Below are 230,686 nucleotides of genomic sequence, written 5' to 3' on the forward strand. Positions count from 1 at the left end.
AATTAGGGTTCTCTGTCCGTTCAAGTAATTCCTTATTCAATACAAAGGGTTCCATTCTCTCACCTCACCACTTCCAGTGTACCAAATGAGCCACATTCTGTCTCCTTTATATCGTTCGACGCTGATTGCGGTCTGATCGTTCAATGCGTTCCACACGCTCTGTGCGGTTATGCTGCTGTTCATCATACAGGCGCGCTTCGCGATCACGCTCGTCATACGTGTTTTCTTTCACCTCATCCATCTTCACAAGAATCACATCTGAACCAATCTTCACAATATTTCTCCAGGGAATCACCAGATCCGTTCCCCCGCCAAAAAGACCCATAAACCTGCTGTACCCGGGCACAACAATCGCTTCAATTCGTCCCTGCTTCAGATCCAGCTCCAAATCACTGATCTGACCGAGGCGTTTACCATCCGTAATGTTAATGACATCCTTTGTCTGAAAATCCGAGATTTTCATGCCTCGTGCCGCAACTTCGCTCGTATTTACTTTCATTCATTTCCGCCCCCTGTTATTCCTCTTCTGCCCGTTCTTCACGCTTCTATACAATATATGTTTCAGGGGCGAAAAATGTCCTGTTTTTCATCGAATATGGAAAGGGCCAAAACAAAAAGACGACCAACGGTATACACTGCCCCGATTGATCGTCCTCCTGAGTTTACATCGTGTTACGACTTCACATGTTTTTGCATCTGTTGTATCGCTGATTTCTCCAGACGTGATACCTGAGCCTGGGAAATGCCAATTTCATCAGCCACTTCCATCTGGGTTTTCCCTTCGAAAAACCGCATCGACAGAATCATTTTTTCCCGCTGACCAAGACGATGCATCGCTTCACGAAGTGCAATTTCCTCGATCCATGACACATCTTTGTTTCTGTCATCGCTGATCTGATCCATAACATAGATCGGATCTCCACCATCATGATAAATCGGTTCGAAGAGCGAGACCGGGTCCTGAATGGCGTCCAATGCAAAAACAACATCTTCCTTCGGCACATTCAGTACTTCCGCAATTTCGAATATCGTCGGTTCCCGGGAATTTTTATTCGTCAGGCTGTCACGGACCTGAAGCGCTTTGTAAGCTATATCCCTCAAGGAGCGAGATACCCGAATCGGGTTATTATCACGCAGGTATCGACGGATTTCACCGATAATCATCGGCACCGCGTAGGTTGAAAATTTGACATTCTGGGATAAATCAAAATTATCAATGGCTTTCATCAGGCCGATGCAACCAACCTGGAACAGATCATCGACAAACTCCCCCCGATTGTTAAAACGCTGAATGACACTGAGTACCAGACGCAGGTTGCCATTCACTAATTTCTCTCTTGCTGAGCGATCATGGTGTTGCTGAAGGGAATGAAACAATTCCCGCATTTCAGTGTTGGTGAGGACAGGCAATTTTGCGGTGTCCACGCCACAAATCTCGACTTTGTTTCGGGTCATCGTGATTTACCTCCCAAGGAGAAACATTAATGTACATTATCTCCGGGGCAGGCTTTTTTATTCGTACTTGGCACCCTTGCCAGTAATACCCATTCTGACCAATGATGTATTTCAGACCATTTTATTGAACTCCTTGCGAAGTCTTTTAATGATTCTTTTTTCGAGACGAGAGATGTAGGATTGGGAGATTCCAAGTAGATCCGCTACATCTTTTTGTGTCTTTTCTTCCCCATCCGTCAAGCCAAAACGAAGCTCCATAATCATTCGCTCGCGCTCCGTTAATTTTTCCAGTGCCTTGTGCAAAAGTTTCCGGTCTACCTGCTCTTCAATATTCCGATAGATTGTATCGTTTTCTGTACCCAATACATCGGATAATAATAGTTCATTTCCATCCCAATCAATGTTGAGCGGTTCATCAAAAGAAACTTCAGTTCGGATCTTACTATTACGTCTCAGGTACATCAAAATTTCATTTTCGATACAACGTGAAGCATATGTTGCCAGTTTGATTTTCTTTTCCGGGTCGAATGTATTAACTGCCTTGATCAATCCGATGGCTCCAATGGAGACCAAATCCTCAATATTGATTCCTGTGTTTTCAAACTTTCGTGCAATGTACACCACCAGACGCAGATTGCGCTCAATAAGCATCGCGCGAATGGCCGAGTCTCCCGAGGATAATTTTTGCAGTAAAAATTCTTCTTCTTCCCTTGTCAAAGGCGGCGGAAGTGCCTCACTTCCCCCAATGTAATAGATCTCTTCACTTTTGAGTCCCAACAAAAATAACAGACGGTAATATTGCAGCTGCGCCACCAGTTTCCATTTCACAAGCATGTACGTTCCTCCTATACCACATTCAGCGGCTTTTCTGTTGCTCCCGCAGAGAGAGCCGTAGACTGCGCAGAAGCAGCGTCTTGCACAAGTTCAGGATGAATCACGGCCTGGTATTTCCCATCCGACGACAAAACACCTCCATCCAGCCCAATAAGTACCCTTGTCGTCTCATAACATGTTTCCTCCATCGTCACCTTCACCCGGTCCGGCTTCATTGCCAGCATAAACGCAGTCCCTTTGTTAATGCCCCGATAAGGCACTAGCCGCAGTCGATCCTGCCACTGAAAACTTTCCTGATCAAGCTCCAGAATAAGGTTGTCCGACGCCTCGTCCTTGAGTCTGCCCTTCCATGAAGCAGGTAACATGTCTTGCCATAACGAAACCTCCATCACCATGACCGGCATGCGCGATAAGGGATCTGTAAGTTGATTGCCCGTATCCAGAAGGCCTGTACAAGAAATGACTACCTCATCGATGCAGACCTCAACTTTACCCAAATAAGTCGTCATGCGATCCGTTTTCCGTTTTGAGCTCTGCACAGCTTTGAATAAAAACAGGACGACAAAAAATACGATAAACGTGAACCAGAAGGCAATCTTCAGATCAAATGACATACCTCCAGAAGCCGTGAACCAAATGCCGTTAAACAACTCACCGGAGCTCTGAAGCATGTAATGCACACCCAGAATACCTCCGGCAGCGACAAAATTAATCACATAGAAGGTACCGAGCGTCCTCGCAAAAGCCTGCAGACCTTTAAAACCAAAAGCAATCGTAAGCATGACCAGCGAGAACCCGAACTTGATCAAAAAGGTGAACATAAAATCAAACTCCGGTACAAACATCATGACCACGTATAATGCGCCTACAATGGCGGACAGCAACCATCGCCACCAAACCAGCTTTGTTTTGCGCATCCAGGCAGTCATTCCGATGAGTGCACCGTCAATACACAGGTTTGTCAAAAAAATAAGATCCACATACACAACCAAACTCTTCACCTGCCTGCGCGCAACATATCGAAATATCAGTAACCCGGTATTCCGATATTCTTGAGCATATTCACAAGTATACGGAGCCCCCTGTTCAAAGTCTGTCTAATCATGGGGGTGTGGTTCCAACTTTTTTTGTCGGAATTGCTCAGGCCCGTTGTTCAGAATTTGTTCAATACGGTATGCTATGATATCTAAAAAAACAGAAAAACCCGGTCACTCCATCAGGAGCACCGGGTTTTCAATAAATCGATATGCGTATTAATCGTTGTTATTATTGCGTGAACGATTGCGTAAAAATGTCGGAATGTCCAGCTGATCATTGCTCGGCTGATTTCCGAAAGGACGCAGATTCGGCGAACGCGTATCCGTCGTCTCCGCTGTTGCTGGAGCTGGCTTACGTCCTGGTGGTGGTGGTGCAGGTTTATCCTCAAAACCGGTTGCAATAACCGTAACCTTAATTTCTTCTTTGAGATCTTCGTCAATGATGGCACCAAAGATCATGTTCACTTCCGGGTCGGAAGCAGACGTTACGATCTCTGCCGCTTCGTTCACTTCATACAGAGACAGATTAACGCCACCCGTAATGTTCATGATTACGCCGCGAGCACCTTCAATAGAAGTTTCCAGCAAAGGACTCATAATGGCTTTCCGCGCTGCTTCTGCGGCACGATTCTCACCTGTTGATTCACCAATCCCCATAAGGGCAGAACCACGTTCATGCATAATCGTTTTGACGTCAGCAAAGTCAAGGTTGATCAGACCTGGTACAGCGATCAAATCAGAGATACCTTGTACAGCTTGACGAAGTACGTTATCCGCTTGACGGAACGCTTCAAGCATAGGTGTTTTTTTGTCTACGATTTCGAGCAAACGATCATTAGGAATTACGATCAGTGTGTCGACTTTTTCTTTGAGAGCTTCAATACCTTGCTCTGCATGGCTGGAACGCTTGCGTCCTTCGAATGTAAATGGACGAGTTACGACACCAACGGTAAGTGCACCACACTCTTTAGCGATTTCGGCGATAACCGGAGCCGCACCTGTACCTGTACCACCGCCCATACCGGCTGTAACAAATACCATGTCTGCACCTTTCAACGTATTCATGATCAGATCGCGGGACTCTTCCGCTGCTTTTTTACCTACATCCGGGTTGGCGCCAGCACCAAGACCACGAGTCAATTTATCACCGATTTGCAATTTATGCTCGGATTTCGCCAGGTGTAGCGCCTGAGCATCCGTATTCACCGTAATAAATTCAACACCTTGTACACCATTTTCAATCATACGGTTGACTGCATTGCTTCCGCCGCCGCCTACACCGATGACTTTAATTTGAGCCAAGCTCTCCATCTCGAAATCAAATTCCAACATATTATTCCATCTCCCCCTCAATGTGCATGGATGGCCCGTCCAATTTTTGATTTGAACCGAATCAATTTCATATATCGACGAACGAAAGCGTTTATTTTAGTACCGGCGCATTCAGACGGCTTCAAGAATGTATGAAATGGATCCAACCTGTTATATAAATTCACTGAACATATTCTTCAGCCGTTCGAACAGACCAGGTTTTTGCTCCGATTCCTGTGCCGCATTTGGCTTCGGACGGTTGGTCGGTTTCTTGTTGTTATTATTGTTGTTGTTATTTCCACCGCCGTTATTGATCGAGGGACGAATGCGCAAACTGCGAATTACACTGTGTAATATGCCGACTCCGCTTGTAAAGCCAGGGTCACGCACACCAATATAATCCGGAACTGCAACTCGTACCGAAGCAGCAAGCTCATGCTGAGCGACCTGCAGAACCCCCGGCATAGAGACCGTACCTCCCGTTAGTATATAACCTCCAGGAAGCTCGTTGTAACCAAGACGCTTCACTTCTTGGGATATCATCTGGAATATTTCCTGAACCCTAGGTTCAATAATAGCCGCCAGATCCTCCTGTGAAAACTCCTTGTCTACATTACTGCCAATTCGGGTGACTTTGAACATCACATCCGCAGCAGCATCATCCAACCAGGCGCAGCCATATTTCAGTTTCACCTTCTCCGCCTGATCCGTTAACGTGCGTAAGCCATAGGCGATATCATTTGTTACGAATTCCCCACCTATAGGCAATGTTGATGTTGCAACAAGACTGTCTTCTTCAAAAATGGCGATGGTTGTTGCACCTGCTCCAATATCAACAAGCACTGAACCCATCGTTTTTTCATCTTTGGACAAAGCCAGTTGACCCGCTCCAAGCGACATGAGAACCAGATCGCTTACTTTCAGACCCGCTTTTTCCACGCAGCGCAAAAGATTATGTATCGCGGTTTTTGCACCCGTAATGATCGTTGCTTCAACTTCCAGACGAACACCAATCATACCACGGGGGTCCTGTATGCCTTCCAAGCCATCTACAACATATTGCTTGGCGACAACATCAATAATTTCCCGTTCCGGCGGAACTGCAATGACTTCGGCTGCTTTCAACACCCGTTCCATGTCTTCTTCTCCGATTTCACGATCCTCGTTAGACACAGCCACGACGCCGTGACTGCTCATCAGTCCGATATGATTTCCCGAGATTCCAACATACACTTCGGATATTTGAATACCTACCATACGTTCTGCATGATCCACTGCGTTGCGAATCGACTGCACCGTCTGATCGATATCTACGATTACACCTTTGCGAATTCCCTCCGAGTCGGCAGATCCAACTCCTATAATATTAAAGGTTCCATTATTCATTTCCCCAATAATAGCTCGAATTTTGGATGTACCGATGTCCAAACTAACAATGATGTCATTGTTGCTCAAGTCTGTGGCACCTCCTGACTCCAATAGTAAATTACGTTCGAATTTAAACACTCTTAAAACATATTCAACACACTTTAGGCTTTCCCTCTTTTTTCTACAATGTTTTTGGGTGTCAAAATCTGGTTGCCAGACATAAAACATTGAAGAAAAAAGAAGGAGGCAACTCATGTGCCATAAGTTCAAGTGTATCATTTTTTCTTCATCTCAGAAAGAACAAGTTTCATTGCTCTGACGGGGCCAAACCCCGACCTGCCTAGGCTTTCATATTCAGTCCAGCCTCATAATGGCAAAGATCAGGGGCTTGCTCCTGGTTCAGCATCATCTTCCGGGTCATCCGGGATGAAAGGGACATAGGTATCTGCCTCAAGCATGGTGATTTTCCCAGGCCGTTCGGTCTCAATCACCTGATTCAGATACTCCACTTTATCCGATAAAAGAGAGACGGTTGTAATCACTTCAAACTGCGATTTGGTATACATCCGAATCTGATCCGGAAATGAAGGCGTTGGATTCGGAATAATTTCCGAAATATCCGTCGTCAATTCATTCGGAATTTTAGCCAGTGTCTGGCTCAGTTTGGCTTTGAGTGGATCATCAGCCTTCCATTGGGTCAATATGGGCTTCTCCACAGCAACCCCAATTGTTGCCGGAACCGTCAGGCTTGTCCCACTGGCCAATATCGCTTTTAACGTACCGTCAGAACCAAGTTCATACGCAACCGTGGCATACTCCTGAACCTTGATATGGATGATACCCGGAAATTGCTTGTCCACGGTAACGGTGGAAATCGCCTTGATGGTCTTGAGACGCTCAATAACCTCGGCAGTGCTTGTCCCAAAAAATTGATCGCCTTCTTTCAGACCGCTTTTCTCCAGCAGTTCTGAAGTCGCTGTGTATACATTACCCGTAATTTCAATTGCCGAAATCCGACTCATGGAAGAACGAAAGAATAATACAGCGAGCAATACAATAAATAATAATAAGAGAATAATTACAATTTTGCGGCTTGTGTTTCCTTTTGGCCGATTCTTCTTCAGAACCGGAATTTGACTTTTAGGCATAAGTAGCGCTCCACAAAGCCTCAGGTCCCCTCCCTTCAAGAAGGGGACGCCAAGGACGTTAATTGGCAAAATCCAACTGTTTCGAAACGGGCGACTGTCGCTCAACCGATGCTCCAAGACTTTGGAATAACTTCTCGATCTGATCGTAGCCCCGGTCAATATGATGCACTTGCTCCACAACCGTTTTGCCTTGAGCAGCCAGACCAGCAATGACCAGAGCTGCACCTGCACGAAGATCGGTTGCTTCTACTGTAGCCCCGTACAGACGGGGAACACCACGGATAAATGCTGCGTTCAGATCGACTGAAATATCAGCCCCCATCACATTCAGTTCATCCACATGTTTGAACCGGCCCTCGAATACCGTTTCCTTCATCACACTGAATCCGTCTGCCAGACTGAGCAGCACCATGATTTGCGATTGCAAATCTGTCGGAAACGAAGGATACGGAGAAGTCACAATACGGTCTACTGATTTGGGACGGCTCATACAGCTCACCGTCATTATATCATTGCAGACTGTGATTTGAACACCAGTGCGCTTCAATACATGTATAAGTGAAGTAAGATGAGCAGGATTGCAGTGTGTAAGCGTAACATTGCCTCTTGTTGCTGCTGCTGCAATCATTACGGTTCCGGCAACGATTCGATCCGGTATAATCTCATAGGAACAAGGCTTCAGTTTCTCAACGCCATTAACCGTAATTGTATCCGTTCCTGCACCAATAATGCTTGCACCCATAGCATTCAGAAAGTGTTGCAGGTCCTGTATTTCAGGTTCTCTTGCCGCGTTGCAAATGGTTGTCGTGCCTTTAGCCAGAACGGCTGCCATCATGATATTCTCGGTCGCTCCCACACTCGGGAAATCCAAATGAATGTCTGTACCCACCAGATTGTGCCCATGACAGATAATCTGTTGGTCCTGCTCTTCAATCAAAGCTCCGAGCGCTTCCAGGCCCCGGAGGTGAAGATCAATTTTGCGTTCTCCAATGGCACAGCCTCCTGGCTGATACACTGACACTTGCCCAAACTTAGCCAGCAATGGTCCCATCAAAAAAATGGAAGAGCGCATCTGCTTCATTAGATCTTCTGGCACATCATATGACCGGATAGACGAGGTATTAATCGTCACTGTTCCCTGTTCATGCCGACACGTGCATCCAAGCCGTTCCAGGATATACAGCATCACCTCAATGTCCAGCAAGTGTGGAACGTTATGCAGTGTAACTTCTCCATCTGCCAACAAACTTGCGGCCATAATTGGTAAAGCGGCATTTTTTGCTCCATGGATGCGTATGGATCCTGAGAGGGGTTTCCCGCCTTCAATCACCAATTTGTCCAATGTATCACCTCCGGGGTTTACCGCTCACCCACTACGAAGACTTCCGGTACCAGGTTAATACCGTTTTGAGATGATATAGTGCTCTGTATCTGCTGCATTAGGGTGATAACGTCCTCTGCTGTTGCTTGGCCTGTATTAACAATGAAATTGGCATGCATGGTGGATACCTGTGCGCCTCCCTGGGTCATTCCTTTCAGCCCTGCTGCTTCAATCAGGCGGGCTGCATGATCACCCGGTGGATTTCGGAATACACTACCTGCACATGCCATCTGCAGTGGCTGTGTGCGGCGACGGCGATCTTTGTAAGCCGCCATCGTTTCCGAAATGACGTTGCGCTCTCCAGGCTGGAGTTCAAATGTAGCTTCCAGCACGATGCCTCTCCGATCATGCAGAACAGAGTGGCGGTAGGCAAAGTCCATGTCCTCCTTGCTGTAATGTACCAATTCCCCTGTCTCCAGTACAATCTCAGCGAATTTGAATATCCGTGACACATCCGATCCATGCGCACCTGCATTCATATACACAGCTCCACCGACAGTGCCGGGGATACCGCTGCCGAATTCCAAACCGGTCCATTCCTTTTTGGCAGCAACCACACTGAGTTTAACAAAAGAATGCGCCGCTCCGGCGGTTACACCGCCTTCGTGAAATTCGGCATAATCAAAGCCCTCGCCTGGTTTCACCACAACACCACGTATTCCTTTGTCTGACACCAGCATGTTTGAGCCCCGTCCAAGTTGCATCCACGGAATCTGATACGTGTGAAGCAATTGAACGAGATTCATCATCTGCTCTTTATTCTCGGGAATGACCAGTGCATCCGCAGGACCGCCGATCTTCCATGTGGTGTATTTGGCTAGCGATTCGTTTTCAAGAACTCTGCCAACATTATTCTGGGATAGTAACGATATCCACTGATGCATGTTTGCTTCCTCCTTTGCTTCAAAACCGATGAGCACGGTATGTTCTGTTGTTACAGACCGTGTTCTGGCGCCATGGAACGATGGTCACGATTTATACGGTATCTTATGTCAGCCCCGTCTTGTGTGTGACAATCGCCCACAAACGCACTTTATCGGCGTGCAGCAAGACGCTGAATTTCATGAACAAGCACTTCAGCTGCATCGGGTTTCCCCAGTTTCCGGGAGGATTCAGCCATTCGTTTGCGTCCCAATTCATCATTCATAATTTTGGCGATGGCTTCATACAGGACTTTGCCTGTAAGATCCTTCTCCAGCATCGTGAGTGACGCGCCTCCATCTTCAAGCGTGCGTGCATTGGCTTCCTGATGATTGTTAGTCACGTTAGGTGACGGAATCAGAATCGAAGGAATACCCAGTGATGTAATCTCCGCAAGGAATGATGCACCTGCGCGGTTTACAATTAAGGATGTGCAGGCAAGCACCTCAGGCATATTATGCACGTAAGGCAGGACATGCAGGTGGTTTGGCATCGTACCCAATGAGCTGCGAATGGCTTCACGGGTTTCATCAAAATAGGTATCCCCTGTCACGTAAACCACATGTACATCGTCCAGCTGTTCCAGCATTGGAGCCATGTCCACCATGGCCTGATTGATTGCTTTTGCCCCGCGACTGCCACCAACCACGAGAACAACACGGCTGTTCATCGGTACACCTAACGTGGCAAAACCACGATCACGGCTAGCCTGGGCTACCGTAGTCGCTCGCGGATTACCGGTGTAGATCACCTTTTTTGCGCCGGAAAACGATTTTTCAGAACCTTCAAAGCTAACGGCAACCGTGTCCACATAACGCATCAAAAATTTGTTCGTCAGACCAGGAATAGCGTTCTGTTCATGAATTATACTCGGAATTCCCAGTTTTGTTGCTGCATATACCACAGGTCCACACACATATCCACCTGTACCAATCACAACATCCGGTTTGAATTCCTTCAGCATTTTTTTGGACTTGCGTACACCTTGAATGAAACGCATGACCGTTTTCAGGTTCTCGATGGACAATTTCCGCCGAAAACCCGTAATATCAATGGATTTAAAAGGAATATTTTCCTGGGGAACCAGCTTGCTTTCCAGTCCTCTGGTTCCTCCAATGTATAGAAATGTCGAGTCCGGGTTCTCCGCCTCGCATTGTCTTGCTATGGCAACGGCCGGATAGATATGTCCACCCGTACCGCCACCGCTTAGAACGACTCGCATCGCATAGTCACCTCGCATAACGGGATAAATTCACTAAAATGCCCAGTGCTGTGAGCATGAGGGTCAATGATGATCCGCCGTAACTGATCAGAGGCAATGTAATGCCCGTAACAGGCATCATGCCAATGACAACACCAATATTAATAATGACCTGTACGGCGACCATACCTACGATACCAACACCAAGCAGACTGCCGAAGGCATCCGGAACGGTCATGGCTACACGCATTCCTCTCCACACCAGCACCAGAAACAACAATAATACAATCATTCCACCTATAAAGCCGAGTTCTTCGGCCAAAATACTAAAAATAAAGTCCGTTTGCGGTTCAGGTACATAACTGTACTTCTGCCGGCTCATACCCAGTCCCAATCCAGCCAGTCCACCAGGACCAATCGCGTATAACGATTGAATGATCTGATATCCGGCACCCAGCGGATCGGACCACGGGTCCAAAAACGCTGTGATACGCTGCAACCGATAGGGAGCTGCTGCAATCAAAGCTGCAAACCCCGCTACGCCGCCAAGAGCAAGCAAGCTCAGATGTTTCATTCGCGCTCCGGCTGTGAAAATAATAAGCATCGATGCGCCCATCATCACGGTGCCTGTCCCCAAATCAGGTTGCAGCATAATAATACCAAAAGCCAAACCGATCAATCCCAGCGGTGGCAGAAGCCCCGTTGTGAAGGTTTTGATTTTGCCCGGTTCCTTGCTCAGCCAGTGAGCGAGAAACAGAATCATGCCCAGCTTCATAAATTCTGAGGGCTGAATACCGAACGAACCAATGCCCAGCCAACTTCGTGCACCACCACGAACCACACCGATGCCAGGAATGAGCACCGCAATGAGCATAATAAAACAGGCAATCAGTATAGGCTTGGCATATTTCCTCCACACCCGGTAGTCTACGTTAGCAGTGACGAACATGGCCACAAGCCCAAGCACCGCAAACAGGGCCTGTCTTTTTACAAAATAAAATGAATCGCCATAGTCATGAAAGGCAAGCACCGAGCCCGCACTATATACCATTACGATGCCGATGGCAAGCAATGCCAAAATACTAATCAGCAACCAAATATCTGGTGCCGGTCGCGTCTGTTTCATCAGGAGGCCACCCCTTGCATGGAAGTAGGGGCTTTTCCACCCCCCTACTTACAAGTTATGCGCCGCCTCTTTAAAAATGCGTCCCCGCTCTTCATAGGAAGCAAACATGTCCCAACTTGCACATGCCGGGGATAACAAAACGACATCACCGGCACTGGCAAGCTTCGATGCTTCCTGCACAGCAACGGTTAACGTCCGGGCAGCGTCCTCCTCATTATCGACGACCTTAATTTGCTTTAATCCGGCAAGTTCCGCGACTTTGGCAATTTTCATCCGTGTCTCTCCAAGCGCAACGACAGCTTTTACCCGTTCCTGGAACAAGGGTAACAACTCCATCATGTCTGATCCGCGATCCAGCCCTCCAGCAATTAATACAACAGGCTCCTTGAACGAGTTCAGAGCCATGACCGTAGCCTTCGAATTGGTCGCTTTGGAGTTGTTGTAGTACGCAGAGCCATTATGCTCTAGAACGTATTCAAGTCGGTGTTCAACCGCCTTGAAGTCTGCAAGTGGAGCAGCCAGCACTGCTGGATCAGCTCCTGCCGCTACGGCAATGGCCACAGCAGCCATTGCATTCTCCACATTGAATCGTCCAGCGATGCCGATGTTCTCGATGTCAATAATGGTGTGGTGATTCCCCTTTTCATCCGCGTAGATCATCTGACGCTTCACATCATCCTCTTCTCCATCCACATAAGGAGGATCTGCATACACACCTGTATCTAATTTCTCAATCATTGAGAAGGGAAGCAATCTACCTTTGATGTAAGGAACCAGACCACGACATACCGCATCATCCCAATTCAGAATGGCTACGTCGTCAGGCTGCTGATTCGCGAACAGTTTGGCTTTGGAAGCCACATAATCATCCAGATCCCCATGATAGTCCAGATGCGTCTCTGCAACGTTAAGTAGGCTCGCAATACGCGGTCGGAAATCAACCGTTCCTTTGAGTTGAAAACTGCTAAGCTCAACAACCATCCAATTATCTGGAGAAGCTTGCTCTGCCGCTTCACAGAGAGGTGTTCCGATATTACCGGCAACGATCGGCTTGAGGCCGGCATGCTCCAACATTTCTCCCACCCAAGTGGTGGTTGTTGTTTTTCCGTTGGAGCCCGTAATCCCGATCATGGGTGCAGCACATAGATGATAAGCAACCTCTACTTCGGTCACCACTTCAATGCCCAATGCCAAAGCTTGCTGCACAGGAGCTGCATGGTATGGGATACCCGGGTTTTTGACAACCAGCATCACATCGCTGTGAATCAGATCATCCGGATGTCCTCCGCATACAACAGAAATTCCCAAAGCCTCCAATTCGGAAGCTTCGGGACATTGATCTCTCTCTTTTTTATCATTTACTGTAACCTTCGCTCCGGCGCGATCCAGCACTTTGGCGACCTGTACGCCGCTTTTGGCCAATCCGAGCACGACTACTTGTTGTCCGCGATATGATTCAGGATGGTTCATGATCTACAACCCCTTGTTGAGATAAAGTCCAAGAGCGGCCAAAATTGCGCCTACCGCCCAAAAGGTAATAACAACCCGCCATTCTGACCAGCCACTTAATTCAAAGTGATGGTGAATGGGGCTCATTTTGAATACACGCTTGCCACGAGTTTTGAATGATACCACTTGAATGATGACAGACAGAATCTCGATGACAAAAATACCGCCGATAATGACAAATAGAAGCTCTGTTTTGGTTACAATCGCTACCGCACCAATCGCACCGCCAATCCCCAGAGAACCGGTGTCTCCCATAAACACTTTGGCCGGATGTGCATTGTATACCAGAAAACCTAGCACGGCTCCGATCATCGCTGCTGCACATACTGCTGCCGGCATCGACGTGGCTTGCATAGCCACAATGGCAAACGCCCCAAAGGCAATCGCACTTACCCCTGACAGCAAACCATCCAGACCGTCGGTAAAGTTAACCGCATTGGTAATGGCAAGCATCATGAATACAACAAACGGATAATAGAACCATCCGGTCCAGTCAAACGAGAATGACGTACCCGGAATAGAGATGGCTGTGCTGTGTCCATTCTGGATCAGCAAGAAACACATCACTGCACTGAAGAACAATTGGCCCAGCATTTTTTGTCTGGCCGTCAGCCCCAGCGAACGTTTGAACACAATTTTGATGTAATCATCCAGGAAGCCAATCAGCCCGAATCCCAGCGTAGCCACGAGCAAGACATAAAAGTCTGTATTCTTGACTGCCGAAAATTTCAAAAAGGCCAATGTGAACGCAACTAAAATGACGACTCCACCCATTGTGGGTGTTCCGCTTTTTTTCAAATGGCTCTGAGGCCCATCTTCCCTAACTTGCTGTCCGAATTTCATTCGGCGTAACAGCGGAATCAGGAGCGGTGCGGCAATCACCGCCAGAATAAATGAAACGCCGATTGTTAACAGTAATACCTGAAAATCCATGGGTTCACCCCTCTAGTCTACTCGATTCTGTAATGGTGCTATTTGTAGTGCTTCGACCACGTCCTCCAGCTTCATGCCCCTTGAGGCTTTGAACAAGACAACGTCTCTGGGATGTAGTTTCTCCAGTAGATAACGGGTCATTTCTTCTTTATCTATAAAAGCATGCACAGCCTCTGCCGGCATATGCTTTCTTGCTCCTTCAGCAATATGCGCTGATAGCGGGCCATATACGAGCACCATGTCCATTTTGGCAGATGTAATATACTCACCAATTCCAAGATGCAGATCCTGCTCCTGAGGACCAAGTTCAAGCATATCACCAAGCACAGCCACTTTCATGCGATATCCTTTCAGACCTTCCAAGACATCGATTGCGGCCTTCATGGAGGTTGGACTTGCATTGTATGCATCATTCAGCAGGGTTAGACCACTAACACCTTGAGTAACCTCAATACGCATGCCTGTCAGTTTCAAGCGAGATAATCCCGCGGCAATCTGCTCCGTCGTCACTTTGAAATGACGAGCTACAGCCAAAGCAGCCAGACAGTTAACGACATTATGCGTTCCCAGCAGAGGTAGCGTGAATGCATGTTCTCCAGACTGTTTGGTGGTGAAAACTACTCCGTTCTGCGCATTCATAAGTCCTGTAGGATAGTCATCATTATCGGTTTGCAGACCAAATGTAAACCGCTGCAATCCATCGGGTTGTTTCGTTGCAGGCTCTTCAAGGACTTGTGCAATTAAAGGCTCGTCTCCGTTGTAGATCAGTAACCCGCCAGGCTTCAATCCCGCGGCAATCTCGGCTTTGGCTCTGGCAATCTCCAGTCTGGACCCCAGCTGAAGCAGATGTGATTCACCAATATTGGTAATGACCGCTACATCAGGCTGAGCAATAACCGACAGATCGTTAATTTCCCCGCGACCACTCATACCCATCTCCAAAATGATAATCTCGGTATCCGGGTCCATACTTAATACAGTCAGTGGTAAACCAATGTGATTATTGAAGTTGCCTTGCGTCTTATGCACTTTGAACGTCGTCGAGAGAATGGCATCCACGATGTCCTTTGTTGTTGTCTTGCCGTTGCTGCCTGTAATGCCGACAACAGCCGCTTTATTCTCCGCTAGATAAGCAGATGCGAGTGCTTGCAGTGCGACAAGTGTGTCGTCAACAACAATGACAGCTCCTTGTGGCGGAAGACCATGATCCTTTTGCCAGATCGCCCCTGCAGCCCCCTTCTCTAGACAGGCTTGCACAAACTCGTGTCCGTCAAACCTTTCACCCACTAGCGGGATAAACAAACTGCCTTCCAGGGGTTTACGCGAATCGGTAAATACCCCTTCAATCATTACATTGCCATGAGCAGCAACGTCACTTAATGCTCCTCCACACATCTCGGCCAATTGTGCCAATGTTCTTTTTATCAATTGGATTTGCCCCTTATCGCTTCTTTGGCTATGATTCGGTCATCAAAATCGGTTTTGGTTGTGCCGATAATCTGATAGGTCTCGTGACCCTTGCCCGCAATCAATACTACATCGGCTGGGCTTGCCATTTCAATAGCTTCATGAATCGCCTGGCGTCGATCCACAATCATCGTATAACGTTCAGCAGGAACGGATTCTTCAATCAGGCCCTGTTCAATGTCTTTGAGAATCAGATCCGGATCTTCTGTCCGTGGATTATCGGAAGTAACCAGTACAAAATCACTATAATTCGCAGCAATTTTCCCCATGAGAGGGCGTTTGGTACGGTCCCTGTCACCACCACAGCCAAACACGCAGATTACACGTCCTTCGGCAAATTCCTTCACCGTCCGCAGCACATTCTCCAGTCCATCCGGTGTATGGGCATAATCGACAATAACAGCAAATGGCTGTCCTTCGTCCACTCCTTCAACACGTCCATCCACGCCCGGAACCGTCTCCAGACTGCGCTTGATCTCTTCCAGTGGGATACCTTCCACCAGCGCTGCGGAGATGGCTGCCATTGCATTGTACACATTGAATTTGCCTACCATGCGCAAGCGAATATCCGTGCTACCTGCAAATGTATCCACGTGGAAAGAAGTTCCCTGAGAAGTGATTGAGATTTGGGATGCGCGTACATCCGCCTCTTCACCCATGCCATATGTAATCACTTCAGCCGCAGTCACGGAGATGAAATAAGCCGCTGCCGGATCATCTGCATTGATGACAGCGAATTTACGCTGCGAAACATCTTCCGTATAACCGTTACCCAGTCGTGCAAAGAACAATCCTTTGGCCCCGCGATATTCCTCCATGGAATGGTGGTAGTCCAGATGATCCTGCGTCAGGTTAGTGAATACCGCAGTACGGAAATTTGTTCCCTTAACTCGCCCTTGTTCCAATGCGTGAGAAGAAACTTCCATAACACAGCAGTCCGTACCCTTCTGAACCATATCATGCAGACTGCGCTGCAGATCAAGCGCCTCTGGAGTTGTTCCTGACATCGGGTAGGTGCGACCGTCATACCGCATTTGAATGGTACCGATCAATCCCGTCTTGCGTCCGTAATCACTCATGATTTTTTCAATCAAATAGGTGGTCGTCGTTTTTCCGTTCGTTCCCGTTACACCAATCATATTCATCTTCTGGCTTGGCGAGTCAAAAAAGAAGTCTGCCAGAACAGCCATCGCAAACCGGCTGTCCTTCACCAGCAATTGTGGTACAGGCAGATCCAGTTGCCGTTCAACCACCAATGCAACTGCACCTGCATTTACAGCTTTTTCTGCATAATCATGACCATCTACCGTATGTCCCGGAAGACAGATAAACAGATCACCCGGTTTTACCTGCCGGGAATCTGTCTGAAGGTTTTGGCATTCTGTATTCGATTCACCCACGAGGCGGGCGGTGGTCAGCATCGATGCAAATTGTTTTAAAAGCACATGAATAACCTCACTTTTCCAATTATACTTCTGTTTTAACATATGTCTGTATTTATTAATATCGTCAATACAACCAAATAATGAAACGCACTTGGGTGAATTTTGTTGCGCTTGAAGTCGAAACTGCTCCGATTCTCCAGTTATTCATCCTTCGTGTGATCATGTGCATCGTTCAGTACATTACCCATATAAATGCGGATGGTCGATCCCTGATCTACCCTCGCCCCAGGCTTAGGTGCCTGATTAATCACGTATTTACCACTGCCAGACTTCGCCAGCATAAAATTCATGTTCAGGTCTTCGTACAGATCTTCAACAGTAGCTCCTGTCAAGTCTGGGACTGTCACGATTTTAGTTTCACCATACTTGTATTCTTTGGCGACCTGATCCTTCCGAACAGGGACATTCATATAATGCAACGCATCTTCAAGGATGTTCTGCACAATCGGGGCGGCAACCACACCTCCGAACTGAATTCCTTTGGGGTTATCCACTGCGGTATAGACCACAATCTGAGGGTCATCTGCCGGTGCAAATCCGATAAAGGATACAATATGCTCGGTAGAGGAATAACGTCCGTTGATAACCTTCTGGGCTGTACCTGTTTTGCCACCAACCCGGTATCCATCAATGAATGCCGGACGCCCGGTACCTTTTGCGACAACACTCTCGAGTGCTTCACGTACTTGTTTGGATGTATTCTCCGAGATTACCTGACGAACCAGTTCCGGCTTGGCTTCTTCCATGACTTCTCCAGTGACCGGATGGACCCACGCTTTCGTAACATAAGGCTTGTAAAGTTTACCCCCATTGATGGCCGCTGACACAGCTGCTACTTGCTGAATGGGCGTTACGGATACACCTTGACCAAAAGCCGTCGTTGCAAGCTCGACAGGCCCCACTCTGGAAAGTTTGAACAGAATTCCACTGGCTTCTCCGCTGAGGTCGATCCCTGTTTTGGTGCCAAAGCCGAAGTCTTTAATATAGGAGAACAACGATTCTTTGCCCAGCCTCTGCCCCAAAGCCACAAAGCCCGGGTTACATGAGTTCTCCACAACTTGTAAGAAGGTCTGACTTCCGTGACCGCCCTTTTTCCAGCAACGCAGACGAGCTCCACCCACCTCAACATATCCGGGATCAAAAAATTGATCCTGTTGCAGATTGACCTTTTTCTCTTCAAGCGCTGCTGCCAAAGTAATAATCTTAAATGTGGAGCCCGGCTCGTAGGTCATCCAGATCGGTAAATTCCGATTGTATATCTCCGCTGGATATTGCTGATAATCGGCAGGTTCGTATCCCGGCCTGCTGGACATCCCCAAAATTTCACCTGTTTTGGGATTCATCGCTATGGCCAATGCTGAGTTCGCCTGGAACTTCACCATGGCCTGATCCAGTTCTCTCTCCATGATGGACTGAATGGATTTATCAATGGTCAGCTTGAGGTTAAGGCCGTCCTTCGGTTCCACATACTTCTCGGATGAGCCGGGCATTAGCCTTCCGGCCGCATCGGACAAGTAGGACACACTGCCATTCAAACCATTCAGCTTATCATCATATTTTTTCTCGACACCCGTTAAGCCCTGATTATCAATGCCCGTAAAACCAAGAATATGTGCAGCCAAATCATCATAAGGATAAAAACGTTTATTGTCTTCAGCAACAACGATACCCGGAAGCTTCAAATCACGGATGCGCTGAGCTTTCTCCATCGTAATTTTGCGGCCGCCGGGTTGTAGTCTTACAATGAGTTCTCGTTTCTTGATGGTTGCAAGCACTTTCTCTTCCGTCATCCCAAGCAATGGGGCCAGCGCCTTAGCTGTCGTTTCAGCTTCTTTAACCTGAGCCGGAATGGCCATAATGGTCGGTGTTGTCACATTATAGGCCAGAGAGGTTCCATTTCGATCCAGAATCTCCCCCCGCTTGGCTGAGTAAGGAATATTACGCCGCCAGGACTCTTCTGCTTTTGCTGACAATTCGCGGCCTTCCCCGAGCTGTACATAAGCAAGCCTGATCATCAGGGCCGAAAATAACAATACTAAAATCATTAAACTCCATAGCAACCTGCGCCGCAGATTTACGCTTGATCCCTTCACGAAAAGATCCCCCCACTCGTCCCAAAATCATGACATTCGTTCCATTCATGAATATTCAGGACAACCGGGGGTTAGAACAAGCTGTCAGAGCTCCCTATGGTAGCGAAGCCCCGTTTGTTGCTGGATCGTCAGAGGATTCGGATTCATTGGCAGGAGCCTTGTTGTTATCTGTTTCGTCTGTTCCGTCGGTTTTACCTTCTCCGCCCGAAGCTTCTTGTTCCTTCACTTCAGCTTCTGACGACGGATCAGAAGAGACTGGAGCCTCATCGGCTATACCTGTCACTGCAGCTTTGGCAGTTTGCAAGTTCAACTGCACGGTTCTCTGCTCACCTGCGACCTGCTCGGTTTGCTTCACGACATAGCCCTCACCCTTGACCGTAACCCCCACTTTCATGAGAGAAAGTACTTCAAGGGCATCGCGGAGAGATTCACCTGTTAGATCGGGAATCTTCATCTTGCTGCTTTCTTCCGTTAGCAGATAGATTCGTTGGCCTGGATTCATAGAAGCACCAGCAACCGGATACTGCCTAATTACATTATCACCTTGACCAAGAGTCACATAAGCAATACCTGCGCTTAGAAGCTGGCTTCTGGCCTGTTTGGCTGTCTTGCCACTCAAGTCAGGCGCCTTGGCTTGTACGACAGAGACTTCTTTTGACTTTTTGTCAGGAGTTTTGGCTGTATCTTTGGGTACTCCCATGTATTGAAGAGTCTGGCTGACAATCTTTTTGAACACCGGGGCAGCTGCGGTTCCTCCCCCAATGTTGGTTCCATCCGGTTGGTCAATGACAACAAGTATAGCAATCTTCGGATTATTCACGGGTGCGAATCCAATAAACGATACAACGTCTTTTGATTTGCTGTATGCTCCGTTAACAACCTTTCTTGCCGTACCTGTCTTACCAGCTACACGGTAACCTTCAATATAGGCGTTACGACCGGTACCAATCGTTTGGTCTGCAACCACTTGTTCCAGATAACCGCTCACCAGTTTGGAGGATTCCTTGGAAATCACCTGACGAACAACTTTGGGTTTGATCACTTCTGTTGTCCCATCATTCGGGTTCTTGATCTCCTTCACCAGATGTGGCTCCAGCAATTTGCCGCCGTTGGCAATCGCAGAGATGGCTGCGACCTGTTGAATTGGTGTTACCTGTACAAGACCGTGACCATAGGCTGCCGTGGCAATCTCGGATTTGTAAACCAGTGGCTTGATCGGTGACGCTGCCTCATTCGGCAGATCAATACCCGTCTTTTTGCCGAAACCAAATTCGTCTATGTAATGACGCAGACGTTCACCACCAAGCATGTTGTAACCCAGATTAACAAAAGCAATGTTACTTGACCGTTTAACACCTTCGAGATAAGAGATCCAACCATAGGCATGACCATTATCACTAATCGGGAAACCACCGATATACATACGTTTGGATTCAAAACTTGCATTGGGATCAAAGAGTTTTTCTTCTACAGCCCCTGCTAGCGTAACTATTTTGAATGTACTACCTGGCTCATAGATGGATTGAGTAGCATGGTTGATAAAATTCTTTTGATCAGGTGTACTCCCATACGTATTAGGGTTAAAGGTTGGCCAGTTGGCCATCCCTAGAATCTCCATTGTGTTTGGGTCGGCGGCAATGACCGTCATGCTCAGAGGGTTATACTTGGCAACGGCTTCTTTCATTGCATCCTCAATGTAGAACTGGATCGTATCATCGATGGTCAGCGTAAGATTTTTCCCGTTCTGAGGTGGCAGATAGTTATCCTGTGAATCCGGAAGTTTAATGCCTTTGGCGTCCTTCTGATAATTCAGATACCCATCTGTGCCTGTCAATGCTTCATCATATGAGACTTCAAGTCCATTGACAGCTTTCCCATCACGGCTCATATATCCCAAGAGATGAGAAGCAAGTGTTTCTTCAGGGTAAAAACGCTTCGACTCCTGAGCCATCACAATTGCATTACGAGCCTTGTACTCTTCTTGTAATTCCTCACGCAGTTCGTTGACTTTTTCCGCAAGCTCAGGACTTATCTTATATCCTTCACTGCGTACTTCACGCTGCTGGAAAAAATCGCCATTTTCTTTCTTCGCTGTGACTAGAGCACGCATCTCACTCTCATTTTTCCCTAAAAGGGTAGAGAGTTTCTCCGTGACAACATCCTGTATGCCAAGTTCATCGATCAAGAGGGGATTGACCGAAACCGTATACGCAGGCGCGTCAGTAGCCAAAATGTTACCATTTCGATCCGTAATCGTTCCACGTGCAGCCTTAATCGTCTGTTCCCGCTCTACCAAACCGGCTGCCCGTTCCTGCCATACACCGCCATTCACAATTTGAATGAAAAAGATTCGGGTTACGAGTACAAGAAAAAAGAGGGTAATACATCCCCCTATAAGCAACGTGCGCATCTTTATTCTTTTTATCATCGGAACACCTCTTTACTTACTGCTTGCTGTATTTGAGGACGATTCAGTACCAGTTGATTTTGTACTTGTTGAGCGAGGTACATAAATGACATCTTTACCGGAAGCTTCAACGTAACCCAGTTGTTTTGCATTTTCGATGACCTGGTTGTTCAATGTTTCTTTTTCCACCTGCAGGTCTGCAATTGTCTTTTCATACCCCTTGATATCCGAAATAGTGGACTGTGCCTGCTTGTTCAGATCATAGATATGAGCATAACGAGACATCAAGGCTCCTCCAACAAGGATCACTGCAACCAGGGTAATCAGATACAAAATTTTCTCGCGTGCCGGAAGACCCGTACGACGGGTCACCACTTTGGTGGTTTCTTTGTATCGTTGCTGGGTCACACGTTCCTGGGACGCTTTTTCTTTTACAGCGAGATTACCACGTGTATATGCCATACTCCGATTCTCTCCTCCACTCTTGATCTACAATTTCTCGGCTACGCGCAGCTTGGCTGAACGAGCACGTGAATTTTCGTCCAATTCCGTTTCCGTTGGAATCAACGGTTTTCTGTTAACTAAACGCAGGGTACCCTTGCCGCCGCATACACACAACGGAAAATCGGGTGGACATGTACATTTTTCCAGATAGCTGCTGAAAATCTGTTTACATATCCGATCCTCAAGGGAGTGGAAGGTAATAACAGATACACGTCCTCCTGGTGCCAGACAACGAACAGCCTGATGCAAGCCTTCTTCAAACGCACCCAACTCATCGTTGACGGCAATGCGTAATGCCTGGAAGCTGCGTTTGGCAGGATGTCCACCAGTACGGCGAGCTGCCGCCGGGATGCCTTCCTTGATCAGTTCCACGAGTTCACCTGTCGTCTCAATGGTAGACTGCGCTCGTTTTCCGACGATAACACGGGCAATTCTTCTCGAAAACTTCTCTTCACCATAGCGATACAAAATTCGGGCAATCTCTTCTTCTGGCCACTCATTCACAATCTCTTTGGCCGTCAGCATTGCATCCTGGTCCATTCGCATATCGAGCGGAGCATCGTGATTGTAGCTGAATCCACGTTCTCCTTCATCAAATTGCGGAGATGACACACCCAAGTCATACAAAATACCATCGACCTGTGGTACGCCATCCTTCATTGGTACATTCAGATCCTTGAGTACCTGTTCCAGATCTCGAAAATTGGTTTTCACCAATGTTACACGTTCTCCATAGGCAGCGAGCTTCTCGCGAGCATTATCCAAAGCCCAATCATCCTGATCAAGTGCGATCAGACGTCCCCCTGGACCGAGCTTGGAAGCAATCACGGAGCTATGTCCGCCACCGCCTAAAGTGCAGTCCACGTATATATCGTCCTGCTTGATGTTTAATCCCTCTGTTGCCTCTTCTTTGAGTACGGTTATGTGGTGAAACAACCTGCACCCCTCCTGACTTTATAAATCAAAATTAAAATCGACCAGCTTTTCGGCAATGTCGTTGAATGCTTCTTCGGATTGATTGAAATAACTCTCCCATATGCCTTTGCTCCAAATCTCCACCCGGTTCGACACGCCAAGAACAACACAATCCTTGTCCAGCTTGGCATACTCTCTTAAATTGCCCGGCAGATTTACCCTGCCCTGTTTGTCCAGTTCACATTCGGTTGCACCCGAGAAAAAAAATCGGGTAAACGCACGTGCATCAGATTTCATCAATGGCAGTGCTTTGAGCTTCTGTTCCATGACCCCCCACTCCTCCATGGGGTACACGAAAAGACACTGGTCCAAACCCCGTGTGACAACGAAAGACGGTCCCAGAGATTCGCGGAATTTAGCCGGAATGATAACCCGACCCTTATCATCAATGCTATGTTGGAACTCCCCCATAAACATTGGCCCACTCACTCCTCACCCGTTTCTCCCACTTTGCCCCACTTTCCACCACCTAAGCATAATAGATTCGCACAAAAAAATCAAAACCCTTCTTGCATTACTTGATTTTTTAATTTTTCAGCATAAAAAAACGTCCTTGATCCTGTCACTCAGGATCAAAGACGTTTCCCTTAAACGGGCATTCGTATGTCTACCCGCACATGAGCCATATCATCAATAAACCATTCTATACCTATTGAGTCATTTCATCAGCTTGTAATTATTGGATAGAGCTTAAAATTTCCAGCTATCCAGGTATTTTTCTTGCTCAGCTGACAAGGAGTCGATGCCAATATTCAGGCTTTCAAGTTTATAGCTGGCAACCTGTTGGTCGATATCATAAGGTACATTAACCACGTTTTTACCCAAGTTTTCATAATTCTCACTCACATAACGCAGACCAAGTGCCTGGAGAGCAAACGTTGTATCCATGATTTCGGCAGGGTGACCATCTGCTGCACCCAGGTTTACAAGACGACCTTCTGCAAGAAGATACATTTTACGACCGTCTTTGAAACGATATTCCTCAATGTTGCGGCGAACTGTGCGAATCGATTCCGAACGTTTAGCCAGTTCAGGTTTATTCACTTCAACATCAAAGTGACCTGCATTACTCAGAATCGCTCCGTCCTTCATTACATCGTAATGCTCACCTGTGATAACATCCTTATTGCCTGTAACTGCGATGAAGAAATCGCCCAATTTGGCGGCTTCCACCATCGTCATGACCCGGAATCCATCCATGTGTGCTTCTACCGCTTTGATTGGATCGATCTCGGTTACGATCACATTCGCTCCAAGACCTTTGGCGCGCATCGCTACACCTTTACCACACCAGCCATAACCTGCTACCACTACGTTTTTACCAGCGATAACCAAGTTAGTTGTACGAATAATCCCGTCGAATGCAGATTGTCCCGTACCGTAGCGATTGTCAAACAGATACTTGCAGTATGCGTCATTAACCGCAACCATCGGAAACTTCAATTGGCCTTCTTTCGCCAATGCTTTCAAACGAATAATACCCGTTGTCGTTTCTTCTGCTCCTCCGCGAATGGTTGCTGCGAGGTCAGGGCGCTCGGATGCAATAATGGTTGCAAAGTCTCCACCATCATCAATAATGAGATCAGGCTTCACCTCAAGCGCACGCAGTTGCAGTGATTTGAATTCCGCAGGCTCCGGATTGTACTTCGCATAAACTGTAACGCCGTCTTCCACTAATGCTGCGCAGACATCATCTTGTGTAGACAATGGGTTGCTGTGTGTAATCGTTACTTCCGCCCCACCCGCTTGGATCACTTTTGCCAAGTAAGCTGTTTTCGCCTCCAGATGAAGACAAATGGCAACCTTCAAACCTTTGAAGGGCAGATCCTGTTCGAACTGGCGACGAATGCGGTTTAATACCGGCATGTGTGCTTCTACCCAATCAATTTTCAGGTGACCCTCTGAAGCAAGTCCCATATCTTTAACAATACTGTTTTGCAATGCAGGTGTAGTCATTCCATTTCCTCCTTGTTTATGTGTTTCTTCTATTATAAAGGGCTCTATAGTGCAATAACCTTGTGCTCTCCAAGGAATTCGCTTGAGTCCTTAATCAGTTCATCGATCCACTCGGTGCCATAACGATTCAGGTAAAAGAGTGCATTATGTACTCGTTCCTGTGGTTTGCCCGTTGGGAATAAGGAGTTCTGAATGCCATTCCAGTGCCTTAGACTCACATTATGTTTATCTTCGATAGCTTTGTGAGTCTGCTGTTTCAGATACTGCATTTGCTCGTTGATTTTACTCAAATTGGTATCGCCAATTCGTTCCAGACCCGGATGAATCTCCGCGATCTCATCTAACAACGGTCCATACAGATCAAGAAACGCTTCCTGAACCTTGTCAAACTGTTCATCTACCTGGAACGTCTCCTGCTGTGCGAGCCACTGCTCCTTCTTTTCTTCCATATGATATTGAACATCCTGAAAAGAAAGTCCATATTGTTTCATATGTTTGTGATGAATATCTTCCATAATGGTGAAGGACAACCGCGGCAACAAAATGGGCATTTGCAATCCGAACTGATGGAAAGCTTCCCGAGTCAAACCCCAATATGCAATTTCACCTTGCCCCAAAATAACAGCGGCTACAGGCAGCACGGAATCTTGCATTAATGGTCGTGTCAATACGTTGTTACTGAAGCGCTCCGGATGTTCTTCCAGTTCCTGAAGCAAACGTTCCTCTGTGAAAGAAACCAAACCTTTGCGATCACTATATAAACCGTCCTTCAACAACAAGAGCAGACGCGTACCTTCATGAATGTAGAACAGATTGGCTCCATCCTCCGCTACTTCGGCAGGCATAGCATAACCAGCTTGTTGTACCAGCGAAGCACCTTGTGTGTATGCGCTGCGCAGCACTTCATTTTTTCGTATCAACCGCTCAAACACGGGCTGTTCCAACCTGCGCAACTCTGGATCTGATGCATCCATTAGAACAAGTCCACTGCTGGCAAACAAGGCAGATATCATGCGGGCAAATGCATCACTCAGATTCGAACTCGATTGATGGATCTCTGTGATGCATTTCATCAATCCTGGTTTATGTATCGTATCAGGTAATAGCTGTTCCACCTGTTCGAGTACATTCATCCACTGCTGCGTATCCACATGAACGTTACTCACAGAATCCCTTCCTGCGAATCGTCCTTGTAACTTGACCTTCTTCATGTCTCCCTGAGGATCAGGTAGATACGTGTGATTAACCTCATCCCAATCATGGTCTTCACCGGCAATCCAAAATACCGGGACTACCGGGCGTTGAAGTCTTTTTTCCGCTTCACGCGCAGCTGCCACTACGCTGGCGGCTTTGTATATGACGAACAGTGGTCCGGTGAGCAGACCGCTTTGCTGTCCTCCTGTAACCACTAGTGCATCTTGTTCTGCAAGACGTGTGATAGACGCATGAACCTCTCCATGGTCGTTCACACGCTTATTATATATACGTAAATACTCTGCCAGATCACGACGATCAATACGTGTGTTTTCCGATTGGTCCAGCCACTCGGCACGCGCCTGAAGTCCTGCTTCCCAGCGAATGTCATACTCGTAAAGGCCACGCGCAGCATCTCTTGAACAGATATAATCTTCTGCAAGTCTTGATCCGCTGCGGAGTGCCTCGGTAATACCGTTCATGAGGTCTGCCTCCTATTCTGCTTCAAAGAGCCTTTCTTGATTGTACCGAATTCAAGGCCGCTTCGTCAAAAGAAAGTGATTAAAATACGAAAAAAACCGCCGAACGAGTCGGCGGCATTTAATACATCAATAATAGCATATCGCTTTAATATTCCTATTATACGTAAGGTTCTGCAACCCAGTGACCTTTGGAAACCTCAATCAATTGAGCATTTTCCAGGTTGTACGGGTCATTTGCAGGACCACCGGATCCATTCTGAATCGGGCTCATATGCTCTTCCGGCAGCAAAATGCGACGCTTGTTCGCTTCCACTTCCGGATCAGGTACAGGAATCGCTGAAAGCAATGTCTTGGTATACGGGTGGACAGGGTTCGCATATAGTTCTTCACTTTCTGCGAGTTCAACCACTTTACCCATGTACATTACAGCGACACGGTCACTGATATGTTTAACCATCGATAAGTCATGCGCGATAAACAGGTATGTCAAGCCGAGACGTTGCTGAAGTTCTTCAAGCAATTTAACGACCTGCGCCTGAATGGATACATCCAGTGCAGACAATGGCTCATCACAGATGATGAATTTAGGGTCTACAGCAAGTGCACGCGCAATCCCGATCCGTTGTCTTTGACCACCGGAGAATTCATGTGGATAACGAAGTGCATGACTTGGATTCAAACCTACCAGATCAAGCAACTCCTCCACTCGTCTCTTGCGCTCTTTAGAGCTGGAAGCCAGACCATGAATATCAAGGGACTCTCCGATAATATCCATAACGTTGAAACGCGGGTTAAGAGATGCATATGGATCTTGGAAAATCATCTGCATATCTTTACGCATCTCTTTCATTTTGCGCGGGGACAACTTGTAGATATCCGTTCCGTTGAAGTTAACACTTCCGCCAGTTGGCTCATAAAGACGCAGAATGGTACGACCTGTTGTGGATTTACCACAGCCGGACTCACCTACAACGCCGAGTGTTTCTCCTTCAAAGATATCAAAGCTTACGTCATTAACCGCTTTAAGAATGTTACCTTTACCCAGATTAAAGTACTGTTTCAAGTTTTTCACTTGTACCAGAGGCTTGTTGCTGCCTTTGATAATACCAGCGGGAGCTGGTTTTTCCTTTTTGGGCTCGTCCAGACGAGGCAAAGCATTCAGCAATTTAATCGTGTATGGATGTTGAGGGTTACTAAAGATTTCAGCAGTTGTTCCTGTTTCAACAACTTCGCCTTCCTTCATAACAACAACACGGTCACACATACCCGCTACGACACCAAGGTCATGCGTGATCAGCATGATCGATGTTCCCAGCTTTTGCTGCATATCTTTCATGACATCCAGAATTTGAGCCTGAATTGTAACGTCAAGTGCAGTTGTCGGCTCATCCGCAATCAGAAGGGATGGACGACATGCAAGGGCGATCGCAATCATGGCACGCTGACGCATACCACCAGAGAATTGGTGAGGATAATGATTCATGCGAATAGCCGCATTTTTAATACCTACAAGTTCCAGCATCTCCAAAGCCGCTTTATTCGCCGCTTGTTTGGACATGTTCTGATGCTTGCGTAATACTTCAGTAATTTGTTTACCAATTTTAATGGTAGGATTCAAAGAAGTCATTGGATCTTGGAAGATCATACCGATATCTTTACCACGAATCGCTTCCATTTGTTTGTCTGTCTTATTCAGCAGGTCTTGCCCGTGAAAAGTAATTTCTCCGCTTTTGACCTTCGAAGGCGGGGAGGGAATCAATTTCATGATGGTTTGGGCGGTAACACTCTTACCACTACCCGATTCACCTACGATCCCCAGCGTCTCTCCTTTGCCAATTTCAAAACTCACATTTTTAACGGCATCAAATTCACCAGAACGTGTTGAGAACGACACACTCAGGTCTTTGACTGTTAAAATCGGCTCCATAATCCCACCTCCTATTTCTATTTACGTAATTTCGGATCGAGTGCGTCACGCAGACCGTCTCCGAGCAAGTTAAATGCAAGCATAGTCAGAACCATCAGACCTGCTGGGAACCACATCCGCCACGGGAATAGCGTCCAGCCTGTAAGTGCATCATTGATCATAGAACCAAGTGAAGATCTTGGTGCAGATACACCCAATCCAAGGAAGCTCAGGAACGCTTCGGCAAAGATTGCATTTGGAATAGACAATGTCAATGTTACAAGAATCGGTCCTATTGCATTGGGCAGCAAATGACGGAACAATTGACGCCCTGTGCTTGCTCCCATGGACCTTGCAGCAAGAATAAAGTCTCTGTTTTTGAGTTGCATAATCTCACCACGCACAATCCATGACATGCTGATCCAGCCTGTGATGGTGAGGGCAATGATAATCGTTGTCAGACTTGGTTCCAGTACAACCAGCAACAAAATTACAACAAGCATGTACGGCAAGGAGTAGAGGATTTCGGAAAACTTGTTCATAATTCCATCTACACGTCCACCGTAGAAACCCATGATCGCTCCATAAATAACCCCGATAACAAGGTCAATCAAGGCTGCGGCCAAACCTACAGTAAGGGATACACGTGCTCCTACCCAAGTTCTTACCCACACGTCACGACCAAGCTCGTCCGTACCGAACCAGTGCTCCGCACTCGGCGCTGCATTGGCATTCAACAAATCATTGGAATAATAATTATAACTTGTAAACAAAGAAGTTGGACCAATCAAAGAGAAAATCACGACAAGAACCAATACACCCAGACTGATCATAGCAGCCTTATTGGTTGCAAGTCTGTACATGGCATCTTTAAAAAGGGATACACTTTCTTGCGGTTTAACCGCTGCCTGACTAGTCAGGTTCGTGTTCGCCGTTTCATTCTTTTTATTATTCGTGCCAGACAACGTTATGCCCCCTTCCGGCTTTCCAGCTTAATTCTAGGATCAATCAGCACGTAAGCGATATCCGTAAAGAAACGAGCCAACATCAGGAGGATACCATAGAAAATTGTAATCCCCATGATCATAGTGTAATCACGGTTTGTGATACTCTCTACGAATACTTTACCAATTCCCCCGATGTTAAAGATCTGTTCAATTACAACGGAACCTGTGATGATATTCGCTGTCATTGGACCAACATAAGTTACTACCGGTAGAATACCGTTTCTTACAACGTGTTTAAACATAATTGCAGGCCATTTCAGACCTTTGGCTTTAGCTGTTTTGATATAATCTGCATGTAAGACTTCAAGCATGCTCGAACGCGTCAAACGAGCGATAAAAGCAATCGGAGATGCAGATAGCGCTGCAACCGGAAGAACGTAATCCAATGGACCATCAAAGCCCATAACGTTAAACCAGCCTAATTTAGTAGCAAAGAGATACTGCAATAGTGACGCAAGCAAGAAGCTCGGAACAGCTATACCTATGACAGCGAGGATCATCGTGATATCATCAATGAGTTTACGATGGTAAACTGCAGCAATAAGCCCCAGCAAAACACCCACGATAATGGAGATAACAATTGCAAACACTCCAAGCTTCAGCGAAGCGGTGAATGTTTCGCCGATCATTCCGGCTACATCTCGATTGAGATATTTCATTGAGACTCCGAAATCTCCCTTAAGGATTCCACCCATATACTTCAGGTATTGTTCATACATCGGTTTGTCCAATCCATACTTCTGTTCCAGCAAAACCCGAATTTCAGGCGATACTTTTTTCTCGGATGTAAAAGGGTCACCCGGAATAGCCTTCATCAGGAAGAAGGTTGCAGATGCGAGTATGAAAAGCGATAGCAGCATAAATAATAGTTTTTTCAACACATACTTAACCAACCCTTGCACACCTCCACAAACAATATTTTGTATACAAATCGATTGTAGAATTAGACAGAAATAAAGTCCAATCCATTTATCGGAAATTTCAAGAATTATAAGGAAAATCGGTGCACATACAAAAAAATCGGGATATATATGGAATTCCACATATATATCCCGAAGTAATCATATTAGACTTCAGAACAACTTATTTCTCTTCCAGATATGCACGCGTGAAGTCAATAGCTCCACTGAAATCAAGTTGTACGCCTTTCAGGTAAGGCTTGGTCAAAGATACGTTAGTGTAGTAATAGATTGGCATAACGCCCATTTCATCTTGAATCAGGATTTTCTCAGCGTCAGCAAATGCAGCCATACGTGTAGCTGGATCAGCAGATTTTACAGTTTCTTTAACATCTTTGTCATACTGTTCGTTGCTGAATTTGGAATCATTGTTTGTGTTTCCAGTAGTCCACATTTCCAAGAAGTTGTATGGATCGTTGTAGTCAGCAGACCAACCTGCACGAGCTACTTGGAAGTTTTGGTTTTGACGGTTCTCAAGGAATACGCCCCACTCTTGGTTTTCTGTTTTCACATCAACACCAAGATTTTGTTTCCACATGTCAGCAATCGCCAAAGCGATTTTCGCGTGACCATCACTAGTGTTGTAGATCAAAGTAACAGCTGGCAATGTTGTGTAACCTTCTTCTTTCATACCTTCAGCAAGCAATGCTTTAGCTTCATCCACATTTTCAGTAAAGTAATCGTCTTTGTGCTCATCACGGAATTCGCCGTTTTCACCACGGATACCTGGAGGTACAAATCCGAATGCTGGAATTTGTCCACCTTGTGTAACTTTGTCAACAATCAACTGACGCTGAATAGCCATTGCAAATGCTTTACGGATTTTAACGTTGTTAAATGGTGCTTCGTTTACGTTGAACTGGTAGTAGTACGTACTTGCAATACCAGTAGCTTTGAACTCGTCCGGCAATTCCGCTTTTACAGAAGGAATTTGGTCGGATGGAATTTCACCGTTAGGTGCACCAGTGTAGTCCAATTGTCCTGATTTGTAAGCTTGCAGTTCGGAAGCACTGCTGTTCGTCAGAGACATATCGATTTCAGCCAATTTAATATCGGCAGCTGCATGGTAACCATCGTTTTTCTTCACAACAATTTTTTGACCTTTAGAGTATTGATCCATTACAAATGGTCCGTTAACGATCATGTTTTTGTAGTCTGTGAAGAATTTGTCATTGGTGTCAGCAGATGCATGTACTGGGTAGTACGTGTAGAATGCTGTCAGACCCAAGAAGTAAGGTGTTGGGTTTTCCAACGTTACTTCCAATGTGTGTTCATCAGTAGCTTTAACGCCTACTTGTGAGAAATCTGTGACTTTAGTACCTTTGTATGTTTCATCTTTGCTGAGGTTGTAACCTTCAGCACCTTTGATGTAGTACAATTGGTAAGCATATGGAGAAGCTGTTTCCGGTTTCAAAGCACGTTCCCAAGAACGAACAAAGTCTTCGGCAGTGATTGCATCACCGTTGCTCCATTTAGCATCCGGGTTCAGGTTGAAAACATATTTCAAACCATCTTCGGAAATTTTCCAGTCTTTAGCTACGCCCGCTTGTTCTTTACCATCAGCATCGATGCGTACAAGACCTTCATACAAGAATTTCAGAACTGTGTTGGTTTGGCTGTCTTTTGCTTGAGCCGGGTCCAACGTAGGAGGTTCAGCTGACAGGTTGATTTTCAGAATTTGATCTTTAGCAAGACCATTTCCTTCGCTTGCAGAACCAGTATCGGTGTTACCTGTGCCTTCGTTTTTCGATCCGCACGCTGCAAGTACGGTACCGAACGCCAAAATCAGCGTCAAAAGGACTAATAGACTTTTCCTTTTCATCTAACACGTTCCCCCTAAATTGATATGGTTTATATGTTTATAGATTATACAACCACCGGTCAAAAAAATCTACATTACTTTTTCAGAAAGTAATGTTTTTTTCAGTTTTCGACAAAATCGACACATTTTTTGCCTCTTTTGCGTTATGTAACCTTACATCTGTTTCATGAAGTATCTAAATAATCCAAATAAAGTAAACAAAATATACCCAAAACTCATAATGATGAAGGCCATGCGCCATACGGCGCGGAACATTCTCCCCCCATCGACCTTCCCCTTTAGTCGATTTTGCGCACCTCCGATGAATCCAAGTGCTAGTAGTATGAGTAAAAGTGTCAGATAAAAACCAAAATTCGAATCAAATGTTAAGTTGAATAACGCCGATACTGAAAAAACAAGAAAAAAGGTGGTTACATCCATTGCCATCCGCATGGCGTTCCGTTTTTCTTTTTTCCATAGGTACATGCCCCAATAGACAAGAAAGAACGGAAAAAAGGGCAATATGCTCAACACAATAAAAAGTCCCATTAATTCACTCCTTCCGGTTGCATTCCTTCAATCAGATGAAGCAGTATTTCATGTGTAGGTGCAACAAGGTCCAACTTCTGTGCCATCCTTACAATATGACCGTTAATAGACCTCACTTCTGTACCACGTCCAGCGAGAACATCTGCAAGCATGGAGGAAGTATTCGTGGCAGTAGAACGACAGACCGACATCAGTTGATCCCACATATCCTGATCCAAATATATTCCACTTGCAGAATAGATTAATAAAACTTCATCATATAACTGGCGCATTAACTTCTTTCGTTCTTCCTTGACGATCAATTCTCCATTAGGAATTCGCCATAATGCTGTAAGCGGGTTAATGACTGCATTAATCAATAGTTTCCTGTATATCAGCTTATCGATTTCATTCGACACTGTACAGTCAAATCCTGCCTGCTGCAACGATCCCGACAGAGTAAATGTTCTCTGCTCCTCTATAGAGGTAGAAGCTACTATATGTATGTTGTACCTCCCCAGCCTGGTTTCACCTGTACCTGAACGAGTCACCTGACTTTGTGTACGCTTCGCACCTTCTGTTGTAACCGCACTACATAGAAGCGACTTTGGCAAAGCTGCTTGAATTTTTGCCAGATGGCCCATCCCATTTTGAAAACAAGCGATATTCAGCACATGATCTTGTAATGGACTAATCTCATGAATGAAATCATCAATGCTTGTCTGCTTAACCATGAGCAGCAACCATTCTCCAGGTGTGTTCTTCCATGTGTCAGTCAGCTCACTTATTGGTTTCGCCTGTATTTGATCCGGTAGAATATGTATCTCCTCGCCACGTTCCACAATGGTTACTCCATCATGGCTGAGGAGGTCTGCCTGAGCAGTTGTTCTGGTCCAAAATCTGACCTGATTACCTGACGCCAGAAGTTTCCCGCCATACAACAGACCAAGTGCCCCCGCTCCTACGATGTCAATAATCATATGATGCACTCCTCTTCGCTTCAGTAGTTGCTCTTCTATTATCTATAATAGAACAAAAACACCAAACTAAAAACCCGTCATACCTGCCGTTGTGTAACGGAGGTGTGGCGGGTTCATACCTGACTTTCACAAATCAAACGTCTGAATTTGTTATTCAATTCGTTCCAGATTCCCGTTGGCATCCATCTTGAAACGTGTCTTAAGTTCCTCTTCTTCTTCGGACAAAAATGCGAGTCTGCGAGCCCGATCCATAATTTGAATCAAAGCTTTATAGTCGTCATTCACCACACGGTAATCCGTCTGTACTTCATTCACTTCCTTGGAGAGACGGTCATTCTCAAGACGTAGTTCGAGCAACTCATCTTCTTTCTCCCGAAGCTCCTTCTCCAGCATCTTGAGTTGACGATTACTCTCCTGCACTGTTCCCTTCCATTGTCGCAGGAAGCGGATTACTGCATCCATCGATAATGAATCGTCTGAGATTCCATCTGATTTGTACAGATGTTCTTCAGTGTCCAGTGTAGACAATGCGGCGACCTGCGGTCCTAGCATAGCTGGTTGCTTTCTGAGATAACTTCGTTTTTGCCGTTGTGCCTTGGCGTTACTGATGGCAGACTCATACTTTTTACGTACGCAACTGTTCCAGCGAAAACCGCATGCGGCAGATGTTCTGCCTATTTTTTCGCCCACCTCTTCAAAAGCGGCCAATTGTGTACTGCCTTCCCGAATATGACGCAAAGTAACCTCAGCCAATATCAAATCGTCCTCTGTACTCCAAGCATCCTGTCTCACTGCAGTCATGCTATAATACCCTCCTAACAACATCCTAAAATAACCGTCCGCATTACCGGAAGCCCGGTATGTGAATTAGGTATAAAAGCTGCTTCATTCATTCTTATGCCTCTCATAGAGTTCATAGAATTGATTTCATACTAAAATGTATTTCCACATTCAGGCTTGCTCATACGTGACATACGTAAAACATCTCCCTCTATACTTACTTTGGGCAAAAAAGAATTCGCTTTCATACCCAAATTTGTTTACACGTTTTTCCTTTCCCGGTATAATGTTGTGTAGACAATCTATGAACGTACTTAGGAGAGGAGGATTTACCGTGGCACGCATGTTTCGGGTACTCGGGTTCTTCACGCTTGCAATTGGCCTGATGGCTTTTGCGGGAGATCTGGTCGAAATGGCTTTGCTTTTTTTCCTGCAGACTGCGTTTTTTGTCATTTTGGGATACTTGAAATTTACCGAGCGAACGTACATATTGCTCTTCTGGGGTTATATGATCGTAACATTCACGGGGTTCAGCTACTGGACCGTATTCGAAATGGGTTTGCCGCTCTAATCCACCTGCAGCATCAAAGTGATCCGATATCTGTCGGGTTGCTTTTTTGTTGTGTTTAGATTAAATGAATATTCATGGTGTTATGTAACCACTAAGGATATTTCACGTATTTGTTTCATATATTGTCTGGAAGACAACAAGCCTGTACGATTGTCATTTAAGAAGTGGAAAGGAGAATGATCGGTGAGACGTCATAACGGCATTGCCGCATTTATATTATGCATCATCGTATTCCTACAACTACCCTCAACCTATGCCTATGGAGAGTCTTCACCTGAGGATACACGTGAAATATTGCAAAAAAGTCTATCCATCGTTGAAATCGATCATGAAATCGAACGCATCGCCGAAAGGCAGAAGCAGCTGGCTCAACAATACGAAACATTATCCGTCCAGCTTCAGGAACAGGAAGAGCAGATACATATTCAGCAAGATCGGGCCGGAGCTGTAGTGAGGTCCTACTATACAGGAGAACGTGACAGTCTTCTCATGACGGTCCTGGGAGCCAGGTCATTCAAAGACCTGTTTGTCCTGTATGATTATTACCAGATTATTATTGGGCGGGATCAGGCTGTGCTGGACAAGTATCAGGATCGTTATCGCAACCTGCAACAGACTTCCATTCAGATTCGTCAGACTACAGCAGAATTAAGCGAAATGAAGACTAATCTTCAAAACCAGCGGGAACGTGTAGTCGCCTTGCAAAAAGAAGTGGATGCCCAAATAGCCACCAGCGGAGATGCGGCAGCGATTCAGAAACTGATGGATGAATTGACCCTTTATTGGGAGAATATCGGCATCTATGAGGTGAAACGATATTTTAAAGCATTGGCATCTGCCATGCAGAACCTGCCCGATTTTATACAAAAACAAAACGGAGGTATATCCACAACTGGAACAACGTATACGATTCGAATTGGGCAGGATGAACTTAATACATTTCTGCGTTCCCAAAATCCCATCTTTGAAGACTTTGCCTTTCAGTTTAATCAGGATAAGATTATAGCTTCCGGTCAGCGGGATCAGTTGCAATTAAGCATTGAAGGACATTATACGGTAGAAAATGAACCTCAAAACTCCATTCGTTTTCATGTGGACAAACTTGTATTCAACCAGCTTGAATTACCAGACACTACTCGCCGAATGCTGGAAAGAGAATTTGACCTTGGGTTCTATCCACAGAAAATCCTTTCGTTTGTCAAAGCAACCGATGTTTCAACAAGTGAAGGCATACTGGAAGTAAAACTAGCTATATCATTTTAAAGAGGTTGTTCAAGAAGTCCGCTTTTGATCACGAACTTAAAGTTAATTCGTCATTCTAATACTGTCTACGTATTGATTCGCTGTAATTTCTCCCTTTAAGAATTGTTGTACTTTTTGTTGAAAACGAGTTACTAGAGCATGACTTTGGGTCGTTGCAGCGGGGGCATCTTGGGTTATTGAGAACCAAGACTGTCCCTTTGCCATGTCATAACGTCCAACGAGTTTCTCAGACTCCAAATCCAGTTCCTGTTGCTTTGCGGGCAACCGGTTGACCTGTTGGTACCATTTCAACTGTGTTGTAGCGGACGTCATTCCTTCAATCCATCTACTGGCCTCCTCTGCCTCAACCGAACCCGCAGTAATGACAAGGCTTCTGGAGTTTACAGTTTCCAAGGTTTCGAAAGAAATCCGCTCCAAAGAATCTTTATCCACTGTACTCGCTTGATCCGCACTTAATAATTGAGATAACAAAGATACAACCATCGGTGTGCCGTTCTGGTCAGCAGTTGGAGAGAACTCTGGATTGGTAGACTCGAGCCTAATAAGGGGCTGAATCTGATTCATCAACTGTATCCCCTGCTGAAGATCCCCCGTTTGCGAATCTATTTGTGTTCGTTTAACTTGATCTGGCGCCATCCTCGGTTCCAAATGATTCAGCCACGCATTCGTTCCGTACATATCATTGATGTTCATTGTAATTAAAGGGATGCCTTCCGTAATGGCTTGTTGAGTAAGTTTGACCCACTGATCTTTATTGTGAGGTAACGACTCCAGACCAGCTCTCTTCAGAAATGCAGATTGTGAAGCCAGAATGTACGGATCAAAATCAAAAGGCATTCCCCACTGATAACCATTCCACTCTGTCATTCCCCGTAACCCAACTACCGTATCTCCTAGCGACTTCGATAATGTTGTTCCGTTTAACGGATACAGGTACCCTTTTTGGGCGTAGTGTTGCACTTCCTCACTATCAAGCAGAACAACATCACCATTCTCCCCTAGTGAAAATTCAAGATCCAAAACATGCTTATATGTATCCGGCTTCTCATTCCGAAGATTAATCTCTACCAGCTGGGAAGCAGCAACTTCTTTGGCTATCTTTTGAAAGGCTTGAAACTCTTCATCCGACATGGCCACTACAATCTCCAGCGGAGCTTCAGCATCTTCATTACGGGACGAAGAACCCGGAAAGGTATCCTTCTCCTGATCGCGTTCCTGATTGAGCTGCGAACCTCTAAAGTCAAAACTTGGTGACAAGATCGTTAACGAAAGCAGCAATACCGCGAACAAAACAACCTGATGTCTACGCTTCATTAACTTCCCTCCCTGTTCACCTAGTTTTTTCCTGCAGCAATTATTGTAACAAATAAGTAGTACTCTTGTCCTACCCTGCTGAAAAACACTTTTTCGGATTTTTGCATATTACGAGCATATCGAGTTCTGTGTAATAACGCTTACTTATTTTTTCAGCAAAAAGCCGACTCCAGGAGCCGGCTTCAATAACAACATTTTCCGGGAAATAAATCCCCTGAATTTTACAGTAAATCGGCTGCAAGCTGTGCCAGCTTGGACCGTTCTCCTTTTTCGAGCATGATGTGTCCGCTGATTCCTTCTTGCTTGAACCGTTCCACGATATAAGTCAGACCGTTACTGGCAGAATCAAGATACGGATGGTCTATCTGTTCGGGGTCTCCCATCAAAATAATTTTACTGCCTTCACCGACCCTTGATACAATGGTCTTCACTTCGTGGCGGGAAAGATTCTGGGCTTCATCAATAATGATAAACTGTCCAGGTATCGATCTTCCACGAATATACGTTAAAGCCTCCACCTGAATACTGCCAAGCCCCATTAGGATTTTATCGATATCTCCGGCTTTTTTGGTGTCAAACAAAAACTCCAGATTATCGTAAATCGGCTGCATCCATGGACGAAGTTTTTCTTCCTTCTCACCAGGCAAATAACCGATATCTTTCCCCATCGGAACGACAGGGCGAGCGATCAACAGTTTTTTGTACTTATGATCATCCTCTACCTTAAGCAGACCTGCTGCAAGTGCCAGCAAGGTTTTACCTGTTCCAGCCTTACCGGTGATGGTAACAAGCGGGATGTCATCATTCAAAAGCAGTTCCAGTGCCATGCGTTGTTGTGCGTTACGTGCGCTAATACCCCAGACATTATCATTACTGAGGAAAAGCGGCTCCAGCTTTGTTCCCTCTGTGTTCACTTTAAGTAAAGCCGATTTATTGGTTCCCATCTCATCCTTGAGAATGACGAATTCATTCGGATACAACGAATAAGACAACTGTAACGGTTTGATTGGTAAAAAACGATATGTGTAAAACTCATCAATCACTGACGGATGAACTTTTAGGGCCGTATAACCTGGATATAATTCACTGAGTCCTGCCGTCCGATCTGATAAGTAATCCTGTGTGAACAGACCAAGTACATCCGCTTTGATACGCACAAGTACATCTTTACTGACAAGCACGACCTGACGTTCGACTACTTCCTTTTCATTTTCCTCAATCTGATAATTCAGTGCGACAGCCAAAATACGATTATCATTGGACACTTCACCAAACATTTCCTGAACTTTCACGAAACTCCGATGATTCAGCTCTACTTTCAGGTTACCTCCATTAGCCAAAGGTACCCCACTGTGCAAGTGACCCAGCTCACGTAATCCATCTAACAGTCTGGATACATTACGGGCATTACGCCCAATTTCATCGGCATTTCTTTTTTTGGAGTCGATCTCCTCCAATACAACCGCGGGAATGATTACCTCATGTTCCTCAAAGGCAAATATGGCATTGGGGTCATGCAGAAGCACGTTGGTATCCAATACAAAAATCTTTTTCATTCAATCCCCTCCAAAGCGGCGTCGTTAAAGGCATGAATAGTGTGATCTTTCAGCAGCGGCATGGACAATCATGATCCCATACATAAATGTATTCGACTAGGGCAAAATAATTGTCAACCATTCTGAAAAACTCCAAGAAAGGATGAACATTTATGAAAATATGGGTTTGCACGCTGCTTCTGATCTTTATACTTACAGGTTGCAACAGTTCCACACGCAGTGCTTCACAGGAGCCACATACATCGCATCCACGAAGTTACGGAGGAAATGTAACAACTCAGCAAGATCAAAGGAAAGGATCTCACATGCTCAATGCACAGGAAGATCGGATGAATCCTTCACGTTTGGACCGTCTCAATGAGAATACAGGTGAAGTCCATGATACCAACATTGTGGATGATGCAAAGAGTGGCCGGATGCCAAATGAAAAACGAATCAATCACCTTAAAGCCCTTGCCAAGCAAGTGGAAGGTGTTGAAGATGCAAACTGCGTCATACTCGGTAATACAGCCGTAGTTGGCATCGATGTTGATGGTGAACTGGAACGTGCTCGGGTGGGTACCATTAAGTACGCTGTTGCCGAAGCGCTTCGCAAAGACCCCGAAGGTGTAGATTCCATCGTTACTGCTGATGCCGATGTCACTGAACGAATTAAAGAGATCGGTCAACATATTCGTCAAGGGCACCCAATCTCCGGTTTTGCTTCAGAACTTGCTGACATGGTGGGACGAATTATCCCCCAACTCCCGAAAGACGTCAAAGTCCGTCAAAATCCGGATGAACACGTGAATCAAAAACAACAAATGCAGCAGCTGCATTCATCTGACAAAAGACAACAAAAAGCCCAGTGATCTCTCACTAGGCTTTTTTCATGGCAGCAAAAACCTGCTCATCTAATTTCTCAGCAGCACGCTGATCATATATTTTGACATATTGAAACACAGAGGACAATTGAGCGCCGTAAAACAGAGCATTCCTCACCGCTTCAATTGTGATGTCGAAACAGCACATATTAAATGGAACATCCTGCAGCGGATCTTGTCGTACCGCAGCACGTCCGTTCACTGCGTACACCATCTCTTCTCCAAAGACAGTAACCGTAATGAGCGGATTAGTAATCATGTTATTCACTAAACGTGAACGATGATCAATTGCTACACGAAAAGTAGAAGCATTCTCCGCATAAATCCAGGAGATGGCTGTTGAAGTCGGACCTCCGGATTCTACATCCACGGTGCTCAGAAGCACAAAGGTCTCATTCTTGAATTGCTGTAAAAGAGATTCAGTTAATTGTGTGACGGCTTCGGACATTCAACCAGCCCCCTAACCTTCTTTATGCAATTCTTGTACTTGGTTTATGTTATTATAGCATACCGATTAACGTGCTTCCAATCCCAAAAGAATGAAGGTTATTGGCCTGAAGGTGAAGCCGTTACTTTACCTGAAAGTGTATCTTGTAAAGCCTGCTTCGCATTGGCGAGTTCCGTCTCATTAATATACACATATGGACTTCTCCACTCTCCGGTAACCGGAGTATAATGCACATCCGAGGTGGAAATGTTCCAATACGTCGAGATAAAGTTTTTCATTTGTTCCGATTCCACATCTGTCGTCATGTTCTTGTCAACTGCACCAATCACTTTGCTAATCTTCGTAATGCCCCCAAGAGATTTCATCTGATCCAGCATGGAGTTCAGCACTTGGTTTTGACGTTTGTTACGATCAAAGTCATTGGATTCAGCAGTCTTCGGATTACAATTGGATTTGCGGTAACGAACAAAATCCAGTGCCGCTTTACCATCGAGATGTTGTGCGCCTGCGACCAGATTGATATCTGTACCATCGGCTGTATCTCTATAACACATATTTTTATCCACAGTCACATCCACGCCACCCACGGCATTGACAGCATCACGGAATGCCTGAAAATTCAGGACGGTTGTATAATTAATATCTACATTTAAATACTTGCCCATCATTTCCTTCATCTGATCCTCTGCATTTTTGCCAGTGGTTTTTTCCTGTGCTTTGAACCTTGGATAATAGGAATTCAGCTTGTTGGACTTGTACCCATCCAATTGAATACGCGTGTCTCGTGGTAAAGATACAATGGTTGCCGTCTTGGTCTCCGGATTCAACGAAGCCACCATAACAACATCCGAGAGATATGTGCCAGTTTCAGGACGGTTATCTGTGCCTAATAATAGCATCGTGATCGGTTTGGTTGTGGCTGACATCCCGGGAGGTACCGGTTTATCGATGCCTGTATCCACGACTTGATTGTATACCCAGTACGCATATCCACCGCCTACCACAATGGCAATAACCAATAGACTTAAAAGGATTCTGCCAAAAGCATTCATTCTCTTTTTCTTCTTAGGCTGCTTGCCCTTGCCATTCTTCGATCCAGAAGCACCGGATTGCGTCGGTGCCTGTCTCCGTGGAGGCAGTCCGTTCGAATTTGAGTTCATATCTTCAACACCTTTATCACATCTGTTTTTGTCTAAATAAAAGACAACCGCTTTCCCTAAGGAAAACGGATGGTCTGTACAAGACAGGATTTATGAGTTTCGAGCGGCAGCTTCCGCTTTTTTCTTTTGACGACCTTCAATAAAATAACGCACTCTCACTAACAACATCAAACCAACCGCGACCAACAAACATTGAATGATGGGCAGCTTGTCGATCTGAAAAATAAGAAGCATGAATGTGCCCATCGCCATCAAAATATAGAGAACGATTTCCTTACCAAGCGGCAATTTCTGACGTACCCGAAACACCTTGTTATATACGTAAGTAATCAATACAAAGATGACGATGTAGGCTACGATCGGGTGTGATGCGAACCATGCTTGCATGCACAGCCAGCTCCTTTCGTGTTCATGCTAGGTTATAAGTTAACTGGTTGATGGAATTCCCTTTAGCAACTTAGAGAGCCAGTACGTGCATCGTGACCGTTTCGGTCTCAGCTCGTTCTTCTGATCGCTGTTATCCCCAGATTTTTTTGATCCATTTTTTAAATGGTACAATCCGGGGATAAAGGCGAGCGCTTCGCTTCTTCAGAATCGATTCTGATCCCTACACTACTTTAGCTGTACAACCCTCTCGTTACTTGCCGGGCCCATCAAATGCTAACTTATATATATTATTTTGTTGTTATTAGGCTTTAGAAGCCATTTTGCGTTGTTTTTCTGCACGCTCACGCTCGGATTTGTTCAGGATCTTCTTACGAAGACGAATAGATTTTGGTGTAATCTCACAATATTCATCTTCATTCAGATATTCAAGCGCCTGTTCCAACGAGAAGATAATCGGAGTTTTAATTTTAACCGTATCATCTTTACCGGAAGAACGAACGTTAGTCAGTTGTTTTTCTTTGCAGATGTTAACAACGATATCATTGTCACGTGTATGTTCACCAACAATCATACCTTCGTAGATTTCAGTACCCGGCTCCAAGAAGAGTGTACCGCGATCCTCAACGCCCATCATGCCATAGAACGTAGATGTACCAGTTTCAGTTGAGATCAGCACGCCTTGGTGACGTCCACCCACTTGACCGGATACTACTGGAGCGTAGCTGTCAAATGCATGGTTCATTACACCGTAACCACGAGTCAATGTCAGGAAGTTTGTGCTATATCCGATCAAACCACGTGCTGGAATCAGGAACTCCAGACGAACTTGACCACTACCTGTGTTAACCATGTTAACCATCTCTGCTTTACGTGCGCCCAGACTCTCCATTACGGAACCCATGCTTTCTTCAGGGATATCAATCAACAAGCGCTCAACAGGTTCCATTTTCTTACCGTCAACTTCTTTAACGATAACTTCTGGTTTGGATACTTGAAGCTCATATCCTTCACGACGCATATTTTCAATCAGGATACCCAAGTGAAGCTCACCACGTCCGGAAACGACAAATGCATCCGGGCTATCCGTTTCGTCAACACGAAGGGAAACGTCTGTTTCCAATTCTTTTAACAAACGCTCACGAAGTTTACGGGAAGTTACCCATTTACCTTCACGACCTGCGAATGGACTGTTGTTCACGAGGAACGTCATTTGCAGTGTAGGCTCATCAATTTTCAAAACTGGAAGTGCTTCTGGATTGTTTGGATCAGCGATGGTTTCACCAATGTTGATGTCCTTGATTCCTGCAATGGCAACGATGTCACCTGCTCCTGCTTCTTCCGTCTCAATACGTTTGAGACCTTGGAAACCAAACAGTTTCTCGATACGTGCAGTTTTGCTCTTACCATCACGCATAATAACCGTTACCGATTGTCCTTGACGGATCACACCGCGGTTAACACGACCAATGGCAATACGGCCAAGGTATTCATTGTAGTCCATCAAAGTAACGAGGAATTGAAGCGGTTCTTCAACATTTTCGGTAGGGTGTGGGATATGACTAACGATGGTATTGTAGATCGCCATCATGTTGTCATCTTGTTTGGCAGGATCATTATCCATGCTGGATGTTCCGTTCAATGCGGAAGCATACACAACAGGGAATTCGAGTTGTTGATCGTTGGCACCCAGTTCAATGAACAGGTCCAATACTTCATCAATAACCTCAGTCGGACGAGCCGCTGGACGGTCAATTTTGTTTACAACTACGATTGGTGTCAGGTTATGCTCAAGCGCTTTACGAAGTACAAACTTCGTTTGGGGCATACAGCCTTCATAAGCATCAACAACGAGCAATACGCCGTCAACCATTTTCATGATACGTTCCACTTCGCCACCGAAGTCGGCGTGTCCTGGTGTATCCACAATGTTGATCAGGTAATCTTTATAAGTTATAGCCGTGTTTTTGGCCAAAATCGTAATACCGCGTTCACGCTCCAAATCGTTGGAGTCCATTACGCGCTCCTGTACCGTTTCGTGATCTCGGTAAGTACCGGATTGCTGGAGCAACTTGTCAACGAGTGTTGTTTTTCCGTGGTCGACGTGGGCAATAATCGCAATATTGCGAATGTGTTCTCTTGAATGCATGTTTTGTATCCATATCCTTTCCAATTTCAAATCATATCTACTTAAACTTCCCGCAATTTCGCAGGTTACTCACAAAATAAGCGTCGGTGATATCCCGACGCATGTCTATATCCCTTATATTATAGTTTATTATAGGTAAAAATCAAGATATTTCGCACGAAAAGACCACTGGGAATGTTACCAACCTCTCCCTTGACGTCCTCGTCCAAGTAATAACCAGACTCCGCCCAAGATCAAAAGGACAGCAAGTACATAGATTATTCCCGTTTGCAGCAAGGTAAATCCGAATAATATGATGGACACCGCACAAAGGATCAAAGCTGCAGGTAACACATATTCCGGTCTTCGTCGTTCAGCCATTCCATATTCGAGTAACCCTATGGCGATCCCAAGCAAGAATCCTGGCCACAGCCTGCTCATAAGTCCAGCGCCCCATGTATTCGTTATACTGAATAAAACACCATACACCGTTAGTATGCCGGCAGGAACGAGTGACCACGATGGTGAAATACGCGCATAATATAACGCATGAAGGGCGATGCCTGGCAGCAGGATCAGCAAAGGCCAGAAATTACGACCAATAAATCCAAACACGCCAAACTTGCCAAGCAGAATAATAATTCCCGCAGCTACAATAAATAGTCCAATCGCTTTTTCATTTCTCATCCTCATCTGCAATCACCTCTTATACTATGGCTATGTACTTTATTCCTTAATAAACGATACGCATTCCATGCTGACTGTTGATTTCCAAACCTGTAATCCTGCTTCTAGTGTATCCGATGTTTCGGCAAAAAACTATACTTTATGTCGCACTTTGCGTGCGCTCTTTACCTGTATTACCCTAAAATATGCAACTTATGACTAGCCCAATGGTTGTTGTATTGACAAGCGTATTCTCTCAACACAAAACCGCCTAAACCGGACGGTTCAGACGGTCATATGTTCAAGCTTAATTCCATAGTTAAACTATGCGTTCTTCCGCACAAATTTATGGGCTCCTCCAACCGCAATGACAAGACAAGCCATTGCTGCGGGGAGCAGCGTGTGTACCTCTGATGCCATACCTCCCAGCCATTCTCCTAACTTGGGGTCTTTCATCACCATCTCACCAGCTGTGAAAGCCAGAATGCCTGATCCGGCGAATACCAGAATCGGGAATCGCTTCAACAAACCAACAATTAACCCACTCCCCCATACGACAATGGGGATACTTATTGCAATCCCAATGACGATCAAAGCCAAATCTCCATCTGCCAAAGCCGCTATGGCCAAAACGTTATCCAGGCTCATTATAAAATCGGCAATCAGTATGGTTTGAATGGCTTTCCAGGTCGTAGAAGCTTCTCGAATATGTACTTCATCATCATTTTGAAGCAACAGCTTTACTGCAATCCAGAGTAGCAGCAGCCCACCTGCCGCTTGGATAAAGGGAATTCCCAGCAATAATACCGCTACAAAGGTTAATACACAACGCAGCAGAACCGCACCAAAAGCTCCCCACCATACCGCTTTTTTGCGTTGTATTGGTGGCAGATCCTTGCTGGCAAGCGCAATAACAACCGCATTATCTCCACTCAATACCAGATTGATCATTAAAATTTCAGTTAACAGCCATAGTGTATCCATGTCCTCATCCCCCCACATTAACTTGTATGTCAGAGTTGTCCATGCTATTCTTAATGATTGAACCGTATATAAGGAGTGACATATCTCATGGAGCTATTTAGTCCCACATTCTGGCTGGCTTTGCTGAACGTTGTCTTTATTGATCTAATTCTGGCTGGGGATAATGCCATCGTCATTGGTCTCGCAGCTCGAAATTTGCACCCCTCCGTGCAGAAAAAGGCGATTCTATATGGAACTGGCGGCGCACTTTTGATTCGAATTTTGGCAACAGTTGTTGTTTTATGGTTGCTTAAAGTTCCGTGGCTCTTGCTTGTAGGAGGCATACTTCTGATCTGGATTGCCTATAAATTATTGGCGGATCAGGGAGACGAACACAATGATGTCCAGGCGGGAACTTCCTTGTGGACCGCTATTCGTACCATTGTGATCGCGGATGCAGCCATGGGACTCGATAACGTGATTGCAGTTGCTGGAGCAGCGCAGCAGCATCTCGTGCTTGTCATCCTTGGACTTCTGATTAGTGTACCTATTATCGTCTGGGGCAGTACCCTGTTTATCAAGCTAATTAATCATTTTCCTTGGATCATTTATGTCGGAGCCATTGTTCTCGGGTATACGGCTTCTAATATGATCACTGAGGAGCAGCGACTCTTGCCTTACTTTACTGAACATCCGGCATTGCGCATTCTCTTCATCGTAGTGGTTATTGCAGGCGTAGTCTTTGCAGGTTATCGCAAACGCTCCAGCAGTTCCAGCCACAATGGATCTGGCGGGGAACAGCAGCGCTCCTATTCGTAGGCTAATTTAAACTAAAATTACATCTGGATACAGCAAAGGACTGAACGATATTTCATCGGACAGTCCTTTTTTTGCAGTTAACATAGCCCTTATTATGTCAGCCATGCTAATTTTTATTAAGTTTAGAACCAGTCATCTTTCATGCCATTGTCTCCTGTTGGATTCGTTACCACAGAAGTTTCACCGGCGTGCAGTGTGATCGTTTCAGTTTGTTCCACCGCCTGATCCACCCATTCTGACAGATGGCTCATTGTTGATTCTATTTTATCCACAATTCGAAGATTTGGATTGGTTGAAGGTGACTTTGGCACAAAGAGAGTACAGCAATCCTCATATGGCAAAATAGATATGTCATACGTTCCGATCTGTTTGGACAGGGTAATGATCTCCTGTTTGTCCATCATAACCAGTGGTCGCAACAGTGGCAGATCCGTCGCACGACCAATGACATTCATACTCGGAAGAGTCTGACTCGCTACTTGGCCTAGGCTATCCCCTGTGATCAGTGCTAGTGCCCGCTCACGCTCGGCAAGTTTGGATGCAATTCGCAGCATTGAACGTCGCATCAGCGTAATAATCAGATTGTCCTGACCCAGTTGGGTAAATGCCGTTTGAATCTCTGTAAATGGAACCAGATGCAACTTGATTGTTCCTGCATGATCAGCAAGGGCACGTGCCAAATCAATGACTTTCTCTTTGGCACGCTGGCTTGTGAACGGGTAACTGTAAAAATGTACACATTCCACTTCAAGTCCACGGCGCATGGAAGACCAGGCTGCAACCGGGCTGTCTATTCCACCTGATAGCAGTACCATCGCTTTTCCATTCGTGCCCAGTGGAAACCCGCCTACTGCCGGAATGGTTTCGTTGAAAATATAGGTGCCCTGATCCCGAATTTCCACTCGCAGCTCAATATCAGGCTCACGAACATCAACACTCAATTGCTGGAATTTTCGAAGGATCGGGGAACCGACCAAATGGTTCATTTCATGGGAAGAGTTCGGGAACTCTTTCCATACCCGCCTTACATTTACCTTAAATGTGGTGCCTTCCTTGAATTCGTCTTCCCTTTCGTCCATAAATGCAACTGCTGTTTTCACAATCTCATCAAGCTCGGATGGAGTAACTTTAACCGGACTAATCGACATCACACCAAATATCCGCTTCAGCACCTTAATTAGTTCAGTATGTGATTCACCGCCAAGATCCACATAGACACGGCCATATTCTTTGCGAAGGCTCGCTCCTGGGTAAGGTTTAAGCAAAGCTTTAACCTGTGTCATGATCGTTTTTTCAAATCGGGCACGATTCTTCCCTTTTAACATAAACTCTCCGAAACGGAGAAGCAGCATATCATATTTCATATCCATTACATCCGCCTTTCGAGGGGCCGCAACTGCGCCACCATCTGATGTAAAGCCTGTTCAAGCAAGGCTACATCTTTTTCTGTATGTTCATCTCCAAGACTAATACGCAATCCGCCACCAGCACAAGCTGCATCTCTGCCCATCGCAAGTAGAGCCCGACTCGGTTCAGCCGAACGCGAAGAACAGGCAGATTGGGTCGATATGGTTACGCCAAGTTGCTCCAAGGTGTGCAGCGCCACTTCTGACTTCATCCCAGGATAGGAGAAGTGCACAATATGAGGTGCACCCTCTGTGCGACTGTTCAATTCAAATTCAGGAATAATACGTATCGTTTCCATCAATCGATCACGGAGCACCGTTGTACGCCGGGCAAAATCAACCTGATCTTCTGCTGCCATTCGCATGGCCTTTGCCATGCCTACCAGCAAGGCCACGTTTTCTGTGCCTGCTCTTAGGCCCTGCTCCTGTGATCCTCCTGACAATAGTGGCGTAAGCTCCACTCCACTTCGTACATACAGGAGACCTGCCCCCTTCGGTCCACGAATCTTGTGAGCAGACAGACTGTACAGATCTGCACCCCAAGCGGCAGGTGTCGCCTCCATTTTCCCAAAGCCTTGAACGCCATCCACATGGAAAAGCACCCGTGGTGCTTTCTTTTTGAGCTGTTTGCCGATTTCTGCAATCGGATGGATGGCTCCTGTTTCATTGTTTACATGCATCAGACTCACAAGCACCGTGTCTGGCCTAATCGCGTCTACAACCTGCTGATCGTTGACCTCTCCATCAGAATTCACGGGAACTAATGTCACTTCCCATCCCCACTGCTGCAATTGCATAAAACTTTCGTACACAGAGGCATGCTCGGTAGCTGTTGTGATGATGTGTCTGCCTCGTGACTGATAACGTAAAGCCGCACCTTTTATCGCGAGATTATTGCTCTCGGTCGCACCGGAAGTAAATACAATCTCTTCAGGCTTAACACCGATTGCCGCAGCACATCCGGATCGAGCACGACGCAACAATTGATGAGCACGCTCTCCATACCCGTGAATGGAGGACGGATTACCGAATTGTGTCTCCATAATTTCGGCCATCGTACGAATCACATCGGGATGGGGAGGTGTGGTTGCAGCATAATCAAAATATTTCAAATGAGGTTAGACCTCCCTTTATCTCTTCGTTCATGAACCTACAGTGAGCATTGTAACACGATACCCATACAACACAAAAAGACCAACCGGGAACAGGCGTTTCAAGCGCTCCTGCTCCACATTTGATCTCATCCTGCCTATCGTGTGTTATCGCAAATGTCAATCTGTGAGTTTAGATCACATATTTCGACCGTGCATTCTCCACCTTGGAGATATAATTCTGTGTTTCGGAAGGCAGACGGTTAAGTACACTCATCAGTTCGCTATCACTCGACACGCCCAGACGTGAAACACGACCCGGTCCTGCATTATATGCGGCAAGCGCCATCTTCACTTCTCCACCGAAACGCTGGAGTTGAAGGGAAAGATACTTCGTACCCGCATCAATGTTCTGGGCAGGATCAAATGAATTACTCACACCCAGTCCTGCAGCCGTACCATCCATTAATTGCATAAGCCCCTTGGCACCGGCGGAGGACACGACATTTGGGTTAAAATTGGACTCTGTGTCAATGACCGCCTTGATCAATGATTCAGGAACACCGTATTTGGCACTTGCCTCGGCAATCAAAGATTCATAATCCGTAGGTACAGATGCACCGGAATCCACGATTCCTGTATTGGATGAAGATAATAAAGACTCAACGATGTTATTGGAGACAGAGGATGATCCTGCCGTATTTATATCCGGATTGTACGTGCTTCCGAGTTGCAGCCACAACAAACCATCACTGGATCTTTTGGAGACCGCAGCGGTGGAATCCGTATTGCTCGTTGAATTGGAACTCGTACCTAACAGCCCGTCCATCACATTGGCGAAATCCACTGTTGAACCAGCATCTGGCTGTGATCCACTGGTTTGATTATTCACATTGGACAATTGCAGTTCCAACAACTGCCGCGATCCGCTTGGATCAATCTGCATGAGTTATACCCACTCCCGTATAATTAAGCGTATTATGACCTTATTCTACATCCTTTTACAGAAAGGTTCCATTCTTTTCAAAAAAATATATGAATCTTCCCACTTAACCTGCGCATATACGAAAAAAAAAACCTTCTGTAGTTCACCACATTTGGGTGAGAACAGAAGGCTTTTGGATAAGCATTTTACACTCTAGCGAGCAAATGGAATCATGAAAAAATAACTCAGCGTGGCTACAATACCCAGTCCAATGGACCAAGCTCCCGCTGTTTTCCGTCCATTCACATACGCATAGTAACCCAGAACGGCTGCCGCTGGTCCAAGTACGATTGACCACATGAACAAGGAAGCTATTCCGAAGGCCAGCCCCATATAACCTGCGACCTTGCCTGTTGACTCCATAACACGGTCTGCCTCATGCTTCTCAGGTAAAGGTTCTGAACGTTCGATCCCTCCAGTTCTTACAACAGTCGGAGGAGCGACCTCTGCTCCATACTCTTCCCGATGTATTTTTCTAGGATAATCGACACGCATACGTTTTTTTTCACCTTCACCCTTGGTTTCAGGGCGATCAGTAGAATGAATGTTATTATCGTCATTTTTCATTTGGAAGCACCTCCGTTATGAATAGGAATGACTGCTCACTTGGGTTTGAACGTGTGACAGCAAGTTGCAGAGGATGTACGTGCATGATCATGGTGGTCCGAGTCAAATGTCTCACCGGCAAATTCCTCATGCAGACGACGGGTGGCATGTTGGTCAATGTCAATCATGATGGCATCAGCTTGGCAGAAGTTGTTTTCTCCCCAAAAGTTGCAGTTGGAGACGCTGCATTTGACAATTGGTTTGTCTTGGCTCATTTTTTATCACCTCGACTACTATTGTCTCCCCGCCACAAACCCGATATTCTCCGCCAAAATGCCAGATGATGACATGATCACACCTCGTCTGATTCTCACTAAAAACACAAAAAAACCGCCACAAGGGCGGTTTCGTCCAATTTCATATTAAGGTTTAAACGTTTTAATTAGGCGTGATTCCGTTGATTTTGCATACGGCGCTGAGTCAGGTAATCACTTTCATAATATGCCAGATCATCGCGCAATTCTTCGTACGTTTTGGAAACCTCCAGAATGACATCCCGTACTGCACGGATTGGCTTGTCACGAAAACGAATGGCATCTTGTCCTGTGTAAGCGTATCTTCCGTCTTCGGAATAACATTCATTTTTGGGATAGAAAAAGCTGTTTACGCATTGGTGATACGTATTATAAAGAGCCTTTTCGGCAAAATCGACATCAAAGTTGGCACGACGCAGCACAACGCCAAGTTTTTCGTAAGAAACTTCAGAAAAAACGAGCAAATGACGGAGATCTGAAAGAAATCCTTTGTAGAAGGCTGTTGATTCTTCCGTCTGATTCTGATCCAGTTCAGGCAAAGCATTCTCGTTCAAAAATTTTTCAATCCGATCGATAGCCGGTTTTAACTTTTCCCTAGTTGACTCACATGTTTTCTGTACATTGGCTGCTGACATAAAGGTAGCTCCCCCTTAAATAAGTCCTTACATATAGGTCGGCCAACGGTGGTTTTCCCCTGACCTTTGAATTCTCAGCTATAATCCTACCATAAAAAGATGACGAGCGGTATCCCTTAATCATTCTTTCCGCTTCTGCCGTTAAACATGCCTATTATACGCAGTCAAACTCGAACTCGCCTGCATAAAAATATCCGCTTTTTCTAACGATAGATATAACCAGTGACAACGATGAAGCACTGTTAATGATTGTCCAAAATGAACGAAGGAGGTTCCATCTACCATGTCCAGACCGAAATGGATTAACTGGGCCCTTGCAGCTGGTGCGGGAGCACTCGCCCTGACACTTCTGCTTCCAACATCCAATCGTCCCGAACAAAAGCCAAGTGCCCTGTCTGATTCTGCTCATGAAGAGCACACGAGTAAGCAGCGTCTAAAAGTGCAGGATGTCAAAGCAACCGATCTTCTGACCCGCATGGATGCAAAGCAACATCTCAGTATCATGCTGGAGAAAACCGCCACAATGAATGCTGCGCAGGTTAGCCGATATGTGAATGATCTCCAAAGTTCACATGAACATATCAGATCCATTCATCTCATGAATACCAATGTCTCTTTTAACAAGCCCTTTGATCAAGCTTCCACACAAGGAAGCAAGTTGGAACAACAGAAGCTTCAACACGCGCTCAACCTTGCCAAAAAAGCGGTAAACAAACGTCAAAGTTTCGAATCCTCTTCTTTTCCTTTGGGAAAAGAAAAATATTTTGTTATGGGGCAACCCTCGAAAGATGGCAAAAGAGCTGTGATTGCCTTGTTCAGCCAGAACGTATTAAATGCTGTTGAACAACATCAGCGCAAAAATCTGCGCATGATTCCTTATCCACGTGAGGGTAAATTCAAAATTGAGTCTGTTCACCCGGATACGCTTAACGAAATCACAGTGAAAACCGGACATGATAATGCCAATGCCAGTCATTTTTACGAAAATGAAATCGTCATCCGTTTTCGCCAGGATCCCGGTGAACGGGATATGCGTATCATTAAATCTGATCTAAGAGCGCAATCTGCGCGCAAGCTGGGATACACGTATGTTTTTCGATCAGAAAACATGAGTTACAAGCAATTGCATAGCTATTTCGAAAGCAAATGGAATCCACTCTATATGGAACCCCACTACATGTATTTAACCAATGATACCGTAACTGAACAATCAGATGTAACGATACCCAATGACATTTTGTTCTCCGATTATCAGTGGAATTTGCCTGCGATCGAGACGAACAGAGGCTGGAATATTACCAAGGGAAACAAGGATGTCATCGTTGCCGTGGTCGACACGGGGGTTGATATGAATCATCCTGACCTGAAGGGCAAGCTCCTTGAGGGCTATAATGTGGTTGAGCCGGGGAGCAAACCGATGGATGATGTGGGTCATGGCACACACGTCGCAGGCATTATCGGTGCTATTGTCAACAATAATGAAGGCGTGGCAGGCATGAGCTGGTACAACAAGGTACTTCCGGTTAAGGTACTCGACAACTCGGGTTCTGGTACCACGTATGCCGTTGCCGAAGGCATCATCTGGGCAGCCGATCATGGAGCCAAAGTTATCAACATGAGTCTGGGCAATTATGCCGATGCGCAATTTCTTCATGATGCCATTAAATACGCTTTTGACCGGGATATCGTCCTGATTGCAGCCACAGGGAATGATAATACGGAGCGTCCGGGATACCCTGCTGCCTATCCGGAAGTATTTGCCGTATCTGCTACGGACCCGGATATGAGCAAAGCTTCCTATTCCAACTACGGGGATTATGTGGATGTGATGGCTCCAGGGTCCAGTATCGCCAGTACCTATCCAAACAATCAGTATGCGGCATTGTCTGGAACGTCCATGGCTAGCCCCCATGTAGCCGCACTTGCAGGATTGATTCGTTCGTTGAACCCGGACTTGACCAACACGGAAGTGATGGATTTGATGCGCCAAAGTGTTATTGACCTCGGTGATCCGGGTCACGATAAGTATTTTGGCTATGGGCAAATCGATGTCTATAAGGCACTGCAAGCCGCATCAGGCAACAGTGCTCCTTTACAGTTCTGGCCGCAACATGTCAGACAACAAATGGATAATACGATGAAAAAGTATACCCAGTAATCGTAATAACTCTACTCAGTAAAAATACAAAAGCAGCTGCGCCCCGGGGCGTACGCTGCTCTTTTTTGGTTTATATCCAATTCCCCGGGGCACCCGCTGCGATTAGCGCTTGCGAGAAGATGTGCGGGCTTTACTTGATTTTTTCACGGATTTTTTCTTCGGATTATGGCTGGATACATAACAAGGGTCTTCTTCTTTGACAACAACAGGATACATGTGGTGATGAATCGGAACACAGTGATGTTTTTTGATCACTTCAATCGGGTGGATTACAGGCACGATTTGTGGGATGTAGTAATCCTCAACAACCTGGATCGGGTCACAGACAATCGGGCAAAGCGGTGGACAGTAATGGTTCATTTCAAAACCAACTCCCTTTCTGGTGATACTATAACCTATTGCAACAGATCGAAAGTGGATTGGATGTATGTCCATACTCCGAAAAATTATATGAGCGGTAGCCTGTCCGCCACTGTCCCACCCTGCCCAGGTGTAACTCTGTCAATGACTCCGCACAGTACACGAAGGCCTTCACACAAAAGCTCAACGTTTGTTACAGTGAAGCAGATACGCAGACTTGGTGTATCCATCTCCCCTACATAACAGGCGGAACCCGGCAGGAAAGAGACCCCTGCAGCAAGTGACTGATGATGCAACTCACGCATATCCAAGTTACTCGGAAGCTGGAGCCACAGATTGAGTCCTCCCTCCGGCAAGCGCCATTGCATGCCCGTAGTAGCATGCTCTTCCAGCACTTCAGATGCTGCGCACAAGCGAGAATACAATTCATCCCTCAATCGGGATACATAGGCACTGTACTGATTCTGAATAAAAGATTGCAACGCCTTTTGTGTAAGCAGCGGACTGCCCAAATCCGCCGTAGATTTCGCAGCCACAAGCCGGGTCAATACACTTCCGTCTGCGATGGCGCAGGCTATACGGCAACCGGGGGAGAGCACCTTGCTGAAGCTTTTGATATATACGACATGACCTGTCCCATCCATCGATTTAATGGACGCCGGAGGAGGGTCCCGAAAATAAAGATCTGCAAACGGATCATCCTCCAGAATGAGGCAGTGGTAACTTTGAGCGAGATTCAGAAGTTGTGCTCGTCTTCTCGCACTCATCGTAATACCTGTTGGATTGTGATAGGTCGGGATCGTATAGATCAGCTTGGGCGGATAGGTATCACATAACCGGGTCAACAGATCAATACGCATGCCTTCGTCATCCATTGGGACCGTAATGATCTTTGCACCTCTACTCGTAAATACATCAATGGCTCCGGTATAGCTTGGCGCCTCCATGTATACAACATCCCCAGGTCCGACAAAAGTCCGTGCTACAAGATCAATTCCCTGCTGAGCACCACTTGTAATTAACATGCGTTCAGGTGCCACCTGTAGTCCACGCTCGGCAAAATGTTCGGCGAAGATCTGTCTAAGCTCCCGATCTCCCTGAAAAGATCCATACGCGGCCATACGTTCTGTATGATCAGAGGAGAGTCGGTAGGCGCTGTCGATAATCTCGCGTGTAGGCAACAGTTCAGGCTGAATCGCTGACATATGAAGTTCATACCGCACTTGAGGTGACGTATCAAAATGTCTCCAGAGCTGCGCTCGCGGTAAATAGTCAACCAGTGCCATCTGCCAATTCCATGACGTACCAGATTCACTGTTGGCATTGTTTCGCTGCGTTCTGTCCACATCCTCCAACTGATCCACGTTCAATGTACCTCTCACATAACAACCTTTTCCCTGGGAGCAAGTGATCAATTGAATCGCTTCGAGTTCAGCATACGCTTTGGATACAGTGACCAGGCTGACACCCAAATCCGCGGTCATTTTACGAACAGAAGGAAGTCGGGTTCCAGGTTCAATGAGTCCAGATCTGATGCGATCGGCAATCGTTAGTGCAATCTGCACGTACAATTTGGTACTGCTTCCCCGCTTTAATTCAATATGCATGTGTGCTCCCCCAACTGTTATGATCTTCATTTTACTGTTATAGTGTAGTCCGTCTATTATAGTTTATAATATCAGTATAACAGTGAATAACAGGAGATGAGAATAACATGAGTATCCCTTGGTCCAAAATGGCACAAAACACCCCGTCCTCTGTCGTTCGCGACATGCTCCAGGCCGCTCAGGCACCTGGAATGATCTCACTAGCCGGTGGATTACCCGCCCAGACTTCATTCCCGCTGGAAGCCATCCGCGTCGCATATGAAAAAGTATTTATGAGCGGAGCAGCCGCTCTTCAATATGCGGAGACTGAGGGTTATCGTCCTCTTCGCGCCAAAATCGCCGAACGTCTTGAATCCAAGGGCATTCCCGCTTCACCCGATCACATGCTTCTCACTACGGGTTCACAGCAATCCATTGACTTGGTTTGCCGCATCCTTCTCGACCCGGGTGACCGCATATTGGTTGAATCACCAACCTACCTCGCTGCTCTGCAAGTCATTCATTCCTATCAGGCTGAATCTCACGGCGTAGCCTGTGATGATCACGGTATGTTGCCTGAATCTCTGGAAGAACAGCTCCAGTTGCATCGTCCAAAACTTGTCTACATTAACCCTACGTTCTCCAATCCTACGGGAAAAGTATGGTCGCGAGAAAGAAGACAGCAAGCTGTGGATCTGTGCCGCAAATACGGTGTACTCATTCTGGAAGATGATCCCTATGGTGAAATCCGGTTCAATCCGGAGCAATTGGATGTCCCTGCTCTCGCAGAACTGGATGCAGTATCCTATGACGGTCCTTCCAATGTTATCTACACCAGTACATTCTCCAAAACGGTAGCACCTGGCCTACGTACTGGCTGGATTCTGGCTGCTCCCGATATTGTCAAAATTGCAGCACGAGCCAAGCAAGGAGCGGACTTGCATTCCAGCAGTATCGACCAAAGAGCGCTTCATGCACTGCTTGAATCTTTCGATCTGGATGCGCATATTCGCCATATTTCGGAGGATTACGAACAACGCATGAAAACCCTGACCACACTCATGGCAGCCAAATCATGGGAAGGCATCTCTTGGAATTCACCACAAGGTGGCATGTTCTTGTGGCTGCAACTGCCTGAAGGCATGCTGGCAAGCAATCTGTTCACTTATGGTATCCAGGAGAAAGTGTGTATTGTCCCGGGTGATTCCTTCTATGCAGGTACACCAGAGTTAAACCGCATGCGAATCAACTTTACTCACACGGACCCTGAGCTTCTTCCTGAAGCCGTGGAAAGAATGGATCGCGCCATCCAACGCTGGCATGCTTCGTTAACATCGGACAGTGTTGTTACACTGTAATGAACTGTCATAAACGTTTCGCGACTCTTTAGCGTATGAAGGTTGAATAACTTGATATTGAGAAACAAAAATAAGGCGGCAGGCCCGAGAACCTCGGAACTGCCGCCTTATTTTATAGAACCTGTTATCAACAGGAGTTATGTTTTTTCAGATGTATGGGTCCTTCTGATCAGTCAGGCCATCGGTGAATCACACGGATTGTCCTCGACTGATAGGTGGACTACACTGTAATACTGTTGTTGCAGTTAGGAAAGCTTACCGTAAGCCGGGTTCTGTGCTCTTCGTGGTTCATACGGGAACTACCCTCCCACCAGAAGCGACAATCATCTATCTAGGCCATACATTGCTGCACAGCTCAAGCGACCAACCTAGACACACCTCGGGCTAAGGTTGCCTCCTCCGAAGAGGCGGCTGTGTCCCATTAGGTCTTGCTCCAGATGGGGTTTACCAGGAACGAAGTCACCAGCGTTCCTCGGGGTCTCTTACACCTCGGTTCCATCCTTACCTGTGCCGGAAAATCCGGCCATCGGCGGTCCATTTCTGTGGCACTATCCTTCAACTCGCGCTGACTGGACGTTATCCAGCATCCTGCCCTGTGGAGCCCGGACTTTCCTCTCGTGGCAACAAAGGCCACCAGCGATTGTCTGTCAAGCTTTCCGAACAACATTACATAGTATACAGGCATTTAGGTTCCCAGACAAGCTTAATATTACTGGGAACCACACAGCAACGATCTTTTTAGATAAATTGGAATACCTCCGTATTGACCTCTGAAGCTGTAACTTGCGTATCATATCGTTTCTCTTCCAAACGGGAACGAAGCCAATCCGCTGTTTTTGGTTTCATAATCTTCTCGGAATTATGTCCAGGGTCGATGATACACATACCTGCCATTAACGCATCATGTGCCGTGTGATAATCGATATCTCCAGTCACAATAACATCCGCACCTTTGAAGCGGGCGGTGAGCGCATAACGGCTGCCAGAGCCGCCAAGAACCGCTGCTTTTTTGATCTGCTTGTTCAGATCTCCTACGACACGCACATGAGGCACATTGAATTGGGTCTTCACGACCTCCACAAGCTCACCTAATGTCTTAGGTTCCTTAAGGGGTCCCAAGCGTCCCAAACCGAGCGTACGGCCCTTTAAATCCATTGCATAGAGGTCATAGGCGACTTCTTCATACGGGTGAGCCTTAAGCATCGCCTGAACGACCTTACTTCGCAGACTTTGGGGTACAATTGTCTCAATCCGCATTTCTTCCACACGTTCCATCTGCCCTTGGGTACCGATAAACGGTTGAGTCCCTTCACCAGGTACAAACGTTCCTGTACCTTCCGTGTTGAAGCTGCACTTGTTGTATTGACCGATACTCCCCGCTCCGGCTTCCAGAATGGCCTGAAGAACCTGCTCATGATGCGTACGAGGCACAAATACAGCCAGCTTGTACAAATGATCTGTGTGTACATCTTCCAGCGATTCTTTACTCTCGATGCCAAGTGCCTCGGCCATCCAGTCATTCATACCACCCTCGGCCACATCCAGGTTTGTATGACTGATATAGACAGCAATATCATGCTTAATCAGCTTTTCATACAATTTACCCACAGGTGTATCTGTACTCAGTGACTTAACCGGACGGAAAATGATGGCGTGATGAGCGATAATCAGGTTGGCACCGATGCGAATCGCTTCGTCCACCACTTCATCCGTCACATCCAAAGCAACTAACACGTGACTGATTTCTTTTTGCAAACTGCCGAGCTGGAGACCAATGCGGTCATCCGGTACAGCCAGATGTTTGGGAGCGAGGTGCTCCATCAGTTGAATTACAGTTTGACCTTTGGCAAACATGCCAAAACCTCCTTCAAGTTTGCGATAAGACGTTCTACCTCAGCCGCCTTGTCCCGGGAAGAATCCTGATCGGATTTGGAGATGGAGTTTACAACCCCTTGCAGTTTGATGATCTCACTTTCCCATTTGGCAAAGAATACATCCGTTGGACGATCCACCAAATATGGCCCCATCCGCAGCAGCAAATCTTCTGTCAATTCTACCCCGCCTTGAAGCGGACGCGCACGATACACCTCAACATTTGCAATCGGGCTTACGGATTGTGGCATCGCCGTTATAATCTCATAGATCTTGCCATCTTCTTCGAGCAACTGTTCAGCTACAACCACCCAGTGATGCTCCAGCAGCCAGCGTCTGAGGATATCTTCTCCCACATTTGGCTGCAAAATAAGTAACTGGACTCCATCCAGCTTGGATAAACCTCGGTCCAAAATAGAGGCAATCAGGGCACCGCCCATGCCTGCGATGGTGATGACATCCACTTCACCCGCAGAGATCACATCAAGTCCGTCTCCACGACGCACCGTGATTTTTTCTTTCAAGCTAGCATCGCTGACTTGTTTGCATGCAGCATCATAAGGGCCAGGATTGACTTCCCCGGCTACTGCACTTGCAGCTTTCCCACTGCGGATTGCGGCTACTGGAAGCAGCGCGTGGTCTGAACCGATATCAGCCATACGGCTGCCATCGGGAATTTGATCATGTATTCGCTGTAATCGATTCGAAAGTTTCATGAAGCACCTACACCATTCATTTAATTTATTGATTTGCATTGAACAAGGAAAAGCGATAAAATAAAATCCAATAAAACATTTCAAGGATGAATTTCCAAAACCAAGAAATCAAGACGTTAAAATTAAAAATAAAGGAGACCCCGCCGCCGCTAAAGCGTCTTGCGGAAAGTCTCCCGTAGTTCGATTATTCGAGGAAATCCTTGAGTCGTTTACTACGACTCGGGTGACGCAATTTACGAAGAGCCTTGGCTTCAATCTGACGAATACGCTCACGCGTAACACCGAATACCTTGCCAACTTCCTCTAGCGTTCTTGTCCGTCCATCGTCCAGACCAAAACGTAGACGAAGCACGTTCTCTTCACGTTCAGTCAGTGTATCCAACACATCTTCGAGCTGTTCTTTCAGCAACTCATACGCAGCAGCATCCGCCGGAGCAAGTGCTTCCTGATCCTCAATGAAGTCACCCAGATGGGAATCATCTTCCTCACCAATCGGTGTTTCCAGAGAAACCGGTTCCTGTGCAATCTTCGTAATTTCACGAACTTTCTCTACACTCAGATCCATCTCAGCAGCGATTTCTTCTGGTGTCGGTTCACGCCCAAGTTCCTGCAACAGCTGACGGGATACCCGGATCAGCTTATTAATCGTCTCCACCATGTGCACAGGGATACGAATTGTACGCGCCTGGTCAGCAATAGCACGAGTGATCGCTTGGCGAATCCACCATGTAGCATACGTACTGAACTTGTATCCTTTTTTGTGGTCGAACTTCTCAACCGCTTTGATCAGACCCATATTACCTTCCTGAATCAAATCAAGGAACAACATTCCACGTCCAACGTAACGCTTGGCGATACTGACTACAAGTCGAAGGTTCGCTTCAGCCAGACGACGCTTGGCTTCTTCATCCCCGTTCTCAATCCGTTTAGCCAGTTGTACTTCATCATCTGCCGACAACAGCGGCACACGACCAATTTCCTTGAGATACATACGGACAGGGTCATTGATTTTGATACCTGGCGGCAAGCTCAGATCATCATCAAAGTGGAATTCGTCCTCTCCCTCTCTGGTGTTGTTCTCGGAATCTTCACTAGGACGAAGTGTAACCTCTTCATCATTTTCATTCACTACATCGATACCCAGATCGCTCAGTTGCTCATAGAACTCATCCATTTGCTCTGCATCCTGCTCAAAAGGAGAGAGTTTCTCTATAATTTCCTTGTAATTCAGCGAAGCTCTTTTCTTACCTGATTCAATCAATTGATCTTTAACCTGATCCAGTGTCAATTCTGTTTCTAGTTCAGTATGCTGATCATTCGCCATAACTCGACTCCCTCCTCCCTAGAAACATCTAATCATCAGACGTTCACTATCTCTCTAGGGCAATCATTTCAATTGCAATCTGTGCCGCGCGTACAGAATCACCTGCCCGCTCTGCAGCAATCATTTCTTCTTTTTTCAAATCGTACTCTTTCTTACGTGGATACTTCAGCACTTCCCTGATGCAATCATCGAGCATTTGAATACTCCATTCACCTGGACCATCCATCATCGAGATTGAACTGACCGTTTTTTCCAAGCGATCGTCATGCAGTGAAGACATAAAACGGCTTGTATCCGACGGTTTACCTTGCGCATAGTAGGCATATAGATAAGCAGCAATAGCTGCATGATCATCCAAGTTAAAAGCTTCACCAAGATGCTCATTCACGTACTGGGCAGCCTCATCATCCTGCAACATCCAGGCAATCAGTTTGCGTTCAGCAGCGTGATAAGCCGGCAACAGATTGGGTGTAGGCACCTGCCTATTTTGTTGCCTACCATTATTCCACCTTTTCGGGTTATTATCCCCGTACTGGAGGTTATTTTTCATCGCCTCCCGTTCTTCATTACACTCCTGCTTCAATGTTTCGAAGGATACGTCCACTTCTGCAGCCAGTTCACGAAGATACACTTCCCTTTCTGTTGGAGAAGGTAAGGGAGCAATTAATTTTACTGCTTCTTTCGAATAGGCGATTTGTCCGCCACCCTCTAGCAGTATATGGCTTTTTTTTAAGTTTATAAGTTTAAATTTTGTAGTTGTCACGGCACCGTCCACAATCTGGTTTCGGAACCGTTCACCACCATGCTTCCGGATAAAATCATCCGGGTCAAGTCCCTCGGGAATGAGAGCCACTTTGACCTGCAATCCGGCTTCCTCAAGAATGGGGAAGTTTTTGAGTGCAGCAGCCTGTCCTGCTTTGTCGCCGTCATAACATATGATGACTTCGTCGCACATCCCTTTGAGCATCAGCGCCTGATTCTCGGTTAGCGCAGTACCCATTGCCGCTACACCATTCTGGATATCCTGATCCCATGCGGAGATGACATCACCATATCCCTCAAACAAGATGGCTTGTCTTTGTTTGCGAATTGCATTTTTGGCATGATGCAGATTATAGAGAACACGGCTTTTGTTAAATAACCGGGTTTCCGGTGAATTTAGATACTTCGGTTGCCCATCTCCCAATATGCGTCCTGCAAATGCAATTGGCTTACCGCTCCTACCATTAATGGGGAACATAATCCGGTCTCGGAATCGGTCCACATATCCCTGACCTTCATTTCGCGGTGACAGAAGTCCACCCTTTTCCATCTCTTCGAGCGGATAGTTACGTTTCTCGAGAAATTGTACCAGCGTGTCCCAACGGTTTGGTGCAAAACCAATCTGGAACTGATCGATCAACTTGTCGCCAAAACCTCTGGAGCGTAAATACTCCATGGCTGACTTGCCGTGCTCTGTATTTTTCAACAAAAAATGATACAGCTTCGCGGTAAGCTCATAAGCCTCCAACAGACGTTCAGTCTCTGGATTCACATGAGCAGATTCACGCCCTTGCCAGTCCCCCATAGAGATGTGACTTTCTTCCGCCATCGTCTTGACAGCCTCGGGAAAGGATAACCCTTCGATTTCCATCCTGAATTTGATGGCATTTCCACCCGTGCCGCAACCGTAGCAATAGAAAATTTGTTTCTCAGGTGTAACGGTGAACGAAGGCGTCTTCTCGGAATGAAAAGGACAGAGGCCTTTCATATACTTCCCCTGCTTGGTCAGATGCACAAATCGGCTCACCGTATCGACAATATCATTCTGCTGTAACACCGATTCAATAATACTTTCGGGTATACCGCCTTGTCCGGTACTCATCTCTGGCCACCTTCATCTCTTCAACACGTAAATATAATTCGATAAACTTACACATTCTCCTGCAAATCTTTTAAAAGTTTTGTCAGTTTATGTTGAAACATTTCTCGATCCTGCTCTGTGAAAGGCTTTGGGCCTTTCCCGTAATGGCCTCTTTTTCGTGCTTTGGCCGCAGTATGACGAGAATCCAACATGAAATCAATGTCACGATCGTTAAACTCACGACCACGAAAGGATAAAACATAACAACGTTTGCCGAGCGCAAGTGCCGCAAGTCCATAGTCCTGAGTGATAACCACATCGTATGGCTTAATATGATTAGCAATGTAGAGGTCTGCGCTCTGATCACTGCGATCCACTTGCACGGTACGCACCCCTTCTCCTCCTTGAAGCAAATGATCAAATGAAGAGACTAACAGTACAGGGATGTTGAAAAGGCGAGCGGTTTGCGCAATCTCGGTTTTGACCGGGCAAGCATCACCATCCACAACAATATGACGTATATTTAACTCACTCAAACCCAGACCACCCGGTTTCATAAAATAGCTGCATATTGTAATATACGACCCCGGCCAGGCAAAATCCTTCTAGCACAACAAGGGAAATCAACGGCTAAAATACGGAGCGGTTGTCAAAAATACATTTCACAACCCGTTCCGTATATTTATACCCTCATATATCCTTCTTTAATACTGAATTTTAGCTTTGCTCCAAGTCTGTGGAAAAGGACTCATGAAATACGCCCAATTACCATACCAACTTGGAAAAATCAGCAAATCCTTTCAAGTCACGATCAATAGCCGCGAGCAAGGCAAGTCGATTCGCCCGAACTGCTTCATCTTCAGCCATAACCATGACCGAATCGAAGAATGAGGTAATACCATCTTTCCAGGCAGATGCAATAGCCAGAGCTTCAGCAGCATGATGCTGAGTCAACGCCTGACGATATTCTGCATTCGTTTTGCTCCATGCCTCGTGTAGCTGACGCTCTCCATCTTCTGTGAACAGTTCAGGATGTACAGAAGCATTGGATGCTTTGGCAGCCAGATTGCCTACACGGTTGAACGATTCAACCGTTGTTTTGAATGCGTCTCCTGTCTGAACAGCCGCCATCAACGCTTCACCTTTTGGAACAATAGCGCTGATATCATCGAATCCGGAAGAAATTACGGCATCCACTACGTCGTAGCGAACTGTTTCGGACAACAATTTTTTCACACGAAGACCAAAGAAGTCTTGCAGATCTTTACGAATCTCTTCATCCGCACGTTTCAACAGGTTCATCTGGGCATGAACTTGAAGTGCCACTCCGAACACATCTGACAATGTCAGCGGAAGCTTGTGATCCAGCAAAATCTGTACAATACCTGCAGCCTGACGACGCAGCGCGTACGGATCCTGAGAACCCGTTGGGATAATGTTAATGGAGAAGCAACCCACGATTGTATCCATTTTGTCCGCAGCACTCACAATGGCACCGACAAGAGAAGCAGGGGATTGATCTCCAGCGAAACGTGGCTGATAGTGTTCAAATACCGCTTTAGCTACCTCTTCTTTTTCGCCGGCTTTACGAGCGTAATCTTCACCCATCACACCTTGCAGTTCCGGGAATTCACCCACCATCAGTGTCACCAGATCGAATTTGCAAATATCTGCTGAGCGGCTAACGGATTCGGCAACATCGCCGGACACTTGCAGTTTGGCAGCAATTCCATCGGCAATCTTGCGAATACGGCGTACTTTATCTCCAACCGTTCCCAGCTCTTCCTGGAAGACGATACTTTCCAGCTTCGATAATGCATCCTTAATTTGTAGCTTCTGGTCTTCCTCATAGAAGAACTTGGCATCAGACAGACGTGCACGCAGTACTTTTTCATTCCCTTTTGCAATAACGTCCAGTGAATCACTTCCACCGTTACGTACCGTCACGAAGAATGGCAACAATTGTCCTTCATTGTCCAATACAGGGAAATAACGCTGATGCTCACGCATGGAAGTAATCAATACTTCTTGTGGAATATTCAAGAATGCAGAGTCGAATGTCCCGAATAATACGGTAGGTGTTTCCACCAGGAACAGGACTTCCTCCAGCAAATCTTCCTTAATCGCAATATCCCATTTTTTCTCAGCAGCCAATGCCTGAATCTGGGATACAATCATCTGTTCACGTTCCTGGATATCTGCAATGACATGTTCTGCACGCAACACTTCCACGTACGAAGACGGATTGGTGATCACGGCCTCCTTGCCGAGGAAACGGTGTCCACGAGTTACATTACCCGACTTGACACCTGTTACTTCCAGATCGATGACATCACTGCCGAGCATAGCCACAATCCAGCGGATCGGACGAACAAATTTGAAATCATAGGAAGCCCAACGCATGAATTTCGGGAACGTCATGGCATGTAATACAGAAAGTAATCCTTCGCCAATTACAGAAGCCGTTTCCACACCTTTGCTGCTCTTCGTTGCATAGATATATTCGACACCGTTCAGTTCCTTGAACGTGAACTGGTCCGGTTCGACACCTTGACTGCGGGCGAATCCGAGTGCAGCCTTGCTCCAATTGCCACTGTCGTCCAGTGCAATTTTGCGTGAAGGACCTTTCACTTCTTCCTCGATATCTTCCTGCTTTTCAGCCACATTCTGAATCAAAACAGCCAGACGGCGCGGTGTGGCATACGCATTCACTTCACCATAAGCAATGCGGGATGCGTCAAGCCATTTCACGACACGTTCTTGCAACTGTGCGATTGCTGCGCGCATGAAACGTGCAGGTACTTCTTCCAGTCCGATTTCAAACAACAGATCCTTAGACATGCTCGGCTCCCCCTTTCTTGATCAGCGGGAAGCCTAGCTTCTCACGCTCTTCCATATATGTTGCAGCGACTTGGCGAGCCAGATTACGTACACGTGTGATGTAACCCGTACGTTCCGTTACACTGATGGCTCCACGTGCATCCAACAGGTTGAACGTGTGGGAACATTTCAGCACATAGTCATATGCCGGGAATACTAGATGCTGCGCCATGGCCTTGTTTGCTTCTTCTTCATGCATGTTGAAGAGTGTAAACAGCATTTTGACATCAGATACTTCAAACGTATATTTAGAGTGTTCGAATTCTGGCTGACGGAATACATCACCATAAGTGATACCTTCAACCCATTCCAGATCAAACACATTCTCTTTATCCTGAATGTAAGAAGCCAAACGCTCCATACCATACGTAATTTCAACAGCTACCGGATTTGTCTCGATTCCACCAACCTGTTGGAAATACGTAAATTGCGTAATTTCCATTCCGTCCAACCATACTTCCCAACCAAGACCTGCACAACCAAGGGAAGGATTCTCCCAGTTATCTTCGACAAACCGAATATCATGTTTGAGCGGATCAATACCCAGACGCTTTAGACTTTCCAGGTAAATTTCCTGAATATTGTCCGGAGAAGGCTTGATGATCACCTGGAACTGATGATGCTGGTACAGCCGGTTAGGGTTCTCACCATAACGTCCGTCCGAAGGACGACGGGAAGGCTCCACATAAGCCACTTTCCAAGGTTCGGGTCCAAGCGAACGTAAAAAGGTCATGGGGTTCATCGTACCTGCCCCTTTTTCCGTATCGTATGGCTGGACAATAATACAGTTATGCTCGGCCCAGAATTGTTGCAGCGTTAGAATCATCTGCTGAAAATTCATAATCATGCTCCTTTTCAATGGTTTGTTAGCAAGCTTAGAACGGTGCAGACAACAATAAATAGCCCCCGTCCTACGCCTGTTGTACAGACGTAGGGACGAGAGCTATTCCCGCGGTTCCACCCTACTTGGCTTGGATCAAACAGGATGATCCTGTTCGTTCCAGCCCACTTTTCCGTGTCCATTCATGCTCCCGAGTGCCGTTTCAAAGACCGATTCAACCAGGCTTCCACCATCCCCGGCTCGCTCATTCATGATTACCAAGTGTTATACAACAACTTGTCTTCATAAATGCAATAAATCCATTCTTTTACTTTCTCGTTCAATGCATGTCTCATAAAGAGAAATTATATTTCATAATATATAAAATCTAGTATGAAGTCAAGATATAGTTTCGCTTCCACCAAAACGCCTCAAATCCCGTACTTCTCCATCTGATCGAGGAAAGAACGGGATTTAAGATTCAGACCAAGCTGATGATCCATAAAAGCACGCATCAGCTTTTTGATCTCATCACGGGTAGACTCACTCACTGATATATTCCCCAAGCGCTGCAGATCCAACTGCGCGAACAAACGTAATAATTTCAGAGCCTTTGGACTTACTGACATCGCTGGAGGATCGAAATGTTTGCATGCACGACACAAGACGCCACCAAGTCTGGGACTTATAAATAACTGCTCATCTGGTCGCTCCTGGTTGCAAGAGATGCACTCATCGAACTGTGGACCATATCCGGATGCCTGTAATATTTTCATTTCGTACAGACTTGTAATAACAACCGGATCTTTCTCTTCCTTTAACGCCTGCAAACACGCCTTTAACTGTTTGAACCAAAATGTACCTGTCTCTTCATCCTGAAGCACCCGATCCAATAGTTCACACGCATAAGAGGCATAAGAGGCCTTGACCAGATCTTCACGCAACTCATGATAGGATTCAACAATTTCTCCAGCGTTCAGTGTACCTAGACCTGTATTGCGAAAATATACATATTGACCATACGTAAACGGCTGCACCAGTGCAGCATGTCGGCTCTTGGGCTTTTTGGCACCGCGGACGAGTACCCCTACTTTCCCGCCGCTTTCGGTGCAAAGCGTAATGATTTTGTTCCCTTCGCCGTAGTCCATGCTGCGGATGACAATCCCTTCCACCCTGTATAGCATGCCTCGTCACCTAACCATTCCCGAATCAGCCAGTTATCCTTCGGCTTCTTCATCTTCAATCACTTCCCTTGCATTATCCGACTCCTGTCCTAACGAGTTACACGCCTCGGTATATAACAAATAGGACTCCACATCCCCCGTCATCGCAAAAACCTTCCACGAAAAATCTCGCATCGGAATTTCATCCTCTCTTCGGAAATGACGTCTGCATCTACCAAATAGGATGGAGTCTTGCAAGGTAAACTATGTGTTGCAATTACTGGATACAATTCCGACGATCAGTCACGGCCAAAGCCAAGGTCACGCAGAACTCGATCCTGATTTCTCCAGTCTTTTTTCACTTTAACCCACAGGTCCATGAAAATTTTGGAGCCGAGCAAGTTCTGAATGTCGTGTCGAGCTCGTTTACCCACTTCTTTCAGAAGGGCACCTTGCTTCCCGATAATGATTCCTTTTTGGGAATCCCGTTCCACAAAAATGACGGCTGAGATATAAACGACACCGTTATCCTGTACTTTCATATCTTCGATCGTTACAGCAATGGAGTGAGGCACTTCTTCACGAGTCATTTGCAGAATTTTCTCACGAATCAACTCGGCACATACAAACTGCTCCGGATGGTCAGTAACCTGGTCATCAGGATAGTACTGTGGACCTTCTGGCAAATACTTGCCGAGCTGTTCCAGCAACGTGCTGACATTGCTGCCAAGCATGGCAGAGACAGGAACGATTTCAGCGAAATCGTGAAGCTTGCGATACGTCTCAATCAGTGGCAGCAGCGCTTCCGGCTCAATTTTGTCAATTTTATTCATAACGAGAATGACAGGTGTACGGATATTTTTCAACTGTTCCGCAATATAACGGTCACCGCCACCCATACCTTCCGAAGCGTCAATCAGGAACAGTGCTGCTTCTACTTCTCCGAGCGTATTCAGAGCAGTCTGGTTCATGTAATCGCCAAGTTTGGATTGACGTTTGTGAATACCCGGTGTGTCCAGGAAGACGATTTGCTGATGTTCGGATGTATACACACCATGAATTTTATTACGTGTAGTTTGCGGCTTGTCCGACATAATCGCAATTTTCTGTCCGATCACTTGGTTCATCAGTGTGGATTTACCTACGTTTGGACGTCCAATAATGGCTACAAAACCGGATTTGAATGCTTGTTTTTTCATATGTTCCTCCTCAGGCGCCTAGGCCTGGAATATTGGTTTATTTTTTGGCAGAATTCAGATCAGAAGGCCCAAAAGCCCAAGGTAACAGTTCAGCAACGGTGGTCTCTTGCAGATCACCTTTCAAGTTCCCCAAGATAACTTTCATATCCGGTTCACACAGCTCGTACATCACCTGACGACATACACCACATGGAGCAATCGGACCATCCGTGTCTCCCACAATGGCAATCGCTGTGAAGCTGCGAGGCTTCTGCCCACCTGCAATGGCACTGAACATCGCTGTACGCTCAGCACAGTTACCTGGGGTATACGCAGCATTCTCAATATTACAACCATGATGCACATGCCCTTCACTGTCAAGCAAAGCCGCGCCTACACCAAAATGGGAGTAAGGCGTATACGCCTTCGTACGTGCCTTAATTGCTTCTTGCATTAACAAACCGTTATCCATCATTATTCTCTCCCTTAGGGTGCAATATAAAGTTACTCCTACGAATTAAGTTCAACCAAAAGCCAAATTTACACTAGCCACTCCGAGTCCAGAATAACCCTTCGATCGCTGTTATCCCCAGATTTTTTGATTCACTTTTTCAATGTGAAAATCCGGGGATAAAGGCGAACGCTTCGCTTCTACAGGTTTATTTCTGTCCTCTTCGTTATCGTGTAATGTCTACAAGTTCAACTTAAAAAAGGTCTAACTTCACAAATTTGTGTAGTATTAAAATCAAATCAAAACAAGGTTAAAACAAAATCAGTACAAACCCAGCCAGCTCATCACCGGCTTAATGAAAACGATACAACCGATGATGACGGCGAATACCGCAGCCAGCAGAACTGCCCCGGCCGCGGTATCCTTCGCCGCTTTTGCCAGCGGATGGATATGGGGGTGTGCCAAGTCAACAGCTGCTTCTACAGCCGTGTTCATCAATTCAGTCACTAGGACCAAAAAGACAGCGGTCAACACAAACATCCAATCCGTTCTTGAGATTCTGAAAAAAAATCCGGCTACACACATCAAAATAGCCACTCCCGTGTGAACTCTCACATTACGCTGAGTCCGCAACCCATATGCGATTCCTTCCGCAGCATTGCGGAATACCAGACCCCAGGAGCGTCTTTTCATTATCGTGTCAACCCGGCCTGGGCCAATACCGCTTCTTGTTTGCCCATCATTTCAGCCTCACTTGCTTCATCCTGATGGTCGTATCCGAGCAGGTGCAAGAAACCATGGACAAATAGAAAACCAAGTTCACGTTCAAATGAGTGTCCATACTCTTCACTTTGCAGGATGGTCCGTGGTACGGAAATGATGATGTCTCCAAGAACATCCGGCATTTCTTCCATTTCTTCATCTTCGTCAAGCTCATAGATAATATCGAGCTCTTCATCCACCGTCTCGTTCATTGCAAAAGACAGTACATCCGTAGGACGGTCAATGCCGCGATAATCACGGTTCAACTCATGGATCTGTTCATCGTTCACAAAAGTCAGAGCCACTTCCCCGTCTGCAACACCTTCCGCTTCTCCGGCAAGATTCAGCAATTGTTCCAGCATTGCAATCATTGGTTCTGTAATTTCTTTATCCTCTTGTTCATTATTCCATGCCAGATTAAGACTCATTCTTTCATAACTCCTGTCTGCTCATATTATTGAATTAGCCTGCTTCGGGTGAAGTCGGCTTTGGTTTCTTAATCTCCTCCGGATATTCTATCCTGGAGTGGAAGATACCCATCACCGTTTCCTTTAATGTTCTGGCGACGATATCCAGTTCGCGCATCGTAAGGTCACAATCATTGAATTGATGATCGTCCAATCGTCCTTTAATAATCTTCTCAATCATCGACTCCACTTGTTCCACGGTCGGTTTGCGTAAAGATCTCACAGCAGCCTCCACACTATCAGCAATGCCAACAATAGCCGATTCCTTGGACTGAGCCTTCGGCCCAGGGTAACGGAAATCTTCTTCCGTGAAATCAGGCTCAACGCCTGCTTCTTCCGCCTGGCGCAGTGCTTTGTGATAGAAGTAGTGGAGAAATGTCGTGCCGTGATGCTGTTCCGCAATATCCCGAATAGGTCTGGGCAGCTTGTAATCCTTCTGCATCTCCACCCCATCGCGCGCATGGGCAACGATAATGGATTTGCTCAGTTTTGGATCAATTGAATCATGCGGATTCTCCATATTGTTCTGATTCTCAATAAAATAGATGGGCCGCTTCGTCTTGCCAATATCATGATAATACGAACCCACTCGGCAGAGCAATCCGTTAGCTCCTATGGCTTCTGCTGCAGCTTCGGACAGATTCCCTACCATAACGCTGTGATGATAGGTACCTGGTGTCTCCGTCAGCAACTTGCGAAGAAGCGGATGGTTCGGATTGGACAGCTCCACCAGTTTGAGCGCTGACAAAATGCCAAATGAAGTTTCGAAAAATGGCATCAGCCCAATAACCAGAATCGCAGTCAGTACGCCACCAGCAAATGCAAACCCAACGCCGTACAGTGTCGTGGTTCGATTCCAATCTCCCGAGTCAATCAAAGCTAGGGTGAAGACGGCAATCGACCCGAACAGGCAGACCATAATGGCCCCTTTCAGAATCGTTGATCGCTGGCTAGCCCGATGAGTTGCAAAGATGGCAACAAACGAAACTACCACGGCGAAGAACCCTAATTCGAAGTCAAAAAGCTGACCCTGATGCGTGTTCAAAATGATGCTGGACAACATACCGATCAATATCGAACATACAAAGGCAAGCGACGTATCCAGCAACAGCGCAATTAACATCGCCCCTACCGCAACAGGTGCAAGGAAGCCCACATAAGACCTCTCATTGGTTTGGATAATCGCCGTCACATGCATAACCACAATCGTAATAATAAAAATGAGAACAAGCATCAACAGCTGCGCATTATTATATTTGAAATGCGTTCCGCTGCATTGCTGAATATACATCAGAATTGCTGCTGACAACAGGCAGGAAAACATAAGAAGACCAAGCTGCGGCCAGTAGTTCACTTCGTTTTTCAGCAAATCATTCTCATCCAGCAAAGTATACATCTCCGGGGTGATCATCTCACCTTTGGCAACTAAGGTGTCCCCTTGCTTGATAAAGACGGTTTGCGTGTTCTCACGCGCCTGAACTTTCGCTTCCTTGGTTCCCTCTTCATCGTAGAAGCGGTTAGAGGTCACCACGAGGCGGGCAAGCTCTTGCACGACCTCACGTTGCGTACGCTTACTAAGAGAGCTGACACTCACCATCTCGGCTACTTTGGCACGGGCAGTAGTTGCATCGCTGATCTGATCCGTCATTAACCGGGCAACAATATCCCTCGCAACTGGTTTCATCTCCTGGATATCATCCGATGTCAGACGCGAGATTTTGATGTAGGTTTCTTCGGGAATACGGTAGCTTTGCTCCTGTACCACATTTCTGATCTCTTCCAGTAGAGTCTCGGAGTATGTACCGGCTTTCCGATTATTATTGATATAGTTGGTCACAAAGTCCTTCTGGCGCTGCGGAATTTCATCCCGATAAATATCAATCTTGTCCTGACTTGAAATCTGATCATCCTGATTTAATCGATCTACACGATCAAGCAGGGTAGTCATCAAATTTTCGTTTCGCAACTGGACAATCTGAAATATCGGCTGTACCCGTTCAGCAGCTTCTTCCTGTGCTTTGAGCGTGGCCTTGTTATTCGGAATCTGCATGGGCGCAGCAATGTCCACTTCACTCCGTGTCCCTTCCTGAATATCATAGCGCTCAGGGAGCAGCTTGGAAGCCAGACTCACGTAGAAAAGAATCACCAGAAACAAAAACAGAAGATAGCGTGCCCACACGCTATACTTCCATCCTGTAGCCTTATTCTGAAAAGATTTGCCTTTTGACGGTTCCTTCGAGGTCACTTTAGACAATCCCTTTCTATGCTTGATTTTCTGCGGCGTGGTTGTAAGCCACGATAATTTTCTGGACAAGAGAATGCCGTACAACATCTTGCTCGGCAAAATAGACAAATCCAATCTCGTTAACTTCATTCAAGATCGTATTCGCTTCCACAAGCCCGGATTTCTTACCACGCGGTAAATCAATCTGTGTCACGTCTCCGGTGATGACCATTTTGGAGCCAAAACCAAGACGGGTTAGAAACATCTTCATCTGTTCCGGCGTTGTGTTCTGTGCTTCATCCAGAATGATGAAGGAGTCATCCAGCGTACGCCCCCGCATGTAGGCGAGTGGCGCGATTTCGATTAACCCTCGCTCCAGTGCCTTCGCGGTCTGTTCCTGTCCCATAACGTCATACAGGGCATCGTACAGCGGTCTCAAATACGGGTCTACCTTTTCCTGAAGATCACCCGGCAAAAACCCAAGACTCTCTCCTGCTTCAACAGCAGGCCGTGTGAGTACAATACGTTTGACGCTGCCTTCTTTAATTGCCGCAACAGCCAGTACAACAGCAAGGTAGGTTTTACCCGTACCGGCAGGACCAATGCCAAATACAATATCACGTTTTTTAATTGTAGTTACATAGTGCTTCTGTCCAATGGTTTTAACACGGATTGGTTTACCTCGGTATGTCGTCGTAATCTCACCCTTGAACAGATCCAATAGCTGGTCTGCCCGCATATCCTTGGCAAGTTCAATCGCATACTTCACATCTCTCTCGGTTAACACATATCCATTGCGTATCAATTGCAGTAACACATCAAATAATTGTTCAAGCGATTCCACCTGCTGTACGTTGCCAAAAATTACAATCTCCGCTTCACGGGATGCAATCTGGGCGGGAATCTCGGATTCAATCAGTTTAAGAAAAGTATCTTGGGGTCCAAAAAGAGATTGGCCCTCTCCCGCACTCTGGAGGGAGATTTGTATGCTGCGTGTTTGCTCTGACAAATATCCTCATTCTCCTTGACTATGGACTAGCGGAAGTTCTTCCGCAATGCTTTCTTCTACTTCAAATAAGACTTTCATATAAACTTTACCATTCTCTTTCTTCTCATGCAAAATTTTTTCACTTATAATTTTCGTTCCTTTGCCGTTTTTGGCGATAATATCGTTTCTTGCTCCTTCCAATCCTTTCGTTCTGGCCCATTCTATCGTCTGTTGTTGCTCATGCTCTCGGGTCTCCAAATCTTTCTCTGTCAGCCAACCCATGGGAAGTGTAAAGGATCGCCACGTCAATGGTCTATGATTACTCTCAGTATCAAATGAACTGAACGGTGTACTTCCGTATCCCCACAGTTGGATCGCCCAATTCCCCAGCACCATGTAAAAACGTTCTTTGCTCTCACCTGTCATTGTATTATGTTTTTGCACTAGCGGAACCTCAATCTGATACTCACGCCATACCAGACCACGAACTTCGCCTTTGGCAACAATGGTTTTGGTGTTCTCCTCATCCCCGAGAATCCCCGAGATCAATACCTGACCCTTTTTGACACGCATGTCCTTCTGAACAACAGGGCGTCCCTGCTCCGCATAGATTTGAGTGACAACAGCATCTGACTTGCTGATCAGATGTCTGGGGTTCAGTAACGGCTCGCGCTTTGGTTGCGCCGATTCTACGATCTGAATGGTAATGGTTGTCCCCTCTTTGCTCACGCCAATCCAGGTTACATCCGGCAGAGCGAGTGCAAGCTGCCTGGAGAGCTTGTCTTGGCTTTGCAAACGGAACCCCCATTGCAAAGGATATATGCCCTCTTTCTTCGCTGCTGCAAGCACCTCGTCGGTGGGAATGGTGACGTTACCCTTGACCTCCACACTCCATACCATAGACGACAACGCAAACAAAGCTGCCACAAAAAACAGCATTCCCCCTAGAAAGAACTTCCTACGTAATAGTCGAGCTGCAAAGAAGGGGAAACCGCTGCGATGGGTCACTTTCACCCTGCAGCCTGTCCGTTTCAACACAGGACGCAACTTGAAAAAATGCGGCAGCAGAATGTTCATCTCTGCCACGCGTCCATCGTGAGCACGCAGGTTCCACACTTCCAGTCCCTGCTCTGCCACCGTGTTGATCAATGTTTCAATGTCTCCCCCAGTGACCGTGATTCGGACTGCTCCCCGCAGTTTGTACAGACTGGGCTGCTTCATCCGTTCCCCTCCACTCCATTCATATGAATATCCAGAATCGTTCCTTCAACAGCTACTTCATCCGGCAAAATGTTACGTATCACCAAGGCAGTTCCTTTGATCTCTAACTGGCCTTGGGAAAGAGCCAACACGATGCGATCCGGGGTGAAATGGATGACACCGCGATGATTCTCTATATACAGTTGCTTACTGCCGATCAGGGTTAACCGTGGCATATCATAAAGCACATCCTGCGGCAGATCCAACACTTCACTGGTCCATCTGCGCAGCTTGCGGCTGATCCGGGTCATTCGAAGGTCTTCCCCCTTCCTCTACAGTTCAACTTATGCGCAGATTCATGAATTTATGAAAATTCCGGGGCGTGTTAGGGACAAATCTTGAGAAAAAAGGATCGAACACAGAAAAAGCCGTCTCCGGCGGCTTCATGCTCACCAGAGACGGCTCTATTTCCGTCTAGCAACTTAACTTGTTTACAGTTTCCCTCTTGTACCAAACGGTTGCTTGGAACGTGGGGAACCCAGTACTTCTGCCCATAATACACCTGTGCGAATGTCCGCCGGACGAAGCGGAGACACTCCCGATCCATCGGTGCTGGTCTCATCCCAACTGGAATCAGACACAACTGGCCTATTCGCAGAAGAGATGCGATTCAAGCGTTCTTCGATCAAACGCTGCTGTTCTTCCATGCCTCTCATCTGTTCCTCAAGTGAATTTGCCATCGCACTCATCGTGCCCTCACTTCTGTAGTCACTTGCGGGGCGAGGAGATGCAGCAGGCTCCGAATATGGCTGATCATACTGATTCTCATATTGCACGTCATCATACCGATCGTCATACTGTTCATCATAGCGGGCGTCTGCAGGTCCGGAAGACTGCTGCGGAGATGAATTGTCTCTTGAACGTTCATCCCGGCCTGAATCACCACTGCCTCCAAACGTAGGCATCCCGTTGGCAGGACGCTTTTTGTTCGGATCAGCCGATTTGGCAGCTTTCCCCAAGAAGGAGAAGAGTGCAAAACCGATGACGGCCACAATATACAGATTATCAAAAATCCATTCAAATAGGCCCATATGCACTCACCGCCTATCTTCCGTTTTTGGAATCACCCTGATCGTTGGAATTCGAACCTTCACCAGGTTTTCCCAATGTGTTACGCATTTGAGTATCCGCTTCAATGTTCTTCAGGTTCATATAATCCATCACACCGATTTTACCGTTACGAAGTGCCTCAGCCATTGCGAGAGGTACTTGGGATTCGGATTCAACAACGCGCGCTCTCATTTCCACTACGCGTGCTTTCATCTCTTGCTCTTGGGCTACGGCCATCGCACGACGCTCTTCCGCTTTTGCTTGAGCGATTCGTTTGTCAGCTTCTGCTTGCTCTGTTTGCAAGAAGGCACCAATGTTCTTACCTACATCAACGTCCGCAATATCAATGGACAGGATTTCAAAGGCAGTGCCTGCATCCAGACCTTTGGACAATACGGTACGAGAGATCAGATCCGGATTTTCCAGGACGTCTTTGTGAGAATTGGAGGAACCGTTCGTACTTACGATACCTTCGCCGACACGGGCGATGATTGTTTCTTCACCAGCACCACCGACGAGACGGTCAATATTGGCACGAACCGTAACCCGTGCTCTAACTTTAACTTCGATACCATCTTTGGCTACCGCAGAGACAATTGGTGTTTCGATAACACGTGGGTTAACACTCATTTGTACGGCTTGTAATACGTCACGACCTGCGAGGTCAATCGCAGCAGCACGTTCAAATTCGAGTGGAATGTTCGCACGTTGTGCAGCAATCAGAGCGTTTACAACACGGTCAACGTTACCACCGGCCAGGAAGTGACTCTCCAGTTGGTTCATTGAAAGTTTAAGACCCGCTTTAGTTGCTTTAATCATCGGATTTACGATACGGCTAGGCGTTACACGTCTCAGTCTCATCGCTACCAATGTAATAATACTTACTCGTACGCCGGATGCAATCGCTGAAACCCAGAGCATAACCGGGAAAAAGCTGAAGAATACGCTCAATACGATAATACCTACTACCGCAATGAGCAAAATCGTAATCGTAGATGTGTCCATTGTTTAATTTCCTCCATTTGCAATTTGAATTTAATAAATACAGTCAGAGAAGACATTCATGAGTCCGCTGCCAAATTAAAGAGTGCACCACCTCGCTAGCAGCAGCGAAGTGGTTATGTACATTGCCGAAGGGTTAATCCACTTCGACAACAGTGCGAGTTACACCGGCAAAGCTTGCTGAACCACAATCCGGGTACCTTCCGCTTTAATCACAATAATCGGTGTATCAATGGGAATGAAGTCTCCGTCGGTAACAACGTCAATTCGTTCCCCTTCAAACATCGCTGTTCCAGAAGGACGAAGCGGTGTCAGACTAATTCCTTGCAGACCAATCAACTCTTTGCGTTCCGTAGCTGATGAATAACCCCGATCCGCAGACATGCTGTCACTCAATATAAACCGATTCCATATCCCGCGATCTTTAAAGATAATTGAGATGATCGCAATGACTACCAGCGCTGCTCCAAAAGCGATACCCAGAGATACAAATGCATCACTAGTATCATAAGCAGCCCTTACAACACCCGCCACAAGCGCAATTGATCCCAAAATCCCCAGAATACCAAAGCTCGGAATAAACATCTCCAGAATCATCATGATAAGTCCGACGGTAAATAGCACCCATGTCTCTGCTCCGGCAAATCCCGCAATGTAATTACCCGAGAAATACAACACGAAACACACGATACCTACAATACCAGGAACTCCAAAACCAGGAACAATCAATTCAATGATCACACCCGCAATTCCGAGGAACAATAACACAGTCATGACAACCGGATTGGTAAGAAAAGAGGAGATATTCTCCGCTGTCGTCCGTTCAACCTTAAATACATCATCCTGACTGTAACCGAGCCAAGCTGCCGCTTCTTCCGGTGTGTTGCTGATGTGGTCGGCATAACCAACTTTCAGCGCTTCTTCAGCCGAGAGAGCAATAATTTCACCTTTTTGCTTGGTTTTATTGATCTCCGGCATTTCCACGACCATGTTAACATCCGTCATTCCAGCTGCAATCTTGCTGTCACGGCCACTGATTTCAGCCGCTCCCTGCATTTTACTTTTCCAGAATGCAACAAGCTTTGGATCATCAACATGTTTACCCGTACTGTCCACCATTGCTGCCGCACCAATCATACTACCTGGTGACATTACGATCTTATCTGCATTCAGAGCCAGGAAACTCCCGGCTGAAGCAGCATCTCCACGGACAAATGCAACAGTCTCAATCGGACTGTCCTTGATCAGGGTACCCAATGCTTCTGCAGTGTCGACACGGCCTCCCGGCGTATTGATATCAAGAACGATCAGGCCAGCGTTCATCTTTTCTGCTTCCTTGAACCCGCGTTCCATGAACTTGCCAAGCCCCTGCTCGATTGGTTTATCAACCGGAATAATATATACGGCGCCACTCTTCTCAGCTGCATGCGCTGACGGTGATCCAATCCAGACAGGAAGCAACAGCGTCAGCAGCATTAAGAGCATCAATGGCCCCGTAAGCTTCTTCCGGCGCTTTCCCTTCACAATAGTCCCCCCTTTTCCATTAATGTTATACTGTCCAGCTTATGGTATTTATTACGTGCAATGCAACATTTCGTTTCAAAATCTTAAAATTATATTTGAAAACTTGATCAATTGCAAGAATATGAATCCATAATAATATATATTAACCATTAAAAAGAAATTTTTATTTCGCAAGGACATCATGCCCTCTGATAAATGGAAAAAACACCTCCTGACAAGTCAGAAGGTGTTTATTGATTTGCTTTATTGCAGAAATTGTTGAACTGCTTGATTTACCAGTTTGCCGTCCGCTTTACCTTTAACTTTCGGCATAAGGGCCGCCATGACTTTCCCCATCTCGGCTTTCGAAGAAGCACCGGTTTCCTGGATGGTCTGCTGTACAATAACTTTAATTTCTTCTTCGGTAAGCTGTGTGGGAAGGTACTGGATGAGTACTTCAATTTCCGCTTTTGCATTTGCCGCGAGATCTTCACGGCCCGCTTTGTCAAATTCTTGGAGGGCATCTTTGCGCTGTTTGATTTCACGACTCAGGATATCAAGCACTTCGTTGTCATCCAAATCTCTTTTCAAATCTATTTCAAGATTCTTGATCGTCGAACGAATCAACCGAATGTTGGAGAGTCTGAACTTGTCCTTACTCTTCATCGCTTGCTTCATATCTTCGTTCAATCGTTCGCTAAGATTCATGTAGTTAAAATCCTCCTAAAACTTTCTCTTACGAGCAGCCTCGGACTTTTTCTTGCGCTTTACGCTTGGCTTCTCATAATGCTTACGTTTCTTCACCTCAGCCAATACGCCATCTTTAGCGATGGAGCGTTTAAAACGACGAAGTGCAGCATCAATAGTCTCGTTTTTGCGAACTTTAGTTTCAGACACCAGTTTTCCCTCCCTCCGACCAGACCGTCCAAGAGCAATAACACGGTTCATCATCTTACATTATAGGCGAAAGATAATAAAGGTGTCAACCTCAATGTAATGATCACTTATTTGAATCCATTTCATAACTCAAAGGTATTATGAAATGGATTCATTATATAAGCATTTGGTCACACATTCATGGATTTAATGCATATGACTAAATCCTCAATAGTAGTACCCATCAGCTCGTTTATTTGTGAGAATCGGACAGACTTGTTAACACGCCAAGCCTGGTACCACCCAACAAATGGTAATGCAGATGATGAACGGTTTGTTCTCCATCCTTACCACAATTGTTGATCAAGCGATATCCTGTTTCCTCCACACCAAGGCGCTTGGCCGCTTCTTGAGCAGCCAGATGAATCTCACCGATCAGAGGCAGATCTTCTGCGGTAACTTCATTCATCGAAGCAATATGTTTCTTCGGAATGACGAGCACATGTGTCGGTGCAGCGGGCTGGATGTCATGAAACACGATAACATGGTCATTCTCCAGTACTTTATTGGAGGGAATGGTGCCCTCTACAATTTTGCAAAATAAGCAATCCATAGTTCATACCCTCCTTTGTATTCCAATGTATGTATTCCCTTCTATCATACTTGAAGTAAAAACCCACGTCCAATCTCTAGGCACATAACCAGGTAATCTAGGGCAACTCTCCATCTATCATCGAGCCGAATACTATACAACAATGGATGTATTACAGACCATTTTAACGAAATATGGTTTTATCACGCACTTTTCCCGAGTAAACAAATATGTATAGTTAATGAACGCAAAAAGGAGATTGGTTAATTTGACCGTTTATCAACATGTACAGGAACTTATAGGTAATACGCCTCTGCTTGAATTAACTCGTTATCCATTACCGGAAGGAATCCGTCTATTCGCCAAACTGGAATTCATGAATCCTGGAGGAAGTGTGAAAGACCGGATCGGCAAGTTTTTATTGGAGCAGGCCTTGGCACGAGGAGATCTTAAGCCAGGTGGAACGGTGATTGAAGCTACCGCAGGTAATACAGGAATTGGTCTTGCAATGGCGGCTGTAGGCCTGCATTTAAATGTCATTTTCACTGTACCTCAGAAGTTCAGCGTCGAGAAGCAGCAATTGATGAAAGCACTAGGTGCTACGGTCGTGAACACCCCCACATCAGAAGGAATGACTGGTGCCATCCGCAAGGCGGAATCACTCGCGAGAGAAATACCAGGTTCGTATATTCCAGGTCAGTTCTCCAATGCGGATAACCCACTCGCACATTATGAACATCTGGGCCCTGAGATTTGGCGTGATCTGAACGGGCAGGTGGATGTATATGTCGCCGGAGCCGGGTCTGGCGGAACTTTCATGGGAGTGTCTCGCTATTTGAAGGAGCAAAACCCGTTAATTAAAACATGTATCGTAGAACCCGAAGGTTCGATTCTCGCAGGAGGTCCATCGGGACCACATCGGACAGAAGGAATAGGGGTCGAAACGTTATCTTCTTTTATGGATGTGAGTTATTTTGATGCCATTCATACGATCTCAGATGAAGATGCCTTTGAGCGGGTCAAGGATCTAGCCTTGTTGGAAGGCTTACTGGTAGGAAGTTCCTCAGGTGCAGCTATGCAAGCCGCATTAAACGAAGCCGTTCACGCAGCTCCCGGAAGTAATATCGTCGTTATTTTCCCGGATAGCAGCGAACGGTATTTAAGCCAAAATATCTATAATGGAGGACAGTGAAATGAGACCCAAAACAAAGCTGATTCATGCAGGAATTGTTGGTGATCCACATACTGGGGCAGTGAGTGTACCGATCTATCAAGTAAGCACGTATGAGCAGGAATCGGTTGGCGTACACAAAGGATACGAGTATTCACGAACAGGCAACCCTACCCGTCATGCGCTGGAAGAAATCATTAAAGAGCTGGAGGATGGCGTTCGAGGTTTTGCTTTTAGTTCGGGCATGGCTGCAATTCACGCTGTACTGTCTCTGCTGAAAACTGGAGATCACGTCATTCTAACGGATGATGTATACGGCGGAACCTATCGCATTTTCACCAAGGTGCTGAATCGTCTGGGGATCGAGTCTACCTTTGTAGATACCACCTCCCTACAAGCACTGGAGCAGGCTTTGCAATCCAATACAAAGGCCATTTATGTAGAAACACCAACCAATCCGTTACTCAAGGTCACCAATATTGCTGCTGTAGCGAAATGGTCGAAACAACATGAATTACTATTCATCGTGGATAACACGTTTAGTACGCCTTATTGGCAAACCCCGCTGGCTCTGGGGGCAGATATTGTACTGCATTCTGCAACGAAATATATCGGTGGTCATAGTGATGTCGTGGCAGGACTTGCGGTTGTCAACAGCGAGCAACTTGGTGAAGATCTGCATTTTATTCAAAATGCAATCGGCGCAGTCCTGGGACCTATGGATTCCTGGCTGTTAATGCGAGGTATTAAAACATTGGGATTGCGGATGGAAGCGCAAGAACGCAATACAGAGCAACTTGTGACATTTCTGAATCATCATCCAACAGTGAGCAAAGTTTATTATCCCGGACTGCCCGACCATCCGCAGCACAAGCTCGCTTCCATGCAAGCGAGAGGATATGGCGGTATGGTTTCCTTTGATGTAGGAAGTGCCGAGAAAGTAGGTGAGGTGTTAAGCAAAGTCCGTTATTTCACATTGGCTGAAAGTCTTGGCGCGGTGGAAAGTTTAATCTCTGTACCTGCCCGAATGACGCATGCCTCCATTCCTTATGAACGTCGGCAAGAATTGGGGATCACGGATGGTTTGATTCGGATCTCCGTTGGGATCGAGGATGTTGAAGATTTACTTGAAGATTTGAAATCTGCATTAAGTTAAGGACATTTTGAATAAAGTCCACGCTGGCTGATACTTGTGAATGGGGAGTTGACGATTTTCTAAGGAACACAGGACGTCTTATTTGATGTTCAGGCTCTCATTTGAAATTATAAGAAACAGCAGGCACGTTATTTCCCGAAATAACCTCAAAAAAATGCTGAAAGCGGCTCTTTATTCGGTTATAACGTGTATCTGATTCCTTAAAATTTTGCGGGCGCTTCAAAACCTTGAATAAGATGCCTGAGATTCGTCAGCGCTCACATCATGCTCTGCTCTTCTAATCGCGGGCAAGAGGACAGCATCGATCCCACCCGAAGTGAAGCTTTTTATCAATAGAGAATTAAAGATTTTCGGTGTCCTGATCGTTTGCTCGCACATAGGCACGTTCTCGCATATTCAGGATGCAGTACTCGTCTGCTGTGGACACGTTCAGACCAGCTTCTGTTTTCAGCAGGTTTAAATACACGCTATGTGCCATCCGTTCATCATCGACCTTACACTAATTAGGTTCAAAAAAAGATCATGCCTTACAGAAGTTCGCTTCTGCACAGGCATGACCTTTTGGAAGTTCGGTATGTTGCCCGTTGTATTGCAACGACTGTCGCGATACATCAGGCTGAGACTCCGTATGTGATAAGACTTCCCTATTCATGATGTACGGTACCTTGAATAAAACATCCATCCTCAGCTTGTTATTTTCAAGATTTTCATAGGATGCCCATAGGGTACATAAGAATGTGTCACTTGCAGTTATGACTGTTTTTTCTAATTTCAATAGTACGGTAAAAGGGTTAACGCTGTAAGCGCAAATAACGGGAGCACCAGTCGGTTAAAACGTCTACGTCCATAACCATAATACGGATAAGGAGTAGGGTACCCGTATCCTGGATAAAATCCGCGAGTATGACCTATCGGATAGTTCGCTCCCGGCATTGCATTTGGAGCCCAATTCGCATGATTCACCATGGCTTCCGGTCCAACGGGAACAGCCAGGTAGATCATTTCGTCATCCACATTTTCCATAATGCCATCGTAGTGCATACCGTCATTCATCTGTACACATACATAACGGTGCATGTGTTCCTTGCATAATTTCTTCGCTTCCACCTTTTCCACTTGCCAACGCCTCCCTGATTCTGCTCTTGATCACCTTTTCATGGTATTCAGAACTGGGCGAATTGACACTACCGACGGGAAAACACAAAAAAAGAAGCACCCCGTGAGCGGCTTCCTTGGAAGTCTGCTGCGCGGACATCTATTCAGGAAACGTCCTGATCAGATGTCCGCCGGGGTACTTAAATAAAGTTTGTCGGCTTAACTGTAGTATAACAGCGGGATGAACCTGTATCTGTGATGTAACTCACTCCGCTATGTTATAAAAGCAAGAAAAGAAATATTTTTACAATAATCATATTCGGTAATATTCAGTTACTGGGACTAAAAGAGCTTATATCATTTATATTGCTGGGACTTGGGTAGAGAGAAGTGTAATGCTTCCCTCTTTTCTCCACGTCCTGCCGTTCAAGCGGTAACAGATCGCGTCTTCAAACAGACAAACATCCGCACTATATTTTCAGCATTCTGGTCCAAGCCCGGATTATAAGCGGATATACATCATACACGTTTCCCTCTATAGGGTCTCCAAGACCACACGTGAGCCGTTTCCAGCCTCACCTGCCGGGATCACCACAAGCTTGCGCGGCAAGCGTGCGCGCAGTTCAGGCACGTGACTGATTACACCGACAGCCAAACGGTCGTCATGCAATTTTTCCAGAGACGTAATGACGGTATCCAACAGCTCAGGGTCAAGTGTACCAAACCCTTCATCCAGGAAGAAGAATTGAAGTGGGTACTGACCTCGCAGTTGAATCTGGGCTGACAGTGCCAAGGCCAGTGACAACGAAGTCAAAAACGTCTCGCCACCTGACAACGTTGATACCGGTCGTTTGACTCCCCCGTTGGCATCATCACAAATCACAAAACCGCCACCGGAATCCACCTCCAGTGAATAACGCTGTTTGGTCAAGAAACGCAGACGCTGAGATGCCGCATGACTAACCTGCATCAGTTGTTCTTCGGCAATATACTCGACAAAAGCATTGCCTCTGAACGCTGTTTGCAGTTTGCTGAGCAGTTCGCCTTGACGGCTTACCTCCACCCGCTTGTTCTCCAGTTCGGTCCAGCGAACATGTCGCTGCTCCACATCCTCCAGATCACGTTCTGCGCGTGCTTTGGCACGAAGGGCAGCCTCGTCCTCAATTCGGACCTGCTGCAAACGTTCGGTGCAGGCTAACCACTGTTCCTCAGATACGACAGCACCACCCAGCTTTTGTTCCAGTTCACGCAATTGGGATGCCAGTTCACGCTCACGTTCACGGTGCTGCTGAATCTCCCCTGCCAGTCGTTCCGCTTCCTGGGAAGGAATCGCCGCGGATACAACAGCATCATCCGAGTCAAACGGGGATAGTTCCAGCAATTGCCGCCAGCGTTCCTGTGCCTGTTGCAAATGTTCTGCGGCCGAGACAGCTGCCTGCTGAGCCATGACGTCTTTCTTGGCTGACTCCTGTTTCAGCGTGTCCGCTTCTTTGAAGCGCTGTGCCGAGTCCGCAGCTGCTTTCCGCAGTCCATCCAGACGAGCCTGAGCCGCAGCAATCAGATCTTCTACCCGCTGCTCCCCGACCCACTGGCGCAAGCGTTCCTCCTTCTCGGCCAGCTGTTTGCTATTGCCCTGCCACTGCGTTTGCCACTGGATCAGTTGTTTGTCCAATTCTACCAGCTTCTGCTGGAGAGATTGGATGATCTGATCTTTTTCCTCAAGGAACGTTACGCTTTTGTTCAGACGTTCCTTGATGTCTTCGGCGCGCGCATCGCGCTCCTGCATCGTCTGATAGAGGGCCTTGGCCTCCTCCTGAGCGATGCCCGGCAGTTCCGTGGCCCAGCGGCCCTGCAAGGCAGTCGCTGCAGCCTCGCTCTCGGCCAGCTTGCGCTCCGCCTGGGCGAGCCCGGCACGGCCGGCCTCCTGCGCAGCTGCCGCTTCCATGCGGCGCTGCTGCGCGCCCACAGCCGCCTGCTGCAACGCGGCGGCTTCGGCCTGGAGCGGCGCTGCTGCGCCAGCCAGCGCCTGCGCGGCTTCGCGCAGCGTAGCGGCACGCGATGCCCAGCCTGCCGGGGAGCGCCCGTGTTCGGGCGCCCCGGCGGGCTCGGGCTCCGCTGCCGCAGGCGCGGCCTCGGCTGCAGCCGGAGCTTCGCCGGCCGCAGCGCCAAGCTGCGTCAGCAGGCTGCCACGTTCGTGCAGCTGCTGGCGCAGCCCAAAGCGCAGCTCCTGCAGCTCCGCGTGCAGGCTGCGCAGCAGTTCCAGGTCCGCATCGGCTGCGTGCGGACCTTCTCCCGGCGGCGCAGCCGGGAGCGGGTGATGCGGCGAGCCGCACACCGGGCATGGCTCGCCGTCACGCAGCTCGGCGCGCAAGGCGGAGGACAGCCGGTGCAGCTCCTGCTCCCGCATCGTGCCACGCAGCTGTTCCTCCGCAAGGGCCAGCAGGCTCTGTTCGCGGCTAATATCCTGCTCACAGGCAAGCAAGGCCTCAAGACCTGCTGACGCCTGTTCTACCAGATGCTGACGCTGATCACTCAGGCGTTTTTCTTCCTCAGCCGCCGTCTTCAGCTTGCCGGCTCCCTGTTCTGCCGACTGCTTATAGGCTTGCATGTCAGCTTTGTTTTGCTGCAATTGCTCCGCAGCAGTATCCACACGATGTTTCAGTTCAAGCGCAGCCTGAAGTTGCCTGCGTTCCTCTGACTTCACTTCATTTGGCTTGAGGCTCTCCTGTAGTTCCTCACGCCGTTTGCGCCCACGCTGCTGCAGCTCCTTTTCTTTCTCAAGTTGCTGTCCCAACGCAGTCTGTTCGCCCTGCCCCTGTTCCAGAAGCTGCGCGAGGCGCGAGCAATCGGCCTGAAGCCCGTCCCGTTCCCGTTGCAGCTCTTTTGCTTGTTCGAGTTGCTCCAGTCGCAGCAAAAGTTTCGGTTCTTCCTCAGTCATTTGCTTGCGTGCCGTCTCAGCCTTCTCCGCTTCCTGAACAGCCAGACGCTCATGTTCCAACGCTTGCTGATGAGCTGTCTCTGCCGCAGCCTGCCGTTGCTTCTGTGAAGCCATAGCATCTCGAACCGTCTGCAAAGCAGGAAGTATTGCATCTGCCGCAACAGATTGTTTCAGCCGTTGTTCGTCTGCCTCTACCTGTGGTTCCAGAGCTTTCAGCTTCTGCTGTTCATCTGTACGGGCCTGCCGTTCGTTACTTAACTCACGGATTTTACCCAGTTGTTCAGCTTCCTTAGCAGCTTCATCCAGCGCTTTGCGGGACAATTCAGACTGCTGAACAGCGGCTTGAAGAAGACGTTTCGTTTCTTCCAGCGTCTCCTTGCTGGCATTGCCCAGTCCCTGTTGTTCCGCAGCAAGAGATTGGTGAACCATATCATTATCCTTGACCCGCCGACTTAATTTGATGGCCAACTGGTCCCCATACTTCTCCAGATGGAATAATCGTTGCAGCATCTGGCGACGTTCACTGCCTTTGAGTGACAAAAACTCGGCAAACTTTCCTTGCGGAAGCACCACTGCCCGTGTAAAATCATCCATCTTCAAACCGATCACATCTTCAACGCAGCGATTAACATCTGCCAATTTGTCGGCAAGTACCTGTTCTTCGCCATTCACCGTCTCTATGAATTTGCTGATCGTGTTACTCACCGACACTTCATTATTTCGTTTGAAACGTCGTTCTACCCGGAACCTTCGAGTGCCTTCCGCCGACATCAGTTCAAATGTAAAAGCAACCGACAACGAATCCTCTGCATGATTCATAATGCCTTGCGTCCCGTTCACAGCGCGTTCCACTTTTCCGTACATGGCGAGTGTGATGGCATCGAGCAAGGAAGATTTACCACTACCCGTTGGACCGAAAATACCGAATAGCCCCGTCTCTGTCAGCACGGTAAAATCAATCTCCTGCATCTCCCGATAACTTTGCAGTCCGGCAACTTTTAATAGAATCGGCTTCATCTTTCCTCAACCTCCTCACGCACACCCGGCTCATCTTCATCGACAAGTTCCAGGAAAAGCTGTACCAGACTGTCTTCCGGTTGTGCGCCACCGGTCTGACGCTGATAGAACTTACGGAACAGTTCATGTACAGGTAACTCGGATCGTTGCTCCAAAAGTCCTGCTGCAGCCATCTCGGGATACACCGGGCGAATATGGATGATACCTTCATGTGATTTTCGCAGCTGCTGAATCTCCTTCAGAGACATCGCCTCGTCCAGCCACACTTCCATGTCGATAAAAGCCTGCGGATCACGTCCCTCGTCCAGCCAGCGATATACCTCAGCCAGACCACCACGCGCCTGCCAACGAACAAGCGGACGCCCGGACGTTAACAAAACTTCCTCCACCTGTGCTGCTCCACCCGGTGCCAGATCAACCATCGTGACAGACTTACTCTGCCCCGCTTCGGAAAAGCTGTAGGCCAGGGGAGAACCGCTATATCGAATCACACCGTCTCCTTTGACAGCCTGTGCACGATGAAGATGTCCGAGCGCCGTGTATTGCGCACCAATCGATAAAGACGAAGGGTCCACCGTGTAAGCCCCACCGATCTGAATCGGACGTTCCGAATCACTCTCAAGTCCGCCGAGCACATAGATATGGCTCATGGCCAAGTTCACGGTATCCGGGCGAAAAGAAGCTGCCAACCGCTGCATTAACATCCCCACCCGTTGACTGTATGCCTGACGAAGTACATTTTCGTCCCCATCCGTTGTCAGCAATTCATTCAATCTGGCTTCAGAAGGATAAGGTAATGCCGCAATCTGTCCAGTCTCTCCGGTTCGCTTTGCATAGATGGTCACCGCTTCTGAAGTAGGCATCCCTACGAGTGTAATGCCCTGTCTGTTCACAAGTGGCGTTACAGAAGCTACACGCTCTGGCTGATCATGATTCCCTGCAATCACCACAAGAGGTCTTCCATGCTCCGTCAGACGCGCTGCTGCTTCATAAAAAAGCTGTTCCGCCGCTGCGGGAGGATTCACCGAATCATACACATCTCCGGCCATCAATATGGCATCCGCCTGCTGCTCATCAGCCACCCTGACGAGTTCATCAACGAAATCTTCCTGTTCACGCAGTCGGCTTCGTCCTTCCAACGTTTTTCCCAAATGCCAGTCCCCTGTATGCAAAATACGCATCGTCCGTTCCACCCCTCTCCCATATGAAATCCATAGTTTTAAATTCCGATCCAGTTCTTTTACAATTTCACTGCATGTCCACCATCAAAAAAGTACAGCCATTTCCGGTCAACTTTCCGACCTAATATATCTTCGATAGCCCGTCCATACAGATCCAGCTGGAAGCTATAATTTTTGGTGAGTTCATCCAAACCACCACGATGCTCCAACACCCGATCCGTCTTGTAATCAAGCAAGACAAGCTCACCGTCCACCTCATACAGACAATCGATAATCCCCTGTACAAGCACGGTTTCATCTTCAATTGATGCTTGCAGTTTGCTATCTTCATTTATCTTAAGCATATCTGAGTTCGCTGCCCGTTCATGTAACCACTCCGCAGGGGACTGATGTGCTGGAAGTCCATACACAAACGGAATCTCCCGTTTCACCCAAGCTGCACGCAACAGCTCTTTCCCTGGTTCTGTATCGAAAAATCCGACCAGCTCTTCCGGTTCGATAACCTCCGCGTGATGGGACAGCAAAATTTGGAGCTCCACCAATCGCTGAATGGTCTGCTCAATAAGTTGTGAATTAATGGCTGTTCCATCTATAGGAAGATGCTGCATCAACGTATGATACACGTTCCCCCGTTCTGCTCCTGTCAGTTGTTTCTCTCCCATAAATTTGGGACGACGCAGATGCATTTTGAAAGACGTACCCGCAGATCCCGCATCCTGAACGTTCACTTTACCGTTTGAATCTAACCCTGATCCAGTCTCATGCTCGTTCAATTCACTGGATATGCCACGTAGTACATGGCTTGCTTCATCTTTGGTGTGATTGATTCCTGGCGTGTTGTAATCCAATAATGCCGCCGCGGACTGCTCTCCCAGTTCCTCCATGACCTCTACCGAGTGGATATCCTGCATCGCAAGTAACGTTTTCAACTCCGTGACAGATGTACTGGCTGCCACCTGAGTTGCTGCTTCATAGGGATATGTCCACGAAAGCCGTTGATCAACTTCGCGAATCAGCCGTGTCTCTTCTTCTTGAAGGGCTACTGTATCTGTACCTGCATCTTCAATGTTTTGGTTAGCCGTATCTTGTGCACTCTTCGTCAACTCTTCTACTGTTGAGGATGGAACCAACTTCACAGGCTGAACCGCTTGTAGTGCAGCAATTCGTTCTTTCCGTACCTCAGTCATCACGTCTTCTTCTCCGTGTGTCTGATCCACTACATGATCACGGGATACCTGATCGGCGGAAATAATAGAAATCGCCCAGCGTGATTGATCATCTGCAAGACAGGCTGAGAACGAATCATTGCTTCCAGCAAGTTCACGCAGAACAGCCGCATCTGGATGTCTCATCAGGGATGGTCCAATCCAGTCCAGGTAACTCCGTCCAGCAGCCAGCAAATAGTCTGGCAATGCCAATTCAGGGCTATCTTTGACCTGAGACCACGCCAGCGCTTTTTTCGAGGCATCTTTTACAGTACCTAGCAAAACCATTTTCTCTTTGGGACGGGTCAACGCAACATACAGCACACGCATCTCTTCAGCAAGCAGTTCAAATTGCGCACGACGACGAATCGCCAGATTGGCTAGTGTAGGATAGGCAACCCGGTTCTCACGATCCACAAACCTCGGGCCAAATCCCAGTTCCTTATGCATTAAAAACGGTGCGTTCAGATCCTGCTGATTAAACATCTTGGATATGCCACCGACAAAGACAATCGGAAACTCCAAACCCTTACTCCGGTGAATCGTCATGATCCGTACGGCGTTGTCCTGCTCACCAGAACTACCTGCTACAGTCCCGAGGTCTCCCCCGTTTTCCCGCAATCTTGAGACATAGGTCAGGAAACGGAACAAACCGCGATTTGCAGTTGATTCCTCATATTGTCGTGCGCGATCATACAATGCCTTAAGATTACTTTGACGTTGCAGTCCTCCGGGAAGACCACCAACCCAGTCTAAATACCCGGTTTCCCGATACATACGCCAGATCAGTTCACTTAAACTGCCTTGTCTTGCCTCAAGTCTCCACTGCTCCAATTGACGCATAAAGCGAATTAACTTTTGCTGTAACTCCGAGCCTGAGATCTCCGTTATGCCCAAATCCTCACTTGCATGTCCCGCAACACCAGCATCTTGCATTCCATCTGTATGCAATGTAGGCACATCGGATTCATAGACATCATCCAGGATTTCTGCCTCGACTGAAGCTGCTGTCTCCCGCTGTCCCTGTTCCATCTCTGACCAGGCTTCCGGCCACTGCAACTGGACGATATTGGTATCAGGATGATTATCCTGCCGGGATTGTTGTACAGCATTAGTGGAGGAATCGCTCCACTCTCCAGCAGCCGATATAACCGCATCATAGAATGACTGTCTTTTGTCACCAAGCCGAATCTGTGCCAGTTCCTCTTCATCCAGTCCGACAATCGGGGAACGAAGCACGGAAGCGAGCGGAATATCCTGTCTTGGATTATCAACAAGCTGAAGCAGAGACATCATGATTTCCACTTCTGTAGCCTGAAAATAACCCTTGCTCTGTTCTCCTCCAGCAGGAATTCCCTGCTGTCTGAATTCCTCAATCATGAGCGGGGCCCACATCAAGGTTGAACGCAGCAAAATGACCATGTCACCGTAACGTGCCGGGCGCATCGTTTGCAGGGCTTTGTCATATACATGGAGGGCAGGTTTGTCTGTATCCCCAACCATCTCACGAATACGCCTTGCGATCGCCCGTGCTTCCAACTGGGCCGTCTCAAGTTCGGCACTCTCCAGTTCTGCGGAGACCGATGCATCCCCATTCTCATCCGTACTCTCTGTCAGATCAGGACCACCACCCTGACGATCGATCAGCATGATTTCAGGTGTATAAGCCTCATCACCAAGCGTTTCTGACGGGAACGTAGCCCCGTATGCCAGTTGAGCTCGTTCATCGTAAGCAATCTCTGCCACACCTTCGTTCATGAGTTGCCGGAATATCATATTGACCGAATGCACAACTTCTGCTCGACTGCGGAAATTCCGCGCAAGATCAATACGTTGACCTGTACGACTCAGATGATTTCCCACCATTCCGTCCTCACGTGTGCTCGCTCCATATTGACGATACTTGTTCATAAACAGACCTGGCTCAGCCAACCGGAAACGGTAGATACTCTGTTTGACATCACCTACCATGAATCGGTTACCCGGGTTTTCTCTGGAGATCAGTCTCACGATATCTTCCTGAACTGTATTGGTGTCCTGATATTCATCAAGCAACACTTCATCAAATCGCGAACGGTACTCCATAGCCGCATCAGAAGGCATTGACAGTTCAGGCGTTGAATCCTCATGTCGCAAAATGTGAAGGCAATAATGCTCCAGATCACTGAAGTCAACTTGCCCACGTTCCTGTTTGGCCTGTCGATAACGTTCTCCAAATGTACTAACCAACCTTGACAACTCCTGCATGAGTGGTGCCGCCTGCTCCAGCTCCTGCCAGAACGAAAACGCAGTTCTTCCGAAAAGTGAGCCTTTCAGGTCGGTAACTGCCTTTTTCGCAGCCTCCCGAAGTTCCTTCACCTGATCCTGTAAAGCCGGGTCCGTCTGATCTTTTTTGCAGGGTTTCAGTTTGCCAAATGCAGCGGGTTGAAACACTTCAGGCAACCTCTCCCATGGCATAACCTGGACCGCAGACAATAGCTCTTCTACCATCACCAGGTCTTCTTTTAACGTATCTGCATAAGGTGCCGGACCTTCAGGCTGCATGGAAATATGGATGCCTTGACGAAGCAGTCCTGCCGCACCACTTAAAGCAAGAGCCGCATCACGCAAAATACTCTGAACCCATGCTGAATGTCCAAGCGCCTCTACACTTTCCACCTGAAAAGCGGATGCCATCTCGGAGAGCCAATGATCCGGCCAGGAATGACTGCGGGAGAAATCATATAATCGTTGCACCAGTCGATGCATGGCATCATCATTTCGTTCTCCACTGAACCAGTCCACCAATTCGCGGAATGTACTACCTTCATCTTCTTCGCCATACTTTTCCTCAAATAGTTCTTCGAGTAGTTCCTGGCGCATGATTTCCGCTTCGTTTTCATTCAGGATACGGAAAGCCGGGTTCAACGGAATTTGCTGATAGTAACGGCGAATGACTTCCATACAGAATGAATGTAGCGTTGTAATAGATGCCCGTCCAAGCAACGACAGCTGCTTACGCAGATGCTCTTCTCCAGGCTGTTCTTCAAGCGCACGTTCCAACGCTTCCCGAATCCGTTGTTTCATCTCGGCGGCGGCGGCTTTGGTAAATGTAGCTACAAGCAAACGATCCACACTGTATCCTTGGGAGGGATCTGCGATCTTGCGAATAATTCGTTCAACCAGTACGGCTGTCTTGCCTGATCCCGCCGCTGCGGCAACAAGGATGTCTTCTCCGCTTTCCGAGATGGCACTCCACTGGTCATCACTCCAGAAGCTACCCTCCGGTTTTGGCATATTCGTCATGATGTTTCCCCTCCCTTGGTGTGAGATAACATATCCCAGATTTGCTGTTTGCCCGGTTTGGACAACAGTTTGTATTCATTTCCTTCTATATTCTCATCAAACTGACATACAGGCTTATACGGACAGAATGTGCACGCCACTTCCTGCTGAATACGATAAGGCTCGATGGCTACATCCCCATCCGTAATTCGGGTTCCAATCTCGCGGATATTACTGCGAACCGAAGCAAGCAGCGTATCCCATTGCTCTGGTGTGGCTACAGCGGCACTGCTATAAAAGCTTCCGTCCGCCTTAAGGGCAACTGGAATAATAGCTGAATACCCCTTATCCAGGGTGTTGTCCATTTGAGCGATTGCGTCCCGATCCGCCAGCAGCAAACCTTTCATTTTGAACCGTTTCAGCAGTTCTTGTCCGGCCTGTTCCGATGTCATCCCGTTTGCAGATTGCAACAGCGGGTTATGCACATGGAAATACAACGTTCCTCCCGGCATCGCCGTTTCCCCAAGCCATTCCTCGGCAGCACTAAGCAGCACCTCCAGATAGGTGAGCATCTGCAACGACAGACCATAGTACACTTCATGAAGCTTGAGGTCCGTCTGACTTGATTTATAGTCAATGACACGCAGGAGCAGACCATTCTCTCCTTCTGCGACATCTACACGGTCAATACGACCCACAATTTCCATCACACAGCCGTTCTCCAGTTCAAAACGGAGAGGGGGGAGCGGTTTATCCGGTCCAAAATCAAGCTCCAACCCAATTGGTTCAAAACTTCCACGTCTGGACTGTTCACCAAGAATAACGGATGCACGACTAACAATGTCCTTCAATTTGCGGAAAATATAACCGTATCGCTTGGTGCTTAGCAAAATTTCCCCTTGCAGCTGTGGTGCAATCTGCTCCACGGTCTGCTCGGCTTCCTGGCGGCATTGGTCTGGGGTCAAGCTGCCCCAACTACGATTTTCTTCACGCAACCGCATAGCCAGCTGGCTTAGTGCTGCATGAAACAGTTGTCCGATATCAGGAGCCTGCAGGCGGTACAATTGCCGTTCTTTGAGGCGCAGCCCGTGTGAAGCAAAATGGGAGAACGGACAAGCAACGAACCGCTCCATACGCGAAACACTCGTCCTTACCTCTGTGCCATACAGTCTGCGACTTGTGGCTGTCCGTAGTGGCAATGCCCGATTACGATAAAAGATCGATCCCATCAACCGCTCCAGCTGAGGTCTGCTTGTCTCCCGAGATACATGCCAATTGTAGACCGCCCACCACATTTCAGGGATGTCTTCTCCGCGGCGCCATTTGCGCAATTGTCCAATGAGCGTAGACAGACTCTGTCCTGGGTGGGTGACATAGGACCAATGCGCTTCTTCCGAGTTCGCAACCGGCGGTTGAGCGAGCAATGGCTGTTCTTGCAGACCAAACATTTTCCGTACATGGCGGACAATCTCGGAAGGAAGCAGTGTTTTCCCCTCATCATCAGCAACCGGGTAACTCAGCCATAACTGGCTGCTTGCCGCTGTAAGTGCCGTGTAGATCAGAAAACGTTCGTCCAGCATTTGCCTCGTTGCACCTGGTCCAAGCGCCACGCCTCTTTCTGTCAGCAACGATCTTTCCAGCTCTGTTAATACACCATCATCCTGAGGTACGGCGGGCAACTCACCATCAACTGCACCAAGGATAAATACATATTTGATGTCCTGGAGACGTGTACGGTCCATCGAACCAACCAATACCTGATCCAGTGCTGGTGGTACCAGACCCAGTTTCAGTTCGGTCAATCCGGTCTCAATCATCCCGGCAAACAGCGTGATATCCAGCCGTTCATTCCCCATCATATCTACCATCTGATCCAATAAATCCAGGACAGCTCCCCACATCTGCCGATGTTCTCTCGACCGTTCGGGGTCACCCTGAGCCTTAGCTTCAGCAGACATGTGTTCCAACTTCCAGGGGATTTCGGCATCTTCCAGCAGTCTGTATAATGCCTCGCATTGAGCTTTGGCTGTCTTTGCCTTTTTCATCCGTTTCTCAAAAACACCCAAGGAATCTGTAATGACCGTTCGGCAGTTCTCCATTAAAGAAAGCATCTGGTCCCGTCCTCGACTACGGCCATCCTGACCGTTATCTTCCAGTGATAAGCTAGGAACATACTTCCACGGTTTGCCGTCAGTCCAGCGATATCCATGAATACCACAGGCCAGTACATAATTCTCAAGCTGGTCCATATCTTCACGGGTGATGGAACCATCACGCGGAAGCAACAGATCCGTTTTGACACAGCGAAATACATCCTCGTAACGCCAGTGGCGCCGAACAATATCAAGTGCGGAACGGATAAACTCGGATAATGGATGATGAAGTTCATTTCTTCTGCGGTCCAGAAAGACGGGTACGTCATAATCCCTGAATAACGGTTCAGCTATATCAGCGTAGGTATCCAACTGACGAACAAGTACCGCCATATCCCGATAACGCGCACCTTCGTTTTGCGCCAGGCGCCGCATCTCACGCAGTGCTCCCTCCATCTCAGCTCGACGGTTCTCCGCTGCAACCAGTCGGATTCCGGAATCACGGCCATCACTTTTCCACCGAATTCGGCGGTCGAAACCAGCCTCCAGATGAGCAAGTCCCGGACGATCCTTGTATCTCGGTGGAATCTCCGAATCTAGCACGGTTATATCGCTCGGTACACCCAGTTCGTCAGCCATTCCTTTCAGACGCGCATAGGCACTTGCCGTAGGATAGAATAGTTCCAGTTCTCCAGGCAGTGCGCCATGATCATAAGGACGATCCAATGTCAGTGCAATCGTCACGGAAGAGGACTGCAACATCAGCCGACCAATCACACTCATCTCCTGTGGCGTGAATCCCTGAAAACCATCAATCCAGATCTGGGCATCCTGCAGCAATGCACTTTCCGACAAACGATCTGTCAGCTCGGTCAACGTATCTTCATCATCAATATATAAATTGGTCAGTTCCTGTTCATAGTCACGATATATCAGATTCAAGTCATGCAACTTGTCCTCCAGAATTGGCGAAGTGGATGAGGTATTCCCTCCAGACAGCCCTTCTTCCAGCAAAGATGGATCAACTTCATAACGTTTAAATTCACTATATAAATCATTTAATTCGCCTATAAAACCCAGCTGGCTGCCGGATGCACCAAACAGCTTCAATTCTTCTTTACGGCGCTGGATGACTTTGTAGAGCAGCATCTTTTTGCCTTCGGCTCCGATTGGAATACGAGCAGAACCGCCTGCCTCCTGCATTACACGATAGGCTAAACGGCGAAAGCCGAGCACTTCTGCACGCATGGTACCTTTAATTGCTCCAGAAGACACCAATGCCTGCTCTGTTCGAAAGGAACTCTGTTCGGGAACGAGTAAAATTAAAGGTTTACCTTGCGGCTCCTTTTGAAGCAGGGTTGTAATTTCCCGGGTAATCAGCGAGCTTTTACCGCTGCCTGCCCGGCCAATAACAAAACGAACGGACATGTCTAATCCTCCAAACCACACGTACAAGATTTTAATTCCCAGTATAACATATCTGACTTGGTTCGGAACATACGTTTGCCACTATCCGGTAAAACCGGAGATCATCTCCGTTAACACAGCAAAACAGCAAAAAGCCCACAGCTATCAGGCTGTGGACTTTTGACTTGATCTATAGATTAAATTAAAGATAATTTACACTTGCCACTCCGATGACAGAACAACCCTTCGATCGCTGTTATTCCCAGATTTTTTTGATTCAATTTTAAAAGTGAAAAAATCCGAGAATAAAGGCGATGATGATGCTTCCGAAGCAGCTTTCCTTCAGAGAGCTTTTAGCTCCACTTCTTCAGGTTATTTCTATCCTCTACGATATCGTGTAAATGTTTAGTCCAATCTATACAGTTAAATTAGAACTGAAATCATACGATTAATTCTTTTTACTACGCACTTCGAAAATAGCAAATTTCAGGTAATGTCCTTCATCCACGCCCAAAATTTGCGGGTGGTCCTTACCGGCTGCCTTCCAGTCGATTAGACGCAACACTTTGCCTGCATCTTCTGCTGCATCCGCAATTGTATCCAGGAAGAGGTCTGGACGCATGTGATACGAACAGCTGGCTGTTACCAAATATCCGCCCTCATTGACCAATTTCATTCCTTGCAGGTTGATATCCTTATATCCACGGCATGCACCTTTGACTGCTGATTTCGTTTTGGCAAATGCAGGAGGATCGAGGATGACCACATCAAATGTTTTACCGCCAGCTGCCAGCGCTTTGGATGTATCCACTTTCTGTTCGCCTGCACGCGCACGTGCAGTACGTTCATCCAGTCCTTTCACTTGTTCACGCAAGTACTGGAATGCATCAGCCACTACGAACTCGACCCGGTCGGTGAAACCGTTCAGCTCCACATTTGTTCGTGCACTCTCAATGGCATGCTCCGAAATATCAAGACAAGTCACTTTTTTGGCTCCATACTTGCAAGCATTCAAGGTAAAACTGCCCGTGTGTGAGAAACACTCCAGTACGGTGGCACCGTCCCAATAAGGGAATGTAACTACTTTACCGCTTTTATTCACAGGCAAGAGCTGCTCTATGCCATCCTGCTCGGTCGTTTGTAGTGTAATTCCACTCTTGTAGCCCCAACCCTTCATGAGCGGTTCGATGGCTGCACGATTCTCACGTTGGTCGAAGAAGTAACCTGTCTTCTGCCCTTCCACGATATCCACTTTAATGAGTAGTCCATTCTCTGTAACGGTGACATGTCGTGGGCACTCTCCGTGCAGCGGACCTTTGGTCTGCTCCAGACCTTCCAGTTCACGAATCGAGACATCACTACGCTCATATATGCCTTCCGGCTGCATCACTTCAATGAGTGCTTGTACGATGGCTTCACGGCAACGATCCATGCCAAGTGTAAGCAACTGCACCACAAGGATGCTGCCAAATCGATCAACGATCAATCCTGGCAGAAAATCAGCTTCCCCATAAACGAGACGGTATGCCTCGCCATCCTGGATAAAACGTTCCCGATGACGCAAACAATCGCGAAAACGCGCTGCGAAGAACGCCGTGTCCATCTGTTCGGACTCCAAGGGTTGATAAGCTACAACCCTTACCTTGATCTGGGATGCGGGATTGTAATACCCTGTCGCCAGATAGCGACCTTGATGATTCAATACATTGACCAGATCTCCCGGCTCCGGGTTTCCGTCAACCGAGGCAATTTCATTGGTAAATATCCATGGATGTGCATGTTCAAGCCGCTTTTTGCGACTGCGTTCGAGTGTAACTGATGGCAAGGTAGATCCACTTCTTTCATAGTTAGTTGAAAAGATAGGTTTGGTGCGGCGCGTAGGTGGCGTTTCGGTTACGAATCGATCTTCTGATCGCTGTTGTCTCCAGATTTTTTGATTCCCTTTTTTAAAGGGAAAATCCGGGGACAAAGGCGCACGCTTCGCTTCTTCAGATTCGATTTCGTCCCCTCCACTACGTTTGCACGAATCACCGTATCTTTCGAATTAGGGTGGGGTAATTTAGGTCGCTTCCCTCTGAATTCCTTTAGGCTTGTCATGGTTGTCTTTTCTTACTCATAGGATGAGTTAAGGAACCGGACGGAAGGAATGATATTTTTATGTTTAGAGATGTGATATTGCCCCTACTCTATGGGCTTATTATCTTTTTTGGTGGCATGAAGCTGATGGAAACGGCCTTGCAACGCATGGCAGGGCCCATGTTGGCAGGTTGGCTCAATCGCGCCACCTCTGCTCCATGGAAAGGCATGGCCTTCAGTGCGGGCGCAACGGCCCTGTTACAGAGCAGTACTGCGGTCACCGTGCTCACCATTGGACTGGCTAATGCCAGATTAATTACCTATGGACGCACACTCGGCATCATCCTCGGCACCAACATCGGGACATGCCTGACGACGGAACTAGTGGGACTGCAGATCGGACGTGCTTCCCTGCCGCTGCTTGTCCTGTCGCTTACGGGTTGGGCCATGTTTGTTGTTCTTGGTGAACGCAATCTGGCCGCTCCTGAACGTACGCGCCGGACTCTGTTTAACATCCAGTACAGCTTCCTGGCAGCTGCGGGATTTGCACTTGTTATGACAGGCATTCAAGTGATGCAATCCATTGCCTTACCCTTGCGGAGCATGGGCGTATTTCAATGGTTTCTCGACCGCTCGGCCGACAGTTTGTGGTGGGGCTTCCTGGCAGGTGCCTGTCTCACAGCGCTCATTCACAGCAGCGCTGCTGTCATTAGCATGGCGATTACGCTCGCAGCCACAGGGGTATTGCCTGTGGAGATCGGCATCGCCATTGTGATTGGGTCCAATGTGGGGACCTGCATCACTGCTGTGATTGCTGCCGCGGGCGGAGCATCCGCAGGCAAATTTGTCGCAGCCTCCCATGTTGTATTAAACATTGCGGGAGCGCTGCTGTTTATGCCGCTGATCGGCCAGCTGCATGCAGCTTCGGCCTGGCTGTCAGCGGACAACGGGGCACAGATTGCACATGCCCAGACCCTTTTTAACATCACCAGTTCACTGCTTGCTTTGCCGTTCTGTTACTTGCCAATCTGGCACAAAAAACCACCGGTCCACGCCCCCGCGGCGAAGTCACCCGTGGCTTGATGATCTGCCTTTATCAGACCCACAGAACGTGCGGCTAACTGACTCGAACAATAATGCGTTATACGTTAATGCCTAACTTGTTCAGAGCTACACGCAAGATCTCATCGTTATTATCATATCCGCTCTGCTGCTGTCTGGACCATGCTTCTTGAGGAGCATACCAATCTACACCCTTAATTTCTTCAATCTGAGGCTGTAGATTACCACTCTCGGCTTCAACGAGATAATAATGAACTTCCTTGTCCACCGGGCCAAAATCTGCATGTTGGTACGTATAAGCAATGATATCAACCGGCTCTACAATGCGGCCCACCATACCTGTCTCTTCCAAAATCTCGCGCAGTGCCGTCTGTTCGATTGTTTCTCCCTCTTCCATTTTGCCCTTGGCGAGAGTTGTTTTACCATAACGATCTACGATAAGCTGGATTTGAAGACGTCCGTCTTCCCCTGTTCTATAAACAACTCCGCCTGCTGAAATTTCTTTTTTGTTCATCGTGCTCTCCCCCATCAACTTCGATATCTTTTTCTTATTTTTTGCAAAAGAAGGACCTCATCTCCCCGGGTAAGCTCCCCAAGGAAATGAAATCCTTGTTTCTGACGCCTTGATTACATCGCGGCGGACTTAAGATTCTCTTCCAACACACGTACCAGTGTAGCCTGACTCTCGTTGACGCCGGCTTCAACAACTTTGACTCGGCACACTTTACCGACCATATCCATCGTTCCGTCAAAGACCAGTTGAATGTAGTTGTCGCTATAACCGTGCAGCTTGCCACTTCCCTCGCGGCCTTTGGCTTCACCTTCGGGAATAACATCCAGTACCTGTCCGACAAACTGCTCAGCGTACTCCAGCTGCATCTGCTCAGACAACTCAATCAGTTCATGCACACGTGCATTTTTGACCTCTTCGTCCACCTGATCTTCCATTCGTGCTGCTGGCGTACCCGTACGCTTGGAATAAGGGAATACGTGCATTTCGGAGAAACCGATCTTCCGCATTAACTCATAGCCATTACGGTACATCTCATCCGTCTCACCTGGAAATCCAACAATAATGTCTGTTGTAATCGCTACATCCGGCATCGCTTCCCGAATGCGAAGCATCTTGTTGTAAAACTCTTCTGTCGTATATTTGCGGCGCATGCGTTTCAATACCGTATCATCCCCCGCTTGTAGCGGAATATGGAAGTGACGAACGAGTTTATCCGAACGTTTGATCACGTCGAGCATGCGGTCATCAATCTGGCTGGCTTCAATCGAGCTGATTCGAATACGCTCCAAACCCTCTACCTTGTCCATGTCCCACAGCAGATCGGTCAGATCGTAATTCTCCATGTCATCGCCATACCCGCCTGTATGAATACCGGTTAGAACAATCTCCTTGTATCCAGCCTGTACGAGTTGATGCGCCTGTTGAATAATGCTGTTCGCTTCACGGCTGCGTGAGAGACCACGAGACCACGGAATGATGCAGAATGTACAGAAGTTATTGCAACCATCTTGAATCTTCAGGAATGCGCGGGTACGGTCAGCAAAATCCGGTACGTCCATTTCTTCAAACACACGGGTTTTCATAATATTACGCACCGCGTTAACCGGTTGACGGGACTCCTGAATTTCATTAACATATGGCAAAATCTTGTCACGGTCCTGTGTACCGATAACCAGATCCACCCCTGGGATGTCCAGAATCTCTGCCGGAGAAGTCTGTGCGTAGCAGCCTGTAACAGCCACAATCGCCTCCGGGTTGCGCCGAATGGCACGACGAATAATTTGACGGCTCTTTTTGTCGCCGGTATTGGTTACTGTACAAGTATTAATCAAGTATACATCCGCTGTCTGTTCATCAAAGTCCACTTGATCGTAACCTTCGTTTTTGAACAATTGCCAAATCGCCTCTGTATCATAGAAATTAACTTTGCAGCCTAAGGTGTAAAACGCCACGGATGGCATAATTACATTCCTCCCATTTCTCCGGATTCATATAACACGCAAGTTAGTGCTGCCATTCCAGCTGTCTCAGCACGCAAAATGCGTTTGCCCAGTCCAACGGATACAGCACCTGCCTGATCAGCCTCTGCCGTCTCCTTTTCAGAAAATCCACCTTCCGGTCCAACAACGATCAGTACTTCTGCACTTGCATCAGGTGCAAGTTGCTCAACAAACGGTTTCAGCACATCTCTCAGCTGTTTACCGTTTTCTTTCTCATAACAATAACATACCAGGCTATAGCCCTCAAAAGAAGATAATAGCCCTTTCCAGGAAAGCGGCTGCTCAACGGATGGAATGCGATTCCGGTGACTTTGTTCGGCAGCTTCCTTGGCAATTTTCCGCCACCGCTCCAACCGTTTGCCTTCTTTCTTGGCATCATATTGCACAATCGTACGCTCTGATAGGAAGGGTACAAATGATACTGCCCCAATCTCAGTACATCTCTGGATGACTGTTTCCATCTTGTCGCCTTTGGGCAAACTCTGTGCCACGGTTACACGAATCCGTGCTTCATGGTCCATCTCGAGAGGTTCGACAATATTGGCTGTCACTTGGCCAACTTCAATACTCTCAATTTCGACGAGTGCTTCTCTGGAGTTTCCGTCACTGACAATCAGTTTATCTCCAGGTTTACCACGCATGACCTTGCCGATATGGCGTGCATCATCACCTGTGATGATCACAGCGTGTTCATTAAACTGTTCTGCAGATACAAAATATCGCTGCATTAGTCAATCCACCTATTCTGTCCTGTTATGACTGGAATTCACCCCGCCTAATGACAGGCGTGAATCCAATCGCCACAGATGATCATACAACTTTTACGTGTTTCTGACCAGTATATCAGCCAAAACACGATGCGCTTTTAGCGATATAATTCAATAATCAGACCTACCAGATCCATATACATGTTATTTGCAAAAACATATAACGGTTGAATCGTTACAGCCTGCAATGGCGGGATAACCAGAATCAGCAGGAAAATAAAGATGGACCATTGTTCCACACCCTGCAGCTTGCGACTGAGGGGCCTTGGCAATACATCTTCAAGAATACGATAACCATCCAATGGCGGAAGAGGAATTAGATTAAACATAAACAGGAAAAAGTTCGTTATGCTGAACATAGGCAAAAACGTCATCAGTGCTGTAACTACTCGCTCATTCTCGATGTTTCCCAGTACGCCTGATCCAAACAGACAACCATAGACAATGGCACCAATAATGGCGAGCAACAGATTACTCAGAGGACCTACGACAGATACGATTGTCCCCATCAATCTTGGCTTGTCAAAATTCGCGCGGTTTACAGGAACTGGACGAGCCCAACCAAAGCCGGCGATAACAAGCAGTAGCACACCCAGCAGATCAAAGTGTACAACCGGATTCAGCGTAACCCTTCCTAGCAGCTTAGCTGTTGGATCACCGAATTTGTTGGCAAAATACGCATGTGAGAATTCATGAACTGTAAATGCAATCAGGATGGTCAGCAGAAAGAATGGTAACTGATCAATCGGAAGGCGGAAGAAGCGATCCAGAAAGTCCATACGTTACCCCTTTCTGGCTACAAACGCCAGCCAATCCTCATCACGGTGGATCGCACTCACTTCAAACCCTGAGGCTACCAGAGCATCATGCACCACTTGTTCTTTGTTCTTCCAAATGCCCGACACAATATAGGTGCCACCAGACTCAAGCGCATTATAGACATCGTCCACGAACAACAAAATGATCTCAGCCAGAATGTTCGCAACAACAACTTTAACTGGCAGTTGCACACCAAGCGCAGGGTCCTGACTCCCAAGGACGGACAACAGATCACTCTCTTTAACCGTGATTTGTTGCTCCAGCCCATTCAGTTCCACATTCTCCCTGGCACTGATTACCGCAACCGGATCAAGATCGAGCGCAAGTACATGTTTTGCACCAAGTTTTATCGCTCCTATAGCCAAAATACCAGAACCTGTACCTACGTCAATGACTTCCTCGCCGCCTTGAATAACTGTTTCCAGTGTGCGCAAGCAGAGGGAGGTCGTTGGATGTGTTCCTGTACCAAAAGCCATGCCTGGATCAAGCTCAATAATTTTCTCATCCGGACTTTCTGGCGTATACTCTTCCCACGTTGGTTTAATAGTCAGACGTTCCGATACACGTACCGGCTTGAAATATTGCTTCCAGGCTGTTGCCCAGTCATTTTCATCCACTGTACGCGTCTCATAACGAACCTCACCTGTATCAATTCCGAATTCAGAGAGTTCCTCAATTCTCGGATTAACTTCAGACTGTAGTGCATCCATGTCCGTACCTTCAGAGAAGTACCCTTTGATGACCGCAAAGCCTTCAGGAATATCATTCAAAGGAACGTCGTATAACTCACCATATGTCGTGTCCCGTTTTTTATTTAAAGTACCGGACTCTTCAATCGAAACCCCTCCAGCACCCGCTTCATGTAAAAAATTCGAAATCATCTCCACAGCTTCTTCTGTGGTATGTATTGTTAGTTCATGCCATAACATACTTGGTTTTTCCTCCTCATTTTTCAAACATCCCAACTATTGTACTACACATGCTAGCCAGAGCACAAAGCCGCATCAGTAAAAGAAAACAAAACAGGATATCCGCAACCTGACTGCTCGGATATCCTGTCATCTATTCAACCATATCTGTTTCATTTCCTTCAGCATTTTGCATACTTCAAATCTCACTTAGCAAAAACGCCCACCGTTCTGCGTGATCATCTCTGCCGCTTGCGGGAGTGAATCGTTGGATACGGACACGGTCAACAAAATTTCTTGTTTTAGCCTGTTTGACGAATCCTCTTTGGGCGTATCATACACCTCACCATTGGACAACATTTCCGTTTCATCACTAATCAGGGCAAGTACATTCAGTTCGCCACTAAATCCTCCGACGACGGCCGTAGGAGTATTATCAGAACCCGTAACATCGTGTGAGTCCAATGTAGATGCTTCATTGCCAAGGCTTTCGATACTCAATTGGTTTGGGTGCAGCAATTCCAGGGCTCTGCGTGCAGACTCGGCCTCAGTCCAGCTTGTAAAAACAGCTTCGAGGGTCACTGCCGAGCGATCTTCAGTCATGAAGCTCCCGTCCCTGACGTCGATCAGCCGCTTCACTGCGGCGTAGTGCTTCGATATCTTCATGATCCGCAGCTTCAGCGCTGAATTCCACGTCCTCATTTTTCGCGGATTGCATACGTTTCATCTTTTCCGTTTTCGTTAAAATCTTGCCTGGACGTTCATGCTCTGCCATTGTAATGCTCCTCCTTCAAATTGTATAAGTTCAACTAAATCGTATTTACACTGACACTCCGATGACAGAACAACCTTCCGATCGCTGTTATCCCCAGATTTTTTTTAATTCCCTTCTTCCAAAGGGAAAATCCAGGGATAAAGGCGAACGCTTCGCTTCTTCAGGTTTTTTCTGTCCTCTCCGTTATTGTGTAAATGTTTAGATTGAATCTTATATTGTTGATCTAAATATAGATTTCCTGAAACTAGATCATTCCACCGGCTTGTTCGATTATAGACATCGCGCGGTGATGTACCGATTCATCTACGATGACAGTTAGCAATACATCTCTTCCTGTAGGTCCACCCTGTCCACCATCACTCATGCCACTTGCAGAGGGGTCCGCCGCAGCCATGATTCCAGCACTGGCATTTGTTTGCATCGAATCGGGCACCCATGATGAAAAACTGCCGGAAACGCCCGGCTTGTAGGAAGCCCCGCTTGGTCCTACACCCGCATATCGGCTGAATCGATTAATTGACAGGTCCTCCACTCGCAATGCCTCCAGTTTTTTGGCTGCCCCTTGAGCCTGCTCCGGGCTGTGAAAGTACGCCAAAATATTTTTCTCGGTCATCCGCTTCACCTGCTTCCCTAATTTCTCGCATATCAGCTATGCATATCATTCTCGCCATGCTATCTTTCCGCAAGTTCGCTCAGAATATACCGAAATGCTCCCACAAATTGCTGTCGATCTTCGTAGCTTAATATCCATGGATTTTGCCAAAAACACCGAAACATTAAAAAAGGCGTACAAAAAAGGACACCCTGCGGGAAAAACCGCTGTGGTGTCCTTTTTGACTTGCTTTATTTTATTCTCAGTCGCCGCGGAAGGCGCGTTTTACTCTATCAAAAAAAGATTGTTCATGCTCATGTGTTTGCTCTCCATCCAGCGCAGCAATTTGGCGAAGCAGATCTTTCTGCTCGTCATTCAGCTTACTAGGTGTAACTACAACCACTTTCACATGTTGATCCCCTTGCCCCATACCGCGCAGGCGTGGTACACCTTTGCCTTTGAGGCGGAAATACGTTCCCGTTTGTGTACCAGCTGGTACTTTCAACTTCACTTTCTCGGTCAGCGTCGGTATTTCAACTTCATCTCCCAGAGCTGCCTGAGCAAAGGTAAGTGGAATTTCGCAATAAATATCGTCACCTTCACGCTCGAAGAAATCATGTGATTTCACGCGAATGACAATATAAAGATCTCCCGCTGGTCCGCCACGCAGGCCTCCCTCGCCCTCACCTGTCATACGCAGTTGCGCGCCGTCATCTACACCTGCTGGAATGCGAACATGGATTTTGCGTTGCTTGCGGACTTTACCGCTACCACTGCACGTTGTGCATTTTTCTTTGATAATTTGGCCCGAACCACTACAGTTCGAACATGCACGACGATTAACCATACGACCAAACGGTGTATTCTGCACGACTTCCTGCTGACCACTACCTTGGCAGACCGAGCAGGTTTCAGGTTTCGTTCCAGGTTTGGCACCTGAGCCATGACAGGTATCACAGCCTTCGGTACGCGGAATCGTAATATCGGTTTCTTTACCAAATACGGCTTCCTTGAACTCAATCGTCATCGTGTACTGAAGATCATTCCCCCGTTGCGGAGCATTTGGATCACGTCGTCCACCGCCACCGCCGCCAAAGAACATGTCGAAGATGTCGCCAAATCCGCCGCCGCCAAAATCACCGCCACCACCGAATCCACCTTGATTCGGATCGACATGACCATACTGATCATATTGTGCACGCTTCTGACCGTCACTCACTACGTCGTAAGCTTCTTTAACTTCTTTAAATTTAGCTTCCGCATCAGCAGCCTTGTTTACGTCAGGGTGATACTGACGGGCAAGCTTACGGTAAGCCTTTTTAATTTCATCGTCGTTAGCCGTTTTACTAACGCCAAGCACCTCATAATAATCACGCTTTTCAGCCACTCTTCCACCCCCATATCATTCACCATATCGCACATCGTGACAAAAGGAAAGCCAAAGCGCGGGAGCCCCGGCTATGACTTTCCCTCTAATTTCGAACGTCACCGATGTTTAATTCGCGTAGAACTACGAATTAGTTTTGTTTTTTATCTTCATCCACAACTTCGTAATCAGCGTCTACGACATTGTCACGTTTAGCTGAACCTTGTTGCTCTTCAGCACCTTGCGCTTCTTGCTCTTGCGCCTGAGCTTGCTCATACAGTTTCACGGACAGTTGTTGAACGATCTCTGTCAGTTCTTCTGTAGCAGCTTTGATATCTTCCAGGTTGTCGGAAGCCAGAACGCCTTGCAGTTTTTCTTTGGCAGCATTCGCTTTTTCAACTTCGCCAGCATCTGCTTTTTCGCCAAGATCTTTAATCGTTTTGTCAACAGAGTAGATCAATTGATCTGCACTGTTTTTCGCTTCAACGAGTTCTCTGCGTTTTTTATCTTCTTCAGCGTGCAACTCAGCATCTTTCATCATTTGCTCAACTTCAGCATCGCTCAAACCGCTGGAAGAAGTGATTGTGATTTTTTGAGTTTTGTTAGTACCTTTATCTGTTGCAGATACGTTAACGATACCATTGGCATCAATATCGAAGCTAACTTCGATCTGTGGAACGCCACGTGGAGCTGGTGGAATATCACCCAACATGAAACGTCCAAGTGATTTGTTACCTGCTGCCATCTCACGCTCACCTTGCAGAACATGAATCTCAACGCTTGGTTGATTGTCTGCATATGTGGAGAATACTTGAGATTTGCTTGTAGGGATCGTTGTGTTACGCTCGATCATTTTGGTGAATACGCCACCCGCTGTTTCGATACCCAGGGACAATGGAGTTACGTCGAGCAATACAACGTCTTTCACATCACCTGTCAATACGCCCGCTTGTACAGCAGCACCCAAAGCTACAACTTCATCCGGGTTAACACCTTTGTGAGGCTCTTTACCCGTCAATTTTTTGATCGCTTCTTGTACTGCAGGAATACGTGTGGAACCACCAACCAATACGATCTTGTCGATATCGTTAGGCGTCATACCCGCATCACTCAATGCACGACGAGTTGGTTCTAGCGTACGCTCAACCAGACCTGCAGAGATTTCTTCAAATTTCGCACGGCTCAGGTTCAACTCCAAATGCTGAGGAACGCCATCAGCAACTGTGATGAACGGCAAGGAGATCGTTGTAGTCAATACGCCGGAAAGTTCTTTTTTCGCTTTTTCCGCTGCATCTTTCAAACGTTGAACCGCTGCCTTATCTTTACTCAAGTCAATGCCTTGATCTTTTTTGAATTCACTTACGAGGTAATCAATGATTACTTGGTCAAAGTCATCACCACCCAGTTGGTTGTCCCCGCTAGTTGCTTTAACTTCGAAGAAGCCGTCACCCAGTTCAAGAATGGATACGTCGAACGTACCGCCACCCAGGTCATATACGAGAATCGTTTGGTCTTCGGATTTCTCCATACCGTATGCCAAAGCGGCTGCTGTAGGCTCGTTGACGATACGCAGAACTTCCAAACCTGCAATTTTACCTGCATCTTTAGTCGCTTGACGCTGACTGTCATTGAAGTAAGCTGGCACAGTGATAACTGCTTGAGTTACCGTTTGACCCAAATAAGCTTCAGCATCAGTTTTCAATTTTTGCAGGATGATTGCAGAGATCTCTTGTGCAGAGTAGTCTTTGTCATCGATTGTTTCCTTGTGGGAAGTACCCATGTGACGTTTGATAGACATGATCGTACGATCCGGATTGGTGATCGCTTGACGTTTCGCTGTTTCACCAACAACACGCTCTCCATCTTTTTTGAAACCAACTACGGATGGAGTTGTACGTGCGCCCTCCGGATTTGGAATAACGACAGCCTCGCCGCCTTCCATTACTGCTACGCATGAGTTTGTTGTTCCTAAGTCAATACCAATTACTTTGCTCATCCGAAAATTTCCTCCTCAACAATTTAAAATGAATGGGTCTGATCTGACCCTTATTTAGATGTTCATGTTGCTAATCGTGCTCTATGTGTACAAACCTTTATATTAAACTTCGCCCACATTGTTCAACCACGGAGCCAACTCATTCCTTCCTATAAGGAAATTATGAGCTGACTTTAACCATAGCTGGACGAAGCACTTTATCTTTCAGCATGTAGCCTTTTTGGACTTCCTCAACAACGATACCTTCTTCGTACTCGTCGCTCTCCACTTGCATAATGGCTTGGTGGAATTCAGGATTAAACGGTTGTCCTACCGATTCCATTGCCGTCAGACCTTCATTATTCATCACGGTTTCCAATTGACGGAAGATCATTTGGATGCCCTTGGAGAAAGATTCGACTTCTGCTCCTTCCGGTACAGTAGCCATGGCGCGCTCGAAGTTATCAATAACCGGTACCAGTTCGGTGACCAGCTTCATCGAAGCGTATTTAGCCAATTCTTCTTTTTCCTTCTGCGTACGACGACGGAAGTTATCAAAATCAGCCTGTGCACGGACATAACGCTGCTGTTGCTCCTCAGCTTCTGCCTTCAGACGTGCAAGCTCATCCTGCTCCTGATCAGCCATCTCTTCAGCTTGTGCTTCTGCAGCGCCAGCTTCATTAATAGGCTCCTGCTCAGCTGCTGTTACCTCTTGCTCTTCTGTAAATGATTGCTCCTCTTTCAAGATGTTCACCTCCTTATACGAATGAAATGGTTCATTCCCGAATCTTATTTGAAACGATGTGTCAGCATCGCCGTCAAGTCACGGGATAGTGTATTTAAAATATGAATGACACGTGCATAATCCATCCGCGTGGGTCCTAGAATACCGATCGAACCCAAAGCCTCACCGTCCAATGAATAGGAGGCTGTAATCAGGCTGCAGTTGGCAAAGGCTTCATGATCATTCTCAGTGCCGATTCGCACTTGAATACCAGATCCACCCGGCACGGGCATCATCAATTTCATGAGTGTTGGTGTCTCTTCAAGCAGGTCAAGAATATCTTTTACCTTTTCGATATCTTTAAACTCCGGTTGAGTCAACATATTGGTGGCACCACTGAGGAACAAACGATTATCATGTTCATTGTCAAAGGCACTGTTCAGCACCTGCATAACTTCCTCATAACGTGTAATATGCCGTTCCATCTCTTGCCCAAGTTCGGTATAGAGACGGGATTTTAATTTGTAGATTGGTACGCCCACAAGTTTGGTATTTAACAAGCGAACCACATTTTCCATCTCGGCTACCGAGATTTCTGGTGGAATCTGGACCGTCTTGTTCTCCACCTGACCTGTATTGGTCACAATGATTGCCACAGCTTCACTTTCATTCAACGGAAGCAATTGGAAGTGACGTAGGGACGTATGAAATACTTCCGGTCCAAGCAGGATCGAAGTATAATTCGTCATATGTGACAAAATATTGGATGCATGCTGAATAACTTGTTCCATGACGTTCAACTTTTCAGCGAAGAAAGACTTCAGATCATCCAACTCCTGAGGCTCCACCTGATTCCAGGGAACCAAATGATCGACATAATATCGATAGCCTTTATGGGATGGAATGCGTCCAGCCGATGTATGCGGCTGCTCCAGAAAGCCCATATCTTCAAGGTCCGCCATTTCATTACGGATCGTCGCCGGACTGTATCCAACATCTCCCCTTTTGGAAATGCTCCGGGACCCTACGGGCTCAGCTGAACGGATATAGTCATCCACTATAGCGTTCAGAATCATTCGTTGACGCTCTGTTAACATGGTGAGTATTCCCTCCTTCTGACTGTACTGTCCCATGTCGTTAGCACTCCAGTTAGATGAGTGCTAAGCGGTAATACAAAAATACCAAACTGACGTGAACATTGTCAAGTGAGTTTGATGAGTGGGCTCATCTATTTATAGTATAGACCAATGTCAACGAGTCCTAACAACTTTATTGTACATACTTTAAAGTAAAAAAAGGACTGCATGTAGGGCAGAGGCTGACTCGGCTCGATCCATGCAGTCCATTCAGTTATTAGGCTGAAACGTTAAGCTCTTTTAATACCGCGATCTCATCACAACAATCCTGCTTGCTGCAATGAACACAGTCGGTCCATACTTTCTCAGGGAAAATCTCTTTTTCCACCACGGCAAAGCCGTTTTTGAGGAAGAAGGATACTTCATATGTCAACGCCATAACCTTAGGAATCTGTTGTTTCTCCGCTTCTTCTACCAGTCGGTCCAGCAATCGGGAGCCAATGCCGAGCCCTTTATGCCCTTCCGAGATACCGAGCGATCTGACTTCTACCAAATCATTCCCCAGACGACAAAGCGATCCGCAACCCACCACTTCACCATCAACTTCGGCTACAACAAAGTGCTCCAGCTGTCGGTGCAGTATTTCCCGTGATCGCGGAAGCATGATCCCACGCTCTGCATAGCCCTTAATCATTTCATACAGTGGTTCAACATCTTCCGGCACGGCTTTTCTGCATATTACCGACATCCTGCTCTCCTCCTATTACCAAGCTTTCCAGAGGAAAGCTGACTTCGTAGTTGTTAAATTAACACGCTCTGTAAAATCAATATGAATAAATATACAACAGAGCGTATAGAATTTCAAGCTATGAATTCAGCGATATGGACCCGATAAACTCCGCAAAAACGTCATTTCCGAACAGGATACCCTGCTCGCTCAGTCGGAAGCCGTCTGCCGTCCGCTCAAGCAGCCCTGCGTTTAACATTTTGCCCAAAGGCTTCGCAAACACTTCTTCCATGGACTCTCCGAACTGTTCGCTAAAACGTGAGGCCGAAGCCCCCTCCAACATTCTCAGTCCAACCATCAGATAATCTTCCATAGCCTCCGGGCGAGCAATCTCAAAATGATCCAGACGAGGCAGTCCTGCTCGTGAAGCTTCAACATAAGGATTTATACCTTTAATATTCATATGCCGTTCGCGGCCTACATATCCATGTGCACCTGCACCCAGACCGTAGTAGTCCTCATTACGCCAGTACGTAATATTGTGACGACTCTCGAAGCCCGGCTTGGCAAAGTTACTGATCTCGTATTGTCCATAACCTGCTTCTTTCATACGTCTCATTAATAGAAGATACATCTCCAGCTCATCATCTTCATGAGGAAGTGGTAACTGGTTCTTCTGATACAGTGTATGGAAAAGTGTATTCTCTTCCACTTTCAGGCTGTAGATGGAGTAATGCGGCAGATCCAGTTCCAGCGCTTTGTCGATACTCTCATTCAACATCTCTACGGTCTGGTTCGGCAACCCAAACATCAGGTCAATGGACAGGTTATTCAGTCCCGCTTTACGAGCGTTCTCCAAACTGCGATATACATCATCCGTATTATGAATACGCCCAATGCCTGTCAGCAGATCATTCTGAAAAGCCTGTACGCCAAAGCTGACACGGTTGACGCCGCCTTCTTTCATCGCAGCGAGTTTCTCCGCATCCGTTGTTCCCGGGTTGGCTTCCATCGAAAATTCAATATCGTCCGCCCAATTTGGGAAATACGTCTTCACGGAACGAAGAAATACTGCCATCTCATCCGGTTTCAGAGCTGTTGGCGTACCCCCACCTACAAATATCGTCTTGATCTCACCCGGTGGATTGGCCTTAACTGTATGTTCCATCTCCCGTTCCAGCGCTTCGAGATATTGCATCACGGGCTGATCTTTCAGAACGTAGGAGTTAAAGTCGCAATAAAAACATTTATTCGTGCAAAAGGGAATGTGAAGATACACCGCTTGGGGCGCACCTGTCTTCCGGCTGTGTGCTGCCAATGTCATGGCAAGTCCCCCTCTATTTGAAAAAAGGAAAGCCATCCGGCTTCCCTTTCAGCTTAGTTATTTAATATTCTGTGTTGTACCAATTCAATTTCGATACACACACTCTGTGATGTACCCGAAATTGAATTCTCCTAATCTAATTTGAATACACACATTCTGTGTTGTACCTCAAAATAGATTGTTTAATCATCAATTTTCAGTACCGCCATGAATGCCTCTTGCGGCACCTCAACGTTACCAACCTGTTTCATCCGCTTCTTACCTTCTTTCTGCTTCTCAAGCAGTTTCCGTTTCCGCGAGATGTCACCACCATAACACTTGGCAAGTACGTTTTTACGCATTGCTTTTACCGTCTCACGAGCAACAACTTTGGTACCTACAGATGCCTGAATTGGCACCTCGAACATTTGCCGTGGAATCAGCTCGCGCAGTTTCTCACAGACAATGCGTCCGCGATTATAGGCACGGTCACGGTGAACGATGAAGGACAGAGCATCCACCTGTTCGCCATTGAGTACAATATCCATTTTCGCCAGATTGGACTGACGGTAACCGGACAACTCATAATCCAGGGATGCATATCCTTTGGTACCGGATTTCAACTGGTCGAAGAAGTCATATACAATCTCGGACAACGGAATCTCATAGGTAATGGTAACCCGTGTTGTGTCCAAATATTCCATATTTACATATTCACCGCGTTTATTCTGACACAGCTCCATAATGGTACCTACATAATCATTCGGTACGATAATATCTGCCTTGACGTATGGTTCTTCGACGTAATCAATCCGTCCCACCTCAGGATAGTTGGATGGGTTGTCGATTTTCATCACTTCACCATTCGTTAAGGTGACGTGATAGATTACACTTGGTGCCGTTGTGATCAACGGAATGTTAAACTCCCGCTCGATCCGCTCCTGGATAACGTCCATGTGAAGCAGTCCAAGGAATCCGCAACGGAATCCAAAACCGAGTGCACTGGATGTTTCCGGTTCAAAGCTCAGAGACGCATCGTTCAACTGCAATTTCTCCAACGCTTCACGCAGATCAACATAGTCCGATGTTTCGATCGGATAGAGACCACAATACACCATTGGGTTAATTTTACGATAACCCGGCAAAGGTTCCGGTGTTGGATTTTTAGCATCTGTCACCGTATCCCCGACTTGTGTATCGCCAACATGCCGGATACCTGCAACGATAAATCCAACATCACCCACGTTCAGCTCGTCCACGATGGTCATACGAGGTTTGAACGCTCCAACTTCAATGACTTCAAATGATTTACCTGTTGCCATCATTTTGATTTTGGAACCGGATTTGATTTTGCCATCAACAACACGCACATATACGATTACACCTTTGTACGGGTCATAGTGCGAGTCAAAGATCAGCGCTTTCAAAGGCTGGTCAGGATCACCAGTTGGAGCCGGAACACTTTTCACCACTTGCTCCAAAATTTCTTTGATTCCGATTCCTGATTTGGCCGAAGCCAAGACCGCATTACTTGTGTCCAAACCAATAACATCTTCCACTTCCTGCTTCACCCGTTCAGGATCAGCGCTTGGAAGGTCAATTTTGTTGATTACTGGTAAAATTTCAAGGTTGTTATCCAATGCCAGATACACGTTGGCAAGTGTTTGGGCTTCGATTCCCTGAGCCGCATCCACAACCAGCAGAGCACCTTCACATGCAGCAAGACTGCGTGATACTTCATATGTGAAGTCTACGTGTCCCGGTGTATCAATCAGATTCAATAAATACTCTTCACCATCATCCGCTTTGTAAGTCAAGGCTACTGCTTGTAGCTTGATCGTTATTCCACGTTCGCGTTCAAGGTCCATCTTATCCAGAACCTGTTCCTGCATTTCACGTGACGTGAGCGCACCTGTGTGCTCCAAGATCCGGTCCGCAAGTGTTGATTTGCCGTGATCTATATGTGCAATGATAGAAAAGTTACGAATTTTACGTTGTCTTGCCCGAATGTCAGTCATTCCTTACCCCCAGAAACAGCCTAGTGTCAATCACTTCATTATAACAGTTGAAGCACAGTGCATCAATCCCGTGTTGTCTCAACTTTATAATAAAGTGTGATCCTACACTCCTAGAGGTAATATTGTACCTTTAATCCATGGTATTTTATTCAGCAACGCCACTAAAAAGAGAGACCACCCATTTGATGCCACTGTGTGAGAGATTTTGCAATAGTCCAGCCGTTTTGTCTGCCAACACATCGACCGGAGCCTTACTCTGATCTGCCCCAAGCACTTGACTTGGTGACTGAACAGGTACGAACGGTGGTTCTTTGATCTCCTTCTGGACAGGTGCAGTTGGAACAGATTCGGTAACCGATGAAGTTGGCTCAGTTGTCACCACGGTTGACGTGCCTCCTGATGGATTGCCCATATGAAAGTTGCTGCCAGCCAGCTGCATTCCGAACAGAACACCCAGCAACATTAATACAGCCATGGATAACAGTCTTTTACCGAATCTGGACATATGCTTTGCCTCCTGTCACTCTACTATTTTTATCTTCTTTACATATATAATTCCTATCCACCCTGCGACGAGGTTTCCACACTGGCTTTGTCCACCTTCTGATCTTCCCAATACACTTGGGCAATCATGTCTGCTAGAATCTTCGATGTCCGTTGTAACTCAGCTCCTGTGTTGTCGATGCCGCCAATCTCAATCAAAATGCTGTTGGGTGAAAGGGTTTGATTATACTCTCCATTGTTGGCTCCTCCGCCATCCTTGCCCCACACACCACGGGATACCCCAGGATACTTGGCTTCCAGTTTCTTATGAATTTTCGCTGCAAAGGCTTCATTCTGCCGCCAATTTGGATTTTCATGTCCAATAATGAAATACACTTTGGCATAGCCCAAGTCATTAATGGTGGTGGTTGTTTTGCCATGACGCTGTGAATCACGATGAATGTCTATGAGATACGTCAGATCATCATTTTGAGCGAGTGCCGCTTTTACCGTTTGACGGGAGTATTTATAGGAATAGTTCCAGTTGTAGTCCTTAACTTTAGTGGGGTAATCATCCTTGGCGTGTTCTACGCCGATTCCCAGCTTCTCCAGACTGTCTGAGAGGTAGGTTCCCACTTGAAACACATTGCCTGTTGATTTGCCTGATGATGGATTATCACTTTTTGTACCTAGCAGTGGATTGTAGCCTTCCCTTGGATGGGAATGATAGATAAGAATTGACTTTTTGCCTGTTGTCGGTGAGCCTGAATTGTCTTTCTCACCATTCTTCGCTGGAGGATCTTCTTTACCTTCTCCATCTCCAGGCTCACTCGACTCAGGTGGATCCGTATTGTCCTGGCCTGGTGGAATATGCAGCTCACTACCGGGTTTTCCTCCACCTGCGGAAGCCGTATCCGTAAGACCGGGACCGGGCTGATAATCTTCGGGAGCCTCTGCTTTTTCGTTACCAGATCCAGGACGGAGCAGAACAGGTTGGTTGGAACCCATGCCCGGCATTTCTCTCGCAATCAGGCTCTTGGGATCTTGAGGGTTTACATTCGTCAGTAATTGGAAAACAAATGAGGTGAGGTTTTCACCAGATATGGCAGAGGTCTGTTCTTTCTGGGTGAGATGTGGCATCTCCATACCGAGCATATCGACGAAAAAGCGGCTTGATACGGCACTCGCAAATCCTTTCATCGAAGAAACGGGGGAATTATTCAAGCGTTTCTCTGCCATGCCCCCCAGACCCAGTACGACAAAAAATAAGGCAGATATGATCATAAGCAACAACAACGTACGGCCCATGGCCAGCACGTGCAGACATCTTTTTTTCCACTTTCCAATATTCCAGGCTAATATTTTGTTCATTCTGCTGTCTCCTTCCCTGCTGGACAACTCTTATACTTCAACTCTATGAGCTGGCCCAATTTGATAGAACAGGTAAATGAAAGATTCCAGAAACAAAAAAAAAGAAAGTCCGATAGATTCGGACCTTCTTCTCAGCAGTTTTAAGTTTTAATGTGTATAGGCGGCTACGTTATCCGGATTCACTGCATCATGAAGTGCGGCGTTAAGTCCTGTAGCGATAACATTGGCAATTCCCTCAATAAATTCATCAATTTCCTTTGGGGTAACAATGAGGTCATGACCAAGTGGCTCCAGTACCTCTTTCACCAGACTCAAGCGATCTTGCTCACCGATGTCGTCCAGCATGCCCATGATCTGTTTGGTCTGATCCGTTTCCTGGCGGAAGTGTGAGCGCATCATCTCAATCACATTATTCACAATGGTGGACGCATAACATACGGTTGGTACTCCGATGGCAATGCAAGGTACACCTAATATCTCACGAGTCAGGCCACGGCGTTTGTTTCCAATACCGGAACCAGGGTGGATACCAATGTCGGCTACCTGAATGGTTGTATTTACACGTTCCAAGGAACGGGAGGCCAGTGCATCAATCGCAATAATGGCATCCGGCTTGGTACGGTCTACAATCCCCTGTACGATGTCACTGGATTCAATACCCGTTGTACCGAGCACGCCGGGAGCAATCGCGCTGACTTCCCGATACCCTGGCGCAACCTGATCTGGCACCAATTCGAAATATTGACGAGTCACCATCAGATTTTCCACAACAAGTGGACCGAGTGAATCCGGAGTGACATTCAAGTTACCCAGGCCAACAATCAAGACCTTGGATGTTTTGTTGATACCCGCTTTGATCATAAAATTTTCCATTTCACGTGTGAACTCGGCAGCAACTCGCTCCTGTAACTCGGTATCACCATTCCGTAGTGAAGGTACCTCCAAAGTGACATAGTGACCTTTCACCCGTCCAATGGCCTTGGCTGCTTCTTCATTCAGGACATCTATACGTGTAATCGTAATGCCCTCTTTTTTCTCTACATCTTCCCGTAGTCCGGGAATCGTCTGTTTCTGTCCACCTTGCGCCATTTCCTTGGAGTCGATCGCCAAATCGGTACGAACTGTATAGTTTTGCAAATCCAGTGTCATTCTGTCCCTGCCTCCCTTACCGCATTTGAGCATATTGTGTGGGAAAAAGGGTTTCTTTATACAGCATGTCGAACATCGTAGGAATATCTGTTGCATTTTACATGCTAGCGTGATAGAATATTTTAAGTTGTGAAACGTTTGTATTCATGCAAATGCCTTACAGGAGGTGAATGTAATGCCAAACATCAAATCCGCTGTTAAACGCGTAAAAACGAGCGACAAGCGCCGCGCACTCAACGCTTCCCAGAAGTCTGCACTCCGTACAGCTGTTAAAGCTGCTGATGCTGCTCTGGTAAGTAACGAAGTTGATACTGCAAAAGCTGCGATTCAAGCTGCTTCCAAAAAGCTGGACAAGGCTGTAACTAAAGGTCTGGTTCATAAAAATGCTGCAGCACGCAAAAAGTCTCGCTTGGCGAAAAAACTGAACGCTCTTTCCGCACAAGCGTAAGAAGCGTTACTTATACGATCCAATGGAAAAATCCTGAACAGCATAGGCTTTCAGGATTTTTTAGTATCTGATTCGATAAGTATAAGACACAGACAAAAGCGACCTTTATTCCGATGATTAAACGATCATGGAGCAAAGGTCGCTTTGTTTGTTATTCATTCACACTAGTAATCTATTACGCTTACGTATCCATTCACGCACCAAGTCTCAATAGGAACAGCTCCAGACCAAGTACTTTATCCACCGCTCCTGTTTTCATCTGGTAATCCAGTTCGCTGAGGTGACTCAGAATCATTCTCAGACGTTCCGGCTGAAATTTACGGGCTTGTTCACCCGCAATTTTAACAGCATACGGATGCAGACCAAGCTGACTGGCGATTTGCTGTTGGGAGTAGCTTTGTTGGCCCAACTCTTTCACCTGAATCATGATCCGAAACTGACGTGCGATTAAAGCCGCAATTTTAATCGGTTCTTCCCGCTGCTTCAGCAACTCATAGAAAAGAGCCAACGCCTTCTCCAGTCGCAAATTAGCGAGTTCTTCCACCAGTGAAAATACATTCTGCTCTGTACTACGGGCAACCAGCGACTCGATATCAGCACGCTTGATTGTCCCCCCACTACCCGCGAACAAACATAACTTGTCTACTTCAGCAGACAGGGTCTGAAGACCTGTTCCTGCATAGCTGATCAACGTTTCCGCCGCTCCCGTCTCCAAGGAAACATCCCGCTGCTTCGCAAGTTTCACTATCCAATTCAATAACTCTTCTCCACTGAGTGGAGCAAAAGCAAGAACTACTGCCTGTTTCTTGACAGCTTTCACCAGTTTCTTACGCTCATCCAGCTTATCCCCTTGGGCCAGGAAAACAATCGTACTGTAATCTGCCGGATTTTCCATATATGTAAGCAGACGATCAACCTGATGTTCAATCTTGGATTCCTTACCTGCGGTGAACAGGCTCGCATCCCTTACAATAATTAATTTGCGTGGAACCAGAAAAGGTACGGTCTCTGCTTCTTCAATAACGACCTCCACAGCCGTTTCAGACAAATCATATGGAATAATCGCAAAATCACGATGTTCTTCTTCAATAACCTGTTCTTTTAACATATCCGTAAATTGCTGTATCTGGTACTTCTCCGTTCCGTACAGCACATAGATCGGTGCCGTTTCTCCATTACGTATTGCCTTTGTTGCACTTTTTACATCCATTCACGGCGCCTCCTTATCCCTCTTATCCTACCAGAAAAAACGCAAGACAACAAAGGGACCTTACATCCAGTTATGGATGAAGGCCCCCTGTCCTACATCTATATAAACGCTGACACCAGCAGTTCTAGAAAAAGCCGGTGCGCGGTCATACGACGTCAGTTGTTTGAACTGAGATAGGACGTTTTGTTACTTCCACTATATGCTTGTCATACTGAAAATGTTCTTTCGTTTAGAGAAGCACACTCCCCATTTTTAATTATTTCGCAGGAGCTCCACCTGGAACGGCAGGTACATTAAACGAGTTCTTCGCCGTTGTTCCGTCCTTGTCCGTTTCGTAATTAAACAGGGTACCATCCTTGGACCAATTCGCTGACTTCAGTGTCCCCTCTATACTGCGTTGTTCAACCAAATTTAGAGCATCTGGTTCATTGGCAGATTTGGAGTATATACTGATTTGATCACCGATAAGCATAACTACATAGGAGCCGTCAGGTGACTTCCATTCTTTTGGTGCTGCTGTTGTAGTCATTCCCTGATCCGATCCTGCTGCGAATCCTTTGTTCCCTCCAGAAGCGTCTGCACCTGCACTGGAATCAGGTACAGTGTTACCTTCAACCGGAACATCTTCAGTTATATTAGGTGTTGCATCCTGAGAAGTGAAGGATTGGGCATCTCCATTTTCTGTTTCTGTTACTCCATTCTCTTCCCCATCTGCAGAAGATTTAGGAGAATCTCCTGATCCCTGAATTCTCTGCTCAGAATCTTGGTTCTGAGCCGGATTCTTCTGATTATCGGTCGAAGGAGTTCTGGACGAATTATCCTGCGGTCCTTTATTCGGAGCAGGCGTTGATTCGGTAGCCGGTTGTTTAGGTGTCGGATCTGACTGAACTTCAGGCTCCTGTACCTCATCTCCACCGTCTTCAGGAATTGTTTCTACGTCTTGGTTATCTGGTTTAGTTGGTGAAACATTCGATTGATCCACAAACACATCATTGCTGCTTGGTTGGGACGAAGTGGCAGGATCATAATTTTCAATATTCTTGCTTAATGAATTCTCATCCAAATTGCCGCCCTCTTGAGAAGCTCCAGAGCTCATCAGCATGGAATCGGCATTCTCAATCTGTTCAGGCGGATTTCCCCAGATGGCGAATCCCAATATAACTGCCGCAGCCGCTGCACCCATGGACATACGTCCTGCCATCGAGTTAAGCCATTTTTGCTTCGTTTTCCGCTCACTTGAACGTTGTAAATTCTCAAATGTAGCGGGGACAGGATTCATTTCCTGTATGGTGCTACTTTGTTCCTTCCGCGCTTCGTCAATAGCATCAAGCTGTGGCATAATCGCATCAACCAGACTAAATTTTGGGCTTACTTGCGGTAATTCTTCCAGTTCTCTGGAAAGAGCTCTGAGTAAACTAAAATTTTCGGCGCATTCCGGACACTTTGCCACATGCTGTAGCATCTGCGCGGTTTCCGCCTCGCCCAGATCATGATCCAGATAGCGGTGCATCCATTCCACCACCTCTTCGCATTTCATCCTGTCACACCACCTTTCTGATATTCCTGTAGTAGATTCTGTAATTGCTGTCTGGCTCTAAATAAATAAGATTTCACCGTATTCAACGGAAGATCGAGACAATCCGCAATTTCATTGTAGGATAAGTCCTGCAAATATCTTAGAACAATAACGGTACGATGATGCTCCGGAAGCTTGTTGATCGCATCCTGAATGTCTTGGGCCACATATGTAGACATGACCTCGTACTCCACATCCTGATTATCCTGAAAAACCATGTCATGTTCGTCAATGGAGACGGACGGCTTGGTTCTTCTGAATTTATCAATACAGATGTTCGTGACGATGCGTTGTACCCATGTTTTAAACTGGGCCTTTTCTTCGTATGAGTTGATTTTGGTGTAAATTCGGATCAACGCTTCCTGAGCAGCATCCAAAGCGTCCTGTTCATTATTTAGAATGTAATATGCGGTCCGATAGACATGTTGTTCAATCTCCCGCAATAGGGTAATTAGAGCGTCGCGATCGCCCGATTGAGCGGCTCTGATGAGTTCCGGCTCTACCACAAAGGATCCCCCTCTCCCTGCAACCTTACAGACGTAATCATCAATAAAATTGTTGCAAAGTTAAGTATTTTTTAATTTGCCATAACAAAATAACGGCGTATGTATTAGGGCCGCTGAAATCTTCTCTTAGAATAACAGAAATTGCATAACGAGTCACCAAACGTATCCAAAAGCGATTCCATTACTTACACGACTCAATTCAAATGCAATGGCATACATTATAGCTAAGCACTTTTTTTGGTTCCGAAAATAAAAAAAGTCGAAATTTGTCCAAATTTAAGCTATTTTTAATGCAATTTTCATGAAAATGGTGTATTGTAAATTTACATTCATAAACACGAGGTGATGAGCATGCCAGCTCTAGCGAAAATTCAAGCTTTAAAAGAACAAATGCCCAAAGAATACCAAAGTATTTCCCATTTTGTAGAACATGCATTGGAGTCCATTGATACTCTGGTCGAGGAACATCGGAAGTACGTAGCTGCACAGGCATTATACGGCGATAAAATCGTTGGAACGGAAGAACGTTTGTATAGAGAAACCGTACTTGATGTCAGAGCACAGCTGTTGATGACTCTTGAGAAAACGGTAGAAGATCTGTTGCACAAGGGCGACAAACACTGGAACAAACACTTTAAGGATGGCGTAGAGTAGTTCTTATATTTCTTCTACCATTTGAAAAAATGGCCCGTTTTCCGGTATTCTCCCTAGTGGAGTGTAACGGAAAGCGGGCTTTTTTTGCGCTGTGCTGTAACGATCAGCTTGCCATTAAGAAACCCTAAAACTTCCTAGAGCTACTTCTCCGGCAATAATTTTATTCCAAGTGGACTGGGACCACTTGTATTTCTTATACGGATCAGAAGAGAAGAATTGGTTGGAATCGTTAAGCATCTCCGTCACACTGGAAGGCGCACCTCCTGCGTAGGCAGAAACTGTTTTTCCTTTTGCATTACGGAAGACAATAGAGTAACTTCGATCACCGTATTTAATCTTTTCAATGAATGAAGGTGGGTTTATATGGGATAGTGCAATCGATACGTAAGGCACAAACCTTAGAAAACCGAAGGTTTGTACCTCTTTTTGTGTGATGAACTTATCGATTGTAATAAGGGCCATTTCCTGTGGATTCATTCAAGGACAACAACTGAGAAACCGTTACGAATTGGTAGCCTTGCTTTTTTAGTGATTTAAGCATTTGGGGCAGCGCCTCAGCTGTAGAAGCGTGAATATCATGCATAAGTACAATCGAACCTGATCTGATGTTTTTAGCAACCTCTTTATTTACAGCTTGGGCGTTCCAGCTTTTCCAATCCAGCGAATCCACAGACCATAAAATAATGGGTGTTTTCTGTTCTTTGGTGACTTTTTTGACTGATTCATTCATAGCACCATAAGGCGGGCGGAATAGGGTTGGTTTTTCTCCAGTCGCATCTTCGATTCGGTCCGATGATTCTATGATTTGTTTACGCACCTCACTCAGGCTCATATTCGCCAGATTCGGATGACTCTTGGAGTGATTGCCGATCTCGTGGCCGGCCTTAGCAACCTTTTTAGCCATATCAGGATAATACTCTACTTGTACGCCCAGCATGAAGAAAGTAGCCTTCGCGTTGTACTCCTTCAAAGTCTTTAGAACTCTAGGTGTCACCTTTGGGTGAGGCCCGTCATCAAAGGTAAGAGCCACATATTTCCCTTTAGGATTAAGTGGAGGCTGAGTTGGCTTCTTCCCTTTTGGCTCATCGTTATTTCCATAAGTGATATTCCATTTTTTAGTGAGGTCCTTTTTCAAGTAGGAATGCAAGGATTTCAGTGGAATGTTCACTTGGATTGTTCCGGCTGCACCAGCAGCGATCTCGTATTTATTAAAGTATAAAGTAAAGACTCCGTTACCTATGGACCATTTCCATTCAGATGGATTTTTTATAGATTTTTGAAGTTCTGCTTCGAATACATAAGAGTGGACGTTTTTCTGTTTCTTCAATTCTTCCTTCACGATTGACATAATATGATTAACAGCTGCTTTGTCATAAGTCATAATATCGGATAAATTCAAAATTTTATTTTCAGCTGTGTCGATATTAAAAGATTTTATTATCGATTGTCCATTAGCACCGCCTGTGGTGATTTGATAGGAAGTGAACACTAAACTATATAAGTGATCATTAATTTTATTCGTATCTACTGTAATATTCAATTCAGCACGATGATCGCCTTGAAGCGTTTTTGCACCGATCCCAACCTGGGTTAAGAATTTCTTTTCCTGATCATTGACCCACGTCTGAATAGGAGTATTAATCTCCTTGCTATTTGTTAGGACGTTGCTAATCGACAATATATAATGCTTCGTATTCTTCGTCCTTGTTTCAATATTTAAGCCTGGGTATGCACTGGGTGACACTTCAACGTACTCTGTAGAGCTGTTGTTTCCAGCTAGAACATTTTGCACCATTAGATTGATTCCTAGAATCCCGCCAGCTAATACAATAAATCCAACCAGCCAAACGGGCCACCGTGTTTTCTTCCTTTTGTTCATTTCAAATCATCCTTATCTTTATTCTAGTCATAAAACTGCAAGTCATTGTCTATCATTTCTTCCGGCGATGGCGGCCCAAAACTCTCGAAATACGATACCTGATGAAAAATCAACCACCAGTTATTCACATAAAACATCGATGACAGAAAAGCACCACTGAGTGCCTTCACTCTCGACAGATGGATAATGAGGAGCCACGCAGCTGTGAAGAGCATCCCCTGAGCCCATTTGATATTAAGATGGTAGGCCATGACAGCCATGACGGATAATGCCCATAAGCCATCAAGTCCTGGCATATAACGTTTACCGTCGCCTCGTACCGGTGCAAAGTTCCGGATTAGACTTCCGAAATGATTCGTGTTATCATGCATTTTGCTTTCGTCCCTATCCTTTTTGATTTGTCGCTCATAGGCAGGACGCCGAAGTTGTGAAAAAAGTTTTCTCTTCATTAATATAATTAATGAAGAGAACAAAACAATTTCATGGAACTTCTACCTTTAACACTAAAAAAGCATCCCGTAAGAAGAGAGTCTTCGGGATGCCATATTCAGAATAATCGTCATGTTTCCAGCATAACACTTGAATTAATTCACTTTTGCAGATTTTGCGGCTGAACCTCACTACACTTCATATAACGGAGATTCTGTGCAACGTCGAGCAAAACGATCATCACGCCATAGGCTCCCTTAGTAAGCTGCCACCTTTTTCAAATTGAAACGGAACTCCGGTGAACCCACATATCCCGGCGCGATACTGTATTTCGGGAAGACGATAACCAGTTCGCCTTTTTCAATATAAAACGACTGTTCCGTGAACATCCCTTTGAATTCTTCCAGGAAGTATTGATCGGGATCCTTTCTCATTTGCGCAAGAATATCTGCATCAAGCTTTTCTTTATAGTTAGAACCGAGGAGATCCTCCAGTGTCACGCGCTGAGCCGCAGAGGCATTTGTCAAGTTGTAGGTATCGATCCGGGGCATGCTTGTTCCGCCCCTGTAACCTTCCGTGATTACTTCAAGCGAAACTACTCCTGCCGGGTTTCCAGTTCCGTCCGACTTTAGCTTATAGCTGACGTAAAATTCATAGGGGTGAAACTTCTGGTGATTTACTTTTGCCTTTTTGGCCGTTTCTGCGGCATCCTTCTCCCACTGAGCAAGATCCTTTTGTGCACGGGATAAAAGGATGCCATTCAGTTCATGCTGGTATCTGGTGTCCAGCATGCCGTCCAGCTGCGGTACCTTGATGTTCACAATAAGGTTCTTGCTTGTTGTGCTCAGTACCTTCTCCACGATTTTTACTCCTGTAGCCGAAGGGACGGTTGCATGTACCTTAGAGCTGACAGTTACGTTCGCTGAAACAGGTGCCGTGGCCAGCGCATTTGCAGATAAGCTCGCTGCGCCGACGCCGAGCATGGCTACACAGCCCATGGCCCCCATCTTCATGTATTTTATCGTTTTCTTTTTCATAGCTTTCATCCTCCATCTCTTTGTATGAGTGTCTAATTACGCACACTCATTGGCTAGACGCATGAGATGGTACAGAAAGTTTTGGAAAATCAAAAATAGAACAATGTCTCTTCGACGTTTGCGTTTGCCCCATTCGTCCTTCTGCATGATAGTGATGAAAAGACAATGACAGTCCAAGCTTTGCTTGAAATAATTGAGAAATTAAAAGGACAGGTCTATGAATTCAAAGTAATAACAAAAAAAACCGGCGCGGGGTACCCGATCACCGATCTCTTCCATTACTTAATGTATTTGTTACTAATCAGAACGTCTTTCAACACATCCGTGGGAATGACGAATTCCACAGAACCCATATAGCCTGGCGCGACGTCATATTCGTTGAAAGCAATCACCAGCTTGCCGTCGTTGTTGATATAGAAGCCTTGATCCTTCGCGATGCTCTGGAACTCACTGGTGATCGGCACGTCGGTAGCTCCCGGAGCCCAGTAAATCTTATTAGGGTCCGCTCTCATTTGCACCTGCATCTGCTCTTTAACGTTGTCGCTGATGAGCCGCACATAACGATCGTCCTTGAACAGTATCGGCAGGGTTATGAGGATTTGGCTTTTCTTATCGATCGTATCAAACTGAAGCTCCTCTGAGGATGAACCGGTGGTCTCGACCACGTATCTTTGTATAGATAAAATCTCGTCGTTGTCCGTCTTTACTTCATATCCGACATCAAGTCCCAGATGGCCTCCGCCTTGCTTCTTCAATTCGCTGATTTCCGCCTGGAACTTTTCGTAAAGCGCTTTGTTCTCCTTCATATATTTCTCGTTCAACCCGCTTTGCAACTGCTCATTCTCCATATCGGTAATGGAAGGCACTTTAATATTCGCATTGTAATTAGACTCGTCAACCACGTATTCCTTGAACGTGAACACCTGGATAATCCGGTCCACACCTGGTATGGATGACAAGGCTTTCGCTACAGGAGGACTGACATTGATCGCAACAAGGAACATGAACGCAGCCGCACTGGAAACGGCTAACCATCTGTACTTTGAGCCGCGGCCCCTCCTTCCCTCCTTAGAGAATTTATGAATCGATTGGTTTACAATGCTATCCAATTCATCAGGAATGGGTATTTCTTGATATTCTTTTCGCAGTTGTTCCATATTATTGTTCATCTTACTAGATCTCCTTTGGTTGTTTCATCATTCATTTTGATTCGCAATAGCTGATGCGCCTGATACAGCCTTGTTTTAATCGTATTCACATTCTCATCCAGTACAGCAGCAACTTCTTCGATCTTCATGTCTTCAAAATATCTCAGTATAATGACGCTCTTGTATTTATCCGGCAAGGATTCGAGCGTTCGCTTCAAATCAATGTCCGTATACGTATCTTCTGCCCCGAGGCTGTAGGTTTCGATCATTTCATGATCCATCGCCTGAACCTTTTTGTTTCTGCGGAGAAAATCTAGGGCGGTATTCACCACAATCCGGTAAAACCAGCTTTTGACCGCATCTGGGTTCTTCAAAAGTTCGAGATGCGTCATCGCTTTGTATATGGAGTCTTGTACAATATCCAGGGCATCATCCTTATTTTTGACATAGCTATAAGCAAGTCGGTATACGTTCTCTTTATGCTCGGTAATACAGTGTGTAAGAATTTTTTCAGTTTTCCTATTAAACATGGTCGATTATTCCTTTTCTATATAAATCTTTTGTCGTAACAAGAAGTAAGACGTATACGGGTTCCCAAAAAGTTTTCGCATCCAAAAATTTTTTACTTCTGCAAACCGTTCAACGCTCTCACAAGCAGGTCAGCATAAACCTCGGCGCCTCTACGCTTTAAATACACCCCGTCCTTTTAAAAATAATCTTCCCTTCTTTCACTTGCCGAATACCAGTCTACTACCGATGACCGAATTCATTTGAAACTTTTGTAATGTTCTCATTGACGGTATCCTGCCATTTCCAGCATGAAATACTTCAAGTCCTCTTCAGCGGTTAGGCCTTCTCCGCTAAAGCACGAGTAGAAGCCGGTAAACTGAAATTCTCACCCACCATGAAATTACGAAAAAAGTCGTTCGCAGCGAAACGACTTTTTTCTTTTATAGGTCAACTAAGTACTTTCTTTCTCTATTTCCCACTTTTCCTCAACATGTGTATGTTAGAATATAGTAACTTCCTTAGTCTATCTCTTGTTGAATATAGTTATTTAAGATGGAGGTCAATATTTAAATGACAAACACCCATAGAATTAATAGGCCGCGCGGAAAAATACTTGCAGCTGTATTAACTGCCATTTTCATTTCACTTGCAATGGGGATATATCACTATGTCCCTATAGATGAAAGAATAGAGAATACTTACTATTATTCATTCGGGTATACATTTGCAGTTGGATTATTGATTAACCTCGCTATTTTACTTTTCTTAATTACGCCTCTTTCAATATTGGTGGATGGATTACTTTTATACAGAAAAAAAGATAATACCTATATGAGATTGCTCGTTGCTATTGCAGCATATGTTCTATTAGGCTTCACAGGTGGGATCATCTACTCGATATTTACACTTAACTTCAATACTTTTTCCGCTCAGACGATCCACATTGTGGTATGTTCTCTTGTCTTTTTAACCTTCCAGTTGGTATTAAATCGGAGTTTTCTTCACTTATCTTCACACCGATAAATAGATCGAGTGCCGTCACATCCGTTTTTTTATAAACTCTTCAACCTGCATACTATACGGTCTAGTAAAATCGTCACTCAACTCCAACCAACTTGTAACGAATATTGAACTTTCCATCTTTCACTCTCATCTGAACCTCACCCATCTGATCCGTCCGATAAATATCTGACCCGGTAGCCTCCAAACGTCCCATTACTCCCGGATTGGGATGTCCATATGTATTGTTAACACCGGCAGATATGACGGCGGTTTTGGCGTTCCAGTATTGGAGCCAGGCTTCGGTTGAAGACGTTTTACTCCCATGATGAGCGACCTTTAGAACGTCAATGGATACAGATGCCGCTGAAGCATCATCTGAATTAACCTGCAACGGGCGTGTAAGTCCCCTTTGTACAACTCCCTCTGTAACTCCAAGATTTGCACCTTTCTGTTCAAACTGGGCAGCCAACGAGCCATCCTGAATCATATAAAGCAGGTCCTGCTCGGCTGCTGCATCCATATCTCCAGTGAATAACATGGAAGCCCCGGCCATTTCCAGCAAAAAGACAACGGAATCATGATTTTGGTGTTCAGATACAGGCAAATTGCCTGATGCATTTACATCCATATGTGCCAGATCCGGAGCTAAAAAATGTAAACTTGTCTCTTTATCAGCCTTATAGGACATGCCCTGCCGAATGGCGTATAGAGGAATGTTCCGTTCCATGGCTGTGTCCAGTAACTTATCAAAGTTATCCTTACCGCTGGTCGTTCCATTAAACATGAAACGTTTAACCGGAATCTGTTCTAGCACTGCCTGTAGACCTCCGGCATGATCCTGGTCAGCATGTGTGACAATTACAGCATCCAGTTGATGGATGCCTCTTTTTTTCAATAAAGGAACAACAACCTTAGCACCTACCTCATACGGATCACGTCTTGTTTTCCATGATTGTTCGGTGTTCCCAAAGTTAACCGTTCCCCCGCCATCCACCAAAATGTGTTTGCCTTGCGGGGTTGTAATCAACGTGCTGTCCCCTTGTCCAATATCCAAAAACTGCACGATACCGGTTCCAGCAGGCTGTGGAGTTTGATATGCCCACCATAATCCAGCAATAAAGCTGAGCGCGAGCAACCCGCACAACCATTGCTGAACTTTACTCATTCGTTCATGTGCATAATATCCTGCACCTCGTGCGGTAAATGCACTTGTATATTCCGGCCAGGCAATACTGGCTCCTAATGCCGTTAATGATGTTTCTTTTCCACTTACACGATTCTTACCTTGATCCTGTGCCACGGTAGACATCGAAGAGCGAATGCCCACATTCCCCATGGAAACAAGAGGTTGTTGCCTCACAAGAGGTGCCGTATCCTCCTCAATAAACGCTGTTTCTCGCTGCTCACCGTTACCACGATGCATCAGGTAGAGTAAGGCATACAACACGGTATAATATGCAGCAATCCACAACAGGGAAGGTGTTGCCCAGATCAATACAAAACCTGGCAGGCTGTTCATCCACTCCACGCTTACAAACGTCAGTTGATTCAGTTGAATCGCAACCCACGCGAGAGGTTTTGCCAAGGGAACCCATATAAATGATAACAGCATGGCGACCGTCCCCAGAGGTAATACAATGGCGCTAATCAAAGAAACAAGCAGAAAGTTGGCCACAAATGAAAGTAATGAGAACTGATTAAAATAGAGAATGGTTACTGGGAACGAAATCAGCTGAGCGGTCACCGTAACCGATGCTGTTGCGGCAAGAGATTTCGGCCAGCTGCTGAACAGTCGGTTAATCATTGGCATGTAGATCATCAAACCTGCGGTCACAAGAAAGGATAACTGGAAGCTCACGCTTAGCAAAAAGTACGGGTCCCACCACATCATCAGCAACGCTGCTGCACTGATCATCTGCAGGCCGTCTCTCGCGAGGCCGCGACGTGCCATATACAAACCAATCATGGACATAATCCCTGCTCGAATAACTGAAGGTGAACCACCAGATAACAGTACATAAGCTGGCACCAGGATCAGAACAATCGTGAGTGCCGTCTCTCTGGTAAGCCTTAACCAGGATAAAATAAGGAGAAGAGAAGCGACATATACAGCGACATGAGTTCCGGATATTGCCAGAATATGCGTTAGACCCAGTTGTGAAAACTGACCATAGGTGCCAGGATTGATATCAGTAGCCATCCCGATAATTAAACCCTTCATATATCCTGCATGAGGCTCAGGAAATAATCCCTCGACCGCCGAGCCCAACTTATGCCTTGTCCAATCCGTCCACCGTAATACGTTAAATTGTCCAAGCCCCTCAGGAGGCGTAGCTGTGACCGAACTGGCTCCCTTCACTTTGAACAACCAGTGGATGTGCAGGGTTCGCAAATAACTGCGATAATCGAACCCACCAAAGTTCCTGGCTTCTCCAGGATGGGCAAAAGAACCATTAAGTGTAATTGCATCGCCCCTCTTCCACCCCGCTGCTACCTGTTGTTCTTCTTCCTCTAACAGTCTGACTTGTACCATCAATTGTTCATCTATTTTAAACGCAGATGATGATGCAAGATCTGTATCTGCTGACGAATCCGATATTGGCAATATTGAAGACATCTGTATCTTAAAGTCAGCCCGATCTCCATCAATGCGTACATCTGACACAAGCTCACCCTGAATTTTGGCTGCCATAACGTCCATCTCATCAGCAGCAACATGTATGGTCTCCGGCAGACTGCTATGATTGCGTGCGTCATTCCACTCCCAATGTGCAGCACCTCCAATAAAGGCAGCAAGTAAAAATAAAACAGACCATCCACGTACATCCACGAAACGCAGCAAAAGTGGTAGACACGCCAACGCTCCAATCATCCCCCAGATTAACGTCCAGCCTGTTAACGCACATGCTATCCCGCTCCCGCACATCCAGCAAATCGTAAAACTTAGTAACGGTCTGCCTTTCATTCGTACCCCTCCTTCATGTCACCCGTTGAACGCAGAAAAACCCCCGGAAAGCCAATTCAGGCTTGCCGGAGGTTCTCCCTCTCGTATTCGACCATATTCACATTAATTGCTCACAGTCATCATCGTTTCCCGCGGGGGCTGGTAATTCTCCAGCCTGCGGAACGTTATGCCCTTCTGTTGCATCATATCCGTAACCTTGCCGGTATCTTTAGGATAAGAACGATGAAAGACGATTTCTGTAATCCCGCTATTCGCCAGCATATTAGCACATGTCCAGCAAGGTTCGTCGGTCACATAGACAGATGAGCCTTCGCGGTCAATTCGATCTGTGAATAAAAGTAAGTTTTGCTCCGCATGAATTGTGCGAATGCATCGTTGCTTTTTCACCATTTCTTCTTGCCCATCGGTTACGACCAACTCATACTCTTCCGATATCATGCAACCTGCTTCAGAACAATCCGGGACGCCGGTGGGTGCACCATTATAGGCTGTTCCCAGCAGTTTCTTCCCTTGAACAAGAACGGCACCCACATGACGACGCGAACAGCGGGAACGGGTAGAAACCATATACGCGATGTCCATAAAATACGTATCCCAGTCCTTGCGTACCTCTACTGTACTCATGCTGCTTTCCTCCCGCTCAACACATTTTTTTATCTTAATCTTACTGGATCTGCACATACGGTGCCATCTTCTCCAGCATCTTCATGCCGATTCCTTTGACCTTTGTCAGATCACTGACTTTCGCAAAAGGACCATGTGTATTACGATAGTCCACAATAGCCTGAGCTTTCTTCTCTCCGATTCCGGGAAGCTCCGTAAGCTTGGAGACAGGTGCAGTATTCACATCAATCTTACCATTGTCGCTAGCTTCCTCACGAACTACAGGTGGATTACTGTTCGAGCCCGTCTCGGAGGTAACCGAAGGATTCGAATTCGTACTTTGCGTAACTGGTTCAATCGAATTTGAGGTGTCCGGTGGATTATCATTCGTCTGACTTGTAGTTTGAACAACTGAATCACCTTCAACCCCAACGCTCGCAAGCTCTTTAGACTCTCCTGCCTTTGCCTCATTCCCAGTCTGCACCCCACTTGCATCCGTTCCCGAAGATGCTCCCGTGTTGCCCTGAACCGAAGTAGCCGACTGTACAGCAGGGAGTTCCTGCTCTATCGTCGGCTTCTCGGTGCCGAGCCGCAAGGGTTCCCAGCCACTAGGTGGTTGTTCACTTTTGCCCGACCATAATATAAGTATACTTCCAACCACCGCAGCAGCAATGGTCATCCCTTTGTTCCATCTCATTCTTCCACACCTCTCCCTGAATTCAAAATCATTCATTTCGAACACGGGCGGTGCTTCCGAACCGTTGAACTTTCCAGATGAAACAAGTTGTTCATTTTTCATGTCATGTGAAACAGGTCCTCACGCATAGAATAGAGGGAATGAACTGCGCCAGTACCGTAAAGCATGAAAGGAGGCCTGAAACAATGAAGGTTGGATTTATCGGAACCGGCAGCATGGGCAGCCTGCTGATCTATGCCCTGATCCAATCGGGTGCACTTGAGCCCCGGCAGATCGCCGCCAGCAATCGAACCCCGTCCAAAGTACGACAGTTATCCCTCCGTTACCCCGGTCTGCATGAATCCCAGAGCAATCGGGAAACGGTGATCCGAAGTAATATTATCTTCCTGTGCGTGAAGCCGCTTGAATTTAAACATGTCATTGACGACATCCTGCCTGTCGTGAATCCCAATCATATAATTGTCTCGATCACCAGTCCCGTGCAGCTGCGCCATCTGGAATCTTCACTTCCTTGCAAAGTCTCCAAGGTAATCCCCAGCGTCACACACCAGGTTGGCAGCGGCGCGTCCCTGTGCATACACGGCGAACGAATGACCAGTGAAGACCGCGCTGTCTTAGAAAGTCTGCTTAGTCATATAGGCAGGCCGTACCAAGTGGATGAAGCCTGTACACGAATCACATCCGACTTCTCCAGCTGCGGACCTGCATTCATATCGTTCTTTTTGGAACAGTGGATCGAAAGTGCAGTGAAGCTGACAGGCATCAAAAGGGCAGATGCCTGTGCTCTGGCTGGCGAAATGCTCCTGGGAACAGGCAAGCTGCTCACCGAGGGAGGATTCACACCTCAAGAGCTTCAAGCTCGTGTCGCTGTACCTGGCGGTATTACCGCTCAGGCACTTGCACTGCTGAAGGTTAGTCTCGACGGTGTTTTCGACAGCCTAATCCACACGACACATGACAAATATGATGAAGATTTGGTAAAGCTGGATGAACTATTCCGAGCCGGTGAGATTAACCGGCAACAATATTAACGAGTTTGCCTGGAACGGCAATGACCTTGCGAATGGTCTTGCCTTCCAGCGCCTGCTTAACAGGTGCCAGCTCCATCGTAAAGTCCTGCATACCCTGTGCATCCAGATCCTTCGCGATTGTAGCACGAGTTACAATTTTACCATTTACCTGAACAACGATTTCTACTTCCGCATCCACTGTCATGGACTCATCATATTCAGGCCAAGCCACGTAAGAGATCCCACCTTCGTGACCCAAACGGCTCCACAGTTCCTCTGCCATATGCGGTGCCAGTGGTGACAACAGCTGCACAAATTTCTCCATCGCTTCACGAGGCAGTGTGTCCGCTTTGTATGCATCGTTGATGAAAATCATCAGCTGGCTGATGGATGTGTTGAAGCGCAGATGTTCCAGATCTTCCGTAACTTTTTTGATCGTTTTGTGAGCAGTCCGTTTGAACTCATCCGTTCCACCGTCCACCGTAATCTTGTCATTGATGGCTCCTGTGTCTTCGTTAATGAAGAGACGCCATACACGTGACAGGAAGCGGTGCATGCCTTCAACCCCGTTTGCATTCCACGGTTTTGTCGCTTCCAATGGTCCCATGAACATCTCGTACAGACGCAATGTATCTGCACCGAATTCATTGACGATTTCATCCGGGTTAATAACATTACCACGGGATTTACTCATTTTCTCATTATTGGTACCCAGGATCATACCTTGGTTCACCAGTTTGTGGAAAGGCTCTTTAGTCTCCACAACACCCAGATCATACAGCACTTTGTGCCAGAAACGAGCGTACAGCAAGTGAAGTACGGCGTGCTCTGCTCCGCCAATGTACAGATCAACTGGCAGCCACTGCTGCTGTTTCTCCTTGGAGATCAGTTCCTTGTCATTGTGCGGATCGATAAAGCGCAGGTAATACCAGCAGCTACCCGCCCATTGTGGCATGGTGTTGGTCTCACGACGTGCCTTCATTCCCGTTTCCGGATCTACCGTATTCACCCACTCCGTAACATTCGCCAGTGGTGATTCTCCAGTACCCGAAGGTTTGATCTGGTCGATATCAGGCAGCAGCAGTGGAAGTTGATCCTCAGGTACTGTCTTCATCGTTCCGTCTTCCAGATGCAGAATCGGGATTGGCTCACCCCAGTAGCGCTGACGGCTGAACAGCCAATCACGCAGACGGTAGGTTACTTTCCCTTGTCCTTTGCCGTTCTCTTCCAGCCAAGCAATCATCTTGGCAACCGCTTCTTCATTGTTCAGTCCGTTCAGGAAATCGGAATTCACATGCGCGCCATCACCGGAATATGCCTCTTGTGTAACGTCTCCACCTTGAATAACCTCAATGATATCCAGACCAAACTGCTTCGCAAATTCCCAGTCACGTGCATCATGACCCGGAACAGCCATAACCGCACCCGTACCGTAACCTGCAAGAACGTAATCAGCAATCCAGATCGGCAGTTTTGCACCATTAACGGGATTGATTGCATAAGCCCCAGTGAATACACCTGTTTTGTCTTTGGCCAAATCTGTACGTTCCAGATCACTCTTACGAGAAGCCTGCTCCTGATAAGCCTGAATCGCTTCACGTTGGTCATCGGTTGTAATTGCTTCTACCAATTCATGTTCCGGAGCAAGTACTGCAAAGCTCGCACCGAACAATGTGTCCGCACGGGTAGTGAAAACCTTAATAACTTCCTCGCGACCCTCAATGGCAAATACCACTTCTGCACCTGTTGATTTACCGATCCAGTTACGTTGCATATCCTTGATGCTTTCAGACCAATCCAGCTCTTCCAGGTCTTCCAACAGACGCTCTGCATACTCGGTAATTCTCAGGACCCACTGACGCATCGGTTTACGTACTACCGGATGTCCACCACGTTCACTCTTGCCATCAATAACCTCTTCATTAGCCAGTACCGTTCCAAGCGCTTCGCACCAGTTAACTGCGACTTCATCCACATAAGCGAGGCCCTTATTGTACAACTGGATAAAGATCCATTGTGTCCATTTATAATACTCAGGGTCCGTTGTGCTGATCTCACGATCCCAGTCATAGGAGAAACCAAGCGATTTGATCTGGCGACGGAAATTGTCAATATTACGGAATGTAATATCTCGTGGATGTTCACCTGTATCCAGTGCATGCTGCTCAGCAGGCAGACCGAAAGCATCCCAACCCATTGGGTGCAATACATTGTAACCGCGCATACGTTTGTAACGGGAAACGATATCTGTTGCCGTATATCCTTCCGGGTGGCCTACATGCAGACCCGAACCGGATGGATAAGGGAACATATCCAAAGCATAAAATTTCGGTTTAGCAGGGTCCTCACCCGTTTTAAACGTTTTATTTGCATCCCAGTATTGCTGCCAACTTTTTTCCATGACTTGTGGCTGATAGCCGTGTTTCGACTGGTTATTCTCACTCATCTATTGTTCCTCCTTCAGGTTATTCGCTTTAGCTTTAATTGCAACAAAAAAACCTCAGCATCCCGTAGCGTTTGCAGCGCTAGGGACGAGAGGTTGAATTCCCGTGGTACCACCCTAGTTAGCGGACGAACGTGCTTCGTCATCCACTCCCTTTGGACCTGTAACGGCGGTTAACCGATGCGGATTTCCATTCCTGACCCCTAGCTTTATCCAAGCAGGTTAAACAGAATGTTGTAATCACCGCATTTCTCCAAGGCGAGTTCGCAAATCACTGTCAACCGGCTTGCACCAACCGCCGGCTCTCTGTTATGTACAGGAATTACTACTGATCCTTATCATCGAAATATGTATACAATATCGGGACCATTATATAAAAAAGCAAGCCCAAAGTCAATATTACACGTTATAATCGCCATCTTGAAGTCTACGGTTCGTACTGTTCATAACGCTGGTTGCTGTTCAGGATAACCGAAAACGCTCAATGCCTTCCTCCAGATTATGAATGGTCCAATTCACATGTTCCTGATTATCATATTGACGATAAGCGCACTCAATGCGCAGCACCAGATCAAAGTACAAGTCATAGAGACTTCTTCTTTTCAGCTCACTTTCAGTCGTAATCGCATGCCCATACCCTTTCACAAAACCGGGCGTATAGTTAAAATGACTGAAATAATGCTCCATCAGAGGATCTGCCCACAGTGAACGTTCAAAATCAATAATCGCTGTGATACGACCTTTGTCTACTAACACATTGCCATCCCACAGATCCCAACTGACAAGAACAGGTTCTTTGACATCGTTAAGCGCATCCGACTTATCTTCAATCAAGCGTCTCAATTCAGTATAGTCGATCGAAAATGTAATTCCGGCTTCTTCCCCATCGGTAAGAATGTCATCCATCAGATTCATAAATGCTTCTTTCCATGTGGAATATCGCTGTTTTTGCTCCGAGAAATATCCAAACTTCTCACCCTTGATTTCATTAATTCGACGATTATAACGCCCCAGTTGTTGTTCAACGGCTTCCTGCTCTTCCGTAGAATATTGATCCTTGACCTGATTATAGGGTGTTCCAGACATGTACTCCATGATAAAATAACGCGCTGAAGCCATAGTTAACGAATCATCATAAGCCAACACTTGGGGCACGGGAACATCCTGTAGCTCCTTGATGAGGCGTAGCGCCTCAACCTCGGCAATCATGAGATCCTGCTCACAACGCATCAGATTTGTCGAAGCCGACGGTGCAATTTTCAGTACCACTCGCTGTTCGTTACTCAGTGTGATGAGATATGCATGATTGGCCCAGCCATCCACCATTTCCTTGTAGTCCTCTATACTTGCAGAGAAATGCTGCTCTATTATGGCATTCAGTTGTTCTGACGTAAGTCTTGTTTTATATGTACTTTCCACCTCTACACCTCACCTCGACTATTGATCCCATTAGAAAACGCTTTCTATCCGACTATTATCGCCTCCTTTGCTTTAACTGGCAATACTTTTTGTCACGCTCGTAAGTCTTTCCTAGCAGTTCTTTGCCGGATTACAGAAACTTTTTATTCATTCTCCATGGAAAATCAAACAAAAAAACTGCCCTTATACAAACATAAGGACAGTTCTCATTATTCGCTCTTACTTCACAGCCACGTAGAACAAGCGCTGTGCGCTGTCTCCGGCCTCTTTCCATTCAAAATCCGCATATACCTTCACGTCTCTAAAGCCTGCCTTGGATAACTCCAGCTTCATCCAGTCCGGGTTATATGCACGCTGGACATGAACTTCTTCAAACCGTTGGTACATATCCTTGTTACCATCATCCACACGCGAAAAAATACTGAGATGATGTTCGATCTCACAGCGATCCTGGTCCAGATCACAAGTCCAAATATACGACACGGAGCGCTCATCCAGTACAAAAGGCTGCTCCTCATCATAACGAATAAGCGTATTGGGATGATGCACATCAAACAAAAACGTTCCATCAGGCTTCAGCATCTCGTATGTCCGTTGAAATGTTCGAACAACATCTTCTTGTTCAAGCAGATAATTGACGCAATCACAGAAAGATATCACCGAATCCACAGGCTCCGGAACTCGCCATTCCCGCATATCCTGCTGCACCCAACGTACACTGCCTTCCCGATACAAGCGATGACCCTGAGGCGTAGCCTCCATCTTGCTACGTGCAACCGACAGCATATCTGCTGAAAGATCAATGCCTGTAACTTCGAAACCGGAGTTCACGAGCGGGATCGTAATGGAGCCCGTTCCACAGCCAAGTTCAGCGACACTTTTGGGCATTCCATGCTTTTCCCATGCTGTTCTTGCAAACCTTATCCAGTCCGGATAAGGCATATCTTCCATTAATTCATCATACACATAGGCAAATTTCCGGTAAGACATGTCAGGCACCGCACTTTCAATTTCATTTTCCAATCCTGCTAACAAAAGAAAAGACAGGGGCATCCGGTGTTTACCCAGCCTATCCCTGCCTTCTCCGAGTTCCATATTACAACTATTTAATCAAAAGAATTACTTGTTTTCACTTTGATCCGCAGGAGCAGATTCGGACAGATACGTCCAGCTTTCCTTTTGGACCACCAGTCCGTCCTTCATCAATTTGCCCAAGGCACGCTTGAACGCAGACTTACTGATGCCAAAGCGCTGCTTGATGATATCCGGCGGAGTTGCATCCGAGTAAGGCATGCCGCCCATAGGACGCTCTTTCATAAAGGCGAGCAGCTTGTCTGCATCTTCGTTACGTCCAACTTGTTTGAGTTGAGTCATGGCCAGATTCACACGTCCGTCTTCACGTACCAGTGTCACCCGACATTTCACTTTCTCACCAAGGCGCAGCATATGACTACGTTCAGATGAATGAATCATACCAATCGCGCCAAAGCCCAGTACACCGCCCTCTACAAGTACAAAAGTACCCATCTGCAGAGGCTTGTATACCGTCGCTTCAACCCACTCGTTTAACCATGAAGTTGGAGCATGGAAAGACAATGGTGAAAGCTCACGTTCCCCGGCCAATTTGGCACGCAGACGTCCCTGCTTGTCATGTTCCATGATTACAAAAACTTCATCCCCCACTTGAGGACGCAGTTCTTCCAGTTCAGGCAGTTCACGAATAGGAAGCAGCAATTGCCGTCCAAGTCCCATTTCCAGGAAACAGCCCAGTCGTGGGTGAACATCAGCCACAACCAGTCGTGCCATTTCGCCAAGCATGAGATAAGGCTTTTTCATCGTTACGGCCAGACGATCTTCGGTATCAAAGAATACAAATACCTCAAGCGTCTCACCAATTTTAATATCCCGCGTTAACTCGGTGTAGTGAAGCAGTACATCTTCCGATCCTGTCGTCAAAAAGAAGCCAAACGGAGACACTTCACGTGAAACCGGCAAAGAGACGACTGTTCCAGCAATCAAACTCATACAGTTTCCACCACTTTGGCATCAGACCATAGTCGTTCAATGTTGTAGTATTCACGCTCGTCACGGTGGAAGATATGAACAACAACATCGCCCATGTCCATCAATACCCAACGTGCGGAATCCATACCTTCGATACCTTTGATCGTCGCTCCGGCTGCATGAGCCTGTTTGCGAATTTCAGTGGCAATGGCTTGTACCTGTGTATCGGAATTCCCGTGACAAATAACAAAATAATCGGCCACCAGGGAAACATTAATCAGATCCAATGCTACAATATTGGATGCCTTTTTGTCGTCAGCGGCAGCAACCGCCATATTCATAAGTTCTTTCGATGATACTGTCATGAACCAACCTCCATAATCTATAATTGTGCAATCAAGTCATTGCGCGACAGCATGGTCAAAGGATAAATGACACGTCGCTGCGAGATCAGCAAGCTGATCGTCGAATCGAATCCGGCAATTAAACCTTCCTCCAGACTACGTTCAGCCTGTTCGCGAATATGATCCACTCCCGGGAAATCTCGTCCCGGCTCAATGTAATCGGCAAGACATACCACTTTGTCCAGCAAGCTCATGCCTACCCGACCCGAGGTATGCCACCGGATGGCATTAATAACTTCGGAATCTTCCACACCGTAATCACGCTTGGCTACAAAAGCACCGACTTCGGAATGCCAGAGTTGCTTGTCATGCTGCAGAAGTTCCTGGTTTAATCCGTTATCACGGATGACCGCTTCCATCTCGGCTACGGGCCAGTACTTCGCCACATCATGCAATATCGCTGCCAGATCTGCTTTCACAGGATCAGCCCCGTATTTTTCAGCCAACATCACTGCCGATTCCATTACACCCAGTGTATGCTTCCAGCGTTTTTCCGGCATTTGTCCGGATACGGCTTGAATCAGTTCATCACGGCTTAGTGCCATATAAACCGCTCCTTACAATGTATTGGTGCACCTCATCAGGAATCATGAAGCGTACCGAATGTCCTTTGGCCAGACGTCTGCGTACGGCTGTCGATGAAATATCGACCAAGGGCATCTCGGCCAGCAAGACCCGATCCTGTAACTCGTCTGGTAAATCATCCAGATGTAACTGGAAGCCCGGCCGACCAACTCCGATAAAGGTTAAGCGTTCGGCAAGTTCTTCAATCTGCTCCCATTTGGGAAGATAGTTCACCATATCCGCCCCGATAATGAAATAGAATTCATGTTCAGGATGGCGACGCCACAGTTCCTTCATCGTATCGATGGTATAAGACACTCCGCCCAATTCCATCTCGATACCCAACACCTCATATTGCTGCACACCCTTCACAGCTGCTTCCGTCATATCGAGACGTTGCTGTCCCGAAGCTCCGGCTCCGCGTTTGTGAGGTGGAACATGGGAAGGCATGAACCAGATCTCATCCAGTGCATGTGAGTCCCTTGCCGCTTCAGCTGCCAGGAGGTGTCCCATGTGGATCGGATCAAACGTACCACCCATGATGCCGATCTTCACCCGCGTCACGCTCCCTTATCTAGGTAGTTCGATTTGTTTGTTATCGCGCGATTCTTTGTACAGGATGATTGTGTTACCGATGACTTGTACAAGCTCACTTCCCGTTTCACGGGCAACTTCTTCTGCCATCTCTTTTCTGTCCTCGTCATTGTTGTTCAATACTTGCACTTTCATCAACTCGCGCTTCTCAATCGCATCTTCGATGTGATGGAACAGGTGCTCGTTGGTTCCACCTTTACCAATCTGAAATACAGGGGTCAGGTGATGTGCCTGTGACCGCAAAAAGCGCTTTTGTTTACCGTTTAACATGGATACTCCATACTCCTTATGTTGAGCAGGCCCTGATCTACAGCGCAAAAACTGTCCGGACCTGACCATTCAATTATTATTTTTCAATGGTGAAAATGATCACTGAGTACACACGGTGACTCCGATTGCAGTACCATCTTCCGATCGCTGTTATCCCCAGATTTTTCTGATCCCTTTTCACAAAGGGAAAATCCGGTGATAGCTTATGCTTCCGAAGCAGCTTTCTTGCAGAAAGCTTTTAAGCGACCACTTCGTTTCTTCAGATTGGTTCTGTACTCGTCGTCTGCCTGTACTCTTAATATCATTTTCACACTTCAAAACTGTTCAGTACTGCTCGTCTCATCGTCTCCACAGGAGCCGGAATGCCGAGCCAATGCTCAAAGGCCACTGCGCCCTGGTATACAAACATCCCCAGACCACCGTGCACCGTGCATCCTCGCATCCGTGACTCCCGAAGCAGACGGGTCTCCAACGGATTGTAGATCAGATCACTCACCGCTGCTCCTTCACGGATCAGTGCAGGATCAACCGGTACGTCATCAACATGTGGGTGCATTCCGGCAGCCGTTGTGTTAATCACGATATCAGCCGTAGCCAGTACCGTTGCAGCGTCTTCCATGCCACTGCCCGAGATTTCTCCCAAGCCATGGCCTCGTAAATCCGAAGCAAGTGCAATAGCTCTGTCCGCTGTACGGTTCAGAATGTGGATCTGTTCAGGCTTCTCCAGTGCAAGTGCGTATATGACGCCTCTCGCTGCTCCACCTGCTCCCAGTACAGCAATACGTTTGCCTGCAATCTCAGGCACTGCCTCTTCCTTCAGGGATCGGACATAGCCAATACCATCTGTATTGTACCCTGTCAGTGTTCCACCTTCATTAACGATGGTATTCACCGCACCAATCAGGCGAGCACTTTCATCGATCACATCCAGATACTGCATCACCTGCTCTTTGTGCGGGATGGTAACATTGACACCACGATAGCCAAGTGCCACAATTCCCCGAACTGCCGCTTCCAGTTGATCCGGATGAACATGCAGTGGCATATACATTCCATTCACTTCTTCAGCCTGCAGAGCCGCATTGTGCATTGCCGGAGACTTGGAGTGAGCAATCGGATCACCCATAACACCAAGCAACACGGGAAGTGAAGAGTTGAAATTGTTCTGCTCAGACATAGGTCCGCCTCCGATCCATCTGATGTACAGCTTCTGAGATTACTAGATCAAGGATGGGCGGATCTGTACACGAATGCCTTTTGGAGCATGAACAGCAACAAGCGCTCCAATATCGCCATTAACCTTAATCCAGCCCAGACCCGAGATGAATACATCCGATTGACTGCCGCGTTTGATGCGGAATTCATGTCTGGTCCATTCAGCCATCTCTGCTGCATCCTCACGGGTTGGCGGAGACAACAATTCTCCCAGGTGGTCGCGGTACAGATCATCTGCACGCTCCAGCTTCGTCCGGTGAATATCAAGCGCAGTGCTAATAAAACAAGTGAACGACTGGCGATCACCTTCCACAAAGTCAAATCGAGCCATGCCGCCGAAGAACAGCGTCTGACCGGAATTCAGCTGATACACAGCCGGTTTAAGCGGTTTTTCCGGCATGATGGCAGCGAGATCCTTACGTGAAACAATCTCGCTGAAACGCCATGGATACACGATTCCAGGCGTATCAATAATATATTTTCCATCATCCAACGGAATGTTCACCATATCCAACGTTGTTCCCGGATAGCGGGATGTGGTCAGTTCCTGCTCCAGATCGCTGTAATCACGGATCAGACGGTTAATCAGTGTGGATTTACCCACATTGGTACCACCAACCACGTACACGTCACGATCTTCGCGATACGTTCCTACAAGCTCAAGCAGTCGGTCGAAGCCCTGATTTTGCTTTGCACTGCACAAGACTACATCCACGGTACGCAAACCCTGTTCTTTGGCTTGCTTCTGTACCCAGTTGCGAACCTTGTTCCAGTTGGTAACTTTCGGAAGCAAGTCCGTTTTGTTTACAGCAAGCAATACCGGATTGTTGCCTACAAAACGTTGCAGACCGGAGATAATACTGCCATCAAAGTCAAACAAATCAACGATATGGATGACAAGTGCATCCTTATCCCCGATTTTGCTAAGCAGCGCCAGGAATTCGTCCTGATCCACCGTAACGGATGATGACTCATTGTAGTTTTTGATGCGGAAACAGCGCTGGCATATAACCGGTTCACGATCCAATGCCTTCTCGGGGATAAACCCTGGTAATTCCGAATTTTCTGTTTGCAGATGCACGCCGCATCCGCTGCACCTTACGGCAAGATTGCCGTTATGCGGTTCTGTCATTTCTTCTTTTCCTCCTCAAGCCATAAGCCTTTCCTGCGTAAACTCGTTAGAGCAATCCGTTCCACGCGTCGATTGAAGCGGGTCATAAATCCTTCGTCCCCAATGGAGATTGGCAGTACCAGAACGGTATATAACCCCATTCGGTTCCCTCCATAAACGTCCGTAAGCATCTGATCGCCTACTACAATCGTGTTTTCAGGAGATAACTCCATCATTTTCATTGCTCTACGAAACGGTACATTCGATGGTTTGCGTGCACTATGCACAAACTGGATATCCAGCGGGGTCGCAAACAGGGATACACGATTCAAATTGTTATTGGACACAATCATCAGCTTGAAACCTGCCTCTTTCACACGTGCAAACCATTCAATCAGTTCGGGCGTAGCGTCAGGGGCTTTGGCTCCAACGAGTGTGTTATCCAGATCAGTTATAATTCCACGGTAGCCTTGAGCGTACAGCTCTTCCAGATTAATGTCAAAAACCGTGTCTACACGCAGCTTGGGCATTAACATTTTAAACAAAGAAGTCACCTCAGTTTCATACGACACACTATATCACAAATCCGTCTTTCCTGAAAATGCATACAGCGCCTGATGGCATAGGAAAAAAGGAAAACGGGACGGGCAACAACTATGCCCGTTCCGCTTTCAGTTCCTTCCGCAGCTTCAAGGCAGTCTGATAGACGGCCTTCCAGTCGTCGGCTTTTACGGACGCCGGACTGTAACGAGTCTGTTCAAACTTCGTGAGAAGCTCATACAATGTTGCTTCTGCAGCAGGTTTTGCCTGGCTCCAGCGGGCTACCGATTCACGAAGTGTCTCGTCTCCGCTCCGGGTCAACCCTTTGCGTTTCACATACTGAATCCAACGCTCTGTCTCTGCCACTACCTTCTGTTCAGGGGTGAGCGGTCCACCTGTCCGTAAACGAAGCAGGAAGAATCGCATGGAGAAACGATTACGCCAAAACATATAGGCTACCCACAATACTATAATGGCTCCTGCAGCCCAGATAACAAAAGTCGGGATGGCAGACGATGTCTGCTCAGGTGCAGGGGTCTGCTCTTCCTCTTGTACCGGCTCCTCTTCTGGCTCTTCTTCTGGCTCATCTACAGGCTGTACATCAGGCTGTTCCGTTAGCAGCGGCATATCAAAGCCCGGCGTTGCTTCAACAGGAATCCATCCATACTCACCAAAGTAAACCTCTGCCCAGGAGTGTGCATCTGCATTGGTAACGGTGTAGGTCGTCTCAATCTCCGCGCCAGGTTGACGTGGAGCCTGCATGTCCGAATTCAGGGACAGTTGTCCAGGCGCATAACCTTTAACCCACCTTGCAGGAATGCCCTCCGAGCGCGCCATCATCACCAGCGCAGTCGAGAAGTAATCACAGTAGCCTTCCATAATATCGAACAGGAAACCTTCCACAAAGTCGCCGCTTACTTTTCGAGATAAATCCGGATTGTTCGTGTATTCAAAGTTAGTTTGTAAATAGTTTTGCAGTAATGCCACTTTTTCATACGGAGTATTCGCAGATGCCGTTATCTCGGCTGCCAGATTCGACACCCGGTCAGGGAAACGGGATGGTAACTGCAAGTACATATCATCTGCCGGATTACTGTTATACAGATCTTCAAATGACTTTGTACGAAGCTCATCTTCCACAATCACAGGGGCTTCCGATACGATAGTATATGTCTTGGGATACTGTGGTTGCTGACGGTCTGTCACCACATGCAGTTCAGCCTGTTCGGCATTCCACAGCATCCGTTCCGTTCTGTCCTCACCGTTAATCGAACTGACTTCCGAGATCGAATAAGCACCAAAGAGAATCGGATAGACATTGTCATTCAGCATCGTGACGTTCTGAATCACTTGTTTGGTATTCACATTTCCGGATTCAACGTTCTCCAGAGGCTGTCCGGCTTGAACATTCTCTGTCGCACCTCGTCCACGGTCATCCCAGCCTGTGCCTGTATATTCTGCACGTGTCTCACCGCGCCAGTAACTACGCTCATTGGTGGTGACAGACATGACAGGGGTATAGTCGAAGTTGAATCCTCCACCAAGCTGATTGTCTTCCCTGCTGTATCCCGATTCGGTAGCTGCCGGAATATCAAGGTTTCCATTACCAGCCTGACTTGTGGAAGTTCCGGTGTAGTTACGCCACGCTGTATACGGGTCCGTCAAGGTGGGTGGAATCTCCGGCATATTAACGCTGGCTACAATGATCAAAGAAAAGATAATGGCAATATTGGCCAGGACTTTATAAGGATAACGGATGATTCGTTTCCAACCTTGTGGATACTGTAGCTGATAGTTACGGAAATGCTGGCATACGAGCCATCCCATCCCCGCAAACATCACCCAGGCAATTTCAATCCAGAGTGGAATCTGGGTGAAAGAATCGAGAATCCCCATCGAAATGATGTTAACTCCCAGAAAAACAAGAATGCGACGTGTTGTGGTCACGAGTCGAAGCGCAGCTTCAAGCATCACCCATGCACACAGGGAGAACCAGATGTACGGCGTCATGTGTAATATGAATTGCTCCGCTCGGTCTGTTAAAGAGCCATAAGGGATGTACACCGTATAATCGATCAGCGTTTTATGCAAAATGTAACCAACAACGACCGCCTTGATCATCGCGCGATATATCATTTTGAAGGGCAGAATGACCTCCAGCACACTGACCGCAGCAAGTGTCCATAACACCAGAGAAGTGGTCTCCGTGTACCACGATTCCTGCGTAAATGAAATCCACTGCATTCCAATGAGGAAAATCCAGAGCAATGACGCTGCATGATACCAGGATCGTTTGCCTGCAACACTTTCATTTCCTTTTGAACTCATACAGAACCTCCCCCCATCACCGTTGGAAGCTCCTGCAAGTGAGAAACCGTGAATGACCTCGTGCCTCTTCCACGCAACATGGCATTCCACTCGGCACTCCGGCGAGATTCACTGGTATCGATCAGAATATGACATGGAGTCATGCCCCGCGTATCGGCCCAGCGCAACAGTTCCATTATTTTTTCATCCTTCTGGGGAGAAATCACGACAAAGTAAGCTCCCTGAGGCAGTTGACGTGCGATTCTTTCCACGCCGGGCAACAGATGGGTATCCTGACCGTTATATTGAATATCCACCAGATGATGCATCATCTTCTGTCGTTCCATGAGACTTTCACTGGGGGCCATGAAGGATGTCTGGTCTGACAATGTCAACAACCCCATCCCCATTCGTTCCCTAACGCCATACTCCAGCAGAGAGGCAGCCGTGGACACGGCAATTTCGAATGCATCCCCATGTTCATAACTTGATGCAAGTGCATCCAGAACCAGAATGGTTTTGGGCACAGACTCATGTTCAAACTCCTTGGACTTCCAGTTCCCTGTCTTTGCCGTTGCATTCCAGTGAATGCGGGAAAGTCGATCTCCGTATACGTAGTCACGCACACCATTGATCTGAGTAGTCTCTCTCCGTGAACGGGTTAGCGCCGTCTGAGGACCGGATAACCGTGATTTGCGGTCGTAGAGCTGCCAATATGGTATAAATACCGTTCTTGGCAGTACGCGAAACTCACCTTTGGCCTTAAACTTTCCTCGATGTTCAATCAGTCCAAATATGTCCTCGCTGGCACATTCCGTTTCTGAAAAAACATATTTCCCCCGCTCCAGTGGAGGTGTCTGGAATGATAACTCGCCATTACCTCGCATATTGGGGATCAAACTTTCCTTAAACGACCACGATTCTCCATTATGCCGATGCAGCATTTCACGTACAACCACATAGGGAAGCGGGAGAAATCCCGGAATCGTCAGACTCAGCTGTACTTGAACCTGGTCACCCGCATGCAGCAATTCTTCGTGGTCTGGACCAGAAAATAACTTACGCACTCCTTGAGCACGTCTTACTCCGCTAAATCCAGCAATGGCAAGATACACACAGAGCAGGGTCACCATCGACAGCAGCATAAGGGATGTCTTCCCGCCCTGAAACAAAACATAAGCCAGACAGCACATCCACACCATTGCGATGCTCCATACGCGTGGGTGGCGCAGCCCTCTATTGACTGTTCTCAAAAGCGGCTTCATGAACTATTGCCCCATGGAGACGGGCACGCGTACTTGCTGGAGTACGGCATTCAAAACAGCCTCGGAACTCATACTGTCCAGTCTCGATTCGGGACGAAGCACAATACGATGAGAGATCACATAAGGGGCCATCGTTTTCACATCATCCGGAAGCACATAATCACGTTCCTGCAAGAAAGCAAAGGCTTTTACGGCCATCATGAACGATATAGCTGCCCGTGGGCTGGCACCCAGCAATACAGATGGGTGGGAGCGGGTTTGACGAACAACATCCAGCAAATAGTCCATAACCGGATCACCGATAAAGACCTCTTTAATCTCCTGTTGGATTGCCGAGATCTGGTCCATATGAGTCACGGATTCAAGACGATCTACAGGCTGACCGAGCTGATGCTGTTTCAATAGGATTTTCTCAATTTCCTTATCGGGATAACCGAGACTTATTTTCAACATAAACCGGTCGAGTTGTGCTTCCGGCAATGTGTACGTACCTTCAAAATCAATCGGATTCTGAGTTGCACAGAGCATGAATGGATGTGGCAGATCATACGTATCGCCATCAACGGTTACACTGCGCTCCTCCATCACTTCGAGCAGAGCCGATTGAGTTTTCGTTGTGGCCCGGTTAATCTCATCAGCTAGCAAAATGTTAGTCATGACAGGACCTGGCCGGAAATAAAAACGCTCATCCTTCGGATGGAACACAGATACGCCCGTAATATCACTAGGTAAAATATCAGGATTACATTGAATGCGTCGGTACTCACCGCGCATGGATTTCGACAGCGCCTTGATTAACTGCGTTTTACCAGTTCCCGGTACGTCTTCAATCAGAACGTGCCCACCTGCAAGCAAAGCTGTAAGTAAAAGTTGAATTTCAAAGGATTTCCCCATAATGCAGGATTCCAGATTCGAACGAACTGCGGATATGATTTGGATCGACTCTTTGCGCACAGGCATGTGGTCTAACCTCCTAAAAAAGCATACAGATTTCCTTTTATTGTACATGATCCACGGGCGTGAGTACACTCGAAGGAACTCACAATTTGTTTCCAGCCCGTCAGATTCACCGCAGTTCTCGCATGAATACGACAAAAAAGGCCCAGATAAAAGTTATCCGGAGCCTCTGCTGAATCCACTATGTTCAATGGCTCTGCCATATCATGTTATCCTTTTGGCCGTACCACCAGTGCCGCAAGAAAAGAAAAGATGATCGCTGACGATATTCCCGCCGCAGTAAGATCAAAGATCCCGGTAATCACTCCAATCCATCCCTCTTTCTCAAGTTCAGTCAATGCCCCATGTACCAAAGAGTTACCGAAACTTGTGATGGGCACAGAAGCACCTGCACCTGCAAACTTGACCAACGGATCATAGAGACCGAGTGCATCAGCAACCGCCCCTGCCACAACTAGTGTACTCATGGTATGTGCCGGTGTCAGTTTGACACCATCCATTAGAAGCTGTCCTACAACACAGATCAAACCGCCAACGATAAATGCCCACAGGAACTGCATTCCATTTATCCCTCCTTTTCTATAGCTACTGCATGTGCAATACAGGGAATACTTTCACCCTGTTGGTACGAGAGCGGAGACAAAAGCGCCCCAGTAGCAACAACCAGCACCCGTTTGAGATCACCCTTCTGCATCCGATTCAAAATGTGACCGTAGGTTACCGTGGCAGAACACCCGCAGCCACTGCCCCCGGCAACAACATATGGCTGTTTCTCCCGATCATAGATCATCAGACCGCAATCATTGAATACCGTCTGTTCCATGGGAATGCCTTCTTTTTGCAGAAGTTCTTTTGTAATAGGCAGACCGACGGAAGCCAGATCCCCAGTCACAATGAGATCATAATAGCCGGGTTCCAATCCCGTATCCCTGAAATGAGAGATTATAGTGTCGGCTGCTGCTGGTGCCATGGCTGAACCCATATTAAAGGGATCTTTGATGCCCAAGTCCATAATGCGTCCAATGGTGGCTTTGGTAACAACGGGACCATCACCAGTACGGGAGACCACACCACACCCTGCTCCTGTGACGGTATATTGCGCATAAGGCGGCTTTTGGGAGCCATACTCCGTCGGATAACGAAATTGTTTTTCCACCGTACAGTTGTGGCTCACCGTTCCTGCAAGGACATAATCTCCAGCTCCGGAGTCAACAATCATGGACGCTAACGCTAACGTTTCCATGGAAGTAGAGCAGGCTCCAAAGACACCCAAGTAAGGCACACCCAGTTTTCGCGCTGAAAAGGAACTGCTGATAATCTGATTCATCAGATCTCCACCAACAAAAAAGTGAAGTTCTTCCTTGGTGATATTTGCATTAACCAAAGCCAGTTGGGAGGCCTGTTCGAGCAGTTTGCGTTCTCCCTTTTCCCACGTTTTCTCGCCGATCTCGAGGCTGTCATAGACATAATCGAAATCAGATGACAGTGGACCCTCGCCTTCTTCTGGTCCTACAACTGTAGCTTTACCGATAATTCGCGGACGATTTTCAAACTGCCACGTTTGACGACCCAATCGCTTCATAGGTGTCCACCTCCAAATCCCAAAAAGGCGTAAACGATCCCTACGATAAATGCGGCTACGACACCAAACACGATAACGGAACCAGCAAGTTTAAACATGTTGGCCCCTACACCGAGCACCAGTCCTTCAGCACGATGTTCCAGTGCAGCAGAACACATGGAATTGGCAAATCCGGTAACCGGCACAGCCGTTCCTGCTCCTGCCCATTGAGCCATTTTATCGTAAACGCCGAGACAAGTTAGAATAACCGATATAAGAATCATGACCGCCACCGTAGGACTGGAAGCTTCCTTCGATGTCATGTCGAAACCGGCCATAAAAGCCTCTTGAATGACCTGTCCAATCAAACAGACGGTACCCCCAACCAGAAATGCCTTGAGGCAATTCTTCAGGATTGGACGAGGCGGCTCATGTTTTTTTGCAACTTTTTTGTACTCCTTTTCATCCATGGACAGGGACGATGATTTTTTTTCGCTTCCGGATGCAGATTGAGCTGGCAAGATACAAGACCTCCTCTATGTGAAAATGGTTCAAAGCTACGGCTGAATGCCAATGTGTGTAATCCTATATTCATTGTTTGTTAATAATCGGAAGGTTATGTATCCGGCGACAGACAGCATATGTTTCCAACAAGATCATGTTGTGGAAGCAGGATACGAATACGCCGGATCTGATGACTTTTAGCTACGTTCTATAAATAAAGAAGAACAATCACGAGCAAGATAAAAAGAACAATAAACAGTACTTTTTCCGTGCCCTCTTCTGGAGGCTTCATTGGATATTTAGCTCCTTCCTGTAAACAGACCAACGAATATTGAATATAAAGAACTTCACAAAATGATGACATCTCCTCTATATATTCATATTCATTGAAGTGGCATCAGGACTGCGACTACAGCGGATAGAATCATGAAACTTGGACACGGCAAACGCCCAAAATATGCCTTAAATACGTGACATAAACATGGACAATCACTTGCGCAAGGTTCATACTGTAATGTGACCAGTGGTTAAATAACAAGTCCTCAGCATATTAAAATGCGTGTTCAAAAAGTCTTGTTTTCAGTACCGAGAAGTTTGAATGAAAATAAAAATGGACTTTTTGAACTACATCTTAAAGGACAACAGGCGGGTAGCCGTTCTACTGTGACCTGAAATACATACCAACAGAGGAGTTGTTGACACATGAATGAAAAAACGATGGATATGTTTCGTACGTTGACGGAATTTCCTTCCGCATCCGGTTTTGAACGTGAGCTTCGCGGCTGGATGAAAGATAAGCTTTCCGCTTATACTGACGAGTTCGTCCAGGATCGCCTGGGGAGTCTATTTGGTGTATTACGGGGGGAGGAATCCGGTCCTAAAGTTATGGTAGCCGGACACTTTGACGAAGTTGGTTTCATGACTACAGGCATTACCGAAACAGGTATGATCAAGTTCCGTCCACTGGGTGGATGGTGGAGTCAGGCTGTACTGTCACAACGACTGGAAATCATCACACCAGATCGCCGGATTATCGGAGTTGTAGGTTCTACACCTACTCACTTGCTGGACGAGTCCCAGCGTAACAAACCTGTTGATCTGAATTCCATGTATCTCGATATTGGAGCAGACAACCGTGCGGAAGCAGAATCCTGGGGCATTCATCCAGGGATGCAGATCGTGCCAATCTGTGAATTCACACCTATGGCGAACCCGAAAAAAATCATGGCCAAAGCGTGGGATAATCGTTACGGCGTAGGACTTGCACTTGAACTGGTTGAAGCACTGCACAAGGAAAAACTGCCTAACACGCTATATGCTGGCGCAACGGTTCAGGAAGAACTGGGGCTTCGCGGTGCACGTACGGCTGCCAATCTGATTCAGCCTGATATCTTCTTCGCACTTGACTGTAGCGCGGCGAATGATATGACAGGTGACAAACAGTCATTTGGACATATCGGAGAAGGCGCATTGCTTCGTATCTTTGACCCAGGCATGTTCACCCATCGCGGAATGGTGGAATATGTTCAAGACACGGCTTCATCCAATCAGATCAAAATGCAGTATTTCATCTCGCCAGGCGGTACCGATGCAGGTCAAGTTCACCTGAGTGGAATTGGTGTACCATCAACAGTGATTGGTATCTGCGCACGTTATATCCACACCTCTTCTTCCATCATTCATACGGATGACTACGATGCGGCCAAAGAACTGATCGTGAAACTGGTCAAAGGTCTGGATCGGACAACGATGAATACCATTATTAATAACGCGTAGTTCGGTTAAACGGAAAGTCCATAAATATGATGTACCTGAAAGAGATGTCCCGTCAGATCGGGATGTCTCTTTTTTTGTAATCAACTAGATTAATAGGTCGAACATTATGGAGAATGCACACATAAGATATACGATAATGGAAGATCAAGAACCAAACACCAACCAGTGGGGGACCTGTTATGGCAGTGGGAAGGAACGGAAAATCAAATAAAGGTTCTAACAAAAAACCAAACGCTGCTAACACCCTCCTTAATGGAAGCCTCAAAGGGAAAAATCTCGAACTGATTGTAGCGGCGCTATTGGTGAGCGGAAAGTTAAGAGTGGATGCCGTCACGTTGTTTCGTGAGGCTACATTGGTTGTAGAATTGGTTGGTCAATATAAAACACTTCAAAAGGTCACACCCTCGAATTCAGATAAACTGGTACAATTCCTGGATGAAACTGGCGGCGATATGACGCTTAATGATGTTATACAGGCATTTCAACAGAGGATCAATTCTTAATGGCCAAGAAATGAGGTGCATGTCATGTCCGAGTTTGACGGAATCGGATTTGCCGAGCTGTTAATTGTGCTTATTCTTATTGTTTTATTTGCATTTGGATCTTCTGATCTTGACGGTTTATCAAGCACGCCAACAACGAGTTGACCCCCATAATCCTCTCATGGCTTACAGGTAAAAGAACAAAAAAGAAATACCAGTCCTTAGACAGGACTGGTATTTGGTCATTACAGAAATAATGGCGAGAACGCAAACCACGCCAAAATGAGTGTGAGCACAATGCAGACATTCTCCACAACGGCTCCATGCTTCGTTCCTGTGCTCATCAGATTGGCTCGTATACGGAACTTAAATGGTGGTAACGGACGAATGCCCCGATTGGTTAATGAATCGGCCAACAGGTGCATAACATACGCCGTACCTCCCGCTACCCAGATTTCCGGTCCCTGTTGCTGGGTCGTGCTGTAGAGTAAACCAGCCCATACCGCAGTTCCATATAAGGTATGCGTCAATCCCCTATGAGTTAGCGTGGTACACAGCATAAGCAGGCTGCCTGCAATCAGATTCCACGGGGCAAATGCGTGACCGTAGAACACCAGACCGAGTCCAATGGCAAACATCAGCACTTTGCGAAGCGAACGCGAAGGCAGGAATGACACAAGCGCAATGAGGATCGCAAGCAACAGGTTCCATGGTTTGGCATGAACATAGAAGTACACAAAGACAGCTGTGGGCAACAGAATCGTCTGTAACAACCTGATCAGACTGTTAGGCAAGGCTCTGGATACCAGCAGCGAATTCGGCTCATCAATGTCAGGCAATAACGAACCAATCAGAGCAACCGTAACTGCCGGCGCAGTCACCGGCATACCGGCCAACTGCAGAACAGAAAGCGACACGCCTGTCCCGATAATAAGGTGGGATCTTCCCATCATGATGCAAAAACGTCCTTTCGAAGAAATCGGGAACAATACGGCCCAGTACCGATTTTACAACGAAAACAAAATAAGAACAATAGTTCGCATTTCTTATTTTAGTGAAGATCAATTTATCAACAACACGATGCGGGAATCGCTATCCTTTCATACAACATGGCTTCACACGCCATCGCTGTATCTTTCAGACAGCACAACGGCAGATTCCAGACTGGTCATTTGTAGTGCAGCAGTACGTGCCTCAGCAAAAGCCTCTCTCGCCAAATCTGACAAAACCTGTCCCGGAGGCATCTCCAGAAAAAGTCTTCCTCCCAGTTCATAAATTAGCGTGGACACCTCATCCCAACGAACGGGATGTGCAATGTTGGTTGCAAGATCCTGTCCAATGTCATTGGCCGTCCGCAGTACACGTCCTCTGACGTTGCCCGCGTAAGGAATAAGAGGTTCATTCATTTGGATATGACCGATGGCTTCCGTTAACTTCAAGGAAACGGGGTCCAGCAGCTTGCAGTGGGATGGCACGTTCATATTCAGCCGTATGGCTTTACGGGCTCCATTTTTAAGGCATACAGCGAGAACGGTGTCGATCGCCTCCAGTTTGCCTGCGATCGAAATCTGGGTAGGTGCATTCAGATTCGAGATGTACACCGGATTCTCTTCAGTATGAATCTGATTCACCACAACCTCTACCTCACGCCGAAGAAGTCCGGTCACAACGCCCATGCCATAACCTTCGGGGTAAGCTGTCATCATGCCTTCACCTCGTAACCGGACCAACGGCAACGTGTCCTTGAGCGTTATTGCGCCCGATATAACCGCTGCCGCAAAAGCCCCAGCAGAATGACCCGCAACATAGGCCGGCTTCACGCCTTCCTCCTGAAGGGCACGAGCCACAGCAACGCCGCTGATGCATAATGCCAGTTGCACGTGGTCGGTTGTTTCCAGTGATGCCTGTGTATCTAGTTCCAGCACGTCCATGTTCAGAATCTCACTGGCCTCATGCAGTGTCGCCTGAATTGCCGGATGAGAGGGTAATTCATGGAGCATGCCTGGACGCTGAGTTCCCTGACCAGGGAATAAGAAGACTACGCTCATCCATTTCTCCTCCCTTATTTCGAAATCTCCCAAGGATCATTCGCAAGTATAGGACCTGAGCAGGTTTTTAACATCACCTGCGAGCCCCCTCTGGCCCACTCCGCCAGCGAAAACGATCCTGCCGCAGTTTCTGCCTGTATATCCAGCCGAACTCCGCTCCATTTACCGGAGATGCTCAAATGTGTAGTTAGCTTTTCCAGCAGTTCTGTTGCCTGCTCAGGTGAAAGTGGTTGGGGTAAACGAAGAATCAGATCCAGATCGCTTTCCGGACGCGTGACCTCTTGCCCTGTAGCCAGCTCAAATCCAACACTGCCTCCCGGACCCCAGATCCGTTCCGTCCTGCTCCAAAGTTCAGCAACCTGCTGCAACATAACGATCGCAGGAATATTCCAACGTTCTTCCGGGAGTTTATACCATGCTTGATCTGCCACCAACTGCTCTGGGCTCACCCTGGCAATTACATCGTCCGCGGAGACGGAGGCGGCCCAGCGTAAATGCCGCTCTGGCCCCCGGACGCCAACTGGAATGTTCCCCGTCGTTTGCTCTGTCCTGCGAACAACAACCCAAGGGTTCTTGCTCACAATGATGGTGACCCACTCTGGAACCGGCTGTTCTCCCCTCAGCACAGCATTCCCGTGAATCTTTAACAGGTCATGCACTTGAAAAGGTCTGGCTATTGGTTCCACTGCTCCTTCAGCAGCTTGCGCACATGAACGGAAGCTGCACGACCAGACTGAGCCGCCTCGGAGGTCAGACGGGAACGGAGGTCCACCGGGGACTGTCGTATCTCCTGAATGGTATCCGTAAGAATATGCTGAACCTTCTCCACATCAGACGGATCGGGTGAGGATGCATTAATCCCATCAACCAGTTGGTGGAGGGCACCCAATTTGGCAAAAGACTGCACATCATATGCGGCCCCTGGCACTTTGGTCGCTGCTTCATTAAGCTCATCAATACTGCGACGAGTGATGCGCGCGGCCGATTGTTTGGACATGACCTGAACCGTAACTTCTGGGTCATTAAAGGCGATAAGACGATTGGACTGCATTCCGTGTGCCAGGAAAGCACCGGAGATTGCGTTGCCCACAATCAGGGCAATCACCGGATGACCTGCTAATCGAGCCGATGCATAAGCATCCGCTGCTGCTGCGCAAGCCAGGTGTATGCCTAGCAGTTCCTCACGATAACCATAGGCCTGACTTGGTACATCAACGATCGCTACAATTGTACGGCGCTGACCATCTTGATCTGCTTCCATGGCTTCTCGCACGTAAGCTGCAATACTCCAGCCCTCATCCAGCCCCACTTCGCCGTTGCGGGCACGAACAAATCTGGCATTGGGATCAGGAACAACCGATATAAATCTGACGTTTTCCTCACCAATCCGTCCATCTGCGCACAGCACAGAAGGAGCTTCTCCCTGTCTGATGTCTCCATGATCCGCCAGCAGGTGGAACCACTTTTCTCCCCGTGTACCTGATGCATTGGAACTGGAGGCCCATCCTTGACGAAGCTGCTCCAGCTTCTCTGCGCCCGTCTCGTCCTTGCGATTCTTCCACATCTCGCGCACATCTTCCGGCTTGAGATCCTCTGCGCTGCCAATCTCGGCAAGCAGATGCTGATAGAGCTTCACTTGTGCGCTCCGGTTTATTTTTTTGACACCTTGCTCAAATGAATCCCGAATAGCTTGTTTAATCTGGCCGATATCATCTTCAACCAACTGATCTGCAAATCCGGCTTCTACACGCTGTTTGCCACCCACCATAGACCAGATCTTTTGTTTGTCACCCGAATCGAGTTCGGCGATGCCTGCCTCTTGTTCAATAACCTCTGACCCGTTCAGCTGCATGCGGCCCTGACGTGTCATAATCAGATGACTGGACAAACCTGCTGCACAGATCGACATCCCGCCGTAACAGCCAATCATCCCCGAGATCACACTGACAACAGGTGTATGCGGACGCAAAGCAACAATCGCTGCCCCAATCTCGGCAATAGCCAGCAGACCATAATTCCCCTCTTGCAGACGTACCCCGCCGGTTTCAAGCAATAACACTGGACGTGTCGGCACACCCTGTTCATGATCCTGCAACGCCAGCTCCAGAGCCCCGGCAATTTTGGCACCACATACCTCGCCGATACCGCCCCCCTGGAATGCACCCTCAAGCGCAATAACAACAGCAGGTTGTCCATCAATGGTTCCCCGGGCGGTGACCACACCGTCATCACTTTGCGGGACGATGCCCTGAAGCGGAAGATGGGGGGATTCCACACGCTGAAATGGATCAATCAATTCGCGGAATGTGCCCTCATCCAATACCGACTTGGCACGATCACGCGCACGCAGCTCAATGAAACTCTCTTTTACCGCCATCCATTCTGCCTTATTGTTCATGGGTCAGCACCTCCATCGCTTGGGCCAAACGCAGATTCACAACACCTGGTGTTGCGCCGAAATCATTGATTTGGATCGATAGTGCCACGTCGTGCTTTTGAAAAAAACGGTCCAATCCTGCCCGCCAAATATCGCCAAATCCTTTGGCCGTTGTTCGGATCTCGACATGTGCCTGCCCGTCCGCAGACGGTTCCATCAACAACTCCAGATCTCCTGAACCAGCCACCCCGACATGGGCTTTACCTTCCAGCTTACGTGATGTTTTATATTTAAAAGTCATGGTTTCCATGGTGTCCTGCACCTCCAAATTGTTTCTGTTACAACTGATGCGTTGCATGTGGCCATGCACCTAGCTCGGTTGACGCACTCTGATGTATGCGGTCGAGAAACAAGACCGCAGCCAGCAAGTCCGCGCTTCCGCCAGGTGAAGCGCCAATCCCGACAAGGCGGCTGCCCAGTTGCTCCAGGGCAGCCATGCCTTCGGCGGTGCCGCTGCCTCCCAGCGACAGCACGGTGGCGGCACCGCTTCTTGCGGCGGCGAGGGCTTCGTGCCCGCCGCGGTGCAGCAGGCAAGTATCTTCGAGACTTGCCATGATGGACAGGAGCGCATCCAGACGCGCCTGCGTCTCTGTGCGCCCTGCACTCCGGGCTGCATATAGCGCTGGCAGCCCGATGTCCACGACGTGCGGGAAGCCTGCTTCGGCTTCTTCCCGCGCGCCGCGTGCGCCGTAGCGGCGCTGCACACGCTGCCCGTTCGACGACCGCTGCTGCGGAGCATGCCGGTCGGGCAGCCGGGCAAGCGCCCCGGCGACGGCTGCAATCTCAGCCGTGCTGGAGCCGGGCCCGCTCACCGCGGCAGCGCCGGTGAGCAACCCGAGTGCCCACACAGCTCCGCGATGTGTGTTGGTTCCGCCTGTGGCTGCGAGCATACTGGCTTCGCCGTCACGCCCAATCGCAGCCAGGCGTTCACGCAGCGATTGATCCGCAGCCTGTGCCCATCCTGCCTCACCCATCGCTGTAAAAGCAGGCCGCAGCGCCCGTGCCGAGCGGCGCATCAGCTCCACGTTCAGATCTGTATGTGCGCCATTGTCACGCAGATCAACAAGACCCGGCTTTGGCGTCAACTCCGCCTCATCAATCAACGCCTGCACGGCCAGTTCACCGAGCAGCACGCCGCATCTCTGTGCTGCCAAACTGGCCAAAGCCAGCTTCATCGGCTTTAATTCCTGCCACATAGGGACAGGTGTATTCCTCTTAGGGCTTACCAACTGCGGAACTTGGATGGTGGATTGTACAGTCCACCGGACCATTCCACCAGCTCCTCGACACTTTTGGCTGCCAGAAGCGACCGCTTGGCATCCGTGCGGCGAATGTCCAGCTGTTCCGGGAACGCAATCAGTCCGTCACTGATCAGACGTTCATTCAAGCTTGCATCATGAGCCTGTCCGAGCGGAGTAACACCGGCAACCGCAGCGAGCGCGAGTTTGCGTTCTTCGATGTTCTGTGCTTTGTACAGATAGGCAATCCCCTCTTCCGTCACCACATGTGTCACATCATCACCATAGATCATGACAGGAGCAACGGGCAGATGAGCTTCCTGACCGACATGAATGGCATCCAGAGAATCTACAAAGGTTGGCCGCTCTCCGTTCTGGAATGTTTCCACCATCTGTACGACCAATTTTTTACCCCGAACCAGCGGCCCATCTCCATTCATCATGTTCAGCCAGGCTTCGGTATCATGTCTGCGTCCATGTGGGTCATGTCCCATATTGGGCGCGCCGCCGAATCCGCTAAGACGACCAGAGGTCACCGTTGATGAGTTGCCCTCGGGATCGATTTGCAATGTTGAACCAATAAACATATCTACCGCATACTGACCTGCCACTTGGCAGAGTGCACGGTTAGAACGCATAGAGCCATCAGGTCCTGTGAAAAATACGTCCGGACGAGCAGCTGTATACTTCTCCATCCCTACCTCGCCGCCAAAAGAATGGACACTTTCAATCCAGCCACTCTCAATAGCCGGAATTAATGTGGGATGGGGATTCAGCGCCCAGTGTTTGCATATCTTGCCGCGCAGTCCAAGTGACTCCCCGTAAGTCGGAAGCAATAATTCAATGGCCGCCGTATTAAACCCAATGCCGTGATTCAGCGATTGAACGTTATGTTTGGCGTATATACCTTTGATCGCCATCATGCCCATGAGAATATGAGTCTCTTTGATCTGGCGCGGGTCCCGTGTAAACAGAGCTTCCAACTGGTAAGGCCGATCCGATTCAACAACCAGATCTACCCATGCGCCGGGAATATCTATCCGTGGAACCTCATCCACCAGTTCATTCACTTGTACAATGACGATTCCGTTACGGAAGGCTGCTGCTTCGATAATGGTTGGTGTTTCCTCCGTATTGGCTCCGGTGTACAGGTTCCCCTGACGGTCTGCTTTATCCGCCGCCACGAGCACAACATTTGGAATCAAATCAATGAACAGTCGGCCATATAACTCCAGATAGGTGTGAATCGAGCCAATCTCGATACTGTTATCCTCAATCATCTGCGACATGCGGAGACTTTGTGAACCCGAATAGGAAAAATCAAGCTTGGAAGCGATCTTCTTTTCAAAGATGTCCAGATGATCCGGACGTGAAATACTCGACATAATCATGTGTAACTGATTGACCTTCTCCGGATCGACCTGAACCAGTGCAGCGGACAAAAAACTGGCCTGTTTCTGATTATTTCCTTCCAGTACAACACGATCACCCGGTCGGATGAGCAACTCAAGTGCATTTACAATTTGCTCTGTCGGCAGTACCTTTCCCTTGAGTAAAGACTCTACCTTCTGCATTCTGCTATGTTTCTCATCTCTTCTGGTCGTCCAGCTTGATGGGCCCAAGGGCTGTTGCTGCTGTTTGGTCGTACTCATCTCTGACCAGCCTCCCTTAACTATGATTTAATGTTCATCTGCCATTTGGTTTCATTATCATGTTCTGTCATTCAGTCTGAAATTCGTTCATTCACATGCGTTACAGGTTTTATTTTACTCCTCACATTAATAATGTATAATATATAATTATACATATATACATAACCAAATGGATATGGATGGTGATTGTCATGGATTTACTGCAACTTCGTTATTTCTGCAAAATCGCAAGGCTGGAGCACATCACACGAGCGGCAGAAGAACTGCATGTCTCTCAGCCCGCCTTGAGCAAAACGTTGAAACTGCTTGAACAGGAATTGGGAAGCGAATTATTTGATCGAACAGGAAAGTTCATCCGGCTGAACAACTATGGTCGTGTATTTCTGAAATATGCCGAGCAATCTCTTGAAGCACTCGAAAATGGAAAACGTGAACTTGCGGATATGTCATCGGGTCAGGCAGGCGATATCCGTCTTGCATTTCCCGTAGGCTCGCACGTGGTTCCCGACCTGCTATCCCGATTCAGACAACAATACCCGGATATCACATTTACGTTAATCCAGCATTTTGGTCCTTCTGATCCTCCGAGGTTTGATCTCTGTATCTCTTCACTGCCCTTGCAGATTCCCCGAGTGGAGAGCTTGCCTCTTCTGACAGAGGAACTGTTCCTGGCTGTGCCCGCTGACCACAAGCTGGCCGGGAAAACATCCATCCGACTGGAAGATGCAGCCGAGGAACACTTTGTCACGCTACGTGCAGGGAACGACCTTCGTGAACGAACCGACAGCCTGTGCCGGATTGCCGGGTTCAATCCGAAACGTATTTTCGAAAGTGATGATCCGGCAACCGTACGTGGACTCATTCGGGCCGGACTTGGTATTGCACTTGTTCCCGCCGTGTCCTGGGACGGTTCTGTGGGTGAACATGTACGATTGATTCGGATTGAACAACCTGTATGCGAGCGAACGATTGGAATTTCCTGGTTGGAAGATCATTACCTGTCCAAAGCTTGTCTGATTTTTCGCGAGTTTACGGTCGCCTATTTCCGTGAGTTGGCGCTGGCTGATGCCCCTGGTGATTCCTCGCTCTGAGAAGTCGCATCACTGCCTTGCACAATTTCTCAATGTAATACACCATCGTGAATGCAAGAATCGCAGTACAGATCAGCAAAAAAACGATACTGATGCCCAGCGGCATCTCTTTCACATAACTGCCCATCATCCAGACCGTCAGATTCAGTGCAAAATAACTGGCGAGATATGCCCGAAACGCATATTTGGCAATCCAGCGAAAAGCAAGCAGGAATCGGACATTCATACGAATCAGCCCCGTTGCACCAGCGTACAGGAGCAAGATGAGCGCCATGTTAAACAGCGCCATCGACGGTTTCAGATACGAAGACTTCAACAAATTCATATCCTCAAAACCATAAGCAAACAGTTCCCGGTTCACCCAAATAAACAACAGCACACCGATGGGCAGTAGCGCCCACTTCATTTTGTCCAACCAGACAAGGCAAGCTTCCTTATATATGGATGTACCCATTCCCAGCAATGCAAATAGACCATACATGGCAAAGATTCGATCTGTGTAGACCAGATCGGGATGCAAGAGATCTAGCAGAACATATCGGTCATAGAGCAAAATCAAAATGGCATACACGATGATGGATACCACCCATGCCACAGCTGCTTTTTTTCGATTCCGAATCATGAGCAGAGCCAGTGCAGTCACCAGCGGAATGAGCAAATGATATTGGAACATCATGACCGTATACCACAAATGCGGGGCTGCCGTTCCCAGTAGAAAGGCTTGTACAACATCGCCCGCCTGCTTATATCCGCCTGCATTCACCGTTAATATATATACGGTAGTCCAGAAGAGGTAAGGCCCGATGATCTCTTTGGCTTTATGCCATACATAGTGTCCATACTTTACGTCTCGCAGCTGTGCCACATCATACAAAATGGCAAAAATAAAGGCAGGTGCCGAGAACTTCGCCAGATTGTACAACATGCCAATCTCTATTCTGTGAGATACATCGGGAAACTGCTTTAAGAGAACCGACAGGATCAGCTGCATCATCACAGCAGTTACTGCAACCGCTTTAATAATCTCCGGCTGGGTTGCAGCCGGTGAGGTATCGTCCATTCTTTTTACCCCCATAGGTGATCTCCTTTCAGCCATGTCAACACAATGAGAAATCACGTCCCCATCTTCACTTCTGAAACTTCATTAAGCCCTAGTAGTGTGTTTCGTGTTAGCAAAAAAAATACCAAATTTTGAAAAGGTCATATCGACGCGTCGTTATGCCTCGTAGTATATGCCTTGGTTACTCAGCCTGTATAATATCCATTTGGATATGTATATATGTCGCTCTGGAAATATATATAAAAATCTGTGACCGGGATCACACCAAAGAAAATATGACTGAACTATCTTTATTAGTGAATTAAATCACATAAACTGTCGTCAACTACTTGTATAATTTCAAATATAAACCACTAAAATTTGGGGTAATGTACAGCGTCTATTCAAGGAGGCATACACACATGAACGGAAAAAAAGAGAACCTCGTTATCATAGGTAACGGAATGGCAGGAATCAGTACCGTTGAACAAATTTTGAAATTAACATCGCGATTTGATATTACTGTTTTTGGCACAGAGCCCTATCCTAACTACAACCGCATTATGTTGTCTTACGTACTGGAAGGAAGCAAAACGCTGGACGATATCGTCCTGAACGACCTACACTGGTATGAGGACTACGGCATTACGCTGCACACAGGCACAACGGTTACACGAATCGATGCCGAGACGCACGAAGTTGTGACTGAAGATGGAACTCGCGTTCCTTATGACAAAATTATCATTGCAACAGGCTCCAACTCCTTCATTCTCCCCGTTCCGGGACATGACAAAAAGGGTGTTGTCGGTTTCCGTGATATCGCCGATTGTAATATCATGCTGGAAGCTGCTAAGCAGTATAAAAGAGCGGCCGTTATCGGAGGCGGATTGCTTGGTCTTGAAGCTGCCAAAGGTTTGGTACAACTTGGCATGGAAGTTACCGTAGTGCATCTGATGGAAGATCTGATGGAGCGTCAGCTTGATCCTCAAGCTTCAGCCATGTTGAAGGCGGAACTTGAACGTCAGGGTATCCGGTTCAAGATGGGTGCGCAGACTTCCGAACTGCTGGGCGGCGAACGCGTTGAAGGGATACGTTTTGCAGATGATACGGTTCTGAATGTTGATTTTGTGGTCATGGCTGCAGGCATTAAACCCAATACGGCTGTAGCCCGCGAAAGCGGTATGGAAGTGAACCGGGGTATTGTCGTGAATGACTATATGCAGACTTCACTTGAGAATGTGTATTCGGTCGGGGAATGTACAGAGCACCGCGGGGTATGTTACGGCCTCGTTGCCCCATTGTTCGAGCAAGGCATGATTCTCGCGAAACATATCTGCGGAGTTGAGACCGCTCCATATGAAGGTTCTGTAGTATCCACGAAATTGAAAATTTCGGGTGTAGACGTCTTTTCAACCGGTGAATTCATTGACAGTCCTGAGCACACCGTAATTTCGCACAAAGACGACTGGAAACGGACTTACAAAAAAATTCTGCTCCGCGATAATAAAATAGTTGGTGCCGTTCTCTTCGGTGACATTACAGATTCTGCCGAATTGCAGAAACTGATCAAACAACAGGCCGAAATGACCGATGAACTGTATGGTTCACTCATGGGTACAGGCTGCGGCGGTCATAAGAAAACCACCTCTGTAGAAACGATGGCTGAAGACGAGATTGTCTGTGGCTGTAACGGTGTAACCAAAGGAACGATTGTTGATGTCATTACGAATCAAGGACTAACCAGCGTAGATGAGATCAAAGCCTGTACAGGTGCAACCCGCTCTTGCGGTGGATGTAAACCGGTTGTGGAACAGATCCTGCAATATGTGCTGGGAGATGGCTTCAGCAGTGGAACCAAACAGGGAATATGCGGATGTACTTCCATGGGACGGGATGAGATTGTAGCCGAGATTCGTGCAAAGGGATTACAAACAACCAAAGAGGTCATGAATGTACTGGGTTGGAGTCAACCTGAAGGTTGTTCCAAATGTCGTCCGGCGATCAACTATTACCTTGGCATGATTGCACCGGATACGCACGAAGATGAGAAAGAATCCCGTTTTGTTAACGAACGTATGAACGCGAATATTCAAAAGGATGGAACGTATACGGTTGTACCTCGGATGTACGGCGGGGTGACTACACCAGCGGACCTCAAACGCATCGCTGACGTATCAGTTAAATATGATGTGAAAGCAGTCAAAGTTACCGGTGGTCAGCGTCTCGACTTGATTGGTGTCAAAAAAGAAGATCTGACTAAAGTCTGGGCTGAACTGGATATGCCTTCAGGGTATGCATACGCCAAATCGCTGCGTACGGTCAAAACATGTGTCGGCTCCCAATTCTGCCGATTCGGTACACAGGATTCCATGGCCATGGGTGCTCGCATTGAACGTAAATTCGAACGTCTAGATCTGCCAGCCAAGTTTAAATATGCCGTCAACGGTTGTCCACGGAACTGTGCAGAGGCATGTACCAAAGATATCGGTATCGTTGGTAACGACGGAGGCTGGGAAATCTTCATCGGTGGTAACGGCGGTATTAAAGCAAGACTGGCTGATTCCTTATGCAAAGTGAAAACAGATGAAGAGTTGATTGAACTGTGCGGAGCCATCATGCAATATTACCGCGAGACAGGTAACTATCTGGAACGGACTTCCGAGTGGGTGGAACGCATGGGTCTGGCGCATATTCGTTCGGTTGTTGTGGATAACCTGGAGGAACGCAAAGCGTTGATGCAGCGGATTGAATTTGCACTTGAGCATGTGGAAGAACCTTGGCAAAAAGCGATTCGCAATGAGGAAGGCCAAAGCAAAATGTTCCATGGAATCGAAGTATCGGCTCGTCCATAAGCAAGCTTGCAGGATTAATACTGGAGAATGTTAAATAGATAAGGAGTGGTTTAAGATGACGACAAAACAATCAGGCATCTACTTCCCCGCCGGAGTAGTTGAAGAATTCCTGCCACGAATCGGAAGAGTAGTTGAGATTCGGGACCTTCAGCTTGCTGTCTTTCGTGCATCGGATGGTACCATCTTCGCTGCGGATAATCACAACCCCCACCCCAAGGGTGGGCCGCTGGCAGAAGGCATCGTGTCCGGGCATTATCTGTACGATCCGCTGTATGATTGGAAAATTGACTTGACTACTGGTGTTGTGCAAGCACCCGACAATGGGCAAGTGCAAATGTATCCGGTGAAGGTAGAGAACGGCCAAGTCTGGATTGAAATATAGCTCCATCGAAACGTTCAAAGATTGATGCAAAATAATGGGGGAAACCGTGATGTATACACCAAGTGTTGAGGGAATTATTGAAGCTGCGGTTAAAAAAAGGGATCAGATGAACTCAAACCTTTCACGCTACATGGTTGCCGCCTTAATGGCGGGTGCCTATGTAGGGCTTGGCATCGTACTGATCTTCAGCATTGGTGCCCCGCTCCTTGCGGCACAGTCACCACTGCAAACCATGTTAATGGGCATGTCCTTCGGACTCGCCCTCACGTTGGTCATCTTTGCCGGATCGGAACTATTTACAGGCAACAACATGTTTTTCACCATGAGCACGCTCGCAGGCCGGACCACAGTTAAAGATACACTGAAAAACTGGGGGCTCGTCTTCCTCGGCAACCTGCTAGGTGCGATCCTACTCAGCCTGCTTATTGTAGGCAGCGGCCTGTTCAAAACGGCTGCGCCTGAACATCTTTTATTCGTTGCTTCTGCCAAAAAGATGGCTGCTCCCGTATCGGAATTGTTCTTCCGCGGCATTCTCTGTAACTGGCTCGTCTGTCTGGCAATCTGGATGGCAGCACGCACGAAAGAGGATATCGCCAAAATTGCTCTCATCTGGTGGTGTCTGTACGCCTTTATTGCAAGTGGGTATGAGCACAGTGTTGCCAATATGACTTTGCTGTCCTTGTCCTGGCTGTTGCCAAACCACCCGGATACCATTACTCTGGCAGGCTGGTTTCATAACATGATCCCGGTGACGCTTGGTAATATCATCGGCGGTGCACTTTTTGTCGGTATGGCGTACTGGTATACTTCGCCGGTACGAAAAAAAGCAAAATAGTTGACCAACTGCACTTATCTACGTTAGGTAGCCATAACATTTGCACAGATGAAGCCACGATGAATGACGAACTCACGTTCAGTCATACATGGTGGCTTTTTATTGTTTGTCAATTAGCTGCGAACTGCTGCGTACTTTCTCCTATTCCTCTCTATGATCCGCTCGTCTTTCTATAGAGAATTAAGACTTCATTTTACCTTTGTCGCTATCCGCGTTAATCCACAGTTGACATAACTGGCGTATAGTCGATAGATACTCACACTTATATTCAACCAGCAAAGGATGATCGCTTATATGGGAATCCATACGTACTTCAGGTCACTGAATGATCTTGAACGTATTATTCGTACACCTGGCAAATTCAAATTCGAGGAACACAGCGTCTCCGCTCATTCCTGGAAAGTGGTACAGTACGCCAAAACACTCGCAGATATTGAGGAACAGCATGGGGTCACCATTGATTGGAAGAAGTTATATGAAATTACGAGCAGTCATGATTATGGCGAAATCTTCATCGGTGATATCAAAACACCAGTTAAACATTATTCACTGGAGCTGCGTTCGATGCTGCAAAAGGTGGAAGAAGGCATGGTTGAACATTTTATTAATGAAAATATTCCTGAAGAGTTCCAGCCTATTTTCCGCAGACAGTTGCGTGAGGGCAAAGACCAATCGGTTGAAGGACTGATTCTCGAAGTCGCAGACAAGATGGATCAAGTATATGAAGCCTTTGCTGAGCTCCAACGTGGCAATACGGAGAAAGAATTTATCGTTATGTACCGTTATGCCTTGGTCAAAATCAAAAATATCGACCTCCACTGTGTACAGTATTTCCTGGAACAGATTCTCCCCGACATGATCGAAGAAGGTATCCGCTCCCCGTTTGATATTCGCAAAATAACCGAAGAAGCATTGGCCCAGTAATCAGCTCAAGTCAACATGGTTCTCATCATCCATGGACAGGGCTTTTTTTCGTTCTAGCAATTGCAGTCGATACTCGCTAGGGTACATTCCGGTTTTGTTTTTGAAGATCCGGCTGAAATAGTGGGAATCACTATACCCTACCGCTCCACCAATGGTCTTGATATCCATATTCTCGTGTGTGACGAGCATACGCTTCGCTTCATTAATCCGCAGACCTGTCATATACTTCAGCGGAGTCTCGCCCGTTACTTTCTTAAAACACTTTCCCAGATAGTCCACACTAAAATGCATCTGTCCCGCCATGTCCTGGAGTGTAATCTCATGCATGTAATTCTGCTTCAAATACAACTTAAGGGCCTCTGCGATATCCTCCGGCTTCACCTGCTCATCCAGCACGGCACTGACATGGGCAAGTGAATCCACAGCGCTCCCAAGCTTCAATTCCATCGCATCCAGCAGTGTACGAAGCTGTTCTTCCGATAATGGTTTGAGCAGATAATCCTCCACCTTGTAACTGATTGCCTGTCGTGCATATTCAAATTCATGATAACCACTCAGAATGACAATCTTTACATGCGGATAGGCAAAATACAGATGTTTGGCGAGTTCCAATCCATTCATCACCGGCATCTGAATATCAGTTACAACCAGATCAGGTACGGAATGTTCAATGAGCTGTAATGCTTCCTGACCGTTCCGCGCTTCACCAATCACCTCGAACCGGGTGTCCAACTCTCTGAATTTGCGCGAGACATTCCGGCGAATCAGGGCTTCATCTTCCACAATAATCGTTCTGTATTTGATTGTCATGGTTCAGTCATGCTCCTTTCGAATGGAACCACCTATGGTAATCTGGACACCGCCGGAAGGCTTGTTCGTAATCTGCATGTGGGCTGCCGTGCCATACCATAATTTCAATCGGACCCATATATTCTTGAGTCCCATGCCATTAATTTCGAGGTCAGGCATACGCTCCCACTCCTGCGACTGTTCGATGTAATGCATGATCTTGGCAAGTGCCTCGGGTTCCATGCCAGGACCGTTGTCTTCCACGTGGATCATCCAAGTCTCCTGTACCGCATCCATCTCTCCAATAATGTTCAGTCTCCATGGAGGGGTATCACCCAGTCCATATTTCATGGCATTTTCGAGTAGTGGTTGTACCATCAGCATAGGAACCTGGATATACTTCATCTCTTCCGGAATATGAAACTCGTAGTGTAGATCATCCTCGAATCTAATCTTCATACACTCCAGATATCGCTCACAATAATCCAATTCTTGGGACAGTGGAACCCCATTCTTTCCCGGAGTAGAAATATAACGCAGCATAGACGCAATATTGGCGCAGAACGCGACAATCTGCTCATTCATGCCTTCTTCCGCCATGATGCTAATATTTGTGATGTTGTTATAGAGAAAATGCGGGTTCATCTGGGATTGCAGCGCCAGTAATCTCGCTTCTGTCTCCTGAGATTTCATCGCCAGCCTGTCCTGAAACGATTGCACAAGCTGTTGATTCAGCTGGATAAACGTATCATTTAGCTCATCCATCTCCCGAATAGAACCGGGATGCTCCAGCTTGAACAAATGTGCCGAATCTTGACCTGATACCAGATCGTTTTCACCCGTTTTCTGAATAATGCGCTGCAAACGATGTAGCGGCAAAGTAACCCGTTTGGAGATCAGATACGAGAGAATCAGGATCAGCATGAGGGTAGCTAATGTGGCGCCGACAAACATCACCGCCATCCGGTTGAGACTCGCGAAAAGGGACTGCTTGGACTGCATGACAACAACGGTCCATCCCGTCTCCTGTGATGTCATGTACGTCATCATTTGTTTGGACTGACTCAAAGGATCAGTGATCTCCTGCATCGTATCAGGCGGAAATGAAAGATTTTGAATCAAGTCCACATCATCGAAATGGCCTGCTTGAGAAGCATCGGCATCCGAAGAAAGTGGGTACAACCGTGTATTTTGTTCATCCACTACATAGATCCGAAGATCGTTGTTATTCGCCTGCAATTCATTCAGATGCTGGAACAGGGTTCCGGCATCCTGCAAAATCTCAACGACGCCCTGGCTGACATAATTGCCATCTTTGTATACACGGGTAAGCGAAATGTAAGGTTGATCTGATTTACCCTCTCCTGTTGGCATAGGCAAAGCTCCCCCCTCTAACAATTGGATCACTCGCCATCCACTCCGCTCCCAGGTTTCCTTGTACCACGGTCGCTGAGTCAGGTCCACCGACAGTTGACCGTTGAATGCACCCGCTCCCAGCATCTTGCCATTCACATCATAGATATTGGCCTGCTTGGCTGTATTGGAGCTGCTGATGATCGCGAGAATGACATCAATCAGTGTGGTTGTATCCTTATACAATGCCGGATCACTCGTCATTGTCTGCTCGCTATCCTCCGCTGGTGCCAAGTAGTGGCTGAAGTGTTCTTTGACCAGATTGGAATACACAATATTCATGGAAAAGTTGTTCATTTTCACCACTTCCTGATCCAGATTACTGACGATTGATACCCCCAGCTGTCTCTGCTGTTCTTCACTTCGATGACGAATGTCACTTGCGAGAAAAACATACAGAAGCCCCGCCACAATCAGCGAAAAGATAATAAATACCGCAGAGTAATAGGCAAAGAGACTTTGCTGAAGCGTTCCAAATCGATATCGCAATCCCCACACACCTCGTCCTATGATGATATCTGTGTCACACCATTCGAAAATGTCCACCCAACAGAACGCTTTTGTCTATTGAGCACAACCGCTGTTCACAGTAAAGTTATCCACATAAGAATACGCTTACATCAAGCGTTTCGGCAAGTGACAATTTTCTTTATATTCCGGGAGGTTCAATGATGAGAAAACGATTTCTATTTTCGCTTGCAAGTGTGCTCCTGCTCTCCACTCTGCTGCTTGCCGGGTGCAACTCAGGTAAAAGTACGGAAGGTTCGGGTAAAGTGACACTCACGTTTGGAACAAGCCAATCCGGTATTCCGCGCACAGGCATCATGCAGACGATGGCCAAGGAATATGAGCAGGAGACCGGTGTCAAAATTGACTTTCAGGTCGTACCTGACGCACAGTGGCGTGACCTGATCAAGGTGAAACTGGCCTCTGGCGAAGCACCTGACATTTTCAATGTCGATGTGGACCCACTGAGCATGCCGGCTAACGTAAGACCGGAGGAAAATGCGATTGACCTGACCAATGAGGAATTCACAGGTCGGATGTCTGAAGAGATTTTGCCAACCGTCAGTCACAATGACAAGGTGTACGGGGTTTCTTTTGCGCCAACGAAAATCTGGTATGTGTACTATAACAAACGTATCTTCCAAGAGCTCGGCATAGAGCCTCCTACATCCTATGCCGAATTCAAGGCAATCAGCCAGAAAATTAAGGATAAAGACATTATTCCGTTCTATCAAGCACCTGCCAGCGGGTGGTATCAGGTTCTGCCTTTGTTCGAAACGGGACCTAACTATGAGCAAACAACAGCAGGAACCTACGAGAAATTAAACAACAATGAGATGAAAGTCGCAGATATGACGCAACTCAAGACAGTCATTGAACAGTTGAAAGAATTTGCGGATCTCGGTTATTTCGGCAAAGACTTCTTGTCCAATACGGTAGAAGCGGGAATTGAGGCGTTTGGTCAGGAGAAAGCAGCGATGTTGCTGCGGGTTCCAGGGACGGAAAAGGAAGTCTCCGAAGCGTATCCGGCAATGAAAGACAATATGGGGTTCTTCGTCATGCCGTGGGGAGATAATCAGACGATTGGTGTGAATCCTGGCGGTTCAGCTGCGATGTTTGGTAACAAAAACAGTAAACATCCCGAAGAAGTGCTGAAATTCTTCCGTTGGATTACCGAGCATGATCATCTGCAACGTGTGTTCGATGAAGGTGAAGGCAACCTGACGATCTGCTGGCCGGAAATCGAACCAAAGCTGACACAGGACTATATTGATTATGAGAAAAATCATGAAAAAGGTACGGTCATGCAGGCCGCTGTGAAATATATTGATCCACAATGGATGGATATTGGCAAGGACTTGTCAGGCATGTTCGCCGGCGCAATGACACCGGATCAGATTCTGCAAAACATTGATAAGCGCCGTGCTGAACAAGCCAAAGTGCTGAAAGATGAGAAGTGGCAGTAACAGCGCATATTTCAGATAAATATAAATGCTGAACAACGTTACATGCAGCGGGCGTTTGCCCGCTCATGTATTTGGGCAGGAAGGAAAGGTGTTACCGGTTATGAATGCAAACAAAATCTATCCCTGGTATTTTTCATCTGGAGCGATTGTATTATATCTGCTGTTCATCGTTGCTCCCGCCCTGCTGGGCATCTATTATTCCTTCACCGACTGGAACAGTTATAGTTCGGAGAAAAACTTTATCGGTCTGGAGCATTTCCGTACCATATTGGCGGGTGATCCCACCTATCTTCTTTTTATCAAAAACACAGTCCTGTTCACCCTCGTTACGTCCATCGCCAAGACCGTTCTCGGCTTGTTCCTGGCTCTACTCCTGGTTAGCGGTGTAAAGGCCGCCAATCTGCACCGGATGATCATTTTCTCCCCGCAGGTGTTGTCATTCCTGATTGTTGGACTTGTGTTCAAAAGTCTGCTTGATCCCAACAACGGGTTCGTTAACGTAACCCTACGTTCCATGGGACTGGACGTTCTCGCACAGAACTGGCTGGGCTCCCTGACCTGGGCCATGCCATCCATCATGGCAGTGGACACGTGGAAAGGTATGGGGTACATCATGGTGCTGTTCATCGCCGGACTGCTCGCCATCCCCCGCGATTATTACGAGGCAGCGTCCATTGACGGCGCCGGGTTCGGGCAGAAGCTGTTCCGAATCACGATTCCGATGCTGATGCCTACCATTACCATCGCGACGGTGCTTAATATTACGTATGGGCTGAGAGTATTCGATGCCGTATACGTGCTAACCAACGGTGGCCCTGGCAACGCGACGGATGTGATTAACACGGCTGTCTATTCCTCTTTTGCCAAAGGGTATTGGGGACTGGGGAGTGCGCTATCTACCATTCTGTTTGTCATCATGGCGATCATCTCCTTTTTCATCATTCGTTTGATGAACCGAAAGGTGGAATACTGACATGCGATTGAGAAAAAGATTGGCTTCGATCGGGTTAAATGCACTCGCCTGGCTACTCAGCCTGGTGGTCCTGATTCCTTTTGTTGTCATTGTACTGAATTCATTCAAGTCCGACGCTGAGGCCAAAGTGCTGAAACTAACGCTGCCCGAGAAGTTTATCTTTGAAAATTACAAAATCGTCTATGAACAGGGACATTTGGGCGGTTCTTTTTTCAACAGTCTGCTGCATTCCGGGGCCTCCTCCCTGTTATTGGTGTTTGTTGTGGCCTTTTCGGCCTTCACGTTATCCCGCAACCATTCGAAGCTCAGCAAGTTTCTATACTTCTTCCTGATTCTCGGTATCACACTGCCGCTTAACTACATTCCGCTGATGGAAGTCATGAAGTCCATGGGTATGATCAATTCACATGTCGGCATGATTCTGCTCTACACGGCCATGGGGATTCCGATCTCGCTATTCATTACGTATGCATTCGTGTCTAACATCCCGAAGGAGCTGGATGAAGCCGCGATCATGGACGGATGTAATGGGATCAAACTGTTCTTTCGAATCATTGTGCCTTTGTTAACCTCGGTGCTGGTAACGGTATTTGTCCTGAACTTCCTGAGTGTCTGGAATGAGTTTACTGCCCCACTTTATATGCTGAATACAGTGGAGATGTGGCCAATGACGCTGGCTGTATATAACTTCTTCGGACAATTCAGTGCCCAGTGGAATCTGGTCAGTGCCGATATCGTGCTCACGTCATTGCCTGTGTTAATTGTGTTCCTCATTGGGCAAAAGTATATTGTAGGAGGACTAACTTCAGGGGCGGTTAAAGGGTAAGCTCCACCGACAATCCAAATACACAAACGCATCTTAATTGCTGACTCCTCAGCACAAAAAGCCCTTGTCTGCTCATCGTGTGAATAACTTCTTCGTACAGAAGAAGTATCGCACGCTGCTGCGGACAAGGGCTTACCCTGTTGGATTCGAATTAATCGTGCGCCAACCCGCCAACATCGGATGGAGCCGTTATATCTGGGCTCTGCTCCAGAGATTTGATCATTTTCAAACGGGATGTGATTATTGCGATCAGAATAACAAACAGACCCGCGATGATAAACAGAAAGGCAATACCTCTACCTGGCCCAGTTCCAATAATTTGACCAACCGACGAAGCCAGTGCTCCCCCCTCCATCAGCAACGGATTAAACACATGGTCGGCCAGAAATCCAGCCAAACTGTACGCGATAATAAACCCGAGTTGTGACAGAATACCAATGATTCCCCATACCCTGCCCTGCTTATCGTTGGCGATATTGTTTCGCACCAGCACATCTGCGCTCATATTGACAAACGGCAGCGATGACAGGAACAGAAAACCTGCGAAGATAATAAAATAAATGTTGGTGGATATCCCCAGAAGCGAGAAAGACAAGCCGCACAAAATTAGACCCATCACAAGCACACTTGCATATCTCTTTGTTATTGTAAATATGCCGATGCACAAGCTGCTAATCAGCATGCCGATGGCGCTAACAGACTGAAATGTTCCAAGTGTCTTTGCATCCGTGAATGACAGAAGCATCGGACCAATGAGGGTCTCCAGGAATCCCAGATAAAAGGTGACAAGTGAAATAATCACCACCAGCAACAGTACTCCCTTGTTGGTTACAACTTCTCTCCAGCCCTCTTGAATATCGGTGATCCAGTTTTTGCCTTCTCGATCCTCTCGCTCCACCTTCATGCTCTTCCGAATAACCAGCACAGCCAGAATGGCAACCAGGAATGTCAGAATATTAATGACCAGAATGACTTCAATGGTTGTTATACTAAGCAGAATGCCCGCAATGATGGGTGAAAACAGAAACTTCGAGGATTCAGCCAGTTGTACAAGACCGCTTCCTTTTGAGAATTGATCCTTATCCAGTAGGTCCGTAGCAGAGGCCTTATATGCCGGGCTCTGCAACGCAGAAAACACGGAACTAAAGGCCACTCCTACATAGATATGCCATAACTGGATATCACCTGTGAGCATAATAGACAGAATGAAAATCAAACCGGCTGCCGACCCCAGGTCGCCGATAATCATCATCGTCCGACGGTCGAATCGGTCTGCCAGTACACCTCCAATAGGTCGAAGCAGGATATTCGGCAGAAACGTGAATAAGGTAATCAAAGCAACACTAGTTGCCGTATTCGTTTTTTCGAAGGCATACACCCCCAGGGAGAAGGCTGTAAGTCCAATCCCAATCATGGAGATGAGCTGACCAAACCATACTACCAGAAACTTTTTAAATGATTTGTGAACGGTATGTTCCATGGATGATAATCCTTTCTCAGCTAACCTTGATTCGGAAAATAAAGACGAGTAACGTAGGCGAAGCTTCCTTTTTCTGCTCCCAGCACACGTTCCAAAATATGTGTGAATGCTTCAACTTTTTTTTGGAGTTCTTCCTCCTCCCATTGAAAGATGCCTCGATCGAGCAAAAATTGTGACGATACAAGCAGGAATTCGATGGATTCCTTTGGGTTAGGCGTATGAAATACCCCCTCCTGAATGCCCTGCTCTACCACCTCGGCCAAGATGGGACTTAATCGAATTACCGTCTCTACAAGACTCTTTTGGTGCATCTCCACATTATGAACACTGTGCAATTGCTCGATGAGATCATGCTTTCTGCCGTCAGGCTGATTCTGCGCCATCATGATGCGGAAAATTTTGTCATGGGCATTCAGTTTTGGGTCGGACACCACGTGCCTGGCTGACGCCTCCCCACTCAGAATAAAACGCATAACGATGGCGTTCATAACCTCTTCCTTGGACTGAAAATAATAATAAAATGTACCCTTGGCAATGTTGCACGCCTGAAGGATATCCATGACTGTAGCTTTGGTGTACCCCTTTGTTATGAACAGAATCTCGGCGGCATCCAAAATCTCGTTCCTGCGTTCTTCCGGTTTTTTTATCAGTCTCATATCCTGGCCTCCGATATGTTCGACCGACTGTCGGTCTATTGTAGTCATGGAGTTCTTTTTTTAGAACCCCATTTCAGTCAACCATTGCGCCAAATGGCTTTCCCTTGTTTTTAAATCCTGACGCTCTCTTGCATATTTTCCAATATTTCTGTCTGCAACCAGCTTACCGTCCATCATAAACAGCACACGTTCCGATCTGGCAGCGACTTTCACATCATGGGTCACCAGCAGAATGGTTGTACCCGTTGCATTAATATCGCCCAGAATATCCATGATCTCATACGTTGATTTGGAATTCAGCGCCCCCGTTGGTTCATCGCCGAATAAAATATCTGGATTATTGATCAGCGCACGGCAGATAGCAATCCGTTGAAGCTGTCCGCCTGAGGCTTGGGTGATGTTATGCCCAGCAAGCTCATCAATCCCCATTTTTTTCATTAATGACATTGCCCGTGTATTAATCGTTTCTCTGCTGCTATTCTTGGCCAGATACGCGGAAAGTACGATATTGTCTAACAGATTCAGATTCTTGAGCAGATGAATATTTTGAAAGATGAATCCCATCTTGGTCAAACGTAGACTTGCCAGATCCCTCTCCTCAAATGCCGATATTTTTTTGCCATTAAAATAGACACTTCCAGCACTAATCTGATCCATACCACTTATGTTGTACAGTAAGGTAGACTTGCCTGAGCCAGATGGCCCCATGATGGAAACAAATTCTCCCTTTTTTAATTGAAGGTTGATATCTTTCAGGATGTTATGTTCTTCATTCTCGCCGATCGCTACGGATTTATTCACGTCTTTAGCCTCAAGTATAGTTGTCATCGTTGATCCTCCCTATTCGACAATCATTTTGGATATGCTCGTTTCCTTGATCGATTGGATGCTAATCCATGCTGTCAGTACAATCGTGCCTGCAAGTAACAATGGACACAAAATATATGCCTGTAACGGGTTAACAACAAAAACAATATTGGAAGCACCGAACGTCGACATAATGGCACTAACCAGCAACGGACCCAACGTATTGGACAATATCGTTCCAGTAACAACCCCTAAGATTAATATGACAAGTGACATCACGATATACTTGAACTTGATTTTAGACAAGGCAAACCCAAGACTTCTTAGTACAGCAATGTCGTTGTTGTCCTTGGCTACTAACATCTGAAGGAACAGTGCTGTAATTAAAATAGATATGAAGACACCGATGACCAAGGCCAGCATCGTCACCAATTTCAATTGTTGGATGGTTCCGCCTAACGTCTGATCCAGATAACCTTGAAGATCGGTTACTTTGGCTGGCGAGAAAGCCGCCTCATATTCAGCAATTTTGGTAGCCATGTCCCCGCGATTATTCAGATCCAAACTGACCACGTACCACAACACACTATCCTTGTTGTAGGGCAATAAGGCCTTCGCCGTTTTCCCACCATTCGTAACGTCCTGGTATATTCCGCTGACCGTCATCATCTGGTCCTTGCCATTAACCAGCAAGGTAAGTTGCTCACCAGTCTTCAGGTGCAGCTCGCTACTGTTGGCATCAGATAACGCAATTTCATTCTCGGTTGTTGGCGCATTACCGCTAACATAAGACAATGGGAAAATACTGAAATCCCCAGTTTCTACACTCAGATTATCGTAACTTCCTTCCGCATTTTTAATCTTGAACTGGCTTGTCACCAATGGGGAATACGTTTTGATGTCTTTATCATTTTGGATCTGGGCAACAAGATTGTCATAACGCTGTTCCACATCGTCTGTGTGCCTCAAGTCAATGCGAATATCACTTTGTCCAACACCCATATAAGAAATAAAACTTGGCGCCTGCAAAGTGTTCAGGAAATTAACCGGCACAATCATGATAAATGAACTGACGACAAAGACGAACAACAATAATCGGAACATCTTGATTCGCTGTATCACTTCCTTCAGACCAAGAAAGACAGGTACGGACGACCAGCGATTGCGGGACAAACTGAGCCGGTTTCGAATGATCTGTGTATCTCCAAGGCTCCCGGTACGGAGAGCATCCACCGCGGAGATGGAACGAAAACGCCGCAGTACCGTTTGGCAGAACAGAACAACCATGGCAAATATTATTCCAGCGGCTAATAACGGAATCGCGAAATGCAACAGGGTTGCAGGTGCTTTTCCCATATACAACATGATGTTGGAAACAAATAGTCTGTTAACGCCAAGTGATGCAATGTAACCAAGCACGGATGCGAATCCCGCCATAAATACATACTTCATCAGATACAGTCTCTTAATATCCTTCTCTGCGATCCCAATCGCTTTCATGACACTTATCTCACGATAATCCTCTTCGATGGTCGCAAGCATCGTGAATCGGATGCAGAGCATGGCAATCAGAATCAGCACAAGACTGACCAAAATAATAACGGCTGCAATAACTCCGTCGGTCATCGCATTCAATACCTGGAACAGCCCATAGGTTACGACTGGACCCGCGTTAGGAAGTCCGGCATTTTGGTAAGCCTGGGTAAATTCACTCGTCAGTCCGGGATCCGTCAACCGGAATTCGATGAGATACTCCATCTCTCCGATGCTCTGCTTCAGTTCCTGCAAATTCCCTGCACTCACGATAAAACGTTTGGAGTGCACAACCGATGGATTCATCTGAGCATCACGGACAAAATCAACGATGGTATAAGAACGCTCAAATTGACCATTATCGATCCGAACCTGGTCGCCCACGCTCAATTTTTTTTGCTGCATGTAATATACCGGAACCGCGATCTCGCCATCGTTCACCTGAATAATCTCACTGTCCAGATTCAACAAATAGTCGAAACCCTGATTCTGTGTAACAAAGTCAATGTCCATAACGCTGTTCTTTTCGGACTCTTCTCCGAGGAACAGATTAGAGCCGTCAATGTTGACCATTTCCACAATCTGATGCTGCTGGACCATGGCATTTTCTTCAGCCCATGTGTTCACTTTGACCTGATCTAGTTCTCCGGCATGCATTTGCACAAAATGTGGTGTTTTGGATTCAGAGAATAGATATTGGATGGAACTCGTCAGTTCCATAATCATTCGTGACCCCGAAGATACCAGCAAGGCGGCCAGCAGTACAAAAATAAATAATGCAGCCGTAATCCCTTTTTTCCTCGTTATATCGTTTCTCAGCATTCGTAGCAGCATAAACGAACATAGCTCCTCTCATCTACAAGTTGTACCTATTTATCTGGCAAAAAATCATGCTCAACTCCCTTCAAAGAAGATTATTCCTAACCAATGCAATTCATTTAACTACAAGACATCTAGCCAGATTATATAATCCTATTTTTATTTGTCAATTAAAACATAATTTTCTATTTCCGTTGTTGTACTCTTATAGAAAAGCCCACCAATAAACTATTCAAGATTTCACTTTAAAAGAAATATAAAAGAATTTGACATCCGATCATTTTGTAACTATTATAGTTACAACGGTGGTGATCATCCCATGAGACAAATCAGCAGTCGCTTTTCCATTGCGGTTCACACCCTGTCCCTGATCGCTGTTATGCCCAATGAATGCACCGGAGATGTGATCGCGCAGAGTGTGAATACAAATCCCGTGATAATTCGGCGGATCATGTCCAAGCTGAAACAGGCTGGTCTGATCGACGTCAGACCCGGTGTGGGCGGTGCCTCCTTGTTGAAAGATCCGGCAGATATCACCCTTCTTGATGTATATCGAGCGCTTGAGGTCGTGGAGGATGGGGAATTGTTTAACTTTCACAAACATCCGAATCCAAAATGTCCGGTCGGCAATATGATTGAACACACCTTGCGTGCCGAACTCATTGGGGCTCAGACAGCCATGGAACAGCGCTTGAATCGTGTAACCATACAGCAGATGATGGATCAGATTCATGTCTCTGAATAAAAAAAAGCTCATTGCGAGCTTTTTTTAACCCTTTCGTTGTAATCACACCTGTTATAACATTTTTGATTACATCCATATGCAAGCAATAATCGTATACGACTTATCTGGCTTGAGTTAAACAAGTTGTATCAACCACAATACCTATCCTAGGAGGAAAAAAAGATGAAAATTTTGGTTACTGGCGCAACAGGTCAATTAGGTTCACTGGTTGTAGAGGCATTGTTAAAAAACGATTCTGCCAAAGATTTGGCAGTAAGTGTACGTAATCCGGGGAAAGCGGAAGCACTCCGCGCTCAAGTCGTTGACGTGCGTCAAGGTGATTTCGATCAACCGGAGACGTTGGAGAAAGCTTTTGCCGGTGTAGACCGCCTGTTGCTCATCTCGACTGATGGTGACAATGAAACACGTATTCGCCAACATCAGGCTGCCATTAACGCTGCCAAGAGCGCAGGTGTCGGTTTCATCGCTTATACAAGCGTTGTGAATGCAGAGAAAAATACCCTTTCCCTGGCGGAAGTTCACCGCGCTACAGAAAAAGCTATTCGTGAATCCGGCATTCCGTATTCCTTCCTGCGCAACAACTGGTACCTGGAAAATGAAGCAGGCAGTATGCAAGCCGCTACCCAAGGTGCACCTTGGGTTCATGCCACCAATGACAGCCAAGTAGGCTGGGCTACCCGCAGTGACTATGCTCATGCTGCAGCAGCTGTACTCGCAGGTGAAGGACATGAGAATACCGTGTATGAATTGTCTGGCAAACTGCGCACTCAAGCTGAACTGGCTGCCATCGTTGGTGAAGTGCTTGGACAGGAAATCAACGTGCAGAACGTGGACGATGTCGCTTACGCTGACATCATGAAAGGTGCAGGTCTCCCGGACTTTGTCGTATCGATGCTTGTTGATATGCAAAGTGCCATCCGTGAAGGCGCATTGGCTGTAGAGAGTGATACTTTAGAGAAATTGCTTGGCCGTTCGGCTCAGCCACTTAGCGAAGGTATTAAAGCAATTGTAGGCAAGTAAGTTTTGGATATAAGAAAGGGACACACCAACAAGTGTTGGATGCGTCCCTTTTTTTGTGTAGCTAACGATCAATACAACGGTATACCAGTTGCAATCAACGGATAACTGTACGCTCACCCCGTTGATTGCAACTGCAATCCGAGGTAGGTATTTGTGCTTTCCACAACAGTTCATCACTCACTGCTCACTGCTCAAGAATATAACGTGCGGGAATGTGATCGGCCAGCCAGATATTTTCGTTTCCATGATAAAAGAGGATTCCATCTGTGGCCGCTTGAGCAGCATTGATTTTCAAAATGACAGGCTGATCATCTCGTCTTCGGCCCACCTGATTGGCCGTATCGATATCTGCGGACAGATGTACATATTGCCTTTGCCGCGGCTGTAAGCCATGTTCCATAATAGAATGCACTGCGCGTGCCGGGGTCCCATGGTACAGGGTTTCCGGTGGCTCAGCAGATATCTTCGATATCTTATGGGGTGTCGAATGTCCATACAATGCCCGGATGCGGCCTGAACGGATTTCATGTCTCTTTTTCTCCGAGGTTTGAATCATCTGCTCCAGATCAGCTTGCGTGACTTCCTTCCACTGCGGACTTTCATGTAAAGCCACCAGCAATTGCGAGATTTCCACCCAACCCTCTTCGTCCAGTTCCAGTTCATACTCCCATGGTGCATGTCGCAGAGCGTATGAGAGTTCCTTGCTTAATTTCATCAGATCCAATGCAATCATCCCCCACATCTAATAAAACCGTCTATTTTTGCGATTGAACCGCTGTTAAAATCTCCTGAATGTTACGTTCCAATCCTTCATCGTCTTCCTGATTGAATTGGCGGTGTCCATCAATCCCACGTTGGATAATCGTATTCATCACCGGATGAACCTCACGATCGGAAGCCACTCGAATCAGATCATCGGCAAAATCAACCGCCTGCTGTTCACTATAATTAAATGGTTTAATCAACATCCGAATGCTCAAGGCATGGGCCTGCGGCTCCGCTACCTGATCCCGATGAGTGATGCCATACACCGCGCCAAAACCAAAAGCAGCCATGACCTGACGCTCCAGTTCTGTCGTCTGCTCCAATGGCGTGCCAATCAGCTCACACATTTTGTCCACCATCTGCTCCAGCTCGTTTGCTGCCGCAGCCAGAATTACGTCATTAATATCGTCAGCGTTGATAAATTCAGTCATATTGGTTTTCTCCATTTCTGCACCGTATTTGATTCATTCTCTCAGACTCTATGAGAACATTGTATCGGAGTTGGGGTGTTCGTTTCAAACTCATCTACGAATAAAGGCGAAGTGAATGCTCCCGAAGCAGTTTTCTTACAGAAAGCTTTTAGGTCTGCTTCTTCAGTGCATGAAGATCTTTATGTATGCGTGGGGCAACTTGGTAAATGTTCATATGCGTCACTGTTAATACCAACGTGATTCATCGTTTGGCGCAGCTCCGATACAAATTCCATAAAATACACTTCAGGACTACGGCTTCCGGCATAATACTGCAAGTCATAATCGTAATTCAACCTCGAAAATACATCATGCAGATCGTCAACCAGTATCTTTTTCATATCCTCTCTCGTAATAGCTGGGTCCATGCTGCACTCGTTGGCCAGGGTCTGCATTGTCTCCTTGAGCGCCTGCTGATCGTATAACGGGTTAGACAACAGATGCTGCAAATCATACAAGTCTTTAAACCTGGGCCTCACTATCGTTTGATGCAGCTTCCATGCAATTTGGATGGAGAGTGGTACAGTGTAAGGAACGACAAAAGCTTCACCAACCATGGGTTGGTAGGATAGAGTAACAGGCTTCTCATCCAAGTCGAGGTTAAAAGATATATCAAGATGCAGTTCATCCTCATACTCATTTTCATTCCTTGGTTCACTATCAATATAAAAGGCAAGCTCCGTGTTCACCGTAGGAAAATCATCCGCCATCGCGTAGTCTATTCTTCTCCAGAAGGCATTCTCCCGAAAGCTTCGGAATATGATACCGTCATTCAGGTCCATCTCCGTTACCCGGATCATCCAGTCTGTAAATACTTCATTGGCCTGATCCTCAGTCTCAATTCGACCTGTATACAGAAAGTCGATGTCATCCACATAACGAATATTGGGATTCTCCAAATACTGTCTTGTTAATAAGCTTCCTTTTAATACAAATGGACTATTTACTAGAGATGCGCGTTTTAATAGAGCTTCTAACACAACAATGAATCTCTCATCCTCATTTAGGAGGTGCATTTTTATGTTTTTTTCTGACACTCGTTCTCCTCCTCCATTCATCGTACTCAACATCCAATTAGATCCATCCACGATCCAGTTCTTCCCGGCTGTCATAGATGCACAGTTCATATTGCTGTTTTAACAGTTCGATCTTGTTCGTATACAAAATGATATGGATCTCTCCCACTCTACGATAAAAATGTTCTGCACTCTCATATTCACGAACCGTTACGAATCTGACTTTTCCATCCACATTCAGCGAGTTCCGTGAAATATGTCCGCCCGAATCCGCGCACAGTTGCTTCAATACGGCCACATCATCCACATATACCTTTCCGTGCCATTCGAAATAAGGCTTGGACTGTGCCAGCATCGGCTGATCAAAATACGTTTCTTCCTTAGCCGGAATTTCCACCTTCGTCCGAACAACTGTGAATCCGTTATCCCGAAACTTCGCCCCAACTTCTTCAATAACATTCTTCACTTCTTCGTAATTCGTGCTATGTACAATGCCTGTAATCATTGGCTGATTAATATATTCACCTTTGTCCAAGACGATCAACACGGGCTTCACGTTCTCTTGATTACAGATGTTGATAAAGGTCTCTTTCTCGTTCTGCTTCAGATCACGCATGGTTACATGATATTCAAATTCCATCAGGTCACTTCCTTACTGGTTTTTGTCATCTCTCATTAGACAGATCTCTCTTCTATCTTCTGTTAATTCTCCACTCACATCGCTTAACTCGAATATTTCCACAGATCTTCTTTAAGTTTTACAATTCACGTTCAAAACGCATCCCTAATTTCTCTACAAGATACTGACAACTGGGGCATTCGTTAACATGAACTAGGACAACTTTATTTACTCAGCAATTCAAAAAATTCTAATATATTGGTCGCGACTTTTTGTGTCACAGGAGAAAACTCCTCTGACTCTTCATGAAACCAAATAACTACAGTAGGCTCTTCTGTTTCTCTAAAATCCAAACAAATAAAATCTCCTGAAAAAAGCGCTGCAATAGGAACTACATTCTGAAGAACCCTTTTTCGTGCTTACTCTACCCGTAAATCCATTGAACTCCCCGTCCAATCCTTTCATAGTCATCTCATGTTGCTCGAATTCACCCATCAAGGTAGATAATTCTTCTTTACTCATGGGAGCCATAATTCACCGGGCAAGATACTTCTTCTGTTCGACCGTCAGATTCTGTTTCTGCCAGTAATTATAGTCACCCATTTCCTCGGCGGTGATGACTATTCTTCCGATATCTCGAGCAATGCCGTTATGATAAGGGCCAAAAAACATTTCATATTTAATGTCATTCTGCTTCACATTCCCATAATACACGAGTGCTTCCTTCAACTCTTGGTCAACCTGTAGAAGCTAATTCATCAAAAAATATAAAAGGAGATAACCAATTTAAACTCCAGATTTTAAAAAAGTTAATTACAAAGAAACTACTTCTCCTCAATCCTGATTTTCTATTATCATTTATTCAAAAAAAGGACTCATTCCACCTAAAAAAATTGGAATGAATCCTTTAATCAATCATTAGTCTCTTTTTAGCAGCAATCAGTTACATCACAGAATTTCTTCTTGTTGGACTATAATTAACATATCCTTTTTCAAACATTTTATCAGCTACAATATATATATCATCTTCTTTTTTTGCTATCTCCAGTTCCTCAGCCGTTACACCTAGTAATAAATTTATTCTACCGTACCCAGAAGAAACAGGTATAATTTCAGGTAAATCTATGGGTGGAGTAATTATGAAGCCACTTAAGTCTGTATTTGGAAGCCTACCTTCGCGATATTCTATAAATTGGCCAGGATAAATATGATTTTTTGTTTCTTCAATATATTTAGTCCAACTAACCAATTCATCTCTAAAAACACTTTCGTTAGGCTTTGCTGTTATCATCAATTCATACCCAAATCCAGAAGTTTTTCCATTTTCAAACTCAATAAGGGATGGGGTATTATTCTCAGGATTAGTTAACCCCGATGTGATGTATACATCCAGTCCATCAAAAGCATTTTCATATTTAAGGATTAACAAATCACTCTGCTCACTTCTCCACACGATCCTAGGTTCTATACAATCAAACATCGACCAATATATTATTTCAATTCGATCTGACAATGGGAATTCTAAAGGTGGAATGAAAATTCTTTTTAGAATGTTTTCAACTTGAGGATAAATAAAATGTCCCTTATTTATTGTGATTTTCATTTTCGATAAGGGAATTTCAGATGAAGCAAGATTTAATAACTCCTCTTCATCTAATTCTATCCACACATCCGGATTTGCTTCATCACGGGAATATAAAGTATTAATATCCACAATACCTATACTAGATAATCCTAGCAAATCTACTAATGGAGATTTTTGTTTTCCAGCAAATAATACAAGTTCACATCCACTCGGAAAGCAGAAACCTATTGATTCAACACATTTACACAAATATTCAAAATATGGGGATCGTTCTAACACCAATTCTAGTACTTGTTTTCTATTTTCCACTTTGAACAAAACCTCCGTTTACCAAAGATCAAAATTGCTGGGTTTGAATACCCATTTCCCTTCTTCATCCACATAGCCCCATTCTCCATTAAATGTAACACAACCAAGGTTATTGTAAAAAGAATCAGCTGTTGTAAATACATTTTTAATAATATACTTTCCACTTTTGTTAATGTATCCATACATATCCTTACTTTCAACTGGTGCTACATTATTTTGAAATTCACCTACACTTTGAAATTTATCTTTGATAACCCTACTCCCCGAGTGATCTATAAATCCCCATTTTCCATTTGCTTTTAATTTGAATCCTCCTAGTCCTTCGGAAAAACTTGAAACTTGATAATACTCAGGTTGTATAAGAAACTCCCCTTGTTGATTAATAAAGCCATAGAATTCACCGTCCATCGAGGCTTCAGCTAATCCCTCTGAAAAATTGGATACTGAATTAAATTGATAATCAATTTTTAGCTCACCTCTATCATCTATAAAACCAAATTTTGTCCCTTGCTTTACTAATGCCAATCCATTTGAAAATGTACCCATAACATCAAAAATCGGATCTATAATAATTTCACCAGATACCCCAAAAATACCCACTTTCTTGTTTTTCTCCGCTATAACTGAAAACCCCGGATTTATTCCATGTATTCTATCAAAGATTGGTTCTATTACAAGCTCTCCTTGCTTATTAATACATCCATACTTTCCTTTATAATAAACCAATGCTAAACCATGTTCGAAGTCCCCTAGAAAGTCGGCACTCAATTCAATTACCCATTCGTTTTCAGTATTTATATATCCTTCCTTATCATCGAACGTCCAAACATATGCTAAACCTTCACAAAAATTGTTTACAGCCTTATAAGAAGGCTCAATTATAATGTCACCTTGTTTATTAATAAAACCATACTTCTCATTTATTTTAATTTTATAAAGATTATTATCCTTCATTTTTATTCTGTCCTCCTAATGGAACGGCCCTGGCTGCTTATACCAATCTTTGGGCCAAGTTTTTGCATTTGTTGAAAATGGATTATATACAACATCTATTTTTTTATCAGGCATTCTCACTCTTACGTAACCTATCGGATTATCAAGGATATCTGTTATCACTAACTTTCCCTGACCTTCTTTTACTCTATATGTTTCGAATGCTTTAATTTTGGGATCGTTTACTTGACGCGTCTGAGGTATAATATTTAGAGGACTATCTTCAACTGCATTATCAAGTGCCCCTTCATTTATGGATTTAATATGTCCTCTTTCAGTTCCTGGACTAACTTTCGTCCGACTATACCCAGAACCACGTTTCCCTTTAGTACCAACTGTCCAAATCATCTTAACTGTATTTCCGAATTTATCCAAAAAAACTGTTGTTGTTTCTTTACCATTCAAATCTAATACACTAATCTTATAAACAGCTCTTCCATCTGTAATCTTTTCGACTGAAAATTTGTTATTTGCTATACCTTCTCTTAATTCTTTTATCATAACACGCGATAAATTTTGGGATTTCAATGCAACAACCAGATCTTCAAATTCTGCATCTGTTAACTTGTTTTTTATAGTATCATTTGATCTATTTCTCTCGTCAGACTCATTCGGTTTCTGGCTAGCTTCCTTCTTAGATTCGTTCGTATCCTTATCTTTTTGTGATTCTTGTGGCTTTAATAGATCCTTAGACTTATTTGCAGCCTCTTCACCCTTTTTACCTTTTCCTTTTTTCTTCGATGAATCTTGTTTCCACTGATTATGACTGTTGGGAATCTGATTATCTTTCTTGTTAGCGCTAGATGAGCTTGTTCCTTCACCTTCGCTCGACTTCTTCCCTGTACCTGAACTCGAATTCGTACTATCAGTCTCACCTGACGATTGGGACTTCTTACTAGTGCTTGGGGTCTGATCCGGTTGTTTCTTGCCACTGCCTGATGAGCCTGTCCCTTCACCATCACTCGACTTCTTCCCTGTACCTGAACTCGAATTCGTACTATCAGTTTCACCTGACGATTGAGACTTCTTACTGCTGCTCGGGGTCTGATTCGGTTTCTTGCCATTGCTGGAGGAACTTGTTCCTGCCCCGTCGCTTGACTTATTCCCAGCGTTCGAGCTTGTTTTCCCTCCGGAACTAGCTTCCCCGCTACTACTCGACTCTTTGGGCTTGTTATTTCCCAAGTTGCCCCAAGGCTGAAAACCGATTTTCTGTTTATCTTTATAATAATCGCTGACAGCTTTAGTAATCACTTCTTTTGACTTTTTCACAAATGTCTTAGTTTTACTCTTAGCTGCATTGCCTGTAGTTGTTGTACCTTTAGAGGGAACACCAGGAGAAACTGTGTTTCCGGGATAACTGGAAACATCTTGAACACCATAGCTACTTTTCATTTTCGTACTGGATCTAGCCCCAGGGCCATGGAACTGTGTATCGAACCCTTTTAGCCCGGCTTCGTATTGATCATAGTCACCGATTAGACCAAGCAAGGTTTCTTCATCCATTGGTGCCGTAATTCGCAAGGCAAGATATTTCTTTTGTTCCAATGTCAGGTCCTGTTTCATCCAGTAGTCATAATCACGTAGCTCCTCTATTTTGATATATGCGTTTCCGATATCAAAGGTTAGCTGGGCAAAATAGGGCCCAAATAGGATCTGATACTCATCAGGGTTCTGTTCCACTCGTTTAAAATGCTCTAACGCTTCCTTCAACTGCTGGTTCGCTTGTTGATGAGCCCATTTATCCCGAACATTTTCTGGAACCTCATAGTATGACGCACTAACTTCCTGATGCTGCTGGTGAAGCTTTTTCATAAAATCCAGAAAGGAAGTAGCCGTGGTTAACTCTCGTGCAGCTGAGACAACTTTGCCGAATAACTGGCGCTTATATGCTTCCTCTTCCTCCAGCATACCTACAAAACCATCTTTTAAACGATTCAGAAGTTGTAGGGCCGAAGGCTTAAAGGATCCTGCACTTGGGATGTTCCCGATTGCTGCAGCGCCAACGACAACGGCCTGTGCCGCAATGGCTGGTGCACCTCCAAGCATACCCAAGACGGGGATCATGCCCGCCATGGCGAACGCTGCACCAAACAGGGAGACCTCCTTCATGTTAACCACGGAAGGCTGCATAGCAGCTGCTTCGGCTGCAGCTGCTGCTTGAGCTGCCTCATATTGTTCAAGCGGAATAAGGGGCGGCTCCGGCTCCGGCGGCAAATCAGCTACCACGACCGGTGCCTTATGGCTGCCTTCCTGTTGAAGTAGTCCAGCACGAACATCAGCTTGTCCATCCAATATAAAGCTGCTTCCTCCGCCAAGAAGCCAAATTGCTTCAGGAGCGGTAGCTTTAATCTGACCTGCTTTAAGCGATAGACTGCCACCCTGAATCGAGATATTACCTGCACTCTGCATCGTTACACCCTGGTCATTCAGTGTGATGACCAATCCAGCTCCAGCCTCTACGGTCACCTCATCCGATGACATACCAATAGATGGTCCGTCAGGGTGGCCCCACATTTTGTGTTGCGTTCCACCGGAAACTGAACGCTTGCTTTCGGGTACTGCATGACGAATATAAGCCTTGGACTCGCGACTTCCAGGAATGTACAGTTCCACCGTGTCACCAATCTCTGGCATTAGGTAGAGTCCGCTGTGACCTTCGGCGACGTAAGATGTCGATAAAGGATATGGACAGGAAGATTCTGCTTTAATCGGACCATCTTCGATATACAGTTCCATCTGTACACGATCACCAATAATGCGGATTACTTCACCGTATAAGGAGAGGCCAATGAGATCCAGAAGATCGGATCGTGGAACCCGAATATGTTCTTCCAACATCATACGATATGTAGTCATGAGCAACCCGGATTCCAATCGGGATTCCGCTTGAGTTACCGTTAATTCTTTCCCGTCAGGCAGTTCGACTTTATCACCCAAAGCATAGGTTTCATAACACTCCATCGTATAGATGAGCGCCCCCTGTGTACCTTTGAGATCCTGCATCATATACCGATGCTGTTCATCCCCATGCCAATTCAAATGGCCCATTTCTTTCTTGACATGATATGGACGATCCAGAGGCCATTTCCACAACTTGCCCATGGGCAACCCGAAGAACAATTTCGGTGAAGCTGCGGTCACTTCAGGCACCAGTACGGTACCAAACCGGGAAGCCAAACGTCTCAGAAACATCCAGTCGGTTTCTCTATATTGTAAAACAAGTTCTCCCAATTGGGTATTCTCTGTGACATTATCAATTACATCCGAGTAGGTATACGCCTTCATCACGTATTTAACTAATTCGCCATAGGACATCGCCCTGTTCTGGAATGCTCGCTCGGATATTTCAATGTCCATCTGATATGTATTCGATATGGCCTCTAGCTCGAACCTGTATATGCCACCAACCAAATGTACAGTTAATGAAGTCATCACGCCATGAAACAAACGCCTTACAGATTTCCCCATTTCATCTAGCTGTCTTAGTACAATCGGTTCTCCTTCAGCCTGGACATGAAGGATGCCTGGTCCATCCTCCTCCGGTATAACGCCGCTAATATATAAGTTCGCATGCTCATTAATCTGTCGGGTAATTCGGATTTCTTCCAGCCATTGCACTTTATACGGCCAATATAAGCGTAGTTGTTCGTACCCGATGCGTTCCTGTACCTTTTTCATGGATTCGTTCATCTCAAAAATCCAGCTGCTGTCCGTCATCCTCGATGACGATATCTCCACCATACAGACACTTATGCGTACAGTGACCAAGTAGAGCAGCTTTCCCTTCCACCTTGGCATCTCCTTTGCCATGTAGCCAAGGCATAGTCAATACGGGTACACACGGTGCTTTCTTCACCCCATAGATATCCACCATCATACTGTTGGATACAGCCGGATTCTCCATATTGGAGCAATTTCCAAATGATCCAATATGGACTCCAGGTACATAATCTTCAATCGTCAACTGAGCCTTGCCTTTGATGTAAACGCCATGACTAAATGGGATCTTCAATCGGGTACGCTGTGTACCACAACTGCAATGCAGAATCGCTCCGGCAACCACATAACTCTTGGAATCTCCTGTAGCAGGTTGAAGACTGATCTCACTCTCTTGATTACCTTGTGCCATTTCGCCTCTCTCCTCTCTATATTGTCTGTTCCTGCTCCAGACGGACCAGCTGAATCCCGGAAAAATCCCGACGCAGCAGACTCTCTGCCAAAGCTAGATTAACGATGATGACAGATTCACGAGGTTCCTTTAATTGAAACAAAGGAAGTTCAGCCTTACCTCGATCCAGAACAATCTGTTTCAGACTTCCATCCAGATGACGTTCCGTTTGGGGAGAGAGCACATCCATTATCGTTGGATAAATAGCCCAATAGGTCTCCTGGGACATACGTGCTTTGTCCGTCAACACTGCTGCCCTGCGAATTAAGCCGGGATGGTACAACGTAAATACTTCCAGCATTCGATCCGATACCAGAGGTACAGGGCGCTCCAAATAATCGGTGTAATCTACATTAGGTCTGCTTTTGATTGAAAGGTTAATTGCGGTGTGATTACTACTCCCCTCCTGAAAAGAAGCATTCCACTCTCGACGCTGTACCTCACCAACCGCTTCTGTCTCTACACGATTTATCCATCTGGTATCCTGCATCAGCCTAAAGTATCGCATGGCGATTCCTCCTTCACCGACTCCTCAAATATCGCATCTTCCAGATCTGCCCCATCCCATAACACGTTGGTTAGGTTTGCTCTACGAAATATAGCTCCACGGAGTCGCGCTCCCCTGAAATCTGCTCCGGTTAAGTTGGCATTCTCGAAGTTGATACCTGAGTACCCAGGACCCTGTATTCGACCATCAGGATGCCCTTCTTCCCCAGAAATACCCCTGAAGATAGCCCTCTCCAGTGAACATCCATTGAAGTCAGCACCGTATAGTAGACTGTCAGCAAAATTGGTATCTCTCATATCACAGTTATGCCAACGTGTGCCTACCAAGACACAACGTTCAAAATCTGTTGATTTTAATCTGATGTCATTAAACCTGCTATACCGGAAGTCTAGATCACTGCATATCATCTCTTCCATGTCCAGATCGTGATAGTCCGCATACATCCCACCCAAACCATCACCCTCTTCAAGCTCCCTGCCGATGTCTTCCAGGTTCCGTTCTCGTTGGTCAAGGCGATACACACATTCACTGGTATCCAAATACTCCCCTACACGAACCTCAAATTCGGGCTCCACCTGCATATCCGATATCAGTTGGGAATCAAGGAGCTGATGGAAACATTGACGAATAAAATAAATAACATAGCGGTGAACCAAAGTTACCTCTTGAAGTCGTATTCGATCCAGTTCAACCATTGAGATCATCCCCTGATAATCAAGAAGTGTCTTCTTCAAACGATCAAGCATCCGTTCCAAACAATCAAAGGCCCACTTGGCATCATATAATGCCTGTATAGAATCTCTGTCGAGAAGCCATGACATATCACTGGCTTCGGCAAGATAATGCATCGCTCCCGTATCGACTTCTGTCCTCAACAAAGAATATTGGATGTAAGCAACTTTCCCTTTGGCACCAATCCGTTGACTGTGCCTTACTTTACTAGTTAATTCCTCGAAATATCTTAGGAACTCCGCAGTCAACATTGGGAATTGGCTGTTTAATGTATGTTGAAGGTCAGCCATCAGCCTGATTCGTTCAGGCTCCACTTGATTCGTATAAAAGTGCAGTAGTGATTCCTTCCGGCTCACTGACTTTCCTCCTTCCAACGTTAATTAGATTTCACTTCTGTCCCGCTCATTTGAGCCTGACCATCAAGCCTTATTTTCCCTCCTCCTCCTTCAAGAAGAAGTTCTGATCCTGCAGATAATGTAATTTTCTTTCCTGCTTTTAACGAAATGCTCCCTCCTGCTGACATACTTACCTGCTGACTACCTGCAATATGAATACCTTCATTTCCACTAAGTCGAATATAGACCTCTCCTTCTTTGCCGCTAATGATTACAGCGTCTGGAGTAAGACGTATCTCTCTCCCATGAGGAGTGCGAAAAATTTTATGATCGGGATTGTTCAGCTTGTTGGTGGATGTCGACTTGTTATCCAGTCGTGGAGCACCTGTGGCGTAAGCGTCTTCCTCATACATCGTTGGAAAATATACAGCTATCGGGTCACCAATTTCGGGCATGACATACCAGCCGGTCTCTCCCTCTGCAATATACGGAGATTGATACAACAGCCACAGTGCATCTTCCGTCCCTTGTTTATCATCACAATCAAGATGCACCTGAACCTGCCCACCATGTACACCGATAACACGTCCCATTAATGAGCTTCCAGCAATCAGCGGATTGTAGTACGTCTTCTGTCGCAATCCTTTGTGAAGACTTAGCACATATTTATGCTTTAAAATACCTCCGGCGAGTTCCGTATAGGCTTCCGTAAGATACAGACTTCTGCCTCGGAATGAGATATGGTGTCCCAGTTCCATAACTTGATCTGTCTCCACTTCGTATACAATGAAGTCACTTTCATTCACATTTACAGTCTCGTTCTCTGTGAAGTACATGAAAGGAGTCATGTTTTTGTGGACGGTATAACGTGTATTATCCAGTTCGATCGAGTTACCATGCTCATATACGCCGAAATAAAATTTGGGGCTGTCGAATTGAGCCGCAGGCATCAGACTCGTATGAAATCGGGAAGCCAGTCTTCTGAGAAATGCCCAGTCTGTTTCCTGGTATTGCACGGCAACCTTGCCAATCTTGGCTCCCCCGGTCCCCTCATCGATCACGTCCAGTCCCGGATAATCCTGATCCAGCTCCTTTAACAATTCAGGGAGCGTCATCTGGATGTTTTGAAACGTACGGGTTCGCTTCTTGACATCCATCAGGTATGTATGTGAGATTGCTTCAACCTGGAGCGTATATACGCCCCTCACAACCTGTACTTCTACAGATAAAGGAATGCCTTTGAATAGCGGACTTTTGTTCCCTTCCTCGTCCTTTTGCCACACTTCAATCGGGGTATTCTTATCCGTAACATCCACATAACGATCTTTCCATTCCTCGGATACCATGCCTTTGAAAACAAGACGGGTGTGCTCATTCATCTTTTTGCGGATTGTCAATTCTTGCAGATGTACTAGCTCATAAGGTTCAATAATCAGATTTTCATACGTCAGGCTCATGGACTCAGCTCCTCTCTAATTCATTTCGACAATGAGTGTATCCAGAAGTGTACCACCGGGTTCCATCCAATTTCTCTTCTCATCGTCCGTACAGTTAAAACCATAAACAAGGACTTTCTGATCTAAAATGGCGAACACCATATGGTTATAAATTTGATCATTCAATCCCTGAACAACGAACTGGCAGTAACCCGTGGAAAGACCGGCACCCGTCACTCGAACGCCGTGTTTTTTCCATTCTCGTACAGGTTGAGTTGCACGAATCACATCAGCCATCGATTCCGTAAAGGAATTCAGCTCTTCCGGAGCAAGACGATGATCCAATGTCTTGAACGTAAAGTTGATCGTTCCCGAATCATTGGTATAGATCCATTCAGGACGATGGGACGACGGATATTTTAACTGAGCTTCTCTTTCTGTCACCAAACGAAATGTGCGGGGAAGAGACACCGTAACCTTGCCCTCGTATAGCTCCGTTCTTCTCAGATGTATCGTTTCCTGTTCAAGGTGTATCATGGTTATTGGCTCGAATGGTTTAACTTCTCTTGATTCAGGAGAGGCTTCAACATCTCTAGTCTCTGTTCCCTGATGAGGTTCACCGTTCAATGTTTTGCCATATAACATCGGGATGATTTTGCGATCCATATGTTCCATAAACGAATTCCATCCTCCCATTCACTTGAAAATTTTCAATCCACAATCATACGATGTGGTCCACCCACCGGCATACCCGAACGTCCCGTTCCCCGACCTGCATTCGCGAGTATGCGATCCAGATATCGATGAATCTGCGCATTATCATATTCTCTGTACTCCATCCCTAATCGACTAGTAATGTGATGCAAAATGACGCTACGCGCAACCGTTCCTTCATTGAGACACATCATGGCGAAGACCAGGTCCTGGGGATCAGAGGTCCCCGTTCGAAGCAACCTCTCGGCATAATCCTTCATGACAACCGGAGATAAGGTGCTTGCCCCCTCGGCTGCATAAGGGACATGAATGACATGCAGGGTGTTGAACTCCGTTGCCAAGTCGGCAAAGGTCTGGTAGTCACGCCGCAGCCGGGCCCCTTCCTTCAGCTTGAATCGAGCCAGCTCCAACTCTCTCGATGTGCACGTTGTCTCTTCATCCAAGAGCAGTTCGGAATGGCTTATCGTCATGTCACTCACGGTCTCCTCCGCGGTAAACCGAAGCTTCAGCACATTGACCCGTCCCGTAGCTTGGTATGCCAGTTCCATAGGCTCTGTCAGCATATAAATCCTTCCTTTATGCAGCACCATCCCAGGGGCGACGACCAATTTGTCCGGGAACACTTCTACCTCTGCACCTGCAAGAATGCCATCTGCATAACCGCGATAGTACAGTTCGATGAAGTCTCTGGGGAAATCACGTAGCCCCTCCAACATGGATGTTTTCAGAATTCTTCCCTTGTTAAAATGCGGATACGAATATGTGAACATGAGCGTTGTTCCCCCTTTCTGCTCGTGGTCCTCACTTCATTCCGTCAAAGAAGTCCAGTTCCGACAAGTCTGTTTCAAACGGAAGCAGCTTCTGCGATCCCAGATACAGCCGTTCATTTCTGCGAGCTACAGGTAATACATGGAAGCCCCAATGACGATCATCCGGAAAGACAAAAAACTTCGTCTCTCCATTCACGATGGAATCCGTATCATCCTGCGGAATTTTATCTCCATATCGTTCTCGAATGTCTTCGTAGAGTACCTCTTTATAGAAATCCGGACGGTTGGCATATACGAACTTCTGTCTCAGCTGACCATCACTTCCGCTAAGGTACAACTCCACTTCTGCCGTCTCGAATGGACGGGAAATGCTACCCGGAATGCCATCACTACGATCCAGACTGCTGATCAGCATTTTTTCACGTCCATTATGCGTGTAGGCACTTACGGTATACGGAATTACAGCGGCATCATGCGTGATGTCAGCTTGAACGCTTCCTGTTTTGCGGGCACTCAGATAACGAATTGCCCCTCGAAGGCAGGCAAGTTTAAGATCAGGCACACGCCCTTCCGCAGGTTTTTGCCGAAACTCAATGCTTCTGCCTGGAACGAACTCTTTCAGTGCTTCCCGAAATACATCAATGCGGCAGGACTGACCTGTCAACTTGATAATAGAGTACTGGTTCATCCGTCCTTGACGATAGAAATCATCCAAAAACTTGCGGACCACTTCATAGATATCGGCCTTAATCAGCTGGGTAATTTCCTTGATATTGAACACCACATCGGGGAACTCATATTCATCCTTCAACTCCCCATTCCGCTCTACCGAGAGGAACCAACGCTCCATGGTGGTGATCTGCAGATCACTGTCCCCGTCGCCATCCATCTCCGAGTGGAATCGGTTACGCAAGATGCCGGTTTTGCGGAAAAATTGCTGCTTCATCTCTTCTGCGATTTCCCACAGAAAGTAGAAGTTGCCTCTTACCCGCAAATACTCGTCCCGTGAACGATTCTCTCGGCGCGCAAACGCGGTAGGGATGATGTGTTCTGCCTCCTCATATCGCTGCTCCAGCTTCTGATAAACGGACTTCACACCCTCTTCGTCCACCTGACGGAACACATCCGCACCAGGTGCCTCAATCAGGCTATCAATATCCGTCACCTGACGGCGTCCGCTATAGTAGTCGGCGAATACAATTTTCATGAATTGCATAATACGATAGGTAATGTTGTGACCTCCGAAGTTCGTGTCCCCATTTTCGTAGGTGGTATGGATATCGAGCTTGTACGCCATATGTCCATCCTCGATCGTAAAGGCACAGGAAGACAAATCCGTCGTTCCACCGCCACAATCAATCACGAGCGCATGGTACGTTTGCCCTTCCATGAAAGCACCACGTTCCATCCCGTCAGCAAGGGTGTTATAGAGCACAGCCATCCCCTCATCCAGCGCATACGTCTGCTCAATCCGATAATCTGGAAGCATCTCGCCGAACATCTGCAAAAACTGTGTTTTCATCTTCACGGGACTGGTAAAATGCACATGGCGAAACTTGCACTTGAACTGAAGCTCTGCCGTTCGGATGATGTAATTCATGTACGCACGCAGCAGATCCATACGAGAAACGATGGCCGCATTGCCATGAACATCGACGATTTCTTCCATTTTGTTGTAATTGTTCACCCAGCGCTTCATGCTGCGGAAGACACTCGCCCGGCTGCTGTACCCTCCCCGACGCATACTTCGCAGCGCTTCATAGCCGAACTCGTAACGAATGTTCGCTGGATCCGAACACTCCGCCACCCCAATAGCCGTAGGCAAGACCTCGATCCAATCCGTATCTTTGTATGTAGGATCGGGAAAGGAAACGTAGTTGATGGCATCCATACGGACTCGTCCATTCAGCAAATCCTGGCTGCTCGGCGCCTGAATATAACCGTTATGCAAATAGGCGCCTGCCGTCGTATTGGAGGTGCCAAAATCAATTGCAAGCACTGCTTCTGTAGGTTCAAGCTCCCGGATGTCCAGATCTGCCAGTGGGATTTGGGTATATTGAATATGAACGGGTGGAAGCGGTCTGCTGGAATAATAGGTCTGATATAGGTACTCCGAGTCGCGTTTACGGAAAAAGAGGAGACTGTACTGTCTGTTGCCCGATCTCTTCCAGGTCGACCCACTTCCTGCCGTCAAATAAAAGGTTCCCGATACAGAGTCGTCCTTAACCAGGTTGAAGATGCCACACAGCTCCATGCTCTCATTGACTAAAAGTACGTTGGATTCGGTTAAACCACCCGGTGCTGTGACCACATATCGATCCAGCTTGTCCACGTTCAATCCTTCGTACAGAATCAGTCGCGCAGGCACACTAATGCCTCCATCACTGCTCATGGGAACCGTCATATGACGAGAAATAGCCTTTTGTATCCGCTCGAATCCGCCTTCAACAGACTGATTTATCCACAATACATCGTCCGCTCCCAGAAATTTCAAAATAATCCGAATCAGTTCTTCCCGCTCCGTCCGAGGCCCCAAACCCTCGATTAACCGTTCCTTGTAACAAATGTTCCGTAATTGAAATGTGGTCATGTCCATCAATTCTTCACGCGTATAACGTATGGTTCCTCTGGAACGTTCCCGGCTCGTGGCATCAGGATACAATCGGTATGAATAGCCGTTCATCTATACTTCCTCCTTACAACTGCTGGTGCTGCTTAATATAGGGCAATCCCGTCCTGTATCATCGTATAGTCCACATCCAGAATGCCAAAATGATGCCCCCAGTATATTTCCGTGTCGAAACGAACCGGCAGAAAGAGTTCAAGAATCAGTTCCAGCTTCTCCTTCGCTTCCGTACGTTCTACCTGACCAATATACAAAAGCAATTCATCCTTTTCCTCACAATTGGCATAAAGGGTTGAACGCGGGAACATTCGAACAAGGGTATCCCTCAGCAGATGAACCGCCTCTCCCGTATCATACAAACGGAGCATATTGCAGGCGATCACTTCCTGCTCCTCCTGTCCGAACAGCTCCAGTCGCCGCCGAACCCGATCCCCGTAAACACCCGAATGCATATCCTTCAGAATGAAGCGAATATAATACTCTCTCTTGTTCATACCCTGCATCAAATCCATATCCGCCAGAAAATGAATAACCAGATCAAAGAGCGCCTCCCGCAACTCCACCTGCTCTTCATTATTAATATCGAACAGATCCCTGAAAATATCAAAAAAGCGATAATACGGATTGACTTCAACCGTGCCTTCCACGCCTGAAGCATTCAGGTTTGTCTGGCTAAGTTCCATGTAAGGCGAATATACACGTGCTGGCACAAAGGTTACGTCGCGCAGATCGGTTCCATTACGCTTGGCTCGAATAATCAGATCCCAGATGTAATTCATGTTGTACTCACACCCATTCCCCTTCGCAGCAGTATTCCGGGAAAGCCAGCTGGATTTCGGATACCAGAAAGCTCAGCAGATCATCCAGAAAAATGGCCTGTCCCGGCTGCTTCCCGTGTCTGCTGAACCTTAAAATCATTCGATGTTTATCTGTCTCAACACGGACATGGTCGCTAACAAATGCATTAAGTGGGTACGTGACTCCCAAAGCGGGTCCTGGCGCCACCACTTGCACATCTTCCAGTTCCAATCCCTCTGCTGCCTGAAAAGCGTGAACCATGCGGGCAATCTCCCCTTTGGACCGCACAGAACGTCCTTCCTGACGCGCATATTTACCGGCAAACCCTTCCCGTTTGTTATTGGAAAACAGTGGATAGTCCATTCTGCCAATTCGAGTTGCGACAGGACCGGCTATTTTCAGCACCGTCCATGAATCGGATTTTTCCAGTGGTGATACGATGGTGATATCTTCTTCCGATCTTTTGATATACCGAATATGCGATTCGTCTCCATCCACCAGATATCCGTGTTCCGTTCCGGTTTTGCGGAGTGGCAACACATGTTCATAATTGATTCGGTCCGAAGCCGGAACAGGGAATCCACCCGTTTTCATATCCAACTTCTGGATGTTCCACAGCGGAATCATATTGGTTCTTTTATAAGACTCGAACTCCTCCAGATGGATGGAAAGTTCCTTGACAGTATGTTGTTTGTCCCATGCCTCTCCGTCATCCGAACCCACTAGAACACAATCAACGAATTTGAAAATATAAGGTGCATTAATCGATTTCCATGGCAGGCTGTTTTTACGAAAGACCCGGTACAATTCATCAACTTTGGAGATATACGCTGTACTTGATTTCAACCGAACCGTTATAGCATGTCTGCCTTCATTGGTTACTATCTCCCCGCGAAATGTCCGATTACTGTTCAGAAGAGATTGGAGTTCCTGTTGCCCACATTCCATGTAGAACGTGAATAATTTCATCTCTTCCTTACGCGTCAGTGCCTCTGAAGCCTCACTTAAATATACGGTCTGTGGTTCAGCATCCTCAGGAATGATCGGGTACAGAAATTCATGAATGGGGTCCAGATCTTCCCGCGCGCATAATGTGACATATACATCATGACGTTCCTCCTGCGGCAATACCTCATCGAAAACTCGTTGCTCAATCTGTTTGTTCAGCGTCTCCTGATACTCCACAAGATTAAGAAAAACGCCTGTCATGAGATCTTTGAGCATGCGGCGTTGTTCCAGATCCTCCATCTTGTTAAGACGGTCACGAATCATGTCTTTCATCATGAATCTCCTCCTTCCGATGATTCCTGTTCGTTCACGTCAGCCTCCGTGGTATCGGTGCTTCCGTCAGCCTTGGAGGCAGAATTACTGCCAGCATTACTTGTCGTTTTTCCAGGAGAAGTACCTGAGCCGGAAGCATCCGCATTGCCATTTCCAGCCGAGGTGCCATTAGCAGTGGAAGAACCATTCCCCACTGTATTGCCTGTATTCACACTTCCTGTACTCCCGGTCATATCCGAGGTTATGCCCGATGTATTTGGTGAGTTTGATCCTGCCGTATCCTGCGTAAGATCAGCCGCCGGTACCGGTGGGTTTAATTTCTCATCCAGTTTGTTTATTTTCCGCTCCATGGCCAGCACACGTTCCAGCATATCGATCTCTTGATAAATTCCCTGTGCCGAAGCATAGGCATCCATGGCTCCGCTGTAGTCTCCGGCTTCATTGAAGCGGTCACCCTTCTGTTCCAGCGTATCTGCTTGAAACTGCCGGGATTGCCGTTTGATATCTGCGCGTTTGGTCTCGGCCGTCTCCAGTTGCGTAGCAATTTCCTTCAGCGCATCCTTGTAAGCTGTCTCCGTAGCGGCTGTTCTGGCCCTTTTATACAAAATGATCGCTCCACTGTAATCTCCGTTCTGGAGTTTCAGATCGCCCTCAGTGATCCAGTCTTGCACTTGCTGGAAAGTGGTCATCTGCTCCAGTCGCTCCTGAATAACTTCCCGGTTGAACATGCTATAGGATTCAGACAATTCCAATGCTTTGGTGTAACTCGCGGTTGCTTTGGTAATGTCGCCTTCTTTCAGGTGAGCTTCCCCATCAACCAGCGTCTGGGCAGCAGACATCTTCGCGGTCAATAGCTTTTTATGTATCGGGTCCTTGATTTTGATGGAATTATTGCGTGCAAGGCTGTAGTCCGAGACCGCCTTGGTATACTCTTGTTCCTTGACGTACTGGTCTGCGGTCTGTTCATATTGCAGCATATCTACGACCAATTCAGCTTTTTTGGCTGCACTTTTCACCGCGTAGAATATGCCGGCTCCACCAAAAATCAGGAGCATGACCAGCATGATGGCAATCCGCTTAATCCATTTCTTACGGTTCTTGGGCTCTTCATGAAAAATCTTGTTCACATATATGGCTGCCGCACTATAATTCTCGATACGGGTACGCTGCTTGCTAAGCATTACTTCTTCAAGCGTATCCGCCAGTGTCTGCGGGTCATTGGCACCTTCAACCGCATCGATCATCTCGGCATCCTGAACACCTTCCCATAATCCAGGGGTGCAGAGCACAAGCACATCGCCATCGGCCAGCTTAATCTTATCCGATACATACGGTCTGATCATGCCAGGTTTGCCCGCGTATTCGTTCAGATTGCCGCGTTCATCGTGCTGATCCACACGATCCTCTGCAATCTGTCCTTCGGCTGCCAACTGGGCAGCAACGCTATGATCTTTGCTTTTTAGTGCAAGCCGATTTCCACGAAAATGATACAACCGGCTATGTCCGGCAGATGCCCACACCATACGTGTATAATCTGTCACAACAATGACGAATCCCGCTTTGAGCCTGACTCGGCGGCTTTCATACTGCAACCATTCATGGGCAATCTTGATATACTCCGTTAGTCTGCGTTTGGACATGGTTGGCTTTTCCAAAAAGGATTCCAGAATGGTCTGCACTGTGATCTGTGCGCTATTCACTTCCGTATCTGTATCCAGGCCATCTGCAATGACATAACAGGCCCAATCTTCCAGCTCAACGCAGCCGTAGAAATCCCGATTTTTCAGGAAAGATCCCGCTTCCGAGACAAAAGCCGTCTTGAATTCACTGTTCTCCTTCCTCATCCGTCTCCCCATTTCCCTTCCCTGTGCGTTGCCTGATCCGTTACCATCCTTGCTCCAAAATGATAATCGTGGCATTATCCTGATGCACGAGCTGTTTTTCTTCAATCAAATCAATGATGGTCTGAGCTGCATCAAATGGGGACATGTCTTTCGCAAGTATAGTTTCCAGTTCCATCTCAGTAAGAGAGTTGTATACCCCGTCACTGCATAACACAATCTTGTCCGCCGGCTGCAGTGCAAACGGCTCGTCCGCGATTTCCATTTGTTTAAAATGGTCGTACCCCAAATAGTTGACCAGCCTTTTGCGCTGCGGATTATCCAATGCCTCCTGCTCCGATATTTCTCCAGACATATACTGTTCTTCGAGTTGAGTTTCCAGCGTATGTTTATGATTGATAGCAAGTAGCTCACCTTTGCGAAACACTGCCAAAATGCTGTCCCCTACTGCCCCCCAATACAGTTCCCTGCCCTTGATCATGGCAGATACCAACGTTGTTCCGCCCGGAACGCCAAGCAAGTTACGAAGAATCGCCTGATTTGCCGCATGGGCAGAAGCATCCCAAAACTCCTCTGGATCAGGAAACCGCTCCAACTCTTCAAACTCACGGATAAATGTTTCTACAGCAGTTGTACTAGCTACTTTCCCACCAGATAAGCCGCTAATTCCATCGGCAAGTACCGCAAGTACACCATAAGGCTCCACGGCACAGGCGAAATAATCATCCTGCTCACTGCGAGCACCAATGGTCTGTCCATTCCCGATCTGAACGCCAACCGGCCTATCGTCACGTTGCCTTACCGGAATCCGGCTTCGGACGAATAACAACAACCAGATCGACAAACAGCCTGCTGCCAGAACCCAATAAGGCGTTAGCTCCTTGTCGTTCCACAAGATCATGAAGGTATTCACTGTTGCTCCCATTCAAAATGCACACCACATAATGGGATGAAAATAAATTTACTGCGTCCCAATTGAATGACGTCGTAGGCAGCCAGTTCCACCGGAGAATAGACCGCTTCATTGTTGTGATAGGCAAGGCCGGAAGCATCGCCGGGCAGCAGATAGAAATTCCGTTTTTTGGGATCATATACAATCACCGCATGATTACGCCTTGAAATCGTGTTATCCCCTAGGATTCGAACATGCATCTCTTCCGAACGTCCAATAAAGTTCTTTTCAGCCATAATTCGATAATCCTGGCCCATCTGCGGACCTTCGATACACACCATCCATCCCGTTACCGGTTCAATTCCTGTTGTTTCCCCCAGGTATGGCATCGTTCTGTCATCCTCTGCTGTGCGAGGCGCGCGTGGGATTGCTCCCGCTGCTTCACTATTGCCGGAAGCCGGTGACTCGACGGCCAGATTGCAATATGGACACGTGTTACCGTGCCTTCTCGTGCTGAACATATGTCCGTTTCCACATCTTGTCAGACTCATTTCTTTTCATTCCCCCGTAAGCTTGTATAATGGTACGCCAACGTTATTTCACCAAAATTCGGGTATTGGCAATATAAATTAAGTCCCCTGCCTCAATCAGGCTGGGTTCTTCGATTTCCAATTTGGATGATCTGCTTTGATTTCCCTTACGTACACCTACGCCGCTAGCCGAGTCAATATCCTCGATAAACCATTGGCCCGAGGCTTTGTTCAGCACAGCATGTTGCGGACTGATGAGGGAAGCATATGGAGTATCGGACAGATCAATGTCCGCCTCACTGTTCTTCGAACTTTTTCCGATCAATACACTTGTCTCACCCTGAATGTACCATTCCTTCACACTTGTACCGTCGTCGTCCAACAGCACGAGTTTCACAACACGTGAAGACAGCTTCTTCTTTTCCCCCTTGGTGGCAGGTATGTATTTAAAAAATAGGTATGCTCCCCCGGAGAGAACTACAATAATTCCAGTTATCCACTGGGCACCCATGTCCCGGTTAATGATGAATATGTAATACAGCACGGCTAACGAAATCATGGCGACGCATGCGTCAAGCCCTATCGTCATTACCGACCTTCCTCGTCTCACTTCCATAACCTCCGCCTGAACCGGCACGATCCATTACAGGTCACCGGCTTACTTTTTTCGAACTCCGAAATATCGGTCAAACATGGCGGACATATCCATTCCTTTATTAGGATCGGCTTTGCCACTGTTTGAGCTTTCCTTGCCTTTGGGGCTATAGCCAAAAAATTGTTCAAACTGTTCCTGCATTCGTGATGGATCAGACCATACTCTCTCGGTATTCATAGGTCCATTTTTTGCATGTCCACTCTTTTCTCGTGCAGTACTGGATGTTGCTCCTTTTGCCCCTCCTGGATTCCCTGTAGATCGAGGTTGTTGATTGTATGCTGCCCTTAACTCGGGGTTTCCGAGTGTGCTGTAGGCCTCATGTACTTGCTTGAAACGCGCCTCTGCCTGCGGATCTCCCCCGTTAACATCCGGGTGAAATTTCTTCGCCAATTGACGATAAGCCTTCTTGATCTGCTCCGGAGAAGCTTCACGTTCTACACCAAGCACGGCATAATAATCTTTCATGGTATTCGTTCCTGCCTCCCTGCCGTATTCGGGCGTAAATAAAGATTAAGGGGCACAAGGGCCCCTTAACATGACAGAATTATTCTGGGCCAGCCATAACTGACCCGGAACATTAGTTGCCCCCTTTTATACCGGGAAGCCGCCTTCGATTTTAGTGAATTCAGTTTTGTCTTTTTTCTGTTTGATGAACAGGCTGAATTCACCCACGCCTTCGGTATCTCCGAAACGCTCTGTGTAATCCACAACGAACGCGTTAGGCATGTAAATTTTGCGTACCACTTGATCCGCTGCAACCACTTCCAGGGTTACTTTACGATAGCAATCTGCTTTTTCAGCTGGAACGAGGGACCACAGAGCAAGTTTCATCGTGTCATCTGCATTGTCACCGTCTGTTGCTGTAATAATTTTGCCACTGATGCGAAGTGTTGCACCTACATCTGTAGATCTAGCATTGGAATCATCTGGCGTATCCGTGTCATACACTACTGTGCGGATATTATCCATTCCCAATTCGATTGTTTCTGCGCCTTCTACTTTCAATACAAAACCCATTAATAAAAACCTCCTTAAGATTAGAAAACAATGTGCCCGGCATGCTCTCCATCTGGGGAGAGGTGCCAGAATATATGTATAAGGTCAGCCAGTAAAGGCTGCCTCTAACACCAAAATAAATGTCTACAATTCGTTGTTTGAAGAATTATATTCAAAATCCAAAACTTGTAACTACTCCAGCCTCTTACACTTTCATCGCGCTGGTGCCTTTGGTAATCATGACCTCCAGGTTCTTCACGTTGCCGTTGAATACCAGATCAATGTGGCACATATTGCTCTTCTCATCGATGATAAAGCTCATGTCGTCGCCTTCCTGAATGATCGAATTGATCGACCCTCGGGTTCCCAGCCACCGGCTCTTCTGACTGCTCGGATTGTTGCTGAAGAATTTGACGATATTTTCATGCTTGAAATCACCCGTCTGGAAACGGAGCAAGCGCTCAATGTAAGTACTTACGAGTGTTTTATACAAGGAATCAAAGCCATCTTCGGACATCGCCATGCTTCTCGCTTTGTATACCGTGATCCGCTTGATATCGCTATCCTGGATTTGGGCATTTTCCGATGAGAAAATAAATCCAAAGTTTTTCCGGTTAATCGAATCCTTGATAGTGTTCGTGAATCCGGAGATTTCTTTGGTCATCGTAGTCACTACACGCAGACTGTTATCGCCTGCTTCAATATCAAAACGCACACCTGGATAATCCCGGTTCACGGTTTTGAATGCGCCTCGTAGATACTCAGGGCACTGATATGCAGCCACAATTCCGGCAGATACATAAGACGCACCGACATACACACCTTCAATCCACAGCTTCAGAATGTCTTCTTTCTCCTTGGAAAGCTCCACACCATTCTCCGTCTGGAGCATACGACTGTCGATAACAACACCCGATTTCTCTTTCGGAATGATGGTGAAATTCGGAGCACTTGGAATGGCGAATTCGCTGTAGTCCTTGCGAGATAATACCGCGCATTTATCAATATATTTATCGATGCCTGCGGTAGCCATACTGCTGAATGTAGTCTCTTCTCCAGATTCAAAGCTGAAGAATACTTGTACTTTGTAGTCTTTAACGACTTGCAGAAGCATGGACAAGGATTCCATACTGTTTCCGTCTTGTTTAACCACTTTCTCGTTACCACGGAAACGGGCACGACTGACTTGAACTTGTCCCGTATTCTCCAGTTCAACGGAAGGAACAATACCGAACCAAATGGTGTCGGTAAAATCATTCTTCGCATTGACTGTGTTGAGATAGGTCTCCAGCCGCGGAATGTTACTGCTCTTAACAAGCATATCCAGCTTGGCATTGGCAATCAGCATGGAAGGCAGCATGCCTTTGTTTTTGGTCGCATATTGATCAAAGAACATTTTGACACCCAAAATTTTCTCTACCAGCGGTTTTACGGTTTTCACAAAGTCATCCTTGGCGTTCTTGTAAAATTCCAGGTATGTATTGTAATTCTGTACTTCAACTGCCGTATCGACATCCGTCTGAACCGCAGGTAGTGGGCAGAATGTACGAACGACCAGATCCTGTACATACGGTGAAGGTGCCTCGGAGAGTGAATCATAATCTTCGGCAAACACCTGAGTCAAATCTGTGCTTGTCGACTCATCCAGGAGCATCAACTCGTTGTTATCACTCTTTGGAGCTTCGATAATTTTCAATTCTCCGCTCTCACCAATCGTGAGTTGTCCTACCTGAATCGCTTCGGAAGAAGTTTCTTCTTGAGCACGGCCCAGCAACAAGCGGGTTTTGATATCTTCGATGGCCAGTGGCAGCATTGCCATAACATTGTTATAGTTCCGGCTGGCATCTTCAAACATGACATTAAGTTTATCCCCGATATCCAACTTCTTCGGGTCCCCGTCATCCAGCTTCTCATGCTGGCCATACATGTAATGAATTTCTTTCCGTACCTGCCGAATGTCATCCATAACCTTTTTCGGTGAAATCATATCCAGCAAATTTTCAAACTTGAAATCTACATTCGTAATCCCCTGACTACGTTTGGTATCGATCAGGGTAAAGAGCATTCTCAGGAAGTCATTGCTATGATCAATTTTGATCTCAGAGATTGCTTCATCCGGAATCCCTTCCGGTTTTTTAAGCGTATACATGACTTTCTGGTTTACCGCATTGAAAAAGGAATACACACTGGGAGAAAACTTGTCCAAAAACTCATCGAAGTTTCGTACAAGCAAGTGTTCGTTGATCTCCTTGATCTTGTCATCATTCAAACTGTCGATCCCTTTTACGTCACCGACAATCGTAATCAAATCCATTTTCTCAGGATTAATCTCTTCAAAAAGCATCGTTCGGTTCGTTTGATTAATAATATCCATTCAGGCAACATCCCCCTAATGATGGTTCATTTGGGCGAATGCTTCCCCCCCTCCATCAATTTTTGACACTCCGCACGCACTATCAGTCTTTGGTCATGATCTAAGAGAATCATCTTCTCAGGCCATCACAAGTCCAATAGAACGAGCTGTCAACATATGACTGGAACTTATGTACCAGATTATGCCGTTTGCTTTGGAGATTTATGGAATTCATCTTAATCATCAGTGATATGTTTTGTCAATATTCCCCTATATAGGTCTAAAAGCTCATTTATGTGACTTCGATATACCTATAGAACTATTTTCCGAATTTCGCTTCACTTCCCTTCTAATCATGCCGATGATAAAGAATATCCTATAATTTGGATGATGTTCAATGATTTAAGACTAGTGGAGTTTTCACCCTAATCAAGAGGGAATCACCTTAACGTATGCGGTGTTGCAATATTCTTCGCTTATCAAAACTACGCATAACGGGGTTTTATCGAGTAAAAACAAAAGTTTTTTAACAAAAACCAGTTTGACCTCTAAAAAAAATTGTAGTGCCCAAAACAGAAAGGAGATTCGAAGCATCGTATGATATTAATAAAATTCAAAAAAGCAATTTTCTCTCTCTTGTTCATCAGCTTTTTAATTCCAGCGTGGGACATGAGAAGCATATATGCTGAATCATCCGTCAAGACCCAGACGTATGAAGGACTCGATGCCATGTTTGTCCTGGATGTTAGCTACTCCATGAATGAGACCGACAAAGATCGCATTGCCGAAGAAGTTATACATATGTTTATGGATATGAGTAGTGGACCTAAGACCCGATTGGGGTTTGTAGCTTATAATGACAAGGTCACTTCATCCGTACCACTGATGGAGATTTCATCATCTGGAGCTCGCAATAACCTTCGTAGCCGTGTGGATGGCTTAAAACGTTCAGGATATACAGATCTCGGACTTGGCTTACGCCGAGGTGCTAGCCTGCTTGAACAATCACAGACGGACAAACGCAAACCATTTATGATTTTGCTCTCTGACGGAGAAACGGATTTACGAGGATCGACGAGCAGAACACCTGCCGACTCATCCAAGGATGTGGACAAGGTTATTGAGATGGCACAACAAGCTGGTTATCCCATCTATACTGTGGGACTAAACCGCGACGGTACGGTTAACCCGGCAGAATTGGAGCGCATCGCCAAAGAAACGGGTGGTTCTTCCTTTATTACCGGAAGTGCGGATGATCTGCCTGAAATCTTCAATCGTATTTTTGCAGATCAGATTCAATCTGTTCTTGTGTCTGTAGCGGCTGTGACTGCAACTGGAGCAATGCAGGAAGTAACCGTGGATATTCCTAACTCCAGCATGGCGGATGCCAACATTATCATGCTTTCTGATCATGCTGTCTCCGAAGCTCAGCTCTATTATCAATCGAGCAATGTCAGCTTCATTCGATCTGATAAATATGCTCTGATGAAGATCATTCGTCCGGTCAAAGGACAGTTTAAACTGAAATTCAAAGGCCGTAGCGGTGATCTGGTGAAGATTAACCTATTAGGGAACTACAACGTCTCTGCGGTCGCAAATATGGCAACGGAGCAGCCAGTCAAGGGGAAAAGCATCACATTTGAGGCATCACTCTACGATCAGGCTGTGGACCCTAAACCCATTAAGGACTTGGATGTGTACAAGGGACTGGAAGCGGAACTCATTGTAACTCCATCTGATGGAAAAACAGAACGTATCCCTTTGACCAATACAGGTAGCGGATTTACGGGAAAATACACTTTTCCCAAATCGGATTTGTACACATGGGGACTACGGATCGACGGCCCGGACTTTTATCGCGAAATTACTCCGGTTGAAGTAGACATTACGAATCAAGCACCCGTAGCCACCGGCGTATCCATGGTGTTATCCAAAGACGACAGCAATACAGATGTCGACCTGAACAACCACTTTAAGGATCCCAATAATGATCCATTAACGTATGTCCTTGCAGACGGTGGAAGTGAGCGCAAACTTGGAGATGCCGTCATTGAAGGCAACCTGTTGCGATGGTCTTCTCTACACACCGGAAGTTCAACGATCAGGGTGACAGCAACGGATTCTGAGGGAGCAAATATAACTACAGACATTTCGTTGCAAATTCATTCTTTACGTGAAAAGGTACTGCTATATACAGGATTGGGCCTGCTTCTTGCTGGTGGTATTTTCGCACTGTATTGGTTCGTAATGAAGCCAAAACCCGTATTCCGGGGAAGACTGGAAGGATACTTTCTAGCGACAGCGAACGGCGAGGATATACCGGTGACCAATTGGCCTCTCACTTCATTGGAACGCCGAAAAGTAAGTCTCAGTGAACTGTTTGATCGCATGGACATCGGGGTCAAAGTACTAGAAGCGGGACGAATCTGGCTGGAAGCGGGTAAAAAAGAAACGTTATTGGTACGGCACGATACGAATTGTACGGTTGTCCGAGGCCGAACGCCAGTGAAGCGCAGACACGCGGAAGCTATGGAGTACAACGAAAAGTTGTATATTACGTTTGAGGATGGTGTTACGGAGATCGAAATTCGTTACAAAGCCATCAAACCAAGTACCAATATCTATGTAGGACAAAAGAGAGATCCACAGTAAACTACGTGTTAACTAAGTGGAAATGAAGCACGCTGATGTATGTTCTCTCTGAAAATATAATAGAAACAAGCCAGTTCGCCCCATATGTACGGGTAAGAACTGGCTTGTTTCTATTTTACACCTATTTAACGGTTATGCTTTCATTTAAGCGTATCTACTTTAGTAACATAGATCATGACTGCTTAAGCCGTCTCATGTTGCTTTTTCGGCTCCACTTCATAGACCTGCGTATGTTGATTCTCGGCTAAAGACCATTCCACTGTACCTGGCTTGCGCACTTTCCATACCCAGGCTTGAATTCGCAGCGAGCTTCTGACCCAGGCCAGGGAAGCACAGCGTTTCTCGGAACGAACCATCAGCCCCCAATGAATAACACGAGCGAGCCAAGGATTCACATACTCATTATGTGAGCGAACAGATGGCAATTCATCCTGGAACAACCGCTGTTTCACGTCCATAGGAGGTTGTCCGCATGTCCAATAATGGAGCAGAGCTGCCAGGCTGTAAATGTCCGACATCGGTCCCTGACTGGATTTCTCCGAATAGAATTCCAGTGGAGAATAACCTGCCGATGTGAATATCACCTGTTTCTCTCCGGATTGCATCGGCCAACGGGTAGCTGAGCCGAAGTCCAGAAGCTTGGGTGTACCATCCTCCATAACCATAATGTTGGAAGGTTTCACATCCCGGTGAAGAATGCCTTGCTTATGTATGTAATCCAATGTATCCACCAGTGGAAGCAACGTCTCCGTTATGAAAGCAGCATCCAGCGCATGATTATGTTCATTCAAATACTCGGTCAATGTGATCCCCGTGCAATATTCCATAACCAGATATCCTGTATCATTTGCTTCAAAATGATCCAAATACGAAACAATATGAGGATGATCCAGTTTCGATAACAGTTCACCTTCGAGCAGAAATGCAGACAGTAACTCCTGATATTGCCCACCGTATCCTCGCGAAGAGCAGAACACCCTACGCTTGTCTGCCTGACGTTCAGCCAGTCTCTGTGGGAAAAATTCCTTAATGGCTACCTTGGCACCCGTGTTACGATCTCGCCCAGCATATACAATAGCCAACTCACTGCTGGCTAATACCTGTCTTACCTGATATGTATCATTTATAATCACATTGCGTTGCAATGCCATTTTGCAATTGTCTTTTCTCATAACCAGACCTCTTTTCAACCTTGTCGATCGGAAGACTTTCCGCGTAAATGCATCATTTGGTTCAACCAGTCAGCAATTCATCGCCAACCATCTATATAAACCAAATGATGTCATTTGAAACACCTCAACGCGAATTATTTAAATATTAATGATATCAAGCCTTCTACGATCCACTGCTAATCCCTATCCACACTATTCTATAGAAGAAAAGGACTCTCTTATATAGAGTATCGACAGATGGATGTAATTACTTTATTAAACTGGAGAAAAACATTTCTCATCCTTCAATTGCAACTTAATTTAATAATTCTTCTGTAAAAAACGTCCGATTTCCTCGTTCATCTGAACCAATACGTCCTGTGAAGGGAAATGTCCGGTATCATACTTGATGGCTTTTACATTCGTAATAATCTTTTGAGCTCGCTCAATACACTTATCCGCAGGGAAAAAGACATCCTTCTCCCCTACCAATAACAAGGTTGGTGACGTATAATTCACCAGTTCTTCTCGATCCGTGAGCTTGGGCAGATCCTGCTCTATGCTGACGTATTTAAAAAGTTTACCAATAATGTTTTTATCCATTTCTTTCATGCAGTTGCACGACATGTTGTCCGTAATTTTTTGCAAAGAAGATGGTGAAGACGTCATGCGGTACTTGACGAGCGGCAGCGTGATATCCTGAGCTGTTTTAATTTTGGAATTGACCGCAAGACCAGCAGGAGCAACCAATACAGCACACGAGATGCGTTCCGGAATATAGGTAGCCAGTCTGAGGATAATGCCTCCTCCAAACGATGGACCGATAAATGCACTCTTTTCAATATCATAGTGATCCAGCAGATCCGACACCCATAAAGCCAAGCTATCAAACCGTGTGGAGATACTCGCTTCCTCACTATAACCAGGATGACCAATCGTATCAGGAGCAATAATCCGGTATTCCTTAAATAAGGAAGAGAACCATGACAACGTCATCGGATTCACACAATTACCGCCCTGGAGAATAAATAACGGCTTGCCATCTAGAGGACCCGTCAGTAAAACATGCGTCTTGCCAAAACGCGTCTCTACATACTCACGCGTAAAATCCTCACCCAACTCGTTCAAATAAATCTCATACTCTTCAAGTATGCTGCTCTTGCCTTCTTCACTTCTATAAATGGAACTCATGTCTGCCTCCTGCAATATATACTCAAATAACCCATTCTAGTGAATGGACTTGCTAATCGATGGACCAAAAAGATAAAGAGGGCCTGCAGATGACAGGCTCCTCCATATGTTTAACTAATCATATTCAGATGATTATAGAGCGGAAACTGGAAATTGTAAATAACGATTCTAATAGACCAGAAATAAAGGAGGCATCCTTTGGATAAATCAATTTTATAACTCACTAAAAATGGATTTTTGTAACTAGATGTAGACAAATCAAACCGCTTTGATCTATATCTAGCCTTGAGTGAAGCAGCTACAGGTATTATGAAATTGATACGGATAAATACTTACTTTCGGCCGTAATCTGCCTTGATTTCGCCCCACTGCTTGGTCTGCCATTTTAGCACTTTATTGCTGTACGTATTTGTCTGGAGCCACTGCTCCGCACGATCAATCATCAACCAGATCTCTTCCGTGGAGTTGTCTCTTGGTAAGGTCGTGGCTACTTTTTTCTGCTTTAGCCATTTCATGGCATTGACCGAGTCGGTGTACACCGTTTTGGTGCTGCCTTCTTTTTTCAGATGTGCAAGGGCATGTACAATGGCCAGGAATTCGCCCAGATTGTTCGTGCCTTTGGAGATCGGTCCAACAGAGAAAATAATCTCACCTGTGCGGGTGTCTACCCCTTTGTATTCTACAGGTCCGGGGTTACCACGTGTACCCACATCAACAGAGATGCTGTCGTAATCCACTTCCTCCGACGTTTCCATGCCCGCGCTTCTTCCGCTACCAGCCGACTTTGTCTTCGACACTCCGCCTGCACTTGAACCCCAGTTTCCTTTCCATCCAGCACGATACGCTTCTTCTGCGGCTGATTTGGACTCATAGGATTTATATTTTGCTCCGGTATAATGATCCGTCTGTGCTTTGCAATCCGCCCATGTGTTATACACACCAGGTTTCTTACCTTCCCAGACAACATAATATTTCTGTTTTGCCACTGTAACTCGCTCCTTTGTTCACTTCATCAATACCCTATTGTATACGATTCGGTGGGCGGAATGAAAGCTATGGATTCAGCCAACTGCATAATTCCTCCAACGCCAGAACAGCCTAAGAAGCAAAGCGCATACTGGAATAGAAAGGAATATACGTATGGACTGGATATGGAAATCTGTTTTACTTGTACTTATCGGCATGATTCTGCTTCGAATTGCAGGACGCAAGTCGATCTCACAGATGAGTGTTGCCACAACGGTCATCATGATCTCCATCGGAACAACGATTGTACAGCCCATCGCAAATCATGAGCTTGGCAAAGCGATTGGATCAGCATCGGTATTCATTGTGACATTGCTTGTGGTGGAACAACTGCAATTGAAATTTAATATTTTCGAACGGTTAATGAGTGGCAGTTCCAAAATCGTGGTAGAGGACGGAAAGGTCATTATACCGAATCTGAAACGTATGCGTTATACGATGGATCAGCTTGAGATGCATATGCGACAGAACGGAATTACAAGTGTAGACGATCTGGAGACGGCAACGGTGGAACCCAATGGTCAACTTGGTTATGTCCTGAAACGACATGCTCGTCCCGTAACGATTGGAGATCTGGAAGAGATACTGCGAAATTATACGATTACAGGTAGTAGTCCAGCAACGGGAGAACACCCCCAACAAGACAACAGCATTAAGTCTTCAACACATAGCGATAACTCCACAGACATTTTCCAAGAAGTTAGCAAAGGTGCTCATGCTCAGCCCGTCGATCCTAAGCTTCAATAGACGCGCCTAACCCCATCAAAAATAAAAGACCGGCCCTGCGAGCACTCAACAACATCGCCCATCAGGTACGGTCTATTTCACTTTAATTGATATTTCCAAGATCACTCTTTATTAGTGGACGTGGCTGAGGAATGACTGCATATTCTGCTCTACAGGATTCCTCATACGTGCGACGATCATCAGCAGACAGTGCATCCAGCACAGCTTCGGTAAAACGGTCGCAGGAAGCACCCTAGAACTGGATACATCGCCAAGGCTTCACTTAAACCATGATTCAGTGCCCATTTTACCGTCCTAATCACCGTGTACTCAGGTAAGCAATACCCAGGCCGCCCGTAACTGGATTTGTATAGATTTCACAATCGACATCGAATACCTCACCAATCATCTCACGAGTCAGAATATCAGCCGGTTTGCCATGGACCACAATCTGGCCCTTTTTCACCACATAGAGATAATCGCAATATTCTGCGGCGAGTTCGAGATCATGCAGCGCTGCTAATATACCAATGCCGAGTCCACGGACAATATTTAGAATCTGAAGTTGGTATTTGATGTCCAAATGGTTCGTCGGCTCGTCCAGGATCAGGAATTGGGGTTGCTGTGCCAGAACACGCGCCAATACGACACGCTGTTTCTCTCCACCAGACAGAGACACGTAATTGCGGTCTGCATGTCCAGTCAGATGTACTTTTTCCAAAGCCTGCTCCACGATTTCGTGATCCCGCTCATTATCCGTCTCCAGCAGTTTTTTGTGCGGGGTACGGCCCATCATGACCATCTCACGCACCGTAAAATCAAAGCTCAATTCATTAAACTGACCAACAACGCCCATATGTCTGGAAACAAGCTTTGGACTGGATTTGAGAATATCGGTATTGTCCAGAAAAACCTTGCCTTGCTGCGGTTTGATCACTTTATAGATGCTCTTGAGCAGCGTTGACTTGCCACAACCATTGGGTCCGATCAGTCCAACGAACTGTTTACCGTTCACCTGTAATGAAATATCCTTGATGATGTCCGTGTTCAGCACAGAGATGGATACATTTTCTACGTTCAGCTTCATGTTTAATTTCCTCCAAAACCGTAGCCTTTTTTGACCAGCATATACATAAACATCGGCGCACCAATCATGGCTGTAATGATCCCGATCGGCAACTCCACGCTGGATATGAGGGATCGTGCAATAACATCCGTCCAGATGAGGAAAATGGCTCCAAACAGCACGGATACAGGCATCACTTTACGATGGTCTGAACCCACCAGACCTCTCACAATATGCGGAATAATGAGTCCCACGAAACCAATCATCCCACAGCTCGCCACCATGACGCCTGTCACCAAAGCGGTTAACAGCATGTACACCCTGCGGTACACACTCAGATTAATGCCCAGTGTAACGGCTGCTTCATCCCCCAATAACATCGTATTGAGAACTCTGGACTGTAAAAGGAAGAATAGAATCGCCACCAGCACGACGATACCTACGAGTGGAAGCTTGTTCCATCCGGAAGACGCCAGACTGCCCATGGTCCAGAATGTCACCGTTTTGATGCCTTCAGCATTGTTGGCAAAATAAATAATGAAGTTTGAAAAAGCGCTGCATAGCGCGTTAATCACCATTCCGGCAAGCACCAGCTTGACCGACGTCATTTTTCCCCGAATCCCTGCCAAAGTCAGGACCAGTAAGGACGCACCCATCGCTCCAGCAAAGGCCCAGAAAGCAACCCCCGTCTGACCAAGCCACCCAATTGCACCAAATCCAATGAGAATTGCAAAGGTTGCTCCAAGTGAAGCGCCTGAGGATATACCCAATATGTAAGGATCAGCGAGCGGATTCTGCACGGCAGCCTGCATAACAGCACCGCACAAGGCCAAGCCCGCGCCGATAAACATCGCCATCAGCACCCGCGGGAAACGAATCTGCCAAATGATATCGGTAAAAGAGCCTGCCTCAATTGGGGTTGCCCCCCACTGAAATCCCGTTAATTTGTATAAAAGAATACGATATGACTCCGCCAGCGGAATTCGTACCTGTCCAATGGAAACTGCAATACCTACAGAAATAATCGTGATTATGACTAAAGCTGCGATCAGTAAAGCAAACCCGGATTTACTATGAATCAGAGACTCTCTTTTCCCCATACGCTGTGTCTGAACCTGAACCGTCTGTGCCATCTCTTCCCCCATCAATTCGCGTAAAATGTAGAACAAATTAAATTTAGCTATTTACAAAGCTTTTTCTCGGATTATAATTGAGAATGATTATCTTTGTCAATTTAAAACACATAGAAAAGGGGTTCATCATTTAATGAAATTCACATCCAGAACCATTGGCATCGCTGCTCTAAGTCTCCTGTTACTGCTACTTGCAGCCTGTTCGAATAGATCAACTTCTTCCCCTGCCGAAGAAACAACTTCAACAACTAACACGACAGAAACTTCAGCTCCTGCTGAGAATACAAATAAAACGACGTACCCGCTCACTATTGAGAACTTCACGATCTCGGGTGAGGGCGGCGAGTGGAAACCAAAAGTGCAAGTATTCGATAAAGCACCCGAACGTGTTGTTGCGAATACCCAATCTGCTGCTGAGATGCTCATCAAATTAGGTCTGACCGATAAAATGGTCGGTGTTGCTGCTCTATACGGTTCTGTTACACCGGATGTGGCTGATGATTTCGCCAAAATTCCGGTATTGTCCAAGGATTATGTAGGTAAAGAGCTGGTTGTAGGTGCAAGCCCGGATCTGGTACTCGGACGGGGCGACCTGTTCGCTGATGCAGACTGGGGTGTGGGTACCGTCGATGGATTAAATGACATGAATATCCGCACGTTCCTGCAAACGACGAATCACAAAGGCACACTCAATAGCCTGTACAGCGATATTGCACAACTTGGGCAGATCTTCGATGTTCAAGAAAATGCCGCAACATTCACGGAAAGTCTGAAGACACGTGTTGATGCCATTAAGGCAAGTGTAGCCGATCAGCCTGAGCATACTTTTGCCTACATCGTACCCGCTACAGAAGACACCATTACGGTAAGCAGCATGCAAAACGATACGTATCAGCTTGATGCACTTAGCCTGTTGAAGCTGAAAAATACGTTTGATGGTGTGCAAGGTGAAGTTAGTGTAGAGCAACTGATCACAGCGAACCCTGATTATCTGCTCTTGTCCGCGTATGCCGGTTCACCGGATATCGATAAGCTGATTCAAAATCTGTATGCCAACCCTGCCCTGCAAAGTATGAACGCAATCAAGAACAAACAGATCTATGTCACGGATTTCAGCCAGTTCTGGGGTTATGGATATCAGATTCTGGACGGTATTGAGAAAATGGGACAAGAAATGAAAGCTAATCCAATCAAGTAGTGACTTGAGCAAAGGAGTAGGAGAAGAAATTCTCACTGCTATTTTGCAATATTGCGCATGCAAGAAATCAAGGATCAAAGCTTGACATTAGTTTGATAACAAACTATATTACACATATGAAAACAAGAGACGCTATTTCACTCATATCCAAAATTAAAGAGAAGGTCAACCGCTTCATCCTTACTGAGATGGCTGAGCAGGGAATCCAGGATCTCGCCACGTCCCATGGGGATATCATCTATGCCCTGTACAACAATCACAGGATGACCATGGCTGAAATCGCCAAAAAAATCGGCAAGGATAAATCCACGGTGACTGCACTTGTGGACAAATTGGTGCGGACAGGATACGTCCTCAAGGAGCGTGATGCAACAGATTCACGAGTTGTTCATGTGGCTTTGACTGCAAAAGGCGAAGAATTAAAGCCTGTCTTTGAAGAGATATCTCAACGCATGTTGGACGCGTTCTATGCGGACGTTACGGAAGCGGAGAAAAAAGAACTGCTTCGAATTTTAATGAAAATTCATGGCAACTTCTAATTTTTTTTGGAGAAATAGTTTGATATCAAACTAATAGTTTAGAGGAGGTTTTTGGTATGATGGACTACACTCAATTATTACCGGAACATGAGGTAAAGAAGATCGGAGAACATGATTTACACTTGGAAATATTCCAAGGAACCCCGCCTCATGACGAAGAAACAACGACCAAGAAGCCCCCACTGCTGTTCGTTCACGGTGCATACACAGGCAGCTGGATGTGGAGCAAATATATCCCCCACTTTGTCCAGCACGGTTGGACCTGTTATGTCATGAACATGAGAAGTCACTACAAGAGTCGGGTCATGGACATGACAAAGATTACGTTTGAGGATTATTTGGAGGATATTCGTGAAGTGTTAGCCGAGTTCAACGAACCTCCCGTTCTCATTGGCTTTAGCATGGGTGGGATTCTCAGTCAAAAGATTGCAGAAACCGTTACCCTGGCAGGCCTGGTCGTGATTGACGCCAGTCTGAGCAAGGAAGTCCATGAGCTAATCCCCTACCCGGAAAGCAATCGTATCACACCCGGGATCATCATGCCTACACCTGTCCGTGATGAACTGACCAGTATAGATGAGACGGCAGAAGACATTGCTTTTCAGCGAAAATATCTGCAAACGGAGTCTGCGAAGGCATTTGCTACCTTTTCAGTTCTGTGTGGAGCCGATGGCGTATCCATTAATGGTGAACTGATCTATTGTCCCAGCTTGGTGATCAAAGCTGTTTCCTCTGAAGACGAAGATCGGAGAGGCAAATTAACTGCCAAGCAGCTGCATGCTGCATATGCCGGACTGTGGGATACGACCCATACGGGTTTGCTGGTAGGCCAACGGTACATGGAACCTGTCGAACTCATCCTTGGATGGTTGAACAGACAGCATCTTTTGAATTAACGGAGAAACTCACAAAATAAAATAAATACCATGTTAAAACCTCCTTCTTACCTTTAATCCTGTATGCAAAAGTTTGATTTTTTTAGATAAGCTTATATGCATAGTTCTGAATAGGATTAAAATATAAGAAAAGAGGTTTTTATTCATGGCCATTAACACATCCCTCCCCAAGCAAATGGAGCTGCCTTCCATATCTTCAGAACGCCTTCCGTGGGCTGGGCTACTTGCTTTAGCCATGGCTGGATTCATATGCATCCTCACTGAAAGCCTGCCTGCGGGACTGCTGCCGCAAATTGCAAAAGACTTGGGGGTCACTGAAGCCCTCACTGGACAGTTGGTGACTCTTTATGCCATTGGATCACTTGTTGCTGCCATTCCCTTGACTGCTGCTACACGCGGATGGAGACGCCGACCTCTATTGCTGGCATGCATTAGCGGTTTTCTTGTCTTTAATACGGTTACCACGTTATCCTCGGAGTATATCTTAACCCTTGCTGCCCGTTTCCTGGCTGGCGTCTCTGCGGGTGTGTTATGGGGAATGACAGCAGGTTATGCTCGTCGTATGGTCCCGGATTCGTTAAAAGGCAAGGCCATGGCTGTGGCTATGGTCGGCACTCCGGTGGCGTTAGCCCTGGGTGTCCCAATCGGTAGTTTTCTTAGTTCTTATATCGGCTGGCGCTTCATCTTCGGGATTGTATCTCTTCTGACCGCAGCTTTAATCGTATGGGTTCTCTGGAAAATGCCGGATTTTGCAGGAGAGCCAGCCGGAGAACGTCTTCCCCTGCATAAAGTGTTTTTAATTCCCGGCGTTAGGCCCATTCTGTTTGTTGTTCTGGCCTGGATGCTTGCCCATAATATCCTTTACACCTATATTTCTCCTTACCTTGCCCAGACGGTATTTGCTAACAGAGTAGACTTGATTTTGCTCATTTTCGGTATCACTTCCATTGTGGGAATTTGGTTAATCGGAATGCTCATTGACCGATTTTTGAGGAGATTAGTAATCATCAGCCTGGCAGCATTCGCCCTGGCGTCTGTCGTGATGGGAATCGGTACTCATCAACCTATGATTATTATCCTCGGCATTATGATCTGGGGACTTACGTTTGGCGGGGCTGCCACTCTACTTCAAACTGCCATTGCTCAAGCCGGAGGCAAAAGTGCAGATGTCGCCCAATCAATGCTGGTTACAGCATGGAATCTGGCGATTGGTGGAGGAGGCATCATCGGGGGCATCCTTCTTGAAGTATTTGGAGCAGGATACCTTGCCGGATCGCTGTTTATCTTGCTCATCCCTGCATTGCTCGTAGCTATGCGGGCTTATGAATATGGATTTCCCAAAGTAAAATAACAGGAAGGCATTTTGCATGAGTTACACGTAGGACAAAAGAGGAGTTCACTTGAGGTGAACTCCTCTTTTGCATTTCATTTTATAGTTTTATAGACTGCGGTTTATTCTGCCTGTGCCAGTAGATTCGGTCCTTCCATGAGATTTTTATGTGCAATCGGAGAAGACATCGTAATCAAGGTCATGTAAGTACCGTACGGATCACACTTGTTCTCGAACTCTTCAAGTCCCTGGATCGTGTCTGTAAGGATTTTCAGCAAGTAATTATACTCCCCGCTTATCCGATAACATTCCACGACTTCAGGTGACGCACGGCAGAAATCCAGGAAGGGATAACAATCCCGGGTACGAAAAAGAACATATGCCGTGCTCTGCTTGCCCAATTTGGATGGGGAGATCACCGTACGATATTCCTCGATAACGCCCTTTTCTTCCATTCGTTTGACTCGTTCAGTAACAGCTGGTTGAGATAATCCTACTAATTTGCCTAATTCGGTCATGGATAATCTCGCCTGATTCTCCAAATGAAACAGAATATGCTGATCTATTTCGTCCATGTAATACACCCCTTTGAATACCTAAGATATATTCAAGAATAACCTTAAGTATATTCGATAATTCACTATAATACCTTTAGTAAGCCATGTAATACAAGAATAATCATTTATATAATAAACACAGTCACAATAATGAATCAATCACATCAGTTGATGAGAGGAAGATAAGAATGGGAAAAGAACACATAACGACATTGCATTCTTATGTGGATGAAGCCATTGACCGCGCTATAAGTGAAAAAAGAATCGTAGGAACGGTTGTACAGGTTGCATTAAGAGGAGAACTGATATACAGCCGGGCTGCTGGTTTCGCAGACAGGGAGCAAAAACGTACCATGGCAGAAAACGCTCTGTTTCGACTTGCTTCCGTAACCAAACCCATTGTGTCAACTGCAGCTCTGGCATTGGTCTCACAAGGAAAGTTGAGTCTGAATGATCCGGTGACTCACTGGCTACCTGCATTCCGGCCCAAGCTTAGCCATGGTCAGGACGCTGAAATAACAATTCGTCAATTGATGACACACACCGCTGGTTTAACCTATCGATTCTTCCAAGAAGACCAAGGCACTTATGAACGTGCAGGGGTGTCGGATGGAATGGATTTATCTGGAATTAGTTTGGAGGAGAATCTCCAAAGGCTTGCTTCTGTTCCTCTTTTGTATGAGCCAGGAAACATGTGGAGATATTCCATCGCGACAGATGTACTCGGAGCCGTTATTGAAAAGGTAACCGGAATGTCACTAAGAGAAGCTGTTCAATTGCTGGTTACTCAACCACTTCGCATGACGGACACTGATTTTGTTGCAGTGGATTCAAATCGGTTGACCGCTGCATACGCTGATGGTTCTGAAGAACCGCGTCTTCTCCATAATGAGTTAGAGCAGGTTCCTTTTATTGAAGGTACTGCCGGTTTCCGGCTTGCCCCCAATCGTGCAAATCAACCTTCGGCTTATCAATCAGGCGGAGCGGGTATGGTTGGGAGTACCGGAGATTTTCTCACTTTACTTGAGACATTGCGGCAAGGGGGTCAGCCTATTCTTACAGAAGCTGTTGCCACCGAGATGGCCACGAATCAAATCGGTGAACTCGTCATGCCGTATTGGCCGGGAAGAGAGTTTGGCCTTGGTTTTACCCTACTTAAAGATCCTGTTGCAGCTGGTACACCGGAATCCCCGGGTACGTGGCGGATGGGTGGGACCTACGGCCATTCCTGGTTTGTTGATCCAAAAGAAGAACTTAGTGTTGCAGCATTCACCAATACGGCACTTGAAGGGATGTCTGGCCAGTACACTACCGATATCTGTGATGCCATCTACGCAGGCATTCGTGAGAGCAAAAAGGCTGCAAGAATATAAACAATATAAATACCCGCCCAATCTGATTGGGCGGGTATATTTATTAACAAAGCTAAGTTCTACTGTCTGCTATTGCTCAAGTTTTTTCTTTTTGAGAAGGTAGATCCCCGCAACCAGGATAAACCACACCGGCGTGACAAACAGTGCAACACGCGTATCCTCGGCCAATGCCAACACCACCAGCACAAACACCAGGAATGCCAGAATCAAGTAGTTCGAAAACGGATATAGTGGAAGTTTGAAGCGGCTGCGACTCGCCAGTTCCGGCTGAGTACGACGATATCTGAGATGACAGATCACCATGATGCCCCAGACAAAGATAAAGCATACGGTCGACACGCTCGTGATCAACGTAAATACGCCCTCCGGCATGATATAGTTCAAAACAATTGCGATCAAAATAACAATCGTAGAGAAAAACAGCGCGTTGGAAGGAACCTTCCTGTTATTCAGTCGTGCAAACGATTCGGGTGCGTTGTGATCTTTTGCCATGGAGAACACCATACGGCTTGTACTAAAAATGGCACTGTTACAAGCCGAAGCTGCGGAAGTCAGTACCACGAAATTCACAATGCCTGCGGCAGCTGCAATACCCACAGCGGCAAACACTTGTACAAACGGACTTTCATTAGGCACAATGGCGTTCCACGGGTAAATACTCATAATAATCAGCAAAGCACCAACATAGAAGAGTAGGACCCGGATCGGAATCTGGTTAATTGCTCTTGGAATAACCTTCTCCGGGTTCTCCGTTTCCCCCGCTGTGAGTCCCACCAGTTCCATGCCTACAAAGGCGAATACCACCATCTGGAACGATATGATGAAGCCATGCAGTCCATTCGGGAACCATCCTCCATGACTCCACAGATTGGTGAAGCTCGCTGGACCCTGATCCGTTGTAAAACCTTTGAAAATCATATATAAACCAACAACAATGAGTGCCAGAATAGCCACGACTTTAATCAGGGCAAACCAGAATTCCATCTCACCAAACAACTTGACCGTTGCCAAGTTCATAATTAGCAAAATGACCAGCGCAATTAACCCTGGCATCCACTGAGGTACATTCGGAAACCAAAACTGCGTATATAAACCAACGGCCGTAATATCCGCCATGGCAATGGAGATCCAACAGAACCAATAGGTCCAGCCTGTAATAAATGCCGCCATATTTCCCAGGTAATCACGCACAAAATCGACAAAGGAATGATACTGCAAGTTACTTAACAGCAGCTCCCCCAATGCACGCATGATCAGGAACAACACCACACCCGTAATGATGTAGGCCAGCAAGATGGATGGCCCTGTTAGCTGGATCGTTTTGCCTGCTCCGAGAAACAGACCTGTACCAATCGCACCACCGATCGCCATCAACTGCACATGTCGGTTCTTTAATCCCCTTGTTAACGTTTCTTGCTGCATGATCAACCACCACTCTCTTTCTGCCAATGCTCTCTACGATGCAAAATATTATTACTCATCATATAATAATCTGCCCAGAATACATATCCCTCTTTTATATATTTTTTTGCACAGTAAAATAGGCCCCCTTTGTAAAAGGTGACCTATTGATATGCTCGTATTTCATGCCCTGGCTTTTATAATCTTGAGTTGTATCCGATCCATATTATCATCAGCCTATGTACATTCCTTTGTTATTCTCATTCCATGTCATGCTGATTATACATATCTATAAAAGTTTATTAAAATAAAAGCCAAGCATAGAGCGGCAACGACTAAAAAGGCAATCGCTAATGAACGTTCGTTTTTCCAAATTCGAATAGCATTAGCAACACTAATCATCAATAGCGCAATGAAGTTAATATTCCCCGAGTTTGATTGAAACATGTTAAAAACGATCATAATCATCCCTACGATCCAGATTAACAAAACCCACAGTGGAGTTTTCTGAAAAAGCTGCTTCATTATGATTTACTCCTTATATATTAAATTGGTCTGTGTATAAGATATTCTTCAACAGGAATGAAAATTCCTTTATTTAGGTCATAACCCCAAATAATTAATACTATTTAGATCCAATTTAAATATCTTCACAGTAAAAAGGGCTCCCGATAAAGGCGCCCTCTGGTCTGTTCAGCTATTCCTCGCTATACGGAAGGTTCAGAAAGTACCATCGTTTTAACGATAGTGCTATCTAATCGGCAACTACTTTTGCTTATAAAACTCATGATACAGCTTCATTAACGCTCGTTTCTCAATCCGTGATACATAAGAACGTGAGATGCCCAGTTCCTTCGCAATTTCGCGTTGAGTTCGTTCCTCCCCGCCCGCTTCCAGGCCAAATCGACCGATTACAACTTCCTTCTCCCGATCATCCAGGATGTCCAGATTGCGATATATTTTGCTTTTTTCAATCTTGAGCTGTACCCGATCTACAACATCATCAGCTTCTGTGCCAAGGATATCGATTAATGTAATTTCGTTGCCTTCTTTGTCCGTACCGATGGGGTCGTGCAGGGATACATCTTTGCGTGTTTTCTTCAGGGAACGCAGATGCATAAGTATCTCGTTTTCAATACACCTTGCTGCAAATGTGGCAAGCTTCGTGCCTTTGCCTTGTTGAAAACTTTCGATGGCTTTGATCAAACCAATGGTTCCGATGGAAATCAGGTCTTCCTGATCTTCACCCGTATTGTCGAACTTCTTGACGATATGCGCGACGAGGCGCAGATTGTGTTCAATGAGCAGATTGCGGGAGTGAGCATTGCCTTCAGCCATAAGGCGCAAATGTTTGGCTTCATCATCCTCAGCCAGTGGCTGGGGGAACGCATTATTTTTGACATACGAGACGAGTAACGTTAACTCTTTAATGAATAGAGCAATTGCGGTAAACAATCCGGGCACAGATGACACCTCCTGCAGTTTTACAACGATCTGGCCTGAGCACATGTGGGAACAGGGTCGATCTATTGTATGTAGGCAGTGGCCCAGAAGTGCACGTACACTTGAAAAAGGGGATGATCTTGCGAAGATTTCACAGACTTACAGAAACTATGGAGCCCACCCGCTGAAGCAGGAGAAATTCTTTTTCCACACTCTCGATAAAATACTTCTTTTCACCAAATAGGACAACATCATTCTGGGCTAATGAAACATCGCTTTTAAAATAGATCACATTGTCCGTTTCACGGAACGCACCTTTGTAATAAAACATCATATCCCTCTCCTTCTTAACACTACCTATGTAATAAATTAAACCATTACTTAAAATCTCATTAACCCCATCCCCCAAAAATAAAAATACCCATGTGCTCCTTTCAGATAACTTGATCCAAAACAAAAACCCCAGCCCTGTACAAAACAGAACTGAGGCCTTTACTCACCCTATGAGATTCCCCGTAAATATTCGTGAACCCCTAAATCCCTAGGAATACCGGTTAATCACTTAAAGATTCGTTGTGAGAACTGATACAGGCCGCTGTTCCAGACAGATGGTTCGTGTCCACCTACATCCAGATAAAAGGTATGCGGAATGTTCATGCTGCTCAAGCCGTTTTTGAAATTCTGGCTGACCCATAACAGACCATCACTCGATCCACAGGAGATCCACAACAATTTGAGTTGGCTCGCGACTTGTCCCGGGTTGGAAACCAGCTGCGATACAGATTGCGTATTCGGTGCAGCCGAGAAGGCCCCTACCCAAGCGAAGGTATTCAGATTTTTCAATCCGAAGTTAAGCGACTGCCCACCACCCATGGACAGACCGGCCAACGCACGACTATTCTTGTCTTTGTACACCGGATAATTGGCCTCGATATGAGGAATCAGATCCTTGAGCAAGTCTTGCTCAAATCGTTCAAATGCTGCCACCTTGTCCGGAGCAAAAATGTCACCGACTGGACGGTCGTCCTTCATAGCACGGCCATTTGGCATGACAACGATCATATCTGACAGCTTACCTTCAGAATACAGGTTATCCAGAATGTTCTTCGGTTTCATGGCGTTTACCCACTCATGCTCATCTCCGCCGATACCGTGCAAGAGATACAGGACGTTATACTTTTTATTCTGTGAATATCCTGGCGGTGTATACACTGTCGCTTTCCGTGTATTGCCTACCGTTGTGGAATAATAGGAGATCAGATTGGTATTTCCGTGCGGAATATTGTTTCGATAGCCATCATAACCCGGTGGTGCAGGCACAACCGGAGTGTTAGCCAGCGCATTTTGCCCGCTATTATCCATGGTGCCGGTCGCTCCCTGATCTACAACTGCCTGAATGGGGGTTGGAGCTGGAGTTTCCTGCATATCCGTTGCAGACGCCATCGTTGGCACAAGGAGTGCTGCTGTGATGGAGAGACTCAGAATCTTGGACAGACGTTTTTTCATTAATATCAATCTCCTTTTGACTATGATTTTCAAACGTGTACGAACCTCATAACAGGTCTTTCAGATACAGACAAACCTAAATTGAAAGCCCTTACATTTTAAAGTAAAGTTCCTCCTTTCCAAGCATGAATACGGACCGCCATCCTTTGCCTTTCCCAATATGGAAGTAAAGATCCACGATCCATAATTTACAATTAATTCCAATTACAACTTTATTATATCACCTCCCAAGACTTGTACATCATCAAAAAACTTAAATAACTATATCTTATACTTTAAAAAGTATACTTCTTCACACCACCAGACCATCTATTCGCTCCCCTACTCCGGATCTCATCATGATATAAAAAAGCCTCAACTCTCCGTGTTCAACGGAAGAATTGAGGCGAACATATTTCATTTTCAACTTGCCGACGCTGCCTCAACAACCTGGTCAACCTCTTGCCCATGATGTTTACGCTCCATGAACAGACTGAAGAGCAGTCCTAGCAAGCCCAATCCGGCAATAACTGCTGCATACAAAGGTACGGATATAAGACCCGTGTGGGTAATTGCATACCCGCCCAGATAGGCACCACCTGCATTCCCCAGGTTAAATGCGGAGTGACTTGATGTTGTTGCTAGCAGTGGCGCTTCGCGAGTCATATTCATGATTCGAATCTGCAATCCCGGCATAATGCCAAAAGCCGCAACGCCCCACAAGAATATAGTGATTACAGCAAGATAAGGGCTCTCCAGGGTAAGTGTAAGTGCAGCCAGAAGAACAGCCAGGATTCCAAAATTGACGATCAGGGAAGGCATTAGCTTCCAGTCCGCCAGACGGCCGCCAACCATGTTGCCCAAGGTAACGCCGAAGCCAAAGAGCACCAGAATCCAGGTCACATTTTGCTCGGCAAAACCACTAATGTCCACAAGCATCGGCGTGATGTAAGTAAACACGGCAAACAGACTTCCGCAGCCCATTGCTCCCACGAGCAGAACCAATAATACTTGGGGACGGACCAGATTCCGAAATTGCTGTCCCAGGTTCGCTGCTGCTCCTTGCGGGAGGACGGGAATGAAACGAATGATACCAATCAACGAAACGATGCCCAAGATCGTAATCGCCCCGAAAGAGGACCGCCATCCAAGCTGTTGCCCGATAAACGTACCAAACGGAACGCCAATGATATTGGCAATCGTTAGTCCCGCGAGAACAACGGATACAGCTCCTGCCCTTCTCTCGGGTGCAACGAGCCGCGTTGCCATGATTGAACCTACACCGAGGAACGTACCATGGGCAAATGCCGTTAATATCCGTGCCGAGATTAACAACCCGTATGTGGGAGCAATGACAGACAATGCGTTACCGATAATGAAAATGCACATCAGCAGCACCAGCAGTTTCTTCTGTGGAATCTTGTGAGTAAACACGGTTAATATCGGTGCACCTACCGCTACACCCAGCGCATATCCCGTAATGAGTTGTCCTGCCTGTGGAATGCTTACATTCAAATCTGTTGCTACATTGGGCAGCAGGCCCATAATAATAAATTCAGTCATACCAATCGCAAAAGCTCCAATAGTCAAGCATAACAGGGACAATGGAAACGCCCCTCGTTTACCTGACCGTGAAACCTGTGGTTGTATTGTGTGTCCAGTCGTGCTCATAGATGTTCTCTTCTCCTATCTCTTAATCAACGATGTTCTGTCGCCTTCAACCACAAGGCATCTGTTAGTTGTTCGAACGTTTCACGCATAGCCAGCTTGTCCCGCCAGTGTGCCGGAATACCACTCAGTCCATAATAAGCACCTGCAATCTGCCCATACACCGCACCTGTAGTATCCGCATCATCACCCAGATTCACAGCTAACAATGCGCCTTCTTCAAAGCTTGCCGACTTATGGAACGCCCATAGTGCTGCCTCAAGTGAACGAACCACATAACCACTGCCCTTAATTTCCGGCGGTTCTTTGCTCTGATAGGAACCCATAACAACCTCTTCAATAGCAGGCGAAAAAGTAGGTACTTCCCTCCACTGTCTGCATGTCTCAGGCATCAGCATGACGTTTTTGTCCGCTCCGCGCAGACCAGCAATAATTATGGCGGCCAGCACTTCACATGCTTCCACGCTTTCCGTTGCAGCATGTGTTGTACGAGAGCTCAACCCAGCATAGCGGACCGCCTCGTTAGGTTGATTGGCATAAGCCATCGCGACAGGAGCAAGCCTCATGATAGAGCCATTACCCGCCGTCATCGGGTCAGTTGATCCGCTGTAGGCTTCCCCAGTTACCTCAAACCTCTCCAAGGCACTTCGGGTGGCCCCGCCGATATCAAAGCAATCGCCTGTGCTGCTCATATACCCGACCTTGTACCAATTGACGTATCTGCGCATCTGATCCGCAGGATCAAAGTCTGCCTTGCGTACCAAACTTTCTGCCAGACATAGAGCCATGGATGTATCATCTGTCCACTGCCCTGCCTCCAGCCCGAATACGCCACCTCCCACCATATCCGTTACAGGTTCAAACGTGCCCGGGCTGCTGAATTCCACGGTAGTTCCCAACGCATCACCCGCTGCAAGCCCGATGAAGCAGCCATTGAAACGGTCCTTTTGCAGCATCCTTATCTTCCTCCTTACTCCATATACTTTCAGAATCTTTCTTCCATTCTCCCACAGGGCCTGATCCGGCGTAAAGCTAATAAAATCCAATAAATTAAGCTCCATTTCTTCTATTATAAAAGTGTCGAAAGCAGTTGAACGGCCAGATTATCAAATTTTCATAAAAAAAAGTTTTATTTTTTTGAGCTGTAAAAACAGTTTATTCAGTACACCGCTTACATGCAAAAGGGTTAACGGTTTGCAACGTTCATCATTTTCTGAAAACAAATCACACATGTGAAAATTTTCAATGTAAACAATCATGACGCGCTTGACCCCTAGGTTTGTCCTATGTTACGGTTTTATTAGCTTCAAACGCATATTTTTCCCCAAATTAATATTCATTTTCGGTTTATTGCGTCAACTAACTTCCCGCAGGTTAATGAATATACGGAAATGAATTTGCAGAAAATTTTCATTCGTTTTTTATTCCCAAACTAATTCTGAAACAGGAGGAACAAATTTATGATTAAGGCACTGGTATTTGATTTCGACGGAACGATTATTGATACAGAGACAGCATGGTATATTGCTTTTCGTGATGCTTACAAGGAACATGGCGTGGATCTAACCCTGGAGATGTATTCACAATGCATCGGGACCAGTCTGAAAACATTTAATCCGTATGAGTACCTCATCACAGATTTGAATCTTCCGATCGATCGGGAAGCGTTCAGGGAATCCGTTCAGTTGCAGCACGCTGCATTGATGAACAAAGAGAAGGTTCGTCCTGGTATTCAGGAATATCTTGAACAAGCACGTGAAGCCGGACTGAAACTCGCTGTAGCATCCAGCTCCAAACGGGATTGGGTTGAACAGCATCTGGAACAACTGAAATTGAAAGATTATTTTGAAGTTATTCGTACGGCAGATGATGTTGCGAATGTAAAGCCTGATCCGGAACTCTACAATCAAGCGCTTGAAGCCCTTGGAGTAACTGCAGACGAAGCCGTAGCGATTGAGGATTCACCTAACGGCGCGCGTGCAGCTGCTGCGGCTGGTATGCACTGCGTAGTCATCTCGAATACCATTACAGGAACACTGGAATTCGATATGCCTCACCAACGGCTGTCTTGCTTGACTGACCTCGCATTTAACGATTTGATTTCGAAGCCACTCGTCACAACCGTCTAAGGTCTGCACGAATTTCGCGATTTAATCCTTAAAGGGGGAGTTCACACATGAAAGCTGTACATTTTGGTGCGGGCAATATAGGCCGCGGTTTTATCGGTCATATGTTGTCCGCTTCCGACTACGAAGTCTGCTTTGTCGCACGTAACCCGAAGAAAATCTCCATGCTTCAAGAGAGACAGGAATATCCGATTACACTTGCCAATAGAGATCAGGACACTACGATTGTCAACAACGTGACGGCTATCAATGTGAATGAGCAGAATCTGGTTGCTGAAGAGATCGCTTCAGCCGATGTGATCACAACCGCGGTGGGTGTATCTGCACTCGGAGATATCGCCAAACCTATCGCCAAAGGCATTCAACTTCGCATGAAAAACAATAATCAGGCTCCACTGCATATTATCGCTTGCGAAAATGCCATCGGTGGTAGCACCAGGCTGAAGAAACGCATCTATCCATTTCTGGATGAACAAACTCGCAAAAAAGCCGAACGTTATGTTTCTTTCCCCAATGCAGCTGTGGACCGGATTGTTCCGGCTCAAAACCACAAAGACCCGCTGCAGGTCACTGTTGAACCTTTTTACGAATGGGTCGTTCATCGTCCAGCACTTCTGGATGGATTTAAGAAAATTGATGGTGTCCACTATGTGGACTCCCTTGAACCTTATATCGAGCGTAAAATGTTTACGGTGAATACAGGCCACTGTGTCGCCGCATACTTCGG

Annotated in this window: 207 protein-coding genes, 1 other RNA gene, 1 pseudogene and 1 other annotated feature (2 of these 210 cut by a window edge); of the genes and pseudogenes, 33 read left to right on the forward strand and 176 right to left on the reverse strand. The window is 46.5% G+C overall.

Translation table 11 applies throughout. The features are described from left to right. The 30 genes from pgeF to QVE09_RS13215 form a co-directional block, all read right to left on the reverse strand. Positions 1-55, reverse strand: partial view of a peptidoglycan editing factor PgeF gene (gene pgeF / locus QVE09_RS13070; protein ID WP_315937119.1) — the 5' end (the start) only. 845 nt of this gene lie to the left of the window's left edge; 55 of the gene's 900 nt are visible here — the first part of the coding sequence; the start codon lies at positions 53-55; its stop codon lies off the left edge, out of view. A 51-nt stretch (positions 56-106) separates the two neighbouring features. Continuing rightward, entirely contained in the window at positions 107-499 is a 393-nt protein-coding gene (locus QVE09_RS13075; RefSeq protein WP_251035120.1) for a YlmC/YmxH family sporulation protein, read from the reverse strand. 173 nt (positions 500-672) lie between these two features. Further along, positions 673-1,455, reverse strand: a complete 783-nt coding sequence (sigG, locus tag QVE09_RS13080) for an RNA polymerase sporulation sigma factor SigG (RefSeq protein WP_017687309.1) — start codon at positions 1,453-1,455, stop codon at positions 673-675. Positions 1,456-1,566: 111 nt separating this feature from the next. Then, a complete protein-coding gene (sigE, locus tag QVE09_RS13085; protein ID WP_017687308.1) occupies positions 1,567-2,289 on the reverse strand; it encodes an RNA polymerase sporulation sigma factor SigE in 723 nt (240 codons plus the stop codon). Between the two features lie 11 nt (positions 2,290-2,300). Then, entirely contained in the window at positions 2,301-3,281 is a 981-nt protein-coding gene (gene spoIIGA, locus QVE09_RS13090) for a sigma-E processing peptidase SpoIIGA (RefSeq protein WP_315937120.1), read from the reverse strand. A 261-nt stretch (positions 3,282-3,542) separates the two neighbouring features. After that, a complete protein-coding gene (gene ftsZ / locus QVE09_RS13095; RefSeq protein ID WP_017687306.1) occupies positions 3,543-4,658 on the reverse strand; it encodes a cell division protein FtsZ in 1,116 nt (371 codons plus the stop codon). Positions 4,659-4,808: 150 nt separating this feature from the next. After that, the gene (gene ftsA, locus QVE09_RS13100; RefSeq protein WP_076211532.1) at positions 4,809-6,092 is read right to left on the reverse strand and encodes a cell division protein FtsA; all 1,284 of its coding nucleotides are present in this window, start codon (positions 6,090-6,092) and stop codon (positions 4,809-4,811) included. Positions 6,093-6,385: 293 nt separating this feature from the next. Then, positions 6,386-7,153 carry a cell division protein FtsQ/DivIB gene (locus tag QVE09_RS13105; RefSeq protein ID WP_315937121.1) on the reverse strand — a complete coding sequence of 256 codons (768 nt, stop codon included), beginning with the start codon at positions 7,151-7,153 and terminating at the stop codon, positions 6,386-6,388. Positions 7,154-7,211: 58 nt separating this feature from the next. Then, positions 7,212-8,495 carry a UDP-N-acetylglucosamine 1-carboxyvinyltransferase gene (murA, locus tag QVE09_RS13110; RefSeq protein WP_315937122.1) on the reverse strand — a complete coding sequence of 428 codons (1,284 nt, stop codon included), beginning with the start codon at positions 8,493-8,495 and terminating at the stop codon, positions 7,212-7,214. A 17-nt stretch (positions 8,496-8,512) separates the two neighbouring features. Continuing rightward, the gene (murB, locus tag QVE09_RS13115; RefSeq protein WP_315937123.1) at positions 8,513-9,418 is read right to left on the reverse strand and encodes a UDP-N-acetylmuramate dehydrogenase; all 906 of its coding nucleotides are present in this window, start codon (positions 9,416-9,418) and stop codon (positions 8,513-8,515) included. Positions 9,419-9,567: 149 nt separating this feature from the next. Next, entirely contained in the window at positions 9,568-10,677 is a 1,110-nt protein-coding gene (murG, locus tag QVE09_RS13120) for an undecaprenyldiphospho-muramoylpentapeptide beta-N-acetylglucosaminyltransferase (protein WP_315937124.1), read from the reverse strand. A 7-nt stretch (positions 10,678-10,684) separates the two neighbouring features. Then, complete coding sequence (spoVE, locus tag QVE09_RS13125) at positions 10,685-11,782, reverse strand: stage V sporulation protein E (RefSeq protein WP_278298912.1); 1,098 nt, start codon at positions 11,780-11,782, stop codon at positions 10,685-10,687. Positions 11,783-11,830: 48 nt separating this feature from the next. Further along, complete coding sequence (murD, locus tag QVE09_RS13130) at positions 11,831-13,252, reverse strand: UDP-N-acetylmuramoyl-L-alanine--D-glutamate ligase (RefSeq protein ID WP_315937125.1); 1,422 nt, start codon at positions 13,250-13,252, stop codon at positions 11,831-11,833. A gap of 3 nt (positions 13,253-13,255) precedes the next feature. Then, a complete protein-coding gene (mraY, locus tag QVE09_RS13135) occupies positions 13,256-14,224 on the reverse strand; it encodes a phospho-N-acetylmuramoyl-pentapeptide-transferase (RefSeq protein ID WP_047843751.1) in 969 nt (322 codons plus the stop codon). A gap of 12 nt (positions 14,225-14,236) precedes the next feature. Then, positions 14,237-15,649 (reverse strand): UDP-N-acetylmuramoyl-tripeptide--D-alanyl-D-alanine ligase, encoded by a 1,413-nt coding sequence (locus QVE09_RS13140; protein ID WP_315937372.1) that lies wholly within the window; start codon positions 15,647-15,649, stop codon positions 14,237-14,239. Further along, positions 15,649-17,136 carry a UDP-N-acetylmuramoyl-L-alanyl-D-glutamate--2,6-diaminopimelate ligase gene (locus QVE09_RS13145; RefSeq protein WP_315937126.1) on the reverse strand — a complete coding sequence of 496 codons (1,488 nt, stop codon included), beginning with the start codon at positions 17,134-17,136 and terminating at the stop codon, positions 15,649-15,651. Before QVE09_RS13145 ends, QVE09_RS13140 begins: the two co-directional genes overlap by 1 nt. Before the next feature lie 140 nt (positions 17,137-17,276). Next, entirely contained in the window at positions 17,277-19,229 is a 1,953-nt protein-coding gene (locus tag QVE09_RS13150) for a stage V sporulation protein D (RefSeq protein WP_315937127.1), read from the reverse strand. Between the two features lie 94 nt (positions 19,230-19,323). After that, on the reverse strand, positions 19,324-21,657 hold the full coding sequence (locus tag QVE09_RS13155) for a penicillin-binding transpeptidase domain-containing protein (protein WP_315937128.1): 2,334 nt from the start codon (positions 21,655-21,657) through the stop codon (positions 19,324-19,326). 12 nt (positions 21,658-21,669) lie between these two features. Next, complete coding sequence (locus QVE09_RS13160) at positions 21,670-22,098, reverse strand: hypothetical protein (RefSeq protein ID WP_036674831.1); 429 nt, start codon at positions 22,096-22,098, stop codon at positions 21,670-21,672. Between the two features lie 27 nt (positions 22,099-22,125). Continuing rightward, the gene (gene rsmH / locus QVE09_RS13165) at positions 22,126-23,076 is read right to left on the reverse strand and encodes a 16S rRNA (cytosine(1402)-N(4))-methyltransferase RsmH (protein WP_315937129.1); all 951 of its coding nucleotides are present in this window, start codon (positions 23,074-23,076) and stop codon (positions 22,126-22,128) included. Positions 23,077-23,094: 18 nt separating this feature from the next. Next, a complete protein-coding gene (gene mraZ, locus QVE09_RS13170; RefSeq protein ID WP_017687291.1) occupies positions 23,095-23,532 on the reverse strand; it encodes a division/cell wall cluster transcriptional repressor MraZ in 438 nt (145 codons plus the stop codon). A gap of 273 nt (positions 23,533-23,805) precedes the next feature. Beyond that, the gene (locus tag QVE09_RS13175; protein WP_047843755.1) at positions 23,806-25,071 is read right to left on the reverse strand and encodes an adenosylhomocysteinase; all 1,266 of its coding nucleotides are present in this window, start codon (positions 25,069-25,071) and stop codon (positions 23,806-23,808) included. A 44-nt stretch (positions 25,072-25,115) separates the two neighbouring features. Further along, positions 25,116-26,747: a bacillithiol biosynthesis cysteine-adding enzyme BshC gene (gene bshC, locus QVE09_RS13180; protein ID WP_315937130.1), complete on the reverse strand. Its 1,632-nt coding sequence runs from the start codon at positions 26,745-26,747 to the stop codon at positions 25,116-25,118. Between the two features lie 157 nt (positions 26,748-26,904). Beyond that, on the reverse strand, positions 26,905-28,674 hold the full coding sequence (locus QVE09_RS13185) for an ABC transporter ATP-binding protein (RefSeq protein ID WP_315937131.1): 1,770 nt from the start codon (positions 28,672-28,674) through the stop codon (positions 26,905-26,907). A 17-nt stretch (positions 28,675-28,691) separates the two neighbouring features. Continuing rightward, positions 28,692-29,573, reverse strand: a complete 882-nt coding sequence (locus QVE09_RS13190) for an ABC transporter permease (protein WP_371129057.1) — start codon at positions 29,571-29,573, stop codon at positions 28,692-28,694. Between the two features lie 47 nt (positions 29,574-29,620). Next, the gene (locus QVE09_RS13195; protein WP_076211567.1) at positions 29,621-30,553 is read right to left on the reverse strand and encodes an ABC transporter permease; all 933 of its coding nucleotides are present in this window, start codon (positions 30,551-30,553) and stop codon (positions 29,621-29,623) included. A 190-nt stretch (positions 30,554-30,743) separates the two neighbouring features. Then, positions 30,744-32,441: a peptide ABC transporter substrate-binding protein gene (locus QVE09_RS13200; protein WP_315937132.1), complete on the reverse strand. Its 1,698-nt coding sequence runs from the start codon at positions 32,439-32,441 to the stop codon at positions 30,744-30,746. 153 nt (positions 32,442-32,594) lie between these two features. Next, the gene (locus QVE09_RS13205) at positions 32,595-32,969 is read right to left on the reverse strand and encodes a DUF3397 domain-containing protein (protein ID WP_315937133.1); all 375 of its coding nucleotides are present in this window, start codon (positions 32,967-32,969) and stop codon (positions 32,595-32,597) included. Then, the gene (locus QVE09_RS13210; protein ID WP_315937134.1) at positions 32,969-33,928 is read right to left on the reverse strand and encodes a ketopantoate reductase family protein; all 960 of its coding nucleotides are present in this window, start codon (positions 33,926-33,928) and stop codon (positions 32,969-32,971) included. The genes QVE09_RS13205 and QVE09_RS13210 overlap by 1 nt, the downstream gene beginning before the upstream one ends. Positions 33,929-34,078: 150 nt before the next feature. Beyond that, complete coding sequence (locus QVE09_RS13215) at positions 34,079-34,729, reverse strand: RsfA family transcriptional regulator (RefSeq protein ID WP_215077527.1); 651 nt, start codon at positions 34,727-34,729, stop codon at positions 34,079-34,081. A 313-nt stretch (positions 34,730-35,042) separates the two neighbouring features. Between QVE09_RS13215 and QVE09_RS13220 the strand changes: the two genes are divergently transcribed. Together QVE09_RS13220 and QVE09_RS13225 are read left to right on the forward strand one after the other, a co-directional pair. Then, on the forward strand, positions 35,043-35,279 hold the full coding sequence (locus QVE09_RS13220; RefSeq protein ID WP_017687281.1) for a DUF2626 domain-containing protein: 237 nt from the start codon (positions 35,043-35,045) through the stop codon (positions 35,277-35,279). Positions 35,280-35,462: 183 nt separating this feature from the next. After that, positions 35,463-36,542: a coiled-coil domain-containing protein gene (locus QVE09_RS13225; protein ID WP_315937135.1), complete on the forward strand. Its 1,080-nt coding sequence runs from the start codon at positions 35,463-35,465 to the stop codon at positions 36,540-36,542. 42 nt (positions 36,543-36,584) lie between these two features. Here the strand turns inward: QVE09_RS13225 and QVE09_RS13230 are convergent, their stop codons facing one another. Beyond that, positions 36,585-37,856 carry an extracellular solute-binding protein gene (locus tag QVE09_RS13230; protein ID WP_315937136.1) on the reverse strand — a complete coding sequence of 424 codons (1,272 nt, stop codon included), beginning with the start codon at positions 37,854-37,856 and terminating at the stop codon, positions 36,585-36,587. A 221-nt stretch (positions 37,857-38,077) separates the two neighbouring features. Then, on the reverse strand, positions 38,078-39,412 hold the full coding sequence (locus tag QVE09_RS13235; protein ID WP_024628438.1) for a PhoH family protein: 1,335 nt from the start codon (positions 39,410-39,412) through the stop codon (positions 38,078-38,080). Between the two features lie 152 nt (positions 39,413-39,564). Between QVE09_RS13235 and QVE09_RS13240 the strand changes: the two genes are divergently transcribed. After that, a complete protein-coding gene (locus tag QVE09_RS13240; protein ID WP_315937137.1) occupies positions 39,565-40,263 on the forward strand; it encodes a YhcN/YlaJ family sporulation lipoprotein in 699 nt (232 codons plus the stop codon). A 7-nt stretch (positions 40,264-40,270) separates the two neighbouring features. Here the strand turns inward: QVE09_RS13240 and QVE09_RS13245 are convergent, their stop codons facing one another. The 6 genes from QVE09_RS13245 to QVE09_RS13270 all read right to left on the reverse strand — a co-directional run bounded on the left by QVE09_RS13245 (position 40,271) and on the right by QVE09_RS13270 (position 46,045). Further along, a complete protein-coding gene (locus QVE09_RS13245; RefSeq protein ID WP_315937138.1) occupies positions 40,271-40,723 on the reverse strand; it encodes a pyridoxamine 5'-phosphate oxidase family protein in 453 nt (150 codons plus the stop codon). Positions 40,724-40,821: 98 nt separating this feature from the next. Continuing rightward, positions 40,822-41,883 carry an LCP family protein gene (locus QVE09_RS13250; RefSeq protein ID WP_315937139.1) on the reverse strand — a complete coding sequence of 354 codons (1,062 nt, stop codon included), beginning with the start codon at positions 41,881-41,883 and terminating at the stop codon, positions 40,822-40,824. A 90-nt stretch (positions 41,884-41,973) separates the two neighbouring features. Continuing rightward, entirely contained in the window at positions 41,974-42,270 is a 297-nt protein-coding gene (locus QVE09_RS13255; protein ID WP_036614990.1) for a YlaH-like family protein, read from the reverse strand. Between the two features lie 301 nt (positions 42,271-42,571). After that, the gene (gene typA, locus QVE09_RS13260) at positions 42,572-44,416 is read right to left on the reverse strand and encodes a translational GTPase TypA (RefSeq protein ID WP_315937140.1); all 1,845 of its coding nucleotides are present in this window, start codon (positions 44,414-44,416) and stop codon (positions 42,572-42,574) included. A 177-nt stretch (positions 44,417-44,593) separates the two neighbouring features. After that, positions 44,594-45,088 carry a hypothetical protein gene (locus QVE09_RS13265; RefSeq protein ID WP_315937141.1) on the reverse strand — a complete coding sequence of 165 codons (495 nt, stop codon included), beginning with the start codon at positions 45,086-45,088 and terminating at the stop codon, positions 44,594-44,596. A 297-nt stretch (positions 45,089-45,385) separates the two neighbouring features. After that, on the reverse strand, positions 45,386-46,045 hold the full coding sequence (locus QVE09_RS13270) for a TerC family protein (RefSeq protein ID WP_315937142.1): 660 nt from the start codon (positions 46,043-46,045) through the stop codon (positions 45,386-45,388). Between the two features lie 87 nt (positions 46,046-46,132). On the opposite strand from QVE09_RS13270, the gene QVE09_RS13275 reads away from it, so the two are divergent. Next, the gene (locus QVE09_RS13275; protein WP_315937143.1) at positions 46,133-46,843 is read left to right on the forward strand and encodes a TerC family protein; all 711 of its coding nucleotides are present in this window, start codon (positions 46,133-46,135) and stop codon (positions 46,841-46,843) included. A 122-nt stretch (positions 46,844-46,965) separates the two neighbouring features. Here QVE09_RS13275 and thiI read toward each other — a convergent pair whose 3' ends face one another. The 6 genes from thiI to QVE09_RS13305 all read right to left on the reverse strand — a co-directional run bounded on the left by thiI (position 46,966) and on the right by QVE09_RS13305 (position 51,820). Beyond that, positions 46,966-48,207: a tRNA uracil 4-sulfurtransferase ThiI gene (gene thiI / locus QVE09_RS13280; protein WP_315937373.1), complete on the reverse strand. Its 1,242-nt coding sequence runs from the start codon at positions 48,205-48,207 to the stop codon at positions 46,966-46,968. A gap of 5 nt (positions 48,208-48,212) precedes the next feature. Continuing rightward, positions 48,213-49,361, reverse strand: a complete 1,149-nt coding sequence (locus QVE09_RS13285; RefSeq protein ID WP_315937144.1) for a cysteine desulfurase family protein — start codon at positions 49,359-49,361, stop codon at positions 48,213-48,215. A gap of 172 nt (positions 49,362-49,533) precedes the next feature. Beyond that, the gene (locus QVE09_RS13290) at positions 49,534-50,286 is read right to left on the reverse strand and encodes a lytic transglycosylase domain-containing protein (RefSeq protein ID WP_315937145.1); all 753 of its coding nucleotides are present in this window, start codon (positions 50,284-50,286) and stop codon (positions 49,534-49,536) included. Between the two features lie 192 nt (positions 50,287-50,478). Beyond that, a complete protein-coding gene (locus tag QVE09_RS13295; RefSeq protein WP_315937146.1) occupies positions 50,479-50,892 on the reverse strand; it encodes a hypothetical protein in 414 nt (137 codons plus the stop codon). A 35-nt stretch (positions 50,893-50,927) separates the two neighbouring features. Continuing rightward, positions 50,928-51,146 (reverse strand): DUF1540 domain-containing protein, encoded by a 219-nt coding sequence (locus tag QVE09_RS13300; protein WP_076211597.1) that lies wholly within the window; start codon positions 51,144-51,146, stop codon positions 50,928-50,930. Between the two features lie 167 nt (positions 51,147-51,313). After that, positions 51,314-51,820 (reverse strand): YpuI family protein, encoded by a 507-nt coding sequence (locus tag QVE09_RS13305; RefSeq protein ID WP_062835484.1) that lies wholly within the window; start codon positions 51,818-51,820, stop codon positions 51,314-51,316. 283 nt (positions 51,821-52,103) lie between these two features. Between QVE09_RS13305 and QVE09_RS13310 the strand changes: the two genes are divergently transcribed. Then, positions 52,104-53,978, forward strand: coding sequence for a S8 family peptidase (locus tag QVE09_RS13310; RefSeq protein ID WP_315937147.1), 1,875 nt, complete (start codon positions 52,104-52,106; stop codon positions 53,976-53,978). 102 nt (positions 53,979-54,080) lie between these two features. Here QVE09_RS13310 and QVE09_RS13315 read toward each other — a convergent pair whose 3' ends face one another. Both QVE09_RS13315 and pdxR read right to left on the reverse strand, forming a co-directional pair. Continuing rightward, positions 54,081-54,338 carry a hypothetical protein gene (locus QVE09_RS13315; protein WP_076211601.1) on the reverse strand — a complete coding sequence of 86 codons (258 nt, stop codon included), beginning with the start codon at positions 54,336-54,338 and terminating at the stop codon, positions 54,081-54,083. Positions 54,339-54,424: 86 nt separating this feature from the next. Continuing rightward, positions 54,425-55,945: a MocR-like pyridoxine biosynthesis transcription factor PdxR gene (pdxR, locus tag QVE09_RS13320; RefSeq protein ID WP_315937148.1), complete on the reverse strand. Its 1,521-nt coding sequence runs from the start codon at positions 55,943-55,945 to the stop codon at positions 54,425-54,427. Positions 55,946-56,052: 107 nt separating this feature from the next. On the opposite strand from pdxR, the gene QVE09_RS13325 reads away from it, so the two are divergent. Next, entirely contained in the window at positions 56,053-57,282 is a 1,230-nt protein-coding gene (locus QVE09_RS13325; RefSeq protein WP_315937149.1) for an aminotransferase-like domain-containing protein, read from the forward strand. Between the two features lie 246 nt (positions 57,283-57,528). Here the strand turns inward: QVE09_RS13325 and rnpB are convergent. The 24 genes from rnpB to QVE09_RS13445 form a co-directional block, all read right to left on the reverse strand. After that, an RNA gene (rnpB, locus tag QVE09_RS13330) (RNase P RNA component class A) lies at positions 57,529-57,938 on the reverse strand. A gap of 82 nt (positions 57,939-58,020) precedes the next feature. Beyond that, positions 58,021-59,136: a Nif3-like dinuclear metal center hexameric protein gene (locus QVE09_RS13335; protein ID WP_315937150.1), complete on the reverse strand. Its 1,116-nt coding sequence runs from the start codon at positions 59,134-59,136 to the stop codon at positions 58,021-58,023. Next, positions 59,112-59,870 carry a tRNA (adenine(22)-N(1))-methyltransferase gene (locus QVE09_RS13340; RefSeq protein WP_315937151.1) on the reverse strand — a complete coding sequence of 253 codons (759 nt, stop codon included), beginning with the start codon at positions 59,868-59,870 and terminating at the stop codon, positions 59,112-59,114. Before QVE09_RS13340 ends, QVE09_RS13335 begins: the two co-directional genes overlap by 25 nt. 184 nt (positions 59,871-60,054) lie before the next feature. Beyond that, on the reverse strand, positions 60,055-61,194 hold the full coding sequence (rpoD, locus tag QVE09_RS13345; RefSeq protein WP_062835490.1) for an RNA polymerase sigma factor RpoD: 1,140 nt from the start codon (positions 61,192-61,194) through the stop codon (positions 60,055-60,057). 46 nt (positions 61,195-61,240) lie between these two features. Continuing rightward, the gene (gene dnaG / locus QVE09_RS13350) at positions 61,241-63,058 is read right to left on the reverse strand and encodes a DNA primase (protein ID WP_315937152.1); all 1,818 of its coding nucleotides are present in this window, start codon (positions 63,056-63,058) and stop codon (positions 61,241-61,243) included. Between the two features lie 47 nt (positions 63,059-63,105). Further along, positions 63,106-63,573, reverse strand: coding sequence for a YaiI/YqxD family protein (locus tag QVE09_RS13355; protein WP_017687254.1), 468 nt, complete (start codon positions 63,571-63,573; stop codon positions 63,106-63,108). 229 nt (positions 63,574-63,802) lie between these two features. Beyond that, positions 63,803-65,878, reverse strand: a complete 2,076-nt coding sequence (glyS, locus tag QVE09_RS13360; protein WP_315937153.1) for a glycine--tRNA ligase subunit beta — start codon at positions 65,876-65,878, stop codon at positions 63,803-63,805. Next, on the reverse strand, positions 65,871-66,758 hold the full coding sequence (gene glyQ / locus QVE09_RS13365; protein ID WP_017687252.1) for a glycine--tRNA ligase subunit alpha: 888 nt from the start codon (positions 66,756-66,758) through the stop codon (positions 65,871-65,873). Before glyQ ends, glyS begins: the two co-directional genes overlap by 8 nt. A gap of 410 nt (positions 66,759-67,168) precedes the next feature. Then, positions 67,169-67,921 (reverse strand): DNA repair protein RecO, encoded by a 753-nt coding sequence (recO, locus tag QVE09_RS13370; protein ID WP_047843778.1) that lies wholly within the window; start codon positions 67,919-67,921, stop codon positions 67,169-67,171. 33 nt (positions 67,922-67,954) lie between these two features. Further along, positions 67,955-68,095, reverse strand: a complete 141-nt coding sequence (locus QVE09_RS13375) for a YqzL family protein (protein ID WP_074095877.1) — start codon at positions 68,093-68,095, stop codon at positions 67,955-67,957. Positions 68,096-68,199: 104 nt separating this feature from the next. Continuing rightward, positions 68,200-69,099: a GTPase Era gene (era, locus tag QVE09_RS13380; RefSeq protein WP_076211614.1), complete on the reverse strand. Its 900-nt coding sequence runs from the start codon at positions 69,097-69,099 to the stop codon at positions 68,200-68,202. A 37-nt stretch (positions 69,100-69,136) separates the two neighbouring features. Continuing rightward, positions 69,137-69,550, reverse strand: a complete 414-nt coding sequence (locus tag QVE09_RS13385) for a cytidine deaminase (protein WP_036615035.1) — start codon at positions 69,548-69,550, stop codon at positions 69,137-69,139. A gap of 300 nt (positions 69,551-69,850) precedes the next feature. Continuing rightward, entirely contained in the window at positions 69,851-70,222 is a 372-nt protein-coding gene (locus QVE09_RS13390) for a diacylglycerol kinase family protein (protein WP_017687246.1), read from the reverse strand. After that, positions 70,222-70,719 (reverse strand): rRNA maturation RNase YbeY, encoded by a 498-nt coding sequence (gene ybeY / locus QVE09_RS13395; protein WP_315937154.1) that lies wholly within the window; start codon positions 70,717-70,719, stop codon positions 70,222-70,224. Before ybeY ends, QVE09_RS13390 begins: the two co-directional genes overlap by 1 nt. 34 nt (positions 70,720-70,753) lie before the next feature. Continuing rightward, complete coding sequence (locus QVE09_RS13400) at positions 70,754-73,003, reverse strand: HD family phosphohydrolase (RefSeq protein WP_315937155.1); 2,250 nt, start codon at positions 73,001-73,003, stop codon at positions 70,754-70,756. Between the two features lie 16 nt (positions 73,004-73,019). Beyond that, positions 73,020-73,991 (reverse strand): PhoH family protein, encoded by a 972-nt coding sequence (locus tag QVE09_RS13405; RefSeq protein WP_315937156.1) that lies wholly within the window; start codon positions 73,989-73,991, stop codon positions 73,020-73,022. A 6-nt stretch (positions 73,992-73,997) separates the two neighbouring features. After that, entirely contained in the window at positions 73,998-75,191 is a 1,194-nt protein-coding gene (yqfD, locus tag QVE09_RS13410; protein WP_315937157.1) for a sporulation protein YqfD, read from the reverse strand. Continuing rightward, on the reverse strand, positions 75,188-75,481 hold the full coding sequence (gene yqfC / locus QVE09_RS13415) for a sporulation protein YqfC (RefSeq protein ID WP_017687241.1): 294 nt from the start codon (positions 75,479-75,481) through the stop codon (positions 75,188-75,190). The genes yqfD and yqfC overlap by 4 nt, the downstream gene beginning before the upstream one ends. Positions 75,482-75,661: 180 nt before the next feature. Next, complete coding sequence (locus tag QVE09_RS13420) at positions 75,662-76,261, reverse strand: hypothetical protein (RefSeq protein WP_315937158.1); 600 nt, start codon at positions 76,259-76,261, stop codon at positions 75,662-75,664. A 13-nt stretch (positions 76,262-76,274) separates the two neighbouring features. After that, a complete protein-coding gene (gene floA / locus QVE09_RS13425) occupies positions 76,275-77,285 on the reverse strand; it encodes a flotillin-like protein FloA (RefSeq protein WP_315937159.1) in 1,011 nt (336 codons plus the stop codon). Positions 77,286-77,444: 159 nt separating this feature from the next. Beyond that, positions 77,445-78,767, reverse strand: coding sequence for an NfeD family protein (locus tag QVE09_RS13430; RefSeq protein ID WP_315937374.1), 1,323 nt, complete (start codon positions 78,765-78,767; stop codon positions 77,445-77,447). A 282-nt stretch (positions 78,768-79,049) separates the two neighbouring features. Continuing rightward, positions 79,050-79,493, reverse strand: a complete 444-nt coding sequence (locus QVE09_RS13435) for a GatB/YqeY domain-containing protein (protein ID WP_017687237.1) — start codon at positions 79,491-79,493, stop codon at positions 79,050-79,052. A 15-nt stretch (positions 79,494-79,508) separates the two neighbouring features. Then, complete coding sequence (gene rpsU / locus QVE09_RS13440) at positions 79,509-79,682, reverse strand: 30S ribosomal protein S21 (protein ID WP_005547957.1); 174 nt, start codon at positions 79,680-79,682, stop codon at positions 79,509-79,511. A gap of 232 nt (positions 79,683-79,914) precedes the next feature. Continuing rightward, positions 79,915-80,274 (reverse strand): histidine triad nucleotide-binding protein, encoded by a 360-nt coding sequence (locus tag QVE09_RS13445; protein WP_017687236.1) that lies wholly within the window; start codon positions 80,272-80,274, stop codon positions 79,915-79,917. Between the two features lie 220 nt (positions 80,275-80,494). On the opposite strand from QVE09_RS13445, the gene QVE09_RS13450 reads away from it, so the two are divergent. Both QVE09_RS13450 and QVE09_RS13455 read left to right on the forward strand, forming a co-directional pair. Beyond that, entirely contained in the window at positions 80,495-81,445 is a 951-nt protein-coding gene (locus tag QVE09_RS13450) for a PLP-dependent cysteine synthase family protein (RefSeq protein WP_397387035.1), read from the forward strand. Between the two features lies 1 nt (position 81,446). Beyond that, on the forward strand, positions 81,447-82,580 hold the full coding sequence (locus tag QVE09_RS13455; RefSeq protein WP_315937161.1) for a bifunctional cystathionine gamma-lyase/homocysteine desulfhydrase: 1,134 nt from the start codon (positions 81,447-81,449) through the stop codon (positions 82,578-82,580). Positions 82,581-82,920: 340 nt separating this feature from the next. Here QVE09_RS13455 and QVE09_RS13460 read toward each other — a convergent pair whose 3' ends face one another. From QVE09_RS13460 to QVE09_RS13490, 7 genes are all read right to left on the reverse strand, one after another. Then, positions 82,921-83,058: a hypothetical protein gene (locus QVE09_RS13460; protein ID WP_315937162.1), complete on the reverse strand. Its 138-nt coding sequence runs from the start codon at positions 83,056-83,058 to the stop codon at positions 82,921-82,923. Between the two features lie 293 nt (positions 83,059-83,351). Beyond that, complete coding sequence (locus tag QVE09_RS13465; RefSeq protein ID WP_211175679.1) at positions 83,352-83,657, reverse strand: hypothetical protein; 306 nt, start codon at positions 83,655-83,657, stop codon at positions 83,352-83,354. A gap of 553 nt (positions 83,658-84,210) precedes the next feature. After that, on the reverse strand, positions 84,211-87,630 hold the full coding sequence (locus QVE09_RS13470) for an AAA family ATPase (protein ID WP_315937163.1): 3,420 nt from the start codon (positions 87,628-87,630) through the stop codon (positions 84,211-84,213). Then, entirely contained in the window at positions 87,627-88,811 is a 1,185-nt protein-coding gene (locus tag QVE09_RS13475) for an exonuclease SbcCD subunit D (protein ID WP_315937164.1), read from the reverse strand. The genes QVE09_RS13470 and QVE09_RS13475 overlap by 4 nt, the downstream gene beginning before the upstream one ends. 59 nt (positions 88,812-88,870) lie before the next feature. After that, positions 88,871-93,301: a helicase-exonuclease AddAB subunit AddA gene (addA, locus tag QVE09_RS13480; protein ID WP_315937165.1), complete on the reverse strand. Its 4,431-nt coding sequence runs from the start codon at positions 93,299-93,301 to the stop codon at positions 88,871-88,873. Continuing rightward, positions 93,298-96,801, reverse strand: a complete 3,504-nt coding sequence (gene addB, locus QVE09_RS13485; RefSeq protein ID WP_315937166.1) for a helicase-exonuclease AddAB subunit AddB — start codon at positions 96,799-96,801, stop codon at positions 93,298-93,300. Before addB ends, addA begins: the two co-directional genes overlap by 4 nt. Before the next feature lie 427 nt (positions 96,802-97,228). Beyond that, positions 97,229-98,605 (reverse strand): class I SAM-dependent rRNA methyltransferase, encoded by a 1,377-nt coding sequence (locus tag QVE09_RS13490; RefSeq protein ID WP_315937167.1) that lies wholly within the window; start codon positions 98,603-98,605, stop codon positions 97,229-97,231. A gap of 332 nt (positions 98,606-98,937) precedes the next feature. On the opposite strand from QVE09_RS13490, the gene QVE09_RS13495 reads away from it, so the two are divergent. After that, positions 98,938-99,939: a Na/Pi cotransporter family protein gene (locus QVE09_RS13495; protein ID WP_315937168.1), complete on the forward strand. Its 1,002-nt coding sequence runs from the start codon at positions 98,938-98,940 to the stop codon at positions 99,937-99,939. A 58-nt stretch (positions 99,940-99,997) separates the two neighbouring features. Here QVE09_RS13495 and QVE09_RS13500 read toward each other — a convergent pair whose 3' ends face one another. The 18 genes from QVE09_RS13500 to gpr all read right to left on the reverse strand — a co-directional run bounded on the left by QVE09_RS13500 (position 99,998) and on the right by gpr (position 117,984). Next, positions 99,998-100,432 carry an NUDIX hydrolase gene (locus QVE09_RS13500; RefSeq protein ID WP_315937169.1) on the reverse strand — a complete coding sequence of 145 codons (435 nt, stop codon included), beginning with the start codon at positions 100,430-100,432 and terminating at the stop codon, positions 99,998-100,000. 113 nt (positions 100,433-100,545) lie between these two features. Then, positions 100,546-101,892, reverse strand: a complete 1,347-nt coding sequence (gene mtaB, locus QVE09_RS13505) for a tRNA (N(6)-L-threonylcarbamoyladenosine(37)-C(2))-methylthiotransferase MtaB (protein ID WP_315937170.1) — start codon at positions 101,890-101,892, stop codon at positions 100,546-100,548. A 2-nt stretch (positions 101,893-101,894) separates the two neighbouring features. Then, positions 101,895-102,659, reverse strand: coding sequence for an RsmE family RNA methyltransferase (locus tag QVE09_RS13510; RefSeq protein ID WP_315937171.1), 765 nt, complete (start codon positions 102,657-102,659; stop codon positions 101,895-101,897). 137 nt (positions 102,660-102,796) lie between these two features. Further along, entirely contained in the window at positions 102,797-103,477 is a 681-nt protein-coding gene (locus QVE09_RS13515) for a site-2 protease family protein (RefSeq protein WP_017687223.1), read from the reverse strand. Positions 103,478-103,480: 3 nt separating this feature from the next. Next, complete coding sequence (gene prmA, locus QVE09_RS13520) at positions 103,481-104,446, reverse strand: 50S ribosomal protein L11 methyltransferase (RefSeq protein ID WP_133385569.1); 966 nt, start codon at positions 104,444-104,446, stop codon at positions 103,481-103,483. A 189-nt stretch (positions 104,447-104,635) separates the two neighbouring features. After that, positions 104,636-105,028, reverse strand: a complete 393-nt coding sequence (locus tag QVE09_RS13525) for a hypothetical protein (protein ID WP_315937172.1) — start codon at positions 105,026-105,028, stop codon at positions 104,636-104,638. Next, a complete protein-coding gene (locus QVE09_RS13530) occupies positions 105,021-105,200 on the reverse strand; it encodes a YfhD family protein (RefSeq protein WP_017687220.1) in 180 nt (59 codons plus the stop codon). The genes QVE09_RS13525 and QVE09_RS13530 overlap by 8 nt, the downstream gene beginning before the upstream one ends. Before the next feature lie 244 nt (positions 105,201-105,444). Beyond that, a complete protein-coding gene (locus QVE09_RS13535) occupies positions 105,445-105,813 on the reverse strand; it encodes a hypothetical protein (protein ID WP_017687219.1) in 369 nt (122 codons plus the stop codon). A 241-nt stretch (positions 105,814-106,054) separates the two neighbouring features. Further along, positions 106,055-107,179: a molecular chaperone DnaJ gene (dnaJ, locus tag QVE09_RS13540; protein WP_062835521.1), complete on the reverse strand. Its 1,125-nt coding sequence runs from the start codon at positions 107,177-107,179 to the stop codon at positions 106,055-106,057. A 130-nt stretch (positions 107,180-107,309) separates the two neighbouring features. Then, positions 107,310-109,154, reverse strand: a complete 1,845-nt coding sequence (gene dnaK / locus QVE09_RS13545; protein ID WP_315937173.1) for a molecular chaperone DnaK — start codon at positions 109,152-109,154, stop codon at positions 107,310-107,312. Between the two features lie 160 nt (positions 109,155-109,314). Next, on the reverse strand, positions 109,315-109,878 hold the full coding sequence (grpE, locus tag QVE09_RS13550) for a nucleotide exchange factor GrpE (protein ID WP_076211668.1): 564 nt from the start codon (positions 109,876-109,878) through the stop codon (positions 109,315-109,317). A gap of 44 nt (positions 109,879-109,922) precedes the next feature. Then, entirely contained in the window at positions 109,923-110,954 is a 1,032-nt protein-coding gene (gene hrcA / locus QVE09_RS13555; protein ID WP_036615092.1) for a heat-inducible transcriptional repressor HrcA, read from the reverse strand. A gap of 256 nt (positions 110,955-111,210) precedes the next feature. Beyond that, a complete protein-coding gene (locus QVE09_RS13560) occupies positions 111,211-111,681 on the reverse strand; it encodes an N-acetyltransferase (RefSeq protein ID WP_017687214.1) in 471 nt (156 codons plus the stop codon). A gap of 118 nt (positions 111,682-111,799) precedes the next feature. Then, entirely contained in the window at positions 111,800-112,984 is a 1,185-nt protein-coding gene (gene hemW / locus QVE09_RS13565) for a radical SAM family heme chaperone HemW (protein WP_036668565.1), read from the reverse strand. Positions 112,985-113,166: 182 nt separating this feature from the next. Beyond that, complete coding sequence (lepA, locus tag QVE09_RS13570; RefSeq protein WP_076211672.1) at positions 113,167-114,981, reverse strand: translation elongation factor 4; 1,815 nt, start codon at positions 114,979-114,981, stop codon at positions 113,167-113,169. A gap of 145 nt (positions 114,982-115,126) precedes the next feature. Next, positions 115,127-115,486 (reverse strand): hypothetical protein, encoded by a 360-nt coding sequence (locus QVE09_RS13575; RefSeq protein WP_315937174.1) that lies wholly within the window; start codon positions 115,484-115,486, stop codon positions 115,127-115,129. A 53-nt stretch (positions 115,487-115,539) separates the two neighbouring features. Next, positions 115,540-116,835, reverse strand: coding sequence for a stage II sporulation protein P (locus QVE09_RS13580; RefSeq protein WP_315937175.1), 1,296 nt, complete (start codon positions 116,833-116,835; stop codon positions 115,540-115,542). A 147-nt stretch (positions 116,836-116,982) separates the two neighbouring features. Then, positions 116,983-117,984 carry a GPR endopeptidase gene (gene gpr, locus QVE09_RS13585; RefSeq protein ID WP_315937176.1) on the reverse strand — a complete coding sequence of 334 codons (1,002 nt, stop codon included), beginning with the start codon at positions 117,982-117,984 and terminating at the stop codon, positions 116,983-116,985. Positions 117,985-118,159: 175 nt separating this feature from the next. On the opposite strand from gpr, the gene rpsT reads away from it, so the two are divergent. Further along, positions 118,160-118,432, forward strand: coding sequence for a 30S ribosomal protein S20 (gene rpsT / locus QVE09_RS13590; RefSeq protein ID WP_024628504.1), 273 nt, complete (start codon positions 118,160-118,162; stop codon positions 118,430-118,432). 193 nt (positions 118,433-118,625) lie between these two features. Here the strand turns inward: rpsT and holA are convergent, their stop codons facing one another. From holA to QVE09_RS13605, 3 genes are all read right to left on the reverse strand, one after another. After that, a complete protein-coding gene (gene holA / locus QVE09_RS13595) occupies positions 118,626-119,642 on the reverse strand; it encodes a DNA polymerase III subunit delta (protein ID WP_315937177.1) in 1,017 nt (338 codons plus the stop codon). A gap of 256 nt (positions 119,643-119,898) precedes the next feature. Beyond that, the gene (locus QVE09_RS13600; RefSeq protein WP_315937178.1) at positions 119,899-121,179 is read right to left on the reverse strand and encodes an anti-sigma factor family protein; all 1,281 of its coding nucleotides are present in this window, start codon (positions 121,177-121,179) and stop codon (positions 119,899-119,901) included. Continuing rightward, on the reverse strand, positions 121,176-121,724 hold the full coding sequence (locus QVE09_RS13605; protein WP_017687205.1) for an RNA polymerase sigma factor: 549 nt from the start codon (positions 121,722-121,724) through the stop codon (positions 121,176-121,178). Before QVE09_RS13605 ends, QVE09_RS13600 begins: the two co-directional genes overlap by 4 nt. 351 nt (positions 121,725-122,075) lie before the next feature. On the opposite strand from QVE09_RS13605, the gene QVE09_RS13610 reads away from it, so the two are divergent. After that, a complete protein-coding gene (locus QVE09_RS13610) occupies positions 122,076-122,378 on the forward strand; it encodes a hypothetical protein (RefSeq protein ID WP_145323317.1) in 303 nt (100 codons plus the stop codon). A 114-nt stretch (positions 122,379-122,492) separates the two neighbouring features. On the opposite strand, the gene QVE09_RS13615 is transcribed toward QVE09_RS13610, so the two are convergent. The 9 genes from QVE09_RS13615 to QVE09_RS13655 all read right to left on the reverse strand — a co-directional run bounded on the left by QVE09_RS13615 (position 122,493) and on the right by QVE09_RS13655 (position 132,648). Next, positions 122,493-122,855, reverse strand: a complete 363-nt coding sequence (locus QVE09_RS13615; RefSeq protein ID WP_315937383.1) for a hypothetical protein — start codon at positions 122,853-122,855, stop codon at positions 122,493-122,495. After that, entirely contained in the window at positions 122,818-124,257 is a 1,440-nt protein-coding gene (locus QVE09_RS13620; protein ID WP_315937179.1) for a polysaccharide deacetylase family protein, read from the reverse strand. The genes QVE09_RS13615 and QVE09_RS13620 overlap by 38 nt, the downstream gene beginning before the upstream one ends. A gap of 23 nt (positions 124,258-124,280) precedes the next feature. Continuing rightward, a complete protein-coding gene (locus QVE09_RS13625) occupies positions 124,281-124,628 on the reverse strand; it encodes a hypothetical protein (protein ID WP_315937180.1) in 348 nt (115 codons plus the stop codon). A gap of 315 nt (positions 124,629-124,943) precedes the next feature. Further along, positions 124,944-125,723 (reverse strand): DUF3298 and DUF4163 domain-containing protein, encoded by a 780-nt coding sequence (locus QVE09_RS13630; protein ID WP_315937181.1) that lies wholly within the window; start codon positions 125,721-125,723, stop codon positions 124,944-124,946. Between the two features lie 278 nt (positions 125,724-126,001). After that, positions 126,002-126,892, reverse strand: a complete 891-nt coding sequence (gene rsiV / locus QVE09_RS13635; RefSeq protein ID WP_315937182.1) for an anti-sigma-V factor RsiV — start codon at positions 126,890-126,892, stop codon at positions 126,002-126,004. After that, on the reverse strand, positions 126,889-127,401 hold the full coding sequence (locus tag QVE09_RS13640; RefSeq protein WP_315937183.1) for an RNA polymerase sigma factor SigV: 513 nt from the start codon (positions 127,399-127,401) through the stop codon (positions 126,889-126,891). The genes rsiV and QVE09_RS13640 overlap by 4 nt, the downstream gene beginning before the upstream one ends. Positions 127,402-128,477: 1,076 nt before the next feature. Continuing rightward, on the reverse strand, positions 128,478-131,348 hold the full coding sequence (locus QVE09_RS13645) for a ComEC/Rec2 family competence protein (RefSeq protein WP_315937184.1): 2,871 nt from the start codon (positions 131,346-131,348) through the stop codon (positions 128,478-128,480). A gap of 102 nt (positions 131,349-131,450) precedes the next feature. Continuing rightward, entirely contained in the window at positions 131,451-131,972 is a 522-nt protein-coding gene (locus QVE09_RS13650) for a deoxycytidylate deaminase (RefSeq protein ID WP_315937185.1), read from the reverse strand. 40 nt (positions 131,973-132,012) lie between these two features. Continuing rightward, positions 132,013-132,648 (reverse strand): ComEA family DNA-binding protein, encoded by a 636-nt coding sequence (locus QVE09_RS13655; protein WP_315937186.1) that lies wholly within the window; start codon positions 132,646-132,648, stop codon positions 132,013-132,015. A 185-nt stretch (positions 132,649-132,833) separates the two neighbouring features. On the opposite strand from QVE09_RS13655, the gene comER reads away from it, so the two are divergent. Further along, the gene (comER, locus tag QVE09_RS13660; protein WP_315937187.1) at positions 132,834-133,679 is read left to right on the forward strand and encodes a late competence protein ComER; all 846 of its coding nucleotides are present in this window, start codon (positions 132,834-132,836) and stop codon (positions 133,677-133,679) included. Here the strand turns inward: comER and leuS are convergent. The 17 genes from leuS to spoVAC all read right to left on the reverse strand — a co-directional run bounded on the left by leuS (position 133,660) and on the right by spoVAC (position 150,833). Next, positions 133,660-136,104, reverse strand: a complete 2,445-nt coding sequence (gene leuS, locus QVE09_RS13665) for a leucine--tRNA ligase (RefSeq protein ID WP_315937188.1) — start codon at positions 136,102-136,104, stop codon at positions 133,660-133,662. The genes comER and leuS overlap by 20 nt on opposite strands. A gap of 78 nt (positions 136,105-136,182) precedes the next feature. After that, positions 136,183-136,452 (reverse strand) — a binding site (T-box leader). Positions 136,453-136,563: 111 nt separating this feature from the next. Continuing rightward, a complete protein-coding gene (locus QVE09_RS13670) occupies positions 136,564-137,520 on the reverse strand; it encodes a phosphotransferase family protein (RefSeq protein ID WP_315937189.1) in 957 nt (318 codons plus the stop codon). Between the two features lie 219 nt (positions 137,521-137,739). Beyond that, a complete protein-coding gene (locus QVE09_RS13675) occupies positions 137,740-138,510 on the reverse strand; it encodes a class I SAM-dependent DNA methyltransferase (RefSeq protein WP_315937375.1) in 771 nt (256 codons plus the stop codon). Between the two features lie 129 nt (positions 138,511-138,639). Beyond that, entirely contained in the window at positions 138,640-139,545 is a 906-nt protein-coding gene (locus QVE09_RS13680; protein WP_036668546.1) for a CvfB family protein, read from the reverse strand. Next, the gene (rsfS, locus tag QVE09_RS13685) at positions 139,542-139,889 is read right to left on the reverse strand and encodes a ribosome silencing factor (RefSeq protein WP_036615136.1); all 348 of its coding nucleotides are present in this window, start codon (positions 139,887-139,889) and stop codon (positions 139,542-139,544) included. Before rsfS ends, QVE09_RS13680 begins: the two co-directional genes overlap by 4 nt. Positions 139,890-139,906: 17 nt before the next feature. Next, positions 139,907-140,473, reverse strand: coding sequence for a bis(5'-nucleosyl)-tetraphosphatase (symmetrical) YqeK (gene yqeK, locus QVE09_RS13690; RefSeq protein WP_315937190.1), 567 nt, complete (start codon positions 140,471-140,473; stop codon positions 139,907-139,909). Beyond that, complete coding sequence (locus QVE09_RS13695) at positions 140,457-141,047, reverse strand: nicotinate-nucleotide adenylyltransferase (RefSeq protein WP_074095918.1); 591 nt, start codon at positions 141,045-141,047, stop codon at positions 140,457-140,459. Before QVE09_RS13695 ends, yqeK begins: the two co-directional genes overlap by 17 nt. 15 nt (positions 141,048-141,062) lie before the next feature. After that, a complete protein-coding gene (yhbY, locus tag QVE09_RS13700; protein WP_315937191.1) occupies positions 141,063-141,356 on the reverse strand; it encodes a ribosome assembly RNA-binding protein YhbY in 294 nt (97 codons plus the stop codon). A 307-nt stretch (positions 141,357-141,663) separates the two neighbouring features. Beyond that, positions 141,664-142,533 (reverse strand): shikimate dehydrogenase, encoded by an 870-nt coding sequence (gene aroE / locus QVE09_RS13705; RefSeq protein ID WP_315937192.1) that lies wholly within the window; start codon positions 142,531-142,533, stop codon positions 141,664-141,666. A gap of 42 nt (positions 142,534-142,575) precedes the next feature. Further along, the gene (gene yqeH / locus QVE09_RS13710; protein ID WP_017687184.1) at positions 142,576-143,703 is read right to left on the reverse strand and encodes a ribosome biogenesis GTPase YqeH; all 1,128 of its coding nucleotides are present in this window, start codon (positions 143,701-143,703) and stop codon (positions 142,576-142,578) included. Next, positions 143,700-144,227, reverse strand: a complete 528-nt coding sequence (locus QVE09_RS13715) for a YqeG family HAD IIIA-type phosphatase (protein ID WP_036615148.1) — start codon at positions 144,225-144,227, stop codon at positions 143,700-143,702. The genes yqeH and QVE09_RS13715 overlap by 4 nt, the downstream gene beginning before the upstream one ends. A 109-nt stretch (positions 144,228-144,336) precedes the next feature. Continuing rightward, positions 144,337-146,550 (reverse strand): DUF4129 domain-containing transglutaminase family protein, encoded by a 2,214-nt coding sequence (locus tag QVE09_RS13720; protein WP_315937193.1) that lies wholly within the window; start codon positions 146,548-146,550, stop codon positions 144,337-144,339. Continuing rightward, positions 146,547-147,794 (reverse strand): DUF58 domain-containing protein, encoded by a 1,248-nt coding sequence (locus tag QVE09_RS13725; RefSeq protein WP_397387036.1) that lies wholly within the window; start codon positions 147,792-147,794, stop codon positions 146,547-146,549. The genes QVE09_RS13720 and QVE09_RS13725 overlap by 4 nt, the downstream gene beginning before the upstream one ends. A 3-nt stretch (positions 147,795-147,797) precedes the next feature. Beyond that, positions 147,798-148,754: an AAA family ATPase gene (locus QVE09_RS13730; RefSeq protein ID WP_036615157.1), complete on the reverse strand. Its 957-nt coding sequence runs from the start codon at positions 148,752-148,754 to the stop codon at positions 147,798-147,800. Between the two features lie 206 nt (positions 148,755-148,960). Further along, entirely contained in the window at positions 148,961-149,311 is a 351-nt protein-coding gene (spoVAE, locus tag QVE09_RS13735) for a stage V sporulation protein AE (protein ID WP_091028336.1), read from the reverse strand. A 5-nt stretch (positions 149,312-149,316) separates the two neighbouring features. Next, positions 149,317-150,333: a stage V sporulation protein AD gene (gene spoVAD, locus QVE09_RS13740; RefSeq protein WP_315937194.1), complete on the reverse strand. Its 1,017-nt coding sequence runs from the start codon at positions 150,331-150,333 to the stop codon at positions 149,317-149,319. Next, positions 150,330-150,833 (reverse strand): stage V sporulation protein AC, encoded by a 504-nt coding sequence (gene spoVAC / locus QVE09_RS13745; protein ID WP_397387037.1) that lies wholly within the window; start codon positions 150,831-150,833, stop codon positions 150,330-150,332. Before spoVAC ends, spoVAD begins: the two co-directional genes overlap by 4 nt. Positions 150,834-151,518: 685 nt before the next feature. Between spoVAC and QVE09_RS13750 the strand changes: the two genes are divergently transcribed. After that, entirely contained in the window at positions 151,519-152,592 is a 1,074-nt protein-coding gene (locus QVE09_RS13750) for a M42 family metallopeptidase (protein ID WP_315937195.1), read from the forward strand. A gap of 179 nt (positions 152,593-152,771) precedes the next feature. Further along, a complete protein-coding gene (locus tag QVE09_RS13755; protein ID WP_074095924.1) occupies positions 152,772-153,095 on the forward strand; it encodes a hypothetical protein in 324 nt (107 codons plus the stop codon). Positions 153,096-153,319: 224 nt separating this feature from the next. On the opposite strand, the gene QVE09_RS13760 is transcribed toward QVE09_RS13755, so the two are convergent. The 7 genes from QVE09_RS13760 to mdcA all read right to left on the reverse strand — a co-directional run bounded on the left by QVE09_RS13760 (position 153,320) and on the right by mdcA (position 160,449). After that, positions 153,320-154,027 (reverse strand): metal-dependent hydrolase, encoded by a 708-nt coding sequence (locus tag QVE09_RS13760; protein WP_315937196.1) that lies wholly within the window; start codon positions 154,025-154,027, stop codon positions 153,320-153,322. Positions 154,028-154,189: 162 nt separating this feature from the next. Next, positions 154,190-155,122: an ACP S-malonyltransferase gene (locus QVE09_RS13765; RefSeq protein WP_315937197.1), complete on the reverse strand. Its 933-nt coding sequence runs from the start codon at positions 155,120-155,122 to the stop codon at positions 154,190-154,192. A gap of 14 nt (positions 155,123-155,136) precedes the next feature. Next, positions 155,137-155,808: a malonate decarboxylase holo-ACP synthase gene (locus QVE09_RS13770; RefSeq protein ID WP_315937198.1), complete on the reverse strand. Its 672-nt coding sequence runs from the start codon at positions 155,806-155,808 to the stop codon at positions 155,137-155,139. Next, positions 155,796-157,520: a biotin-independent malonate decarboxylase subunit beta gene (locus QVE09_RS13775; RefSeq protein WP_315937199.1), complete on the reverse strand. Its 1,725-nt coding sequence runs from the start codon at positions 157,518-157,520 to the stop codon at positions 155,796-155,798. The genes QVE09_RS13770 and QVE09_RS13775 overlap by 13 nt, the downstream gene beginning before the upstream one ends. Continuing rightward, positions 157,510-157,809 carry a malonate decarboxylase subunit delta gene (locus QVE09_RS13780; RefSeq protein ID WP_315937200.1) on the reverse strand — a complete coding sequence of 100 codons (300 nt, stop codon included), beginning with the start codon at positions 157,807-157,809 and terminating at the stop codon, positions 157,510-157,512. Before QVE09_RS13780 ends, QVE09_RS13775 begins: the two co-directional genes overlap by 11 nt. Before the next feature lie 28 nt (positions 157,810-157,837). Beyond that, positions 157,838-158,755 carry a triphosphoribosyl-dephospho-CoA synthase gene (locus QVE09_RS13785; RefSeq protein ID WP_315937201.1) on the reverse strand — a complete coding sequence of 306 codons (918 nt, stop codon included), beginning with the start codon at positions 158,753-158,755 and terminating at the stop codon, positions 157,838-157,840. 26 nt (positions 158,756-158,781) lie between these two features. After that, on the reverse strand, positions 158,782-160,449 hold the full coding sequence (gene mdcA, locus QVE09_RS13790) for a malonate decarboxylase subunit alpha (RefSeq protein ID WP_315937202.1): 1,668 nt from the start codon (positions 160,447-160,449) through the stop codon (positions 158,782-158,784). Between the two features lie 191 nt (positions 160,450-160,640). Here mdcA and QVE09_RS13795 point away from each other — a divergent pair, with 191 nt between their 5' ends. Next, positions 160,641-161,540, forward strand: coding sequence for a LysR family transcriptional regulator (locus tag QVE09_RS13795; protein ID WP_315937203.1), 900 nt, complete (start codon positions 160,641-160,643; stop codon positions 161,538-161,540). Here QVE09_RS13795 and QVE09_RS13800 read toward each other — a convergent pair. Further along, positions 161,479-162,615: an acyltransferase family protein gene (locus QVE09_RS13800; protein WP_315937204.1), complete on the reverse strand. Its 1,137-nt coding sequence runs from the start codon at positions 162,613-162,615 to the stop codon at positions 161,479-161,481. The two genes, QVE09_RS13795 and QVE09_RS13800, sit on opposite strands and share 62 nt — an antisense overlap. A gap of 386 nt (positions 162,616-163,001) precedes the next feature. Here QVE09_RS13800 and nirB point away from each other — a divergent pair, with 386 nt between their 5' ends. The 4 genes from nirB to QVE09_RS13820 all read left to right on the forward strand — a co-directional run bounded on the left by nirB (position 163,002) and on the right by QVE09_RS13820 (position 167,572). Beyond that, positions 163,002-165,431, forward strand: coding sequence for a nitrite reductase large subunit NirB (gene nirB / locus QVE09_RS13805; protein WP_315937205.1), 2,430 nt, complete (start codon positions 163,002-163,004; stop codon positions 165,429-165,431). A 55-nt stretch (positions 165,432-165,486) separates the two neighbouring features. After that, positions 165,487-165,813 (forward strand): nitrite reductase small subunit NirD, encoded by a 327-nt coding sequence (gene nirD, locus QVE09_RS13810; RefSeq protein ID WP_315937206.1) that lies wholly within the window; start codon positions 165,487-165,489, stop codon positions 165,811-165,813. 49 nt (positions 165,814-165,862) lie between these two features. After that, positions 165,863-166,648, forward strand: a complete 786-nt coding sequence (locus QVE09_RS13815) for a formate/nitrite transporter family protein (protein ID WP_315937207.1) — start codon at positions 165,863-165,865, stop codon at positions 166,646-166,648. Positions 166,649-166,942: 294 nt separating this feature from the next. After that, positions 166,943-167,572: a YfbR-like 5'-deoxynucleotidase gene (locus QVE09_RS13820; RefSeq protein ID WP_133385582.1), complete on the forward strand. Its 630-nt coding sequence runs from the start codon at positions 166,943-166,945 to the stop codon at positions 167,570-167,572. Here the strand turns inward: QVE09_RS13820 and QVE09_RS13825 are convergent, their stop codons facing one another. Then, positions 167,573-168,382: a response regulator transcription factor gene (locus QVE09_RS13825; RefSeq protein ID WP_315937208.1), complete on the reverse strand. Its 810-nt coding sequence runs from the start codon at positions 168,380-168,382 to the stop codon at positions 167,573-167,575. A 3-nt stretch (positions 168,383-168,385) separates the two neighbouring features. After that, on the reverse strand, positions 168,386-170,263 hold the full coding sequence (locus QVE09_RS13830) for a cache domain-containing sensor histidine kinase (RefSeq protein WP_315937209.1): 1,878 nt from the start codon (positions 170,261-170,263) through the stop codon (positions 168,386-168,388). A gap of 182 nt (positions 170,264-170,445) precedes the next feature. Here QVE09_RS13830 and QVE09_RS13835 point away from each other — a divergent pair, with 182 nt between their 5' ends. The 3 genes from QVE09_RS13835 (at position 170,446) to QVE09_RS13845 (ending at position 173,546) form a co-directional block, all read left to right on the forward strand. Beyond that, positions 170,446-171,747, forward strand: a complete 1,302-nt coding sequence (locus tag QVE09_RS13835; protein WP_315937210.1) for an ABC transporter substrate-binding protein — start codon at positions 170,446-170,448, stop codon at positions 171,745-171,747. A gap of 100 nt (positions 171,748-171,847) precedes the next feature. After that, on the forward strand, positions 171,848-172,720 hold the full coding sequence (locus QVE09_RS13840) for a carbohydrate ABC transporter permease (protein ID WP_017687164.1): 873 nt from the start codon (positions 171,848-171,850) through the stop codon (positions 172,718-172,720). A 1-nt stretch (position 172,721) separates the two neighbouring features. Beyond that, positions 172,722-173,546 carry a carbohydrate ABC transporter permease gene (locus tag QVE09_RS13845; protein ID WP_315937211.1) on the forward strand — a complete coding sequence of 275 codons (825 nt, stop codon included), beginning with the start codon at positions 172,722-172,724 and terminating at the stop codon, positions 173,544-173,546. Positions 173,547-173,697: 151 nt separating this feature from the next. Here the strand turns inward: QVE09_RS13845 and QVE09_RS13850 are convergent, their stop codons facing one another. Genes QVE09_RS13850 through QVE09_RS13865 form a run of 4 tightly spaced genes read right to left on the reverse strand, consistent with a single transcriptional unit; the run spans position 173,698 to position 178,856 of the window. After that, positions 173,698-175,026, reverse strand: coding sequence for an MFS transporter (locus QVE09_RS13850; protein WP_315937212.1), 1,329 nt, complete (start codon positions 175,024-175,026; stop codon positions 173,698-173,700). A gap of 20 nt (positions 175,027-175,046) precedes the next feature. Continuing rightward, on the reverse strand, positions 175,047-175,682 hold the full coding sequence (locus tag QVE09_RS13855; protein ID WP_315937213.1) for a TetR/AcrR family transcriptional regulator: 636 nt from the start codon (positions 175,680-175,682) through the stop codon (positions 175,047-175,049). 60 nt (positions 175,683-175,742) lie between these two features. Beyond that, the gene (locus QVE09_RS13860) at positions 175,743-176,510 is read right to left on the reverse strand and encodes an ABC transporter ATP-binding protein (protein WP_047843824.1); all 768 of its coding nucleotides are present in this window, start codon (positions 176,508-176,510) and stop codon (positions 175,743-175,745) included. A gap of 12 nt (positions 176,511-176,522) precedes the next feature. Continuing rightward, positions 176,523-178,856: an ABC transporter permease gene (locus QVE09_RS13865; RefSeq protein ID WP_315937214.1), complete on the reverse strand. Its 2,334-nt coding sequence runs from the start codon at positions 178,854-178,856 to the stop codon at positions 176,523-176,525. A 304-nt stretch (positions 178,857-179,160) separates the two neighbouring features. Here QVE09_RS13865 and QVE09_RS13870 point away from each other — a divergent pair, with 304 nt between their 5' ends. Both QVE09_RS13870 and QVE09_RS13875 read left to right on the forward strand, forming a co-directional pair. Then, entirely contained in the window at positions 179,161-179,586 is a 426-nt protein-coding gene (locus QVE09_RS13870) for an Rrf2 family transcriptional regulator (RefSeq protein WP_315937215.1), read from the forward strand. A gap of 162 nt (positions 179,587-179,748) precedes the next feature. Continuing rightward, entirely contained in the window at positions 179,749-180,606 is an 858-nt protein-coding gene (locus QVE09_RS13875; protein WP_315937216.1) for an SDR family oxidoreductase, read from the forward strand. Positions 180,607-180,790: 184 nt separating this feature from the next. Here the strand turns inward: QVE09_RS13875 and QVE09_RS13880 are convergent, their stop codons facing one another. From QVE09_RS13880 to QVE09_RS14000, 25 genes and pseudogenes are all read right to left on the reverse strand, one after another. Beyond that, positions 180,791-181,330 (reverse strand): RNA 2'-phosphotransferase, encoded by a 540-nt coding sequence (locus QVE09_RS13880; RefSeq protein ID WP_315937217.1) that lies wholly within the window; start codon positions 181,328-181,330, stop codon positions 180,791-180,793. Positions 181,331-181,361: 31 nt separating this feature from the next. After that, positions 181,362-181,802: an Imm48 family immunity protein gene (gene imm48, locus QVE09_RS13885; protein ID WP_315937218.1), complete on the reverse strand. Its 441-nt coding sequence runs from the start codon at positions 181,800-181,802 to the stop codon at positions 181,362-181,364. Between the two features lie 179 nt (positions 181,803-181,981). Continuing rightward, a complete protein-coding gene (locus QVE09_RS13890; RefSeq protein WP_315937219.1) occupies positions 181,982-182,878 on the reverse strand; it encodes a nucleotidyl transferase AbiEii/AbiGii toxin family protein in 897 nt (298 codons plus the stop codon). 37 nt (positions 182,879-182,915) lie between these two features. Beyond that, a complete protein-coding gene (locus QVE09_RS13895; RefSeq protein ID WP_315937220.1) occupies positions 182,916-183,497 on the reverse strand; it encodes a hypothetical protein in 582 nt (193 codons plus the stop codon). Between the two features lie 203 nt (positions 183,498-183,700). Then, a pseudogene (locus QVE09_RS13900) lies at positions 183,701-183,871 on the reverse strand (SMI1/KNR4 family protein); the annotation flags it as partial. Between the two features lie 139 nt (positions 183,872-184,010). Then, entirely contained in the window at positions 184,011-184,205 is a 195-nt protein-coding gene (locus QVE09_RS13905) for a hypothetical protein (protein ID WP_315937221.1), read from the reverse strand. A gap of 214 nt (positions 184,206-184,419) precedes the next feature. After that, positions 184,420-185,370: a suppressor of fused domain protein gene (locus QVE09_RS13910; protein WP_315937222.1), complete on the reverse strand. Its 951-nt coding sequence runs from the start codon at positions 185,368-185,370 to the stop codon at positions 184,420-184,422. Positions 185,371-185,388: 18 nt separating this feature from the next. Beyond that, the gene (locus QVE09_RS13915; protein ID WP_315937223.1) at positions 185,389-186,324 is read right to left on the reverse strand and encodes a WG repeat-containing protein; all 936 of its coding nucleotides are present in this window, start codon (positions 186,322-186,324) and stop codon (positions 185,389-185,391) included. 15 nt (positions 186,325-186,339) lie between these two features. Beyond that, complete coding sequence (locus QVE09_RS13920) at positions 186,340-190,080, reverse strand: contractile injection system protein, VgrG/Pvc8 family (protein WP_315937224.1); 3,741 nt, start codon at positions 190,078-190,080, stop codon at positions 186,340-186,342. Then, entirely contained in the window at positions 190,055-190,492 is a 438-nt protein-coding gene (locus QVE09_RS13925) for a DUF4280 domain-containing protein (RefSeq protein ID WP_133385614.1), read from the reverse strand. The genes QVE09_RS13920 and QVE09_RS13925 overlap by 26 nt, the downstream gene beginning before the upstream one ends. 16 nt (positions 190,493-190,508) lie before the next feature. Beyond that, on the reverse strand, positions 190,509-191,039 hold the full coding sequence (locus tag QVE09_RS13930) for a hypothetical protein (protein WP_315937225.1): 531 nt from the start codon (positions 191,037-191,039) through the stop codon (positions 190,509-190,511). Further along, positions 191,021-192,127, reverse strand: coding sequence for a pentapeptide repeat-containing protein (locus QVE09_RS13935; protein ID WP_315937226.1), 1,107 nt, complete (start codon positions 192,125-192,127; stop codon positions 191,021-191,023). Before QVE09_RS13935 ends, QVE09_RS13930 begins: the two co-directional genes overlap by 19 nt. Before the next feature lie 20 nt (positions 192,128-192,147). Further along, the gene (locus QVE09_RS13940; protein WP_315937227.1) at positions 192,148-193,563 is read right to left on the reverse strand and encodes a hypothetical protein; all 1,416 of its coding nucleotides are present in this window, start codon (positions 193,561-193,563) and stop codon (positions 192,148-192,150) included. A 15-nt stretch (positions 193,564-193,578) separates the two neighbouring features. Beyond that, the gene (locus QVE09_RS13945; RefSeq protein ID WP_315937228.1) at positions 193,579-194,217 is read right to left on the reverse strand and encodes a hypothetical protein; all 639 of its coding nucleotides are present in this window, start codon (positions 194,215-194,217) and stop codon (positions 193,579-193,581) included. A gap of 35 nt (positions 194,218-194,252) precedes the next feature. Further along, positions 194,253-195,026, reverse strand: coding sequence for a DNA and RNA helicase (locus QVE09_RS13950; protein WP_315937229.1), 774 nt, complete (start codon positions 195,024-195,026; stop codon positions 194,253-194,255). 31 nt (positions 195,027-195,057) lie between these two features. Beyond that, positions 195,058-197,709 (reverse strand): molecular chaperone, encoded by a 2,652-nt coding sequence (locus QVE09_RS13955; protein ID WP_315937230.1) that lies wholly within the window; start codon positions 197,707-197,709, stop codon positions 195,058-195,060. Between the two features lie 32 nt (positions 197,710-197,741). Continuing rightward, on the reverse strand, positions 197,742-198,431 hold the full coding sequence (locus tag QVE09_RS13960) for an iron-dependent peroxidase (protein ID WP_100528546.1): 690 nt from the start codon (positions 198,429-198,431) through the stop codon (positions 197,742-197,744). Positions 198,432-198,438: 7 nt separating this feature from the next. Then, positions 198,439-199,731 (reverse strand): normocyte-binding protein, encoded by a 1,293-nt coding sequence (locus QVE09_RS13965; RefSeq protein WP_315937378.1) that lies wholly within the window; start codon positions 199,729-199,731, stop codon positions 198,439-198,441. Beyond that, positions 199,731-201,575 carry a SpoIIE family protein phosphatase gene (locus QVE09_RS13970; RefSeq protein ID WP_315937231.1) on the reverse strand — a complete coding sequence of 615 codons (1,845 nt, stop codon included), beginning with the start codon at positions 201,573-201,575 and terminating at the stop codon, positions 199,731-199,733. Before QVE09_RS13970 ends, QVE09_RS13965 begins: the two co-directional genes overlap by 1 nt. 40 nt (positions 201,576-201,615) lie before the next feature. After that, positions 201,616-202,497, reverse strand: coding sequence for a PP2C family protein-serine/threonine phosphatase (locus QVE09_RS13975; protein WP_315937232.1), 882 nt, complete (start codon positions 202,495-202,497; stop codon positions 201,616-201,618). Then, positions 202,482-203,015 carry an FHA domain-containing protein gene (locus QVE09_RS13980; RefSeq protein ID WP_133385623.1) on the reverse strand — a complete coding sequence of 178 codons (534 nt, stop codon included), beginning with the start codon at positions 203,013-203,015 and terminating at the stop codon, positions 202,482-202,484. The genes QVE09_RS13975 and QVE09_RS13980 overlap by 16 nt, the downstream gene beginning before the upstream one ends. A gap of 43 nt (positions 203,016-203,058) precedes the next feature. Continuing rightward, a complete protein-coding gene (locus QVE09_RS13985; protein ID WP_315937233.1) occupies positions 203,059-203,583 on the reverse strand; it encodes an FHA domain-containing protein in 525 nt (174 codons plus the stop codon). 69 nt (positions 203,584-203,652) lie between these two features. Beyond that, complete coding sequence (locus tag QVE09_RS13990; RefSeq protein WP_315937234.1) at positions 203,653-204,114, reverse strand: J domain-containing protein; 462 nt, start codon at positions 204,112-204,114, stop codon at positions 203,653-203,655. Positions 204,115-204,240: 126 nt separating this feature from the next. Continuing rightward, entirely contained in the window at positions 204,241-204,666 is a 426-nt protein-coding gene (locus QVE09_RS13995) for a hypothetical protein (RefSeq protein WP_056695746.1), read from the reverse strand. A gap of 184 nt (positions 204,667-204,850) precedes the next feature. After that, a complete protein-coding gene (locus tag QVE09_RS14000; RefSeq protein ID WP_315937235.1) occupies positions 204,851-207,019 on the reverse strand; it encodes a transcriptional regulator in 2,169 nt (722 codons plus the stop codon). A 576-nt stretch (positions 207,020-207,595) separates the two neighbouring features. Here QVE09_RS14000 and QVE09_RS14005 point away from each other — a divergent pair. Continuing rightward, positions 207,596-209,650 carry a vWA domain-containing protein gene (locus QVE09_RS14005; RefSeq protein ID WP_315937236.1) on the forward strand — a complete coding sequence of 685 codons (2,055 nt, stop codon included), beginning with the start codon at positions 207,596-207,598 and terminating at the stop codon, positions 209,648-209,650. 182 nt (positions 209,651-209,832) lie between these two features. On the opposite strand, the gene QVE09_RS14010 is transcribed toward QVE09_RS14005, so the two are convergent. From QVE09_RS14010 to rnhA, 3 genes are all read right to left on the reverse strand, one after another. After that, positions 209,833-210,822: a serine/threonine protein kinase gene (locus QVE09_RS14010; RefSeq protein ID WP_315937237.1), complete on the reverse strand. Its 990-nt coding sequence runs from the start codon at positions 210,820-210,822 to the stop codon at positions 209,833-209,835. Between the two features lie 300 nt (positions 210,823-211,122). After that, positions 211,123-211,992, reverse strand: a complete 870-nt coding sequence (locus tag QVE09_RS14015; RefSeq protein WP_315937238.1) for an alpha/beta fold hydrolase — start codon at positions 211,990-211,992, stop codon at positions 211,123-211,125. 332 nt (positions 211,993-212,324) lie between these two features. Beyond that, the gene (gene rnhA, locus QVE09_RS14020) at positions 212,325-212,978 is read right to left on the reverse strand and encodes a ribonuclease H (RefSeq protein ID WP_315937239.1); all 654 of its coding nucleotides are present in this window, start codon (positions 212,976-212,978) and stop codon (positions 212,325-212,327) included. Between the two features lie 154 nt (positions 212,979-213,132). On the opposite strand from rnhA, the gene QVE09_RS14025 reads away from it, so the two are divergent. Then, positions 213,133-213,765 carry a DUF421 domain-containing protein gene (locus QVE09_RS14025; protein ID WP_315937240.1) on the forward strand — a complete coding sequence of 211 codons (633 nt, stop codon included), beginning with the start codon at positions 213,133-213,135 and terminating at the stop codon, positions 213,763-213,765. 298 nt (positions 213,766-214,063) lie between these two features. Here QVE09_RS14025 and QVE09_RS14030 read toward each other — a convergent pair whose 3' ends face one another. Further along, positions 214,064-214,831: an ABC transporter ATP-binding protein gene (locus tag QVE09_RS14030; RefSeq protein ID WP_315937241.1), complete on the reverse strand. Its 768-nt coding sequence runs from the start codon at positions 214,829-214,831 to the stop codon at positions 214,064-214,066. Between the two features lie 2 nt (positions 214,832-214,833). Next, positions 214,834-215,910 carry a FecCD family ABC transporter permease gene (locus QVE09_RS14035; RefSeq protein ID WP_397387045.1) on the reverse strand — a complete coding sequence of 359 codons (1,077 nt, stop codon included), beginning with the start codon at positions 215,908-215,910 and terminating at the stop codon, positions 214,834-214,836. A gap of 166 nt (positions 215,911-216,076) precedes the next feature. Here QVE09_RS14035 and QVE09_RS14040 point away from each other — a divergent pair, with 166 nt between their 5' ends. The 4 genes from QVE09_RS14040 to QVE09_RS14055 all read left to right on the forward strand — a co-directional run bounded on the left by QVE09_RS14040 (position 216,077) and on the right by QVE09_RS14055 (position 219,927). Then, a complete protein-coding gene (locus tag QVE09_RS14040; protein WP_315937243.1) occupies positions 216,077-217,141 on the forward strand; it encodes an ABC transporter substrate-binding protein in 1,065 nt (354 codons plus the stop codon). Between the two features lie 92 nt (positions 217,142-217,233). Beyond that, positions 217,234-217,680: a MarR family winged helix-turn-helix transcriptional regulator gene (locus QVE09_RS14045; RefSeq protein ID WP_289389953.1), complete on the forward strand. Its 447-nt coding sequence runs from the start codon at positions 217,234-217,236 to the stop codon at positions 217,678-217,680. Between the two features lie 56 nt (positions 217,681-217,736). Beyond that, positions 217,737-218,576 (forward strand): alpha/beta hydrolase, encoded by an 840-nt coding sequence (locus QVE09_RS14050; RefSeq protein WP_315937244.1) that lies wholly within the window; start codon positions 217,737-217,739, stop codon positions 218,574-218,576. Positions 218,577-218,721: 145 nt separating this feature from the next. After that, the gene (locus QVE09_RS14055; RefSeq protein ID WP_315937245.1) at positions 218,722-219,927 is read left to right on the forward strand and encodes an MFS transporter; all 1,206 of its coding nucleotides are present in this window, start codon (positions 218,722-218,724) and stop codon (positions 219,925-219,927) included. A gap of 101 nt (positions 219,928-220,028) precedes the next feature. Here the strand turns inward: QVE09_RS14055 and QVE09_RS14060 are convergent, their stop codons facing one another. Next, the gene (locus QVE09_RS14060; protein ID WP_133385636.1) at positions 220,029-220,481 is read right to left on the reverse strand and encodes an Lrp/AsnC family transcriptional regulator; all 453 of its coding nucleotides are present in this window, start codon (positions 220,479-220,481) and stop codon (positions 220,029-220,031) included. A gap of 170 nt (positions 220,482-220,651) precedes the next feature. Here QVE09_RS14060 and QVE09_RS14065 point away from each other — a divergent pair, with 170 nt between their 5' ends. Beyond that, positions 220,652-221,836, forward strand: a complete 1,185-nt coding sequence (locus QVE09_RS14065) for a serine hydrolase domain-containing protein (RefSeq protein ID WP_315937246.1) — start codon at positions 220,652-220,654, stop codon at positions 221,834-221,836. Positions 221,837-221,905: 69 nt separating this feature from the next. On the opposite strand, the gene QVE09_RS14070 is transcribed toward QVE09_RS14065, so the two are convergent. The 7 genes from QVE09_RS14070 to QVE09_RS14100 all read right to left on the reverse strand — a co-directional run bounded on the left by QVE09_RS14070 (position 221,906) and on the right by QVE09_RS14100 (position 228,789). After that, positions 221,906-223,258 carry an amino acid permease gene (locus tag QVE09_RS14070; RefSeq protein ID WP_315937247.1) on the reverse strand — a complete coding sequence of 451 codons (1,353 nt, stop codon included), beginning with the start codon at positions 223,256-223,258 and terminating at the stop codon, positions 221,906-221,908. Positions 223,259-223,516: 258 nt separating this feature from the next. Beyond that, on the reverse strand, positions 223,517-223,762 hold the full coding sequence (locus QVE09_RS14075; protein WP_315937248.1) for a hypothetical protein: 246 nt from the start codon (positions 223,760-223,762) through the stop codon (positions 223,517-223,519). A 240-nt stretch (positions 223,763-224,002) separates the two neighbouring features. Continuing rightward, complete coding sequence (gene sigK, locus QVE09_RS14080) at positions 224,003-224,701, reverse strand: RNA polymerase sporulation sigma factor SigK (RefSeq protein WP_090915017.1); 699 nt, start codon at positions 224,699-224,701, stop codon at positions 224,003-224,005. Between the two features lie 130 nt (positions 224,702-224,831). After that, positions 224,832-225,011, reverse strand: coding sequence for a hypothetical protein (locus tag QVE09_RS14085; RefSeq protein ID WP_036615241.1), 180 nt, complete (start codon positions 225,009-225,011; stop codon positions 224,832-224,834). Positions 225,012-225,238: 227 nt separating this feature from the next. Further along, positions 225,239-226,186 (reverse strand): alpha/beta hydrolase, encoded by a 948-nt coding sequence (locus tag QVE09_RS14090; protein ID WP_315937249.1) that lies wholly within the window; start codon positions 226,184-226,186, stop codon positions 225,239-225,241. A gap of 402 nt (positions 226,187-226,588) precedes the next feature. Continuing rightward, positions 226,589-227,836 (reverse strand): MFS transporter, encoded by a 1,248-nt coding sequence (locus tag QVE09_RS14095; RefSeq protein ID WP_315937250.1) that lies wholly within the window; start codon positions 227,834-227,836, stop codon positions 226,589-226,591. A 26-nt stretch (positions 227,837-227,862) separates the two neighbouring features. After that, positions 227,863-228,789, reverse strand: coding sequence for an ADP-ribosylglycohydrolase family protein (locus QVE09_RS14100; RefSeq protein WP_315937251.1), 927 nt, complete (start codon positions 228,787-228,789; stop codon positions 227,863-227,865). Positions 228,790-229,293: 504 nt separating this feature from the next. On the opposite strand from QVE09_RS14100, the gene QVE09_RS14105 reads away from it, so the two are divergent. Together QVE09_RS14105 and QVE09_RS14110 are read left to right on the forward strand one after the other, a co-directional pair. Further along, positions 229,294-229,962 carry an HAD family hydrolase gene (locus tag QVE09_RS14105; RefSeq protein WP_315937252.1) on the forward strand — a complete coding sequence of 223 codons (669 nt, stop codon included), beginning with the start codon at positions 229,294-229,296 and terminating at the stop codon, positions 229,960-229,962. A gap of 47 nt (positions 229,963-230,009) precedes the next feature. After that, positions 230,010-230,686: the 5' portion of a mannitol-1-phosphate 5-dehydrogenase gene (locus tag QVE09_RS14110; protein WP_315937253.1), read on the forward strand. Its footprint extends 496 nt past the window's final position; only the first 677 of its 1,173 coding nucleotides appear in the window; its start codon is at positions 230,010-230,012; its stop codon lies off the right edge, out of view.

The sequence above is a fragment of the Paenibacillus sp. ClWae2A genome, from assembly GCF_032452295.1.
Lineage (GTDB): Bacteria > Bacillota > Bacilli > Paenibacillales > Paenibacillaceae > Paenibacillus.

What these genes read in the sequence shown, in the direction of transcription:
- QVE09_RS13075 (WP_251035120.1), bottom strand. Translation starts at nt 499, where the DNA reads ATGAAAGTAAATACGAGCGAAGTTGCGGCACGAGGCATGAAAATCTCG.
- sigG (WP_017687309.1), bottom strand. Translation starts at nt 1,455, where the DNA reads ATGACCCGAAACAAAGTCGAGATTTGTGGCGTGGACACCGCAAAATTG.
- sigE (WP_017687308.1), bottom strand. Translation starts at nt 2,289, where the DNA reads ATGCTTGTGAAATGGAAACTGGTGGCGCAGCTGCAATATTACCGTCTG.
- ftsZ (WP_017687306.1), bottom strand. Translation starts at nt 4,658, where the DNA reads ATGTTGGAATTTGATTTCGAGATGGAGAGCTTGGCTCAAATTAAAGTC.
- QVE09_RS13105 (WP_315937121.1), bottom strand. Translation starts at nt 7,153, where the DNA reads ATGCCTAAAAGTCAAATTCCGGTTCTGAAGAAGAATCGGCCAAAAGGA.
- murB (WP_315937123.1), bottom strand. Translation starts at nt 9,418, where the DNA reads ATGCATCAGTGGATATCGTTACTATCCCAGAATAATGTTGGCAGAGTT.
- murG (WP_315937124.1), bottom strand. Translation starts at nt 10,677, where the DNA reads ATGCGAGTCGTTCTAAGCGGTGGCGGTACGGGTGGACATATCTATCCG.
- spoVE (WP_278298912.1), bottom strand. Translation starts at nt 11,782, where the DNA reads ATGAAACAGACGCGACCGGCACCAGATATTTGGTTGCTGATTAGTATT.
- murD (WP_315937125.1), bottom strand. Translation starts at nt 13,252, where the DNA reads ATGAACCATCCTGAATCATATCGCGGACAACAAGTAGTCGTGCTCGGA.
- mraY (WP_047843751.1), bottom strand. Translation starts at nt 14,224, where the DNA reads ATGGATTTTCAGGTATTACTGTTAACAATCGGCGTTTCATTTATTCTG.
- QVE09_RS13155 (WP_315937128.1), bottom strand. Translation starts at nt 21,657, where the DNA reads ATGATAAAAAGAATAAAGATGCGCACGTTGCTTATAGGGGGATGTATT.
- QVE09_RS13160 (WP_036674831.1), bottom strand. Translation starts at nt 22,098, where the DNA reads ATGGCATATACACGTGGTAATCTCGCTGTAAAAGAAAAAGCGTCCCAG.
- mraZ (WP_017687291.1), bottom strand. Translation starts at nt 23,532, where the DNA reads ATGTTTATGGGGGAGTTCCAACATAGCATTGATGATAAGGGTCGGGTT.
- QVE09_RS13175 (WP_047843755.1), bottom strand. Translation starts at nt 25,071, where the DNA reads ATGACTACACCTGCATTGCAAAACAGTATTGTTAAAGATATGGGACTT.
- bshC (WP_315937130.1), bottom strand. Translation starts at nt 26,747, where the DNA reads ATGAACGGTATTACCGAGGCACTCCGCAGCGGATCAAGACTTGCAGAA.
- QVE09_RS13185 (WP_315937131.1), bottom strand. Translation starts at nt 28,674, where the DNA reads ATGGAGCCGATTTTAACAGTCAAAGACCTGAGTGTGTCGTTCTCAACA.
- QVE09_RS13200 (WP_315937132.1), bottom strand. Translation starts at nt 32,441, where the DNA reads ATGAAAAGGAAAAGTCTATTAGTCCTTTTGACGCTGATTTTGGCGTTC.
- QVE09_RS13205 (WP_315937133.1), bottom strand. Translation starts at nt 32,969, where the DNA reads ATGGGACTTTTTATTGTGTTGAGCATATTGCCCTTTTTTCCGTTCTTT.
- QVE09_RS13210 (WP_315937134.1), bottom strand. Translation starts at nt 33,928, where the DNA reads ATGATTATTGACATCGTAGGAGCGGGGGCACTTGGTCTGTTGTATGGC.
- QVE09_RS13215 (WP_215077527.1), bottom strand. Translation starts at nt 34,729, where the DNA reads ATGACTGCAGTGAGACAGGATGCTTGGAGTACAGAGGACGATTTGATA.
- QVE09_RS13230 (WP_315937136.1), bottom strand. Translation starts at nt 37,856, where the DNA reads ATGAAGCGTAGACATCAGGTTGTTTTGTTCGCGGTATTGCTGCTTTCG.
- QVE09_RS13235 (WP_024628438.1), bottom strand. Translation starts at nt 39,412, where the DNA reads ATGAAAAAGATTTTTGTATTGGATACCAACGTGCTTCTGCATGACCCC.
- QVE09_RS13240 (WP_315937137.1), top strand. Translation starts at nt 39,565, where the DNA reads ATGAAAATATGGGTTTGCACGCTGCTTCTGATCTTTATACTTACAGGT.
- QVE09_RS13245 (WP_315937138.1), bottom strand. Translation starts at nt 40,723, where the DNA reads ATGTCCGAAGCCGTCACACAATTAACTGAATCTCTTTTACAGCAATTC.
- QVE09_RS13250 (WP_315937139.1), bottom strand. Translation starts at nt 41,883, where the DNA reads ATGAACTCAAATTCGAACGGACTGCCTCCACGGAGACAGGCACCGACG.
- QVE09_RS13255 (WP_036614990.1), bottom strand. Translation starts at nt 42,270, where the DNA reads ATGCAAGCATGGTTCGCATCACACCCGATCGTAGCCTACATCGTCATC.
- typA (WP_315937140.1), bottom strand. Translation starts at nt 44,416, where the DNA reads ATGCATTCAAGAGAACACATTCGCAATATTGCGATTATTGCCCACGTC.
- QVE09_RS13265 (WP_315937141.1), bottom strand. Translation starts at nt 45,088, where the DNA reads ATGAGGATGAGAAATGAAAAAGCGATTGGACTATTTATTGTAGCTGCG.
- QVE09_RS13270 (WP_315937142.1), bottom strand. Translation starts at nt 46,045, where the DNA reads ATGGATACACTATGGCTGTTAACTGAAATTTTAATGATCAATCTGGTA.
- QVE09_RS13275 (WP_315937143.1), top strand. Translation starts at nt 46,133, where the DNA reads ATGGAGCTATTTAGTCCCACATTCTGGCTGGCTTTGCTGAACGTTGTC.
- thiI (WP_315937373.1), bottom strand. Translation starts at nt 48,207, where the DNA reads ATGAAATATGATATGCTGCTTCTCCGTTTCGGAGAGTTTATGTTAAAA.
- QVE09_RS13290 (WP_315937145.1), bottom strand. Translation starts at nt 50,286, where the DNA reads ATGCAGATTGATCCAAGCGGATCGCGGCAGTTGTTGGAACTGCAATTG.
- QVE09_RS13295 (WP_315937146.1), bottom strand. Translation starts at nt 50,892, where the DNA reads ATGAAAAATGACGATAATAACATTCATTCTACTGATCGCCCTGAAACC.
- QVE09_RS13300 (WP_076211597.1), bottom strand. Translation starts at nt 51,146, where the DNA reads ATGAGCCAAGACAAACCAATTGTCAAATGCAGCGTCTCCAACTGCAAC.
- QVE09_RS13305 (WP_062835484.1), bottom strand. Translation starts at nt 51,820, where the DNA reads ATGTCAGCAGCCAATGTACAGAAAACATGTGAGTCAACTAGGGAAAAG.
- QVE09_RS13310 (WP_315937147.1), top strand. Translation starts at nt 52,104, where the DNA reads ATGTCCAGACCGAAATGGATTAACTGGGCCCTTGCAGCTGGTGCGGGA.
- QVE09_RS13315 (WP_076211601.1), bottom strand. Translation starts at nt 54,338, where the DNA reads ATGAACCATTACTGTCCACCGCTTTGCCCGATTGTCTGTGACCCGATC.
- pdxR (WP_315937148.1), bottom strand. Translation starts at nt 55,945, where the DNA reads ATGCATATTGAATTAAAGCGGGGAAGCAGTACCAAATTGTACGTGCAG.
- QVE09_RS13325 (WP_315937149.1), top strand. Translation starts at nt 56,053, where the DNA reads ATGAGTATCCCTTGGTCCAAAATGGCACAAAACACCCCGTCCTCTGTC.
- QVE09_RS13335 (WP_315937150.1), bottom strand. Translation starts at nt 59,136, where the DNA reads ATGTTTGCCAAAGGTCAAACTGTAATTCAACTGATGGAGCACCTCGCT.
- QVE09_RS13340 (WP_315937151.1), bottom strand. Translation starts at nt 59,870, where the DNA reads ATGAAACTTTCGAATCGATTACAGCGAATACATGATCAAATTCCCGAT.
- rpoD (WP_062835490.1), bottom strand. Translation starts at nt 61,194, where the DNA reads ATGGCGAATGATCAGCATACTGAACTAGAAACAGAATTGACACTGGAT.
- dnaG (WP_315937152.1), bottom strand. Translation starts at nt 63,058, where the DNA reads ATGAGTACCGGACAAGGCGGTATACCCGAAAGTATTATTGAATCGGTG.
- glyS (WP_315937153.1), bottom strand. Translation starts at nt 65,878, where the DNA reads ATGTCTAAGGATCTGTTGTTTGAAATCGGACTGGAAGAAGTACCTGCA.
- glyQ (WP_017687252.1), bottom strand. Translation starts at nt 66,758, where the DNA reads ATGAATTTTCAGCAGATGATTCTAACGCTGCAACAATTCTGGGCCGAG.
- recO (WP_047843778.1), bottom strand. Translation starts at nt 67,921, where the DNA reads ATGCTATACAGGGTGGAAGGGATTGTCATCCGCAGCATGGACTACGGC.
- QVE09_RS13375 (WP_074095877.1), bottom strand. Translation starts at nt 68,095, where the DNA reads ATGCGAGATTTTTCGTGGAAGGTTTTTGCGATGACGGGGGATGTGGAG.
- era (WP_076211614.1), bottom strand. Translation starts at nt 69,099, where the DNA reads ATGAAAAAACAAGCATTCAAATCCGGTTTTGTAGCCATTATTGGACGT.
- QVE09_RS13385 (WP_036615035.1), bottom strand. Translation starts at nt 69,550, where the DNA reads ATGGATAACGGTTTGTTAATGCAAGAAGCAATTAAGGCACGTACGAAG.
- QVE09_RS13390 (WP_017687246.1), bottom strand. Translation starts at nt 70,222, where the DNA reads ATGAAAAGACGCTCCTGGGGTCTGGTATTCCGCAATGCTGCGGAAGGA.
- ybeY (WP_315937154.1), bottom strand. Translation starts at nt 70,719, where the DNA reads ATGAGTCTTAATCTGGCATGGAATAATGAACAAGAGGATAAAGAAATT.
- yqfD (WP_315937157.1), bottom strand. Translation starts at nt 75,191, where the DNA reads ATGAAGCAGCCCAGTCTGTACAAACTGCGGGGAGCAGTCCGAATCACG.
- yqfC (WP_017687241.1), bottom strand. Translation starts at nt 75,481, where the DNA reads ATGACCCGGATCAGCCGCAAGCTGCGCAGATGGACCAGTGAAGTGTTG.
- QVE09_RS13420 (WP_315937158.1), bottom strand. Translation starts at nt 76,261, where the DNA reads ATGGGCCTATTTGAATGGATTTTTGATAATCTGTATATTGTGGCCGTC.
- floA (WP_315937159.1), bottom strand. Translation starts at nt 77,285, where the DNA reads ATGGACACATCTACGATTACGATTTTGCTCATTGCGGTAGTAGGTATT.
- QVE09_RS13430 (WP_315937374.1), bottom strand. Translation starts at nt 78,767, where the DNA reads ATGCTCTTAATGCTGCTGACGCTGTTGCTTCCTGTCTGGATTGGATCA.
- QVE09_RS13435 (WP_017687237.1), bottom strand. Translation starts at nt 79,493, where the DNA reads ATGAATCTTAGCGAACGATTGAACGAAGATATGAAGCAAGCGATGAAG.
- QVE09_RS13445 (WP_017687236.1), bottom strand. Translation starts at nt 80,274, where the DNA reads ATGGATTGCTTATTTTGCAAAATTGTAGAGGGCACCATTCCCTCCAAT.
- QVE09_RS13450 (WP_397387035.1), top strand. Translation starts at nt 80,495, where the DNA reads ATGAACGCAAAAAGGAGATTGGTTAATTTGACCGTTTATCAACATGTA.
- QVE09_RS13455 (WP_315937161.1), top strand. Translation starts at nt 81,447, where the DNA reads ATGAGACCCAAAACAAAGCTGATTCATGCAGGAATTGTTGGTGATCCA.
- QVE09_RS13460 (WP_315937162.1), bottom strand. Translation starts at nt 83,058, where the DNA reads ATGGCACATAGCGTGTATTTAAACCTGCTGAAAACAGAAGCTGGTCTG.
- QVE09_RS13465 (WP_211175679.1), bottom strand. Translation starts at nt 83,657, where the DNA reads ATGCACCGTTATGTATGTGTACAGATGAATGACGGTATGCACTACGAT.
- QVE09_RS13470 (WP_315937163.1), bottom strand. Translation starts at nt 87,630, where the DNA reads ATGAAGCCGATTCTATTAAAAGTTGCCGGACTGCAAAGTTATCGGGAG.
- QVE09_RS13475 (WP_315937164.1), bottom strand. Translation starts at nt 88,811, where the DNA reads ATGCGTATTTTGCATACAGGGGACTGGCATTTGGGAAAAACGTTGGAA.
- addA (WP_315937165.1), bottom strand. Translation starts at nt 93,301, where the DNA reads ATGACGAATATGCCAAAACCGGAGGGTAGCTTCTGGAGTGATGACCAG.
- addB (WP_315937166.1), bottom strand. Translation starts at nt 96,801, where the DNA reads ATGTCCGTTCGTTTTGTTATTGGCCGGGCAGGCAGCGGTAAAAGCTCG.
- QVE09_RS13495 (WP_315937168.1), top strand. Translation starts at nt 98,938, where the DNA reads ATGTTTAGAGATGTGATATTGCCCCTACTCTATGGGCTTATTATCTTT.
- QVE09_RS13500 (WP_315937169.1), bottom strand. Translation starts at nt 100,432, where the DNA reads ATGAACAAAAAAGAAATTTCAGCAGGCGGAGTTGTTTATAGAACAGGG.
- mtaB (WP_315937170.1), bottom strand. Translation starts at nt 101,892, where the DNA reads ATGCCATCCGTGGCGTTTTACACCTTAGGCTGCAAAGTTAATTTCTAT.
- QVE09_RS13510 (WP_315937171.1), bottom strand. Translation starts at nt 102,659, where the DNA reads ATGCAGCGATATTTTGTATCTGCAGAACAGTTTAATGAACACGCTGTG.
- QVE09_RS13515 (WP_017687223.1), bottom strand. Translation starts at nt 103,477, where the DNA reads ATGGACTTTCTGGATCGCTTCTTCCGCCTTCCGATTGATCAGTTACCA.
- prmA (WP_133385569.1), bottom strand. Translation starts at nt 104,446, where the DNA reads ATGTTATGGCATGAACTAACAATACATACCACAGAAGAAGCTGTGGAG.
- QVE09_RS13525 (WP_315937172.1), bottom strand. Translation starts at nt 105,028, where the DNA reads ATGACTGAAGATCGCTCGGCAGTGACCCTCGAAGCTGTTTTTACAAGC.
- QVE09_RS13530 (WP_017687220.1), bottom strand. Translation starts at nt 105,200, where the DNA reads ATGGCAGAGCATGAACGTCCAGGCAAGATTTTAACGAAAACGGAAAAG.
- QVE09_RS13535 (WP_017687219.1), bottom strand. Translation starts at nt 105,813, where the DNA reads ATGACCGAGAAAAATATTTTGGCGTACTTTCACAGCCCGGAGCAGGCT.
- dnaK (WP_315937173.1), bottom strand. Translation starts at nt 109,154, where the DNA reads ATGAGCAAAGTAATTGGTATTGACTTAGGAACAACAAACTCATGCGTA.
- hrcA (WP_036615092.1), bottom strand. Translation starts at nt 110,954, where the DNA reads ATGTTAACAGAGCGTCAACGAATGATTCTGAACGCTATAGTGGATGAC.
- QVE09_RS13560 (WP_017687214.1), bottom strand. Translation starts at nt 111,681, where the DNA reads ATGTCGGTAATATGCAGAAAAGCCGTGCCGGAAGATGTTGAACCACTG.
- hemW (WP_036668565.1), bottom strand. Translation starts at nt 112,984, where the DNA reads ATGACATTGGCAGCACACAGCCGGAAGACAGGTGCGCCCCAAGCGGTG.
- lepA (WP_076211672.1), bottom strand. Translation starts at nt 114,981, where the DNA reads ATGACTGACATTCGGGCAAGACAACGTAAAATTCGTAACTTTTCTATC.
- QVE09_RS13575 (WP_315937174.1), bottom strand. Translation starts at nt 115,486, where the DNA reads ATGTCCAGATTCGGTAAAAGACTGTTATCCATGGCTGTATTAATGTTG.
- QVE09_RS13580 (WP_315937175.1), bottom strand. Translation starts at nt 116,835, where the DNA reads ATGAACAAAATATTAGCCTGGAATATTGGAAAGTGGAAAAAAAGATGT.
- gpr (WP_315937176.1), bottom strand. Translation starts at nt 117,984, where the DNA reads ATGACACTGGATTTGCAAAACTATACAGTTCGTACCGATTTGGCGATC.
- rpsT (WP_024628504.1), top strand. Translation starts at nt 118,160, where the DNA reads ATGCCAAACATCAAATCCGCTGTTAAACGCGTAAAAACGAGCGACAAG.
- holA (WP_315937177.1), bottom strand. Translation starts at nt 119,642, where the DNA reads ATGGATGTAAAAAGTGCAACAAAGGCAATACGTAATGGAGAAACGGCA.
- QVE09_RS13600 (WP_315937178.1), bottom strand. Translation starts at nt 121,179, where the DNA reads ATGAAATGCGAAGAGGTGGTGGAATGGATGCACCGCTATCTGGATCAT.
- QVE09_RS13610 (WP_145323317.1), top strand. Translation starts at nt 122,076, where the DNA reads ATGCCAGCTCTAGCGAAAATTCAAGCTTTAAAAGAACAAATGCCCAAA.
- QVE09_RS13615 (WP_315937383.1), bottom strand. Translation starts at nt 122,855, where the DNA reads ATGAATCCACAGGAAATGGCCCTTATTACAATCGATAAGTTCATCACA.
- QVE09_RS13620 (WP_315937179.1), bottom strand. Translation starts at nt 124,257, where the DNA reads ATGAACAAAAGGAAGAAAACACGGTGGCCCGTTTGGCTGGTTGGATTT.
- QVE09_RS13625 (WP_315937180.1), bottom strand. Translation starts at nt 124,628, where the DNA reads ATGCATGATAACACGAATCATTTCGGAAGTCTAATCCGGAACTTTGCA.
- QVE09_RS13630 (WP_315937181.1), bottom strand. Translation starts at nt 125,723, where the DNA reads ATGAAAAAGAAAACGATAAAATACATGAAGATGGGGGCCATGGGCTGT.
- rsiV (WP_315937182.1), bottom strand. Translation starts at nt 126,892, where the DNA reads ATGAACAATAATATGGAACAACTGCGAAAAGAATATCAAGAAATACCC.
- QVE09_RS13640 (WP_315937183.1), bottom strand. Translation starts at nt 127,401, where the DNA reads ATGTTTAATAGGAAAACTGAAAAAATTCTTACACACTGTATTACCGAG.
- QVE09_RS13645 (WP_315937184.1), bottom strand. Translation starts at nt 131,348, where the DNA reads ATGAAAGGCAGACCGTTACTAAGTTTTACGATTTGCTGGATGTGCGGG.
- QVE09_RS13650 (WP_315937185.1), bottom strand. Translation starts at nt 131,972, where the DNA reads ATGAGTACAGTAGAGGTACGCAAGGACTGGGATACGTATTTTATGGAC.
- QVE09_RS13655 (WP_315937186.1), bottom strand. Translation starts at nt 132,648, where the DNA reads ATGAGATGGAACAAAGGGATGACCATTGCTGCTGCGGTGGTTGGAAGT.
- comER (WP_315937187.1), top strand. Translation starts at nt 132,834, where the DNA reads ATGAAGGTTGGATTTATCGGAACCGGCAGCATGGGCAGCCTGCTGATC.
- leuS (WP_315937188.1), bottom strand. Translation starts at nt 136,104, where the DNA reads ATGAGTGAGAATAACCAGTCGAAACACGGCTATCAGCCACAAGTCATG.
- QVE09_RS13675 (WP_315937375.1), bottom strand. Translation starts at nt 138,510, where the DNA reads ATGTCTTACCGGAAATTTGCCTATGTGTATGATGAATTAATGGAAGAT.
- QVE09_RS13680 (WP_036668546.1), bottom strand. Translation starts at nt 139,545, where the DNA reads ATGAGTTTGATTGCTGGAACAGTCGTCTCTTTGCCGGTTTCACGTGAA.
- rsfS (WP_036615136.1), bottom strand. Translation starts at nt 139,889, where the DNA reads ATGACAGTATCATCGAAAGAACTTATGAATATGGCGGTTGCTGCCGCT.
- yqeK (WP_315937190.1), bottom strand. Translation starts at nt 140,473, where the DNA reads ATGGCACTAAGCCGTGATGAACTGATTCAAGCCGTATCCGGACAAATG.
- yhbY (WP_315937191.1), bottom strand. Translation starts at nt 141,356, where the DNA reads ATGTTAAACGGTAAACAAAAGCGCTTTTTGCGGTCACAGGCACATCAC.
- aroE (WP_315937192.1), bottom strand. Translation starts at nt 142,533, where the DNA reads ATGTCTGAGCAGAACAATTTCAACTCTTCACTTCCCGTGTTGCTTGGT.
- yqeH (WP_017687184.1), bottom strand. Translation starts at nt 143,703, where the DNA reads ATGACAGAACCGCATAACGGCAATCTTGCCGTAAGGTGCAGCGGATGC.
- QVE09_RS13720 (WP_315937193.1), bottom strand. Translation starts at nt 146,550, where the DNA reads ATGAGTTCAAAAGGAAATGAAAGTGTTGCAGGCAAACGATCCTGGTAT.
- QVE09_RS13725 (WP_397387036.1), bottom strand. Translation starts at nt 147,794, where the DNA reads ATGAAGCCGCTTTTGAGAACAGTCAATAGAGGGCTGCGCCACCCACGC.
- QVE09_RS13730 (WP_036615157.1), bottom strand. Translation starts at nt 148,754, where the DNA reads ATGCCTGTGCGCAAAGAGTCGATCCAAATCATATCCGCAGTTCGTTCG.
- spoVAE (WP_091028336.1), bottom strand. Translation starts at nt 149,311, where the DNA reads ATGCAGTTCCTGTGGGCATTTATCGTTGGCGGTTTGATCTGTGTTGTA.
- spoVAD (WP_315937194.1), bottom strand. Translation starts at nt 150,333, where the DNA reads ATGAAGCGATTGGGTCGTCAAACGTGGCAGTTTGAAAATCGTCCGCGA.
- QVE09_RS13750 (WP_315937195.1), top strand. Translation starts at nt 151,519, where the DNA reads ATGAATGAAAAAACGATGGATATGTTTCGTACGTTGACGGAATTTCCT.
- QVE09_RS13755 (WP_074095924.1), top strand. Translation starts at nt 152,772, where the DNA reads ATGGCAGTGGGAAGGAACGGAAAATCAAATAAAGGTTCTAACAAAAAA.
- QVE09_RS13760 (WP_315937196.1), bottom strand. Translation starts at nt 154,027, where the DNA reads ATGATGGGAAGATCCCACCTTATTATCGGGACAGGCGTGTCGCTTTCT.
- QVE09_RS13765 (WP_315937197.1), bottom strand. Translation starts at nt 155,122, where the DNA reads ATGAGCGTAGTCTTCTTATTCCCTGGTCAGGGAACTCAGCGTCCAGGC.
- QVE09_RS13775 (WP_315937199.1), bottom strand. Translation starts at nt 157,520, where the DNA reads ATGAACAATAAGGCAGAATGGATGGCGGTAAAAGAGAGTTTCATTGAG.
- QVE09_RS13780 (WP_315937200.1), bottom strand. Translation starts at nt 157,809, where the DNA reads ATGGAAACCATGACTTTTAAATATAAAACATCACGTAAGCTGGAAGGT.
- QVE09_RS13785 (WP_315937201.1), bottom strand. Translation starts at nt 158,755, where the DNA reads ATGTGGCAGGAATTAAAGCCGATGAAGCTGGCTTTGGCCAGTTTGGCA.
- mdcA (WP_315937202.1), bottom strand. Translation starts at nt 160,449, where the DNA reads ATGAGTACGACCAAACAGCAGCAACAGCCCTTGGGCCCATCAAGCTGG.
- QVE09_RS13795 (WP_315937203.1), top strand. Translation starts at nt 160,641, where the DNA reads ATGGATTTACTGCAACTTCGTTATTTCTGCAAAATCGCAAGGCTGGAG.
- QVE09_RS13800 (WP_315937204.1), bottom strand. Translation starts at nt 162,615, where the DNA reads ATGGGGGTAAAAAGAATGGACGATACCTCACCGGCTGCAACCCAGCCG.
- nirB (WP_315937205.1), top strand. Translation starts at nt 163,002, where the DNA reads ATGAACGGAAAAAAAGAGAACCTCGTTATCATAGGTAACGGAATGGCA.
- nirD (WP_315937206.1), top strand. Translation starts at nt 165,487, where the DNA reads ATGACGACAAAACAATCAGGCATCTACTTCCCCGCCGGAGTAGTTGAA.
- QVE09_RS13815 (WP_315937207.1), top strand. Translation starts at nt 165,863, where the DNA reads ATGTATACACCAAGTGTTGAGGGAATTATTGAAGCTGCGGTTAAAAAA.
- QVE09_RS13820 (WP_133385582.1), top strand. Translation starts at nt 166,943, where the DNA reads ATGGGAATCCATACGTACTTCAGGTCACTGAATGATCTTGAACGTATT.
- QVE09_RS13825 (WP_315937208.1), bottom strand. Translation starts at nt 168,382, where the DNA reads ATGACAATCAAATACAGAACGATTATTGTGGAAGATGAAGCCCTGATT.
- QVE09_RS13835 (WP_315937210.1), top strand. Translation starts at nt 170,446, where the DNA reads ATGAGAAAACGATTTCTATTTTCGCTTGCAAGTGTGCTCCTGCTCTCC.
- QVE09_RS13840 (WP_017687164.1), top strand. Translation starts at nt 171,848, where the DNA reads ATGAATGCAAACAAAATCTATCCCTGGTATTTTTCATCTGGAGCGATT.
- QVE09_RS13845 (WP_315937211.1), top strand. Translation starts at nt 172,722, where the DNA reads ATGCGATTGAGAAAAAGATTGGCTTCGATCGGGTTAAATGCACTCGCC.
- QVE09_RS13850 (WP_315937212.1), bottom strand. Translation starts at nt 175,026, where the DNA reads ATGGAACATACCGTTCACAAATCATTTAAAAAGTTTCTGGTAGTATGG.
- QVE09_RS13855 (WP_315937213.1), bottom strand. Translation starts at nt 175,682, where the DNA reads ATGAGACTGATAAAAAAACCGGAAGAACGCAGGAACGAGATTTTGGAT.
- QVE09_RS13860 (WP_047843824.1), bottom strand. Translation starts at nt 176,510, where the DNA reads ATGACAACTATACTTGAGGCTAAAGACGTGAATAAATCCGTAGCGATC.
- QVE09_RS13865 (WP_315937214.1), bottom strand. Translation starts at nt 178,856, where the DNA reads ATGCTGCTACGAATGCTGAGAAACGATATAACGAGGAAAAAAGGGATT.
- QVE09_RS13870 (WP_315937215.1), top strand. Translation starts at nt 179,161, where the DNA reads ATGAGACAAATCAGCAGTCGCTTTTCCATTGCGGTTCACACCCTGTCC.
- QVE09_RS13875 (WP_315937216.1), top strand. Translation starts at nt 179,749, where the DNA reads ATGAAAATTTTGGTTACTGGCGCAACAGGTCAATTAGGTTCACTGGTT.
- imm48 (WP_315937218.1), bottom strand. Translation starts at nt 181,802, where the DNA reads ATGACTGAATTTATCAACGCTGACGATATTAATGACGTAATTCTGGCT.
- QVE09_RS13895 (WP_315937220.1), bottom strand. Translation starts at nt 183,497, where the DNA reads ATGGAATTTGAATATCATGTAACCATGCGTGATCTGAAGCAGAACGAG.
- QVE09_RS13915 (WP_315937223.1), bottom strand. Translation starts at nt 186,324, where the DNA reads ATGAAGGATAATAATCTTTATAAAATTAAAATAAATGAGAAGTATGGT.
- QVE09_RS13920 (WP_315937224.1), bottom strand. Translation starts at nt 190,080, where the DNA reads ATGACGGACAGCAGCTGGATTTTTGAGATGAACGAATCCATGAAAAAG.
- QVE09_RS13925 (WP_133385614.1), bottom strand. Translation starts at nt 190,492, where the DNA reads ATGGCACAAGGTAATCAAGAGAGTGAGATCAGTCTTCAACCTGCTACA.
- QVE09_RS13930 (WP_315937225.1), bottom strand. Translation starts at nt 191,039, where the DNA reads ATGCGATACTTTAGGCTGATGCAGGATACCAGATGGATAAATCGTGTA.
- QVE09_RS13940 (WP_315937227.1), bottom strand. Translation starts at nt 193,563, where the DNA reads ATGAGCCTGACGTATGAAAATCTGATTATTGAACCTTATGAGCTAGTA.
- QVE09_RS13945 (WP_315937228.1), bottom strand. Translation starts at nt 194,217, where the DNA reads ATGGAACATATGGATCGCAAAATCATCCCGATGTTATATGGCAAAACA.
- QVE09_RS13950 (WP_315937229.1), bottom strand. Translation starts at nt 195,026, where the DNA reads ATGTTCACATATTCGTATCCGCATTTTAACAAGGGAAGAATTCTGAAA.
- QVE09_RS13955 (WP_315937230.1), bottom strand. Translation starts at nt 197,709, where the DNA reads ATGAACGGCTATTCATACCGATTGTATCCTGATGCCACGAGCCGGGAA.
- QVE09_RS13960 (WP_100528546.1), bottom strand. Translation starts at nt 198,431, where the DNA reads ATGAATTACATCTGGGATCTGATTATTCGAGCCAAGCGTAATGGAACC.
- QVE09_RS13965 (WP_315937378.1), bottom strand. Translation starts at nt 199,731, where the DNA reads ATGAAAGACATGATTCGTGACCGTCTTAACAAGATGGAGGATCTGGAA.
- QVE09_RS13970 (WP_315937231.1), bottom strand. Translation starts at nt 201,575, where the DNA reads ATGAGGAAGGAGAACAGTGAATTCAAGACGGCTTTTGTCTCGGAAGCG.
- QVE09_RS13975 (WP_315937232.1), bottom strand. Translation starts at nt 202,497, where the DNA reads ATGGGAGCAACAGTGAATACCTTCATGATCTTGTGGAACGACAAGGAG.
- QVE09_RS13980 (WP_133385623.1), bottom strand. Translation starts at nt 203,015, where the DNA reads ATGAGTCTGACAAGATGTGGAAACGGACATATGTTCAGCACGAGAAGG.
- QVE09_RS13985 (WP_315937233.1), bottom strand. Translation starts at nt 203,583, where the DNA reads ATGACGATAGGGCTTGACGCATGCGTCGCCATGATTTCGTTAGCCGTG.
- QVE09_RS13990 (WP_315937234.1), bottom strand. Translation starts at nt 204,114, where the DNA reads ATGAAAGATTATTATGCCGTGCTTGGTGTAGAACGTGAAGCTTCTCCG.
- QVE09_RS13995 (WP_056695746.1), bottom strand. Translation starts at nt 204,666, where the DNA reads ATGGGTTTTGTATTGAAAGTAGAAGGCGCAGAAACAATCGAATTGGGA.
- QVE09_RS14000 (WP_315937235.1), bottom strand. Translation starts at nt 207,019, where the DNA reads ATGGATATTATTAATCAAACGAACCGAACGATGCTTTTTGAAGAGATT.
- QVE09_RS14005 (WP_315937236.1), top strand. Translation starts at nt 207,596, where the DNA reads ATGATATTAATAAAATTCAAAAAAGCAATTTTCTCTCTCTTGTTCATC.
- QVE09_RS14010 (WP_315937237.1), bottom strand. Translation starts at nt 210,822, where the DNA reads ATGAGAAAAGACAATTGCAAAATGGCATTGCAACGCAATGTGATTATA.
- QVE09_RS14015 (WP_315937238.1), bottom strand. Translation starts at nt 211,992, where the DNA reads ATGAGTTCCATTTATAGAAGTGAAGAAGGCAAGAGCAGCATACTTGAA.
- QVE09_RS14025 (WP_315937240.1), top strand. Translation starts at nt 213,133, where the DNA reads ATGGACTGGATATGGAAATCTGTTTTACTTGTACTTATCGGCATGATT.
- QVE09_RS14030 (WP_315937241.1), bottom strand. Translation starts at nt 214,831, where the DNA reads ATGAAGCTGAACGTAGAAAATGTATCCATCTCTGTGCTGAACACGGAC.
- QVE09_RS14035 (WP_397387045.1), bottom strand. Translation starts at nt 215,910, where the DNA reads ATGGGGAAAAGAGAGTCTCTGATTCATAGTAAATCCGGGTTTGCTTTA.
- QVE09_RS14040 (WP_315937243.1), top strand. Translation starts at nt 216,077, where the DNA reads ATGAAATTCACATCCAGAACCATTGGCATCGCTGCTCTAAGTCTCCTG.
- QVE09_RS14050 (WP_315937244.1), top strand. Translation starts at nt 217,737, where the DNA reads ATGATGGACTACACTCAATTATTACCGGAACATGAGGTAAAGAAGATC.
- QVE09_RS14055 (WP_315937245.1), top strand. Translation starts at nt 218,722, where the DNA reads ATGGCCATTAACACATCCCTCCCCAAGCAAATGGAGCTGCCTTCCATA.
- QVE09_RS14060 (WP_133385636.1), bottom strand. Translation starts at nt 220,481, where the DNA reads ATGGACGAAATAGATCAGCATATTCTGTTTCATTTGGAGAATCAGGCG.
- QVE09_RS14065 (WP_315937246.1), top strand. Translation starts at nt 220,652, where the DNA reads ATGGGAAAAGAACACATAACGACATTGCATTCTTATGTGGATGAAGCC.
- QVE09_RS14070 (WP_315937247.1), bottom strand. Translation starts at nt 223,258, where the DNA reads ATGCAGCAAGAAACGTTAACAAGGGGATTAAAGAACCGACATGTGCAG.
- QVE09_RS14075 (WP_315937248.1), bottom strand. Translation starts at nt 223,762, where the DNA reads ATGAAGCAGCTTTTTCAGAAAACTCCACTGTGGGTTTTGTTAATCTGG.
- QVE09_RS14085 (WP_036615241.1), bottom strand. Translation starts at nt 225,011, where the DNA reads ATGTTTTATTACAAAGGTGCGTTCCGTGAAACGGACAATGTGATCTAT.
- QVE09_RS14090 (WP_315937249.1), bottom strand. Translation starts at nt 226,186, where the DNA reads ATGAAAAAACGTCTGTCCAAGATTCTGAGTCTCTCCATCACAGCAGCA.
- QVE09_RS14095 (WP_315937250.1), bottom strand. Translation starts at nt 227,836, where the DNA reads ATGAGCACGACTGGACACACAATACAACCACAGGTTTCACGGTCAGGT.
- QVE09_RS14100 (WP_315937251.1), bottom strand. Translation starts at nt 228,789, where the DNA reads ATGCTGCAAAAGGACCGTTTCAATGGCTGCTTCATCGGGCTTGCAGCG.
- QVE09_RS14105 (WP_315937252.1), top strand. Translation starts at nt 229,294, where the DNA reads ATGATTAAGGCACTGGTATTTGATTTCGACGGAACGATTATTGATACA.